Raw genomic sequence first — 230,686 nt, 5'->3', positions numbered from 1 at the left:
GGTTCCATTTTAGGCCTTTCAAGTTAAAGACTGATTCTAAACCCCAAGTCGACATGAAAAAGAAAGCACCTATTTTTATGGCTGCTGCTCCAAGCCAAACCCCCAGAAATATGGATTCAACCCCCGCTACCGTCCGACTTACTTCCACCATCTTCCCTAATTCTAATAAACCATACACAATACGGACGGTTTCAGTGGGTCCAAAGACAAGAATCTGAATTAAGACAACCATAGTATCTAGGCTGCCCACCAAGAAAACTGCTCGCCAAATCTCTCTTTTCAGTTGGCCAAATTCTTGCTTACCGGTGGGAAGAAACGTAAGGATTCCCGTTAAAAAGAGGGTATACTCCATCGCAAAAGGTAAAGTTTTGATTACCCCGAATAAAAGGGGTTTTATTCCTTCACTTAAGATAGGCATAAGTTCCCCTTGTTCCATCCGCGGTATAGAGAGACCAAGATTCAGCACCAACGCGAGCACGATCACAGGGAATATGGCTTCGGAGAAGCGAGCAAGCACTTCGATTCCAGAGCTTACCAAGTAGAAGACGAGTAGTAGTGCTCCTAGGCAGAACAGCCAGAAGGGGGTTAAGGGCATAATCGAACCTTCATAGATATTCCCGACTTGCCCTAGCAATAATCCCCCAAAGTAACCCGTGATTAAGATATACATGATCCCTATGATTTTCCCGATCCATTTACCGAGGAGTATTTCTGTGATCTGTAACAAGTTCTTTTGTGGATACTGTGCCAAGAAAGAGAGCACCATTAGTCCGTAAGGAATTCCCATGACAAATCCAGGCAAGATGCTCATCCAGCCATCCCGCCCACCAACTCCGGTAACAATCAATGCTATGGGGAGGAACGTTGTCCCCAGGAGTACAGCTGACCCTAATGTCATAAATTGATGTGGAGAGATTCTTTCCATTGTTACCCTTTCCCTTTCTCTCCTGATCGGGGTTCCTCAACATCGATAAGTTGAGGACGACGTTTTAACGCCCACCAGGGAGCCCGAACAAACGTATCTTGTAACAAGGCCCGCACACGCAAAGGAGCAATCGGGCTCAAGTATGGCACTCCGAAAGAACGAAGGCCTAGCAGGTGAATAGTGACCACATAAATACCTACCGATACCCCAAAGAAACCAAGTACACCCGCCAAAACCATAAATGGGAATCGAATAAGCCGAACCGCCAGACCCAAATCGAAGGTTGGAATTGCATAACTCGCTACAGCCGTTAATCCAATGATTATGACCATTAGGGGGCTGACCAGCCCTGCCTTCACTGCTGCATCACCAATAATAAGTGCCCCTACAATTCCAATCGTCGACCCAATAGGTTTTGGTAAACGGAGCCCCGCTTCCTGCAATATTTCTAGAGTGACCGTCATAATCAAGGCCTCTAGCAGGGCTGGAAAGGGCACTCCTTGCCGGCCTGCCGATATGCTCATCAGGAGGTCTGTCGGTATAATTTCCTGATGAAATGTCGTTACTGCTATGTATACGCTAGGAGCCATGATAGCTACAAATGCTCCAACAAACCTGACAAAACGAGCAAGGATTGCTACCATGGCCCGTTGGTAATAGTCTTCATTCACATTTAAAAACTGCGTCAATACTGCTGGTACCACAAGGACTATGGGGGTTCCATCGACAATAATTGCCACTTTCCCCTCCAGTAGCTTCCCCGCCAGGACATCTGGACGCTCAGTAAAGGAGATTTGAGGAAAGGGCGAATAGGGATTATCCTCAATCATTTCCTCAATATATCCATTACCTAGCATGGCATCAATCTTAATCTTACTCAGCCTCCTAAAAACTTCGGAGACGATATCTGGACTTGCTATTTTCTCGATATATGTGACTACAATATCGGTCTTCGTTATGTCACCAAGTTTTAAGGAGATTATCCGTAAGGAGGGATGTTTGATCTTGCGCCGCAAAAGTGAGGTGTTAATCCGAAGCGTTTCCGAAAATCCCTCACGCGGCCCTTTGACGATCGACTCCGTGATTGGTTCAGTAACGCCACGATTAGCCCATCCCTTGGCACCGAGAACGATCCCCACTTCAGTATCGCCGAAAAACATAACCGCATCACCGGACAAAACGGCATCTAGTGCTTCTCCCATTTTGAATATTTTCTTAAGTTCTAGGCCAGGAAGTAGACTCTGCAGTTTATCCACAACATTTGATAATGTCACTTGGGAAAATTCCTGATGTCCAGCCAAATCCACCATGAGAGGTTTAAGAATAAATTGATCGAGTAGATTTTTGTCTACCATCCCATCCACTGCCGCTAAGATACAGGGTATAAGTTCTTTCCCTTGAAGAGAAAACTCCCTGAACACGACATCGCTACTCTTAGATAAGATCTCCTTCACTGCAGTCCCAGATAAAGGCTTATTTAGATCCTCTTCAAAGGAATACGAGGGAGACTTCCGTATCTGGCGTTCTCCCTTCGGGCGAATGGTGAGTTCTTTGATCATTTTCATCCAGCTGCGCACGTTTCCCCCTCCTTATCAAGCTTATTTTGTCCGACAACGAGTCGATTATTCGTAAGTCTTTGGTTCTCTTCTCTACGGGACAAAACCCAACCCCCTAAAAGGACAAGAGCATTTCACTACTTTTATGTGTGAAATGCTCTTGTTTTTGATGTCGAACCCTAGCGTTATTATAATCCTTCAAATCCTATACTTTATAAAGGTATTCCGGAATATGTCATATCAACCAAACCCAACGAGGTTCCTTGTAGTGAATACGGAGCAAAGTGAACAACTCTTCTCCCTTGCATGGAAAAAAGTAACGGATCAAGGAAGAATGCATGTGCCTGCATCCTTCTCTTTATCCGTTTACGTCTTAAAGTTCATTATGAACTTTTCTAGTCAATCGCGGTTAACCTCGACCGATATAACCTGGTTTCCATGACTGTAAAATTCTCAAGTAGTAGTTGGCTTCCCTCAACGTATGGTCCGTTAAGAGCGGGGATAATAACGATTTAACCTGACAAGCCAAAAGGAGTTCCGTGCCCGTAGCTTTAAATTCAGCAATTGATAATGTTGCAGCAATATTTTCTTGCCTAAGTCGTCCAAAGCTAGAAGCTGGCAATCCCTCGCCTTTCATTTTTTGTTCCAACTGTTCAAATCGCCGCGCTAAATCCCTCGCCTTACGGCAAAGTTCCTTTTCGGACGGGTCTAAGAGATGCCGTACGAACATTGCATGTTCTTCCATGATTTCACCCCAAAAAACCTCTTGTTCAAACAAGTCGACACGGCCATCCACGAACTGATTGTTTTGCATTCGCTTTATAACCTTAAGATAAAAGAGGGCTTCTCTGTAAACATGTTCTAACTGTGAAGGGAACAAATTGGTCGCTAGATGACAGTGGGTGACTTGATTCAATACCATAGCCTTAAATTTCGCAAAAGAGGTCGTAAGATTTATCGATTTATGATTTAATTCACTAACCTGCGGTTGGATCTCAGCTGGAATAGTCCCTTGGTCTTGGGTTACTCTAAATTCTTCTGTCGTTAACGTCATATCAATCAATATTCCTGTTAGTTCCTGGGTCTTCTGCTCAGAACGCAAAGTTTCATTAGTGACCAATTCTCCAGATTTCAGTACCTCTACAGAGGCTGTACAATCGCTCAGCATCAGGGCTTCCTTAAGAATTTCGTCATATTGACACTTAAATTGTTCCGCTTGCTGAGCATAAGTAACATCTTTCGGATAAAAACTAGCTTGCAGGAAAATGGCATGTTCTCTCATAATTCGGGCGAAAAACAAGTGTAGATCTAGTGACTCACGGACAAAGTTTCCAATCATTGGCACACTACCCGTAGCCAACACCGCCCTTCTCTCTTTTGCACATCTTATTCCAGAGGTAATCAATATGTTCGCCAGGAACTAGGATTGCGAGAGATGTTTCAAACTTAGGTGAAAGTGGTTCACTTTAGCACGAAAAACGGTTAGTTAACATTAATATCCCTATAAATAGGGCTCGGAGAATTAGGAAATAGCCTACTGCCAATGTGCCGAATATTAAGGATACTCCATTTATATAAAATCATGTCAAAAATGAGGTTGCAAAAAATATGGTGACTTTCCATAGCCAACTTATTTTAGATACATCTAGATTTTATCTAACTGACTATCCTTCGTCTTACTTCATGCTAGAAAAAGGTATTTGGAAATACCATATAACCGTATAGGCCATTGCAACTGCCATGAGCAAGCCCCAAACTGGCTTTCTGTAATGCAGCCACAATAAGGGGAACATAAAGCAATCAAATAATATAGACCACCCTATGCTCCAACCGTTATGATAAGAGAAAAAACCAAATCCATAGGAAACTATTTCCACGATTGAATAAACACATACCCAAAATGTTACCCACAAAGCTTGTTTCAGGAATCCTTTCGGTATATGGGGTAGATATAAAACAATTGTTGCCGGATAGAATACTAAGGCTATCAATAGGTCACTAAAAGTGGTCTTCAACAAAGGGGATTCATACTCCCACAAAGGATAATTATAGGCGATTAAATCATAGACAAAATTACCCGTTATATAGAATAACATGGTTGGGTAATAGCGTTTCCAGTTCCTCCAATCGCCCCACTTCAACGATATCGCAACAATTATTATAGTTACGATGATCTGATAATCTGTAAAAACCTTTATTATAAGGTGGCTCATAATGCCCTCCTCTAACTTTTATAGCAAGCTTTCATGTTATGACGTCGGAAATCAATCAATATAAGAAAGTAACGTTTTTTCATACTTAAGATAAAAATGAACTATGCAAAAAGCAAACACTAAGGGCAAAAATTGAGTATGGTGTACTTCATGAATTCACTTAGACCAATACAATCTGGTTGTACTTCTAGATATCTTAACTTTATTTCAAGGAATTTATGTAATTGTAAAAAAAACAACAAAAAGAGAGCAGGTAAACCTGCCCTCTCAATCAAGATATATTGAAAATCCTATGAATTAGTTTCTAGTCCCATTTTTGGTCAGCGAGGCGTTTGTAGGACTCATAGCGAACCTTTGAGTATTTCTCAGCCCCTGCAAATAGCTCCTCTGCAGTATCTGGGAAAGTATTCACCAAGGAGGAGTATCGAACTTCGCCCATAATGAACTCACGGAAGGACGTGGTTGGCTCTTTAGAATCAAGACTAAATGGATTTTGGCCTTGGTCTATCAGATCTGGATTATAATGATAGAGATGCCAGTAACCAGAATCAACTGCTTTCTTCTGTTCTTGTACACTCTTGGTCATACCCACCTTGAGGCCATGATTAATACACGGAGCATAGGCAATAATCAAAGAAGGTCCTTTATAAGCTTCTGCTTCTTTAATCACTTTAATCGTTTGAGCCATGTTAGCGCCTAGAGCGATTTGAGCTACATAAACATATCCATAGCTCATAGCAATCATGCCTAGATCTTTCTTACGAATCTTCTTACCCGCAGCAGCGAATTTAGCGACAGCTGCCCGAGGAGTAGACTTAGAGGATTGTCCTCCAGTATTTGAGTAAACCTCGGTATCTAGAACAAACACATTAACATCGTCTCCTGAAGCTAAGACGTGGTCTAGACCTCCAAAACCGATATCATAAGCCCAGCCGTCCCCGCCAAGAATCCACTGAGACTTCTTGATGAGATTATCTTTCTTTGCCAGGATTTCTGAGAGAACTTTATTATCTCCAACATATCCATTAAGTCCAGCTAGGACCTTAACAGTCGCAACCTTGGAGGCTTCAGCATCATCCCAACCCTTAATCCACTCTTGGAAGGCTTCTTTCAACTCAGCACTGATTTCCATTTCCAGCGCTTGAGTCATCAACTCAACAAGTTTTTCGCGTTGTTGACGAACACCCAAGTACATACCATAGCCAAACTCAGCGTTGTCCTCGAATAAGGAGTTAGCCCAACTAGGTCCTTTACCTTCTTGGTTCGTAGTATAAGGAACTGAAGGAGCACTTCCACCCCAGATCGAACTACAGCCGGTAGCATTTGCTATCATCATACGGTCACCGAAAAGTTGGGTGACAAGTTTAATATAAGCTGTTTCTCCACAACCAGGGCATGCGCCGTTGAACTCAAGCAAAGGTTGCGCAAACTGACTACCTTTAACCGTCGTTACATCAAAGAGCTTGCTCTTGTTAGCGAGAGTAACTGCAAATTCCCAGTTCTCTGCTTGTTGCTCCATTTGTTCAGCAGCTGGTTTCATAATCAAAGCCTTATCCTTAGCGGGGCATACCTCAGCACAGTTGCCACAACCTGTACAATCTAGTGTACTTATTTGAACACGGAATTGCAGATTTACAGCTTCTTTACCAATCGCTTTCTTACCAACGAAGGTTGCAGGAGCGTTTTTCGCTTCTTCCTCGTTCATCAAGAACGGACGAATTGCTGCGTGCGGGCATACATAGGAACATTGGTTACATTGAATACACTTATCCATTTGCCACTCTGGTACGACAACCGCAATACCACGTTTTTCAGAGCATGCGGTTCCTACTGGGAAAGTCCCATCTTCGCGGCCCGTAAACGTGCTAACTGGGAGGTTATCTCCTTCCAAAGCATTCATCGGACGAAGGATATTTTTCACAAAATCTGTTTCTTCAACTGCAGCTGCCGCCTGTGCTTGCGCATTGTCCGCATTAGCCCAAGATGCAGGGATTTCCACTTTAACAAGAGAAGATACCCCTTTATCAATCGCCGCATTGTTCATATCAACAATATTTTGGCCTTTTTTACCATAGGTCTTCACGACGGAAGCCTTTAGATAATCAATAGCCTCTTCGACAGGGATTACGTTAGCAAGCTTGAAGAAAGCTGCTTGCATGACCATGTTAATGCGAGAACCGAGCCCAATTTGACGAGCAATCGATACTGCATCAATAATGTAAAAGTTAACTTCATTTTTAGCGAGGGACTGCTTCATAGCAGCCGGAAGTTTCTCTTCCAGCTCTTCTGGAGTCCATTGGCAGTTCAAGACGAAATTTCCACCTTTTCTCAGGCCCTTTAAGAGATCATACTGGTGGACATAAGTTTGGTTGTGGCAAGCGATATAATTCGTGCCTGTAACATAATAAGGGGATTTAATTTGTTTTTTACCAAAGCGGACGTGGGAAACTGTGATACCGCCAGATTTCTTACTATCGTATTGGAAATAAGCTTGTGCATAGAGCTTAGTGTGGTCCCCAATGATCTTAATAGCTTGCTTATTAGCACCGACAGTACCATCGGAACCAAGTCCCCAGAATTTGCAAGAAATAGTACCTTCTGGAGCGGTGTCGATGATTTCATCTTCAGCTAAAGATTTAAAAGTCACATCATCTACGATACCGATCGTGAAGCCGTTTTTCGGAGCTTCAGACTTGAGGTTCTTGTAAACAGCTAGAACTTGAGAAGGAGTCGTATCCTTAGAACCTAAGCCATAGCGACCTCCGACAATAACAGGTTTCATATCGCTAGAGTAGAAAATATCCTTAACATCTAGGTAGAGAGGTTCGCCTAAGGAACCTGGCTCTTTAGTACGCTCAAGAACTGCAATTTTTTTCACAGTTTTAGGTAATACTTTGAAGAAATAATCACTGGAGAAAGGACGGAAGAGGTGAACCTTAATAACTCCTACTTTTTCTCCTCTAGCTACTAGGTAATCAATGGTTTCTTCAATGGTGTCGCAGATCGAGCCCATAGCCACAATAACATGTTCTGCATCTTCAGCACCATAATATTGGAATGGGTGATATTCACGACCGGTGAGTTTCTTATATTCTTGCATATAATGTTCAACCATATCTGGAATTACATCATAAAAACTATTGGAAGCTTCCCGACCTTGGAAATAAACATCTGGGTTTTGAGCTGTTCCACGAAGTACTGGTCGTTCTGGATTCAAAGAACGATCACGGAAGGCTTGAACTGCATCCATATCAAGAAGGGTAGCAACTTCCTCATACTCTGGAATTTCAATCTTTTGAATTTCGTGAGAAGTACGAAATCCGTCAAAGAAATGCATGAAAGGAACTCGCGATTTAACGGTTGCAAGGTGAGCAATAAAGCCTAGGTCCAAAGCTTCTTGCACGTTGTGTGAAGAAAGCTGTGCAAAACCAGTGGCACGTACGGACATGACGTCCTGATGATCACCAAAAATTGATAGAGCGTGGGTTGCCAGGGCACGGGCACTCACATGAAATACGCACGGGAGAAGCTCACCAGCAATTTTATACATATTAGGAATCATTAAAAGTAAGCCTTGTGAAGCTGTATATGTGGTGGTTAAAGCCCCAGCTTGCAGGGAACCATGTACTGCTCCGGCTGCCCCAGCCTCGGATTGCATCTCTACAACCTTAACAGTTTGTCCAAAGATGTTTTTCCTTCCATGAGCAGCCCATTCATCCACTAGTTCGGCCATTGTCGAAGAGGGAGTGATGGGGAAGATCGTGGCAACTTCCGTAAACGCATACGACGCGTGAGCTGCCGCTTCATTACCATCCATGGTTTTCATTTTAGCCATTATTCATCCTCCTAATTCATGTGATTAATTTAATTTTAGGTCTCTAAAAGAGGTCTTACTCTCCTTCCATTTTCTCAATAAGCTCAAGAAATTAAGAGTCGAGCTGTATACTGAAAAGAGAGAATTTTCATTAAAGACCGTAAAAACAGATTCAGGGAACTACTTCGGGTATGACCCGAATAGTTCCCCTTTGGACAGGATAAGTATAACTCTTAATTATCGAATCCGTCAAGAAAATTAATAAGAAGTTTAGCTTTTCGAGACACAATTCCTCATACCAACGGTAGCTATCTTAACACTCCTTTAGATTCCTAAAAACTGCAATACAGTTAGAGTTAAGACCCCTGGAAATCCCAACAATCCAACTAAAATTATCGTGAAAAAATTTAGTGGAATTGCAAATCCTAGAATACTAAGTAAAAGGTCGAACACCCATAGTCCGACAATTCCTCCTAGCATATGAATCAGAATCTTTATCAACAAATTAGGCTTACTCAGGGTAGACCGAACGACCAAGCCTATTAGCAAAATAAGCAAACCCAGAAAGATTAAGGTCATGAATTTACCTCCTTCGCCCAGTGCTAGTCCATAAATATGCTTGCCTAGGGCAAAGAAGAACTCAACACTACTAATTTCCAGAAAACTTGCTAATAAATCAGATTATCGTATATGAAAAAGCTCCACTAATATAGCATTAAGATAAAAAGGCACATCCACTAAACGATTTTGGCGATTAGTCAATGTGCTTAAATAACTATGCAAGATGGAGCTAATATATTATCGTTAACTATAATTGTCTTCTACCTTCCAAAGCCCGGGCAATGGTCACTTCGTCCGCATATTCTAGATCTCCACCGACGGGCAAACCATGCGCTATGCGGGTTACCCTAATACCTAAAGGTTTGAGTAAGCGTGCTAAGTATAAAGACGTAGCCTCTCCCTCCACAGTCGGGTTCAAGGCCATAACCACTTCGTGAACTCCGTCTAATCGTTTCAAGAGCTGTTTAATGGTCAATTGCTCTGGCCCAATTCCCTCCATTGGGGAAAGAACACCATGGAGAACATGATAAAGTCCTTTAAATTCTCTGGTTTTTTCTAAGGATACAACATCTCTAGGATGCTCTACAACGCAAAGCGACTTTTGATCTCTGTGAACATTATTACAGATCACACAAGGGTCAATATCCGTAAAATTAGAACATAGCGAACACTTCATGATTTCCCGGTTAGCCACAACGATCGCCTCAGCCAAATCTTCTGAGACCCGTGGTTGTTGAAGAAGATAAAAAGCGAGCCGTCCAGCAGTCTTTGGTCCAATCCCTGGTAGTCGGGACAAGTTACTTATAAGATCTGCCAAGGGTTGTGGATAATGTAAAAAGTCCATAGATCACCTAGAACAAGCCGGGGATCTTTAAGCCACCGGTCAGTTTACCCATTTCATTGCTGGCCATTTCCTGGGCCTTCCTTAGCCCTTCGTTTAAGGCTGCTTTAACTAGGTCTTCCAACATTTCTACATCCTGTGGGTCGACAGCTTCTGGTTTAATCTTCAACTCTACTAATTCCATTTTCCCACTCACTACGACCTGTACCATTCCTCCGCCAGAAGAAGCATCTACCGTTTTAGTTTGAAGCTCCAACTGTACTCGCGCCATATCCTCTTGCATCTTTTGAGCCTGCTTTAGCATCTGGTTCATATTACCACCCATACCGCCGCCGCCCATTCCTTTTAAACCTGCCATTTTAACACATCCTATCTTATTTAGTCCTATCAATCATTTGAAAGTCGTTGACTTTCATGCTATTTAAACTTTGGTTTACCTCTCTTTTACAACCACAAGATCTGGTCCAAACATATCTTTAGCTTTGTCGATTAAGGTCTGTTCTTGCCTCTTCAACTCTTGGCTCTCAGATGTTTCCCTGGTTTGATATTCGTTCTCCATGAAATTCTGAAGTGTTATCGAAATACTGAATAGTTTCTTAAGAACATCTTCAATCGTCTGCTTATTATCAGGTTGATTGACTTTGTCTTTGTGAAAGGAACATCCTTCACGGAAAAGGATCGTCAAGGTATTTCCCTCAAGTTGAACTGGTTTCCCTTCCAACAAAAAGGCCTGGGTTGACTTTTTAAGTTTCTTGACCTGATCTAAAACGTCAGTCCAACGCTCCTGGATCCCCTCGATGCTGAGGGTTTGTTTAGGAACTACTCCCTCAGTACTCTCGGTAATATTCGCATTAACATTCTTTACCGTTATGGGTGCATTATTTGCTACATTAGAAACCCTCTGGCGCACCACGTTCGAACTGGCTGAGGGCTTTCTTTCGCTTACGTCCCCTTGGACTGAACGTATCCCTTGAATCTGTTGTTCCAAAGTGGATAATCGTATTAAAATCTCCTCTTGACCACTTATAGATGGTGCTCGATTCTCATGAATCGTCTGAACTAACAACAGTTCGGCAGCTAATCGTGCGTTAGACGCATATTTGAGCTGACCTTCACCTTGCAATAGTATGGAAATCCAGTGCAACATTCGAGAAATCCCGCTCTGTTCACTCTGCTTGAGCAACCGCTCCTGAATATGGGGTGCTACCAAAGGCGCTTCCCTCGTAGCCGAAGTTAACAGCATTTGACGAAGATAATCTAAGAGTTCTCGAATAATCTGTCGAGGATCACGCCCTTGCTGAATTCCCTCCGCTAGAAGGGTTAAGCACTCACTATAATTTGAGGAGAGCAATGAGTCCACTAACTGAGCACTGAAAGTCTCACCGACCATTCCTAGGACTAGATAGACATCCTCTACCCCGATCGGGCCATCCTGAAGCAAGCATTGATCTAAAATACTTAAGGCATCCCGAAGGCCTCCTTCGGATTTTTGGGCAATCACCACCAAAGCATTTGGATGGACTTGACGATTTAACGACGTGCACACTTCCACTAATCTATTTTGAATATTTTCTACCGAGATACGATGGAATTCAAAACGCTGTACACGAGAGAGAATTGTCAAAGGTATTTTTTGAACCTCAGTCGTTGCCAAAATAAAAATAACCTGGGGTGGAGGTTCTTCCAGTGTCTTGAGCAGGGCATTAAAGGCCTCTGTTGTTAGCATATGTACTTCATCAATAATATAAACTTTATATTTTCCTTGAATTGAGCTCAATTTTACATTTTCACGTAAATCTCTAATTTCATCGATTCCGCGGTTTGAAGCAGCGTCAATTTCAAAAACTTCCATGGCTGAACCATGATCAATACTAGTACAGGAAGCGCAATGGTTACAGGGTTCAACGCCATCTTTTTGTTCACAATTCAAGGCCTTGGCCAATATTTTGGCCGCAGTGGTTTTACCTGTACCCCTCGGACCGCTGAATAAATAAGCGTGAGCGATCTTTCCTTGCTTTAGGGCATTAACTAATGTTTTGGTGATATGATCCTGTCCTACTATGTCTCTAAACATTTTCGGACGCCATTCACGGTACAGTGCCAAATAAGCCATAATTTCACCCTCGATAAACAGAGTCTATAAATATGCCAAAAAAGATGGTACAATGACCACCTTTATCCCTATTTATAAAATAGCCGTACACCCTTGATTGAACCATCGCCTCCGAACGTTACCCTGATCAGCGAACTCGATTCAGGCAACCTTACGGCACACAGAACGCTCTCCTTAGTGCTGCTTCCGTCAAGATCTGACACGGTTCGGAGTGTTCTGTTGCGCAAGACCAAAATCTCATCGTTGCTAATCAAAGACAGCTTCACAGGCGAGGACCTCTCGCGGGAATTCCATCTTGCTAGAGCGGGCTGCAAGTTACAGGGAACCGCTACCTCCCCATCTAGTACGGCTAAACTAATTATAGCAAAATAAAAAGCCGAAGTCGAATACTTTGGCTTATATCCTTTGAACTTGGCGGAGAGAGAGGGATTTGAACCCTCGACACCGGTTGCCCAATGTACCCGCTTTCCAGGCGGGCGCCTTCGACCACTCAGCCACCTCTCCATGCTCAACAAAACGCCTTTTGGTTAATTTAGTGAACAAATGATATTATATCTTATAGAGACACGCCCGTCAATAGCTAAAATGATTATTTATGATATGCTACCAGTAAATCCATTCTCATTGAATATTTTTGCCCTAAATATCGTAGAGTACTCTGTGTATCCCTTATTACTAATAATGTTCTAGGAAGTTTTGGAGGACGCAAATGGAAATTAAACCATTGAAAGAACTCAAATTATACGGTTTCAATAACCTTACAAAAACACTCAGCTTCAATATGTACGATATTTGTTATGCTAAGTCACTTGAACACCGTCAAGCCTACATTGATTACGTCGATGAGGAATACAATTCAGATAGACTAGCAAGAATCCTTTCAGATGTAGCCAACATCATCGGCGCACACATCCTAAATATTGCCAAACAAGACTATGACCCTCAAGGAGCCAGTGTCACAATGCTTATTTCAGAAGAACAGGAACTGGTCCCTCTAGAAAAGCCCAAATCTGATCCTATTTCTGTAGACACATCTTCGGACGTTGTGGCCCATCTGGATAAAAGCCACATTACCGTTCACACCTATCCAGAAAGTCACCCTAACAAAGGGATCAGTTCTTTCAGAGCTGATATTGATGTCTCAACTTGTGGCAAAATTTCCCCACTAGCAGCCCTCAATTATCTAGTAACTAACTTTTCATCAGATATAGCTATTATAGACTACCGAGTTCGGGGGTTTACCCGAGATCTCGACGGAAAGAAGTTCTTTATTGATCATAAAATTAATTCCATTCAAAATTATGTTGCCAAAGAAATAAAAGAACTCTATCAGATGATTGACGTTAATGTCTATCAGGAAAATATCTTTCATACTAAAATGATCCTAAAAGACTTTGATCTCGATAATTATTTGTTCGGGACGGCAAAAAAGGAACTCCTTCCAAGTGAGAAAAAAAAGATAAAACAACGTCTAACGAAAGAAATGGCAGAAATATTCCATGGTAGGAACATCCCCAGGGTCTAACTTACACGGCAGTAGTAAGACGATTAACCATTTCCCAAAAGAAAAATCGTATCTTAGGCGAGCTTTTCGTAGTTTTATATGTTTGATTGATTGGTAAAGCCAAGGCTTCGTTTTTAACCCCTCTATTAACTCCGCCTGAAACACCACCTCTTAGCTCGTTTTTAAGTGGTATCCCTGGCTTTCCATCAACTTGAACTGCAGTGGAATGATCAATATCGACAAAGCAAAGTGGTGGAAAAAGTACACACCACCAATTTGAACCTTGGCCCTCTCCGATCACCACACGTAATGCCTCATAGTCACCAGCTGGCAGAACCAATGTGCCATAAGATTTTGTGGGAAATGAGAAATGTCCATACTCTGTATGTACCGAATAATCCTTACCCCAAGCCTTTACTACTGACCGACCAATATCCTCCATATCCGGACGAACTTGTTTAAGCAGTTGCCGAGATTCACTTAAGGACCGAGAAACAGCTAACCGGGGAGAAACTTCTTTGAGAATGGCATCACGAACGGCTCGCTTGAGCGCTTGGTCCTGTTCGTTGTCCGAATTTGCGAGAACATGAAAGCGAATCAATTGATCTGGTGTTGAAGCTAACGCCTTTTCATTAGAAGATGAAGAGGCAGCAACTTTATTACTTTCAGTCGCATTTCCCCCACGAATTGGTCCCCAAAAAGCTCCAATTAGCATAAATGCAATCAAACTTATAATAATAGTATTTACTGCTTTCATTAAAAATCAAACCCCCTCATATGGACATACTGTTATCTGTTACATCTCTTAACTAATAACAGTATGTCCAAGATTGTGAAGGTTTAAGCAAAGTAGAAAAGGTTTAACTTACGAGCTTTTCTTCTGGGTAGAAATAGAAGAGGCCTCGCAATGCTTGCGAAACCCCATTTGTTCTCTTAAGGAGATTAAAAATTTTTATTCCCCGTTAGTGTTTAATTTTTATGACTACTTCTGTAAATTCATTTCGAATCTCTCGAAATATCCCAATAATCTACCACTCTCATCTCTTACAGGAACTATATATACTCTTTCATTCCTAACATTAACATGTAAAAAAACTTCACTTGCGTGATTTTTAAGTTTTTCAACTGCTGCTTTTATCATTTCAACTGACTCCACATTTTGATGACAAGTAAACACCGATTTACCAATCAGATCACGGTATCTACGTTCCTGGTAATAATGGTAATTAGCCTTTTTATTCATGTGTCGGATAATATGATCACAATCAACAAATACCACTGGATAGGGGTATGAATCTAAGATATAAGACAATATTTTTTCCTTTTACATCGAAATACCCTCCAATAGATTTTTCTTCAAATAAAGTAACTGATGACCTATGATTTTTGGTCATTACCATTCTCTATACCTAAAAAATAAAAGGGCTTCGCTTTATGTGTGCGAAGACCCTTGATTCTTATGTAGTGGCGGAGGAGGTGGGATTCGAACCCACGGACGGTTTACACCGTCAAACGATTTCGAGTCGCTCTCGTTATGACCACTTCGATACTCCTCCATATACAATTAAAATGCTAAGACAAAAACAAGTTCTTATCAAAGCATTAGAAAGGACACTCAATCTCAGCGTAATCTCCGAAAAAACTTTTTTAAGATGTCAGAACACTCATCTTCCATAACCCCAGCAATAATGTCAACGCGGTGGTTCCAAAGTGTCCTATCCAAGACATTAATCACCGAACCTGTTGCACCGCCTTTTAAATCCATTGCCCCATAGATCAGTCTCTTTATGCGAGATTGCATAATTGCCCCAGCACACATCGGGCAAGGCTCCAGTGTGACATACAAGCTAGCATCTGTTAGACGCCAACTTCCTAAAACTTTTGCTGCTCGTTGAATTGCTAAAATTTCTGCATGTGCTGTGGGGTCGTTATTCATTTCTCTTTCGTTATGCGCTGCAGCAATCACTTGACCCTGATGAACAACAATCGCTCCGATTGGAACTTCTCCTTGTTCATATGCCATTTGAGCCTGTATGAGCGCAAGTTGCATCCAATCTTGATGAAGCATATATCCCTCTATATGGTGACCCCGGGAGGAGTCGAACCTCCGCAAGACAGGGTTTAGGAAACCCCCGCTCTATCCACTGAGCTACGAGGCCTAAATAGTATTCGTGTTCGATATACGAACATCGAACTCTGATATTAAAGAATTGGTGCGTTCGGAGGGATTCGAACCCCCGGCATTCAGATTCGAAGTCTGACGCTCTATCCAGCTGAACTACGAACGCATATTATGGCGGAGGGGGTGGGATTCGAACCCACGGACCCCTTACGGAGTCACCGGTTTTCAAGACCGGGTCCTTAAACCGCTCGAACACCCCTCCAAATAAAACAACCGAATAGTAGCATACCATATATTTTCTAGAAAAGCAACTATCTTCTTCTAGTATTATTGACAATTTATAAACATTTATGTTACCAATATCAATTTATTAACCTAAGTATTCAACACCCATGTAAGGTTGAAGCGCCTTAGGAATACGTACTCTGCCATCTTGATCCTGATAATTCTCCAAAATGGCTGCTACTGTCCGCCCAATCGCCAATCCACTACCATTGAGTGTGTGGACATACTCTGGCTTTTCTTTAGGCCCTCTCCGAAAACGAATGTTTGCTCGCCGTGCTTGAAAATCCTCAAAGTTGCTGCAAGAAGAAATTTCCCGATAAGTATCAAAGCTTGGTAGCCATACTTCCAAATCATACGTTTTGGCAGATGTGAACCCAATATCTCCAGTTGATAAAGCCATAACTCGGTAAGGAAGTTCTAATTCTTGAAGTATACTTTCTGCATCTGTGGTCAACAGTTCGAGCTCTTCATATGAATTCTCAGGCAGAGAGAATTTTACAAGTTCCACTTTGTTAAATTGATGTTGCCGGATAAGCCCTCGTGTATCTCTCCCTGCCGAACCGGCTTCAGAACGAAAACAAGCACTATAAGCGCAATGGCGAATCGGTAATTGACTACCATCCAATATTTCTTCACGATAAAGATTTGTGACAGGCACTTCTGCCGTAGGAATCAAAAAATACTCCGTTCCAGAAATTTTAAAAGCATCGTCCTCAAATTTAGGAAGCTGACCCGTCCCTGTCATAGAAGTCCGATTCACCATGTACGGCGGAAGTATTTCTGTATACCCTCTCGAGGTATGGCGATCAAGCATAAACGATATCAGTGAACGCTCTAATTTAGCACCTAAACCTTTATAAAACGTAAAACGTGCCCCAGTGACTTTAGCTGCTCTAACAAAATCGAGAACATTTAATTTTTCACCAATCTCGTAATGCGCCCTTGGCTCGAAGTCAAAGACGCGGGGGGTTCCCCAGGTGCGAATTTGAACATTGGCACTTTCATCTGGTCCTACCGGTACGGAGACGTGAGGTATGTTAGGAATCTCATAGAGCACCTTTTCCATTTCTTGCACAATGTCCGTAGATTTTTGTTCCAAATCCTTGATAGTTTGACCAACCTCACGCATTTCCAAAACTAGGCTTTCGGCATTTTCTCCACTTTTCTTGAGACGCCCAACTTCTTCAGAAACAGAATTACGACGAGCCTTTAAAGTTTCAACTTCAAAAAGCAGCTTTCGCCGTTCTTCTTCTTGTTTTAAAAAATGGTCAAGACTAATAGAAACATGACGCTTACGCAATGCTTCTTTCACTACTTCTGGGTTATTACGTACAAACTTGAGTTCCAACATACTAAAAAAACCCTCCCATGCCTCACACACGTTCCTACTTGGCCCAATGTTCATCAATCATATCTAAAAAGTATTGATGAACACGTTGGTCCGGGGTAAGTTCCGGATGAAATGCACTCGCCAATAAATTTCCTTGCCGTGCAAAAACAATCTTACCTTCATATTCCGCTAAAATACCAACATTTGGATCAACCTTTTGAAGATAAGGCGCACGAATAAAAACTGCTCGCAAAGGATTAGGACCCATGGCAGGTACATTAAGATCCGTTTCGAAACTTGCCACTTGCCTTCCGAAGGCATTGCGTTCTACAACCGTATCCATAAGGTTTAACCGATACTGATCACTATCTACGATCGTTTTACTAAGTAGAATCATACCGGCGCATGTCCCAAAAATGGGTAAGTCCTTAGCGCCGAGTTCCTTAATTTTATCACCCATCTCATCATTCGATAAGAGTTTACCAATAGTAGTACTTTCTCCACCTGGAATAATCAGACCTTGGATTCCATCAAGATCGCTTGATTTGCGCACTTCCACAACTTCACAACCTAATTGTTCCAAAACCTGCCGGTGCTCGCGAAAAGCACCTTGCAGTGCCAAAACGCCAACACGCTTCTTCATGTTTACCAACCCCGTTCTTGCATGCGTTGGGAATCAGCCAGCGTTGAAATTTCAATTCCAGACATAGGTTGTCCTAAATCCTTGGAAATTTCCGCAAGCAATTTTGCATCCTTATAGTGAGTTGTTGCCAGAACAATTGCTTTAGCACGAGCCTTAGGATCCCCAGATTTAAAGATTCCCGACCCTACAAAAATACCGTCGACTCCCAAATGCATCATTAAGGCCGCATCAGCTGGGGTCGCTATCCCTCCTGCAGCAAAATTAACAACCGGTAGTTTTCCATGCTCTGCAACATAAAGTACCAAATCATAAGGCGCACCCATATCTTTAGCGGCTGACATAAGCTCTTCTCTCGGCATTAATGTTAAAGCACGTATTTGAGCCATCACAGTACGCATATGTCGAACAGCTTCAACAACGTTACCTGTTCCAGGTTCTCCTTTGGTACGAATCATAGCGGCCCCTTCTCCGATTCGGCGCAATGCTTCTCCTAAATTTCGGCAACCACAAACAAAAGGGACTTTAAAGTCATGTTTATTAATATGGTAAGCATCATCTGCTGGGGTTAGGACTTCAGACTCATCAATATAATCGGCGCCTAATGCTTCCAAAATTCGAGCTTCTACGAAATGACCGATTCGAGCTTTCGCCATGACAGGGATTGATACCACAGCCATTATATTTTGAATAATTGTCGGATCCGCCATACGAGCGACTCCGCCCTCAGCACGTATATCCGAAGGAACACGTTCCAAAGCCATCACGGCACATGCTCCTGCTTCTTCTGCTATGATAGCTTGTTCAGGGGTTGTCACATCCATAATGACACCGCCTTTTAGCATTTCTGCCAGCCCTGTCTTAACTTTTAACGAAGCTATATCAGTCATTAATATTTCCTCCTCTAAATTTGTACAGTTAATGTTAATTCTCATATAATTTAGTTTCTGTGATTTTCAGACATGGTAACACCTAGCGTGAAATTTGTCAATTTTAGTCCTCTTCTTCGGTATCCGCAGAGTCCTCGGCTCCCTCTTCTTCTTTCATCACTACTTTAGCGATGGCGACGACACTACTAGCGCCAGTACGCATGGCTAATACCCCTTGCGCGGAACGTCCCTGATTAGAAATATCTGCTACTTGGATTCGGAGCATGATTCCGTTATTCGTAATGACCATTAGTTCATCTTCTACTTGAACGACCTTGATTCCGACCAACGTGCCAGTCTTAGCGTTCAATTTCATGACAATGATTCCTTTGCCTGCACGTCCTTGAACACGGAATTCCTTGAGATTGGTACGTTTGGCAAACCCATTTTCACTCATGGTCAATAGTTCACCCTCATCGCCAATCACATCCATACCGACAACTTCGTCGTTTGCTTCCAGTTTAATTCCTTTTACCCCGCGCGCTGTTCGTCCCATGTACCGGACATCCGATTCTGCGAAACGAATGGCTATTCCATTTTTGGTAGCCAATAGAATATCATCTAACCCTTGGGTTAGTTTAACACCGATGAGTTCATCCCCTTCATCTAGAGTTAAAGCGATTAACCCATCACGCCTTGATGAATCGTATTCTTGCAGTGCTGTCTTCTTCATGATTCCTTTCTTGGTCGCTGTGATCAAAAAGAAATCAGAACTATAATCTTTTATTGCCATGACAGCTGTAATCATTTCATGCTGGCTTAGGTTTAAGAGATTTATAACCGCTGTTCCCTTACCTATCCGACTTGCCTCTGGAATTTCGTGGGCCTTTAAACGATATACTTTACCCTGTGATGTAAAAAACAGGATATAGTGATGTGTCGTCGTGGTAAAAAGATGTTCTACAAAATCCCGTTCCTTAGTAGCCATCCCGTGAACACCTTTGCCACCCCGATGCTGGCTCTTATATGTATTAAGAGGCAACCGTTTAATATATCCATAATGAGTAACAGTGACAACCACATCTTCTTCAGAAATGAGATCTTCAATATCCATCTTACTGACATCAACGGTAATTCGCGTCCGACGTGCATCACCAAATTTATGATTAATCTCGGCTAATTCAGCCTTAATAATGTCAATTACCATCTTCTCTGAAGCAAGAACTGCCTTTAAGTAGGCAATCGTATTCATCAATTCTTGATATTGATTTTCGAGTTTTTCTCGTTCCAGGCCAGTCAGTCGCTTTAATCTCATATCAACAATTGCCTGGGCCTGTCTTTCACTTAAACCAAATCGAGTCATTAGGTTTGCTCTGGCATTGGATTCATCCGAAGAAGAACGAATGGTTTCAATAACCTCATCAATATGGTCTAGAGCGATTCGAAGTCCCTCAATGATATGAGCTTCTGCTTCCGCTTTTTTGAGTTCAAACCGAGTCCTACGGACAATAACATCCTTTTGATGTTCAATAAAATAATGAATCATATCTTTCAGTGTAAGTGTCCTAGGTTGGCCATTCACAAGTGCTAGCATATTAACACCGAAAGTATCTTCCATCTGAGTATGTTTATAGAGTTGATTTAGGATGACTTGTGGATTGACATCACGCCTTAACTCAATGACAATACGCATCCCTGATCGGTCAGATTCATCTCGTAAGTCAGTAATTCCATCTAGTTTTTTATCACGTACAAGTTCTGCCATTTTCTCAATCATTCTGGCTTTATTTACCATGAAAGGAATTTCAGTAACTACAATTCGGGTTTTTCCCGACTTTTCCATATTCTCAATTTTTGCTTTTGCCCGTGTTTTTATCGATCCTCTTCCTGTTGAATAAGCAGACCTGATTCCTTCATAACCCATGATTGTCCCGCCCGTTGGAAAGTCGGGGCCTTTGACATAGTTCATAAGGTCGTCAATGGTTAACTCGGGGTTATCTAGCAACGCCACCGTCGCATCGATGACTTCCGATAAATTATGAGGTGGAATATTGGTTGCCATCCCTACAGCAATTCCCGATGAACCATTAACGAGTAAATTTGGAAATTTTGCAGGCAACACCGTAGGCTCATCTTGCTTCTCATCATAGTTAGGAGTATAATCGACAGTTTCTTTATCGATATCAGCTAACATATAGGTCGCAATTTTAGCCATACGAAGCTCAGTATAACGCATAGCGGCTGCAGAGTCTCCATCGATAGAACCAAAATTCCCGTGCCCGTCAATGAGTGGATAGCGGCTAGCAAAGTCCTGATCCATTCGTACAACAGCATCATAAATTGAAGAATCCCCATGAGGGTGGAATTTACCCATACAATCTCCGACAAGACGTGCTGACTTACTATACGGTTTATTTGGGGTCAGACCCAACTCATGAAGAGTATATAAGATTCTACGATGCACCGGTTTGAGCCCGTCTCGAACATCGGGCAAAGCACGGCTAACGATAACACTCATCGAATAATCGATAAACGATTTTCGCATTTCATCCGCAATTTCAACGGGAAGAACTTTTCCTCCCAGCATTTCATCCGACATGAATGAGCACTCCTTTAAGCATCTAGATTACGTACATCTTTAGCATGACGATTAATAAAGTCACGGCGCGGTTCGACTTTGTCTCCCATTAAGACCGTAAACATTTCTTCAGTTCTCATGGCATCTTCCATAGTAACTTGTAAGATCGTTCGTTTTGCTGGGTCCATCGTGGTTTCCCACAACTGGTCAGGATTCATTTCTCCTAAGCCTTTGTAACGTTGAATCTCAACTTTTTCCCTACCTATTTTTTCTAGTATCTTACTGAGTTCGTTGTCTGTATAGGCGTATTGAATATCTCTCCCTTTTTTAACCTTAAAGAGAGGGGGCTGAGCAATATAAACAAAATGATTTTCGATTAATGGTCGCATATAACGATAGAAGAAGGTTAATAACAGTGTCCGAATATGAGCACCATCCACGTCAGCGTCAGTCATAATAATCAGCTTATGATAGCGCGCTTTTCCTATATCAAATTCATCGGAAATCCCGGTTCCCATTGCGGTAATCATAGCTCTAATTTCAGCATTTCCCAGAATTTTATCGAGTCTCGCCTTTTCTACATTTAAAATTTTCCCACGTAAAGGCAAAATAGCTTGGAACCGTCGATCTCTACCCTGTTTTGCTGAACCGCCTGCACTGTCCCCCTCGACCAAATACATTTCACACAGATCTGGTTCTTTCCAAGAACAATCCGCAAGCTTTCCTGGAAGGGAGGTTCCTTCTAACGCACTTTTACGACGGGTCAACTCTCTTGCTTTACGAGCAGCATCTCGCGCTCGGGCGGCTTGTACAGATTTATCAATAAACTTTCTTGCAATTGAAGGGTTTTCTTCTAAGAAAACACCTAAGCCTTCTCCAGTTGCAGAATCCACTATTCCCCGTATTTCGCTGTTCCCAAGTTTAGTTTTCGTTTGCCCTTCAAACTGGGGATCAGGTACTTTTACTGAAATAACAGCAGTTAATCCTTCCCTAATGTCGTCACCGGAAAGATTGGTATCACCGGTTTTAATCATATTGCTTTTACGAGCGTAATCATTGACTACCCTAGTTAACGCAGACTTAAAACCAGCCTCATGCGTTCCACCCTCTTGAGTATTAATATTATTGGCATACGAAAATAAATTTTCGGCGTAACTGTCATTATATTGCATGCATACTTCGACTTGAACATTATCCTTCGTTGTTTCAATAAATATTGGCTGAGGATGTAAACAATCTTTGCTTTTATTAAGATAACGAACAAAATCCTGAATACCACCCGTATGTAAAAATGTTTCTTTAATATTTGTTCGCTCATCAGTTAAATTAATTGTTACACTTTTGTTTAAAAAGGAAAGTTCTCTAAGCCGATGTGTTAAAATATCAAAATCATAAATCGTATCTTCAAAAATGTCTGGATCAGGAATAAAGGATATCTTTGTTCCGTTATTCTCGGTTGACCCAAGATTAATTAGTTCAGTAGTTGGTTTACCTATGGCATATTCCTGATGATAAACATGTCCACCTTTAGAAACTTCTACAACCAACCATTTTGACAAAGCATTGACGACACTTAATCCCACTCCATGAAGACCACCCGACACCTTATAAGCACTTGCGCTACCGCCAAATTTGCCACCGGCGTGTAATACCGTTAGGGCTACTTCAACAGCCGGTTTACCAGTCTTGGGATGAATATCTACAGGAATCCCTCGACCATTATCTACTACGGTAATGCTATTGTCTTCACGAATGAAGACATCAATTTGATTACAAAAACCTGCTAACGCCTCATCAATACTATTATCAACAATTTCATAGACAAGATGATGAAGCCCACGGCTACTTGTCGTGCCAATATACATACCAGGACGTTTACGAACAGCTTCGAGTCCTTCGAGAACTTCAATTTGCCCTGCATTATAACTGTCATTAGGATCCTGAACTTGAATATCTTTGTTTTCTTGCAAAGCTGTTTCCTCCCAAAAAATACCTTCAACCTTTTTATTGTACACTAAATTTCGTACTGATTCAATTTAGAAACCAATCGCTGATAACAAAGACTCATATATTAATTATTCAAACCCTATTCTTAAAAAAAGAACGTTTAAACAAAGTAATAGATGAAATAGGCGAAAAATAATATTCAGAACTCGTAATAATTAATGTTTTTTCTTTACCTAGTTCGGAAATATAATTCACTTTTTTATTATCTTTTATATCATTTATTATTTTTTTACTAGTTTTACCTTCTTTTGTAGTTTCTAAGTCAATAATTGCAACAATTTTATCTTTCTTAATCAGAACATCGCTACCAAGATGTAAGTACAATTATGGCTCCCTCCTTATATGTCCTTGTTCTACACGGTAAAGTGCTCCGGATTCAAGATGACTCTCAGCACTTGTCATTGTTATTAAGGTCTGAATGCGAGATGACTCAATGAATTTTATTAAGTAGTCTCTCCTGAAACGATCTAATTCAGACAATACGTCATCAAGTAAGAGGAGGGGATATTCTCCTTTTTCTTGACGAATAAGTTCCAATTCAGCAAGTTTTAAGCTCAAAACTAACGAGCGCTGCTGCCCTTGAGAAGCGTATAAACGTGCCGGTCTATCGTTTAGAAGTATTTGCACATCGTCACGGTGCGGACCAACCAATACCATTTGTCGTTCAATTTCTTGTTCCAGTTTATCATGAAGTAATTGTGAGAATTCAGCAATAGCATTATTAATATTTCTTTTACCTAAAGCAATGTACAAAACTTGTATCTTTTCTTTTTCCGATGAAAGATTCATATAGATATCATCCGCAACCCTTTGAATTCGTTCAGCTAGTTCAGCTCTATTGCGAATAACCTTTTCTCCCAATTCAAGTATTTGTTCATTCCAAAGTTGTAATTGCGAATATTTAAGGGATTTTTCAACATAAGATTTTAAAAGTGCACTCTTTTGCTGCACCGCCTTATTATAAGCATTAAGAAGGCTTACATGCCCTGGACGCATTTGTGCAATATGTAGGTCCAAAAATCTCCTCCGCTCCGCAGGCCCTCCTTTTATCATGACAAGGTCATCTGGAGAAAAGAAAATTACATTAATGGTACCAACAAAATCCGATAAGCGACGACAAGGTACTTGGTTAACCTTCACAATTTTCTTTTTGTCGCGATAATGACTCTCTAGCAAAATTTTATGGCGAGCCAATAGAAAGTCCCCGTAAAGATGGAATTCGCTTTGCTCCCAACGCAAGAGTTCCTGTTCCCTTTGTACTCTATACGATTTTCCTGTCAAAAGGTAGTAGATTCCCTCTATGATATTAGTTTTTCCCTGACCATTATCTCCAACCAAAATATTCGAACCAGGCATGAATTGTATTTTTTCATCTTGATAATTACGGAAATTTTGTAGGCATAGATTATTGATCATCATAATATTGAGTTAAGACGTTCTTACAGGTAAAACAAGATAAAGATAATTCGGATTGTCTAAGGGACGCATCACACCAGGGCTAAATGGACCAGAAAGCTCAAAAATAATTTGATCGCTGTCAATTACTTTCAAAGCATCAATTAGAAATTTGGCATTAAAGGCAATCATGACATCCTTACCCTCCATCTCAATGCCAATTTGCTCCGATATTTTACCTAATTCAGACGACTGATCAATTCTTAATTCGTCCTTTTCAACATTAATTCTGATAATAGTGGCTCCGTTTTTGTCACGAGAAAGTAAAGAGGCCCGCTCGACAGCTTCTAGGAAGCTTTTTACGGATAAATTCACTTTGGTTTCACACGTTTGAGGAATTACTTGTTTGTAGTTTGGAAATTGGCCTTCAATCAGACGGGAAACTAAATAAATCAATCCGAATTGAAAGACTACTTGAGTTTGACTAAAGCTAATGGTTAAGACTTCATCCTCATCTCGCAATAGGCGATATATTTCCGATAATGTTTTAGCAGGAACGATACCACTAAATTGTGACCCTTCGGGGTTAGATATTTCTGCAAGGCTATAGGCCAAGCGATGTGTATCGGTTGCAACTAAGCGCACATTGGACCCTTCAATTTGTAAAAGTGTTCCAGTAAAAACGGGACGATTTTCTTCCATTGCACAAGAAAAAACAGTCTGCCTAATCATGTTTTTGAATATCGGAGTGGGTAAAGTGAATGAAATAGGATCAAAAAAGTCTGGAAACAAAGGAAATTCATCAGGATCATACCCATTTAACACAATCTCAGATTGATAATAACCAATTGTGATTGTTTTTTCTCGTTCTTCTAAGGTTATAGATGTATCTGGAAGTTTCCGTACAACATCAGTAAAAAGCTTAGCAGGTACGATCATGGTTCCTTCTTCAACCACTTGGGCCGGGACTTCACAACGAATCCCCATTTCGAGATCAGTCGCTGCAAATTGTAAAGACTGTTGTTCTGCTTTGATCAAAATTCCCTGAAGAATAGGCAACGTGTTTTTATTAGACACAGCCTTTTGAACAGCATTTACTCCGGAAAGTAGTGCCTCTTTTGAGCAGAAGATTTTCATAAGAATCGTATCCTCCTAAAAACTTTATCCTCATGGTTCTAAAACGGGATATTAATAATAAGATAATAAAATAGTAGTTATAGTAGTATTACTTGTCAACATGTGGACAAGTAAGCTAACCATGCTAAAACACTGATAAAAAGCAGGTTGAAAAAGGTGTGGACAGACGGATTGATATTATCCACATGTCCACATGTAAAAATTAATGTTTATTTTATTAAGATATTATGAACAGGATGTCCACATAAATTTACAAAAAAAATTAATCGGATTGAATACGTTGAATCATTTCATTAATTTTTTTCTCTAGTTGTGGATCATTAAGTAAGGCTTGCGAAATCTTATCATGTGCATGCATTACGGTGGTATGGTCTCTACCACCAAACTCGTCACCGATTTTTGGCAATGATGAGTCAGTAAGTTGACGGGAAAGGTACATGGCAATTTGCCGTGGAAAGGCCACTGCACGTGTCCGTTTTTTAGCCTTGAATTCACTGGGCGATAGATGGAAATAGCCTGCAACTGATTGCTGTATAATATCGATAGTTATTTCCTTTGTGTTATTAGCTGGGATAATCTCTTTTAACGCTTCTATCGCTACTTCTGCAGTAATGGGGATCGCACTTAGAGACGCAAAAGCCATAACTCGGATAAGAGCTCCTTCAAGTTCACGTATGTTGGAACGAATCTTATCTGCAATATAAACCATTACTTCATTGGGTACTTGAAGGTTTTCCATCTTAGCCTTTTTTCTTAAAATAGCAATGCGGGTTTCCAAATCTGGAGCCTGTATATCAGTGATAAGTCCCCATTCAAATCGGGAACGTAAACGGTCTTCCAGGGTAGGGATCTCCTTGGGAGGACGATCAGAAGAGATAATTATTTGTTTATTTGCTTCATGGAGCGCATTAAATGTATGAAAGAACTCTTCTTGAGTCCTCTCTTTGCCTGCTAAAAACTGAATATCATCAATCAGGAGAATGTCCACGTTTCGGTAATGATTTCGAAATTCAATGGAGTTCTCGTCTCTGATAGAGTCTATAAGCTCATTCGTAAATTTCTCACTGGAAACATAAAGAACCTTGGTATTAGGTGATCGTTGAAGTACATAATGACCGATAGCATGCATTAGGTGGGTTTTCCCTAATCCAACTCCTCCATATATGAAAAGGGGATTATAAGATTTGGCCGGTGACTCAGCGACCGCTAAAGAAGCTGCATGTGCAAAACGATTGCTGTTTCCTATGACAAATGTGTCAAAGATATATTTAGTATTAAGAGAATTAGGCAAAGGCTCAGCTTGTTGTGGGTCAATAGGGGAAATTGGAAAGGACTGAATTGAGTCTTCGCCATAGGACCCTTCTTGATTGGGTATAATAAATCGGAGACTTACGGAATGTCCCAACACGGACTGAACTGAAGATCGGATCAAAGGTGCATAGCGACTCTCTAACCAATCTTTTGCAAATTCATTGGGAACACTTATGACAAGTGTGTCTCCATCAATTTGAAGAAGCTGTGTGGAACTTAACCATGTTTCAAAGCTTGGTTTGGAAAGTTCACTTTTCAGCTTTTCTAGCGTTTCCTGCCACAGTAAGTGAGGTGAGATAGGCTGTGGTGGCATGGACGGACCTCCCTTGTCTAAGAATGTAAGAATAATGACAATAAAAAAGTTATACACAAACTTATACACATTTGTGGATAACTCGATCTAATTACGTACTGTGGATAAAATATTACTCGATATATAGTTGTCGTGAGGTGGTGTAGAAACATAATAACAAGTTTTTGAAGGGTTATCAACAGGAAGATAGAGACTTTATTTAAATTATTCACAGTGGATAACTTTTTTAATAATATTGTTATCCACATCTTATCAAAGTCCCTTGCTTGACAGAATAAAAATTATTAGAGTATAATCTCTAAGTAAGTTTGATTTTGAATGTTTTTTTCGTTTGAAATAAAGGAGGTGTCGTTAAATTGAAGAGAACATATCAACCGAAGAATCGGCGTCATAAACGCGTTCATGGTTTCTTAAGTCGCATGAGTACACCAACGGGGCGAAATGTTTTAAAACGCCGTCGTTTAAAGGGTCGGAAGAAGTTGTCAGTTTAAGGCCGCAATTATGTGGCCTTTTTTTAAATAATTTTTTTTATATAAAACAACTCTAAACGTTTAAACGTGGGTTGTAGGAGTTAAAATATAATTAGGTCTAAGGTATGTTAGCCTGGAGGAGTTATGTTAAAAAGAAAATTCCGCTTACGCAAAAAATCAGGCTTTCAAGAGATCTTTGCAGCCGGAAAAAATTATTCTGTAAAACATGTAGCTATTTATGTACTCAAAGGTCCAAAACGTTTCGGTTTTGTAGCTTCTAAGAAGGTCGGCAATTCAGTTCAGAGAAATCGCGCAAGGCGACTTATGCGAGAGGTTATTCGTCTGCATATGCCGGAACTTAGAAAGGACCGGCAAATAATTTTAATTGCAAGGGCAGGAATCAAAGGAGTTTCTTATTGGGAAGTCGAAAAGTCTATGATGAATATGTTAAAGAGGGCGGATGCCCTTATTAAAAGTGAGTAAACTACTATGAAACTAAGCTTAATTTTTATGATTCGCGTATACCAAAAGATTATTTCGCCTTTAAAAGGTCAATCTTGTCGATTTTATCCGACATGCTCGGAGTATTCGATTCAGGCTTTACAAAAGTATGGTTTTATTTTAGGAAGTTGGAAATCGATTAAACGTATATTGAAATGCCACCCGCTTAATCCCGGAGGGCATGACCCAGTTTAAGGAGGGCTTTTGTGAACATTTTTTCTATTCTTATTCAAGGAATGACCTATTTGTTGCATATACTCTATAACTTATCTTCCGCCGTAGGTCTTCCTTATTATGGAGTTGCGATTATACTTTTGACTGTAATCATTAAAACCTTGATTTATCCGTTAACTTATAAGCAAATGGCATCAATGCGTAAGACGGTTGATTTACAACCTAAAATTAAGGCTATTCAGCAAAAACATAAGAATGATAAAGAAAAAGCAAATCTTGAGGTCATGGAATTATATAAAGAACATAAAGTAAACCCTATGGGCGGATGTCTCCCTATTGTTGTACAGTTGCCGATTTTCTGGGGTTTATATAGCACATTAAGAAATTTCCCTTATGGTTCAGATACTGCAGCTCACTGGTTTTTGGGTTTTGATTTAACGAAGGTCTATGGATTTACTCCCTCATATCATTTGATTTTACCTATTTTTGCTGCAGCAACAACGTATCTGCAAACAAAAGTAACGAATCCAAATGCTTCTACAGATCCTACTCAAAAGACAATGTTGTACATTATGCCAGTATTTTTTGCTTACATAAGCGCCACCGTTCCTGCTGGATTGGCTTTATATTGGGTAACAATGAATGTAGTTTCGATTCTTCAACAACTTTATATTAATCGTAAGTTATCGAATGAAAAGAAGGCTGCATAGTAGTTAACGGGGAAGACGTGAGGAGGAGCGTTCATGAGGGTTACAGAGAAAAGCGGGAAGACGGTCGAAGAAGCTATTGCTGCTGGGGTCTTAGAATTAGCCGTTGATCGTGATCGTGTAAAGGTTGAAGTTTTAGAAGAACCTACTAAAAAAGGTTTATTCGGTCTCTTTGGAAAAAGCCTTGCGAGAGTTCGAGTTTCTTATGAAGATGATCCAGGCTTATTGGCTGCAGACTTCATTCATAAAGTTTGTCAAACTATGGATGTAAATGCGACTACTCTCGTGAGTAAGAACGGTGAGCACTGGCATATTGATATTACCGGACCTGAACTTGGGATTCTGATCGGCCGACGCGGAGATACTTTAGATGCGCTTCAATATTTGACTAATTTAGCTGTAGCTAAGAAATTGTCCGAGCGTGTTCGTATAATTGTCGATGTAGAAGGATATAGACAACGTCGTGAAGAAACGCTAGTACGTCTCGCGAAAAGATTGTCTGAAAAAGTAAAGCGGACCGGAATAAGGATAGTCCTAGAACCGATGAACCCTCATGAACGAAGGATTATTCATACTTCTTTACAGGATGAAGCTAGAATTTCAACATTTAGTGAGGGTAATGATCCAAATCGGCGTGTTGTTATATCACTCAAAAGAGCATAGAGGCAACTTTACTTTTATGCTTCCCAAAACTTCTATTTTTGATTGTACGTGGTAGTTTAGTTTGAGTGAGGGGAAAAACCCCTCCTTTTTTTATACCAGTCTAAAAGTATTATTTTGGGTGTATCCGCTAAGGCTTGGCGCAAGCCAAGTTTTTTATGATTTGTTGAGAGTATTAGACCGATTATTTGAAAAGGCTATAATGTAGCTAACTTTTAATTAAATGGAGATGATCCGGGTTTGGAAGATACCATTGTCGCTATTGCGACAGCTATGGCGGAAACAAGTATTCATATTTTAAGATTATCGGGGGCGGGGGCGGGAAAGATCATTGAAGCCTGTTTCCATCCTCAATCTATGAAACGATGGGTCCGACGCGAAAATTTCACCCTAAACCTTGGAATTTTTAGTGACGAGGATAGAGTTCTTGATCAAGTACTGATCGGTAGAATGTTGGAACCGTCCTCATTTACTGGTGAAGATGTCTATGAAATAAATTGTCACGGTGGTCCTTTCGTTGCTCAGAGAATTTTACAAGCATGTATTCGTCATGGTGCACGTTTAGCTGAGCCTGGTGAATTTTCTAAAAGAGCGTTTTTAAATGGCAAGCTTGACTTAGTTCAAGCGGAGGCTGTTATTGATTTAATAAGTTCCCGAACTGAGACAGCTGCTAATTTGGCCTTAACTCAGTTAAATGGGGGACTCTCAAAGGCTATTATTGATTTACGCGAGGAAATTCTGGAAATTCTCGCCTTTATTGAAGCTGGAATTGATTTTCCTGAAGATGATGTTGAAAGCTTGGATCGAGAAAACCTTGAAGTACGAGTAACTGTTGCTCTTAATCACATTCAGAACCTTTTGGAAGGAAGTAAAACAGGTAAAATTTTAAGAGATGGTCTGCTAACTGTTATCGTCGGTCGTCCGAATGTTGGTAAATCAAGTTTGTTGAATGCGCTATTGCATGAAGAGCGAGCCATCGTGACCGATATTCCGGGGACAACGCGTGATGAAATTAGAGAGTCCGTGAGTGTGGGCGGAATTCTGCTTCAACTAGTGGACACTGCAGGTATTTGCGTGAGTGAAGATGTGGTAGAACGTCTTGGAATCGAAAGAACGTGGAAAGCATTAGAGAATGCAGAACTTATCTTGTTGGTTGTTCAGGCTAACGTCCCCTTAACTGACGATGAACATTATATTCTAAGGACTTATGCGGAAAGTGTTATTGTTCTTGTGAATAAAATAGACTTGTTAAAGGCTACAGAAATACCCTGTTTCAATGAAAAGGGAGTTTGGATTCCTTTTTCTGTCCTCGAACTTAGGGGTTTTAAAGAGCTTGAAGCTGAAATTTCAAGAAGAGTTTATAAAGGGGAGTCTATGCTTGAATCAGCTCCACTCCTTTCTAATGTACGACATATTTCTTCACTGGAGCGTTGCAATACTGCTCTAACACAGGCGTTGAAGAGTATTCAAAAGGATATGCCTTGGGATATCCTTTCGATAGATATTCGTCAAGCAGTTGAAAATATTTCTGAAATTACGGGACATAATGTTCAAGAATCTCTTCTTGAAGATATCTTCTCTAGATTTTGTATCGGAAAGTAGGAAGAGTTTTGGAATACTTCGCTGGAAAATACGATGTAATTGTCGTTGGCGCAGGGCATGCTGGTTGTGAGGCTGCCCTTGCCGCGGCACGTTTAGGGTGCGAGACCCTCTTGATTACTTTAAATATTGACACAATTGCACATATGCCCTGTAATCCATCGGTAGGTGGGCCGGCTAAGGGTCATTTGGTTCGAGAAATAGATGCTTTAGGTGGACAAATGGGAATAGTGGCAGATGAGACTTCCTTGCAAGTTAAAATGCTAAATACCGGAAAGGGACCTGCTGTCCATGCTTTGCGACTACAATCAGATAAACAGTCGTACCATAATCGGATGAAGGATGTTCTCCTGGCCCAGCCCAGGTTAACTATAAGCCAAGGATTGGTAGAACGACTCATTGTGGATAACACCATGATCAGTGGCGTTGTGACGCGAACTGGTGCGTGTTTTAGAGCAGAGAGCGTTGTCCTAACAAGCGGCACATATTTACGTGGAAGAATTATTATAGGCGCTGCTATGTACCAAGGCGGTCCAAACGGGCAGATGCCAGCCATGTCTCTTTCGGATTCATTAAAAGATTTTGGCATTGAATTAGGAAGGTTTAAAACTGGTACACCACCCCGAATACATCGACACTCAGTTGATTATGCCAAGTTTCGTTGCCAACCTGGGGATAATCTGCCGTTGCATTTTTCGTTTATGCCCACAGAGAGCCAATTTTGGCACAATGATCCCTCTAAGCAAGTTCCATGTTGGCTTGGCTACACAGCTTCTAAGACACACGATATAATTCGAGAAAACCTCTATCGTGCGCCTATGTACTCTGGTGAAATTGAGGGAATTGGTCCCCGTTATTGCCCTTCGATTGAAGATAAGGTAGTGCGGTTTGCCCAACGAGAAGCACATCAGATATTTTTAGAGCCGGAAGGATGGCAAAGTGACGAACTTTATGTCGCGGGCTTATCGACTAGTATGCCGGAGGAAGTTCAGATTCAGATTCTACAGAGCATTCCAGGACTTGAACAGGTCCGAATGTTACGCCCAGGATATGCGATTGAGTATGATTATGTTTTACCTCATCAACTTTCTCTAGGCTTAGAGTTACGACAGTTACCGGGGTTGTTTACGGCAGGCCAATTAAATGGAACCTCTGGATATGAAGAAGCCGCAGCCCAAGGATTGATGGCTGGGATTAATGCCGCACTTCGGTCGCTTGGAAAAGATCCTTTTATCCTTCGTCGTTCGGAAGGTTATTTAGGTGTTTTAATAGATGATTTGGTTACAAAAGGGGTTAAGGAGCCTTACCGACTTTTGACGTCTCGTGCTGAATACCGTCTAATTTTACGCCAGGATAATGCTGATTTAAGGTTGACTGAAAGAGGACGATCTATAGGGTTAGTCAATGAGGAGCGTTGGATACGTTTTCAAAGGAAAAAGGAGAACTTAGAGTATATCAAGAAACTCTGGAAATCTACTGTTTTCTCACCGCTGAGAGAGGATTTACAACATGTCATGATTGAAGCAAAATCAACTCAGACTCGTGGAGGAATTAGTGCTGAGGAATTAATTCGTAGACCGGAAATTTCTATTACTCATCTAACTAAGCTTTTACCGGAGTTAGAAAACTGCGACGTCGAAGCACTAGAAGAAGCGGAGATTGAAATTAAATATGAAGGCTATATAGAAAAACAATGGGCGGAGATCGAGAGGTTTACAAAGTTAGAATCCCGTAATCTTTCGAATTTGCTTGATTATGAAGAAGTGCGCGGCTTATCTACTGAAGGAAGGCAACGACTCATGGAGGTCCATCCCCTTAACTTAGGGCAGGCTTCTCGTATTACAGGAGTTAGTCCAGCAGATATTTCCGTATTGCTTGTTTTCTTAGAACAACGGCGCAGAGGGGGAGTTCGATGATGTTTCAGGAATATGCGCCGGTGATACAAGAATTAACTGATAAGCATTTAGGATATAGTTTATCTAATTTGCAGGTTACTCATTTTTGTGATTTTGGAGCTCTTTTACTTGATTGGAACCAACGGTTAAACTTAACAAGAATTACAGATCCTCAAGATGTTATATTAAAACATTTCATTGACTCGATGGTTCTTTCAAAATTTATTAGAGGTAAATCTTTTGCAGACTTAGGTACTGGAGCCGGTTTCCCTGGTATTCCACTAAAAATTTTACATCCGGAATTGGATATTGTACTCGTGGATTCTTTAAAGAAACGTTTGGACTTTTTAGATATCGTGATAGAGTCCTTAGGACTAAAGAGGATTAAGACAGTCCATGCTCGGGCTGAAAACTTTGGAAGAGATGTCCGTTATCGAGGGCATTTTGATACTGTAAGTTCACGCGCTGTGGCTCGTCTACCGGTCTTATTAGAGTACGCTTTACCAGTTCTTAAGGTTGATGGATTGCTCCTAGCTCCAAAGGGAGCTCAAGTTGACGATGAATTAGCGGAATCCCAAAAGGCATTATCTCTTGTAGGGGGTACTATTGAAGGGGTAGAACATTTTAATCTAGGTTCAGGAGCAGAGCATAGGGCTGTTGTTGTAATTAGAAAGATTAGGGAAACATCATCACAATTCCCACGTCAAGCCGGTACACCTGCGAAAAAACCAATTTGTTGATACAGATTGGTACGTTTGGAGCGTTGCTTTGAGAAGTAGGGCTCTTTTTTATGCAATTCTGTGAAGGATAAATGAGAAGAACGTCGAATTTATAAGGTAATTATGAGGCATATTAGATAAGAGGTAGATATTCGGAGGGGGACGTATGAGAGAGTCAGAAGATCAAAGTGCTGGTCATGGAGAATTTCAAAAGCCAATAACGAAACGTTGGAATGGACTAAAACGAATTTTGAGAACAAAGTCTTTCTATATGACATTCGGACTTCTGTTAATTACGCTCGTCTTAGTTATTGCTCCTTTAATGTTCTATACTCGGGATCAACACGTCATCGTAGAAGGGGTGTCGATTTCTGGAATTAACGTTGGTGATTTATCCTTAGAGCAAGCGAAAATTGCAATTGATAAAGAAACTCAACGCTTAATGAATCAGTCCGTGAAACTAAATGTGGGTCAAAAATCACCTGAGATTAGGTTAGAAGATCTTGGCTTGACGGTGACTTCAGATCTAGCTTTACAAGAAGCCTATGATATTAGCAGAAAGGGTTCATTTCGTAATAAGGTTGTAACAAAAATGGCTGCAGCTAAAGGAATGAACTTTGACTTGTCTCAAAAGTGGGATGACAAAAAATTAAAGGAAAAACTGAACCAGACCTTAAATGAATTTGTTAAACCCGCCGTGGACGCTTCTTTCGATGTAACGAATCAAAATACGATGACTATTAAAAGTGAACATGTAGGTTCTGTTTTTGATTCTGAAGCGCTGAGTTCACAAATTAAAGCAATCAATATTTATAAGCCTGCATCTGAGATCAAGGTCGAATTTAAGGAACAATTGCCTAATTTGACTGCTGTACAATTGGAAGACCAAAAAATTACTGGTTTATTAGCGAGTTATACCACTCGGTTTGATCCTTCACAAATTGCGAGGTCAGAAAATGTCCGTATTGCAGCAAAGGCTTTGGATATGGCGGTTGTGAAACCAGGTGATACTTTATCCTTTAATCAAATCGTTGGTGAAAGAACCGTCGATGGCGGATATAAAGATGCTTATATTATTGTCAATGGTCAGTTTGTTCCTGGATTAGCTGGAGGAATATGTCAGGTATCCAGTACTTTGTACAACACAGGTTTATTAGCAAACTTGGCTGTCACACAACGTAGTAATCATGATTTGGCGATATCCTATGTACCACTTGGACAAGATGCAACCGTTGCATACCCGGATCTTGATCTAAAATTTAACAATAATACTGGTGGATACCTTCTGGTTCGTAGCAAATCAAGTGCTAATTCTGTGACTATTGAATTGTATGGTAAGGTTAAACCTGGGCAAGAAGTTTTTATTACGAATACTACAGAGTCTATTATTCCTGCAGAAGAGCAGCGACTCGTGGATGAAACCCTTACTCACGGTGTATCAATAGTAAAGCAACATGGTCAACCAGGGTCAATCGTTAAGTCTATCCGCACAGTTAAAATGAATGGTAAAGTCGTGAGCAGTGAACCACTCAAACAAAGTATTTATAAGGCGTTGCCAACGATTATAGCTGTTGGTGGCTAAGAAGATCACTTCGGTGGTCTCTTTATTTCAGTCTAAGTTAACCCGAATTTTTGAGAAATGGTCTTATAAGTACCTGAATTTGGAATAAATTTAAAATAATTTATGTATTTGTTAAAAAAAGCGTTAATAACGCTTTTTTTATTGGGGGGGGTTTGATACTATCTAAAGTATGAGTCTTTAATATCTTTTGTATTTAGTATTAAAAGGATGTGTACGCGTTTGATGACAAAAGTGATCGCTGTAGCCAATCAAAAAGGTGGTGTCGCAAAAACGACTACGGCAATAAATTTAAGCGCTTGTCTGGCAGAGCTAGGTAAACGTGTTCTTCTCGTGGATTTAGACCCTCAGGGGAATGCTACCAGTGGCCTGGGGGTCGCGAAACATAAGCTGACGCGTTGTATCTATGACGTATTAATTAACGATGTCCCACTGGAATTAGTACTTCAGAAAACGGATCAAAAAAATTTAAAAGTTGTTCCTGCAAGAATTCAATTGGCTGGAGCGGAGATAGAATTAGTAGCGCAGATTTCTCGAGAAGGTAAATTGAGAAGTGCATTGGAAAGTATTAGTGACAAATTTGATTTTATTTTTATAGATTGCCCACCATCGTTGGGACTTCTTACTCTAAATGCTCTTACTGCGGCAACTGATGTTTTGATTCCTATTCAATGTGAGTACTATGCTTTAGAGGGACTGACCCTTTTAATGAGCACACTAGAAAGAGTTCGCAAACACTTAAATCCAAATCTTAATGTTTTAGGTGCTTTATTAACTATGTTTGACGCTCGTACTAACCTGGCTATTCAAGTAGTTGATGAAGTTAAAAAGTTTTTCCCACAAAAGGTTTTTAGAACAATAATTTCTCGAAATGTCCGACTTAGTGAGGCTCCAAGTCACGGAAAGCCCATTAACTCTTACGATTCTCGCTCTAGAGGCGCTGAAGTTTATCGTGAACTTGCGAAGGAGGTTTTAGAGCGTGTCTAAAAAAGGTCTAGGTCGAGGACTTCAGGCACTGTTGTCTGATGAACTAGGGGATAATCCTGGCATCAAAGAAATCCCTATTGGTGATATCGAGCCTAACCCTGATCAACCTAGAAGAGAGTTTGATCCCCAAGCACTCAATGATTTGGCAGATTCGTTACGTGACCACGGTTTATTACAACCTGTTTTAGTTAGACCCGTGGGTGAACGTTATTGCTTAATTGCTGGGGAACGACGGTTGCGTGCTGCTAGGATTGCAGGTTTTGACACAATAAAGTGTATTGTACAGTTATGCAGCGACCAGGAAATGGCCGAGAGGGCCCTTATCGAAAATATTCAACGAGCCGACCTATCTCCGATTGAAGAAGGAATGGCTTATCATCGACTTACTGTTGATTATGGATTAACTCAAGAACAAGTTGCTCAGCGTGTTGGAAAGGCCCGTACAACTGTAGCTAACCTGCTACGTGTTTTACTATTGCCGGAGGTTGTTCTTGAATTACTAAGAAGTGAGAAGATTTCTCTAGGACATGCCAAAGTTTTACTCGGAATTAAGGATTCATCTTTACAAGTTTTGACTGCCCAAAAAGCTGCTCAAGAGCAGTTATCTGTTCGTGAAACCGAAGATCTTATCAACAGACTCTCAGAAAAAACGGCTAAACAAAAACCTCCGCTTGAACTTGCTCCTGTTCTACACAACGTCGAAGATCGTTTGCGTTCAAGTTTCCAAACAAAGGTTTCTTTAAAGGGCGATTACAAACGGGGTAAAATTGAAATTCAATACTATTCCGAGGATGAGTTAAATCGCCTCCTTGATTTGTGGAACGTAAGAATTGATTAATCATAAATGTTCCACATGGAACATTTATAATTTTGTTCAGAGACTCGAATAGCAAGTCAATCAATATTGTACGCTCACTCGTGCTGCCGCAACTATTTGTTTATTAGAATCACAAACAAACTTTTGGTACTATTTCTCGGTTACTATGTTATAAACACGTGTATTGGGTACTATGTACTATACTACGTCGCTTGTATGTTCTTAATTGCCATCTGTGGTATCGGAGAATATGCTGATTTTATGGAATAGTTCTGTCTACGCCCTTAAGGCTTTAATGGGCACATGTTTAGCCTTTAATTGATGTTAGGTACTCCGCTCACGTCCTATGCAGTTACATGGTATTCTTCATTCAAATTTTTTATAGTGTTTATTGTTCAAATAAATAATTTTTCCAATTTCTTTAAAAATTAATTTAAAGATTCATCTAGTGATATACCGACGTCGCTATAACGGTCTATTTTCGCAGTGCAGTGACAAATAATCCAAAGAGTCGTCTAATATGTAGTTGTGTACATTCGTATAATGTACTGACTCAAACAAGGCAATTTTTAGAAGTTTAGGTATCATTATGAGTAGCATAGTAATATTTAAGATATAACTTAGTTGTCAGTCTTAGATATCTACTTTGTGTGTTGACGGTGGTCCTAATTTAGGTTGCTGTTAACTGAGAAGTTTTTGGGGGAATACTTGTAGCTGAATTGGAGTATTTAAGACGGGAAATGGTTGTTCTACGTGGAACAGAGAGCTGGCTAGATGGTCCTTAACTTACTATTTCAATATAATATTGAATGAAACTTCCAGAAAGTAGTATCATGATATCTTCTGTAGATCAAAATACAGCTAAAACTTTCTTTATCAGTATATTATTATTGAAATCTTTGATCAGATTTACTTAATCTTCTACATCTTCACGTCTAACTATGCGAATATCGTGAGGTGTTATGTTTAAAAACTGGATTATTATAGTCAATAAGTAATATTTTTAAAAATATTTTGCGCTAATAACACCGCCAATTTCATCTATATGTCAGGAAGCATGCCTACGATTCATAAAGTGTTAGAACAGCGAATGCCTCTCACTCTTATATGCGCCATCGTTCAATTATATTCGGTGCAATAAATTTTATAAAACAATAATTAAGTGTTAGTTATTTAATTGGCATGAAACGTATAAGGCTATAAATTTCATAAACTGATTCATTTTAATAGTTACAAGGTTAGAGACTTGTAACTACATTTCTTTGTTCATAATGTTCCACGTGGAACATTATCGGAAACAAAAATTGGTAAAGGATTAAAATTACAATAGTTGAGCAACAATATTCACTTTGAGGATAGCCTATATCTATGAAGGAAGGGAATTCTTTGTTAGGTACTATAGTAAATACTTTGGCGATTGTGTTTGGAGGAGTAATGGGACTATTGTTTGGACATGCTTTGCCTGAAAGAATGAAGAAAACTGTTATCCAGGGGATTGGACTAGCTGTTTTGCTTATAGGTGGAAGCATGGCAATGCAAACAAAAAACCCAATAATTGTTATTATGAGTTTAGTGTTAGGAGGCGTCTTAGGTGAATGGGTAAATATAGAACTCCGTTTACAGCATTTTGGTGAATGGCTAGAGCGAAAATTTTCTAAAAACGGGCAAGAATCAGGATTTACGAAAGCATTCGTGGCGACAAGTTTGATATATTGCGTTGGAGCAATGGCAATCATGGGCTCACTAGAGAGTGGTTTAACTGGAAAACATAACATACTATTTGCAAAATCGATGCTAGATGGTATTTCAGCATTAGTATTTGCCTCTTCTATGGGAACTGGTGTTTTGGTTTCAGCTTTACCAGTCTTTGTATATCAAGGCGGTATAACTTTGGCAGCAGGGTTACTGCAAGGAGTTTTTTCTTCTCAGGTAATTGCAGAAATGGGCGCTACAGGAGGTCTACTCATCTTAGGAATAGGTTTTAATATCCTGGAGATTAAAGAAATTAAAGTTGGTAACCTATTGCCAGCTATATTTATTGCCGTACCATTAACCCTTTTCTTCACTACACTACATTTGGGTATGTAATCGGCAGAATTGTAAAGAATCTATAGTGATTGATAAAAGGGGGGGGAAACATTGAAACTATTTGAGGAAATTATGCCTTTACATTGGTGGGCTATTACTGTATTAGCAATACTATTACTCATCTCTTTAATAGCGACATTCGCACTCTTACGGCGAATGAGGCGCTTTGAAGCATCATATGTTAGTTTGCAGACATTCATGTCTGGACTTCAATTAGAAACATTACTACAAGACAACATTGAAAGAGTGGCCAAACAGGAGCAAAAACAGGAAGAATATGACGCGAGACTAAATTCTGTTGAGAAGAAATTACGTGCAAGTGTAGATCATGTAGAATTAATTCGCTTCAGAGCATTTGAAAACGTGGGAAGTGATTTGAGCTTTGCCGTGGCTCTCTTGAACCAAGAAGGTAACGGAGTTGTACTCAGCTCCATCCATAACCGTGAGGAAGCAAGAGTATACGCTAAACCAGTTAACTTCGGCCAGTCTACGTATTCACTGACCGGAGAAGAAAAAGAAGTCATAGCTAAGGCAATGAACGGGGAGAAAATCTAGCGGTACTCATAGCGTACTTTTAGAAAAGAATGAGTAAGGAGAGAACTAATGTTTTCGGACATTCGCCACACGAGGTTAAGTCTTGTGTTTTGCAAGACCATATATTCCATAAACCCTCCAACGTTGACGATTCCTGTCATATGCGCCTCCCCTACTTCGGGAAGCTGTTTGTGAACACCGGCACCAGGTTTCAACGGACCGTCTGAAAGCGTAATGCATCCAATGGAATCCAGTCGTCCAAGACAGGCGTCGATAGCTATGATAAAGGGATTTTCGAATGTGTCATGAATAGACTGTATATTATCGCCTAAATTAGTAGCATGGACAGGCTCATCCAGTGTTCCGTATACATGAAGGTGTGGAAGATTCAAGCGCGAAAGATGCGTACCAATCAAAGGGCCCAAAGCATCTCCAGTTGATCGGTCGGTGCCAATACATAGGATTATGGCGGGACGTTTCCGGGTTGAAATAAAGAGGTCAGATAGTCGCGTTTCAAGTTTTGCTTTGGCTGAGAGGTCATCTACATGGGCTTTGATTTTTTGAGGCTCAGTTCTTAATGAAAATAGGCTCACAAGATACCCCCTAATATTATGCAACAAATATATAGTTAAATTTTTGCCAAAATTTAGCCCTTTTATGCATGAGATTTCTCCTTTTGCCATAAGGATGATGGCGGGGGGGAAACAAAATGAAGTGGAAAACAACGTTTCAAGTTGCCGCCACTTACGTGGGCGCTGTCATGGGGGCGGGATTTGCTTCAGGTCTAGAAATACAGCAGTTTTTTGCACGGTTTGGACGTTGGGGTCTAGCGGGAGTCATTGTCAGTGCAGTTCTATTTTCGCTTTTAGGTTGGGGTATGTTAGATTTGCAAGAACGCTGGAAAATCTCTTCCTATCCAGAATTTTTCATACACCTACTCGGTAATAGGTGGGGGCGTTGGGCGGATGCAATCGTTAGTGTTCTTCTATTCGTGGGCATGCTAGCGATGATTTCTGGTAGTGGGGCACTCTTTTACGAATACTTTGGCTTTTCCAGGTGGTTGGGAATCTCTTTAACAGGTTCAGTGATTGCTTTAGCCTTATGGTTTCGCGGTGAAGGCGTTTTATGGATTAATTCTGTCTTGATACCCTTGAAATTTGCCTTTTGTTTAGGTATTGCAACAGTGGCCGTTTTCTTCGCCAGTTCAGGTGATGGTGAGGGTATAGTAATCCTTCCAAACCCTATTGTTGAACATTGGGCCCTTTCTGCAGTTCTATACGTATCCTTTAATTTAACGCTAGCTATGGTGGTATTTGCATCTTTAGGACGTGACGTTCAACGACCAGGGGCTCGGTTAGGTGCAGTGGTAGGTGGGGGAGCACTTGGATTATTTGCCTTCGTCATAGGGGCTGCATTACTACGGTTTCCTGATACTATAGGGTTAGAAATCCCCATGGTGGCTATAGCAGGGAAATTAGGAGACTGGCCCGCCTTTTTATATGTAATCGTTTTATGGTTAGCTATGATTACTGCAGCAATCGGAAATGGATTTAGCCTTGTTAGCCGAGTGGTTGATTCGGGCAAGTTGGGTTATGGTCAAGCGACGCTCTTTCTAATGCTCCTTCTGTTACCAGTAGCAGGAGTTAAATTCTCTCAACTAGTACAGTTCGTATATCCTCTATTTGGTTACTTGGGATTAGTATTGTTGCCGATGATTCTGTACTTTTGGCGAAAGGCATAAAGGAGATTAATGGTTAGTTGTAGAAGCGTTCTAACAAGCCTTTAAACTAGTTTCGTAAGAGGTCTAAGATGGGGATAGGATGGTTGACTAGAAATTTTTAGAGATTTAGTAAATAAACTGCGGTCTCGAATGAAAAACATGAAATTAGTAAGATCTGGGAATGGTTAAGATACAGTCATCATGAGACAAAGGGTGATGTTATTGAGGACACTCTATGAAAAGGCTATAAAACATCTAGAAGCGGGAGAATTAGACGAGGCTGAAGAAACGTTACAAACATATGTCCGTGAGAATCCCACGGATGCGATGGCCCATAATAAACTGGGAGTTGTTTTCGTTAATAGGCTCAACCGAGACGAAGCAAAACGTTGTTTTGAAGAGGCACTGAAACATGATGCTTACCTAATACATGCCCTGAATAATCTGGGTAATATTGCAAGAGAAGAGGGCGAGTTAACGTTAGCTATAGAATATTACCAAAAGGCGATCCGCATTAATCCGGATTATCCGCTTCCCCATAATAATTTAGGGGTCGTATATAAGCAGCAGAATCGTTACAGGGACTTTATTAGGGAGATCAAGATTGCAAAACGCTTAGAACATAGAGAGGTTATTTATTCAAAGGATAAACATACTTTCAGAAATTGGCTAACAAACTTCTGTTCTAAATCAAATAAATAAGGGGATCGAAAATGGATGAACGACACTATTTAGTAGGTACTGCAGGGCATGTTGACCATGGCAAAACAGAATTGATTCGTGCACTTTCCGGCATAGAAACGGATCGCTTGAAGGAAGAAAAACAACGGGGGATCTCCATTGAACTGGGGTTTGCGCATATGAGACTGCCTAGTGGACGGCAAGTTGGAATTGTAGATGTTCCAGGGCATGAGCGTTTTGTACGCCAAATGTTGGCTGGGGCGAGTGGTATGGATGTTGTGATGTTGGTAATAGCGGCAGATGAAGGAATTAAACCTCAGACACAGGAGCATTTGGATATCCTGACCTTACTTGGGATACCTCGAGGAATTATTGTTATCAATAAGGTCGACCTCGTAGATGAAGAGTGGCTCGAATTTATGGAGGAAGAGGTGCGAGAGGGACTTAAAGAAACGGTATTCCACGAAGCTCCGCTTTGTCGGGTATCTGCTCTAACAGGTGAAGGAATTCCTTTCTTACATCAAACCATTGACGAGTTGCTCTCGGACGTAGAAAGTAAGAAAACGTCCGGGCCAGTTCGTATGCCTCTTGACAGGGTGTTTAGCATTCAAGGGTTTGGAACAGTGGTGACAGGGACACTTAACAGTGGTGTGATCAAACTAGGGCAGGAGTTGGTGATTGAACCAGCTCATATTTTGACTAAGGTTCGTTCACTGCAAGTCTACAAAAACAAAGTTAATTTAGCGGAAGCTGGGCTGAGGGTAGCGGTTAATCTAGCGGGGGTAGATGTTACTGAGGTGGAGCAAGGCTCTGTCCTTGTTATGCCAAATAACTTTAAGGTAGGAAAGATATTAGACTTGAAGGTTTCAAATCTTTCCTCGGCAGAAAAATCTTTAATACAAAGGCAGCGAGTTCGTTTTCACCTTGGTACAACGGAGATCCTTGGACGAATACATCTTCTGGATCACGAGGAACTAGAACCTGGGCAAGAAGGATTTGCGCAAATTCTGCTAGAACAGCCTGTAGTGGCGGCACCTGGAGACCGTTTTGTGCTTCGGTTCTACTCACCTACTCATACGATTGCTGGCGGAAAAGTACTCAGTGTTGCTGAGTTCAAGCAGAAAAGGTTTCGAGAGAGCGTATTGTCACAACTAAGAATAAAAGATCAAGGAGATCCACTTGACCTCTTGGAAAGAGAAATGGCTGAACCTCAATCAGGACCAGATTTAGCAGCACGCTTGCATATTGACTTAGCAGAACTGGAAGGGGGGTTAAGATCTTTAGAAAATTCGCAACGACTAGAGATCTTGAAGGAAGATGACAACGCTCTTTATTGGGGGAAGGAAATGGCCGAGACTTGGCGCCTAAAATTAATTTCGATCGTAGAAACCTACGAAGGCTTAAATCCCCTGCGCGGAGGAATTAGCCGTGAGGAATTAAAAACTCGCCTCGGAATTACTTGGACGCATCGTCGTTGGCAAACAGTTTTGGAATCAGGTTCAGTACGTGGTTTTTATCGCATCTCTGGGAGCAAAGTAGAAACAATCGAAGGAGCTGTAATTCCTTCCGAGATTCAAAAACGACTTAATGCCTTAAGATCTCTCTGGCAAAACGTTGGGCTAACACCTCCAGAGTTAGGGACAGTATCTGAAACGTGTGGCATCCAAAAAGTAGATATACCAGAGTATGCTGGATATCTATGTGAACAGGGTGAATGGGTAGCTGTAAGTGGGTTCTATTACAATAAGAGCGATATTCAAAAAGCGAAAGACGGTTTGGTGGAAGTGCTTAAATTACATGGGGAAGTTGGCGTCGCTGAGGTACGAGAGTTATGGGGTACGTCCCGAAAATATGCGGTTCCTTTGCTTGAGTTTTTTGATCAGCAGCGCGTAACACGACGTCAAGGAGATAAGCGCACTCTCTTCTAGAGATACATTTGTATTGCACAGGAAAACAAAATCGTTGACACCATGGCACAATAGTTATAAAATGGCTTTAATTTTAGGGGCCTGTATTATAACAAATTTGCCTGGGTTTTCCTCCCTGGGTCAGGGAGGTTTTTTTATTTTGCAGGTCAAAAACTTAGTTTTATAAAAATTAGGGAGGTGAAGGGAAAAATCTTTAGAGGGATGCCGAACTTATACTTTATAACATATTGCATTTTATTTATTTGAAATCTAAAGATAACAAAGCTATGAGATGGGAAGTAATTCGAGGGAGAAAAAGATCAACTATGAGGAGGAGGAATAACGGAATGCGAAAGATATTAACCGTTTTGACAGGAGTCTTACTAAGCGCTACCCTTCTGGTTGGGTGTGGGACGAATGCAACATCAGGGAGCAGTGGAAATGGCGGAAGCGGTGGAGTAATTAAAGTCGGAAGCAATTTTGAATTGAGTGGGGCAAACGCAACATTCGGTAAGTCTTCTGTGAATGGGGTTGACCTTGCCTTCGAGCAACAAAATGCTAAGGGAGGTGTGCTCGGTAAGAAGTTGCAGAATGTTAGTGCGGACAACAAATCGGATGCTGGCGAATCGACTGCCGCTGTAACTAAACTTATCGGACAAGATAAAGTAGTTGCTATCTTAGGGTCGTATGCCAGTACGGACACGTTGGCCGCATCTCAAGTGGCTACAGATAATAAGATACCGTTGCTTTCCCCGACATCGACGAATGTGAAGGTAACTGTTGAGAATGGCCAAGTGAAACCTTGGATTTTCCGGGCTTGTTTTATAGATCCATTTCAAGGTGAAGTGGCGGCCAAATTTGCATTAAATAGTTTAAAAGCCAAAACTGCAGCGGTTTTCATCGATCAAAAAAGCGATTACTCTAAAGGATTAGCAGAAGCATTTATTAATAATTTTAAGAAGGGGAATGGCACAATTGTAGATACGGAACAATATGTCGCCTCTAGTGATAAAGATTTTCGTGCCACGCTAACAAGAGCAAAGTCGGCTAATCCGGACTATGTGTTTATCCCAGGTTATTATCAGGAAGTGGGGCTCATAGTTAAACAAGCCCGTGAAATGGGGATGAAGCAACCTATTATGGGCGGAGATGGATGGGATTCTCCAGATCTCCTAAAGATTGCCGGAGCAGATGCATTAAATAACACCTACTTTGTCAACATGGTAGCCATTGATGATCCGGCTATGGCATCGTTCGTTAAAGACTACAAAGCAAAATATAATGTTGAACCGGATGCCATGGCGGCGTTAGCGTATGATGCTGCTAACATGCTCATAAAGGCTTTCGAAACAGCCGGGGATACAAATGGAGAAAAAGTAAGAACAGCTTTAGAAACTATGAAAGGCTTTAAGGGATTAAGCGGAGAAACAAATATTGATCCTAAAACGCATAATCCTGTGAAAAGTGCTGTTATTATTGAAATGAAGAATGGAAAGAATACCTTCTTAACTAAAGTAGAACCAAATTAAACTTTGTATTTGACCGCTTGTAAATTCAGACTATAATATATAGAATATAGAATTAGAAGTTGTTATCTAACAGCCTCTGATGGACAGGTAAAACCTCGGTCAATAAGACTCGCTTTCTTTGACTGAGGTTTTACTGTGGAATGAAGGTAAGCAGAGGCAAAAATTGGAGGTGAAGGTCAGAGGGCGCTGAAAGTCAGCCCTTAAAAGAGCATGGAAAGTAAAGTATGAAAGTAGCTAATGAGATGTTAAAGGAGAGGAAGAAAGAGAATGAGAAAAGTATTATCAATGGCAACCGTAGCTTTGTTGAGTCTTTCACTTGTAACCGGTTGTGGAACGACAGCTGCACCAAATGCACCAAAGGCAGCTGATGTGATTAAAGTTGGTGGAGACCTAGAGTTGAGCGGAGGAACGGCTGCGTTTGGTCAGGCTGCTGAGAAAGCGATTAAGTTAGCATTTGAGCAACAAAATGCCAAAGGTGGGGTCCTAAGCGGGAAGAAGTTAGAATACGTTTCCGCAGATAATAAATCTGATGCTGGGGAATCTACAGTGGCCGCCACTAAGCTTGCTACTCAAGATAAAGTGGTTGCGATACTCGGACCTATGACAAGCGGGGACACGTTGGCTGCAGCACAAGTGGTCGCAGATAGCAAAGTTCCGTTGATTACTCCGACGGGGACCTCTGATAAAGTGACGATAGAAAATGGACAAGTGAAACCTTGGATCTTCCGGGCTTGCTTTATTGACCCCTTCCAAGGGCAAGTAGCTGCAAACTTTACTAGTGACAACCTCAAATTTAAAAAAGCAGCACTTTTCATTGACCAAAAGGGAGATTATTCAAAAGGTCTGGCCACTTCCTTTGAAGAAAACTTTAAAAAGGCCGGCGGAGAAATTGTGGCTAAAGAACAGTATGTAGCCGGTAGTGATAAAGACTTCCGTGCAACCCTAACACGTATCAAAGCCGCTAACCCAGAGGTGGTCTTTGTGCCAGGTTATTATCAAGAAGTTGGCTTGATTTTGAAGCAGGCTCGTGAAATGGGGATGAATCAGGTATTTCTCGGTGGAGATGGTTGGGGTTCTCCTCAACTTGTAGACGTTGCTGGAAAAGCGGCTCTTGAGAATACTTACTATGTTAATCATGGAGCTATTGATGATCCAGGAATGGCTCAATTCTTTAAAGATTTCAAAGCTAAATATCAATCAGATCCTGACACCTTTGCTGCTTTAGGCTATGATGCGGCAAATATGTTAATTAAAGCGATTGAAACTGCAGGAAGTACTGATAGTGAAAAGTTAAGAATTGCCCTGGAAAGCACGAAGGGTTTCCAAGGCGTCAGCGGTGTGTTGACGGTTGATCCTAAAACTCATAATCCAGTGAAGAGCGCTGCCATCTTGCAATTTAAAGATGGAAAAGCCGTATTTATGACGAAGGTAAATCCTAAATAATATCGCGAGTCAGCAAGGGCCCGGATAAGAGGCGAATGGATATGGATCTCGCATAGGAAAGGAGGGAGGAACTCCTCCCTCCTTTTTTAAATAAAAATTATTCGGGAATAGGGAGTGGAAATATGGGAAATGTAACTCAGCAATTTTTGCAGCAGATTGTGAACGGGCTTTCTCTTGGGAGCATCTATGCTTTAATCGCTTTGGGCTATACCATGGTATACGGTATTATTAAACTTATTAACTTTGCTCATGGTGATATTATGATGGTTGGAGCTTATGTGGGATGGTATGCCACAACGGTATTGCATCTTTCGTTTCTCCCCGCATTGCTTATTGCGATGGTGGTCAGTGCCATCCTCGGTGTATTGATAGAACGGATCGCGTATAAACCCTTGCGCAATGTTATAAGGATCGCATCTTTGATTACAGCGATTGGTGTTTCGCTATTTTTAGAATATGGTGGTATGCTGCTTGTATCACCACAGGTTCGTACCTATCCACCAGTTTTCCCTAGCACAATTTATAATGTCGGCGGGATTATCATTAAATATGGCGATATTGTCATGGTCGTTACCTCTATTGTCTTAATGATATCACTGCATGTAATTGTGCAATATTCTAAAATCGGCAAGGCAATGCGAGCAGTATCGTTTGATACTGAAGCCGCATTATTGATGGGAATAAATGTGAATAATACGATTTCAGCCACCTTTGCTATTGGATCAGGACTCGCAGCCGCGGCTGGTGTGTTGATGGGCGTATATTTTAATACTATTGATCCATTAATGGGTATTATTCCAGGACTAAAGGCATTTGTCGCAGCTGTATTGGGCGGAATTGGTATTCTTCCTGGTGCAATGGTCGGGGGATATTTCTTAGGACTTACGGAGGCCTTTGTTAGCGGTCTTGGCTGGTCAACTTGGCGGGACGCAGTGGCATTTCTGATTTTAATTCTTGTTCTAATCGTTAAGCCCAGTGGGCTCTTCGGTAAGAACATCCGTGAGAAAGTGTAGGTGGTGAACAATGGGTAAATGGATAAATCGCCAAAGCCTTGTGACCTTGATAGGGGTTCTTATTATCTATGCCATCGTTCAGGGCAGTATTTTCATGGATGTCTTACCTCCTTTTGTAGCACTTACATTAATTCAAATTTGTATTTACGTTATTTTGGCAAGTAGCTTAAACCTTATTAACGGGATTACTGGCCAGTTTTCCATTGGACATGCTGGTTTTATGGCGATTGGAGGGTATGTAGCTGCAATCGTCATCGTGAAATTTCATGGCCCTCTTATTTTGGCCCTCTTGTTTGGTGCGTTGGTCTCTGCAGTCGCCGGTTTCTTGATTGGGCTTCCGACCTTACGGCTTAAGGGAGATTATCTAGCAATTGCTACCCTGGGACTCGGGGAAATTGTAAGAATTATCTTTTTGAATACGGAGTATGTTGGTGGAGCTTCGGGATTTTCCGTTCCTAAAACAATTAACTGGACATGGGCGTTTTGGCTCACAGCTTTAAGTATCCTCATTATCCGTAATTTCACTAACTCTACTCATGGGCGAGCGTGTATCTCCATCCGAGAGAACGAAATTGCCGCGGATGCGATGGGTATTAACACTACCAAATATAAGATTATGGCTTTTACTATAGGCGCTTTTTTTGCTGGATTAGCCGGTGGAATCTATGCTAATTACATGTATATTATTCAGCCAATGACGTTCAGCTTTCTCAAATCCTTTGATATTTTAGTCATGGTCGTACTCGGCGGCTTGGGGAGTTTGACGGGAAGTATTGTAGGCGCAGTGGTGATGACAGTAGCATCTGCGGCACTGGCTGGTCTGCCAGAATGGCGGCTTGTAATTACAGCGGTCCTTTTAGTGGCAATGATGATTTTTAAGCCGACTGGATTATTGGGAACGAAGGAATTCAGCTTGAGCTTCCTGGGAAAGAAGGGTGATAAAAATGCCGCTTCTAAAAATTGAAAATCTTTCGAAGTCTTTTGGCGGTTTAAAAGCGGTTTCGAATTTAAATATCGAGATTAATTCTGGAGAACTGATAGGTCTTATTGGCCCGAACGGGGCTGGAAAAACCACGGTCTTTAATTTGCTGACAGGGGTTTATGAAAAGTCAGAAGGTAAAATATTGTTTCAAGACAAAGACTTGAGTGGGCTAAAACCATATCAAGTCACCCAACGGGGGATGGCCCGGACGTTTCAGAATATCCGTTTGTTTAGCGATTTAAGTGTTATCGATAATGTCAAGATCGCCTATCATCAACGTACTTCCTATAGCACGGCCAGTGCCTTATTCCGCCTTCCAAGCTATTTTTCAGGGGAAGCAGAAATGGAACGCAAAGCCATGGAATTGCTCAGGATATTCCATCTTGAAGACAAAGCCGAAGAGACAGCCAAAAATTTGCCCTATGGGGAACAACGTCGCTTAGAGATCGCCCGTGCCTTGGGAACAGAGCCTAAACTCCTCTTGCTGGATGAACCAGCTGCTGGTATGAATCCACAGGAAACGAATGACCTTATGAATCTTATTCGTTGGATTAGGGAGCAGTTTAAGCTAACGATTCTCCTAATTGAGCATGATATGTCTTTAGTGATGGGCGTCTGTGAACGTATCTATGTCTTGGATTACGGCATGATAATTGCACAAGGTGCACCAGATGAGATTAAGAGTAATCCCAAAGTCATCGAGGCATATTTAGGAGAGGAGGTTGTCTGATGCTTGTTCTTGAAGATGTTAATGTTTACTACGGTGCCATTCATGCCCTTAAAGGGATTTCGTTTGAGGTTAATCAAGGAGAAATTGTAACCCTAATCGGCTCAAATGGCGCAGGGAAAAGCACAAGTCTTAAGACAATCTCAGGATTATTACGTCCTAAGAAGGGTAAGATTACATTTAAAGGGGAGAATATGGCGACGGTTGCTCCTCAATATATCGTAGCCAAAGGAATATCCCAAGTTCCCGAAGGGCGGCACGTGTTTGCTAATATGACCGTTATAGAAAATTTAGAACTGGGGGCATACTTACGGAAGGATAAAGCGGGCATCAAACAAGACATTAAAAGGGTTTATGAGTTATTTCCCCGTCTGCAGGAACGAAGCAGTCAGCTTTCCGGCACTTTGTCCGGTGGAGAACAGCAAATGCTGGCAATGGGACGAGCCCTGATGTCTAAACCTCAGCTCCTCCTTCTTGATGAGCCCTCGATGGGTCTCGCTCCAATTTTAGTCAAGCAAATTTTTTCGATTATTAAAGAGATCAACGCTAGCGGGACAACCATATTACTCGTGGAACAGAATGCTCATATGGCCCTTTCTATTGCAAATCGAGCTTATGTATTAGAAACAGGTAAGATTGTCCTTTCTGGAGATTCTAAACAATTAGCGGCAAGTGAAGAAGTCCGTAAGGCCTATTTAGGTGGATAAACGCATATATTTCTCAATGACTCCACTCAAGTTCAAAGGAGAAAGGGGTAGGGCAAAATGTACGTTCGCCAATTTATGACCTCTCAGGTTTTTACAGTGGGCCCGGAAGAATCTATTGCAGATACAATGGCCCTCATGAGAGAGAAGAAAATTAACAGGATGCCAGTTATAGAGAAGGGTAAACTTGTTGGGTTTGTGACAGATGGAGATCTCCGTGAAGTCTCACCTTCTCCAGCTACGACTTTAAGTATTTTTGAACTCAATTATTTGATAGCCAAAACCCCTATCCGCGAAGTTGCCGTTAAGAAAGTAGTAACTTGTCACCCTGACACAAAGATTGAAGATGCTGCTTTGTTGATGAGGGAGCATGAAGTTGGGGGACTTCCGGTCATCGATGAAGGTAAACTAGTTGGAATTATTACGGGATCTGACATATTAGATGCTTTCTTGGATATTATGGGATTTCGAAGTCCTGGTGAACGTGTGGTTATCGAAACGAAAGATGAAACGGGTGTCATCTTAGATCTTGCTTCGACGATCAAAAAATTCGATGTCAACATTGCTAGTTTTGCAGTTTATCATCTACGTGACAATCAAGTTCAGATCCTCGCACGGCTCCAGGGCGAGCAAGTGGCTGAGGTTGAAGCGGCATTAAAGGAAAAAGGATATCGCCTCGGAAAATGATGACGTCTTGGGATGTCTAATGTTCTCCGCTGACGATAAAGAAAGTTACTGGATGAAGGTCATCCAGTAACTTTCTTTTGTTAATGAAATACAGATATATGTCATCAATAGCAATAAGATTTATCATTAAAAATGAGGAGATAAGGCAATGAATCTTTTTAATCGATCTATTTCCATAAATGTTCAGTTAGTAGACGAAAAAAGTGTAAGGGTAAATGGTTGCTTTCTGGATAGTCATCATGAAATCTGCTTAACCCTCGGCGTTGACATAGAAAGGTATACCATTAATTCAGCTACCGGCGAATTTCGTCGCGCTCCCCATACAGATTGTGAGAAAGCCCAGATTCTTATAAATAGCCTTGTAGGAATTAACCTAAATAATAATGTTCGGAGGCAGATTCAGAAGGCCGTCGGAATAGATTATGGATGTACACATTTGGTGGATCTTACACTCGAGTGTGTAAAAGGCCTAATCCAGGCGAAATTTCAGTTGATGCATCTTACAATGCCCCCTGAAGAAATTAGGGATGTAGTTGGGAAATATTTAGAAGGAAGCTGTTTGCATTACAAGAAGGCCTAGATTGCTGCACGGTATAATCTCATTTTGTGGGGTTTGTGTAGGCAATCAAGATGGTTTCTTGGTCGTGGGCTTGTGTATTGAACTTAGCTTCTAAAGCTTTAACCTCTTCAATTTGGTCATTTGTTAAATTCGAGAATAAAATCTTTGAATGGTTCATTCAAGAAAACTCCTTTCTTTGATTATATTTAGATAAGTTATAGTCGTAAATAATCCATGTATATTAGTATTGTGTACAAGTTTTTCAAAATCTAACCCTAAACTTTACGTTGATCGTGGTCGTGAAAATAAAATTGGGTTATTTATTGGATGTTTACTTTCATAATAAGCATTTATGTGGTAATATTATTGTCGATAGAATGGGGATGGGTGGTGGCTGGTGCTGCTCCCGGACTTCAAATCCGCGTGTCGGGACGCAGAACGTTCCGAGGTGTGTTCGATTCGCACGCATCCCCGCCAAACAAACATAATTTTTACATTAGATGAGTGTCAAGGCAGCGAAAAGCTGTCTTTTTGAGTTCTATAGTGGGCTATTCAACTCGGCAGGATTTTTGATGGTTTAAAACGAATATGGTTTAAGATATCAATTTATTGAGAGAACGGGCCAGGGTATCTAGAAGGAGGAACTTCATGAATCTTATTGATATTCTCATACTGGGGATCATTTTGCTTGGGGCTTTACGGGGTTATCAAAGAGGTTTTCTAACTAGTGTTGTTAATTTCTTGAGTAGCATTGCGGGATTTTTAGTAGCAACTTGGGAATACGCTGCCGTTCTTCGCTGGGTACAGCAATATCTTCCCCTTCAGCGATGGCTGGAACCCGTAATTTATCGAGCAATACTTCCCTCAGTCGAGTCCAAAGCTAGTACTTTACAACAACAGGCTTTAGGAAATATTTTGGGGGCACTCCCTCCAGAATGGCGGGGTATTTTTGCTCAAGCAAATATACCGGGTGTGCAGATGACACAGGGTATTGAACAAGTGACTCATCGTTTGGCAGGGATGCTCACCGAGCGCATCTTAAATCTTATTGCTTTTGGCTTTGTCTTTTACCTTGTGGTGCTTTTAATCCAAGTATTAGCCGCTATTTTCCTTCACCCTTTTGGGAGCTGGGGCGGATCGTTTAATCGCGGAGGAGGCCTGGTGCTTGGAGGGCTTAGTGCACTTATCGGTCTGTCCATTTTGGCAGGGTTGTCTTTCCCCCTCTTACAATTAGGAGTGGGTGGAAGTTTTAAGACGCTCGTTCAGAATTCATACTTTTTCCCCTATTTGGGTCAGATCTTTCATAGCTTAGATCAGGCGTTCTCAGCACAACTCGATCAAAAACTTCTTGATCCGCTATCCCTGCGTAAAGGAGTTTGGTTTTAACACATAAATCAAGTATAAAAGAAGAAAACTAAGAGGTAATTGTATCACTAATGGCATTATGTATGTAAAGGACGATTTATACTATGAATGTCTCTTGGATTACTAAAGAAATAGGCGGACTTGATTTACCCCAATTGGGGTTTGCGATTCTAAATACGTTGATTTATCTAGTTGTCATACTTTTGTTCGCGCGCATAGCCTACGGGTTATCAATTTATATGTTACGGAGAGTATTAGTACAACGAAAAGGAAAACAACTACTGGATGAACGTAAGGCCAATACATTATTTTCTCTCCTCCGAAGTATCGCATTTTACTTGATTACCATTTCGGTGATTATGCATGTTTTCAAACGCCTCTTTAATTTCGATACTGGAACAATATTGGCTTCGGCCAGTGTTTTGGGAGTCGCGCTTGGTTTTGGTTCGCAAAGCTTGGTTAAAGATATGATTGGTGGTTTCTTTATCCTTTTTGAAGATCAGTTTTCAGTTGGAGACTATGTAAAAGTGGGAGGATTCTCGGGCACCGTCGAAGAGACCGGAATTCGTGCCACACACTTAAGGGATTGGGGTGGAGAACTCCACATTATTCCAAATGGAAGTATTACCGCTGTCACCAATTTCAGTCGAGGAAAGATGCGTGCCTTGGTTGATATTCTGATTCCTTATGAGGAGGATCTTGATCGTGCGATGGAAGTGATGCATACTGTTTGTGAAACTGTTAGTGCAGAGTTTGGCGAGAAGATTATTGACGCTCCCACTGTACAAGGCGTGATCCAATTTGGAGAACGTAATGCTGTTTTGCGTGTGGTTGCCTACACCCAACCTAATGAACAGTGGAATTTGGAACGAGAACTTCGTCTAGGCATTCATCGTGCATTTTTAAAAGAAGGAATCCGTACACCACAGGTACAAAATTTTGTCATGATGGACCCCCAGAGGGATTAGGCTCTTGGCGAGTTAAAAATGGAGGTAACTGATGATACTTTTGAATGTAGGGGATATTGTTCGTCTTCGGAAACAACATCCTTGTGGAAGCGTGGATTGGAAAGTAATGAGAACAGGGATGGATTTTCGAATTCAGTGTCTAGGCTGCCAACACCAAGCTTGGATTCCTAGAATTAAACTCGAACGCAATATAAAAGAAATTCTTCAACGAGTAGAGGAAACGTGAGATTGCGAAGTGAGAAAACATCACATATAATCTTTAGAGATAGCTTGTCTGCTATAAAGAGGAGGCCAAAGGATGACACTACATGCGGGAATTGTTGGTTTGCCAAATGTCGGGAAATCAACGTTGTTTAATGCGATCACTCAGGCGGGTGCTGAGGCGGCTAATTATCCATTTTGCACAATTGACCCGAATGTCGGAATGGTAGAGGTGCCCGATGCTCGTTTGCAGAAACTAGCAGACATGGTTCACCCCAAGAAGATTGTTTCAGCAACCGTAGAATTTGTAGATATTGCTGGACTTGTAAAGGGTGCTAGTAGAGGAGAAGGCTTAGGGAATAAGTTCTTGTCCCACATCCGTGAGGTGGATGCCATTGTACACGTTGTGCGTTGCTTCGAGAATGAGAACGTGATCCATGTAGAAGGAAATGTCAACCCTAAACGGGATATTGAGACGATTGATCTTGAACTAGTTCTGGCAGATATGGAGAGCGTAGAAAAAAGGGCAGAGCGTTCAGCTAAACTACTAAAGTCAGGGGACAAAAAGGCCCAAGGCGAAGTGGCCTTATTGGGAAGGTTGAAGGAAGTCTTTAACCAGGGAAAAGGGGCTCGGACTTTGACCTATACGGACGAAGAACTGGAAATTTTAAAGGGTTTTTCGCTGTTGACTTTAAAGCGGGTACTTTATGTGGCGAATGTCAGTGAAGATGGCCTTTCTACCGCAGCAGAAAATCCCTATGTTCAACAAGTTATGAAGATTGCAGCTGAAGAAGGCGCGGAGGCCGTTGTGGTCTGTGCGCAGATTGAAGCGGAGATTGCAGAACTTGAGGAGGACGAAAAGGAAGGGTTTTTACAAGACTTAGGGCTAGAAGAGTCCGGTCTAGACCGACTCATTCGGGTGGCCTTCAATTTGTTGGGTCTCATGACGTTTTTTACTGCCGGCCCTATGGAAGTAAAAGCTTGGACGATCCATCAAGGGACCAAGGCACCTCGGGCTGCTGGTACAATCCATACAGATTTCGAGCACGGATTTATTCGGGCTGAGGTGGTTTCTTATAAGGATTTCGTGGATCAAAATGGGTTAAATGGTGCTCGAGATAAGGGATTAGTTCGATTAGAAGGTAAGGAATATGTTATGCAAGATGGGGATATTGTTCACTTTCGGTTTAACGTTTAAGCGACAAACGACAATATCTAGCAATAATAGTTGCTTTTTTGGGAACATGCTGGTATAATTCTTGCTTGGTAGTATAAATATATCCCTGCTCCGTTTTTTCGGGGCCGCTTAGTCCGAGGGGAGGTGCAAATATGAAAGCGTACGAAATACTTTATATCATTCGTCCTGATTTGGATGAAGAGGCGACAACGGCATTGGTTGACCGTTTTGGTGGACTCGTTACCAGTAATGGTGGCGAAAATCTGACAGTAGAAAAATGGGGCAAACGCCGATTAGCTTACGAAATCAAAGATTATAGAGAAGGTCAATATATCCTTATGAACTTTGATGGTGAAGGCCGTACATCACAGGAAATAGAACGGGTTATGAAAATCTCCGATGATATAATCCGATTCCTGACCGTTAGAAAAGAAGATTAAAGGACGGTGGGGCTTGCATGTTGAATCGTGTCGTATTGATTGGCCGTTTAACGAAAGACCCCGAGTTGCGCTACACGCCTAATGGTGTAGCAGTTGCTAATTTTACATTGGCGATCGATCGAAATTATAAAAATGCTCAGGGAGAACGAGACGCGGATTTCATTCCCTGTGTGGTCTATCGGCAACTTGCAGAACTAGTCGCAAATTATTTGGCGAAGGGGAAACTGGCGGCTGTAGATGGCCGAATCCAGGTCCGTTCGTACACTAGTCAAGATGGCCAAAAACGTTGGGTTACAGAGGTTATAGCAGAAGATGTTCGCTTCTTAAGTCCGAAAGATGGTGGAGGCGGAGAATCAACCTCTCCAAGAGGAACTGGCTCATTCGGACATGAAGTGAATTTGGATGATGACATCCCATTCTAGTAAGGGAAGGGGAGAATTAGTATGAAACGTGAACGCGGACGCCGCCCACGGAAACGGGTGTGCAGTTTTTGTGTCGATAAAGTTGTGTCTATGGATTACAAAGAGACCCATAAAGTTCGTAAGTATGTTACGGATCGTGGCAAAATATTGCCCCGTCGTATTTCCGGAAACTGTGCAATGCATCAGCGCCAAGTGACATTGGCTATTAAACGGGCTCGTAGTATTGCCTTGTTACCATATAGTGTAGAGTAGAAAAGGGAGCGAGAGCTCCCCTTTTTCATTTTTCCAGTAGAATACTTTCATTAACGTAAAAACGGACTATAGACCATGGAAAAGAGATTGGTTTAATTTTCATGAACAATGAGTGCAGGAAATTGGATGTTTATCACGAACTGTTTGTTAAGTGGGGCTTGTTCTATCGGTTACACGATAGGCAACTCGTAGAATACGGACTTAGGAGGGGGCAACCCTGGAAAATGTTGAAGTTGATGTTGTTAAAGGCCTAAGAGCCATTGATGAGCTAAAGGTCAATTTAATACAGGCGCAGTGGCTTATACAACATGGGACACTGAGTGGTTCAGAAGCAGAAATGGTTCAGGGGTTAGCTGATCTAGTAGGGATGAGTTACTTGCTTGCAAGACGGTTGGGTTTTGACTTTTCTCGTCTTGACCGCATGCTTTTACAACGCCTTGAGGGATTGAAAAATTCAGATGAGATGAATCTTGAAAAGCAGTGGGGAGATTTGAGCCTGCTTTTGAGCTATCTCGCCCCCGAAGATTAAGTTTTTAGGAGAATTGGCAAGCATGTTTTTAAGAGATGAAGTGGCTATAAACTATTTAGCAGGTGCTATCCTTTTGACTTTTCCCTGTCTGGGAATTGCTTGGGAAACGTGGGGAGTTATCTGGGAAGTACTAATGCTGCTCTCGGTGTTTTTGGTCGGTCGTCGAAGAGGATTGTCTATCGCTATAGTTTTGCTGTTAGCGGGTTATCTTGCAGCCTTTGTTGGTTTTCGTTCCGAGGCCCTAAACCAGATGAGTCTCGTTCCAATAGCTGGGTTATTGTGTGTGTTAGGATGGCTTAGACATTGGCCGGTACGTGTGAACTTTTTTTGGAGTGTCACGTTTGCGGCGGCATTAGGGGTATTGCCAACCCTTTTGTTCCAAGTGCAAGGCTTTGATGCCACAACTGTAAGTAATATGATCAATATGACAATTCAGCAATACCAAGCTTCGGGATTGATGGTAGTGATTGAGCAACAAGGAATTTCCGAAATGCAGTTTCGAGATTTGTTGCAACAATTGATTCAATTTTATAGTTTAATTATTCCGAGCTTTGTAGCGATAGTGACTTCCCTTGAGTTTGGATTGGTTTTTTACTTTGTTAGGCGCTGGCTTTACGATGACAAAGGACGCATTCCATTTACCCGCTGGAGTTTGCCTTGGTACGCAGTATGGGGTGCAGTATTGGGGATCGCTTTCTATCTTTTAGGGGATCAATTTGCTTGGCCTATCCTTCGTGGCCTAGGGATAAACTTAATGGTTGTGTATGGGGCATTAGCCTTGGTGCTGGGTACTTCTGTGTATCTGTTCTTATTACAATCCCCAAGGATACCTCGAGTCCTTAAATTTACGTTAATTCTAACGAGCTTCGTTTATTTCTTCTTCAGCGTAGTCAGTATTATTATGTTTGGGTTATTTGACTTAGTTTTTAATTTTCGACGCCTACCAGAAGAATTGTAAGGGGGAATTCAGATGAAAGTCATTCTTCAAGCAGATGTAAAAGGAACGGGTAAAAAAGGACAGGTACTCGAGGTTGCGGATGGATATGCTCGAAACTTCCTTTTCCCGAAGAAGTTAGCGATTGAAGCAACTACTGGAAACATCCAAGATATTTCGCATAAGAAAGCGGTGGAAGATCGCCGTAAGGAAAAGGAAAAAGAAGATGCAGTTGAGTTAGGCAAAAAGTTAAATGCTCTCCAGATTGAAGTTAAGACTAAGACGGGTGAAGGCGGGCGCTTGTTTGGCTCGGTAACCAGTAAAGAAATTGCCGATGCTTTAAAGAAACAGCATGGGTTTGAAGTGGATAAACGAAAGTTGGATTTAAAAGACCCCATTAAGGCCCTGGGGAATTATGAGATTCATGTAAGGATTCACGCAGACGTGGTAGCTAAGCTCCAGATACACGTTGTCGGACTTTAGGACTTCCGATAAACTGTTCTCATGAAAGGGGACCCCTGATGAAAGGGATTTTGAAAAAATGGTTAAATCATTCGGATCTCGGTGAACGGTTACACGATGAGGAAGAGTGGATTCGGGAAGTCGATGCCCTCTATGTGCTGCTTTCAAATTATTATGGAACTGACAAGCTGGTTCTTAAGGCTAGTAAATTGGAAGCGCTCAAGCTCATGCGTTCTGATGAGCTCGTCGAACGTGTTGCAGGGCTTCGCAAAATTGTTACTGATGATCCGACTGATCAGGAAATTCCGAAAATGAAGGAAGTCCCCCAGCTCTTAGATGAAATTGAGGAACAGATAGCAGAACTTATTGCTAGGCGTTCTGTGGAAGAACGCCTAGAACGTGTTGTTTCAGCAAAGATACAAGAACGCCATGAGGATTACGTTAAAGAAATTAAGGTTCAAGTACTTCAAGAAACGTCTGGACCAGAAAATGCACAAACCCTTAAAAAGCTAGCTGTTCTCGAAAAGATGAATACCGTTTTTCTAAAGAGTTCAGCCTCTGATATTTTGCGTCCACAGACAGTGGAAGAGATTGTGGGGCAGGAAAGTGCTGTTCAATCTCTCCTGGCAAAGTTGGCAACTCCTTATCCTCAACATATTTTGATCTATGGTCCCCCAGGAGTGGGTAAGACCTCTGCGGCACGAGTCGCTTTAGAAACAGTAAAAAACCATCCTCATTCACCTTTTGCCAAAGAGGCGCCGTTTATTGAAGTGGATGGAACCACATTAAGGTGGGATCCCAGAGATGTAACCAATCCATTATTGGGATCAGTGCATGACCCAATTTATCAAGGATCGAAGCATGATTTGGCAGATACAGGTATACCTGAGCCTAAAATGGGACTGGTGAGTGAGGCTCATGGCGGAATTTTATTTATTGATGAAATAGGGGATATGGACCCCTTGCTACTAAACAAGTTACTTAAAGTACTCGAAGATAAGCGTGTATCGTTCGATTCTTCCTATTATGATCCCAATGACCCGCAGGTTCCCTTGTGGATAAAGAAACTCTTTAATGAAGGTGCGCCTGCAGATTTTGTTCTAGTCGGAGCGACGACACGTGATCCGGCAGAGCTTAATCCAGCCCTTCGTTCTCGTTGTTCGGAAGTCTTCTTCGTACCCCTTGAGCCGAGAGATGTTCAACACATTATTCGTCAAGCTGGACAAAAACTTGGAGTTGCTTTGGAGAATGATGTCCCAGAGATTATCAGTGAGTATGTCATTGAAGGCAGAAAAGCGAATAGTATTCTGACTGATGCCTATGGTTTGGCGAGGTATCGCAGCCTGGATCAAGAAGAAGTTCGGGTAACAAGTACTGAAGTTTATGAAGTTCTACGCTCAGCACGGTTGACTCCTTACGTTTTCCGAAAAGGTTCACATGGCTTCGAAATTGGGAGAATCTTAGGGCTGGGTGTATCTGGTTTTTTGGGCTCTGTGTTGGAGATCGAGGCGATTGTCTTTGAGGGAAGAGATGGTAAAGGCGCGGTTCGTTTTAATGAAACTGCAGGCAGTATGGCTAGAGATGCCGTATTTAATGCCACTGCGGTCATTCGTGAGTTGACTGGTGAAGATTTGCGCAATTATGATGTGCATGTTAATATAGTCGGCGGTGCAAAAATTGACGGCCCTTCAGCAGGACTCGCTACAACGTTAGCCATTTACAGCGCATTGAAAAAGCTACCTTTACGTCAAGATGTGGCTGTCACAGGAGAGATTTCTATTCAAGGGAAGGTTAAACCAGTTGGCGGTATTTGCGAAAAGATTTTTGGAGCCAAGCAGGCTGAGGTTCGCAAGGTTCTGATACCCTTTGAAAACTTAGCAGATGTACCACAGAGTATGCAGGGTATCGAAGTGGTGGCCGTTAGTACCATCGAAGATGCTATTAAGCAAGCTTTTTAATTTAAGGGAATCAGTCCCATAAGAGCGGTACGACCGGGAGGAGAGAAGATATGGAACTACTGAAAGTTCCACCACATAATTTAGAGGCTGAACAAGCAGTCCTGGGTGCGATGATGCTCGAACCGGAGACCGGAAGTTCTGTCTTTGAAATGCTTCAACCGGAGGACTTTTACAGAGATAACCACCGTTTGATTTTTTCTGCGATTCGAGATCTCTTCGAAAAGGGAGATCCAGTCGATCTTGTCAGTGTTGCGGAGATTTTGCGTCAGCAGGGGCGTCTGGAGCAGGTGGGTGGAATTGCGACCATCTCTGAGATCGCTCGTTCTGTTCCTTCAGCTGCCAATGTAGAATATTATGCTAGACTGGTCACCGAAAAAGCCCTTCTTAGGCAACTCATTCGTGCGACAAGCAGCATCTTAGAGCGGGGATATGAGCCAGGAGAAGAAGCGCGTGGTCTTCTAGAGGAAGCAGAACAACTGATTCTCGACCTTTCACGACGGCGTGTAAAAGATGGATTTAGCTTTATTCGTGACGTACTATTAGACACGTTTGAAAAGATCGAGTATCTATATGCTAATAAAGGAAACTTGACGGGTGTGCCCACATTTTTCACGGAATTAGATCGAATGACATCGGGATGGCAGTCTTCTGATTTGATAATTATTGCTGCACGGCCTTCCATGGGAAAGACAGCGATGGTTTTAAATATGGCACAGAATGCGGCCGTTCGGGCCAAGGTCCCTGTCGCCATTTTTAGCTTAGAGATGTCCAAAGAGCAATTAGTCCAACGGATGCTTTGCGGGGAAGCGATGGTCGATCAGCAGCGAGTAAGGACTGGAGAATTATTCGATGCAGATTGGCCAAAATTGACGCGGGCAGTGGGTCCTCTGTCGGATGCCCCGATCTTTATTGATGATACAGTGGGGATTTCTTTGGCGGAGCTCCGATCAAAGGCTCGTCGTCTAAAGATGGAACACAATTTGGGAATGATTGTCATCGACTACCTTCAGCTATTGTCGGTTGGTAAAAAGACAGAAAGCAGACAGCAGGAGGTGGCCCAAATTTCCAGAACCCTCAAAGGGCTCGCCCGTGAATTAAAGATCCCGGTCATTGCCTTGTCACAGCTTAACCGGGGGGTTGAACAACGCCAAGATAAACGGCCTATTATGTCAGATTTGTTAGAGTCGGGGGCAATTGAAGCCGATGCAGATGTGATTTCTTTTATTTACCGAGATGACTATTACAATCCTGAATCCGAAAAGAAAGGCATTGCAGAGCTAATTATTGCCAAACACCGCAACGGCCCGGTAGGGACGGTTGAATTAGGCTTTCTTAAAGAGTTTACAAAGTTCGTGAATTTAGAACGACAACATCAAACAGCATAGGCTAAATTCCCTTGCCAATATAGGAAGGGATTTTTTTTTGCGCTACTTTCAATGAAGGTAAAAGACCGAATTTTTTGTCGAATAACAAGCATATGATTGTCGAATGTTTTATGTATATTTTTAATAAACGTTCGATTATTGGTTGACAAGGAGGGGGAGGATTGTTAAGATGGAACTGTTTGTGGGTATAGATATTTCTTGGCTAGTTATGCAAACGTAAACGGCTTCTAGGAGGTTATACAATTGAAGCATGAAGTTGATGTCTTGATTATTGGAGCCGGGCCGGCAGGAATTTTCACGGCCTTGGAGTTATCAAAGCATAACAACGATTTAAAGATTCTTATCGTGGATAGTGGAAGAACCATTGAGAAGAGAAAGTGCCCAGCCCGTACGACTGGAGTCTGCGCAGGATGTGACCCTTGTGCAATTACCAGAGGATGGTCGGGCGCAGGAGCATTCAGTGACGGAAAACTGTCTCAAAGCTCTGCAGTCGGCGGGCGATTAACGGAATATATGCAGGAACAACAAGCTCAAGAACTGATTGATTATGCGGATTCTATTTACCGTAAGTTTGGAGCGCAGGATACGGTGTACGGTTTAGATAACCGCAAGGTTGAGGAGATTCAATACGATGCATCACGCCACAATATTCAGTTGATTCATTGTCCAGTACGCCATTTGGGAACAGAACTGGCTTATGATGTGTTGAAGGGTATGTATGAACATCTTATGGATAAGAGTAAGACAATCTTTTGGGAACTTGCTGAAGTTAAGGATATCTTGGCTGGTCCAGAAGGAGTCATAGGAGCAACCATTCAACGGAGGAGTGAACAGGAACTCGATGAAGTAAGCGCTCGTTATGTGATTGCTGCTCCTGGACGTGGTGGCGCGAATTGGCTCGCTGAACAGGCTATACGTTTAGGTGTGGTAACCGAAAACAATGAAGTGGACATTGGAGTACGTGTAGAAGTCCCGAACTCTATTATGGATCATTTAACGCGCGAACTTTACGAACCGAAGCTAGTTTATTATTCAGATACTTATGATCTTAAAACACGTAGTTTCTGTGTTAACCCAGGCGGCGTGGTTTCTGAGGAACACTATGATGGTGAAATTGCCGTGGTGAATGGGCATAGTTATGCCGATCCTGCGAAAAAAACCAAGAATACAAACTTCGCTTTGTTAGTATCAACACGCTTTACGGAACCCTTTAATCAACCGATCGAGTATGGACGATATATTGCTCGGCTTGCCAACATGTTAACGGGCGGGGGCGTTATGGTTCAACGTTTAGGAGACCTTCTCCAGGGAAGAAGGACCACTGTAGGTCGACTGCGGCAATCGACGACAATTCCGACACTTCGTTCGGCAGTTCCAGGGGATCTCAGTTATGTACTGCCTGAGCGATACTTGACTTCCCTAATCGAAACCTTGAAGGCCTTTGATAAAATTGCGCCAGGCATGTATTCTAAGAATACGTTGCTGTACGGGGTAGAAGTTAAATTTTATTCCTGTAAAGTAAAAGTGCAATCGAACTTCGAAACAGCGATTCCGAGATTATATGCCATTGGCGACGGAGCTGGAATTACTCGCGGGTTGATGCAAGCTTCGGTAACGGGTATTGTTGTCGGCCGGGATATCGTGGCAAAGGTATAACATATAGGTCATAAGTGGAAGCTAATGAGGTCTCTAACTGGCGGGAGGCTACGAAATGACGGGGGGCGAAGGTTGTTGCTCGATCGATACACTCATCCTGAAATGGGAGAGTTATGGCAGGATGGTTATGAATATGAACGTTGGTTGGAAGTAGAACTGGCGGTTGCTGAAGTTATGACGAAGCGGGGCGAGATACCCCGGGAAGCAATGGAAGAAATCCGAGCAAAAGCTAAAGTGAACCCAAAGCGGGTTCTGGAAATCGAAGCGGTGGTACGCCATGATCTTATCGCCTTCTTGCAAGCGGTTGTAGAGGAGATTGGTGAGGCTGGAAAACACTTGCATCTTGGATTAACCTCTTCAGATGTAAAGGATACCGCCTTAAGCCTTGTCTTAAGGGATTCAGGGCGTTTATTAAAGAAGGACCTTCAAGCGCTACGCTTAGCACTGGTTAATCGAGCACTTGAGAGTAAACATACTGTGATGGTCGGCCGAACGCACGGCATTCATGCTGAACCTTTGACCTTTGGCTTAAAGCTAGCCTTGTGGATCGCTGAGGTCGATCGCCAAGATGAACGACTTGATCAAGCCATTGTTTCTGTAAGTGCTGGGAAGATTTCTGGAGCAGTAGGCACGTATGCGAACGTTGCTCCTGAAATTGAAGAGGCGGTCTGTCATCACTTGGGATTAAAGACTGCTTTAGTCAGTAATCAAATATTGCAACGGGATAGACATGCTCATTTTGTAACTACTCTGGCATTAATCGGTGGTTCGCTGGAGAAAATAGCCACAGAGATTCGAAATTTGCAACGAACGGATATTCTTGAAGTTGAGGAACCCTTTGCTGAAGGGCAGAAGGGTTCCTCTGCGATGCCACATAAGCGTAATCCGATCGTATCTGAACAGGTGAGCGGAATGTCCAGGCTTCTGAGGGGCAATGCACTAGCTGCAATGGAGAATATGGCGCTTTGGCACGAACGGGATATGACCCATTCCTCTGTGGAACGAATAATACTTCCAGACAGTTGCATTCTCTTGGATCATATGCTCCGTCAGATGACTCGGGTGATTTCTGGGCTCAAGATCCGTGAGGATCAGATGAAACGAAATCTACAAAAAACGTTTGGACTGACGTCTTCTCAGAGAGTTCTTTTAGCCTTAGTTGAACATGGATGTATGAGAGAAGAAGCCTATGCATGGGTTCAACAGGATGCGTTTCAAGCCTGGGATAATGGTCAAGACTTCATCGAAGTCGTTTCAGCAGATGCACGGGTTTTAAACTATTTAGCTAAAGAAGAAATCCAAGGTCTGTTCGATTTGAAATATCATCTCCTTCACGTGGATGACATTTTTCGCCGACTCGGCTTAGAAGGTTGATAGAAAGATGGGGGGAATAGTAATATGGCAGCTGTTGTGTTAATTGGTTCTCAGTGGGGAGACGAGGGAAAGGGTAAGATTACGGACTTCCTAGCCGAAAAGGCAAATGTAATTGTTCGGTATCAAGGTGGAAATAATGCGGGTCATACGGTTGTTGCTCATGGAGAAGAGTTTAAGCTTCACCTAATTCCATCGGGAATCCTATATTCAGACAAGACCTGTGTCATAGGTAATGGCGTTGTGATCGATCCGAAGGTTTTACTGGAGGAACTCAGTTACCTTGCCAATCGGGGCATTAAGACGGGTAAACTGCTGATTAGTAGCAATGCCCATGTGATTATGCCTTATCACAGGGTGCTTGACGGTTTGGAAGAAGAAGCTCGTGGGGAACATAAAATTGGTACGACAAAACGAGGTATTGGCCCTTCTTACATGGATAAGGCGTCACGAATTGGAATTCGGATCATTGATCTCTTGGACAAAGATGAGTTCGCTGAAAAACTTCGTTGTAATTTGGTGGAGAAAAATAACTTGTTTGTTAAAGTTTACGGTCAGAAAGCCCTTGAATTCGAAGACATCTATGAAGAATACCAGGGTTACGCCGACCAAATTCGTTCGATGGTGACGGACGGTTCATTGACCATCGATAAAAGCATTCGTGCGGGGGAGAAAGTACTCTTTGAAGGTGCGCAGGGGACTTTACTGGATATTGATCATGGAACATATCCCTATGTTACGTCTTCTAATCCGATTGCTGGAGGAGCGTGTGTTGGCGCAGGCATTGGACCTACTCGAATTAATCGAGTAGTCGGAGTCATTAAAGCGTATACTACTCGTGTCGGAGAAGGCCCTTTCCCTACAGAACTTCTGGATGAGACAGGGGAAGAAATGCGGAAGAATGGCCATGAATTTGGAACAACGACGGGCCGAGCGCGTCGTTGTGGCTGGTTCGATGCGGTCATTGCTCGATATGCTGTTCGAGTAAGCGGAATCTCTGATTTTGCGGTTACAAAACTTGATGTCCTTACGGGGCTTGAAACGCTGAAGATCTGCGTTGGATATAGAGCCAATGAAGAGATCATTCGTGAATTCCCTCAGAGTCAAAAGATCTTCAAACAATGTCAACCTGTCTATGAGGAAATGCCTGGTTGGCAAGAAGACATTACTCAGGTTCGTCGGTTTGAGGATCTACCTCAGGCTGCTCAAAATTACATCCTCAGGATTGAAGAGCTGACTGGGGTTCCAGCAACGTTGGTCGCAATTGGTCCAGGGCGAGAACAGACCATTGTGCGTGGCGAGATCTTTTAGGCTCTAATAAAATACGCTTTATCTACAATTTAAGATAAATTCAGAATAACTATCTTGACAATTAGGATGTTTTCGTGTAATATTTTAATTCGTGGTACAGTTACTTGAGCCATTAGCTCAGTCGGTAGAGCACCTGACTTTTAATCAGGGTGTCCCGCGTTCGAGTCGCGGATGGCTCACCAGTTTTAAATGTGTGTGTACCTGTTTGTTGCACTACAATAGTAATGGGTGATAAGGCAGTATTAGACGTAACGTTTAATACTGTCTTATATTTTTTGGGGTGCATGGTGAGTGAGGAGATAATGGAATTATCTGAATTATTAACACGAAATTTGTTGAGAATGTGTTAAAAAAGTATTTTAAATTACGGATACATGTGTTATAGTTCGATTACAGAATGGAAAAATTAGAAAACTATTACCTTTCTGATGAATTTATATGTTCATACTATTATTCGACAATTACATAAGGATCTTGATAAGGGCAAACTCAGTAAAAGCTGAGGACGCAAAGCTACGGGTCTTCCACGATAGGGTGATGATAGCCGGGATACCAATTAGGAATTCTGTCGCCATGCCTACTCTGGGTGGCGACTTTATTTTTTGTTTTAATTCATAATATTACTATCAGAGGTGCAATAAATTTGATGTATTTGGAAGGGAGATGGGAGTATGACTAAAATAAAACATCGAGTGATTCTTCTGTTATTGACTACTGCATTTATCATGGGTCTGATTCTCGGTGGGTATAACATTTATAATGTAATCGCGACGGAACAAGCTAATGTAACTCAATATCGAAATACTTTATATGAGCAATTTGATCGAACGATTAAACTCGAGGTACAAACCGCTTATAGTTTGGTTCAAGACACTTACAACCGTCAAAAAAATGGAGAGTTAACTCCAGAAGAAGCCAAAAAGAAAGCGGCTGATCTAGTTAGAAATTTAAGATTTGATAAAGATAACTATTTCTGGATTGACACGACTGACGGAATGAATGTCGTCCTTCTAGGAAGAGATACCTCTGAAGGCAAGTCACGATTTGATGGCAAGGACAGTCAGGGTAAATTTTTTGTTCAGGAATTTATTACTCATGGTACTCAAGCAGGTGGCGGTTATACAGACTATACCTTTGCTAAACCAAATCAAACTGAAGCCTTGCCTAAAAGAAGTTATACATTATTGTTTCAACCCTATAATTGGGTGATCGGAACAGGAAACTGGGTTGATGATATTAATAAACTTGTCTATGAGAAACAATTGGATTATAAACAAAAGGGTAAGATCAGTATCATCTATACCATAGTATCCATTCTATTCGCTTTTGGATTTTCTCTTATCTTAGGCACTTTTTTAAGTAATAAGATTTCAAAACAGATTACTGAGATTGCTGAGAATGCTGAAGAAATAGCTAGAGGTAATTTAAAAGTTGGTAACCTCAAAAATAACTCAAAAGATGAGCTAGGTCAACTTGGTAGAGCTTTTAGAACCATGACAGATAACCTAGTAAATCTTGTTCAACAAGTGTCATCATCCTCAACTCAAGTTGCAGCATCATCGCAACATCTAAGTTCCGGAGCAGAAGAATCTGCAAAGGCCTCCCAACAGGTGGCTATGGCTATTATGGAAGTCTCCCTAGGGGCAGAAAGACAACTTAATGCAGTTGATGAGACATCTGCAATTGTGCAGCAAATGTCAGCAGGGATACAGCAAATGCTAGAGAACGCCAAAGTTGCCGTTAAATCCTCCGAAGACACGGCCCTTTCAGCTGTAGCAGGGAGTCAGGCGATTGATAAAACCATTCAGCAAATGATTAATATTGAAAAAACAGTGACAGGATCAGCAGAGGTGGTTTTGAATCTAGGGGAACGTTCTAAGGAAATTGGACAGATCGTAGATACCATATCAGCCATTGCTTCCCAGACGAATCTGCTCGCTTTAAACGCCGCAATTGAGGCTGCACGAGCAGGGGAGCAAGGGAGGGGTTTTGCTGTTGTAGCGGATGAAGTCCGTAAATTGGCAGAACAATCGCAAGAAGCCTCACAACAAATTGCCTCACTGATTCACGTCATTCAACAAGACACACAGAAAGCGGTCTTATCGATCAACGAGGGAACGCATCAGGTTAAACTCGGGACGATGGTCGCTGAGACAGCAGGCCAAGCATTCAATGAAATTACTGCCTTGGTTAATAATGTTTCGACGCAAGTAGGGGAAATCTCAGAGGAGATTCAACAAATGGCCGCGGGGAGCGCAAGAATAGTCTCATCTGTGGCTGATATTCATGACACTAGTCGAAACATTACAGGACAGACACAGTCTGTGTCTGCTGCAACGGAGGAACAATCAGCATCGGTTGAGGAAATTGCCTCTTCCAGTCAGGTTCTGGCTCAATTGGCAGAAGAGTTGCAGGAAACCATAAAGAAATTTAATATTTAGATACAGAAATAAAAAAATATTTATTAAAGACTCAAAGAGTACTTGACAGAAGACAACCTTTCCTGTAAAATTCATATTTGTGAGCAAGGTTTGGAAATACCCTAAACATTGAACATGGCCCGTTGGTCAAGCGGTCTAAGACACCGCCCTTTCACGGCGGTTACACGGGTTCGAATCCCGTACGGGTCACCATTACAATTATGCCTCGGTAGCTCAGTCGGTAGAGCAGAGGACTGAAAATCCTCGTGTCGGCGGTTCGATTCCGTCCTGAGGCACCACTGTTATATCAAGCGGACGTGGCTCAGCGGTAGAGCATTGGCTTCCCAAGCCGAGGATCGCGAGTTCGAATCTCGTCGTCCGCTCCATATGAAATGTAGGCACTGCAAAGAATTGCGGTGCTTTTTGTTATTATTTCCATTGTTTTTAATAAGAACCGTGATACCCTTGTTAACTCCTTGACAATCACAGTGTCACCAGTTTGTAAATCTTCGAGTAGTCGCTGTAATTCTGGTCTATCCTTCGTAGTGGCCTCGACCTTCTCTTGATAAATCAAACCACAGCCTGCTTCCTTTAATGAAACTACCAACTGCCTTGATATTGGTGCGTATTGTGCCTTCTTATTCTTGGTATGTATATAAGCTATCAGTTCATTTTCCCAGTCCATATCGCCTATCCTAACGCTTGTGAGAGTAGATAGTTTACAGCCAGTACCCAGTAATTTAAGACTTCCCTCGTATGTCTTAGTGCTGTGTTGATAGAGGTCGGTGCAATATTCCTTTTCTGCATGGACTTCCATTTTTGCTGAAGCCGATTGTGCTGTTTTAGTCATTAAACGAATTTTAGCCACATTACATAACCTCCGATTTAAAGAATAATGAGACAGTTGTTTACCTGTCTTATTATTCTTTAAATCATTTGCTATGCAACATGGCTAAAAGTGATTAAATCTGTGTGGAGCCAACGATGGGACTCGAACCCGCAACCTACTGATTACAAATCAGTTGCTCTACCAATTGAGCTACGTCGGCACGCGTTATTGGACAGGTTTTATTTTAACAAAACTAATAGTCATGGTCAAGGGTTAAATATCTGGTAATTAAAGGTATTGAGCAAGAGGCCTATTATGTGTAGCAGGACCAAAGTCCTATTAGAATAAGTCATTTGGATATTGTTAAAAAAATTGAAAAAATTTATAATTAACCAAAACTAGAAGAGAGTGGGTGCCAGTTTGAAATTTGCAATTCCGTATATACTCAGCTTGGTATCAGTGCTAGCTTTCAATTACGGAGCTCACCATAAAGAAAAAGGTTGACGCTTTTAACTTAGGCGTCTTTCCTTTAAACATTGTTCGTTTGCTCACTCGCCTAATAAGATTCACAGATTCTCCATACAAAGGTCACTGAATGGTAACGGGTTTAGATTATTACAGTACAGCAGATGATGGTCACCTGCTGCTTTAGTGGTTAACACACAGCCTTTTTCTTATCCTCCTACTTTTCCCCTCCTAGCGAAGGGACTTTTTGTGAATAAAATAGGCACCCGTTTAAATGATGTCCCTGTCAAGTAAACACATTTAAAAGAAACCTTAAGCGGCATGGATTGGATTCAACCGGGCTCATGCCAGTTTTTAATTGTATACGTTCCTTCTTGTAGAAGGCGATGTATTGATGGATTAGACTCAGTCAGTTCAGCAACAATGTGTTATATGCATGTCAATTGTTCGTAGCTTTAAGTCTTTGTCATACGCATTATTCTTTTGGCATAGAAAAACCCCTTCACAGAGACACATTTATGAAACCAATTAAGTTCTCTTTTTGTGTGTCTACCATAAGGGGATTATAGCATTTTGTAGGAGTTTATTTGATATTCCAATATTTCAGATCTTAGGCCACATTGTCATTCTGAATGTACGTACTATAATGCTTGGCCAGCGATTAAGCTTTTTTTTAGACTTGAGAATAGTTTTAAACATATTATTTTACCTCCTTATCAGGACTTAGCTGACTTTTGGACTCATTCCATCCGATAATGAAACTCAAGATCGCGAGCAAGTTCTCTCGTGACCGAAGAGAAGTTCGTAGCAATAGGACGCTGTGCTAGGTGCCAGAGGATCAAGGGGGCTAAGGCGTTCGAGATTAAGTTCGAGCTGTATTTAAGTGGTTTTTGTGAAGATGTGATAAAGAGTATGTAATAGAAAGCTTTCACGAGCTTATTACAATCGGATCCCCAAGGGTACGATCCTGGATGATGAATTTATTATTACTGGCGAAAATGGTAATCCGGACTGTGAAGGATTGATGGGAAGGGAGAGCATTTATGTGCTCTCCCTCTTTGTGAGTTTGAACCTAAAGGACTAACTTGTATGTCCTTGATCTTGAGAAACCTGGTCTTTTAATTCATTATAAGCACGTTCCAACCGTGAATATTTATCTTTAAGTTGTCCTAATTCACTGGCTAAAGCTTCTCTTGTAGCTTCATCTTTATTGCTCAAAATTGAACGCCTCCTTAAATATTTACCCTAACAGTATTACCTGAATTGCAGGAATGATGCTAAGGATATTTTATACGAAAATACGTTGAGGGGTGAGCAGTAGGCGCTCTTTGTTCGTCTTGATCGAAATGGTAGAGGCTTTTCTCTGTGTCCAGATGGTACTGCTTTTCTTATATTTCGACAATACATTATTTTTTATACGGTTGATGTTTACGTTATAAAATACTAGAATAACCAAGCGTGCAAATTTAATAAGGATGGTGTTCTAGAATGAAACTGATGGCACAGGAACAACAAATCGAATACTTAAGAGTGCAAATGCAAAAAATTGCTTCGGATAAAGATCTTACGGATCCAAGAGTGGTGAGGGTTAGTGAAAAGCTTGACATATTGATTAGCGAATTCTATATCTCCCAAGAAGAGGTAAAAGGTGTCGTAGAAGGGACGGGGTTTAGGATCGGATAAACTGAACTCGGGCCTACTCATTGGCTCTCCGTAGGCGGTAAGGGGCGTTTTTCTTGACGCTGAATTCTTTCTGAGATAATCTCGTCGTCCGCTCCATATGAAATGTAGCGGCACTGCAAGGGTTTGTGGTGCTTTTTTGTTTGTAATGTGGAAAACTTTATGTCTTATTTTTATTCTCTGTGCTTGATAGCGTGCGAACAAGTAAAAAGAAGCTTCTTTTTTGATGTAAAGAAGCTTCTTTTTGGATAAAGAGGTAATTTCAATGGATTACTTGGAACTATTATGACTAAAGGTCGCTGATTGTGGCCTAATAGTTCGCTTGAAGGAGAAAAATAACTTATTTGTAATGAAAGAGGATAATTAAAAAGTATCTTGATTTTTTGAATACAATGTACTAAAATATTCCAGGTGAGGGTCATCTTTGGTAGCTTGCGAGTACCCCTCCGCAAATGATATTTTAAAAAAGAGGCGATTATTTTTATGGATTGTCTATTGTCCTTAATCGAAGATGCTCGCAAGAAACTTAATGATTCTGCCAACTATATGAGCCTTACCGATCCGGAACTTGTGGATATGAGCCAAAGTTTAGATCGTTTATTGAATGAGTATTATACAATCACTGAATCACAGTGTATTGCTTCATAATCCCAATATGCTTAGAGCGTTACTTACTAACTCGGGGAACAAGGTTGAAGCAAGTAAAAGCAGAGTTAGAAGGATTAAGATAAAGGTGAAGGTCCAGGAGACGATGTTGAAGAATTTTGTATTTGCGTAATCTCCCATAATGCTTTTCTTACTGGCGATTAGCACCATGAAGATGAGAATAGGGGGTAGCAGTATCCCATTAACAACTTGTGTCGTCAACATGACGTGATATAAGGATAAATTAGGCCATAAGACAATGGCTGCCCCCAAAACGATAAGGACGGTATAGAGTCCGAAGAATGCGGGGGCTTCTTTATGCGATTTGCTAATCCCATGCTCAAAGCCAAAGGCTTCGCAGACAGCATAGGCGGTACTTAGAGGAAGCACAAATGCGGCTAGCATGGATGCACCAAGTAAACCAAAGCCAAACAAGAAACTGGCATATTGTCCCGCTAACGGCTTTAAGGCCAAGGCCACATCCATAGCTGTTTCTATGGGGATTTTATTGGCATAGAGCGTTGCGGCAGTAGCGACAATAATAAAGAAGGCAATAAAACCAGTAAAGAACGTTCCGATCAGTACATCCCAGCGTGTGTAACGATAATCCTTAGCTGTGATTCCCTTATCGACCACGGAAGCTTGCACATAGAACTGTCCCCAGGGGGTAATCGTTGTCCCTATCACCCCAATGGCCATTAGTAAAAAGGCAGGGGTTCCTGAGAATGTGGGAGTAATGGATTCGACAAAGACTTGAGGCCAAGGCGGGTTGACCATAATCCCAGAAATAACATAACTAAAGAATGTCAAACAGAGGAGTAAGAGGATTTTTTCAATTTTACCATAATCAGTTTTAATGACTAGCCACCAGATAATAGCTGCCATGGCTGGTACGGAAAGATACTTGCTAATCCCAAAGATTTCAAAGCTTGTGGCAATCCCGGAAAACTCGGACACAGTCGTTCCCAGATTAGCGATTAGTAGGACACTCATGGCAAAGAAGGTCCATTTAACTCCATAGTTTTCTCGTATTAAGTCAGAGAGTCCTCGACCGGTTACGGCTCCTGTGCGTGCGGATATTTCTTGAGCAATTGCCAGAAGGACCGTACTGACAAGCATGGTAAAGATGAGGGAATAACCGTATTTTGCACCCGCTGCGGCATAAGTGGCAATCCCTCCGGCATCGTTATCAGCAAACGCAGTAACGATTCCTGGGCCCATAACGGCGAAGAATAGGGCAAAGCGCTCTTTAAGTTTCATTCGCTATGTCCTCCTTTCGACTGACGGCGGCGGGCGATTAAGGTGGAGTGGATTTCCACACGAGGGCGCTCTGGCATTAATAATTCTAGAACGTCGTCCACTGTAATAATTCCCAGAACTTGAGCTTGATCACCGACAACCGGAACTGCCAATAGGCCATATTTGTGAAAGATGTCAGCGACCTTTTCATGATCATCATATGGGGAAATCTTTACAATTTTTGTATGCATCAAATCTTTTAATGGTGTCTCAGGGGAAGCAATGATCAGTTCTCGTAGTGAAAGAACCCCTTCCAGAATTTCTTGATCATCTACTACATAGAGGTAATATATAGTTTCCGCTTCAGGCGCCAATCTCCTTAATTCATCAATGGCTTGCTCGGCCGTAAGCCAGAATGGTAAACCAATATATTCAGTCGTCATAAGTGAACCTGCGGTATCTTCTTCATACTGCATTAATTCACGGACATCTTCAGCATCATCAGATTCCATTAAACGTAGAAGTTCCTCAGACTTCTCTATAGACAATTCACTCAAAATATCCGCCGCTTCGTCTCGAGGCATTTCTTCAAGGATATCTGAAGCACGGTCTTCGTCCATCTGATTGATCACTTCAACTTGGGCATCTAACTCCATTTCAGTTAAGGCATCGATTGTCTGTTGGGAATCAAGCGTATCTAGGAAATTCGCTCTCTGCTTATAGTCCATGTTTTCAATAATGTCGGCGATGTCTGCAGGATGAAGCTGTCTAAGTTGCTCCTTTTCCCGAGTGAGTTGGAGGGATGACGTTCGATTTTCTAAGGGTTTGATGTATTGGCAGCCTACAAAATTATTGTCAATGCGACTTAGTAGAAATTCAACACCTAATCTGCGGAACAAGCCTCGTACGCCAATATCCACTGCAACTAAAACGATGAATTGATGCTCCTCGTGTGACACCCAGGACAAAGAAATATCATTTACCCGTACTAGTCTTGAACCAACCAGATCAATAATTTGTTTATCTAATAGCCATTTCCCAATAAATGTTTCATCATCCTGGAGAGGGCACGTTAGTATTGGATCGAAAACGGTATTAAGACGTAGACCGTTTTTATCCCAGGAAACGACCCATTCTATGGGAATTAAGGAAAGTGTCCCTTTGGCATATCGTATCCCAGTAACGTGTGGAGAGACACTATCCCAGCGTATGGCCAAGTCAAGTAATCTGCCAATACGACGTCCTTTGGCATCCAAGATCGGCTTGTTTGTCAACTGGCTGAAATAAAATTCTCCGAGAACTTTTAGTTCATGCATTTACATCCCTTCTTCCTTAGGTGATGGATTCTGGAACTTGTTGTCAAATTGACGGCGTTTGTGATGAATTATAATTAGATTGTATGATTGCGAAGGGTAAGGGCCAGAATCCATAAAACCACCTCCTTTAAATTCTCCCAAAATGAGGAATATAATAAGTCAAAAAAATAAAAAGACCCCTATGCAAAATAGAAGGTCAATAAACGTAAGCCTTATGGACCTCCCTTCTCGTTGAGCTTTAGCACTGCATAGCGTAGAGTAGAGTTTTCTCAGCCACATTAAGTAGAACCTTATGCCGGTAATACCTGTTCTACCCAATTGGCGTCTCTCGACATTTCTGGGCAGTGGCCTGTGTCTATGCAGGAGCCTCACCTAACAGAGATTAGTTTCAGATGTATACTTCATTATATGTATAATTAGGCAAATTCGTCAACTTTTTTGCTAAAATTTTAGAAATAAGCGATTATTCAATTGATAGATCTCTTTTTCTCAGGATTTCTTATGTTGCCGAGCTCGATTCTAGTGTATTCTTAGAGTGGATTGCAGTCGAGGAAAAGAGGTTATTTTGACAAAGATGAAGCTTTGCCTTTTTCCTCTTTCGTGTGATATAATCAAGAACGAATTAAAAGACGTGAGTATCGAGAGGAGGGTGTTTGAGTGGCAAAACACATTCAGACCATTGTGAAAGCAAACCTAAGTGCTACAGTGAAGACCGGAGGATGCGGCAAGTGTCAGACCTCTTGCCAATCTGCATGTAAGACGTCGTGCACGGTTGGTAACCAAGTGTGTGTTAAATAAGGCGCTTTGGCTGAAGTTTGAACATAGACCTCAGAACCCACCCCAAATACGGGCTGGGTTCTGTTTCTATTTATTAGGGTTAGAAAGAACATGAATAAATTAGAATGCAAAAAGTTTGAAAGAAAAGTAATTTAGATAAGATAAGAAAGAGAGGATCTAGATGTCACAGTTCTTAAATTTTGAGGGATATCGCATCAAGAAGAATGTTCATAGTTATCATCAGGGAGATTTATATATCGCACATGACGTTAATTCCGGTTCCTTGCATGTTCTAGATGAGGGAACGTTTAATGTGCTTAAAGCTATCGAAGGCCTACAAGAGGGAGAGCAAGAGATCAGTCTGGAGGGGATTAACCTCTTCTGTGAAAGAGGCGGGAAACCGGCTCTAACAGGAGAAGAACTTTTTGAAATTTTGGGAGAACTTGAAGAGCTCAGTAAGGAGGGCTCCCTTTTTTCGAAGGAGTCTGAGGGAGTAACGCCCAACTACCCGGAAAAGCCGATTGTTAAGGCAATTTGTCTGCATGTTGCTCATGATTGCAATTTGCGTTGCGAATATTGTTTTGCTGGAGCGGGTGCATTTGGTGGAAGTAGAATGCTGATGGATTTCGAGACAGGTAAAAGGGGTATCGACTTTGTTCTAGAATCATCGGGTCATCGGGACCATTGCGAAGTTGATTTCTTTGGTGGAGAACCGCTGATTAACTTTGGGGTGGTAAAGTCCCTTGTCTCATACGGTAGAAAAGCTGCGGTAGACCAAAATAAAACGATTAAATTTACGCTGACCACGAACGGAGTATTATTAGACCGTGAAATTCAAGATTTCCTCGAGAAAGAGGAGATCAGTGTGGTTTTAAGCTTAGACGGACGCCCCGAGGTACATGATCGGATGCGCCCCCATGCGGATGGTCGAGGGAGTTACGCAGAAATTACCCCCCGTATCCAACAGTTTACGACCAAGCGTCCAGAAAGCTCGCCCTACGCCTTGGGGACATATTACTATGTTAGAGGGACGTATACGCATTTTAATTTAGACTTCGATCGCGATGTTTTGCACATGGCAGATTTAGGAATAAAACAAATTTCAATGGAACCCGTTGTAGCGGGTTCAGAGGATCCTTACGCATTCCAAGAAGGGGATCTGGATAAGATTCGAGAAGCCTATGATCGTCTTGGTGAGGAATTGTTAATGCGCCGTGGACAAGAAGGCGATTTCAACTTCTTTCATTTCAATGTCGCGCTAGATCAAGGACCTTGCCTGATCAAACGGCTTTCTGGTTGCGGGGCAGGTCACGAGTATGTGGCAATTTCCCCAGAGGGAGATCTCTATCCATGTCATCAGTTTGTGGGGCAGGAAGCCTACAAATTAGGGTCACTCTATAACGAAAATCCGCATACACTCAAGGCTGAAATTGTTAAAAATTTTCGTTCTTCCCATGTCTTTTCGAAGGTGTCTTGTCGGGAATGCTGGGCACGGTTTTCCTGCAGTGGGGGTTGTCACGCAGCGAATGTGGCCTCTACTCAAAACTTGACAGAAGTGTATAAGCTGGGGTGCGAACTTCAGAAGAAACGATTAGAAGTTGCGCTTTATGTCAAAATCAAAGAAAGTCTCCAAAACTAAGAATCTCTTCTGATACATTTTTTTAGTCCAAGAAGTTGCTGTTAGATATTGCCTCTGTCGGCGATCCTTACTTCTTCATCATCGGATAGGGAACTCTAATTGAAAAATTTCAGAGGGTTGAAAAGAAGATTCAGATCAAATGTTTTCAGGAGGAAAGAAAATGGCTGTAGTACGTTCGGCATGTCCTTTGAACTGTCCAGATGGTTGCGCTTTTTTGGTAGAGCAGACTGAAAAGGGGTTGCGTTTACAGGGAGATCCCAATCCTACCACAAAAGGGTTTATATGTTCTAAAGGCCATGCCTTGGCGAAGCGTGTATATTCACCCGATCGCTTGAGGTTTCCCTTGTTAAGGCAGGGGGCAGGGTGGAAACGGTTAACTTGGGATGAGGCTTATGGGCTTTTAACTGAGAAGATCAAACAGACGTTGGAAACAGTAGGATCCTGGGGAATTCTCCATCATTATGATTATGGGCACAACGGTGCCCTTCGAGAATTGGATCGACGTTTTTTTCAAGCGCTGGGGGGTGTCACCGAACCCCGAGGGAGTATGTGTTGGGGAGCAGGGTACAGAGCTCAGGAGTTAGACTTTGGCGGTGTTTTTACGAGTGCCAGGGAAGATTTAGAGGAAGCACAGACACTGGTGTTATGGGGACGGGATCCTGCCGTTACAAACATCCACCTAGTCCCTCACTTATTGGCCGCGAAAAAACGAGGAGCTCATCTGATAGTTATCAATCCAAACCGCGTCAAAAGCGCGGATTTTGCGGATGAGTTTATTCGAGTTCGACCGGGGACGGATGCTGCCTTGGCCTTAGGGATAGGGAATATTATTTTACGGGAAGGTTGGCAGGACTTCGAATTTATTCAAAGGTATGTTCATGGATTTGACGCCTTTGCTGATCGTGTCAAGGAGTTTTACCCCGAGCGAGTGGAAGCCATCACCGGGGTGAGCATATCCCAAATGACAGAGTTAGCACATAGGATTAGCCATAGGAGGCCAGTATCCATTATTCTAGGACATGGAGTTCAGCGCTATGTTAGCGGAGGAAATACGGTCCGGGCGATCGATGCACTAGCAGCAATTAGCGGTAACATTGGCTGGACGGGTGCTGGGATTCAGTATGCGCACCAATATCACAAGGGTAAGTTTAATTCTGTGTTGCTGTCGCCTGAACGGTATCAAGCTCGGACATATCCTCATCCGGTCTTGGCAGAAGAACTACAAAAGGCTAATCCCAAGATTCAATTGGCCGTTGTCACACGTTCTAATCCTTTAGTTCAACAGCCAAATACCTCTCTTTGGCGGGAAGTTTGGCGAGAGATCCCCTTTAAAGTGGTATTAGACACGGTGATGACGGAAACGGCACGTCAAGCAGATCTAGTGTTACCGATTGCTACTGTTTTCGAGGAGGAGGAACTGATCACAACGTCCTGGAGTCCACTGATCCACTATTCTCAAAAAGTCCTTGAACCGCAGGGGGGCATTAAATCCGAACCTATCTTGTTCACAGAGTTAGCCAAGAGGTTAGGCTTAGAAAAGGATTTTGTGAACACTCCGAGGGAGTGGATTGAATTCGTGATTGCTCCTTTGAAAGAAACCTACGGAATAACTCTGAATCAACTTGCTCAGGGGCCTATCTACGCACCTTATATTCCCAAGGTGGCTTGGGCGGAAAAGGACTTTAGAACCCCTAGTGGGAAAATAGAGTTGTCTTCAGAAAAGGCTAAGGAAGAAATGAGAGAAGCCGTTGCAACGTATGTACCAGGAGAGACTCAAGAGAGTGAAACAGAATTTCCTTGGCACCTACTAACCCCACATCCGGCAAAAGCGATGCATTCCCAATTCCATGTAGAGGATGGTTTTATAGTTTTTATTCACCCAGATTTAGCAGAGAAGAATAACTTGCTTCCTGGAAATCAGGCTATAGTAGAAACAATGTATGGGCAACTCGTAGCGCAAGTGGCTGTTTCAGAAGATATTCACCCCGAAACTGTTGTGTTGCCAGAGGGCACGACGGCAGAAGGGATGGGTGTCAATCAATTAATTATGGGAAAGACTTCCGATGTTGGCGAGAGCACTTCTTATTATGATATGCGTTGTCAGATTAGGAAGTGGTTTTTAGATTAGTTTAAGAAATAGTTGGATGCTATGAGCAGGCATGTTACAATAATGGTTGGAATTATATGGTCAAGGAGGCGAGCCGTTTGAAGAAAAAGCAACAACGTGTTTTTGCAACGATACTTGCTGTTCTTATTAGCGTTGCCATGATTGGTTCGGCAGTAGTCGGGTATTTCGTGGGCGGAGGTGTCCCTCCGGGTACGAATAGTTCGACGAAGACTACCAGTGCTACGGAAGATTACCAGGCTAAGAAGGCGCGCGTTGAAGCCATGGCCCAACAGGCAAAGACTGACCCAGGGAATGTACCCTTGCAAAGCGCTTTAGGCGATGGATACTATGACGCGGGAATGGCAGCACTGGATGTTGCGCCTACTGATGCGCAAGGGAACTTTAAACATGCTGTTGAAGCATACCAGAATGTATTGAAAACAAATAAAGATTTTAACGTCGTAGTGGATATGGCGACAGCGGCCTTTTACAGCGGAGATAATGAATTAGCAGAAAAGACATATAAGGAAGCACTAGTCCTTAAACCAGATTCCTACAACGCCTTGGGTAATTACGGGATCTTTCTCTCGCAAGCAAAGAAGGATTGGGCTGGAGCCCTTACTCAGTGGCAGAAGGCTCAATCTGTAGCCCAAACTAGCGACGAGAAAGATCGCATGAAAACTTTAATTAGCGAGGCCGAAAATCAACTCAAGGCTAATAATGCCCCAAATGGCATATCCAACCCCAATCCAGCCTTAAAAAATGGAACGTCAAACTCAGCAACTCCGTAATCTTGAATTAAAGGTCAGTTCACAGGAGGGATTGAAATTTGTTAACAATATGTTCACAAAAGCTTCACTCCCTTTTTAATTTCTTTTGCTATACTTTATTTACCGGAACGGAGGGAATTTTAATTGCATCTTACGACATTAGCGAGTGGGAGTTCCGGAAACGCAATTCTAGTCGGGGAGAACAATCGACATTTATTAGTGGATTGCGGAATAAGTGGCAAGAGCCTTTTACATAACCTTTCCCAGGTAAACATTCCAGACTCAGAAATTGAGGGGATCGTAGTTACGCACGAGCATGTAGATCATATTCGCGGAGTAGGTATCTTGGCGCGTAAATTAAAGATACCGATCTACGCCACTACAGGATTGTGGGAGGCCATGGGTTCTTCTTTGGGAAAGCTTGCGGAAAACCAACGTATCGAAGTTCAAAGTTCATTTTCGTGTGCAGGGCTTAATGTCGTGCTCTACCCAACCTCTCACGATAGTCGTGAAAGTTATGGCTTGAAGGTCTCGAGACCGAGGCTTAAAAATAAGGGGGACCTAGCAGTCGGGATTGCCACTGACAGTGGAGTGATCACCCAAGAAATGCACCGGCATTTAAAAGGGTGTGATGCCCTTGTTGTGGAAGCAAACTATGATGAGGAACGGCTAAAATGGGGTCCTTATCCTGCGTATCTTAAAAAGAGGATCAGTGGACGTTACGGGCATCTTGAAAACAAGCAGTTGGCAGAAGGGCTTTCAGAATGGATAACGGAAAATACTCAACGGGTCATATTAGCCCATTTGAGTGAAGAAAATAATACTCCAGAGATCGCATTGTCTACAGTTATGCGTATTCTGCAAGAACTAAATAGTTCTAAAAAGTGCCCAGATGTGCTAGTTCAAGTTGCTCCTCGGTATACGCCGCATGAATTGATCCAATTAAGGGAATGATGATAAAGGAGGTAGTCTTAATATGAGCTATTATAATGATAAAAGTAATTATTCAAGGAAAGGACCCCGCTTCTTTTCAACGGTTGCGGTTGCTTTAATTAGTGCCCTGCTGGGTGGAGTCATGGCAGTGGCGTTAATTCCGTCGATCTATGGCAATAAGCAGCTCGCCTCGACAAATCAAGTGGTTCTTAATAGTGGGGCCACAACCCCTACCGTCAATACAGCCGCAGCGACTAATTTTCCTGTCGCCCAGATTGCTAAGGCCGTAGGCCCTGCGGTTGTCGGGATTGCCAACTTCCAATCACGCGGAGCATTATTCGGCGGGGGGGGTTCGTCCGAAGTAGGAAGTGGCTCAGGCTTCATCATTGATGCGCAACATGGCTACATTGTCACGAATAACCATGTGGTTACTGGAGCCGAGAAGATCGTGGTGAGTCTAGCAGATGGCCGCAATATTAATGCAAAATTGGTCGGTGCTGATGATCGTACGGACTTAGCTGTGGTTCAAATTGCAGACACTAAAGATTTGACGGCTACTCAACAGGGAGATTCTACAAAACTCCAAGTTGGTGAACCAGTCGTTGCGATCGGAAATCCAGGAGGTCAAGAATTTGCACGCTCTGTGACCACTGGTGTTGTTTCCGCAACGAATCGGATTTTAAACATCCCTGGGGAGGCGAGTTTCAACCTCATCCAAACGGATGCGGCCATTAACCCTGGAAACAGTGGTGGGCCACTTGTCAATTATCAGGGTCAAGTTATCGGGATCAATTCCGCTAAAAATCAGGAAGCAGGATTTGAGGGAATGGGCTTTGCCATCCCAATTTCAGATGCGTTACCGACGATTAAACAACTGATCGAGAAAGGGTATGCAAGTCATCCCGGCCTAAATGTTCAAATAGATCCTCGGTATACGGCAGAATATGCGAGTCAACGTGGATGGCCAGCTGGGGCTTATATATCCAAAATTACGCAGGGTGGTCCTGCGGATAGCGCAGGGATTGTTGCTGGTGATGTCATAACGAAGATTAATGGTAAGGAAATCAAGAGTTCGCTGGAGTTAACCCATGAACTGTTCAGGTATAATCCGGGCGAAAAGGTCACTATAACAATTTTCCGCAATAACAAAACACAGGACGTTTCCGTTACACTGACAGAAATTAAGCCTCAATAAGAGAATGGTATAACGTGGAGAAGACTCAATATTTTATAGGATGTAACCTGTATCTTAGATTACTAAGTAATCCTAAGATACAGGTTTTTTGAGGCCTGGTAGACAAATATAATACCTAAAGTTGAACTCTTTCCTTGTATGCAGTATTATTTAGGGTAAGGGTAAAATTGGCAGATGAAGGATCATTTAAGTGAGAAAGGTTGATAATGGATGGAAAGTAAATCCACCTCAAATTTTCTAAAGAACATTGTTACGGAGGATTTAAAAGCGGGAAAGGTCGACCATATTATTACACGGTTTCCACCGGAGCCTAATGGCTATTTACATATTGGACATGCAAAATCTATCATCCTAAACTTTGAATTGGCGGATGAATTTAAGGGGAAGACTCATCTGCGCTTTGATGACACGAATCCGACCAAAGAAGACACGGAATATGTAGAGTCTATCAAAGAAGATGTGTCGTGGTTAGGGTATGAATGGGACGCATTGTTCTTTGCCTCGGATTACTTTGAGGAGATGTACAATCGCGCGGTTTTGCTCATTAAAAAAGGCAAAGCTTATGCTTGTGATTCTACTGCAGAAGAAATACGGCAAATGCGTGGAACTTTAACAGAAGCGGGAAAAGGGAGCCCCTCTCGTGAGCGGTCGGTCGAAGAAAATCTGGAGTTATTTGAGCGCATGCGTAAAGGGGAATTCAAGGACGGAGAAAAAGTACTACGCGCTAAAATTGACATGGCTTCTCCGAACATCAATATGCGTGATCCGGTTCTTTACCGGATTGCTCATGCGTCTCATCATAATACGGGGGACAAGTGGTGTATTTATCCAATGTATGATTTCGCGCATCCGTTGGAAGATGCAATCGAGGGGATCACTCACTCGATCTGTACGTTGGAATTTGAGGATCATCGTCCTTTGTATGATTGGGTTATTCGAGAATGTGAAATGGTAAATGTACCTCATCAATATGAATTTGCACGCTTAAATATCACAAATACAGTCATGAGTAAGCGAAAGCTCAAGCAACTTGTCGATGACAGAGTTGTGGACGGCTGGGATGATCCCCGAATGCCAACAATCTCGGGACTTCGGCGCAAAGGATATACTGCGGAGGCAATTCGTACGTTCGCCCGAGAAATTGGGGTGGCCAAAGCGGATAGTGTTGTTGACAGCAAAATGCTCGAACATTTTATCCGAGAAGACTTGAAACTTAAAGCACCAAGAACAATGGCCGTACTCGAGCCTCTTAAGGTGGTTATCACGAATTATCCGGTAGGTCAGGAGGAGATGCTGGAGGCTGAAATCAACCCAGAAAATCCCGAAATGGGTACTCGACAAATCCCCTTTTCTCGCGAAATTTATATTGAGCAAGAGGACTTCACGGAGAATCCGCCGCCGAAGTATCATAGGTTGTTTCCGGGAAATGAAGTACGCTTGAAAAATGCCTATTTCATTAAATGTAATGATATAGTTAAAGATGAATCTGGAAAGGTCGTTGAACTGCAATGTACGTATGATCCCGAGACCAAGAGTGGATCAGGCTTCACAGGGAGAAAAGTCAAAGGGACGATTCACTGGGTTGATGCCGGGCAGGCTATTCCTGCGGAGTTCAGGTTATATGAACCCTTGATTTTGGATGACGACGAGGAGGACGGGACCTCGTTTATGGATCACATTAATCCTAAGTCCTTGGAGATTGTACACGGATTCGTTGAACCAAACATCAAAGACTCAAAGCCTCAGGATAAATTCCAATTCTTTAGACATGGTTACTTTAACGTTGATCCGTTGAATACAACTCAGGATCATCTTGTCTTTAACAGGATCGTATCTTTGAAGAGTTCCTTTGAATTACCGAAGCAATAAAAAATTGAAAAAAAGTTTAAAGATCTATCGTCAAAGAACGGTGGATCTTTAAACTTTTTATAATCATTCTTTTTGTATTTGGGGAAATACTACATTAAGTAACTATATTGGAGGTGTATGTTAGCGTGGAAAACAAAGAGGTGACTGAAAGATTCAAAGTCTATAAAGCTGGTGATATGGAGGTCACCAATGAAACAGGGCAATTAGAGAATAAACCAAGCCAATCCGCACAAGTAGTTAGTCAAATAGATGATTCTATAGGACTTTCCCAGCATAAGCTTCGGGATTCAGAAGAGGAAGAGTTAACCCCTTCGTAATTGGCAGACACCATATATACTGTCTAGAACGTTCCGATACTTGCACAATAGAAAATTTCTAAAAGCGTAGGGGCTGGGATTAATTTTTCCTAGCCCCTACGCTTTGTTTTCAAATAAAAACAACACCCGTGTTTGTAGAAGCGGAGATGTAAGTTCATTGAATAAATGTAACATTTTACACATGGATTATATGGTCAAGTTCGACGATAATCAATATTAGAACATAGTTTTGACTTATAAAGATCCCAGTTTCTGTAAAAGTATCATTAAAAGGATGGATGGAAAAATGAAAAAGGGATTCATGCTCGCAATTATTTTAACAATCTTACTATTTTCTGCACCTAATCCTGCTCAGGCATCTCTCGGAGACAGTTTACTCAAGTTAGGCTCCACAGGAGGGGATGTCGTGGAGCTACAGAAAGAACTCAACGACCTGGGATTTAATGTTGAAAAAGTGGATGGTATTTTTGGTAGCATGACCAAACAGTGTGTGATTTCGTATCAACAGGCACATAGTTTAGCAAGCGACGGAATCGTTGGTCCCTTGACGGCGCAGTCAATTAATACCGTTTACGTAGAAAAACAGCGTCAGAATAAAATAGTAGATATTATTAGCACTGCAAAACAAAATCTCGGCGTCAGGTATCAATGGGGCGGGGCTAAACCCGAGACGGGCTTCGATTGTTCGGGGTTTGTCTCGTACGTATTCGGACAAAACGGGATCTCATTGCCTCGGATTTCACGAGATCAATTTACTGTAGGTACCGGGGTTAATTATGAAGATCTTCAGCCTGGAGATTTGGTCTTTTTTTCATTAGATGGTGACAATATCGTGGACCATGTTGGAATTTATCTCGGCAACGGACAATTCATTAATGCTTCATCCTCTAAAGGAGTTACTGTCTACACTATTGGACCGTACTGGAAATCCTATTATGTAGGCGCTCGAAGGGTCCTTTAATGATTTATAGGAAGTATTCCGCTGCATCGGTGCTGCCTCCAAAGCGGCAGAGAGGGTCGGATAATAAAGAAATCATTATTGATGGACATTTTAAATGAATATGGTTTAGCTCAACAGCTTAAGGGGTAATTTCTATAGAAATTACCCCTAACTGTGCTTTGGTCACGGAAATCAAATCAACCGGTCGAAGGAAGAGCTGAAGCCCACGTAATCCGGCGCTTACAGCAATTTTTGCATGGTTATTAATGGAAGTGTCCATAAAGACGGAATAATTCTTCTTCATACCAATGGGGGAAACACCACCCCGTATATAACCAGTCAAAGGTTGAACTTCCTTAAGAGACACAACCTCGACTTTCTTATTTCCGCTTAATGTTGCTATACCTTTGAGATGTAGTTCATGGTCTCCCTGAATGCAGGCGACGATTACTCCTGTTTTGTCTCCGCGTGCAACTATGGTTTTATAAACTTGTTCAATAGGTAAACCAACCTTCTGAGCGACGTTGACCGCCGATAAATCGGATTCATCGACAGTGTATTCCTTTAATTCATAGGGTACTTTATTCTGGTCAAGAATACGAGCAGCGTTCGTTTTGTGTGCCATGATCTCTTACTCCTTCTGAATTTATTAGTGCTGATGCCTATATTTTGGGGTTGATTATCTTCTTTCCTTTTGTGAAGGATGTCCCTATAATAGAAGTAGTAGTCTGTGGGACCTTGGGAAAAGTCCGTCTGGCGGAGGATCGTCAGAATAACTTTCTTGTTGATGAGAGGGAGGGCCAGTGTTGAAACAGTTAAAGGTTCTCGTATTCTCCGCATCGTTTGGCAACGGTCATAAGAGAGCAGCTGAAGCAGTTATTGAGGGAATACGTATCAAGGAACCTTCTGCAAAAATTATTCACCTGGACTTTGGTGATTTTTTAGGTAGACGGTCTAATACCATAATTAAGAATATCTATAGTGAAATGATTAAACACATCCCAAAGTTATGGGGACGGTTATATTATAAAACGGCTAAGGTGCAACCACAATCGATGGGGCAACGTCTCCTGAACCAATTGGGACGAAGGAACTTTCTTAAATATATTCAAGTATTTGAACCAGATTTCATCGTGTGTACTTATCCCACGGTGTCTTCTATATTAGCTCAACTTAGGATAGAACAGATTCTTAATGTTCCAGTGATCACTGTGATCACGGATTATACGGTTCACAGTCATTGGGTGCATCTAGGTGTTGATCGTTACATTGTGGCATGTCCCGAAGTAAAGGAAAAGTTAGTGTCCTGGGGAATTGAAGCTCAATGTATTCTTATGACGGGGATACCAGTTAGCCCAAGATTCGAAGAGTATGTGGATCGCCAACTCATTATCAAGAAGTTAGGGTTTAATCCAGAGCTACCGACTTTCTTATTGATGGGAGGAGCGTATGGAATTTTGGAAAGCGCGGCAAGAATCTGCCAGAAACTCGCAGATTCTTATGTCCCGGTCCAAACGATTATTGTTTGTGGAAAGAACGATAAACTATATCAATCATTAGAAATGATGATTGCGAAAGCTCGTAACCCTATGGTGCGCTTGGGTTATGTGAATAACGTTGAGGAATTAATGACGGTTTCGGATTTGATTATTACTAAGGCAGGAGGTTTAACGGTTTCCGAGGCGTTAACGAAACACTTGCCTCTAGTTATCTATAAGCCAATCCCAGGCCAGGAAGAAGAAAATGCACATTTCGTAAAAAACATCGGTGCAGGATACGTCGCAGATACTGAAGCCGAATTAGGACGGATTCTAAACCACTTTTTACGGCATCCAGAGGATATTGAGAAAATGCGGCAGAAGGCCGCCGTCGCCTTACCGGGACTTTCCACAGAACGGGCTGTGGAAGACATGCTTCGTTTAGTGTCGAATTCGAGAATCAAGCAAAGAATTGGCTAAAGTCCTCGCCACCATTCGGGTCGAAGCTGTTCAAGTGCCTGATTTTGCAGGACTTTATCAATAGTCTGCAGAAGATTACTTCGATCATCAGGCAGAGTTGCGCGGAGGGGCAGGTAATTGGAGGCGTGGTTGCTTCGGAAAACACAGTGAGTGACGTTGAGTTGGCCGAGAAGGGCCCGAAGCTCAGTCAAGGATTCAAGTGGTGAGAGAAGTTGAAAGGTTCCGCGCTCTATATTTTTAGCTAAAGGGGCTTCTGCCTCCACCATTAAGGTCAAGGCTCCTAAAAAGTCTGGGTCAATTGCACTAATCACCCTTGCAGTATCACAAGCGTGCTCATTCGAAAGGACTTTTCCTCCAAGACCTATGATAACGGTACATGATTGTGTTAAACCGCTCGCTTTAAGTTTTTGTCCGGCTGCGATCATTTGCTCTGGAGTGACCCCTTTACAAACGGATGATAAAATTTCCGCATTGCCACTTTCGACTCCCAAATAAACAATAGTTAGACCATGTGCTTTTAAATCGGCTAATTCCTGAGGACTCTTGGCGAGAATGTCTTTGGGACCTCCATAGATGCCCACTCGTTTTAGTCGGGGGAATTTTTCATAAAGTTGATCGAGAATCTCAACCAGCATTAAGGAATCTACGGCGATAGCGTCACCATCTGCAAGAAAAATTCGTTCTGCATCGGAGTCGTGCACTAGAGCCTTGGCAATTATATCGTTGATTTCTGTGTGTGATTTAATCCTAAAGGATTTATCCTTATACATTGTGCAGAAGGTGCAAGCGTTGTGTTGGCATCCCACGGTAATTTGTAAGATAATGCTTTTTGCCTCGCTAGGTGGGCGATAAATTCGTCCTTCGTAAAACATGCTAACATCTCCTAGTAGTTTTTTATATTATCTCTGTTCCAAAGTTTCTTTTCTACAAGAATGGGGTAAGTACCTGCATAGTTTTTGAAGAGACCTCGAAATTTCAAAGGGGCGACGAAGTAAATTCGTTCTATTATAAGAGCCTTTCACACTTCAAAATGAAATGTGAAAGGCTTTTAAAAGTTTTATAAGAAACGAACGGGCAATAGTGCCCGACCCGTAATTAGGAGCATAAAGCAAAAAAAGCTTGGGATAATGAAGATAAGGGTGGGGTGAGAAATAGAGTGATCATGAATAGTACTGTGCGCCTATTGCTATCCTTTATTATTCTTTGGCTTGGGTTGAGAGTGTTGGGGAAGAAGCAGGTAGGGGAATTGAGTATTTATAATGTAGCAACGATTGCAGCCGTGGGAGAGATGGCTGCTAGTTTAGCCACGGACTTGCATGACGATCCTACGGATTTTATTTTCCCTCTTCTAGGGTACTTTCTTTTGACGTATCTCATGTCTTATCTTTCATTAAAATCCCAGCTCGTTCGTCAGGTTTTAGAGGGAATTCCTACGATAGTTGTTTCCAATGGCAAGATTTTAGAAGGGAATTTGAAAACACTGCGCTTATCAATGGACAATTTATTGATTAAGCTTCGAGAGGAAAAAGTATTCGATTTGAAAGAAGTCGAATTTGCCATCATGGAACCAGATGGAAAACTTAGCATCTTACTCAAACCCATTTATCGAACAGTTACTACGGGGGATCTCCAACTGACGACAGAATATAAAGGGTTACCAACCATCCTGGTACGGGAAGGAAAATTTGAGGAAGAAAGTTTAAAAAATTTAGGGATAACTAAAAGCTGGTTAATGACACAGTTGCATGCGCATAATGTCGGTGAGGTTTCAGAGGTATTCTTAGCCCAACTGGATTCTTCTGGACAACTCTACATCGACTTGATGACAGATTGGTAAAAGGTTGTCTAAACTTAAATCCTAAAAACACTAATCCCAGTTTGTAAGGTATGGGCGCATTCTGAAAGACTCTGACAAGACAAGTTAATCTCATCGATAGAAGCTGTGAATTCGTCAATCCCCGCAGATACTTGGGCTGTCTGGGCGGCGGTAACCTGACTCACCGAACTGATATGCTGGACTCCAGAGACAATATGTTGGCTTCCGCCCGCCATTTGTAGAATAGAAGAGGTGATACCATTGACTTGTGACGAGACTTCATTCACCATCTCCAAAATATCACGAAGATCAAGACCGACTGTGTTCACGACATTAATTCCATCATTGACGCGAGTCTCTTCGGAATCGATTGCTTCAATAGCATGTTCGATGTTAGCTCTGTTTAAGACTACTAAAGCTGTGATTTGTCCGCTTGCAACTTTAGCCTGTTCTGCCAATTTACGAACCTCTTCAGCTACTACGGAGAAACCGCGTCCGTGTTCGCCTGCACGAGCGGCCTCGATGGCGGCGTTTAAGGCTAGAAGATTTGTTTGTTCAGTGATACTAGTTATTAAGCGAGCAATATCTGCTATTTGTTCAGAACTTTCAGTCAGTAAGGTGATTGCTTCTTTAACAACTTGATTACCCTGACTGATGTTCGCCATTTGCTCAACAGCCTTAGTGAGAGACTTATGCCCATTTTCTGAAGTGGTAGCGGTTTGATTGGTGAGGGTGATCACACGCTGGCCTGCCTCTGCTACCATCTGAATATTAGCGTCTATCTGTTCAATGGCGGTCACTGTCTCAGTAACTGCTTCAGCTTGTTTTTCTGTACCACCAGCTACCTCAGCGATGGCCACCGCGATTTGGCTAGTGGCCTTCGAACCTTGTTCAGTAATGGTTAAGAGCTGTTGAGCTGAGGCGGTCACTTCCTCTGACGACTCAGAGACTCTTCTTACAAGTGTCGTCAGATTTATTGCCATCTGATTGAAAGCTTGAGTTAATTGCCCCGTTTCGTCCTTGGATTCAGTGTTGATCGTTGTTACCTTAAGATTCCCAGCGGCAAGCTCTTGTACATTTGCTAGCATTATTTGTAGAGGCTTGGCAATGGCTCGGGCCACCAGTGCTCCTATGAAAACTGCCAGTACTGCAGCAATAAGAGGGAATACAAATAGCAACTTTTCTGCTTGAATAAAATTAAGATTTTCACGAACAATGGTACTTTTTGCTTTTTGCGTGCTGAATTCTACAAGTTCAGGAAGCAGGGCGTTAATATTGTCTAAGTCTTGGATAACATTTTCAGAAAAGGAGACATAGGCCCCCTCTTTATTACCGCTCTCCAATAGAGAAACTACCTTCTGCCATTCGTCGCTGTATTTTTGGAGTGAATCTCTCACTGCAGCAAGTTTTGCTACTTCGAAGGGCTCTTTGGCAAGGGGGCTGTAGTTATCCAGGGACTCCTTTATTAAGCCTTGTAGTACTGTTGTCTGAATGAGTAGGTTTTGTTTCTTGGAAGTGTCAAGAGGTGCTAAGAGAAGCTCTATATTGCTACTACGGATCATTCGAACATTAGCATTGGCCTCATTGATGAGTTTCACAGAAATCAGAGAACTTGAATAGACATCGTTCATGGCTACTTTGGCTTGCCGATAATAGTGATAACCCATTAAACTTAAACCTATCATAAAGCCTACCATAACAAAGACCAAGGCATTAATTTTGTAGAACGTTTTTAAGTTATTGACCCACTTCATTTACTCTACTCCTCCTATCGTAACAAAAAAGAGTTGCCTTCTATTGCCTTGACCTCTTTCTTAATTTGGGCAGCTCGCTCGGAAACGAGTAAGGGTGTCCAAACTCTATCTGTAGTGTTTATTACAAGGCCAGCTAGGGCCACGCTCAGACCTTCGGCACCGGAAAAGTGCACGCAAGACTGTTCAAATTGGGTGAGGATGTTGACTGCTAGCTTTTCCAGTTCCGAGGGTGAAGAAATAATAATAAAATCATCGCCACCAATGTGTCCGACAAAGGTTTCTTCAGCAGTTTTGTAACATTCATTTAGCAAAACCTCACCTAACATCTTGATGACTAAGTCTCCTTGTTGAAAACCGTAAAGGTCATTATAGTATTTGAATTTATTTAGATCAACGTATATAAGGCCAAAGGACAATTGTTGATCTAGGCACTGTTGGATCTCCAGTTCAATGCTTAGGTTGCCTGGCAGCCCTGTTAAAGGGCTAGCTCCCCGGGCAATTTGGATTTGCCTCTCGGTCATCGCTTTCATTAGTTTTGCCACTGAAACAACGCCGATTGGCTTTTGTTGGTTAGCCACAATAATGCCATCATATAACTGGGCATCCGGACGCTGCATAGCTACGCTGGACATCACTTCTAAAGGAGTGGTTTCTTCCACTATTAGGGGATTTTCGTCCATTAATATGGGAACAGTACGTTCTAAATAAAGGGGAACCCCATAGCGGGTTCCTAGGGCAGCAAATAGCCTGTCGCGCTGGATTATACCGACTAAACGGGAGTCTTCTGTTATCCCCACCAGCCATTGGTGGGGGTGCTCACGGAAGTAAGTTTCAACGGTATTGACCAGGGTGTTGGTATTGAAGAGGGGTAAGGGCTCTATCATGGAAATAATAGGGTTTTGCTCAACGTATTTAAGCCCTCGTTTTGAATCCAGGATTTCCATAACGGCGGGGTTAATGCTATTTCGTTCAAAAGAGGGTCTTGCAACAAAGAACCCTTGTACGTAATCTACCCCCAATTGGACCACCGTGCGCATTTCCTTTTCCGTTTCCACCCCTTCTGCAATGATGCGGCAACCTATACGCTTAGAGAAGGTGACAAATGTCTCTAGCAAGGCCCATTTGATCGGATCAGCATTCACTCCGACAATTAAAGATCGGTCTACTTTAAGGAAGTCTGGATGAAGCTCTGCTACGGACTGCAAAGAGGAGTAGCCGGCCCCTACGTCATCCAAAGCAATAAGGTAACCCTGACTACGATAATGATCCAGAGCATCGCGAAATGTGGAAAAATCATCTATAGCACTTCGCTCTGTAATTTCTAGCACAACATCGGAAGGTGCCAACCCTTGGTCACTAAGCAGTTTTCTAGTATGACCGGAGGCAAATCCGGGGTCGACTAGGACCTGGGGATTTATGTTGAGAAAGAGCATTTCCTGGTTTTGGCCAACCTTTGGGTAAGAATTTATAGCTTGGCGCCGGCAAAGAGTTTCGATTGGATAGAGCTGACCTATTTTTTCGGCAAATGGAAAAAGGTCAGCAATATTGTTAAAAGAAGTAGAATCTGGTATACGGGCCAAAGCTTCAAAACCAAACACTTCTCCGCTTCGGGTTTCAATGATCGGTTGAAAAGCGGCTTTCAAGTACGTGTCAGGTTCTTCGATTAGGTGGGTAATCTCTTCGCGACGAGCAAAAAAGTAGGGATCCGGTTCAGATTTGTTTAGGAGGAAGGCCTCTTTCACAGCCGCATATAGTAAATAATCGGCACTTCGGCCAGAACGTAGGCTTATTTTCTCGTTAACCAGTTTCCTAATCCTATGGTTAAACCGTTCTTCCAAAGGGAGAACCCATTGTTCGATGACTTCAGTTATGTCTGAATATATTTTTTTACCAGGAACAAAATAAACTACGAAGTCGTCCCCGCCCCTGCTTTCAAAATGAGAGAACAGGTAGATATTGCGTTGTTGTTTAATCGTTTGAGTAATTTCACGCTCTAATTCGTCTAGGATTTGTCGGCAGATTTTGTAACCGTAACGAAATTCCACCTCATGAAATTTAACAATATCAAGATACAACACCCAGATTGGTTTCTCGTCTCTGAGTAGACGGTATAACTTTTGTTGGCTTATATCTACCGACTTGAACATTCCAAAACTCCTTCTCCAAACTTGACTGCAGGATATAATTGAATCTATCAGGTAGGTGTAACCAACTATATATTAATGGGTGTGTGTAAATATTTAATGAATTAAAGGTAAATTTATTGTTAAATTTATCCTCTAAAACACAAAAGAGTATGCAATATATAAAAAAACTTTCAAAAATAACTCAAAATTAACAAAACCCCGCAACTTCTTTACACGGGAATAATATGTGCTTTACAGTAATGGATTAGAATGATCTTAATAATATAAGAGAGGTGTTGACTTGGAGATGTATGAGAAGATTATTGGTCAGACACTAGGAAAGATGACAAAGTTGCTTCTTGCTCCGGTTGGGCCCTTGCAATATTTTCTAGATTCCCCAGGGCTAACTCATGTTCATTGTCTTGATCTAGCATACGAAGTTTTGGAGCACGATGGAAAAGAAGATATAGCCACTTTTTTCAAAGTTCATCACTTTATGCTGACAAAAGGATTACTTTGGGCAGACCGAGGGTGGAAGAATGTCAATCATTTTTACCGCAATCCCGACAAGCAAGGAATCCTTCAGTGGCCGGGAGCGATGGCTGAGTGTCAGTACTATTTCAATAAGGCTTCCATTTTTCTCCCGAGAAATGTCTCAAAGGGCATGTTCTTTTTAGGAGCGGCGCTTCACCTTGTCCAAGACATGTGTGTACCACACCATTCCTTGGGGATTGTTTTTGACGGACACAAAGAGTTTGAAGCATGGGCAACTCGAAACTGGAATGAGTTTTCAGTAACAAGGGGGCTGTATATGCCGTTTTCTCACTCTGCTCAATGGATAGAGTATAATGCGAGCGTTTCTGGGCCTCTCTATCCCCTGGTATCACAGGAGAGAGGGTGTTCTGAAGAAAGCTTTACAGAGGCGTCAGAAGTGTTGATTCCTCTGACAATTGCTAGTTCTGCGGGTTTTTTGAATTTTACCTTTGAGCGATTACAGGATTTATCGTTACGGCTGGCGTAGATTTCAGCTCGATTTTATTTGGCTATTCTACAGAGGTAAGGATAGTACAAAGGTTGTTGATGGGGAGGGTAACAGTTGAAACAGTTAAGAGTTCTAGTATTTTCTGCAGCGTTTGGAAATGGACATATGCGGGCGGCAGAAGCTGTTATCGAAGGAATACGTATAAAGGAACCTCTTGCTGAAATTATTCATCTAGATTTTGGTGACTTTTTGAATAAGCGGTTCAATATCATGGCGAAAAAATTTTATATTGATATGATTAAACATACCCCAAAACTCTGGGGAAAGTTTTATTATAAAACAGCTAAGATACAACCTAAATCTATGATCCAACGTTTTCTGAACCAATTGGGACGAAGCAATTTTCTTAAATATATTCAGGCATTTGAACCTGATCTCATTGTATGTACTTATCCCACCGTTTCTTCAATTCTAGCCCAGCTGAGACTTGAACAAATTCTTCACGTTCCGGTGATCACCGTAATTACAGATTATGCGGTTCACAGTCACTGGGTTCATTCGGGTGTTGATCGATACATGGTGGCATGTGAGGATGTCAAGGGAAGTTTAGAGTCCTGGGGAATCAATTCTCGAGATATTCTTGTGACGGGAATCCCGGTCAGCCCAAAATTCGAAGGGCCAATCGATCGTCAATATATTATTTCTAAGTTAGGTCTAAAGTCAGAATTACCCACCTTTCTAGTGATGGGAGGATACGGGGGTTTGGAAAGAACGAAAAGAATCTGCCAAAAACTCGCAGATTCTCTGGTACCGGTTCAATCTATTATTGTTTGTGGAAAAAGTGAAAAACTGTACAACTCCCTGCAAGACGTGATCGAACAGTCTCGTAACCCCATGGTACGGTTAGGGTACGTTTATAACGTGGAGGAATTAATGTCGGTTTCCGATCTGATAATTACTAAGGCCGGGGGTTTAACGGTTACAGAGGCGTTAACTCAGCACTTGCCACTTGTTATCTACAAGCCAATCCCTGGTCAGGAAGAAGAAAATGCACATTATGTGCAACGTATAGGTGCAGGACACGTTGCAGGCACAGAAGAGGAATTGGGATGGCTCTTAAATCGTTTCTTGAGTAATCCTAAGGAAATCAAGAGAATGCGAGAAAAAGCGGCCGTTGCCTTACCAGGTCACTCAACAGAGCGAGCTGTGGAGGATATGCTCCAAGTGGTGAAGGATATAAAAATGGGGCAGAAAACTGGATAAAATGATTTTTCACTTTTTTATTTATCAGGATATTTTTCTGAATGAATTACAAAAAATATGGATTAGGATATTTATTAACAATAAGTTTACTTTCCGTTCATGAAGACTTTACAATTGACTATTAATATAGTGGTTGTAAAGTCCGAATTAAAACTAGTAAGGGAGGCCTTTGTTGAGGGGAGTTGTACTGTGGCCAAAATTTTACTCGTGGAAGACGAGGTTCAAATTCAAGAACTGGTTCGATTTAACTTAGAAAATGAAGGATTTGAGGTTATTATTGCCTCAGACGGCGAGCAGGGGGTATATCTGGCTATCCGAGAAAAACCAGATCTCATAATCCTAGATCTGACGCTACCAATACTCGATGGGCATGATGTGTGTAAAATACTGCGGGCCCAAAGAGATACCGCTATTATCCCTATCATAATTTTGAGTGCCCGCAACGATGTAGCGGATAAAGTAATCGGACTTGAACTTGGAGCAGATGACTACATGACTAAGCCTTTTAGCTCTAGAGAATTATCTTCAAGAATTAAGGCAAGACTAAGGGAAGAGCAACGGAAAACTGACACACCGAACGTTCCTTTGAGGTGGGAAAATTTAGAGATAGTGCAAGAAAGTTACATGGCTACTCTATCTGATTACCCTTTAACCCTAACGGTGAAAGAATTCGATCTTTTGGTGCTCTTCGTGGCCAATCCTTACCAGGTTTTCAGTCGAGAATATCTAATACAGAAGCTTTGGGGCAACCTTTCTAGCACGAGCACTAGAGCGCTTGATGTCCATATTAGTCATTTGAGGAATAAGCTAAAGACTCTAGGACCCGTGTTTGAGTCGGTTAGGGGAGTGGGATATGTTTTTACTCGTCGGAAATAAACCGATGAAATTTTAACTCAAACTTTACATGGAGTTCATTAAGACTTTACAAACTTAAAGTATAATCAATTTGAACTTAAGGAATTTTAAGGAGGAAACAAGATTGTTTAAAGCGAAATCAAAAATTGCTCTTGTTAGCACGACCTTAATTGCTCTACTGGCTCTGGTGGGATGTGGCCAAACTGCTGCACCAACTCCAACGACTCCAAACGCCACGACAACCGTTGACAAGAAAACTATTTCAGCTGCAGGTTCGACAGCCCTCCAACCATTAGTTAAATTAGCTGCCGATGATTTCATGGGCAAAAACGCTGGGGTACAAGTAAACTTAAGCGGCGGTGGCTCGATGACCGGTCTGAACAATGTGGCCAGCGGCGCTGTGGATATTGGCAATTCCGACGTAGTTGTCACACCGGAACTAAAAGATAAAGGTTTGATCGATCACGAAGTTGCGGTGGCTCCTTTCCTAATCATTGTTAACAAAGATGTGACTGTTGATAACTTAACTAAAGCTCAATTATCGGATATCTTCACCGGAAAGATTACCAATTGGAAAGATGTTGGGGGAAAAGATGCTAAGATATCGATCATCGGACGAGCAAAATCTTCTGGTACTCGTGCGACAATAGTTAAAATCATATTGGATGGTAAAGAGTTCACTGATACGGCCGCTGCCCAGGATTCCACGGGTAATTTACTCACAGGTGTTGCTCAAACCCCGGGTGCAATTGGCTATATCGACGCAGCATATCTTAAAGACACAGTCAAAGCCATAAAGTACAATGGGGTAGCGTACAGTGCAGATACTGTGGCTAGCGGACAGTACCCAATCTATGCCATTGAACATATGTATACCAAAGGGGAAGCAACAGGTACGGTAAAAGCCTTCTTAGACTATATAGTAAGCCCAGAATTCCAAAGTAAAAGTGTTGAGAAAAGTGGGTTTATAGCGATCAGTAAGATCAAGAAATAACATGATGCGAGAGATCCCTAAAAATGCCGATACATGGGTATTAGACATCATATAAAGACGCACAATAGGAGCAAGGATAAGCCTTGCTCCTATTTTTTCTACTAGTAAGTGTAAATCAGACGGTCGGAGTAAAGGTATCGGCAAGAACCTAATTAACACCCATGGGAAGGTGATTTTTAGTTGCTGTTTTTTAACCTAAACTTTACAATCCCTTAATCGAGAATTTACACAAATGCGCTAAACTAATAGTGGTGTAAATAGTTAATAGGAGTTCTTCAAGTTAGAATTTAGCTAGGGATAAAAATCAAAAATTATAAAAGATTTGGAGGTGTAGCAGGTTGCCTCACCGTAAGTCCTGGGTGTATTTCAATGATCGCTTGTCGCGTTATCTATTCATTAGTAGCGCAGTTTTGGTCTCGTTAATCATCTTATGCATTATTTGGTTCGTGGGAATGCAGGGTCTCTCCACGTTTCGACAAGCTAGCGCGATTGAGTTTTTTACGAGTAGTAAATGGAGCCCTGACAGTGGTCAGTTTGGAGCCCTCACGTTTATAGCCAGTTCGCTTGGAACGACGTTGATCGCGATACTACTCGGAGGACCAATTGGACTGGCTGGGGCAGTATTTTTAGCCGAGATTGCCCCGCCATGGGTACGCGCTTTTATGCGTCCAGCTACAGATCTTTTTGCAGGAATCCCATCGGTTGTTTACGGATATGTTGGCATTACAGTTATTGTTGGACTGACAAGGAAACTGACCAACTCACCAACAGGTTATGGAGTTTTGGCTGGGGGTATTGTATTAGCAATCATGATTTTGCCAACGGTCATAAGCCTTTCCGAAGATGCTTTACGCTCTTTACCGAAGACTTATAAAGAAGCGTCTCTCGCCTTAGGGGCAACTCGTTGGCAAACTATTAGGAGGGTTCTTGTGCCAGCCGCTTCACCAGGGATTTTAACCGCTCTAATATTAGCGATGGCTAGGGCCATTGGTGAGACTATGGCGGTACAGATGGTCATTGGTAATTCGCCGCGCTTTCCAAGTTCCTTAGTCAGTCCGACTTCGACATTGACTAGTAACATTGTTATGGAAATGGGTAATACTCCGTTTGGCTCAACCTGGAATAACGCTTTATTTATGATGTCTTTGATTCTTTTGATCATTGCCCTCGTTCTGATTATTCTTGTTCGTACAGCCGTGCGAAAGGGGGCGGCACGTTGAAAGCTCGCCAATCGGACCGTTTTGCAAGTATGATGTTTTGGCTGGTGTCCATAGCCATTGTCGCTTTATTGGTCGCCTTTTTAGGTTTAATTTTAGGACGGGGCCTTCCTTACCTGAACCCTGAATTTTTTAATGGTTCGGACGGTGTAAGAGGGCAATTATTTAATTCCTTCTACATTTTAGCTCTTTCGTTGATTTTTTCTCTGCCCGTGGGGTTAGGTGCTGGAATCTACTTGGCAGAATACGCCCCACAAAACAAGTTAACAGACCTAATTCGTTTGAGTACAGAAAGTCTCGCCACGGTTCCTTCCATCGTCTTCGGTCTCTTTGGTATGATTATTTTTGTGAATAAACTGGGTGTGGGATTCACGATCCTAGGAGGATCTGCTACTCTGGCATTGCTAAATCTACCCATCTTAGTGCGTGTAACCGAAGAATCTCTACGGACAGTTCCTAGAAGTTATCGGGAAGCAAGCCTGGCATTAGGGGCTACAATGTGGCAGACTTTGCGTAAAGTCATTTTACCCACGGCTTTACCTGGGCTGATTACTGGAGTAACCCTTGTCGCTGGCAGAGCTTTAGGGGAGACTGCTATTTTAATCTTCACTGCTGGAATGAATGTTTCACGCAAACTATTTGACGTTAATCCATTAGCGGCAGGAGAAACGCTAGCTGTACATCTGTTTGCCGCCAAATCAAATCCATTACCAGGGACAAATGCTGATCAAATTGCAGATGGAACAGCAGCGCTGCTCATTATTATGGTCATAGTCTTTAATCTTTGTTTGACACTTCCCAGTCGCTGGCTTCAACATCGCCTTTTGGGAAAAGACAAGAAGTAACCTATAATTATGTTCGTGTTAAGGAGAAGTGAAATGGACAAGATCGTGGTCAGTAACCTAAACCTTTTTTATGGTGAACAGCAGGCCTTGAAAAATATAAACATTACAGTGACGGAAAAGAGCGTGACAGCCCTAATTGGTCCTTCAGGTTGCGGCAAGTCTACCTTTTTGCGAGCGCTCAATCGGATGCAAGATTTGATACCCAGCGTGAAGATCGAAGGCCAGGTTAGAATTGATGGAGAGGATATCTTTGCTGCTGACACCGATGTAGTGTTATTGAGGAAGAGGGTTGGCATGGTTTTCCAGAATCCCAATCCCTTTCCAAAATCTGTGTTTGAAAATGTGGCATACGGTCCTCGTATCCACGGAGAGACGGACAAGAAACGTCTAAACGAGCTAGTCGAAACGAGTCTCCGGGGTGCAGCTTTATGGAACGAAGTCAAGGACCGCTTACACAAATCAGCGTTGGGACTGTCAGGTGGTCAGCAACAGCGACTCTGCATAGCTCGCTTGCTAGCAGTGGAACCTGAAATTTTGTTAATGGATGAACCGACATCGGCCCTCGATCCCATTTCAACCATGAAAATTGAAGAGCTGATTGCTGATTTGAAAGACAAATACACAATAATTATTGTTACGCATAATATGTATCAAGCGTCACGAATATCAGATCGAACTGCGTTTTTCTTAAGTGGTGAACTAATTGAAGACGATGTAACAAGTACTCTCTTTACCCGACCAGCTATGAAAAAAACAGAGGATTATATAACCGGTCGATTCGGTTGATTTCGTTTACCCTATTGTTTAAATCCGTTTTCTGTGTGGTCTTCGAACAGGGGGGAGATTTTGCTACAAAACAGTTAATTTAATTTGTAATTCAATAAGGTAGTGTGATGATTTTTGTTAGGGAGAGGGGGGGCTAGAGATGCCGACTCGCCAAGGATTTGATAATGACCTTGAGGAACTGCGCATGAATATTTTGGACCTGGGGAACATGGTAGAACAACGCATCGGTCAGGCTGTTAGGTCTATGATTAGCCAGGATTTAGAATTAGCTAATACCGTTGTAGTGGGGGACTTAGCCGTCAATGAACTTCAGGCAATCATTGAGGAAAAATGCATTCTTTTAATCGCCACTCAGCAGCCTTTTGCCCGTGATTTACGCAAACTTGTAGCTGGCTTTAAAATTTCCATCTACTTAGAAAGAATGGGTGATTTGTCCGTTGATCTAGCAAAGCTGACGATTAGGATAGGTCAAGAAGAATTAATAAAACCTCTTGTTGACATTCCACGTATGTCGGCTTTGGTACAAGAAATGATCAATAAGGGCCTCAAAGCATATATTCAAGAAGATTGTGAGGCCGCCGCTCTAATGGCTTTGATGGATGATCAAATTGACGGAATTTATGCCAATGTCTTTGGAGAATTGCGGGCCATAATGATGGAAGATCCACAGAAGGTAACACAAGCGAATTATCTGCTCTTTGCCTGTCGATTCCTCGAGCGCCTAGGGGATTACTGTACAAATATTTCTGAAGAAATAGTATATTTATGCCGTGGGAAGAGAGTAGATTTAAACGAATAGGCTAGATTTTACTAGCCTGTATTATCTTCGATAACGGTTATCGTTGTCGCATTCTTGTGGTATGGATTGAATAATAGGTTTCTCTTTCGAAGACCCCGAAAATTTGGGGTTTTTTTGTTTTGCTTAAATTAAATAAATTATTATGTCCAATGGAATAATGTTGGATAATTTCCTTCAACTTTTGCCACACTAAGTAAGCATTAACAAAGTGAGGTGAGGGTATGAAAGTACGCGTTAGACCCTGGGGGGTTGTCTTGATTATCGGTTTAATTCTCAGCATTGCCCTATCTGGCATTGCCTATGCCGCTTTGGGGGATCGGCTGCTTGGGAGAGGGAGCAAAGGTCCAGAAGTCAAAGAACTACAAACTAAATTGACACAGCTAGGATATGGGGTCGGAACGGCAGATGGAAAGTTTGGGTCGAAAACAGAGGCTGCAATTCGGAAGTTTCAAAAGGACCACGGGCTGCGGGTTGATGGTTTGGCCGGAACGCAAACAATCAAAGAAATAAAACGTTTGACTGGACAAAGCACGAATGCGTCAGGAAAGGCTGTTGGTAATAAAAACATTGATACCAACCTCTTAGCCCGCGCGGTGAATGCAGAGGCGCGAGGGGAACCCTACTTGGGCCAAGTCGCAGTTGCTGCTGTAATTCTGAATCGAATTTCGGATCCGGCGTTTCCTAAAACGATTGCCGATATCATCTATCAGCCTCAGGCGTTTTCAAGTGTAAATGACGGACAAATCAATTTAACCCCTTCGGCAACTGCCATACGTGCTGCCCAAGAGGCTGCAAGCGGAGTAGACCCCTCTAAGGGAGCTGTCTTCTTTTTTAATCCAGCCAAGACAAAAAATAAATACATTTGGTCTCGACCACAAATTATTCAGATTGGGAATCATATCTTTACGAAGTAGGGGGATCGGAATGCATAGAAAACTTTGGATTGGTGCTTTAGCAGCAGCTTTCGTATTCTCCCTGGGATGGGGATTCACGGAATACCGCCTTGCGGGAGATTATCGTCTCGCCGCAGAAAATAATAACCGCCGCGCTTTGGCCGACTTTGCAAGTCATCTCGACCAGCTGGAAACAGATATGTCCAAAGGAGATGTGGCAAGCAACTCCACCCAAAAAATTCTTTACTTGAGCCAAGTCTCAAGTAAAAGCGATGCTGCGCTCAAGGATTTCGCCCAAATCCCAGCTGATCAGGCAGGGCTCAGTTATATGGGTCAGTTCTTAACGCAATCGGGCGATTTTTCTAGGACCTTGGCCCAAAAAATCGCTGGTGGAGGGACAACCTCTGCTGAAGAGGATAAGACATTAAGAGACATGCATGAACGCCTTGTACCCGTCAATCAAAAGGTTCAAGATATGTTGACCAGAATAGACACGGAAAATCTAGTCTGGACAGATCCTAACCCATCTATAAGGCAACGACTGGGTTTCGGTGGACCTCAGGTTGCTGAAGCGGCCGCGGATGGATCTGAAGCCCCTGCGAAATCAGTAAGATCTGGGCTAGACCAATTAGATGCGAGTCTGCAAAAGCTCCCACCATTCACGTACACCGGAGAATATGCCACACGTGACGTTCCAAAGCCGTTGGGGCTCCCTTCTGGAGAAGTCACACGTGATCAAGCCCAAGTCGTGGCACGGGACTTCTTGAATAAGGTGGGCTATGCCAACATAATTCCTGAATCTGCCGGAGAATCACAGGGCACCATGGGTGGATACAAATGGAAGTATAAAGATGCTTATCTAGAAGTCAGCCGCCAAGGAGGAGTGGTAACACTCTACAGAGATCAGCGCTCCATCGAACCTCGAACCCTGAGTGCAGAGCAAGCCGTGAGCAAAGCCAAGACGGCTTTGCAATCACTAGGCTGGCAACTAGTGTTAACTTCAAGTGAAGACTTCGGCTCCTATTTTCAATTCGATTTCGTAGCAGAAAAAGATGGGGTGAGAATTTACTCAGACAAAGTACGTGTAATGCTCGCCTTAGACAACGGCCAGATCGTTGGCTTGGACGCAGCACCCTATTACTCGTTTCATCAAACACGCACCTTCCCTGCCAAAATTTCCCTAGATCAGGCAGTACGCAAATTGCGCCAAAAATTTCAGGTCCTAGAGAGTCGTTTGGCGGTCATCGCCAAAAGCGGGAATAAAGAAGTCTACAGCTATGAATTTCGCGGACGGTATCAGGGAGAGGAATATCTCATATACCTAAATGCAGCAACAGGTGCCGAAGAGAAGATTCAACGAATCATTAAAACCCCACGCGGAGAATTCTTGCAGTAAAAAGGCACAAAGCTATTTAATCGCCAACATTGGGCACAATTATGCTACCGGAAGAAAGTGATACTTTAGACTGGTAAAGATGAGCGAGAGGAAATGAGTTTTCCTCTCGCTGTTGTATACATATAGAGATAAAATAATCGAGAATAATAAAGGAGTTTATCCGGATTAGCGAGAATAGGCACATTAACCATTATTCAATTGTCTCATAAACCAAAACAAGAGGAGCCTCTTTGTGCCCCAATGATTTGAGTGTGTATAAAGAACATGTAAAGTTGAATTGCTTCTCAGACGCTAAAATGCTAACATGCAACAGGAACGGTCTCCAACATACACAGCGCCTTTGCGCCGAAGAAGCAAACAGCCTCAGAGCGTCTCTCACCCCCCGTCGACCCCAAAGCCAGAGAAGTTTCTCTGCTTAGATAGCAGGGAGAGCAGAATTGCGTCCCAGCGAATAGCAAGGGCGTGTGCGAACGGGCAGAGACACTCACTCCCTCTCGAAAGGAGCGAACCCATTGCAGAAAAAAGTAACAATCCATGTGAATGGAAAACAAAAATATCCGGAAGGACACGAAGACCAGCAGGAATTGATCACCGAGGGGACGTTCTATGAACGAAAAGGCGTTTTCTATGTGCTATATAGAGAATCCGGTAGTGAAAGTACTGGCCTCGAAGAGGTGACAACATTTTTAAGTATTAAAGAAGACTCAGTTACCTTGAATCGTAAAGGAGCGGTCGATCTAGCCCAAGAGTACAAGAAGGGTGTGCTTAACCGTAGTATCTATACCACCTGCTATGGAAAAATTCAGCTTAGCGTTATGCCCGACAAGGTAGAGTGTGACTTGACAGTACACGGGGGACGTATTAGTCTAGAATATGACCTTTTTGTCGATGATAATTTAGTAAGCCATAATGTACTGTTGCTAAATATAAAGGAGGATCTCCCCCAATGAGTCTCTACGAGAATATAAAAACACAAATTACAAATCACTTAGTACAAGCCGCAAAAGCAGCGCAAACGTCTGGGGAATTAATGTTTGAGGAATTGCCGAATTATGTTTTAGAAGAACCAAGAGATAGGCAGCATGGAGATTTGGCAACGAATCTAGCGATGGTATTGGCCAAACAAGCGAAACGTTCACCCAGGGAAATAGCCACAATACTTATTAAGCACCTTGATACGGCGGGGACCTGGATACAGTCGTCTGAAATTGCAGGGGCTGGTTTTATTAACTTTCATCTAAATCCGTTATGGCTAACGAACGTCATAAATGAAGTACTAAAGGCGGGGAATAGCTATGGCCAAGTTGATATCGGAAAAGGCCAAAGGATTCAAGTTGAATTCGTAAGTGCAAACCCCACGGGCCTATTACACATGGGTAATGCTCGAGGGGCTGCACTTGGAGACAGTCTTGCGTCATTACTTTCAATGGCAGGGTATGAAGTATCTCGTGAATTTTACATCAATGATGCCGGGAATCAAATCCATAATTTTGCCTTATCATTGGAAGCAAGATATTTACAACTACTAGGACAGGATGCTCCCTTCCCTGAGGGGGGTTATCATGGTGAAGACTTAATAGAAACTGTAAAAGGTCTTATTGTAAAAGTGGGGAACAAGTATCTTGCGGTTGAACCCGGATTAAGACGTGAGTTCCTGGTTCGGTATGCTTTAGGGGAGAAAATGAGTAACATCAGGGAAACGCTTCGAGATTTTGGCGTTGAATATGATGTTTGGTTTAACGAACAATCTCTACACGATTCAGGTGAAGTTCGCTCTTCCCTAGAGGAACTCCAGAAAAAAGGGTACATTTATGAAAAAGAAGGCGCTCTTTGGCTTAAATCCTCATTGTTTGGAGACGAAAAAGACGAGGTAGTAGTCAGGAGCAATGGTACTCCAACTTATTTCGCTGCAGATATTGCGTACCATCGTAACAAATTTGACAGAGGATTTGATAGGGTTGTCAATATTTGGGGTGCAGATCATCACGGACATGTCGCTCGAATGAAAGGGGCGATGTCTGCCTTGGGGTATGATGCAGACAATCTACAAATTATTTTAATGCAGCTCGTGCGCCTCATACAAAACGGCGAAGTAGTAAAAATGTCTAAACGTTCTGGTCAGTACATCACATTACGTGAGTTGATGGATGAAGTTGGAAAGGATGCTGCTCGTTTCTTCTTTAACTTGCGAGACCCGGACTCCACGGTAGATTTTGATATGGATCTGGCAAGAGCTCAGTCATCTGATAACCCAGTTTATTATGTACAATACGCGCATGCCCGTTTATGTAGCATTTTGCGTCAGGCTGAAGAACTGGGCGATACGGGAATTCTCCCTCTCGAAGAAGACCTTATACGTCTGGATAGTACGGAAGAGCGGGACCTGCTCAAGAAGATGGCTGACCTTCCGAGCGAAATTATGGTTGCTGCACGTCTCATGGAACCCCATCGCTTAGCACGATATGTACTCGACTTGGCGGGGCTTTTTCATACTTTCTATAACAGCCAGCGCGTACTTATTGATGATGTGGGCTTGCGTCGGGCTCGTTTGGGTCTAGTGAGGTCCGTGAAACAAATTATTAGTAATGTACTGGGAATTCTAGGCGTGACAGCTCCAGAGAAAATGTAAAGTATCAAGATTATTAAATTTATGTTTAAATAAACGATAAGCAGGAAATATTTAGGGGTGGGCCGAATATATTGATATTCAAAACGACGAAGGGCGGTGGAGTTTTGACCCACTCTTTAAGTAAAAAGGACAAGGTAACGGAAGCAGATATAGCTTATGAGGTACTAAAATCCCAAGGTAACCCTATGCATTATCAGAATTTAATTGAAAAAGTACTCTTGCGCTTAGGAATCTCTCCTGAGGCCATTAGGATTGCAGCGGCACTCACGCAGATCAATTTAGACACTAGGTTTACGTTTCTTGGGCGGGGTGAATGGGGTTTGAAGGTTTGGGAGCCTGCAAAGGTCCCCAAGCGAAATCACCCTATATCCTTGACGAACAAAGCTTCTGGTGATGAAGAGGACAGGGGAGATCTAGAAGAGCTAGATGAGGATGTTTTAGATGAGGATGCCTCAGAAACAGACGAAGCCTTTGATGAGGCGGATGAGGGTCGGCGCGGAGAAAAGTGGTAATAAGCTCAGTATCATAAGGGAAATACTTGCTCAGATGAATGCACGATACTATGCTAAAGGATGTCGATGTCTTGACATCCTTTAGAAGTCTGGCTAAAATAGAGCAATGGGATAAATATAGTTTTCGTTTGTCCAAGCTGTTTGGCACATTCGACATTTGATCAGACTCCTTGTGAGTCGTTGCCTTGTACCCAGAATACCCAAAATATAGTATTCTTGACTTCTAAAATAAAGCTAGTGCGGTTGGCGGACTAGCTTTATTTATGTGTTTTGTTGCAGAGATAATCCCAATGATGGATATGTCGACTGCTGGAAAATAGAAAGAGCACTTATTTAATCATTTAAAGATCTGAAAGGAAATGGTAAAGCGCATGACAAAATTTATATTCGTAACGGGCGGTGTTGTGTCCTCCCTTGGAAAAGGAATCACAGCCGCATCTCTGGGATGTCTTCTTAAAAATAGGGGTCTTAAAGTGGCAATACAGAAATTTGATCCCTATATTAATATTGACCCTGGGACGATGAGCCCTTATCAACACGGTGAAGTGTTTGTAACGGAAGATGGGGCGGAGACAGACTTAGATTTGGGCCATTATGAGCGCTTTATCGATGTGCCGGTTTCCAAAAACAGCAATGTAACGACAGGTAAGGTTTACTGGTCGGTCATCCGAAAGGAACGTAAAGGGGATTATCTAGGAGGAACCGTTCAAGTTATCCCCCATATTACCAATGAAATCAAAGAACGGATCTACCGCGTGGCGAGGGAGAGTCATCCAGACTTCGTAATTACCGAGATCGGCGGAACCGTTGGAGATATTGAATCTCTGCCTTTTCTCGAAGCAATTCGTCAGATGAAAAACGATATTGGACGTGAGAACGTCATCTACATTCATGTCACTCTAGTCCCATATCTGGAAACCTCTGGAGAATTAAAAACCAAGCCAACACAGCACTCAGTAAAAGAATTACGAGGGATTGGCATTCAACCGACGATTATTGTTTGTCGTACAGAAAAGGAACTCGCCAAGGATATGAAGGAGAAGTTGGCACTGCTCTGTGACGTCGACTTAGAAGCAGTTATTCAGTGTTTGGATGCATCAACAATATACGAGGTTCCGCTGAAGCTTCAGGCTGAAGGACTCGATGATATTGTCCTTCGTTGCGCAGGCATCGAGGCCCCTCCGGCAGATATGACTGCGTGGAAAGCCATGGTAGAGAAAATTAAATCTCCGACACGGGAAACCGAGATTGCTATTGTCGGTAAATATGTGGAACTCCCTGATGCTTATTTAAGTGTCGCAGAGGCTCTGCGATCAGCAGGAACTGAACATGGAGCAAAAGTGAAAGTGCGCTGGGTGAATTCAGAGAACATAGAAGAAGAAGGCGTTGAAAAATATCTGGAGGGACTTGACGGGATCCTTGTCCCTGGAGGGTTTGGCAACAGAGGTATTGAGGGTAAAATCGAAGCTATTCGTTATGCTAGAGAACAAAAAATTCCGTTCTTGGGAATTTGCCTTGGAATGCAAACAGCCATCATTGAATTTGCTCGCAATGTCTGTGGAATGAAAAACGCAAACAGCACGGAATTCGATGCAGACACGCAGTATCCGGTTATCGACCTGCTTCCAGAGCAAAAAGACATTGAGGAAAAGGGCGGTACAATGCGCTTGGGTATTTCTCCGGCGAAGGTGCTGGATTGTAGCAAGGCTTATGCAGCGTATCAAGACGAAGTAATCTATGAGCGCCATCGTCACCGTTATGAGGTTAACAACCAGTTCCGCTCTGAGCTCGAGGCTGCGGGAATGAAATTTTCAGGGACATCCATGGATGGCCGTTTGGTGGAAATTGTGGAATATCCCGATCATCCTTGGTTTGTGGCGTCCCAGTTCCATCCGGAATTCAAGTCTCGCCCGAACCGGCCTCATCCACTCTTTAGAGAATTTATTCGAGCTGCCTTAAAGTAGGGGTTAGACTTGTGTCACACAATGCTCGTCTTACCACGCATAGCAAACTAACCGATCAAGCTCCTACTATGGGGAGCGGGGTGCCCGAAAAAGGAGATAGTTGAGAATTCGTGGGATGCACGAACCTCGACGTATAGGTTGATTTAGGAGAGTTCTGCTAAACCTTGGACAAAGGGTATAGCACGAACTCTTCCTGTTATAATGAGTTGTTGATTAGAGGAGCATGACCATGGTAAGAATGGAAGAGGAAGGGGACTGAGCTAATGGCCTATGTTGCAAGGTGGATCGATAAAAGTGAACATACAAAGTTTAATGCTTTTTTGGCCAAGGATTTGAAAGGCCATGTTCTCCAGTCCTGGGAATGGGGAGAGATCAAGAGCCGGACAGGTTGGATTCCTTGGCGCTTGGTTGTTGAAGAAAACGGAGAAATTGTGGCAGTAGCCTCAATTCTTGAACGCAAAATCCCAGTTGTGGGAATTCCGATTTTTTACGCTTCTCGAGGCCCTATAGTAGACTGGAAGAATGTTGAACTCTTTGATTTCGTGCTAGCGGAAATTCGAAAGTTGGCAAAATCTCGAGGAGCGATTTTCCTTAAGATTGATCCAGATGTTACATCTTCTGAAAAAGAGCTGGAGCAGTATTTGCTTTCCAAGGGATTTAGCTCGGCCGAGAGTGGCAAGGGCTTTGAAGGCGTACAACCAAAGTACGTGTTTCGTTTAGATATTTCACCCGATGAGGAAGTACTATTAGCTAACATGCAGCAAAAAACACGTTATAACATTCGTCTAGCTCAGAAAAAGGGAGTCCGGATACGCCGGGGAACTCGGGAGGATTTACCAGAGTTTTATCGGGTCTTAACAGAAACGACAGAGCGTGACCGCTTCTTAGTGCGGGCTTATTCTTATTTTGAAGACCTTTATGATTCTTTGGTTCCAAAAGGGTTGGGAGAGTTATTTATTGCCGAGTATGAAGGCAAGGTTGTTGCCGGTACATTGGCATTCGTTATAGGAGATAAAGCATGGTATATCTATGGTGCGTCGTCTAATGCTCATCGAAATGTCATGCCCAACTACTTAATTCAGTGGGAAATGATTCGCTGGGCAAAGTCACTAGGGTGCACTCTCTATGATTTCCGAGGGGTTCCTGGGCATTTGACAGAAGATAATCCTCTTTACGGACTTTATCGCTTTAAGAAAGGCTTTAATGGAGAATACACAGAGTTCATCGGAGAATGGGATTTAGTGTATCGTCCAGTAATTTACTTTCTCTGGAACCATTTAGAACCGATCTATTCGGACGTTATAAAGGGTATCATCGGCAAGTTGCGGCGAGCGCGGAGGGGATAGGGCATGGCTGATACCTGGATTGAAGTGGACCTTGATGCGGTCGTAGGAAATTATCGAGAAATTGTAAAGCACCTCCGTCCTAAAGCGAGGTGTATGGCTGTTGTTAAAGCCGATGCCTATGGGCTAGGTGCAGTCGAGGTTGCGCAAGCCTTGGAAAGGGACGGATGTGAAGCGTTTGCGGTCACAAGGGTTGATGAAGGGCTAATCTTGCGCGAGCATGGAATTAAGGGACTTATTCTAGTTTTGGGGCCTACCACACGAGAAGAGTGGGCGAAGGCGATCACTGCACAATTGCACTTAACGATTGCTGAACTTTCCTGGATTTCGGAGTTGAATGAGGTTTGCTCGGAACTGGATCCTCATGAATCAGTTCAAGTCCACCTTAAGTTGGAGACGGGCATGGGGAGAACGGGGTTTCAGTTTACTGAATTGGAAGCAATTGCTTTGGCCTTGGCAAAGGCTCCCTATATTCATGTTGCAGGAGCTTATACCCACTTTGCACGGGCGGCTCAAAGAGATCGGCAATATACATTGGGGCAATACAATCGTTTTAGGGCTTTCATGGCCCGTTTGGGAGAACTTGAAATTCGTCCAACTTGGCAACATGTTTGCAACAGCGCAGCATTTCTCGATTACCCCGAATGGCATCATGATTTCGTGCGTATTGGCACACTGCTGATTGGTCATTATCCAGCACAGGGTTTTACAGGGGCCATGCCTTTGAAGGACCCTTGGGTAGCTAAAAGTCGGATCGTTCACCTGCGGAAGGTTCCAAAAGGAACGGACGTGGGATATCAAAGTATTTATCGTACAAAGGCCGAAACTCAACTAGCTGTGATCCCCGTAGGGTATGCAGATGGGTTTGGTGTAGCGCCAAATTTTATACCCCAAGGATGGTTAGATTTCCTCAAAATTGTGATCAAAAATCTTGCTGCTTTGTTTGGTATTTTCCTTGGGCAAGAACGGATACTTTTGAAGAATCGGACGGTGCGGGTTGCTGGAAAAATCGGTATGCAGCTAACTGTAATTGACGTGGGATTACAGAATTGCACTTTAGGGGATGAGGTCGAAATTCCTTTGCGAAGGACAGTAGCAAATCCTCGGATCCGCAGGACATATAGACAAAAGGAACAAATATCATCAGAAAGGGTTATGGAAGAAGGAGTTTTACCAGTCTATACAGAATATTCACCTCTAAGAGAAACCTGAGGGAAGGGATGTAGTAAGTGGCTAAAATCCTTATCGTAGATGACCAGCTTGGAGTACGTTGTCTACTCTTTGAAACTTTTCAGGAGGATCAACATGAGGTTGAAATGGCGGCAGATGGTGCAGAAGCCCTTCAGTTACTCAAAACCTTTGAGCCTGACCTTGTATTAATGGACATGAAAATGCCCGGAATGAATGGTATAGAAACTTTAAGAAAAATGCGTGACTTAGATCATAGGGTCGGCGTGATCATGATGACGGCCTACGGTGATGCTCAAAATATGGAGCAAGCTAAGGACCTCGGAATTCTGCATTATATGGGTAAGCCCTTTGATTTATTCGAACTGAGAAAACGAGTGAAGGAGATATTATCGTCGACTTAACTTGGCCTGTGGTTCTCGCCAATGCTGTGTACTTTTTGTTGCCTAAAAGGCAGGAAAATCTTCTTGCATGACGAAGTATAGCAGTAGGAAGAGGTGGGAATTATGATTCTAACGACAAACACGACGATCGCCATTCAATGTTCCCAATGCGGGGAGCTAGAATTCCATGCCCTCTCCCTCTTTGCATTTTCTAAGCAAGGACGCAAGAACCTGCGTTGTGGATGCGGCCTTCAGCTTATGTCGGTTACCAGCCGAAACCGTCAGCAGTTCAACGTCGCTTATGCTTGTGCTTACTGTGGGGAGACCCATTATTTAAGATTAAACCGCCATGCCATTTGGGGAAAAGAAGCTTTACCCCTTTCTTGTCCTGCCGTTGGAGCTTCGGTTGGATACATCGGGTCTAAACAGAAAGTCACCCAGGCCTGTCATGAGCGTGAAAAATCCATGGGGGAATTGGCAGTAGAGTTGGGTTATGAGGAAGAGTTCGAGAATCCCGAAGTGATGTTACGGATTTTAGATCATCTTCATCGCTTGTCTAGACAAGGAGATTTAGGATGCGCATGTGGAAACCATCAATTATCCTTTGAACTGTTACCAGATCGCATTGAACTATATTGTGAGTGTTGTGAGGCCGTGGGAGTTATATACGCGGACAGTGCAGATAATGTTCGACAAGTTGAAGGAATAAATTCGATGTATTTGGAAGAAAATAAGACTTGGCTTATCAATAATCCATTGCGAGGTCAGCATCTTTCGAAGTCGAATGAGGAGGGAAAAAAATGGCGTTAGTGTCGATGACTGGGCTATTGGAAAAGGCTCAGAAGGAACATTATGCGGTAGGGGCTTTTAACTGCAACAATATGGAGATCGTTCAGGCCATTGTGGCTGCAGCAGAGGCCGAGAATGCTCCCGTGATTATTCAAGCGAGCCAAGGTGCATTAAAATATGCCGGAATTGAGTATATTTCGACCTTGACGAAAATAGCTGCTGAAAAAGCAAATGTACCTATCGCTCTTCACTTGGACCATGGAACAAGTTTTACACAGGTCATGCAGTGTGCGCGCAACGGATTTTCTTCTGTGATGATTGATGGATCCAAGCTCCCTTTGGAAGAGAACATTTTATTGACTAACAAAGTTATAGAAGCGGTTCGATTATTAGGACTTTCAGTAGAGGCCGAACTGGGCAAAATTGGCGGGACAGAGGATGATATAACTGTAAGTGAACGAGAAGCACTATTTACAGATCCGGCCGAAGCTGTGCACTTTGTTCAAGCAACGAAGGTGGACGCTTTAGCGATTGCTATAGGAACTGCACATGGTCAATACGTAGGGATTCCGAAGCTTGATTTTGAACGTTTAACAAAGATACGTGAGCGAATTTCAACTCCGCTTGTATTACATGGTTCTTCAGGAGTACCCGATGACGCACTTCGAGAGGCGATTTCAAGGGGTGTTTGTAAAGTTAACATAGACACCAATATCCGCGAAGCGTTTGTACGAGCTGCACGCCTGGCGCTTGAAGGAAACTCCAAAGAAATCGACCCGCGTAAAATGTTGGGCCCTGCCCGTGAAGCAGCAACCGCAATAATTCGAGAGAAAATACGTGTCTTTGGTAGTAATGGAAAGGCGTAAAGAATAGAAAGAGGGCAACGATATGCAGTTTTTCTTGGACTCTGCAAATATTGATGAAATCAAACAAGCCTGGGATATGGGAGTTATTTCCGGTCTCACTACGAATCCCAGCTTAGTAGCCAAGGAAGGAAAGGACTTCCACGAACTACTTAATACGGTGACTGGGATTGTCAATGGTCCTATTAGCGCGGAGGTAATTGCCCTAGATCATAAGGGGATGCTACAGGAAGCGTACACGTTAGCGGGTATTCACCCGAATATCGTGATTAAGATTCCAATGACTGAAGACGGCCTCAAAACTGTAAGGCTATTGAATACAGAGGGAATTAAAACTAATGTTACACTTGTATTTACATCGAATCAAGCGTTATTGGCAGCCCGAGCAGGTGCAACCTATGTTAGTCCATTTTTGGGACGGTTGGATGACATCGGGGAAAATGGACTCAATGCGTTAGCGGATATGTGTGAGATTTTCCAAGTTCATGGCATCGAAACCAAGATTATTGCCGCCAGTATTCGGAATCCAGTTCATGTTACAGAAGCAGCCAAGATAGGAGCAGATTACGCAACAGTCCCTTTTAGTGTCTTGCGGCAGCTTTTCCGCCACCCTTTGACAGATGCTGGAATTGAAAAGTTTTTAGCTGATTGGAAGAAACTTTAAAAAGTTATGCGATATTTTGGCATCTGCCTATCTGAAAACAGATAAGCTGATGCCAACCTTTTTGTAAATGTGGAAGTTATCTAAGATCTTTATAATGGTTGAAAATGATCCAAAAGTATGTCACAATGATAATGTTGGTGGTTAATGTAATGACATAATACCATATATATACTCAATTTCGATGCGCTTATTTCCAGATGATATCGATGACCAGGTGAAAGTAATTGTGTAAAGAGGAATTAGGGGGTTGCAAATTGGAAAGAGAACTTACGATGGAATTTGCCAGAGTGACAGAAGCTGCAGCGCTGGCGTCAGCACGCTGGGTAGGACTGGGACAGAAGGATGCGGCAGACAATGCAGCTGTTGAAGCAATGCGAGCGGTTTTCGATACAATTCACATGGACGGTACAGTAGTGATCGGAGAAGGAGAAATGGATGAGGCTCCGATGCTCTATATTGGGGAACGTGTGGGGAATGGAGAAAGCCCGGAATTAGACGTTGCTGTTGATCCGCTTGAAGGAACGAACATTGTCGCTAAAGGGGTGGCTGGGGCGATTGCAGTGGTGGCCATTGCCAAGAAGGGCTGTCTACTTCATGCTCCGGATATGTACATGGATAAAATTGCAGTGGGACCCGCCGCTGTTGGGCGGATTAGCCTGGATGCCCCTGTGTCTGAAAATATTTCGAATGTAGCTAGGGCGTTAGGAAAAAGTATTGAAGACATGACGGTTGTGATTTTGGATCGTCCTCGACATATGAAATTGATACAGGAAGTGCGTGATTGTGGAGCAAGAATTCGGCTCATTACTGATGGGGATGTTTCTCCTGCCGTAGCCTGCGCTTTTGACGATACAGGAGTAGATATGATGATGGGAGTTGGTGGGGCGCCCGAGGGCGTACTCGCTGCAGCAGCCCTCCGTTGCATGGGGGGAGAGATGCAAGGTCGACTTTGGCCAGAGAATGAAGAGGATGTTGCCCGAGCTAAGGCCTTAGGGATCGGGGACGTTAAGAAGTTATTAATGATGGACGACTTGGTAAGTAGTGATGATGTCTTTTTTGCAGCTACTGGAATTACAGAGGGTCCCTTGTTGCGCGGGGTTACCTTTACCTCAAAAGGGGCATTGACTCATACTGTTGTCATTCGGGGAAAAACAGGGACGGTCCGTTTTATCGAAGCACGGCATTGTTTTGACAAAAAACCTTTATATGCCATGAAAGGCTGCGTAGGTTCGCCTGAAGTATAAATTATCCAAAGTATGGAGAAAGTACCTAGGTATGCCATACCTAAATTTCTTCAAATGCTAAGGTGGTTTCGCTTTAATGGATTTATTGGAAGATGAAGGAAGGCGGCGCGTTAAGGTAATTACCGGAGGCGTCGCTTTCCTCATGAGTTTGAGTCTTTTTCTTTTCCCTGTATCTTCGGTCTATTCGCAAGTTGCATCAAGGACGGTTGTCTGTTATTCTGTGGTTACTGTAGAATCCGGAGCTGATCTAAAAGCGCTTGCGGAAAGATACCATACGACTGTGCCGGAAATTCAAAAACAGAATTTAGCTCCTAATCGGCGACCCGGAGGTACTATGACGATCCAGGAAAATGTCGTAGAAGGTAAAGGAATTTCGCGTGGGAGTAAAACTTCCTGGAATTGGCCGATCATTGGGGTAAAATCATCTGATTACGGCTGGCGTAATGGAAAATTCCATCATGGTTTGGATATCGCCATTCCGAGTGGAAGCATTGTTCGAGCCGCTCGGGCGGGCAAGGTTGTTAAGACTGGTTGGCTCGGGGTGTACGGTTTGATGGTTTTAGTTGAGCATGGAGACGGAGTTCAAACACTATACGCCCATAACAGCAAGATCTCAGTTAAGATCGGAGATCAAGTTGTTGCAGGGGATGAGATCTCTATTTCAGGAAACACCGGAAATTCGACAGGCCCGCACCTTCATTTCGAAATTCGGCTTAATGGAAAAACTGTGGATCCAGAGGGTTATTTACCTAAAATTGGGATGGGATCTATAACAACTATTAATAAGCTAAATGTCAGAATGTAAGGTAATCATACCTTGACCAGTTAAGGTTATTTGTGCTAAAATAGTAAGAGTTGACTGGAAATTGTGTCCTGAGCAGGTGCGGCAAAAAAGCGCCTCGATCCAAATGGGAAAGAAGGTGAAGACATGAAAGAAAAAATTCACCCAAAATACGAACAAACCACAGTGACATGTGCTTGTGGAGAAATCATTCCCACTGCTAGCACAAGAAAAGACATCAAAGTGGAAATTTGTTCGAAATGCCATCCCTTCTACACCGGGGTACAGCGTTTTGTCGATGCCGGCGGACGGGTTGATCGGTTTAAGAAGAAATACGGGATGTAAACAACGGCCTGCGGTCGTTGCTGGTGGAAAAGCAGAGCGCAAGCTCTGCTTTTTGCGTAAAAGATAGTGTAGACAAAGTAATAGATATCTACGAAAACGAAGTTGCACGAATATCCAGCAAATGTCATAGGCTATTATGGCGCATCAGAAAATTTATTGGCATGGAGCATTAAAATGTTATTTATAGACTTAATCTGATCTAGAATATCGTTAAAAATTAGAAGTTCAATCACGGACTTCGCTAAAAGGAAATGAGGAGGACTTTGGATGGGTAGACCAGTCCAATATGGCGGGCAAGCGGTCATAGAAGGGGTCATGATGAGGGGACCTCGTGAGAGCGCTATAGCGGTCAGGCTACCGGATGGCGAGATCGAGGTTACGCGCGTAGAGCTTAATACATGGGCAAGAAGTCCTGTCTTAAAACTACCACTGATTCGTGGGTTTGTTGCGCTCGTAGATTCTCTGATTGTGGGAACAAAAGCATTAACTTTTTCGGCTAACCGTTCGATGGGGGAAGAAGAAGGCGGAGAAGAACTAGGTTTTTGGGAATTAGCCTTAACCCTTGGGTTTGCTTTTGGTTTGGGTCTCCTGCTGTTTGTCGGATTGCCAACGGGAATGGCTCACTTGCTACAGGGAAGGATTACGGGGGTCGTGTGGCAGAATCTATTGGAGGGAGCAATACGCCTTATCATATTTTTCCTCTATATTTTGTTAATTTCTCGACTCAAAGACATTCAAAGGGTTTTCCAATATCATGGGGCTGAACACAAAGCTATTTTTACCTACGAGTCTGGGGCGGAGCTCACGGTAGAGAATGCGCGTCCATTCTCGAGGTTGCATCCGCGTTGCGGAACAAGTTTCCTCCTGATTGTGGTTATTGTCAGCATCTTTGTTTTCGCCTTTGTGGGCTTACATCCCTTATGGTGGCGTATTATTTCCCGAATGCTGCTCATGCCTTTGGTGGCAGGGATTGCATATGAAATCCTAAAATTCTCGTCGCGGCATTTGGAATCGTCGTGGTTGCGTTGGCTCATTGTTCCTGGCTTATTATTGCAGAAATTGACCACTCGGGAACCAGATGATGCTCAGCTTGAGGTCGCTTTAGCAGCCTTAAAAGGCGTTTTGGATTCAGGTCAAGAACTTACGTAAATTTTGAGGTGTGAAAGATGTTAGAGAAATTATACGAGATTGAACGAAAATATGACGAATTTACGGAGCTTCTTAGCGACCCAGAGATAATCGCTAATCAGAGTGAGTGGCAAAAATATGCCAAAGCTCAGGCTGGTATGACAAACCTTGTTACAACATTTAGGGAATATCAGGAAGTACTCCATGAACTTGAGGCGACAGAGAGCTTACTCTCGGAAAAGCTCGACCCGGATATGCAGGAGATGGCAGAGCAAGAGCGAGATGAGTTGCGAAGCCAATCACAGGATCTAGAAGAAAAGATCCGTATTTTGCTTTTGCCTAAAGATCCATTGGATGAGAAGAACGTTATTATGGAAATTCGGGCAGGGGCAGGCGGAGACGAGGCGGCCTTGTTTGCAGGGGATCTTTATAGGATGTATACTCGCTATGCTGAAGGGCAAGGGTGGAAAACAGAAGTTCTTAGTGCCAGCTATTCAGACATTGGTGGCTACAAGGAAATTATTACACTCATAGAAGGAAACGGGGCCTATAGCAAGCTAAAATTTGAAAGTGGCGTGCACAGGGTTCAGCGCATTCCGACTACAGAATCTGGGGGAAGAATTCATACATCTACGGCAACGGTTGCCGTTCTTCCAGAGGCGGAGGAAGTGGAAGTCTCTATTAATCCTAATGACTTGCGAATTGATGTTTATTGTTCTAGCGGACCAGGCGGGCAGTGCGTAAATACCACACAATCGGCAGTACGCGTGACCCATCTACCCACAGGAATCATTGCATCGTGTCAGGATGAAAAATCTCAGCTTAAGAACAAAGAAAAGGCCTTGCGTGTCCTGCGCGCCCGCATATTGGAAAAGGCTCAAGAAGAAGCAAGTGGAGAACAGGCATCTGAGCGCCGTAGCCAAGTGGGTACGGGGGATAGGAGCGAGCGAATTAGAACGTTTAACTTCCCTCAAGGAAGGGTTACTGACCATCGCATCAACTTAACGTTGCATCGCTTAGAGACGATTCTCACGGGAGATTTAGAAGAGATCATTCAAGCCCTGATTACCTCTGACCAAGCAGAACGATTAAAGGCTGAAATCAAATAGTAGGTCTACCGACCGAGCCTCGAATTGCAGGTTATGTACTACTGAACGTTCGCACATGCAGTCGGATTTGCTACACGCTTTGTCGATAAAGCTACACGCATAAATAACATCGAGTGGAGTTGCTCCACCTAAGCGATTTTCGGGCTTCGAATATCGCGTATCGAACTTCAAGTAGGGGGCTTAGCGATTTGAAGGGAATTGACGGAATGCTTTGGGGTGAGGCGCAGCTCTTGGATAAAGGGATTGAAAACGCCCGTTTCGACGCAGATTTATTATTAGCCGGAGTTCTGAATGTGTCGCGAGATCGGCTCTACCTTGATAGGGACCAAGTCTTGTCCGAAGAAGAAGAAGAAGACTATCGAAGGGTCATTACTCGTCGCGGTGAGCACGAACCTCTCCAATACATCTTAAAAAGGCAGGAGTTTATGGGCCTATCTTTCTACGTTGATGAGAGGGTGCTCATCCCGCGTGCGGATAGCGAGACTCTGGTCGAGACCTGGCTGGATATTGTCAAGCAGGAAGAAAGACAAGGGCAGGACAACTTAATCAAGGTTGCGGATCTTTGTACAGGAAGTGGCGCTCTTGCAATATCAATGCGGTATTATTATCCCAAGGCAGAGATGGTAGGAATCGACCTTTCACAAGACGCTCTTGATGTAGCTCGACAGAATGCGCAACGTTTGGGTGTTTCAGTGGAGTGGCGTCAGGGAAACTTTGTGGGTCCTATTCGGGGTGAACTTTGGGACTTTATTGTCACCAATCCGCCTTATGTTTCCGCGGAGGACTATAGTCAGTGTGCTCCTGAGATCTTTCGTGAGCCCTCTATGGCATTTTTAGGGGGACAAGATGGTTTGGATTTCTATCACCTTTTAGGGGAAGAAATTAGATCGTTATTAAATCCTCAGGGGAAACTACTAATGGAAATCGGTTGGAATCAGGCTGAGGCGGTGTGTGAAATTTTCCGGAAGAAGGGTTACAAGACTCAAGTTTTTCCGGACTTAGCAGGGCGTGACCGAGTGATCTTAGCGAGGTGAACACAATGGAGACAAAACGAAGTTTTATTGATGGAGTTAACCCAGAAGAGGAACTAATTAATGAGGGAGCAAAGTGGTTGCAAGCAGGGGAACTGGTTGCTTTTCCAACGGAGACGGTCTATGGCTTAGGAGGTAATGCACTTGATGCTTCGGCATGTGCCAAAATCTTTGAGGCAAAGGGTCGGCCCCAAGATAATCCCTTAATTGTGCATGTTTGCGACCGTGCTATGGCAAACAATTTGGTGGAGGTCTGGACGCCGGTGGCAGAGCTTTGTGTTCAACATTTTTGGCCGGGTCCGTTAACATTGGTCTTGCCAAAAACAGTTAATGTTCCTGATATTGTAACTGCGGGGCTTGATAACGTGGCGATCCGTATGCCCAGTCATCTGGTTGCCCTTCGCCTTATCGAAAAAGCTGGGCTTCCGATTGCTGCACCAAGCGCGAACCTATCAGGGAAACCCAGTCCGACAATTGGAAGCCATGTTTGGCGTGATATGAGAGGTAAAATTCCACTGATTCTTGACGCGGGAGCATGTTTGGTTGGGGTGGAATCAACCGTGCTCGATGTGAGTGGGGAAGTTCCTACCATCCTTCGTCCTGGCGGAATTTCTAAGGAACAGTTGGAAGCAGTATTGGGCGAAGTTCAGGTGGATGCTCCAACGGATAATCAAGCTCCCAGAGCACCAGGCATGAAATACAGGCACTATGCTCCTCGGGGAGAAATGATTCTGCTGAGCGGTCCCCATGAGCGCGTCGTACAACGATTGGGACACGAAATTCGGAGAGGGCATGCAAGGTTAAAGAAGGTCGGAGTTCTTTGCTCACTAGAGAGCGCGCCGTTGTTGCACAATTGGTTTCCTGATCTTTTGTTTGTTTTAGGTTCAAAGGATCGACCAGAAGAAGTCGCCAGTAACTTGTTTGAGGGGTTACGACTATGTGATGAAAGAGGAATGGACTTGATTTTAGCAGAAGGAATCGCAGAACGGGGCTTGGGGACGGCAATCATGAATCGTTTGCAAAAAGCCGCCGGCCATCGAATTCTGCACATCTAGTCACTGATCCGTCTAATCAACCCTTCCCTATGCATATACATATGTGAATGGAGGGAAGGATATTGAATTTAGCATGGGTGGTGGCTGTGGCAATTGCCTTAGGAGCAGATGCCTTTTCCTTGTCCTTAGCGATCGGTTTGTCAGGAATTAAGAAACGCATGATGTTGCGTTTGTCGTTAGTCGTGGCTGCTTTCCATGTGGTCATGCCGCTTGGTGGGATGATGCTAGGACAGACACTAGGCTCCTTCCTTGGTCGTTACGCAAGTGGGCTAGGGGCCCTGGTGCTTATTGGGTTAGGAGGGCGGATGCTTTATAAGGTTTATAGACCAACCGTTGAACAGTTTTCTTTCGGGGAAGCTAGGGAAATGCTTTTTCATAAAAACTTTTCCGCGTCGCTCTCTTTGAATGGATTTGGAATCTTTGTGTTAGCAGCCAGTGTAAGTTTGGATGCGCTAAGTGTAGGATTTTCATTAGGAACGATTAGAGCAGATATCTTTCTAACCGTCATAATCATAGGCATGATTGCAGGGCTTATGACTGGGCTAGGCTTGATTTTGGGTCGTATCATGGGAACGCGCTTAGGAGATAAAGCTGAAATACTCGGTGGACTAGCATTGTTTCTAATAGGAGTCAAATTGCTCTTTTAACGATTGAGGTGAGGTTTTTAATGGGTTTGAAACTTTTATTCATTTGCACCGGAAACACATGCCGAAGCCCAATGGCAGAGGGACTAGCTCGGGCAATGTTTGGAAATACGATTCAGGTGAGTTCGGCAGGGATGGAAGCGTGGGAAGGGAAAAATGCCAGTCCCCATGCACTTGATATTCTAAAAGAACAAAATGTCGATATATCCAATCACCGTGCTCGAAGGATTAATGATGAACTAATGGCCGACGCAGATTGGATTATCCCAATGACCCAAGCACAAGAAGAAGCCTTGAAGCGTTTCTTTCCCCGACATGTACATAAAATCCGGTGTTTAGGGGATTGGGGAAATCAAAAACAAGATGTTCGCGATCCGTGGGGAGGTTCTATTGAGATTTACCGTCAGACAGCACAGGAAATTAATGAGTTGATCAAAGTTTTAAAAAGTCAGTTTCCTAATGTTTGAGCACAATGATTGTGGTTTGAGGTTAGTGGTTTGAAATTGTATATTGTCCATAAGGGGTAGGCGTCCAAGAACTAGATGTATAGGGTTAAGAATAAGATTGGCGAAAGATGTCTACACTAGCGGCGTAAAACGTCGCTTAATTTTGTGTTTTTGCAGGGATTTGTAACTTTAATGTAGAACTGAAACTAAGAAAAGGTGGAGAAATTAACGTGAGAATTGTTCTTGGAGCTGATCATGGCGGGTACGAACTAAAGGAAGCCATTCGTAAGCATTTGGAAGCACAGGGATTCGAAGTTAAGGATATGGGAACTTATTCGACGGACTCTGTGGATTATCCAAAGTATGGTTTTGCAGTGGGTGATGCGATCCTCAAGGGTGAGGCAGATTTAGGAATTGCAATCTGTGGAACGGGGCAAGGGATCTCTATGGCTGCAAATAAAATGCCAGGGATCCGTGCAGCGCTCTGTACCGAAACCTTTTCCGCACGGATGGCCAGAGAACATAATAATGCCAATGTTTTAACACTGGGCGGTCGTGTGACCGGCACCGGGCTTGCGCTTGACATTGTGGATATCTTTTTGAAAACGGAATTTTCAGGGGGCAGGCATGCTCTTCGAGTGAACCTGATTTCCAACATCGAACGTGGCGAGGAAATCTAGCCGACGAAAGAGAGGAGGAAACCCCAACTCGTGGAAAAAGTTATCGCAGACACTTTACAGGAAATGGCCAACATTTGGGATAGCGTACTAGATGCCTTCTTCCCTAAAGTAAATTTGAAACAAGGACAAATCCTCGTCTTAGGGTGTAGCACTAGTGAAGTTATCGGCAAACGAATTGGACAAGGAAGTAGCTTGGAAATTGCCGAGATGTTGCTCCCCCCTTTGCTAGAAAGGGTACACCAGCAGGGAATTTACTTGGCAGTTCAGGGATGCGAACATATCAACCGGGCCCTAGTCGTGGAAGAAGCCTGTGTAGAACGCTATAATTTAGAGGTAGTTACAGTGTTGCCGGCATTACATGCCGGAGGTGCTATGACAGTGAAAGCGTGGGAGAATTTCTCTTCCCCAATCATGGTTGAAAAAATTCAAGGGCATGCTGGCATAGACATCGGAGATACCTTTATTGGCATGCACCTCCAACCGGTAGCCATTCCCATCCGCATCCATGTTAAAGAACTAGGGGAAGCGCATCTTACCCTAGCCTACACCCGTCCCCGCCTCATCGGCGGACCTCGGGCCATATACAATTGATAGGAGTGAATTAGAGATGGATTATATTCGTCAGTGGGTAGAATCTCAAGATCCTGAGGTCGCAAAAGCTATAGAACTAGAAGAGAACCGACAAAGCAACAAAATTGAGTTGATTGCTTCGGAGAACTTTGTCAGTCGGGCAGTTATGGCAGCTCAAGGGTCTGTATTGACCAATAAGTATGCTGAAGGGTATCCTGGTAAACGTTACTATGGCGGCTGCGAGTATGTCGATGTGGTAGAAAACTTGGCTCGTGAACGAGTTAAGCAAATCTTTGGGGCAGAACATGCTAATGTCCAGCCACATTCTGGCTCGCAGGCTAATATGGCAGTCTATTTTGCAATGCTTAAACCTGGAGATACGGTACTTGGGATGAATTTATCCCACGGCGGACACCTGACCCATGGGAGCCCGGTCAATATTTCAGGGGTGTATTTTAAGTTCGTTCCTTACGGGGTTGATCAGAAAACTGAGTGTATTGATTATGATGAAGTTCGAAGATTGGCTCACGAGCATCATCCTAAGATGTTGGTTGCTGGGGCAAGTGCCTATCCACGGGTTATCGACTTTATTAAAATGCGTGAGATTGCGGATGAAGTAGGTGCCTTATTAATGGTAGATATGGCGCACTTTGCTGGCCTGGTAGCTGCGGGATTGCATCCATCACCAGTCCCATATGCACACTTCGTAACTTCAACCACTCATAAGACACTTAGAGGCCCGCGCGGTGGGTTGATTCTCTGTAAAGCCGAGTATGCGCAAGCGATTGATAAGGCCATTTTCCCTGGAATCCAGGGAGGACCTCTGATGCATGTTATTGCAGCCAAAGCAGTTGCTTTTGGTGAAGCCCTACAACCAAACTTTAAAGCATATCAAACTCGTATTGTAGAGAATGCACAAGCCCTCGCTCAAGCACTTCTGGATCGAGGATTTCGCATAGTTTCCGGCGGAACGGACAACCACCTTATCCTTGTGGATGTTCGAACCAAAGGGGTTACAGGGAAGGCTGCGGAGACAATTCTGGATGAAGTGGGTATTACGGTAAACAAGAATACGATACCTTTTGAAACTGAGAGTCCTTTCGTAACAAGCGGTATTCGTCTTGGAACCCCTGCAGTCACGACACGTGGCATGGATGTAAAAGCAATGAAGCAAATAGCGGAGGCAATAGACCTCGCCTTGACCGCACAGCATGAAACTGATAAACTGTCGAAAGCGCGGGAGATTGTCAATACGTTATGTGCTGAGTATCCCTTATACGCAAATTTAGATTAGGAGTTGAAACCCAAAAAATGGCAAAACTTCAAGTTCTTGATCATCCTCTAATTCAACATAAGTTGTCCTTAATTCGTGATGAGGAGACAGGCTCAAAGGAATTCAGAGAACTAGTAGAGGAAGTCGCGATGTTAATGGCCTATGAGGTAACCCGTGATTTCCCCCTTCAAGAAATAGAAGTAAAAACACCCGTTGCATTAGCAAAATCAAAAGTACTTTCTGGTCGTAAAGTCGGCTTAGTACCGATCTTGCGCGCAGGATTAGGTATGGTCGATGGAATGTTGCGCTTAATTCCTGCGGCAAAAGTTGGACATGTCGGCCTATATAGGGATCCAGAGACCCTTATGCCAGTGGAATACTATTGTAAGCTACCTTCAGACATTGTGGAGCGGGATCTTATAGTGATCGATCCCATGTTGGCAACTGGTGGGTCAGCGTCGGCGGCAATTACGTTTCTAAAAGAGCGTGGCGCTAAAAACATAAAATTAATGTGCCTAATCGCCGCACCAGAGGGAATTAAAGCTGTACAAAATGCACATACTGATGTGGATATTTTTGTTGCGGCAGTTGATGAGCGTTTAAACGAACATGGATATATTGTACCGGGACTCGGAGATGCAGGGGACCGGTTGTTTGGGACAAAATGATGACAACGGGGAAACGACCAAGTTGGGATAGTTACTTTATGCAGATGGCACAAGTGGTGGCCGGGCGCTCAACGTGCCTGCGCCGCCAAGTTGGAGCTGTAATGGTTAAGGACAGACAAATTTTGAGTACAGGGTATAACGGGAGTCCGTCAGGACTCCTACATTGTGAAGAAATCGGTTGCTTACGGCAGAACTTAAATGTTCCTTCTGGGGAACGTCATGAGATCTGCCGTGCTGTACATGCGGAACAAAATGCGTTGGTACAGGCGGCGAAGCACGGAGTTTCCATTATAGGTGCGGATATCTACACGACACACCAACCTTGTGTACTGTGCACAAAATTGCTGATTAATGTAGGAATTAAACGTGTGATTTATACACATTCTTATCCGGATCAGTTCGCGTTAGCAATGGCACAAGAAGCGGGATTAGTGCTTGTGCAACTTGCGGAGGAGCAGCCATAAAATGTGACATGTCCTTGGCCCTTCCTATCAAGCGATTGACATTCAATTGAAGGGAGTCAAAGCGGATGAATCAAAAAAAGGTGATGGTGGTGTTTGGTACACGCCCGGAAGCAATAAAAATGGCTCCGGTAATCCAAGCACTGCGACAGCAGGACTCAATTCTCTGTCAGGTTACTGTGACAGCTCAGCACCGTGAGATGTTAGATCAGGTTTTGAAGTTGTTCAAAGTGGTCCCCGATTTTGATCTTAACCTAATGAGGCAGGGGCAAACGTTAACGGAAATCACAACTCGGGCACTTAGCGGGCTCCGGGAGGTTATCCAACGTGCACTTCCCGACCTTGTTTTGGTACATGGTGACACGACGACCACATTTGTTGCTGCACTTGCAGCCTTTTATGCGCAAATCCCGGTTGGACATGTTGAAGCTGGACTGCGTACCGGAAATAAATATTCCCCCTTTCCAGAAGAAATGAATCGAAAGTTAGCAAGTGTTTTGACGGATTTCCACTTCGCCCCAACTGAAACGGCAAAAAATAATCTCTTACTCGAAGGTGTACCCTTAGATAAGATCTTTGTGACAGGAAACACAGTCATTGATGCTCTGTTAGCCACCGTGAAATCTGAATACAGTTTTGAAAATGACATTCAAACGATCATTAGAGATAGGAAAAATTCCAGGATGATTCTAGTTACGACTCATCGAAGAGAGAATCTTGGCGAACCGATGCGCCAGATATATCAAGCTTTGCAGAGCACACTGGAAATGTTTCCAGACACCTATGTTATTTTCCCTGTCCATAAAAATCCTAAGGTACGGAAAGTTGTCACTGAGATATTGGGATCGCATCCTAGAGTTAATTTAGTGGAACCGATGGACTATGAACCATTTGTAAATCTGATGGCACGTTCGCATTTGATCTTAACCGACTCGGGAGGAATCCAAGAAGAAGCCCCGTCCCTTGGCAAACCAGTTCTAGTCGTCCGGGACACTACCGAACGCCCCGAAGCAGTAGCAGCAGGGACAGTCTCACTCGTGGGGACAGAATTTCAAGGTGTCTTTTCGGAACTTAAGCGTCTTCTAGGCGACGAGGAGGCCTATAACACAATGGCTACGACCAGTAATCCTTATGGAGACGGCCAAGCGGCTAATCAGATTGCGCAAATTATTGCAGGAAAAAAAGTGTGGAGATAAAAATCATCAATGCTGTATAATTAATCACAAAGTATTGCTAAAGTGTGTTAATATATTTATATTATGGTAATTGAAATTCGCTCAAGAAAATGTTATGACGAATTTGTTAAATTAGGTACAAACGAAGCAGGAGTTTTAGATTTGCCTCGCGAATATACTCATAAGAAATTCAAGAAGGGCGAAAAATATGGCGAGTAACCAAAAATCGTGGCAGAAAGCAGTCGCGACTGGGTCGACTATTGCAACAATGCTTGCGGGGTTAGTCGGAGGGGGATTCTTCTCGGGACGTTATTTGGATGCCCACTGGGGAACTCATCCATGGTTAACGATTAGTATGATGTTACTTGGTCTGGCGCTGGGGGCTAGTTATCTTGTAGTTACTTTAAAGGAATTTGGAGCGTCCGATGATTAGAAGTAGCTTTATATCCTTATGGATTGGGACCGCTTTCATTTTACTGGCCATTGCCGTAACGGGTAATCTAACGTTTCTTGGCGGACTGATTGGGTACTGGGTGGGTTTCACTTACACCTTGTGGTTTCATCGTGAAGCACTGCGAAGTTCTGAACTCGAAATTCGATTGGCGCTTAACCGTATGCGCAGAAACTTTTTGGCCCGACTAGGCATGGTTACTCTCGTTGTTGTTGCTGTTGCTCGCTTTCGAGGAAGCTGGCTTTTCAGTTTGGCAATAGGGATTGTTACAGGGGTGATTATATCCTTTATCATTGTGGCAATACTAAAAACTCAAGGAGAAAGGGGGGAAAAATGAAGTGGAAAAAGAAGAATTGGTCTTATGGCATTTAGGAAACATGACCTTTCACGGTAAAACATTGATCATGACCTGGATTGTGATGGCCGCTATTTTAGTATTCTGTCTTATGGGTGTCAGGCATTTAACCAGTGGTAAACCTGGCAAAATGCAAAACGTCTTAGAATGGATCGTTGATTTTGTTAAGAATCTCGTATCTGATAATATGAACTATGAACAGGGGCGTCCGCTGCTAGGTTACTTAGTAACGTTGATCTTGTTTGTTTTCTTTTCCAATATGCTTGGACTCATCCCGAATTTCACGTTCAATTTATTAGAACATTCCCACATCGAGTTCGCCCATTTGAACAGGATTTTTGAGGGACCATCTCTGATGTCGCCTACATCAGATGTTAACACAACGATGTCTTTAGCCTTGTTAACTATCTTCATGGTTGTTTTCTTGGGTATTAAGACTAAAGGGCTCCATTATTTTCATCACTTTATAGAACCATACCCGGTGTTCGCGATCATTCACATTGTCGACCTGCTCGCGAAGCCATTGACACTCGCCTTCCGTCTTTTCGGAAATATCTTTGCTGGTGAAATTCTACTTAAAGTAATACTTATGCTTCCGGGAATATGGGTCTTGCCAGGTATTCTTCCGATGACAATTTGGCTAGCCTTTAGTATTTTTGTGGGAGCCATTCAATCTTATGTGTTCACAGTATTGACAACAGCTTACGTATCTCAGGCAGTTACGCCTTCAGATCATTAAGTATCTTCGTTCTCAGGTTAGTTTTCAGTGATGCTGACGCTCACTGAGGGAATAATACTTAATAATTATTGCAAACAAGAAAGGAGGAAATCCTATGGACGTATCTGCTGCTGCTGCACTTGGTGCAGGGATTGCTGCTGGATTAGCAGCTCTTGGAGCATCAATTGGTAATGGTAATGTTATTAGTAAAACGGTGGAGGGCATTGCTCGCCAACCAGAGGCTAAAGCAACTTTACAAGCTACCATGTTTATTGGTGTTGGTTTGATCGAGGCTTTGCCACTCCTTAGCTGGGTTGTTGCCCTGCTGCTCATGTTTACAAAGTAAGTTCGCGTATTGGGCTAAGGAATACGGCCCATCTTAATTCAAGGGGGAACGTGAGTTCCCCCTTGAAAAAAATCATCCCGACGTCAATTAGACTCGAGAGGGGGGTAGACCATTGGGTGGGAATCCTATTCAATTTGACTATACGGTAGTGGCTACGGTCTTATCTTTCCTGTTGCTCGTTTGGTTGCTTAGTAAAAAGGCATGGGGTCCGTTAATGAAAATGATGGAAGAACGTCGGACTCACATTGAATCCATGCTTTCTCAGGCAGAAAATGAACGACAACAGGCTGAGCAAATAAAACATGAATATCAAGAAGAAATGCGCAAAGCTCGTCAGGAAGCCCAAGAAGTAATTGCTAAGGCGACCAAAGTTAGTGAAGCGCGTGCGGCTGAAATTTTAGCTGAATCCCATGTCGAAGCTGAAAAAATCAAGAAATCTGCCCTTGTGGATATTGAACGCGAACGCGATCGGGCAATTTCTGAGGTTAAAGCTCAAGTGGCTGATTTGTCAGTCTTAGTTGCTGAAAAGATTATTCGACAAAAGCTTGACATGAAGAGCCAAGGACAGCTCATTGAGCAATTCATTCAAGAAGTAGGGGATATGCAATGATTAATGGATCACTTGCTCGTAGGTATTCTCAGGCTTTGTTTGAAATTGCCGCCGAGTCGTCCCTTGATTCCATTGACTCCGATTTACGTGAACTGACGATGCTTGTGGAGGGAAATGCTGAGGTCAAAAAGGCCTTGCTTCATCCCCATATTTCCTTGAGTGTTAAAAAGTCCATTATGGACAAGTTGATGGGAGAAGAGTTTAGCGCAACAACACGTTCGTTCCTCCATCTTTTGATTGACAGGAAAAGGGAATCCCTCTTGCCGTCCATTCAACACGAATTTACACGTTTGGCAGATGAGGCGCGTCAAGTTGTGGAAGCCAAAGTGGCTAGTGCCGTTGCTTTGAGTGAATCTCAACTTGCAGATCTCAAGAAGGCTATAGGTCATATGACAGGGAAAGATGTCCGCATTATCAGCGAAGTGCGAGCTGAACTCATTGGTGGGGTTCTAATACAGGTCGGAGATCGAGTGATGGATGGTACCATCGCCCATGCTTTGAATCGTATGCGTGAGAATTTACGTAGAACCTCAGATAAACCTCAGGAAGTAGGGGTGAAATAACAGGATGAACTTGCGTCCAGAAGAAATTAGTTCCATTATCAAACAGCAAATTGAGGGCTATGAATCAGCTGTCGATATCGTAGATGTCGGGACAGTTATCCAGGTTGGAGACGGTATTGCCCGTGTTTATGGTTTAGAAAAGGCTATGGCTGGTGAACTTTTAGAGTTTCCAGGACAAGTTTACGGCATGGCTATGAACCTTGAAGAAGACAATATTGGTTGCGTTGTTCTTGGACCCTTTACTGGTATTAAAGAAGGCGACCAAGTTAAGAGAACAGGACGGATCGTGGAAGTTCCTGTCGGCGAGGCTTTGATTGGCCGCGTTGTTAATGCTCTTGGTCAACCCATTGATGGAAAAGGGGAGATCGTGACCGATAAGTTCCGTCCGATTGAATCCCCAGCATCAGGTGTTATTGCGCGTAAATCCGTAAATGAACCTATGTTAACTGGTCTTAAATCTATTGATGCTATGGTTCCTATTGGTCGTGGTCAGCGGGAATTAATTATTGGTGACCGCCAAACTGGTAAAACTGCCGTTGCTATCGATACGATTATTAACCAAAAAGGTCAAGACATGATTTGTATTTACGTAGCTGTTGGGCAAAAAGCATCTACAGTCGCCAGCGTGGTTCAGAAATTAGAAGAAAACGATGCAATGAAATACACAATTATCGTATGCGCTACTGCTTCTGAGCCTTCACCAATGGTCTTTATCGCTCCTTATGCTGGTGCTGCTATGGGTGAAGAGTTCATGTATAACGGCAAGCATGTCCTGATCATTTACGATGACCTTTCCAAACAAGCGGTAGCTTACCGTGAACTTTCCCTGCTCCTTAAACGCCCACCGGGACGTGAAGCATACCCTGGAGACGTTTTTTATCTCCACTCTCGTTTGTTGGAGCGTGCAGCAAAGTTGTCTGATGCACTTGGTGGAGGTTCGATGACAGCACTTCCGATTATTGAGACTCAAGCGGGTGACGTGTCGGCCTATATTCCTACAAACGTTATTTCCATTACTGATGGTCAGATCTTTTTGGAAGCAGACCTCTTTAACGCCGGCTTCCGGCCAGCAATTAACGTTGGTCTTTCAGTTTCCCGAGTAGGTGGTAGCGCGCAAATCAAAGCTATGAAACAGGTTGCAGGACAGCTTCGTTTGGACCTCGCCAGCTATCGTGAATTAGCAGCATTTGCTCAATTTGGATCTGACTTGGATAAAGTTACCCAATTACGTCTGGCCCGTGGAAAACGGACGATGGAAATTCTCAAACAAAATCAGTATGCAACAATGCCTGTTGAGGAAGAAGTTATCGTTATATATGCGGCGGTTAAAGGGTTTACTGATGATATTGATGTTGAGAAAATTGGGAAATTTGAACAAGAATACCTGCGCTTCATGCGCTCCGTGAAGGCCGACCTGTTGGCTAAAATTCGCACCGAGAAGGCGCTCTCCAACGATATGATCGCCGATCTGGAAAAAGCAATTAACGAATTCAAACAGGGGTTTGTGGCCTAGATTAAAAAGGAGTAGGTGAATGAGGTGGCAGGAGTACGCGATATTCGTCGCCGGATCCGCAGCGTCCGCAACATGCAGCAGATCACTAAGGCGATGAAAATGGTTTCCGCGGCCAAACTCAGGAAAGCCCAACAAAAACTTAACGCTGCCCGCCCCTATGCCCACCAATTGCAGGGGGTTCTAGAACGCCTAGCCCAGGCTCCAGTGGATACAGTTCACCCGCTCTTGATCAAGCGGCCTGTGGAAAAGGTGGTTTATGTGGTGATAACGTCAGACCGCGGTCTCTGCGGAGGGTACAATGCGAACCTCATTCGGAAGACCGCTGGCTTGATTGCCGAAACGTCGCAAAACGTTAAGTTGGTAACGGTGGGCCGCAAGGGTCGGGATTTCTTCCGACGCGGTAAAATTGAGTTTTTGGCTGAGTTTGTAGCGCTTGGGGATGAACCAAGTTATAATCAAGCGAAAGAAATAGCCCAGGAAGTGGTACGACTTTATGAGCAGGGCGAAGCGGATGAGGTTTATCTCATGTATACTGAATTCGTAAGCGCAATTAACGCGAGACCCACGCAAATCAAACTACTTCCGATCGAAAAGCCGGAAGGCAAACAAGGTAAACAATATATTTTTGAGCCGTCGCCTGATGAGATCCTTGCAAGTCTGTTACCGAAGTATGTTGAGACACAGATCTTCCGGTCTATTCTTGAAGGAAAAGCAAGCGAGCAAGGGGCTAGGATGACAGCCATGAGTTCCGCAACAGATAACGCCAAGGATATGATTGACCGATTGTCGCTGGTTATGAACAGAGCCCGACAGGCGGCGATTACCAAGGAAATATCTGAAATTGTCGGTGGAGCAGCTGCCTTAAATTAAGCTGTCGGAAAAACCCAATAAGGAGGTTTCGCGCCTGTGAAAAACGGCAAGGTTTTGCAAGTTTTGGGACCGGTAGTTGACGTTGTGTTTGCGCCCGACGAACTGCCGGCTATATATACCGCCCTTCAGGTTAAGGTTCCGGAGCAGAAGCTTAACATAACTTTAGAAGTAGCTCAACATCTCGGAAACGACACCGTACGTACTGTAGCAATGTCTTCAACGGATGGTTTGCAACGAGGAACTGACGTAATTAACACTGGTGCCCCAATTACAGTCCCCGTCGGATCGCCGACCCTAGGGCGGATGGTTAGCGTCTTAGGTGAGCCTATTGATAATGCTGGAGACATTAACTCCGATACCAGTTATCCGATTCACCGTCCGGCTCCGGCCTTTGAAGATCAAGAGCCATCTACCCGTATTTTGGAGACTGGTATCAAAGTTATCGACTTACTGGCTCCGTATTCTAAGGGTGGAAAGATCGGACTCTTCGGCGGTGCAGGTGTTGGTAAGACAGTTTTAATTATGGAACTTATTAACAATATTGCTAAACAACACGGTGGTATTTCTGTATTCGCCGGTGTTGGTGAGCGGACTCGAGAAGGAAATGACCTTTACCACGAAATGAAAGAGTCTGGCGTTATCGATAAGACCGCCATGGTGTTCGGTCAAATGAACGAACCACCCGGAGCTCGTCTTCGTGTGGGCTTGACAGGTCTGACTATGGCGGAATACTTCCGTGATGAACAAGGTCAAGACGTGTTGCTCTTTATCGACAACATTTTCCGATTCACTCAAGCTGGATCTGAGGTTTCGGCTTTGCTCGGTCGGATGCCTTCGGCCGTAGGTTATCAGCCAACGCTGGCAACTGAGATGGGTCAATTGCAAGAGCGGATTACATCCACACGTAAGGGATCTATTACATCTGTGCAAGCTATCTACGTGCCTGCTGATGACTTGACAGACCCCGCTCCGGCAACAGCTTTCGCCCACTTAGATGCTACAACGGTTTTGTCGCGAGCCATTACTGAAATCGGGATCTACCCTGCTGTGGACCCCTTGGACTCAACTTCACGGATTCTTTCACCTTTGGTGCTTGGTGAAGAGCATTATGGTGTTGCGCGTGAAGTTCAGCAAATTCTTCAAAAGTACAAAGAATTGCAGGATATCATTGCTATTCTAGGTATGGATGAGCTTTCTGAAGAAGAAAAAATTGTCGTTGCTCGAGCTCGTAAGATCCAACGTTTCTTGTCCCAGCCATTCTTTGTTGCCGAAGTATTTACGGGTTCACCTGGAAAGTATGTGCCCTTAAAAGATACAATTCGTAGCTTTAAAGAAATTTTGGATGGGAAATACGATCACATTTCTGAAGCTGCCTTCCTAATGGTGGGCTCAATTGAAGAAGTAGTTGAAAAAGCCAAGAAAATGGAGGCGTAAGCCATGGCAGGAACATTCGCACTGCGCATTGTCTCTCCTGTGGGTGACGTACTAAACGAAGATGTTGAGTTTGTTGTACTTCCCGGCGGGTCAGGTGAATTAGGGATATTGCCGAACCACGCACCCTTGATTGCGGCACTTGATGTTGGCGTAGCACGATATACCCTAAACGGCGGCACTATTAAACGAGTGGCGATTGCGGGAGGGTTTGTCGAAGTCGCTGATAACTCTGCGACAGTTCTTGCAGAAAGTGCTGAGTTAGGTGAAGAAGTCGATCTTACTCGTGCAGTAAAGGCTAAAGAACGAGCTACAAATCGTTTGACATCACGTTCTAATGAAATTGACGTGCGACGTGCCGAGTATGCTTTGCGAAAAGCAACGGCCCGTATAAGTGCTGCAGAAAAATAGGCACATTTTAGGCGTATTTTTATACTGAGAAAAAAGGCCCTTTTGTCAAGGCCTTTTTTCTTTTTATACGAGAAGACTTATAATAGTCTGGTAACAATTGTTGTATAGCAACTAGTACTTTTCCTTTGAGTATAAATTGCTGTTTCATGGAAATTCCTTAAACTTTCCTGAGGTAAGTATGTTAGCTTTCTCACTATTTGGTAATGCTACAGCTAAGCCCATAGAGATTGAGAAAGAGGTTTTCGACATGCTTACTGGCTTAGTAGTGCCAAAATCCGGTTTCTATAGAATTCTTTGGATAACATTGATTGCTAGTTTACTACTTAGTGGTTTGGGGGCTTGTACACAAGGGGGGTGGATGTCGTCAAAAGACGATGCAAAGCTCTCACTTTCGGCAGTGCCTTTGCTCCTGAATTCGGGGTCCATTCTTGCGAAGGACGCTGAGGTTAGTATTACTTTATGGTTTGAAAATGGAAATGTACCACTTGAAATTTTGACACAACGACCGATGCCAGGTTGGAAATGGGTCTACAAAGAGCTACAGACCACCAGTGGAAATGTAGCAGTGACTCTCTCAGGGCATCATCTTATAGATAAAAAACAAGAACGAAATCTGTATTCGTGGTATACTACTATGGCTCAACAGCTTGATAAACAAGGTGGACGGCTCTATTTAGATGAGCGGGTTTCGCAGGCAATGGATATATCTGCTTATTTCAGCCAGACCAATGCTCTTCCGGTTCAATGGACACTCTCAGATAACATGGTTTCTATAGCTGCCTATCAAAGCAATTTGAAAACGAGTGTCATGGCCGGTCAAGACCGGATTAACATACAACTACTTAGTCGTGGGAAGAGCACTAACGGGCAAACTGTCTTAGCCATTCCTGCATTGTTGGAAGAGTTCTAGCGTACTATTTCAGGAAAAAAGTCGAAATTAAGCAGGAATATTGACTATGCAAAGAGAATAGTAGCTAGTCTGGAACAAATAATTAAGACTAGGACAGGGGGTGTCTTCAGAATTTGAGTAAGCTTTCAATTACAGGTGGAAAAGCACTGGAAGGGACGATCACAGTAAGTGGGGCAAAGAATGCCGTACTTCCCATTATAGCGGCAAGTTTGCTATGTGCCGAACCCGTTCAACTAGATGACGCTCCAGATCTATTGGATGTCAATGTGATGAATCAGGTTATTTCGGCTTTGGGTGCAACGGTTGAGCGTAGCGGTTCAACTCTAAAAATCCATGCCCGTGAGATAGATAGTATTGAGGCTCCGTATGACCTTGTTTCTCAGATGAGAGCGTCGATTGTCACAATGGGACCGTTACTGGCCCGCAAGGGACATGTTCGTATTTGCCATCCAGGGGGATGTGCCATAGGTTCGCGTCCCATTAATTGGCATTTGAAGGGTTTGGAAGCCTTAGGGGCCGAAGTCAAAATGGATCATGGATTTTTAGATGTATCCTCAAAGGGTCTAAAGGGAGCCCGAATATACCTCGATTATCCAAGTGTTGGAGCCACAGAAAATATAATGATGGCTGCTGCAATGGCCCAAGGGACTACGCTCATAGAAAATGCAGCCCAAGAGCCAGAAATTGTCGACCTGGCAACCTTTCTGAACGAGATGGGAGGAAAAGTGCGTGGCGCGGGCACAAGCATTATTCATATTGAAGGAGTTCGAGAGTTTCACGGCACCACTCACACTGTGATCCCAGATCGTATCGAGGCAGGAAGCTATTTACTAATGGTAGCAGCAACGGGCGGCGATGTCTTGGTTCAAAATATTATTGCCGACCATTTGAAACCCTTGATTGCCAAGATGGAAGAGGCTGGAATACACATGGTGGAAGAAGGGGACGGGATCCGCATTAGGAGAGATGGTGCCTATAATGCGGTGGATATCAAAACTCAGGTTCATCCTGGATTTCCTACGGATCTACAGGCACCCTTTATGGCGTTTCTCACACGATCGGGTGGCACCGGTTTAATCACAGAGACGGTCTTTGAAAACCGCTTTATGCACGTAGATGAGCTAAAACGCATGGGAGCGGACATCAAGATTGAAGGACGGAGTGCCATAGTTCATGGGATACAGCAACTTAATGCGGCTCCTGTAACAGCGACAGACTTACGAGCTGGAGCCGCTTTAATACTAGCGGCATTGACAGCTGAGGGGACAACGGATATTCGAGGGATTCATCACATAGATCGTGGTTATGAGAAGGTGGAGGAGAAACTTTCTCGCTTAGGGGCTAATATAGTTCGCGGTGATTAGAGAGAGAGTCAGTGTCTTAGCGCGTTCGTACTCGCTCTATGTATTCGCTTGACGCTAAAACACAAAACTTCCAGGTAGTTCTGCGTGTGCGCCGTCCCTTGCCATCCTTGGCGGTGTTTCTTTACGCTTTATCGTTTGCGCTCATTGACGCGATTCCGCTCACGTGCCTATCTAAGCTAAGAAACTTCCTCTGGACTTGGGTCGACGGGGGCTTGGAACGACGATAGGCGCTCGGGGGCTGTTGCGTAAGCGCTAAAGCAAAGTTGGTTTGAGTAGGACGTTCTTAACTAGCATAATCGCTAGCCAAGAACGTCCTTTTGCTACATTGTGCAGTGTTCTTGAGATTTCTATGGGATAGAAAAGGAACAAGAAGTAGATTAACTACTCCTTGTTCCTTTTTGTATTTCATAATCTAAATCCCTTCTGCATAGATTTTAGAAAAAGCTCGTACCGCAGGAGGGTTCATGAAAAAAGAGTGGGTATGGCTCATTGTGTTATCCATTAGTATTGCTTTGATAATTCCATGGAGCGTTTTGCGTTGGCAAAAGGAGAAGGTCATGAGTGAAGATGTGCAAATCCGTGTTCTGATGCCAAATGGGGAAGTTAAGAAGTTTCCACTTGAAGACTATTTGTTGGGGGTTGTGGCAGCTGAAATGCCAGCAGAATTCGAGGTGGAGGCCCTAAAGGCTCAGGCTATAGCTGCACGGACCTATGCAGCTAGACGATTAAGTTTAGGTAATTTGCAAGAGGGCGGATATGATGTGGATACTACCGTGCAAACGCAGGCTTGGTTTTCTGAGGCGCAAATGAGGAACAATTGGGGATGGCTAAATTACTGGCGTTATCGAGGAAAGATACAAAAGGCCGTGACAGAAACATACGGGAAGGTCCTTGTGACCAACGGGGAATATATTGAGGCATATTACCATAGTAGTAGCGGAAGAAAGCCAACAGAGCGGTCAGAGGAAGTGTGGAGTTCTCCTCGTCCATATTTGCTAAACGTAAGTTCGGGCGAAGAAAACTTACAACGCTATATTAAAAGCGTTTCATTTACTCCTCAAGAGATCTATAAAAAGTTGGGGATCGTGAGACCAGCGAGTTCATTTACATTAGGGGATTTTATGATTTTAGAAAGAACCGCGGTGGGAAGGGCCAAGAATGTTCGAGTGCTGGGCAATGTGTATCCTGCAACTCAACTGCGAAAATTGCTAGGACTTTCTTCAACGGATATCGAATGGGTAGTCCAACCGGAGCACATTACTATAACGACGTATGGTAATGGGCATGCTGTAGGAATGTCGCAATGGGGAGCCAATGATTTGGCAAAAGGGAATAAGAAAGTGGAAGAGATTCTTGATCATTATTACCCAGGCACGAAGCTTATGTTGTTGGGGCATAAGCAATAAGCAAGGAGTTAATTTCAGTGTGCTCGAAGAGTCTAAAAGCTGCATCATTCGGCAAGGCTAGAGGTTAGAGGTGAGTCGAATGAACATACGAAAATGGGATAAAAGCTGGATTTTAGTTTGGACGAGTTCCTTTTTAGTAGGAGGGTTAATCCTTTGCATTGGGTATCAAAGTGTCTTATACGAGTCTGCCCAAGAGAAAGTTCAAACAGTGGAAACAGTGCGAACGGTTTCAGCAAAAGTGCCAGTGAGTGTACAAGGAGAAACGAGGGACGGAAAAAAAACCGAGCTTTCGACACAGACAGAAGAACAGACAATTGCTGACAATATGAGTCAAGGTAGCAGTGAAGAAAAGAAATTATCACTCAAGGCGGACTTAGTCGAATCAGAATTGTCTATTAAAGACTTTCCCAGCCCGGTGAAGGGGAAGGTATTTCGGGGCATAGGAAATTATTATTTCGAAGTCCTTGATAACTATCTTTTTCATGGGGGAATGGATTACGCTGAACCGGAAGGAACGATAATCAGAGCTACTCACGGAGGAAAAGTTATTTTTGCGGGGCAGGATCCCATTCTAGGGCAGAAGGTGACCCTAGACTGTGGCGGTGGATGGCTGGTCACGTACGGAGGTTTAGATAACCTCAGTGTCAACAATGGTGAGACAATAGAGACCTTGGAAAGGATCGGACAAGTCGGATTTTTTCCTGGAGCAGAGGGGTTAAGCGATCAACCCCAACTTCATTACGAGGTTTGGCATGGTGACAAGGTACAGGGGCTAGAACTTAAAAACTAAAGCGCACAATAGTTTTCCGTGTAAAGACATCCTTTGAGGATGTCTTTTTGAACCATGACAATCAGCTAAATTAATACACAGCATTTACCAATTAGGGGACATTCTTTATGGATGTCTTTTTTTATTGAGCACGCATATAAATGTACTACACTTGTGGACGAAGGAGGGCTCTGACGTGCAAGAATATATACGAAAACGGGTGCTTGATATTGGGACTTACATTTTGGAATCGAGTGCAACGGTCCGGCAAACGGCTGATGTTTTCGGTGTTAGCAAGAGTACTGTACATAAAGATGTAACGGAACGCTTACCCTTGGTCAATGAGAAGCTATCCATGGAAGTAAAGCATATTTTGGAGACTAACAAGGCAGAACGACATATTCGGGGAGGAGAGGCAACTCGGAAAAAATACCAGGAAAATTAGAAGTTAAGATACTAATTAAAAGTAACCAAAAAATTTGCAAGAAAATATGCGAAAAAATTTGTATCTACAAAAGGGATTAGCGATTAAATCACGAATGAAATTTAGTACCAAACTTTAATAGCGAATCTCCCGTAAGGGAGATTATGCTATTTGTTTATATATTAATATCAAGATGGACAAGCTATGATGACGAAAGGGGTACCTCCACTAATGTTTGGAATTGAATTAGGAATAGATTTGGGTACAGCAAGTGTCTTGGTTTATGCCAAAGGAAAGGGAATTGTGTTACATGAGCCCTCTGTTATTGCGTTTGATCGCAATACAAATAAACGAATTGCTGTGGGAGAAGAAGCAAGGTTAATGATTGGCAGGACTCCGGGGAATATCGTGGCTGTGCGCCCGATGCGTGATGGAGTAATCGCGGATTATCAGACCACAGAACTAATGCTTAAATATTTTCTTGAGAAAGCAGGTGCTAAGCGCTGGCCCTTTTTCAAAACGCGTGTCGTAGTTTGTATTCCGTCCGGAGTAACAGAAGTTGAACAACGGGCAGTTAAACAGGCGGCTTATCAGGCAGGAGCTAGGGATGTCAAGGTAGTAGAAGAACCGTATGCTGCGGCACTCGGGGCAGGACTGGATATTTTTGGGCCGAATGGAAATCTCGTCGTAGATATTGGTGGGGGAACAACGGATATTGCAGTCCTCTCGCTAAATGGTATAGTGGCAAAACGAAGTCTTCGGGTAGGCGGGGATAAATTTGATGAGGCGATTAGTAGATATATTCGACGGGAGCATAATCTCATGATTGGAGAACGTACCGCTGAAGAAATTAAGATGGCAGTCGGTTCGGCAATTCCAGAGGGCCGTCCATCAGCGGAGATAGATATACGCGGGCGTGATTTGATTACAGGCTTGCCCAAAACTATCAAGGTCAATTCTCAAGAGTGTTATGTTGCGCTTGAGGAATCCGTTGAGGCGATCGTCGTTGGAGTTAAAGAAGTTCTCGAAAGAACTCCACCAGAATTATCCTCTGACATACTCGACAAAGGAATTGTTATGACAGGAGGGGGCGCTTTAATGTACGGCTTTGACATTCGTCTGTCTCGCGAGACAGGTTTACCGGTTAGTCTAGCCGAGGATCCGATTTCTTGCGTGGCTCTTGGTACGGGTAAGGTATTGGATGCTGGTTTTTAGCATTAGAGAATTAGAGAGGATCATCTATGAAAGCCAACATTCTTGGAGTTACCATAGACACATATTCTATGCAGGAAACAGTAGAGCAGATTCGTCAAGCAGTAGAAAATCGGGCTCCAATGCGGGTGGTCACCGCTAATCCAGAAATGATCTATGCCTCAGATCGTAACCAACGGCTAAAAAAGCTTATTAATTCTGCAGATATAGTTACCGCGGATGGTATTGGGGTGGTTTGGGCTGCCCGACGGTTAGGTACTTCAGTTCAAGAGCGAGTGACCGGGATTGATCTAGTTCAGGCCCTCTTCCCAGCGGCTGATGCGGGGAAATGGCGGATTTTATTTCTGGGTGGGAAACCAGGCGTTGCCGAACAGGCGGCGAATCGAGTTTGCCGGGAACACTCTGGGATTATTTTAGAAGCCCTTCACGGATACTTTAGTTTGGCTGAAGAGCCTTTCGTGTTAGAAAAGATTCGGAGTTTTCAACCTGATGTGTTGCTTGTTGGAATGGGGGCTCCACATCAGGAATATTGGATTGAGGAGCATCCAGGATTAGCAACGGTCAGTATAGGGGTAGGTGGAAGTTTCGATGCGCTCGCCGGGACAGTTATTCGCGCGCCAAAACGCATTCAAGAACTTCATGTGGAGTGGCTCTATCGCTTGTGGAAAGAACCCTGGCGCTGGAAACGCCAAACCGTGTTACCACGTTTTGTTTTAAAGGTACTTTGGCATCAAGTTAATTTAAAGAATAGTTGCAAGAGTGAAGGATGAAGACCAAAGCTGTTGCATAAAGAAGCACAGTAAAGACAAAGAGGATTATTCGCCTAAATGGTGAATAATCCTCTTTTTGGGAATTCCTCGAATGTGGAGAAAACCTTTGTTAAATGTTGGATATTTTTTTGGCAGGCGGAATAGCTTTAGTAAGTAAACGAGTGTAGACTTGTTCGGTTTTTAAGATCATATTTTCAATAGAAAACATGGACCAGCGGCTTTGGCCGGAACGAACAAGGGATTTCGATAAATCGGGATTTTTGAGAATGGAAGTGCACGCTTCGGAAAAACCTGTTACATCACGGGGAGGAACAAGTAGTCCATCTTTTCCAGAGCGGACAACTTCTGGGATTCCTCCGACAGCACTGGCAACAATCGGAACTCCGGCCTGCATCGCTTCGAGGAGGACTAACCCCATACCTTCACTAATAGACGGTAGAACAAAAAGGTCCATGGCAGGTAGGGCTTCATAAGCATTGGAAAGGTATCCGGTTAGGGTGTAGGGAATGGAATTGCGTTCAAGCTCGAGTTCTAGGTCTTGATGGAGTGGACCTTCTCCGATTAACAAAAGATGAAGGCTTGGAAAGGTTAAACGCATTCGCATAGCGGCTTTAATAAGATAAGTTTGTCCTTTAGTGGGATGGAGTCGACCAATCGTTCCGAGGACGAGCGCTTCGGTTGGAATTCCCCATTGCTCGCGGAAGTGTTGTCGAGCAGAATGTGGATCCTTAATGAGTAAGCGGTTTTGGCCGTTATAAATAGTGTCAATATTTCGGCCGCCTCTCAAAGCAACTTCCTCTGCTAAATATTCAGATACGGCGATAATCCCAGAAGTCAAAGGCAGGGTTAAGCGGTCGAGTCCTAAAGCCATACGAGCAGACCAAGTAGAACTATAATCATGGGCCAGGGAGCTATGTACAGTGGATAGACAGGGGATACCCATCCATTTTGCACTCAAACGTCCGAGGAGATTGGCCCGAGAACCGTGGGTATGAATAAGGGTTATCCCTTGTTGTCGAGTCCAACGAATGAGGCTAGGAAGAGGAGACAGGTCAAGGGGGAAGCGCATTGGAAAGGTCTGAGTAGGAATCTGATGATCGAGCGCAAGGCCTGCGAAAGGACCATGGGTAAGGCAGATAAGATGTGGGGCGAAATGAGTTCGGTTCAAACCTTTGAGGAGGGATAACACATGCTGCTCTGCCCCGCCGATTTCTCCGCCACCTATGATATGTAAAATTCTGTGGGTTTTCATGCAATGCTATCTTCCCTTCAGACTTAAACTTGGTTATACTATGTGCGAGTAGGAAAATACCTATCTCCAATCATAAGACAAACGGGTACCTATCTGCAAGTCGCAGATGGATAGATTTAAGGAGGAGTTTTATGCTTCAGAGCCAAGAAATTCAGGAGATTGTTCCTCATCGTTATCCTTTTCTTCTGGTAGATCGTATCATAGAATTGGAAGAAGGAAAAAGGGCGGTCGGAATCAAGAATGTCACCATCAATGAACCTTTTTTTCAAGGGCACTTTCCAGGGCACCCTATTATGCCAGGGGTTCTGATCATGGAAGCACTAGCCCAGGTTGGGGCAGTAGCTATCCTTAAATTGCCGGAGTATGCGGGCTTCTTGGGTTTATTTGCTGGTTTAGACGACGTTAAATTTAAACGGCAAGTGATTCCCGGAGATCAGCTTCGCTTGGAATTGGATCTTGTAAAACTACGCAAATCGTTTGCTGTCGCTCAGGGCAAAGCGTATGTTGGGGATGCCTTAGTCGCAGAAGGTACCCTTAAATTCTTCCTAGAGCGAAAGACCCTTGCGTAGTGATTGAATCAACGTTACATCAAGTCAGCAGAGCTAGGAGCAAAACAGCAGATCTCCTAGCTCTTTTTCTTGCCCTGAGTGTCATCCATGGTCTATATTTTCCGCAGGAATTAATGATTTTTGGATTTGCTTTGTCGAGTTACGTGTTGCTATCTCACCTAAATCATAAATTCGTTTTTATTGCGGAAAAGAATTCTGCGTTTGGCCTGACCGATTTTTTGCTTCTAGGGATGATACTTTTTTCTGTATTAGGGGTAATTCACCCCGTCAGGGTTAAGGACGGATTACTTGAAGCCTTACGTTGGGGGATTTTCTGGTTCATTTATCGGCTTGGGGTTCAGATCTCCTCGGATGAATTAGCTAAGAAACTTTTAGCACAACGTGTGGAATGGGTGGCGATTGTTGTCGCTATCCTTGGGTGGGTTCCTTGGGTGAGTAAAGTAGCGGGAAGATTAAGTTCTGTCTTTGGATACCCCAATGCTACAGCCGCTTTTTTAGGAGCAGTGCTTTTGGTTTACTCACGTAGGAAGCCAGCTCAAATATTCCTGGGGATTTCTCTACTGGGAACAGGCTCGAGAGCTGGAGTCGGCTTGTTTTTAGCCGTTTTGACGGGCCAACAGCTTCTCCTGTGGATTCGAACGAGCCACAAGCCTTTTTCGCTGGCCTTGAATCAGAGATTTCATGTGAAGAAGAAGCTATTAGGTGTCTATTTAGGAAGGCTATGGGTGATTTCTCTGGGAATTGCCGGAATGGTTTTCATCGTTTTCTTTAATAGAACGGCCTGGGAGAACCTAATGTCATGGGGCCTTACTTCGACGAGTTGGCAGGAACGGTTGGTCTATTATAAGGATGGGCTTAGTTTAGCCTGGAACGCTAAGGGTCTGCCTCAAGCAGGAGGGTGGCTGGCTTTTCCCACGATTCAACGCTTTCCTTATTGGACGGCAGATCCACATTCGAGTTTAATCAATGTCCTTCTAAACCAGGGTGCTCCCGGAATCATATGTGCGGTGATCTGGGGTGTTTTCACGTTAATTCAGATCTTGAAGACTTGGGGGAACCGTGTACTATGGAAATCAGAGGTGGAACTCAAAGAAATTAAGGCACAGGCTCGGGCGTGGAGTGCTTTGGCGTTTTTGGTACTACATAGTTTGGTAGATGCGGATTTTTCGTTTAGCTCGCTGGGCTTTTTATTTTGGATGATTTTCGGGAGCATCCGAAAAAGAGTTAAACATCCTCGCTATCTCTTTATGACGAATACCTTAGTTTCGGATATTTGGAACAGAGGGATGCTTCTTTTAAGTCTAATCATGTGTTTGTTTTGTGGAAGCGTCCTTTTGAATCCAACACTCTTAGAGAGAGAACGGTCCTGGAATACGAAGGCTGTTGAATTGGGTGAAAAGGATCCTGGACGAAGTATTGAACTTTGGAATACGAGTTTATCCTGGGATCAGACGCAAATCAGACCGCGGCGAGAGCAAGCTGAATTCTTACTTCGGTGGGGAAAGACGGAGATTGGATTGAAGGCTGTAGAGGAGGTGCTAAGCTGGCAACCGCTTGACCTGGCAGCATACGAATGGGCACAATCAGTTGTTTGGGAGGCTGCGGAGGTACAGAGGCGAACACACCCCGAAACAGCCAATAGTCTCTATCACTGGGTTGAAGATGTTCCGCGAAGAATTGAAGGGAGAGTGGTCATCCTCTCTTCAACTGATCGGTTGCTGTGGCAAGGTTACCGAGATTTTAAACCCTCTCAACATATCAGGCTCCTAGCTGAATATGCCCGCCAAAGACAACTCACGCAACCCCTAGCAAAAACATAGGTTGGGAGTAGGAGGCGAGTTTTATGACGTTTTTACCGGGAGTTGTGTTGATTTTGGGCATTCTTTTGTGGATCATGGATTCACCCCTTGAATGGAATATCCCGTACAAATGGCAAGTTTTCCTTAAAACATGGAAAGAAGGACTTGGCAGTCGAACGCATAATTTAAACTATGTTTATTACCGTGAATCGGACTTGAACTTAGGAAATAGCGATTTGGAGAAGCAATTTTTGCATCTGCAAAAGGAATTACCTAGGCTGAGTAGAAAATTGAGGGTCCCATTGTGGATCAGTGTTTGTGTTCATCAAGGCATGGTATCTCAATCAAATGAGATTTACATATCTTGTCTCCAACGTCGATTCCCGGAAATGGAAATTTACGAATCCTCGCTTTACGTTAATTGCGATGTGGAAGGCGAGATAACTCCCTTGAGCGGGAGTAACCACAGGGAGGGAGAAGCGTATGAACTTTTTCCTGACGTTGAATGAAAACGGTGACGTCAGTTTTTCTCCGTTTTTAGAGAGGGACAAGCTGGATTTGGGTGTGATAAGTGTTCTGAATACCCCTCTTCCTTTGGCAGCCATTCAGGTCGTCCAGGAGCGGCTAAATAGGGGGAAACACTTTAGTTTTTGGCATAGGTCTACCCGGAGGGAAACACAGACAGAAATTCTCAAGATACTTAAAGTATTTGGCTGGAATACACTGGACTTTGCCTGGGAGGAAATCAGTCGGCCAACGCTGATCCCTCAAGAATTATTGAATAAGGATCGAAATGGTTATCAAGATAACCAGGTTAGAAAGGCGTTCAATCAACTTGTCTTAGGACGGCAACTTTCAAACGGGGATCTTCACGGAATCGCCCGAGAACTTAAAATTGATAATGAAGAGATTACCAAATTCGCTCACCTTAATGTGCAACAGGGAAGGGCGCAGTGGGTTCCATCTGTGAAAGCGCAGGGAAGAAGTTGGCAGTGTCAACGATGTGGGGAGAAGGATGTGGAAGAGTGGCCAAGTCTTTACGGGATGGCCGCAACGTGTCGTAGCTGTGAGAGTATCGGAGCAAGCTCTTCTTTGGACGTGCTTTATCGCGATCATCGCTCACTCTTGGATGGCCCATCTGAGGTGTTTTTCCAGCCACACTGGAAATTAACGTCAGCCCAGAGTTTGGCGAGTGACCAAGTGTTTGAATTTATAAAACATCCAACTGAAGAAATGGCACTTCTCTGGGCTGCGTGTGGAGCAGGAAAAACCGAGGTATGTTTTCCGTCTGCTGCATGGGCATTGCAGCAGGGTAAATCTGTGCTTTTTGCAGCGCCTCGCCAGGATGTCATTCATGACGTTGTACCGAGATTTCTACGAGACTTTCCAGATTATCCGTTTCAAGTTTTAACAGGGACAACCCCGGTAAAGTATCAAATTGGGGGGCTAGTGTTAGCGACCACACACCAAGTATTAAGGTTTTGGAAGGCCTTTGATGTAATTTTTATGGATGAGATGGATGCCTTTCCCTATCATGGAAATCGTGCTCTAGAGTGGGGATTACACTATGCTTTGCGCCAAGGCGGAAAGATACTCTACTTAACGGCGACCCCCTCACCTGAAGGGTTAAAGAAGGTTCAACAAGGTAAAATGCGGCTTATCCGTCTACCGGCACGTCATCATCGCAACCCTTTGCCAGTTCCGATATGGAAAAGAATTCGTCATGCTTTAGAGCCTAATGAGTGTACAGGAGAATTAGCAGTTCAAATCGAAGCATTGAGGATACAAGGGCCGGTGATGGTCTTCGTCCCGAAGATTTCTTGGATCGACTCTTGGATTAAATGCTTTCAACGACGATTTCAGCATTGGTGTGTTGACGGCAGCTACAGTGCAGACCCTGGACGTTTGAACAAAATTGAGCAGTTGCGTCAGGGTGAATATGATCTTTTTGTGAGCACAACTATTTTGGAACGAGGTATTACGTTATCAGGAATTCAAGTGGTCGTTCTCGCCGCAGATCATACTGTTTTCGATGAACGCGCTTTAGTGCAAATGGCAGGAAGGGTAGGTCGAACCCGAGAAAACCCTCAAGGAAAGGTCATATTTATGTCTAAAAGTATGACACCAGCCATGCGTACAGCGATTCGATGGATTGAGGAGCAAAATAAGCGCGCCTTAGAGTTGGGGCTCATTGATACGGGAGAAGAAAGGAGCTAGGCGACTTGAAGAGGTTTTGGAAGGAAGCAACCAAAATCACCCGTGCTCTTTGGTATGCGGACGAACGAGCTTGCGCATTTTGTGGCGTGGAGCGCGGACCAATTTGCCCATCTTGCACGATAAACTATCTTCACCCCGAACTCGGTCGGTGTAGGGGGTGCGGGAAATTAATTATGTCAGAGGATATTCTTTGTCTCGACTGTGGAGCTGGAAAGGGGCCGAAACAGCTTGATCGAATTGTGGCCTGGGGACATTACTCCGGAGGATTAAGGGAGTTTATTCATGCTGTCAAATTCAAAGCACAGCCTCGACGCTTGCTTGAAATTGCTCGGCCTTTTTCAAATTGGGCCATTAATCAGCTACCTCCCGTCGAAGGGGTAGTGGCTGTGCCAATGCACGCAGCTCGTTTAATGGAACGAGGCTTTAATCAGGCAGAAGTTATTGCTTCGATGTTGCACTGGGAATTGGGATTGCCGATAATCCCAGGAGTTGAGAGAATAGAGCCAACATCATCTCAAGTTCTTCTTTCCCGCCAGGAACGTCTGCTCAACTTAAAAGGTGCATTCATAGTACGGAAACCCGGGAATATTAAAGGGCAAAATATGTGGCTTGTCGATGATGTAACTACCACGGGGGCAACGCTTGAGGCCGTGGCAGAAGTATTGCGAGAAAGCGGAGCACATGAAATTTATGGCTTGTGCTTAGCCGCTGGGTTAGAAAAAAAACTTGTGCCTTCGTGTGAATAGAGTTATAATATCAGTGGATGGGCACAGCCTATTACATTTTTTTACGTAAGGGGAATATCTTTCATGGCCTTTGAAGACAAAGATCTAGTATGTAAAGACTGCGGAGCGACTTTTATTTTTACAACTGGCGAACAAGAGTTCTATGCTGAAAAGGGTTTCGAAAATGAACCACAACGTTGCCGCGAATGCCGTAACGCACGCAAAGCAAGCCGTAACTCTCAAGAAGGAAGATCACGCGAAATGTTTACCGTCGTATGTGCGGACTGTGGAGTAGAAACTCAAGTTCCTTTCCAACCGACATCCGATCGTCCAGTATACTGCCGTGAGTGCTATCAGCACCACCGCCCAGCTCGCGAACAATATTAATTCAAGTACTAAAGTATAAGTATATTGAATTAAATTATTATGAATTGACAAGCATTGGTTGACGTTTAGTTGATCAATGCTTTTTATTGTATTAACCTTGAGTACCTTGTATTACGGAGTTATTGTGGATCTCGGTTGATCATCTAACAAAGACAGAGAAAGTTGATGTGTTTTCAACACCGTTATCCACAGATCTTCAAGCTAATTAAGGGTATCCACAACACTTATCCACATTATACACACCTACCTGTGTGTAACTTCGGGGGATAAATTAATTATACTTTAGATGATTTATAGTCTTCATTTCTCGATTCGGTAGCAGTTGGTCAAAAGGATGTTGTGCTATCATATAGACATAATCGATACATTTAAAATCTAGTATTAACCATAACAAATGAGATTATTTGTATAATAATCGTAAATTAAAACAAAAAAGTACGATTTTTGAGGATAACCTAGCTTCTTAAAGCAGGAATTGACTTAAGTATATAGAATACATAGATTACATCTTAACAGGATCTTAATAGTCCATTAACAGAAGGAGGAAAAGGAATGAGAAGAAGATTGGCAGGGGTTCTCGCCTCCCTTTTTCTAGTGAGCACCTTGCTCACTGGATGCGGCGGGACCACCACCACAGGATCAGGCCAGGCCGCAGGAGCCAAAACGGTGATTTTGGCACGTGGAGCAGACTCAATCAGCCTAGACCCAGTCATGATTGAGGATGGCGAATCGGCAAAAGTTGTGGCTAATATTTTTGACACCTTGGTACGATACAAAGAAGGTTCCACTGAGGTAGAACCTTCTCTAGCAACAGAATGGAGCACGTCTGCAGATGGAAAAGAGTGGACGTTCAAACTTCGCAAGGGGGTTAAATTCCACGACGGAACGCCCTTTAATGCCGAAGCGGTAAAGTTTAATGTAGAACGACAACTCCCACCGAATCCAACGGCTGACATGCCTTATGCTGACTTTACGCTTGGCATGGTGGACAAAGTCGTTGCTGTGGATGAGAACACCGTTAAATTTGTCCTAAAGAATCCATATGCCCCATTTCTCTTGAACCTTGCAATGTCGTTGAGTGCTCCTATGGGTTCTCCGACAGCTATTAAGAAATTCGGTAAAGACTTTGGTTCAAACCCTGTTGGCACAGGCCCATTTGTTTTTGCTGGTTGGGAAAAGGATTCTAAGATCACTCTCACAGCCAATAAAGACTATTGGGATGGCAAGCCGAAAATCGACAAACTAGTCTTTGAAGTGGTCAAAGAAAACTCCGTACGAGCCAATAAACTCTTGGCTGGCGAAGTGGATATCATTGATGGCATCGATCCGAATGATGTTGAAAAATTAAAAGCTGATACAAAACTTAACTTTAGCACTTCTCCGGGAATGAATATCAACTATATGGGATTGCGCACAGACCGTAAACCCTTTAATGATCCTAAAGTTCGTGAAGCAATTTCCATGGCTATTAATCGAGAAGAAATGGTGAAAAGCCTTTACAAGGGCAATGCTGCATTAGCTAACGGACCCTTGCCTTCAATTCTTTTCGGTTATGACAAAGATCTGCAACCTTACCCCTTTGATCAGGCGAAAGCCAAACAACTTTTAAAAGAAGCTGGTTACGATAATAACTTAAGCTTCGAACTCATCAGCTATCCAAATCCACGCCCTTACAATTCAGTTGGAGGAGATAGCTTGGCCACGGCGATTCAGGGATACTTGAAACAAGTTGGGGTCACCGTGAAAATCACCTCTGCGGCTTGGAAAGAACACAAAGAAAATGTAAAGAACGGCAAAGCAGAAGCTTATCTGTATGGTTGGACAGGAGATAATGGAGACCCTGATAACTTCTTGTATGCCTTACTCCACTCTAGTCAAATTGGCAATGGCCGTTTAAACGATGCGAAATACAATAATCCTCAATATGATGAATTACTCATGAAGGCACAACAAAGCTCCGATAAAAATGAGCGAATCAAGGATTACACCGCAGCCCAAGAGATTCTCGTCAAAGATGCACCATGGGTATTCATAAGTAGCTCAATGGATATGGCTGCTGCAAGCAAAAGTATCACAGGGTTCAAAATCCATCCGACAGGGGTTTACTTCCTAAAGTCGTTAGACAAAGCAACTAAATAATTGGTTATCTAAATATGCTACTGACTTACCAAGGGCTTGCCCTTGGTAAGTGTGTTTGGAGGAAAAATTGTGCTGAGGTACATTATACGCCGAATATTTCTATTATTCCCAGTCCTTTTTGGAGTATCACTATTAGTTTTCCTCGTTTTGCATGTGTTTACGGTCGACCCCACTTCAGTCATCTTGGGACAACATGCCACGGCGGAAAAACAAGAAGCACTTCGGCAAGAACTCGGATTAAATGATCCCCTTTATGTTCAGTTTGGACACTTTATCGGTGGTGCAGTGACTGGGGATTTGGGAAGGTCATTGTTTACTAAGGAGCCTGTCACCAAAGAGATCACGTCACGCTTTCCAGCAACGATTGAGCTAACCGTTGTAGCTTTGTTATTGGCCTCTATCATGGGAATCTCAGTAGGGATCATCTCAGCGGTTAAACAATACTCAGCGTTGGATTATATGAGTATGTTAGGAGCCCTGCTTGGCGTATCAATGCCAATTTTCTGGCTGGGGCTCCTTTTCATCGATATTTTTGCAGTTCGCTTGGGTTGGCTTCCCACCAGTAATCGGTTGAGCTCATCAGTTGATATGGTAGTTTATACGAAGTTCTTTCTCATTGACAGTGTCATACATGGCTTTAAGACGGGAGATTGGGGTGCGTTGGGAGACACTGTTCGTCACATTATTATGCCTGCAGTTGTTCTTGGGGCATCCTCGACAGCAGTCATTGCCCGAATGACACGTTCAAGTATGCTCGAAGTGATCCGTCAGGACTATGTCCGAACAGCGAGGGCCAAAGGGCTAAGTGAGCGGGCTGTAATCCTGAAACATACCTTAAAAAATGCTATGATCCCAATTATCACGGTAATCGGGTTACAGTTTGGAAGCCTGCTGGGTGGAGCAGTCCTTACAGAGACGATCTTTTCCTGGCCAGGTGTAGGATCGTTAACGTTCATGGCGATTGATCACTCAGATTTCCCCCTAGTACAGGGAACAGTGCTTCTTAGTGCAGCAGTCTATGTTGTGGTAAATTTGGTCGTGGATCTCCTTTATGCGTTCATTGATCCGCGGATTCACTACGCTTAAGGAGGGATAACCTATGTCTTCATCAGAATCACCAACAACTCAACTCGTACAAGAGGACAAGGCAGAAACCTCGCAGTTTCTCTTGCGTCGATTCTTTCGTAATAAAATGGCAGTTCTTGGGCTTTTCGTTTTCCTTTTTATGATTTTTATCGCCATATTCGCCCCATTACTAGCGCCGTACGATCATCTTCAGACAGATTTAAGTGTGAGCTTACAAACACCGTCTGCAGCTCATTGGTTCGGAACAGATGAATTTGGGCGCGATATTTTATCTAGGATTCTTTTTGGGGCGAGAGTCTCCCTTATGGTAGGGGTCATCGCCGTTGGAATTTCTTTTACTGTCGGGACAATGTTGGGATTGATCGCCGGTTACATTGGAGGAGTTTGGGATGATGTCATCATGCGCTTTACCGATATTCTCTTAGCCTTCCCATCGATACTTTTGGCTATTGCGATCATGACCGGACTGGGACGTGGTGTAGGAAACGCTATGATTGCTATTGGGATTGTGGGAATCCCTGTTTATGCTCGTATCGTGCGTGGACAAGTACTTGCCGTACGTTCTCAAGAATATGTGGAAGCAGCAAAATCGATCGGAGCTGGATCTGTGCGTCAAGTTCTACGCCATATTCTTCCCAATGTTTTAGCCCCGCTAATTGTACAAGTTTCCTTAGGAATGTCGACCGCCATTTTAGAAGCAGCTTCGCTGGGGTTCTTGGGTTTAGGAGTTCAACCTCCACAGGCAGAATGGGGCGACATGATTGCTCATGGTCGTCGGTTTATTAATAACGCGTCATATATGATCTACTTTCCCGGAATTGCAATTTCGTTAACTGTTCTAGGGCTGAACCTTTTTGGAGATGGTTTGAGGGATATTTTAGATCCTCGCTTGAAAAAATAAGAATAAAGATGTCTAAAAAGGATAGAAAAAAAAGGTATTGAATAAAAATTCATAAGTATGTATAATTGGAACCACAAGGATGAGCTGTGTATAACACAATAGTCTGTCAGGGAAGTTATTAACACAGCTGAAAGAGAGGGGAATAAAAATGTTTAAATCGAAGGTTCGTCTTGTTTTAACCGGATTGCTTAGCCTAAGTCTCTTGACACTTGCTGGCTGCGGAAGCACCAGCGCCCCAGCACCAACACCAGCTCCTGCTGAAAAGATTCTGAAGGTTGGGTCTGATATCGCCTACGCTCCGTTTGAATTTATGGATGAAAAGCAACAACCAACGGGGTTTGACATTGAACTCATTAATGCTCTGGGGGCTGATATGGGATATAAGGTCAAAATAGAGACGTCCGCGTTTGATGGTTTGATTGCGGCTTTACAAGCAGGAAAATATGATGCAATAATTTCAGCCATGACAATCACGGATGATCGCGCTAAAACTGTCCAATTTAGTGACAAGTATTTTAAAAGTAGTCAGTATATAGCCATGAAAAAAGGGGCTAACTTTAAAACACTGGCAGATTTAAAGGGCAAAAAGGTTGGGGTTCAACTCAATACGACAGGGCAATTTGCAGTCGAAAAAATTGGTGTAGAAACAAAAAAATATGACACAACACCAGACGCTCTCAACGATCTTCTAAACGGCGGAGTGGATGCGGTTGTGGCTGATGCGCCGGTAGTATTGTGGTTCCAAGCGCAAAATGCTAATGCCCAGATTGACTCAGTGGATGCAGATTCTGGCTTAGAGTATTATGGAATAGCCATGAAATCAGGAAATACAGAATTGGCAGGAAAAATGAATGCTTCGTTAAAAAAATTAATGGATAACGGACAATACAATAATATTTATAAAAAGTGGTTCAAAAAGGATGCACCGAAATTTTAAGTAAACCACGCAAAATTTCTAATAGCCTTGGATTAGGCTCATTATAAGATTTGAAATTTACGTTTTAATTGCGTTTCAGAATTCTTCTGGAACGCTTTTTTACTTGTATAAATTTGCGCTAAAATGTATAATTCTAATCGGCGTTAAGATAAAAACGGAAATACTTGCGTTTGGACTAATTTTATCTATTTTCACTAAAACTAAGAACGAAAAATTAAAGAAAAAGGAGGATTTTCTGTGGGATTAAACTGGCAGGCCGCGATTGACAGTATCCCTATACTGAATAAAGCAGCGCTACTCACTTTGGAGCTGACTGCAGGTGCAGTTGCTATCGGAGTTGTTATCGGCCTCATTATGGCCTTGGCGAGGTTGTCAAAGACAAAGATCTTAAGGGCGGTTGCTATCGCTTATATTGACTTTTTTAGAGGCACCCCGTTGCTCGTTCAAATCTTTTTAGTTTACTTTCTAATTCCTAAATTCCTTCATTGGGAAACACTGCCTGACAATTATCAGTATTTTGCTGGAGTCTTGGCAATGGGATTTAATTCAGGCGCTTATATTGCCGAGATATTCAGAGCAGGGATTCAGTCGATTGATCGTGGGCAATCAGAAGCAGCCCGCTCTTTAGGGATGACTCATAGTCAGTCTATGCGTTATGTAATCCTTCCTCAAGCCTTTAAAAGAGTGGTTCCTCCTCTGGGCAATGAATTTATTGCCTTGCTGAAAGACTCATCTTTATTATCTATCATCGCGATTCAAGAACTTTTCTATAGTGGTAAGATTATTGCTGGACGGACCTTCCAACCCATTCCTATGTATATAGCCGTTGCTTTTTATTATCTTTTAATGACTCAGTTGATTTCCCAGTGGGTTGCCTATATGGAGAGGAGGCTGGGTAAGAATGATCTACGTTAAGAACTTGCATAAATCCTATGGTAAACTTGAAGTACTGAAAGGCATTGATTGCCATATACGCGAAAAAGAAGTGGTTGTTGTAATAGGCCCAAGTGGTTCGGGAAAGAGCACCTTCTTGCGTTGCTTAAATAAACTCGAGGAGCCGACCAGTGGGGAAATTACCGTCTATGGAATTCCTCTTAACTCCGAGGTTAATGTCAATGCGATTCGTAGAGAAGTGGGCATGGTGTTTCAACGCTTTAATCTCTTTCCCCATATGACAGCCCTCCAGAATGTTGTGCTGGCTCCAGTAATTGTTCGCAAAATGAATAAAGCGGAAATAGAAAAGATTGGTTTAGAGCTTTTGGCCAAAGTTGGTCTATCTGATAAAGCGAACGAATATCCGGATCGCCTTTCAGGTGGTCAACAACAACGGGTAGCGATTGCGCGAGCCTTAGCCATGAAACCGAAGATTATGCTTTTTGATGAGACTACTTCTGCTCTTGATCCAGAAATGGTGGGAGAGGTTCTAGCAGTTATGAAAGACTTAGCACGAGAAGGGATGACCATGGTTGTGGTGACACATGAGATGGGCTTTGCCCGTGAAGTGGGCGACCGGGTAATTTTCATGGATGAAGGGATCATCATGGAAGAAGGGGAACCTAACGAGGTGTTTGCTCATCCTAAGAATCCGCGGACACAGGCGTTCTTGAGTAAAATTCTATAGAAGGAGCTTGTTGTACACGCGATTCTTGGGTAGGCTGGTCCGGGAGCGTTTTATGCACACGTCTGCACGTTACGCCGCTGACGAGCTGGACGGTTCGCTGGCTTGCCAAACCTATGGGCAGAATGCATGTGCACCGCTCCATGCCATCCTTGTCACTGCGGCATCAGTCCATCCATGGACAAGTCCCAGTGGCGTGCTGACGGGGAGCGAACCGTCTGCGCTCGTCTGGGGTTGGGTTGTAGGGGATAAATGTAAACGCTATGTAGAAAGGCGCTCCTGGACTTGGGTCCCGGAGCGTTTTCTGCATGAGTATAGCTGAGCTTGAACGATTAGTTTGCTCTGCGTCGTAAGACTGAGCGCTTGACACACAAGTCCGTTGTTTAGAGTTCGCCTATGCTGGGTATCCTCCTAATGGTATGAACAAATTCAAGGAGGGTGTAGCCAGGTGTTAGGTAAAGTCAAATGGTTCAGCAAACAAAAAGGATATGGATTTATCGAGCAGGAGGAGAATGGACAAGATGTTTTTGTTCATTTTCAATCAGTTATTGGAGATGGATTTCGTACTCTTGAAGAGGGACAATCCGTTGAGTTTGACGTTACGCAAGGTCCACGCGGTGTGCAAGCTTCTAACGTGATGGTCCGTTAACGAGGTTTTTATGAAATGCCTGGCAAGAGAACCGTTGAGATAATGACAACGATTCTCTTTTGCTTTAACAAGAAAAAATATTAGGATCAAATTTTAAATAGCAGGATTTTTTGTGTAAATCGGGAATAGTAGATGTATACCATCTTAAAAGGGGGTTGAATTAATGAACATTATTATTCGTGGTAAACATATCGAACTGACGGATGCACTTAAAGAGTATGTTATGAAACGGGTAGGCAAGTTGGCAAAATACTCTGATGAGTTCATGGACGTTCAGGTCACCTTGCTTGTCGAGCGCGATCGACATCGGGTAGAGGTAACAGCCCCAATCCATGGTATGATATTACGCGGGGAAGAAGAAACTGAAGATATGTATTCTTCCATTGATATGGTCGTTGAGAAGTTGGAACGCCAAATCGATAAATATCGGACACGAATAAATAAGCGGATGCGCTCGAAGGTCTTGAAGGATCATGAACCTAAACAACCCGTCATTGCGAATGATGAACCCCATGAGGAAGTTGTTCGGAATAAGAAATTTCCAGCGAAGCCTATGTCTGTAGAGGAAGCAATCATGCAGATGAATCTTGTGGGACATAATTTCTTTGTGTTTACAAATGCAGAAAGCCAAGAAATGAATGTGGTATATCTTCGCAACAATGGGGACTATGGGTTGCTTCAACCTCAGACTTAAACAGCCATGTGCCGGGTAAGTCGTGTGTCATACTCGGACAAAATAGTCGCTTTTAATAAATCAAGCGAAAGGCCCGCATTTGCGGGCCTTTCAATATACATATTCAGAAGTCAGAAGTTTTCAGATCGTATAGTTTGACCTAGGCAATACATCGATAGGATCACTGAAAGTGCATGAGATGTTGGTATTTAATCTTACGTCAGGGGTGCTGTTTGGAATGCCTCGGAAGGTTTGCCATCGTATAGGATAAATATCCCATGGGTAATTAGCCTGGCTTGGTTGCAGTCGGTTCTCAAGGATGTTAAAATTAGTGAACATAAGGATTGAGAAAGGTGGACATAATGGGTTTTTTAAGTATATTTGATGATAATGCGCGAGAAATACGTAAATATCAAAAGCGCGTTGAAGTGATTAATAGCTTTGAACCGGCGATCCAAGCCCTTGGCGATGATGAATTGCGTGGCAAGACCGCTGAATTCCGAGGACGTTTGGAGCAGGGAGAAAGCCTAGATTCTCTGTTGCCAGAGGCTTTTGCAGTTGTTCGAGAGGCCAGCCGAAGAGTTATAGGTCTGCGGCACTATGATGTGCAATTAATTGGAGGTATGGTACTGCACGATGGCCGGATTGCTGAGATGCGCACAGGGGAAGGGAAAACCCTCGTGTCCACCTTGCCGGCCTATTTGAATGCCCTAACAGGTCAAGGGGTTCATATTGTGACAGTCAATGATTATCTAGCCCGTCGGGACAGTGAAGGGATGGGACTAATTCACCAGTTTCTTGGTCTTTCCGTAGGCCTAGTGGTGCATGGCTTAAACTATGAGGAACGTCGGAATAGCTATGCCGCAGATATTACGTATGGGACCAATAACGAATTCGGCTTTGACTATCTGCGGGATAACATGGTTACTCGACCAGATGCTTTGGTTCAACGTGTCCTTAATTATGCTATTGTCGACGAAGTGGACTCGATCCTCGTTGACGAGGCACGAACTCCTCTTATTATCTCAGGAGAAGCGGACAAGCCCACGGAATTATATTTTCGTGTGGCCATGATTATTCCCCGATTGAAACCTGAAGATGATTATAAAGTCATTGAAAAAGAGCGGGTTGTCACTCTTACCGAACAAGGAGTTAGCCGAGTGGAGAGCATGTTGGGTGTTGATAACCTTTATGAGGATATTCATACAGAGTTGGCCCACCATGTAAACCAGGCATTGAAAGCACAGACCCTCTTCAAACGGGACCGCGACTACGTGGTTAAGGATGGAGAAGTCATTATTGTCGACGAATTTACCGGACGCCTGATGTTCGGACGTCGCTACAGTGAAGGTCTGCACCAGGCCATTGAAGCCAAAGAGGGCGTTAAGATCGAAAAAGAATCACAAACCCTGGCTACTATCACGTTTCAGAATTATTTCCGAATGTATAACAAACTTTCTGGAATGACCGGAACGGCCATGACAGAAGAGCCAGAGTTTAGAAAAATTTATAAGCTCGATGTTGTGGAAATCCCTACAAATAAACCCATGATCAGGGTCGATGACTCAGATGTGATTTACCGTTCGGAAGAAGGTAAGTTTCTAGCGGTCGTAGAAAGTGTCATTGAACGCCATGCCCAAGGACAGCCGCTTCTTGTGGGGACGGTTTCTGTCGAGAAATCGGAACATTTGAGTGATATGTTGGGGCAGCGTGGTGTTCCTCACCAAGTCCTTAATGCAAAATTCCATGAAAAAGAGGCGCAAATTGTCTCACAAGCTGGACAGCGCGGGATGGTCACCATTGCTACGAACATGGCAGGCCGGGGAACAGATATTATTTTGGGTGAGGGCGTGCCTGAACTTGGCGGTTTGCATATTATTGGCACAGAACGTCATGAATCCCGACGAATTGACAATCAGTTGCGCGGACGTGCAGGTCGCCAAGGAGACCCCGGATCAACCCAATTCTTTATTTCATTAGAAGATGACCTCATGCGCCTGTTCGGTGCGGAAAATATCATGGGCATCATGGACAAACTAGGTATGGATGATTCTATGCCGATTACGTCCAGGATGATTTCCCGTTCTATTGAAACTGCTCAACGACGCGTGGAGAACCGTAACTTTGATATTCGTAAACACGTCCTTGATTATGATGATGTCATGAATCAACAACGTGAGGTGATCTATGCCCAGCGCCGTGCGGTGCTGATGGGAGAAAACCTACGCGGTAACATCATGGATATGTTAGAAAAAGTAGTGACGGACAGCATAAGTATGTTTAGTGGGGAAAGCACATTCCCAGAAGACTGGGATTTAGAGGCTTTGGCTGATTATATCGAAGGTTTCTTCCTGCCAGGAATCCATTTGGCGACTGAACAGTTAATCGATCTTTCAAAAGAAGAAATTGAAGAAATGTTACTGGACAAAGCGAAAGCTCTCTACGACAGTCGTGAAGAACAGTTCGGTTCTGATCTAATGCGAGAGATTGAACGTGCTGTGATGCTTCAAGTTGTGGACAACAAATGGATGGATCATCTGGATGCGATGGATATGTTGCGTGAAGGAATTAGCTTGCGTGCCTATGGGCAGAAAGATCCGCTCGTTGAATACAGGCGTGAAGGATTCGAAATGTTCCAAGCAATGATTGATTCGATTCAGGACGATATTATCCGTTATGTGATGCGCGTTACCCCTCAAGTTCGGGAAGAAGTTCCTGAACAACCGCGAAATGTGACAGAAAACCGCTATGAAGGGGAACCCAGCGAACCAGTACATGTCGGGGACCAGATCGGACGCAACGATCTTTGCTCGTGTGGCAGTGGTAAAAAATATAAGAAGTGTTGTGGAGTAGAGACTAAGAAGTAGGTTTTGGAAGGGTGAATATAAGTGCTTTCTGATTGGAAAAAAGAATTGGAAACGTTAACATTGAGCTTGGCAGATTTGAGGGTTTCTCTTTGACGTCGCTCAACGTATAGAAAAGATTAGTGCTCTGGAGAGAGAATTTCAGCGGCCAGATTTGTGGGATAACCCTGACGTTGCTCAAAAAACCATGCAGGAGTTGGCTTTTCATCAGGGGAAGATCAAGATTTACGAAGAACTAGAGCATCAAATCGAGGATACTACGACCCTATGGCAACTAGCTTCTGAGGAAGATGATGTGAGTCTTGAGCCGGAGATTGAGCAAGGGATAAAGGCACTTCACTCGAGATTTGAAGCATTGGAACTAGAAATACTGCTTAGTGGTCCTTATGACAGAAATAATGCTATTTTAACTCTCCATGCGGGGGCCGGGGGTACAGAAGCCCAGGATTGGGTGCAAATGCTCTATCGGTTATATATACGTTGGGGAGAGCGACACGGGTATAAAGTGGAGACTCTGGATTTCTTGGCTGGAGATGAGGCGGGTGTCAAAAGCGCTACTCTATCCTTCAATGGGGAAAATGCGTACGGGTATGCAAAATCTGAAAAAGGTGTGCATCGGTTAGTGCGAATTTCGCCGTTTGACGCATCAGGACGTCGTCATACATCATTTGCTTCTGTGGATGTTATCCCTGAAGTGACGGAGGACAATGAAATAACGATTGATACGGAAGATCTGCGGGTGGATACCTACCGTTCTGGTGGGGCGGGTGGACAACACGTAAATAAGACGGATTCTGCTATTCGAATTACACACTTGCCGTCCGGGGTCGTTGTTCAGTGTCAGAGTGAACGCTCACAGACCCAAAACAAAGCTGCAGCCATGCGCGTTTTACAGGCGAAGTTGCTAGAATTAAAGCGTAAGGAACAGGAAAACGAGATTTCTGAAATCCGTGGTGAACAGCAAGAGATTGCTTGGGGAAGTCAAATCCGTTCGTATGTTTTCCATCCTTATAGCCTAGTCAAAGATCATCGTACCAACGAGGAAACAGGAAATGTGTGGGCAGTTATGGATGGCGAGATTGATGCGTTTATAGCATCATTTCTGCAGAAGACTAAAACTGTGCAATAAAAAAATGACATAGCTGAAGGAGGGAATTACTTGACTACCATTGACCTAAAGCGAATAGCCAATGTTATTCGTCAAGATATTATTTCCATGCTGGTAACTTCAAAATCTGGACACCCCGGAGGGAGTTTATCTGCCGCTGATATTGTAACCACGTTATTTTTTCGTGAAATGCGAATCAATCCAGAAGAGCCACAATGGACAGACCGAGATCGCTTTGTTCTTTCAAAAGGACATGCGGCTCCTGTGCTTTACTCCGCTCTCGCGGAGAAGGGGTATTTTCCTAAAAGCGAGTTGCAGGGCCTACGGCAAACCGGCCACATGCTCCAGGGGCATCCTGACATGAAGAAGACACCTGGCGTGGATATGTCGACGGGTTCCTTAGGGCAAGGTCTTTCAGCTGCCAATGGAATGGCACTAGCGGGCAAGTTGGATGGCAAGGATTATCGCGTGTTCGCTTTACTCGGTGACGGTGAAATGGCAGAGGGGCAAATTTGGGAAGCAGCCATGGCATCTGCGCACTATAAACTAGATAATGTTACCGCTGTCTTAGATTACAATGGTTTACAAATTGATGGAACCACTGATAGCGTCATGTGTACAGCTCCATTAGCGGAAAAGTGGCGGGCATTTAGTTGGCACGTGATCGAAGTTGATGGGCATGATATAGATGCTCTGATCGCGGCGTTTGCTGAGGCTAGGCAGGTTAAGGGAAAACCATCTATTATTATTGCTAAGACGATCAAGGGCAAAGGGGTTTCTTTCATGGAAGATCAAGCAGGCTGGCATGGCAATGCGCCCAGCGTTGAACAAGGCGAGCAGGCACTGAAAGAATTACGAGAGGCGGCGTTAAACCTTGGTTGATAAAGTAGCGACACGCGATGCGTATGGCAAGGCTCTTCTAGTTTTAGGGGCCGAAAACCCCAATGTTGTTGTCTTAGACGCAGATTTATCGAAGTCGACCAAGACCGCTGACTTTGGGAAAAAGTATCCTGAGCGTTTCTTTAACATGGGTATTGCAGAGTCAAATCTAATTGGGACCGCTGCTGGGCTTGCTGCGACAGGCAAAATTCCATTTGCCAGTACCTTCGCGATTTTCGCAGTTGGACGGGCCTTTGAGCAAATCCGAAACTCTGTTGCTTATCCTAAGCTAAATGTTAAAATTGCAGCGACTCACGCAGGAATTACTGTGGGAGAGGACGGAGGTTCTCATCAGGCCATCGAAGATGTGGCTATCATGCGTGCCGTTCCGAACATGGTGGTTTTAGTTCCCGCAGATGGGGAAGAAACTCGTCAAGTGATTTTGGCTGCTGCTAACTACAAAGGCCCCGTTTATATTCGGATGGGGCGACTCGAGGTTCCGCTGCTTTTCGGGGGGGATTATCACTTTGAGATAGGTAAGGCGAATGTCCTCAAAGAAGGTACAGACGTAGCGATAATGGCTAATGGCTTGATGGTGTCCATAGCTTTAGAGGCGGCCGCTGCGCTTGCTTCCGAAGGAATCAGCGTAAGCGTTGTTAATGTGGCCTCTGTGAAACCACTGGATGAGGAAACGATTGTGCGAGTTGCCAAGCAAACGAAAGCTGTCGTGACGGCGGAAGAGCATAATATTATCGGTGGATTGGGAAGCGCAATTTCGGAGGTTCTGGGTGAGAAACAGCCCACACCGATGGTACGCGTAGGACTTAAAGATACGTTCGGAGAATCTGGTCGCCCGCTGGAACTTCTTGAGAAATTCGGCTTAACCAAGGCTGATTTAATCAAAGCAGTTCATGAGGTTCTTGCTAAAAAGAGGTAATTTTATGCAGAACTATTGCTGAATCTGTCTTCGTATGAAGAAGGGACTTGCACTCTTGTGGGCGCCGGTCCCTTCTTAGCGTAAGTGAGAGTAGGGAGTGGTCAGAGACAAGAACCTAACAGACAAAGAAACAAAGCACAGTGATTATTAAGCGGATTGTTTAAATTTCAAACAGGAAATTCACGACATGTGTCGAATGGTTTAAAGGGTATGGAGAAAAAAGGGCGAGGCGTGCGAAAATCAAGGAGGACAGTATGATACAATTGACAAATGTGTCCAAGATTTATCCAAACGGTGCCAGAGCCCTTGTCGATGTCAATCTTAAAATTGGCAAAGGGGATTTTGTTTTTCTGGTAGGTCCGAGTGGAGCTGGTAAATCGACGTTAATTCGTCTGCTTTATCGTGACCAAATTCCAACGCGGGGACAGGTTCAGATTAATAATAAAAATCTGGTACGTATGAAAGAACGAGAAGTTCCCTATTTACGGCGTAGCATTGGGGTGATCTTTCAAGATTTTAAGCTGCTACCCAATAAAACGGTTTCCGAAAATGTGGGTTTTGCTCTTGAAGTAATCGGTGTGGCGAAGCGAGAAGTCCTAACACGTACACGTACGACATTGGAACTTGTCGGGCTCGCAGCCAAAGAGAAATCCTATCCGCATGAATTGTCGGGTGGGGAGCAACAGCGTGTCTGCGTGGCACGGGCAATCATTAATAATCCCGCACTGTTAGTAGCAGATGAACCGACCGGCAATCTGGACCCAGAAACAGCATGGGAGATTATGGATTTGCTCTATAATATTAATAAACGAGGGACGACGGTTGTCATGGCCACTCATGCTAGGGCAATCGTGAATAAAATGCAAAAGCGGGTTATTGCCATAGAAAACGGACGGGTTGCGAGAGATGAAGAACAGGGGGGATATGGCTATGATGTTTAATTCTGCTGGCTATATTCTGCGTGAAACTGCTCACTCCATGAAACGAAATCCCTGGCTTAGCATTGCATCGGTATTAACCGTCATGGTTTCTTTAGTGATTCTGGGTTTTTCTGTGTTTTTTCTGGCCAACGCCTCTAATATGGCGAAATCATTTGAATCTCAACTGGAAATTGCAACATTTGTTCAAAACAACGCAACTCCACAACAAGTCCAAGACTTGCAAACTCAGGTTCAAGGGATGCCTGGGGTGGCTTCGGTGACGGTTGTGACCAAGGACCAAGCCCTTAATGATTTTGGCAAGACGATGAGTGGAACGCAAAATAATCTATTGGCAGATCTCGGGGGAACGAATCCTTTCCCAGATAAGTTAACGGTCAAAGTAACGGATCCACAAAATGTAAAAATTCTAGCTGACAAGGTAGCCGCTCTACCTGGGGTAGATAAGGTCCGCTACGGACAGGGATATGTCGATAAACTTTTGAAGTTCACTCAATGGTTGAGGTGGATTGGTCTGGGCGTTGTTGGAGCGTTTGGAATCGCTGCTGTCGTGTTGATTTCTATTAATGTTAAAATGAATGTCTTTTCCCGCCGTCGCGAAATTCAAATCATGAAATTAGTGGGTGCAAGTGATAGCTTCATCCGTTGGCCTTTTCTTATTGAGGGCATGGCACTAGGCCTTGTTGGAGGTGCGCTGGCAGCCAGCATTGTTGGCATGGGCTATAATTGGATAACTATGTATATCCTGTCGACTTTAACGTTTCTTCCGGTTGTTCAAAATACCATCCTCTTTCATCAAGTCTCTGCGGGTCTTTTGCTTGCAGGGATGGCAATGGGCGCTATTGGGAGCGGGCTATCTTTACAGAAGTTCCTCAGAGCATAAAAATTAATGAGAGAAATACCCCGCTTTTTGGGTTAGATATGCGATTTCGGTGACATAAGTGTATTGATAAAGGCTATCATATGCCAAGATTCAAACAGAACGGTATGGTTATGGAGAGGAGGGAGTTCCTTGTTCCAGAAGAAATTGGCGCCGATGGTAATAATGAGCCTTGTGATACTTGGGGCATCCGCATTGCCCTCTCGGGCCAATGAACTAGGGGATGCCTTAGGGGAGCAGCAGGACATTATCAATCAGAAGAATCAAGCCAAAGGTCAGCTTAACAAACTAACCTTTACAGCTGAGAAGATGAAGGCTCAACTGACTCAGCTTGAAACGCAAATAGCCGCAGCGCAGGTCCTTTTGGGACAGAAACAGGCCGCTTATGCCCAAGCCCAATCGCAAGTTATCATAGCGCAAAAGGAACTGGCCGAAAAACAAAAAGAGCTAGAAGGTCGCCAGAGTGCCCTGGGAAAAAGAGCCCGGGGAATCTATGAGAGTGGTCAGATTAGCTATTTAGAACTGCTTTTTCAGTCTTCAGACCTCAGTGATTTTATAACTAGAATGGAGTATTTTTCTAAGTTAATAGACAATGATAAGCAGCTATTGTTGGATATTAAATCCCAAAAGGAACAAATAGCCCAAAAAAACCGCGATTTGCAGAGCCGAAGGGATCAAGCTGCCCTTCTTCAAGCGCAGGCGTCTTCAGTCAGCTCAGATCTTGAAAAGACAAAGTCACAACAGCGTATTGCCTTAGATCAAAATCAGAAGAGCCAACAAGCTGCGTTTGACGATATTGACCGCTTAGAATCCGAATCGAATGCTATGGCAGATAAAATACGGAAACTTCAGGCGGCACGTACCGGAGGAGTGAGTGGTACAATCTCTGTATGGCCAGTACCAGGCTTTTACGAAATCAGTGATCCCTTCGGTTGGCGGATTCACCCCATTACCCACAAACGGAGTTTGCATTCCGGAACAGATATTGTTGCTCCACAAGGAACGCAGGTTCATGCTACCGGAGCAGGGGTCGTCATAATGGCCGGATGGAATACGGCCTATGGAAATATGGTGATTATTGATCATGGAAGTGGGGTATCCTCACTTTATGGGCATCAGTCCAGCTTGAATGTTACTGAAGGTGAATCGGTTCAAGCAAATCAAGTCATTGGATATGTCGGTTCTACAGGGTGGAGTACAGGCTCACATCTGCATTTTGAAGTCCGTGAAGGCGGAAACCCTTCTGATCCCTTGCGTTTTTTTCCGGACTGATGGGATAAGCAGTATTTCTACATAGGGACTAGCATATAATAGAACGAGACTTGAGGGAAGGGGTTTGACTTGATTGCAGGAATGGAACTGGAAGAGAATTGCTAAACACGTCGGAGTCGTTCTTTTAATATTCTCGGTATTGGTGACCACGTTGGTAGGAGGGATCGTGATTGCCAACGTTGATAACGTGGGACGCTTAGTTCACGTTGTACAACTAATTCGTCATGATTATTTAGAAAAGGTAACGACAGATCAGCTTGTTGAAGGCGCGACTAAAGGCATTGTAGATGTATTAGGAGATCCTTATTCGACGTATATGAATGCCAAGGAGAATCAAGAACTTTTCCAGGTGCTTGAAGGAAAGTTCGGTGGAGTCGGAATTGTTCTTAGTCTTAAAGATCCCAAAAAACTCGTGGTTTTACGCCCCATCAAGAATTCGCCAGCTGGTAAGGCAGGCATTCTACCAGGCGATGTCATTGTCAAGATTGATGAGGCAGAGACTGTCGGTATGGAGCAAGACAAAGCGGTAAGCTTAATGCGTGGAAATCCGGGGACGAAAGTAACCCTGGGCGTTTATCGGGAAAGCACGAAGAAATCCTCAACTGTGAATTTAATGAGAGAGAATATCTCAGTTCCAACAGTGGAGGGTCAAGCATTACCTGGTCGTCCAGATATTGCTTATATCAATATTTCTCAGTTTGCTTCAGATACGGGGACGGAACTTAAGGAAACCTTAAATACAATGGACATTAAGAAATTTAAGGGACTTATCCTGGATATGAGGTATAACCACGGTGGAGAACTTAATGCAGCGGTTCAGGTTGCCAGTTACTTTATCCCAGAGGGACCCGTCGTCTATATTGTAGATAAGCAAGGAAACGTTGATACAAAAATGGCCACGGGAACGTATTTGGGAATGCCTGTAGTGGTACTGGTCAATGAAGAAAGTGCATCTGCGGCTGAAATCGTAGCAGGGGCGATCAAGGATAAAGGAACGGCAAGTCTTGTGGGAGTAAAAACATTTGGCAAAGGAATTGTGCAAACGATTTTCCCCTTGGATTCGGGGACCAGTGTCAAACTGACAACGGCCAAATATCTAACACCTAACAAGGTAGATATTCATAAAAAGGGAATTGAACCGGATGTTAAGGTGGAACTAGGTAAAGGGCAAACAGCTACTATTTCGCCAACAGACACGAATTTTGATCCGCAACTTCAAAAGGCTCTCCAAACGTTACAAGGGCAACTGAAATAAGGGTTTTAAATGGCACGCTTTATAAAAAAGGCGTGCCATTATTATTTTCCATAGTGAATCCCTTTCATTTGGCGAAACTAGGTTACTAAGGGTACCTGATAGTGACCGTTGTTGCCCTCTGTGCATAGACTACGCTGAATATAAAATGACGGGGGTGACAAACATGGGAAATAAGACTGGGGTGAGACATTACTTTGCCGAAGGAATGACCACTAGGGGGTACATATCTCTTTTGCCGAACATGATGCCGAATTGGCAACGGGCCTATGTCTTATTGGGAGGACCAGGGACAGGTAAATCAACCCTAATAAAGGTTATTGGTTTGGAATTGCTGGATAGGGGATATGACATCGATTTCTTGCGTTCGGCACGGGATCCAGATTCAATGGCAGGATTTATTATGCCTTGCATGGGGTTAGCGATGTTGGATGCCACGGAAGTTTCTCCCCTGCGTTGGCGTGCTCCGGGTGTTGTTGAGAAATTCATTGATTTTAGCATGTTCAGCGATGAACGCAAGCTAGAAAAGCAACACTCAAAGATCTTGAAGATTGAAAATCGACTTCAGGGGTTACAGATGACTTTGGAGGAAGAGTTAGCGGCAGAACTTGGGTCATTGATCGGAAAAAGGGAACATAAACCTCGCATAGAGAAAGAAGATATAGCCTGGATTTTGGGGAATTCGTCCAGGTTAAAAGTAAAAAAAGAGAACACTGGTCCTTGGCATCTTGCAGAAAATGCCCTTAAACTGCTGCAAAAAAGCGTTATTATGCCATATTTCTTGCACGGCTTAACGTCGGAAGGGTGGCTCAATCTAGCACCCCATTTTTTGGCAGATTTCGATCAAATTCGACTTGAAGGGGAGGAAACGCTCGATGCCTTAGACTGGGTCTTGCGCGAAGCGCAGCAATTGGGACAAATGATCGAAATCGTCTTGCATCCTCTAAATCCAGATGAAGTAATTGGGATTGTTTTCCCCGAAAGGCATTTGGCGATCTGGCAGGGAAATCCAGAAAGCTTGGGAGATCAAGGCTTAGAACGACCTTTTAGTCCAAAATTAATAGAGGCCTTAGCGTCTTGGCAAACACACAGGTCTCAACTTAAGGGGATCTATATGGATACCGTGAATTTTGAACAATTGGATAGCTATCGGGAAACTGTGCTTAATCAAATTTTATGTGATTTAAAAACAATGGGTTGTATTGGATCGAGGCCCTTAACTGAATAGGGTTGGGTCTACAAGAAACTCTCCAAGGTCAGCCATGAGAAGTTCAAGGTCAGATTCTTTGAGCGCCAGCTGGTTGAGAGCTTCTTGTTGTAGGGGATTTAGAAAACTGTCTACGCCACCCCCCACGCCTAGTAAACTCGCAAGTCCATTGGCAACATGAATAACGCTCGCTAATTGAGAATAGTCTGGCGCATGCGAAGGGGCATGGTGGAAGGAAATCGCTTGCACGAGGTCCTCCGGTAAATTCCAAGACTTGGCCAAAAATCCACCGACTGTCGCATGATTATAGCCAATGACTTTTTCCTCAAGATCGACATAGGAAAGATTCGCTTTAGTTACTTTTTCTAAAAGATAATCGCCCACTTCTTGAACATAAACGGAGATAATCAGTTTTCCAATATCATGAAGTAAGCCTGCGGTAAAGGCAACATCGCCGAAAGGGAATTTCCGGTTTCGACACAGACGTTTCGCGGCCATAGCGGTGAGCATAGAGTGCCTCCAGAGACCCTCTTGTTCGATCTCATAACCCACAAGTTGGGTCTTTAGTAAGGGGGCAACCGCTGCAGACATCGCTAACCCTTGTGTCACCTGAAAGCCTAGCATGACAATCGCTTCCTGTAGGGAAGAAATTCGTCTCGCATAGCCATAATAGGCGGAATTTGCTTGGCGAAGCATGCCAGCAGTCAGCGCCGGATCCTGCCCAATAACAGTTTCCAGTTCTTTCGCGGTTGTTTCGGGGTTTTTGGTCAGGGCAATCACGTGCATTGCAGATGTGGGCAGGGGGGGTAAAGCCTGAACCCGCTTTAAGATATGTTCTAATTTGATGGGCAATGAAACCCCTCCTTTCTATTATTTAATGATATGAGTCAGAACGAAACTAAGAAGGCTAAGGATGAAACTCTTACGAAAGCACTGGAAAAACTCTGTATGTAAATATTAGGACAAGCTCAACGGTTAAGGTGAGCATACACCGTTAACGACTAAGGTAAATAACCCCAAATTCCACTTAGTTACCTTTTCTATTGCATTATTTGGGACCAGGAGGGAAAACTAATCTAAAGAATGAAAGGTCGCGTGGGGGAAGGAGCGTGTGCTATGTCAAGGAGAGTACGGTTATTATTAATCGTTTTTTCTTTATGTCTTAGTTTAACCATAACTGGCTGTGGTCTACAAGGCCTTTTAGGGAACAAAAGCAAAAATAGTTCTAAAAAGACGAGTGGATCGCAAACTATCATAGCAGTTTCTTTAAATGAAGATGATCCCAATAAACTACTTATCTCCAAAGGAATCGATGATTTGGCTAAGAAAGAAAACGTGAAAGTGAAGTATATAGACAAAAATGCATCAACAACAGAAGAATCTCCCCTTAAAGATGCAAAGATCCTGATTTATCAAGGCGGGAATGAAAGCATTCTGCAGAAATCTCAATCCGACAAAATTCCGGTCTTGGCCTTGACCCAACTTCCTGCGGGTGTCAAACCTGAAGGGATCATCACTCCTGACCAAGAGAAGGTGGGAGAGTTGATGGCTCAAACTCTGGTTAGTAAAGTAACAGAGGGTCAGATTATTGTATTACAAGGAGACCCAACTGAAGGTGGATTCCAAGAACGCTTAGCTGGGAATAGAGCCGTATTAACTAAATATCCTAAGATAACAGTACAAAGTATTCCGAGTCCTTCGGGTTCTGAATCAGTTGCTAAAGCTGCTTTAGCTGATTTTATCCAGAAGAATCCCGGTAAGGTTCAAGGAATTTTGGCACATACCGAAAAGTTAGCTGCTCAGGCCAACGAAGTGTTGAAGCAGGCACAATTAGATAAAAAGGTTGTCCTGATCGGAGGACAGGCCAGTGTTTCATCTTTAGATAGGATGGTTAGCGGTACTCAGGCCGGAGATATTGATACATCCCCTTATCTTCAAGGAGTCAATGCTTATCAATGGGCACAAAAGATTATAAAAAAGGAACCCTTAGAAGTTACTGAATCGATCACGAGTGATCAAGGGGAAATTCCGGCCAAGGTTATCCCAGTAAAGGCGGTAACACCAGAAAATATTGCGGTTGTCCAAAAGAGTTACACCAAAACACTGAAGAACGCAGAACAAGATAAAAAACAAAAAGAGGCTCAAACGGAGAAAGCGTCTCAATCTAAAAATCAATCGAAGGATCAAGGAGGAGACAAGAAGAGTCAGGACCAGGGGCAAAGCGGGAATAAGCAAGGCTCAGCCTCCGATTCACAGGGCAAGTCAAAAGACTCGAGCGCTGTTCCTGCAGGAGTTGAGAAGGTGACGGAACGGATAAAGACAGAAACAACCCGTGAATATCTTGACGCCCAAGGTAAAGTCGTTGGTACAGAGAAAACTGCCAATGAACAAGTGAAAACAGTGCCTCCTGAAATGTTAAAGCAACAGACAGAGCAACCTAAAGCGGCGGGAAGCTCAGAAGATCAAGGTAAAAAGGCAGATAAGGAAAAGCAACAGTAAAATAATATATAAAAAACATTAAAAGCCGAAAATACCTCGGCTTTTAATAGTTTTTGTGAAAGTATAATTTGAATTACAGTAGTCTTAGATGTAAAATAATTAAGAAGAATTATAAATTATTCTTCCTAAATTAGCGGTTTTAAGGTTGAATTTTGTAGTTTGTTCAGCTTTTGTTGGTTAGGTGATTTTATTTGAAAGGAAGAGCGGAGCATGGAATTTCGTTTACATGCCCCTTACCAACCTGCAGGGGATCAACCCCAGGCGATTGATGCTCTGGTCGAAGGAGTAAACGACGGTCGGAACCACCAGACGTTACTAGGGGTTACAGGATCAGGAAAAACCTTTACGATGGCGAATATTATTAAAAAAGTACAAAGGCCCACACTGATTCTCGCACATAACAAAACTTTAGCTGCACAACTCTATAGTGAGTTTAAAGAATACTTTCCAGAGAATGCGGTGGAGTACTTTGTAAGTTATTATGACTATTATCAACCAGAGGCTTACGTGCCATCGAGCGATACGTTTATAGAAAAAGACGCTTCTATCAACGAAGAAATCGAGAAATTGCGACACTCCGCGACCGCTTCCCTACTAGAGCGTCGCGATGTGATTGTGGTGGCCAGCGTTTCTTGTATTTACGGTTTAGGTTCTCCAGATGATTACCGTGATCTTGTCCTTTCGTTACGCCAGGGACAAGTGATTGATCGGAATGAGATTTTGCGCAAACTGATAGCGATTCAATATGACCGAAATGATATAGCTTTTACCCGGGGAACATTCCGTGTGCGAGGGGATGTCGTAGAAATCTATCCAGCTGCTTCTAGTGAACGAGTGATTAGGGTGGAGATGTTCGGAGATGAAATTGAACACATCTACGAAATTAATGTGCTCACTGGGGAAATCCTAGGGGAGAGGCATCATGTTTCGATCTTCCCGAATTCGCACTATGTGACAGCTCATGAAAAGGTCATGGAAGCGGCAGTGAATATTGAAAAGGAACTGGATGACCGGCTGAAGGTCTTAGAATCGGAAAATAAACTCTTAGAAGTACAGCGCCTTGAACAGCGAACGCGCTACGACCTAGAAATGCTCAGAGAAATGGGCTTTTGCAACGGAATTGAAAACTATTCGCGACACTTGACGTTTCGAGAGCCTGGGGAGACACCCTACACTCTACTGCATTATTTCCCGGACGATTTTCTCCTTTTTGTAGATGAATCCCATGTTTCGCTACCCCAGGTAAGAGGAATGTACGAAGGAGACCGGTCGCGCAAGACTACCCTGGTAAACTATGGTTTTAGACTGCCCTCTGCTTTGGATAACCGCCCCTTGACGTTTACGGAATTTGAACGAACCATAAAGCAAAGCATTTATGTCAGTGCTACACCAGGACCGTATGAATTGGCACACTGTCCAGAAGTAATCGAGCAGATTATTCGCCCCACCGGGTTGTTAGATCCTGAAATCATAGTTCGTTCAACCAAAGGACAGATTGATGATTTGCTAGGTGAAATTAAAGCAAGGATCGCTAAGGATGAACGAGTTCTTGTCACGACTTTAACCAAGAAGATGGCAGAAGATTTAACGGATTACTTCAAAAACCTAGAGATTAATGTGAAGTACCTTCATTCGGATATCAAAACACTTGAACGAGTTGAAATTCTTCGAGAGCTTCGCCTAGGTCTGATTGAAGTAGTCGTAGGAATTAACCTCCTGCGCGAAGGACTGGACTTACCAGAAGTTTCTCTAGTGGCAATTCTGGATGCCGATAAAGAAGGGTTCCTAAGATCAGACCGCTCACTCATACAAACCATAGGTCGTGCAGCGCGCAACGCCCAGGGCAAGGTCATTATGTATGGAGACAAAATCACTCGCTCAATGCAGAACGCCCTCGACGAAACAAACCGGCGCCGAGCCATTCAAATGGCGATGAACGAGAAAATGGGAATCACACCACAAACCATTCGTAAAGCAGTTCACGAAGCACCAGAGGCAACTAAAGTAGCAGAAACGAAAAGAGCCTACGGAACGAAACTACCGCCCGAGGAACTAGCCTCACTCATTAAAAGCCTAGAAGACGAAATGCGCCTAGCGGCCCGCGACCTAGACTTCGAGCGTGCAGCCGAAATCCGGGATGCGATGATTGAGCTAAAAGGGGAAGAAAATAAATATAAGATGACAAGTCAGCAACGTGGTAATACTAGGTATAAACAATCTAAGCGAGGAAACAAGAAATAAAGTTACACGACAAACTAGGAGGCCAACGCATGACCCAAGACTACCTGCGCGTGCGTGGTGCACGCGCCCACAACTTAAAAAACATCGACATCGATATCCCTCGCGACAAGCTAGTCGTCATCACTGGATTATCCGGCTCGGGGAAATCATCCCTGGCGTTTGATACAATCTATGCTGAAGGACAACGGCGTTATGTGGAATCTCTTTCAGCCTACGCAAGACAATTTCTGGGACAGATGGACAAGCCGGATGTTGATTCCATCGAGGGACTTTCCCCAGCAATATCTATTGATCAAAAGACAACGAATCGAAATCCTCGCTCCACTGTCGGCACCGCAACGGAGGTCTCTGATTACCTGCGTCTGCTTTATGCTCGGATTGGGCATCCGCATTGCCCAAAGTGTGGTCGAGGAATTTCCCAACAAACTGTCCAGCAAATGGTGGACCAACTGATGCGTTTACCTGAGCGGACCAGACTTCAAATCTTAGCACCGCTTGTTAAAGGCAAAAAAGGAGAACATCAGAGAATATTTGAGGAAGCCCGCAAGGGCGGGTATGTTCGAGTACGAGTAGACGGAGAGACGAGAGACCTTAGTGAAGAGATCGAACTGGTAAAAAATAAAAAACATTCCATTGAAGTGGTGATCGATCGTATTTCTCTGAAGCCTGAAAGTGCTGAGCGTTTGGCTGATTCATTGGAGACAGCGCTTAAACTTGGCGAGGGAAATGTCATTGCGGACATTATCGACGGAGAGGAGTTGCTCTTTAGCGAAAATTTCGCATGCCCCGATTGTGGGATTGCTCTCGAAGAAATTTCTCCGCGTCTTTTTTCCTTTAATAGCCCTTATGGAGCTTGTCCTGCGTGTACCGGGCTTGGGGCGAATCTTGTCGTAGATGTTGACCTTCTCATTCCTAATCGTTCCTTGTCCCTGGCTTCAGGGGCGATTGTGCCTTGGGCTAAATCAACGTCAAGTTATTACCCGAAAATGATGGAAGCCGCGGCCCTTAATCTTGGTTTTGAGATGGCTACTCCTTTGAAGGACCTAACAGAGAGCCAATGGAAGGGTTTGCTCTATGGGACAGAGACCCCGATTTTCTTTCAGTATCAAAATATGTTTGATCAATTAAAAACGTATAATACCAACTTTGAAGGGCTAGTGCCCCTTTTCGAACGTCGGTATCGGGAGTCAACTTCAGATATGGTACGAACTGAAATCGAAGGGTACATGAGTGAACACCCCTGCCCGAGGTGTCATGGGAAACGTCTGAAACCGGAAGCATTAGCTGTGAAGGTAGGCGAAATTTCAATCGATGATTTATCTCGTCTTCCGATTACCGAAGCAATAAGCTTTCTGAATCAACTAACTCTCACACCGAAAGAGGAAACGATTGCCTTCCAAATTCTGAAGGAAATCCGGGAGAGACTCGGATTCTTGATCAATGTCGGACTGGACTACCTGACACTGGGTCGTGCCGCTGGCTCGCTCTCTGGGGGAGAAGCACAGCGGATTCGCTTGGCGACTCAGATTGGGTCAAGTTTAATGGGCGTTCTTTATGTCTTGGATGAGCCGAGCATTGGGCTTCACCAACGAGATAATGCGCGTTTGCTTTCAACACTCAAACGTTTACGTGACCTTGGAAATACCTTGCTCGTAGTAGAGCATGATGAAGATACGATGATTGCCGCAGACCATATTATTGATATTGGTCCTGGAGCAGGGGCTCATGGTGGGAAAGTGGTTGCTGAAGGTACGATTGAAGAAATCAAGGTTAATAAGGAATCGATTACTGGGCAGTATTTGAGTGGCAAAAAACAGATAGTCGTTCCAGAGGAGCGTCGACAGCCGAATGATAAGTGGCTCGAAGTTTTTGACGCTCGAGAAAACAACCTAAAGGGTATCCATGTCCGCATTCCGCTGGGCTTGTTTACCTGCGTGACGGGGGTTTCCGGTTCTGGTAAAAGCACCTTGGTCAATGAGATCATCTATAAAGGATTAGCATCCAGGCTTAATGGTGCTCGTCTTCGTCCTGGAGCTCACGAGCGCTTGGAAGGGTTAGAACATCTAGAAAAGGTCATTGATATTGACCAGTCTCCGATCGGACGAACGCCTCGATCAAATCCAGCTACGTATACTGGAGTCTTTGATTTTATTCGTGAACTCTTTTCCATAACGCCAGAAGCTAAGATGCGGGGGTACAAACCAGGGCGGTTTAGCTTCAATGTGAAAGGTGGACGATGTGAAGCGTGCCGGGGAGACGGAATCATCAAGATTGAAATGCATTTTCTTCCGGACGTCTACGTTCCCTGTGAAGTTTGTGAGGGAAAACGCTATAACCGAGAAACCTTAGAAGTTCGATATAAAGGAAAAAGCATTGCTCAAATCCTGGATATGACCGTGGATGAAGCGGTGGATTTTTTTCAAGTGGTCCAGAAAATTGCTCGCAAATTACAGACGCTACAGGATGTGGGGCTTGGCTATATTCGCCTAGGTCAACCCGCAACGACCTTATCCGGGGGAGAAGCCCAGCGCATTAAGTTGGCTACGGAGTTGAGCAGGCGTAGTACGGGAAAAACGATCTATATTCTCGATGAACCTACGACAGGGTTGCATACAGCAGATATTGATAAACTTCTCCAAGTGCTTCATCGTTTGGTCGATGGGGGAGACACTGTGCTCGTCATTGAGCATAACCTCGATGTTATCAAAACGGCAGACTGGCTGATTGACCTTGGACCAGAAGGGGGAAACCGGGGCGGAGAAGTTCTGGTAGAAGGGAACCCTGAAGATATCGCTGCTTTTTCCGCTTCGTATACGGGGCAGTATTTGAAACGTTATTTAGCTTAGCGGGTTAATGTCGATCAACAATGAAATCAGATAAGCCCGAATAAGTCTTCGGAATAGTTGTCGCTTATGAAAGGAATGTCTCTTTTCGAAGAAATAATGGGTTAGGTATATAAGGAGTGAAGGCAGTCTTGGCGATTCGTTTAGTAGCAATGGATTTGGATGACACATTGCTTAGGGATGATTGGACTATTTCTCCGCGTGTGGTAAACGCAATTCAAAAAGCTCAGGCCCAAGGAGTCAAAATGACGATTGCAACGGGGCGGATGCCTATTTCGACACGTCCTTATGCAGAACAACTAGGGCTAGATGTCCCTGTAATCACCTATCATGGGGCGATGATTCAACAGGCTTTAAGCGGTGATATACTATATAGGCGCGTGATCCCCAGCGCTGTGGCTGCCGAAATCGTTCAGGATGTTTTGTCACTGGGAGCGCATGCCCAAGTTTACCTTAGAAATCGTGTCATTGTGCAGGAACTCAATAAATGGTCACAGAAGTATGAGCAAATTGCGAGTGTTCATATTGAGGAAGCAGATTTATTTAGTTTACTTTCTCAGGAACCAGAAGGGATAGAGAAAATTCTTCTTATGGCGGAGGAATCAGAACTAGATCAGTTAGCTCCTTCGCTGAGACAACGCTATGGAGACAAAGTGCATATTACAAAATCTAAGCCCACTTTCCTGGAAATGACGGATTGCTCTGTGAATAAAGGCGTCGCTTTGGCTGCTTTGGCACAGCTCTTTGGTATACACCAGGAAGATGTTATGGCGATCGGTGACAGCTTTAACGACTTAGAAATGATTAAATATGCTGGCATTGGTGTAGCCATGGGAAACGCCCGAACGGAAATTAAAGACCTGGCAAATATCGTCACTTCTACAAATGAGGAAGATGGGGTGGCAGAGGCCATTGAACGATTTGTTTTGAATAAAATTTAAAGAAGAAAAGGGATACTTCGAGAACTATAGATTAAAAGTTGGAGGTTATTGAGATGAACATAAAAACAGTTCGTGAAACTGCGCGAGAAAAACTCAAGGGATATTGTCGGGTATGTCCAGAATGTAATGGTAAAGCCTGTGCCGGGGAAGTACCAGGTATGGGAGGAATGGGGACAGGTGCATCCTTCAAAAATAACGTGGAAGCACTGGCAGCGTTTCGCCTAAATCTGAGGACGCTTCATAGTGTTAAGAAACCGGATACCAAGTGCAAACTTTTTGGTCAAGAACTTTCAACCCCAATTCTCGCTGCACCCATTACTGGCAACAATTTCAACATGGGTGGTGCACTGAATGAAGAAGAATGGGCTGAGGCTATAATTCAAGGTTGCCTCACGGAAGGGTCCTTAGGGTGCACGGGTGATGCGCCAGACCCTGCAATGTATAATACGGGTGCGGGGGTCGTTGCAAAAGCTCAAGGTCGTGGTATTCCGTTTATAAAACCGAGAGAGCTAGATGAAGTGCCCAAATACCTTCGTCGAGCCGAGGAAGCAGGCGCCGTTGCGGTGGGCATGGACATAGATGCGGCGGGCCTAGTTACTATAGCTGTCGGTCCAAAAACTAAAGAGGAAATGAAAACGATTATTTCCAGCACGTCGTTGCCGTTTATCATCAAAGGAATCATGACGGTGGATGAGGCAATAATAGCGATAGAAGCTGGTGCTGCAGGGATTGTCGTCTCTAATCACGGCGGGCGGGTGCTCGATCATACGCCAGGAACAGCTGAGGTTGTGTCAGAAATCGTTGCGATAGTGGATGGAAGAATTCCTGTCATTGTTGACGGTGGAGTTAGGTCGGGAACTGATGTTTTAAAAATGCTGGCATTAGGTGCTGACGCGGTCCTAATTGGAAGGCCACTTGTTATTGCCGCTTATGGTGGAGGCGCAGAGGGGGTTGCCCTAGCGATTAGAAGAATGACAAAAGAACTAAAACAAGCCATGCTTTTGACAGGATGCGCAACGCTTGACGACATAAACCTTAATGTGTTGTCGTAAACAAAAAGGGTACAGAGGAACTTTTTCTGACCATAACGACATATAAATCATGTAGGGAATTTGTTCATCAGACTCACTCGGTTTTTGAAGTTTAGTTCAATGTCTCCAAGAACTAAATGTGCGATGGTGATCTTCAAAAACCTCGACTTAGAGCAAGGGGGTCTGACATTAATGTGGACTAAACACCAACAGAAATGGCGCGTAATTCTTGTGATGTTGGTGCTTCTGACAGGTGTATATCTGAGCGGGTGTCAGCCGACTAAGCAAACTCAAGAGGGAGTTCCTGGATTGGAGACGACTGTGCCTTCCCCTTCCCCTACACCAGAGTTGGGCAGTGAAAGGAAAGAAACACCTCGTCCTCCGGAAATACCGCAGGCTTCAACCTCAGGACAGAAAGAGAAAGTGGATCCAAAACTAAGTACCGAAACATCCCCGTTAGTTCCAGTGGATGAGAGTGACAACAACCCTGCGCCTACACCCCCACCGGCTCTCCCCCAAACCCCGATTCACCCTTATTATGATTTGGGTGGAGCGCCGCCGAGTGCACCCGGTCTAGCTATGCGAGTGAGAGTGTTTAATGTAGAGCCTCCAAAGATAGCCTATTTGACCTTTGATGACGGTCCCTATCCAGGAACGACCCCTCGAATCCTTAAGATTCTTCAAGATGAGGGAGTTAAAGCGACCTTTTTTGTCCTGGGGGGGCAAGTAGAGCGGTATCCAGACCTCTTGAAAGCCGAATTTGAACAGGGGCAGGGAATCGGAAATCATAGTTATTCCCATGATTATCGTTCGCTTTATCGCAGTCCAGAAGCTTTTTTGGCAGAGATCAAACAAACAGAAGAACTCATTTTTAGAACAATTGGGACCCGCCCCCAAATTGTGCGGGCACCCGGAGGAACTCAGGGTCATTTTCATGTGAATTACTACAATGCACTTGATGCCGCGGATTACTTAATCTATGATTGGAATGTCAGCAGCGGAGATACTGCAGCTCCTCTCGTCCCGGCAAATCAACTCATTCATAATATTGAAACTCAAGTGCCCGGTAAGTCGCGGATTATTATCTTGATGCATGATGCCGGGGCAAAGGTCACAACGGTGGACGCTCTTCCTCAGATAATAGAGTACCTCAAACAGCAGGGGTACACCTTTGGGGTACTTACTCCAAAAGTCGCTCCAATCCTCTTCCCTGGTGGATTTCATAGCTGATAATTGGTTTTAGATAAATGAAGGGATCTGTAATAAACTAATCGTTTAGTTTATTACAGATCCCTTCATTTATCGACGTGTTAAGAGTTCGTGTAATCTGGTACAGGAATTGCAATGCAAGGGCTAAACCGATATACTAATGACAAAGGGGGGTGTCGGTATTGCGTGTTCTTTTGGTTGCCCTCAATGCTAAATATGTCCATACGAATCTAGCCCTTCGCTATTTGCGAGAAGAAATCGTCGCTGTTTACCAGGACGTTTTGCTGCGGGAATTCAGCATAAACGAACACCTCGAGCGAATTGCGGGGGAAATCTATGAAGCCAAGGCAGATGTCATTGGCTTTTCGTGTTATATTTGGAACCTCCGAGAAATCGTGGCTCTGATCAGGCATCTTCGCCCTGTTTGTCCAAATGTGCGGTTTGTTATAGGGGGCCCGGAAGTATCGTTCGAGGCCGAGGCGTTTCTTCACGACCATCCGGAGGTGGATGCGCTTGTTCTGGGAGAAGGGGAAAAGACATTTTTGGAGTTGCTGCAGACGTGGCAGAAAGGCTCGAATCTATCTCATGTTGCCGGAATTGCATGGACAAATGGCGGAACGATTGTTGTCAATCCTCCGAGACTAGTCTCTTTGAATTTAAATGATTTCCCACCTCTCTATACGGAGTATGAAGACTTCACAGGTCGGCTTGTCTATGTGGAAACGACTAGGGGATGTCCGTTCAACTGCCAGTATTGCTTGTCCTCAACCTTTCAGGGGGTTCGATTTTTGGAGCCTGAGCGATTCCGCAAGATGTTTCGCCAATTACTAGAAAACGGTGCTCGCACGATAAAATTTGTAGATCGAACGTTTAATGCCAACAAGCGTCATGCATTTCGGATTTTGAACATCGTGCGGGAAGAAAGCGAAAGTCTTCCGGATGCTGGAAGGGTGCGCGTTCACTGCGAAATAGCAGGGGATCTCCTGGATGAGGAGTGGATGGAGTATTTTAGGACCTATCCCAAGGGCTTAATCCAATTAGAAATAGGGGTACAGTCAACACACGAACAGACCCTTGAAATAGTTTCGCGTCCGCAAAACTTTGGGGAGTGGAAAAAATATATACCAGAAATGAAGGCCTTAGGGATACCACTTCATCTTGACTTGATCGTGGGATTACCAGAGGAGAACTGGACGAACTTTCGAACATCCTTTAACGATGTCTATATAGTAAAACCTGATATGTTGCAGCTAGGCTTTTTAAAAGTCCTTAAAGGATCGGGACTTCGCCAGAACGGGGATTGTTATGGTCTCGTTTTCACACCAGACCCACCGTATACAATTCTAGAAACTAAGGTCTTGTCACATGGTGAAATACTTCAATTACATCGCATGGAAGATCTTCTTGATAAATATTATAATTCTGGGAAGTTTGCGCACGCCTTGAATGAAGCTCTGGAACTCTTTTCTACTCCTTTTGATTTTTACCATTTGTTTGCTGAGTTTTGGCAGCAAAGAGGGTGGTTTCAACGGCAATGGCAGGGAAAAGCACTCTTTGACAAATTGTGGGAATTCATTGAGGCGGTTTATGATCCGAAGATGAAGGGGAATCTTGAGGTGGTTTCGTGGGAGAAACTCCGCGAATCATTGCGCTTTGATTATTTCTTGTGGGAGCGCCCAAACTTCATCCCTGACTATCTAAGTGTCGAAGCGAGCGCAGAAACTGAAGAAAAGGCAGGTCAGTGGAAGGCCAAGCAGGAAGAGATTCGCAGAAATGATTATTGGAAGCGAGTAATTCCAGAGTTCACAGAAATTGACCGACGTCAATGGAACCGCAACACAGCAGTGGCCTATTTCAGCACAGATGTCTTAAATGTGGGTGAATCCTACAGGCCAAGTTGGTATCTTTTCCATTATCAACAGGGAAAAGTAAAGGTCTATCGGTACGAAGGTTTGAATGGAGTGCAGTGAAAATTGAGATGGCTTTCTATAGTGGCGATATTCTTACTTGTTACTGGGTGTGCCAGTGCACCTCAGGCGGGACAGCCGGGCGGTTTGGCTCCGGCAGTAGTAGATATTTGGCATTCCCTACAAGGGTCAGAGGCGGATGCGCTACAGACGCAAGTTCAAACGATTACGAAGGCACATCCCGAGGTAATGATCAAACTAAACTATGTGCCAGAACAAACCTTTGTAGCCTTCGCTTATCAAGCTGAAGCAGGTGGTGAAGGGCCCGAACTATTCATTGCTTCTAGGGAGAATCTACGTCAACTTTATGCACAAGGGGCATTGGCACCTACTGCATATTCTGATCATGAGGGGTTTCCAGCTGCCTTGGCAAACTTCCGATTTGGGGGAAAGGAGTACGCACTTCCTTGGTTGACAGATGTCCCTTTGCTCTATTTTAGAACGGATACAGCCAGTGTTCCGGTTAATTTAGCGGATCTTTTCACAGCTAAAGGAGGGCTTTCCGTCGTCGCTACAGATTTTGCAACACTGTCGGCTTGGTGGAGTGGGCAAGGCGGGCGGCTAATGAATGGGGGGAATCCAAGTTTAGAGGATCCCAATAATCTTGCATTTTTGCAAGAACTCTCAACTTGGAAAAACGCCAAAGTACTTCGCATCGATGCATCGGCACTTTCTGCCTTTGCCGGTGGGCAAACGCCCTATTTAGTCGCGGGCGCAAGTTCAGCTAAACTCTTAACTCAGCAAAATGTACCCTGGGGGAGTGTGCCACTTTCTGATTTGGCGGGTGGGCAAGGACAGCCGCTTTTAGGAACGACACTGGGAATCGCCAATTCTCAGATCAAGACGAATGAAACAATGATGCAGGCGATTCAAACCGTTGAAAAAGCACTACTCACGCCAGATGTGGAAGGAGCTATGTTGCAAGCAGGGCGTCTTCTTCCAGCCAACATGGGGTACTATCGAAGTCCTGAGGTCCAGAAAGGGGTCTTTCCACAGGCGAATCTTGCTTTTACTAAAGCGTGGGCTTTAGAAGGAACTGCCCCAGAGTGGAAGTTGATTCCATTGCAGGATAAAGCGTGGGGTGATGTCCTTGCAGGAAATGCCACTCCAGAGAATGCACTGGCTAGTGCGCAAGGGCAAGCAGGAAACACCTTATCAAAGGCGCAACCTTAATTAAGGCGGAGGGGGTGAAAAGAATGGATAATCATGAATTAGAGCTTGTTGTCATCACCGGTTTATCTGGCGCGGGAAGAACTCAATCTATGCAGAGTCTGGAGGACCAGGGGTTTTTCTGTGTGGATAATTTACCGCCCACCTTTCTTGTGAAATTTGCGGAACTTTGTGCCCAGTCCCAAGGAAAGGTTTCCAAAGCCGCGATTGTGTGTGATCTGCGTGGAGGGGAGTTTTTTTCCTCTCTGAGTGAGGCCTTGAACAATCTGGAGAAGGAGGGTTTTCATCTCGAAGTTCTCTTTCTAGATGCCTCAGATGAAACGTTAATTCGTCGTTACAAAGAATCTCGGCGTCGGCATCCTCTTTCTCCGCAAGGACGAGTCCTGGACGGAATACAGGCCGAGCGACAGCAATTAGAGGAGCTTAGAATCCGAGCTGACAATATTATTGACACATCTAACTTAAGTGCTCAGCAACTACGCAGCCAAGTAGCCGAGCTGTTCTCAAGAGCACAGGGTCTGGAACAAATGGCTGTTTCAGTGATATCCTTTGGCTTTAAATATGGAATTCCTTTGGATGCTGACCTAGTCATGGATGTGCGGTTTCTACCAAATCCGTTTTATGTCGAAATGCTACGGCCGTTGACCGGTGAGCACACGTTGGTACAAGATTATGTCTTTGGAAATCGAATAGCTCAGGAATTTATGGAAAAATATTTGGCCTTACTCGAGTACATCCTTCCGAACTATGTTATCGAAGGAAAAACCCACTTGGTTATCGGAATTGGCTGTACAGGCGGGCAACATCGCTCCGTGGCTATAGCAGAACGAGTCGGACAATTTTTAATCGAACGCGATTATGCCATTAGTGTTAAACACCGGGACTCTCAAAGAAATCAAAAAGGTGGAACGGCGAGATGAACTCTGAAAAACGTGAGGGATTTTCACGTTATCTGAAATGGCTCTATCCCAATCTGAAAGTGAAAAGATGGTTTATTCTTGCAGTTCTGGGCATCTTTCTCTTCGCAACGGGGTTTGCAGTCATGAATGATGGAGTGGCACTTGGCTACGCGGAGTTGCAGTTCAGAGAAGTTATTTATCAAATAACAGGCAGTGCTCAACACACGGCAGTACCAACGGGAGCCGTCATCAGTCTGTTTGGGATTTTTGCAATCATTATAGGTTTTAAACGCATGCTCTATTCCATTATTTCGTCCGTACTGCCAGATAACGAGGGAAGAATCGTGGATATGATTTATGCCCGCCATCATTTACGCAGAGGACCGAAGATTGTAGTGGTTGGGGGGGGGACCGGGCTCTCAGCTCTTCTGCGCGGACTTAAGCAATATACGTGTAATCTAACGGCCATTGTGACAGTTTCCGATGATGGTGGGAGTTCAGGGAAATTGCGGCATGATATGGGTATCCAACCTCCGGGAGATGTACGAAATTGCCTGGTTGCTTTGGCTGATACCGAGGATATTATGGACACACTCTTCTCTTATCGTTTTGAAAGCGGAGCACTTCAGGGTCATAGTTTAGGAAACCTCCTTCTGGCAGGACTTACGGATACCTTTGGGGATTTTCAAAAGGGTATCGAACAGGTCAGTAAAGTGTTTGCAATTCGCGGAAAGGTGTTTCCCTCCACTTTGGAGCAAGTCGTGCTCATAGCAGATTTAGAAGACGGTACCCGTATAGCAGGGGAGACTGCGGTTCGAGATACTGAGGGGAAAATTCACCGAGTTTACCTTGAACCCAGTAATTGTACTCCCTTACCTGAAGCCATGAAGGCTCTCGAAGAAGCCGATCTTATTGTTCTGGGTCCAGGAAGCCTCTATACGAGTGTTTTACCGAATCTTTTGGTAGAGGGCCTCAGAGAAAAAATTCGAGAAGTGAATGCCCCTTGTGTCTATGTGTGTAATGTTATGACGGAAAAAGGGGAAACGGATGGTTATCGGGTGTCAGACCACCTTAAGGCAATTCTGGACCATTGCGGTTCAGGCTTTGTCAATGCAGTACTTGCCACTAAGGGAGAAATTACGGCCCCAATTCTAAAACGTTACGTCCAGGAAGAAGCTGTTCCAGTCATTGCAGATCCTAAACAGGTTGAGCGATTAGGGGCAAAGTATTTTGAAGCTAACTTAGTGCAAGAGGGGAATGTGGTCCGTCACGACTCGGATCGGTTAGCGAAGGAACTGATTCGTTTGCTTTTTCGCTTAAAACCCATGGGAGAGCGTATTGCATTAGTGGATGCTTATTTGCTCACCCAGAAGCTCCGCGAGGATTCTTAGAAAGGGGGCTGGGAGTTGTCCTTTAGCGCTGTTACCAAAGAGGAACTTGCACGCTTAAGCGGTCAGAAGTCCTGTTGTGATATGGCGGAACTGGCGGCTTTAGTACGCATGGATGGAACGCTCCAAATCAGTGCCAATCAGCAGTACGCTTTGAATGTGACCACGGAGAGTGCTCCAGTAGCTCGCAAAATCTACCACTTGGCTAAGGATGTATTGGGGCGCCCCGTGGATATTGTAGTTCGACGCAAACTTCGACTTCGCAAAAATAATTCGTACATGGTTAGAATCTATCCTCGTGGGTTGGAAGACCTACAAAATCTGGGTCTTGTTGACGCAGAGGGGCAGATTTATCCAGGGATAGCTCCTAATCTAATCAAAAAACGCTGTGATCAAAAAGCGTATTTACGAGGAGCCTTTTTGGCAGGAGGTTCGATTAATAATCCGGAAGGTACCTATCACTTGGAGATTGTCAGTAATGATGAGCAACATGCCAAAGCGTTGTGTCAGTTGATTAATCATTTTAAATTAGGGGCCAAAGTGAGCATGCGTAAGCATTGGTATGTCGTATATATCAAAGAAAGTGAACGGATAGTAGAGTTTATTGGCTCTATAGGTGCACATCATGCCCTTTTGGAATTTGAAAATGTTCGCGTTCTCAAGGATGTTAGGAATCAGGTAAACCGCCTAGTCAATTGTGAGACCGCTAATCTTGATAAAATTGTCGATGCCGCTGTGCGGCAGCTTGAGAACATTCAACTTATTGCACAGAAGATAGGGTTGCACTCCTTGCCGCCCCAACTTCAACATATGGCGGAGCTCCGTCTGGAATATCCTGATGCTAGTTTAAAAGAACTGGGAGAAATGCTAAAGCCAAAAGTCGGGAAATCCGGCGTCAATCACCGAATGAGAAAGATCGATGAATTAGCTGAGCGCATCAGGAAGCAATAAATGTTCTCGAACGTTGTGCATCCGTAAAGTAAATCGGAGATATGGGGGGAACAAGGTGCGGTTAGGGTATGGCTTGAGTCTAGAGCAAACTCAGAAACTTATTATGACTCCGGAATTGCGCCAAGCAATTACTATTTTACAGTTGTCCGCACTCGAACTTTCCACGTATGTTGAGGAGCAGCTGCTGGAAAATCCCTTACTGGAAACTCAGGAAGAAAGTCCAGATACAAAAGAGGAAGCAGAGCCCCCTGTGGAACGGGAAAGCTCGTTAGAGGAGAAATGGGAAGTAGATTGGCAGGATTATTTCCATGATCAGGATGAGAATAGTGTTCGTCAGGAACGAGTGGTTTTAGATGAAAAACAACGGATGGACCCCTTTATAGCTGCGGCACCTACTCTCTTAGAACACTTGATGGAACAACTCCATGTCCAAAAGGTTACGGACTCTTCTTTACACGTAGCAGAGTATATTGTTGGAAATTTGAATGACAAGGGTTATCTAATGTTATCGTTAGAAGAGATTGCTCGTGAAACTAATGTTTCTCTCGAAACGGCTGAAAAAGCTCTTGTCTTCGTTCAAAGTCTTGATCCTTTGGGGGTGGGAGCAAGGAATTTAGAGGAGTGTCTTCGATTACAGTTACCACTCCTTCCAGACTATCCCTCGGAATTATCGGAATTTTTAAAGTACCTCGAAGATTTGGCGGCCGGGCGGCTACAACGGATTGCCCATGCCCTGAAAATCCCTTTAAATCGTGTTCAAGAATTGGCTGATTTAGTACGTAAACTGGATCCCAAGCCAGGTCTTCGTTTTTCTGGACCTGGAGATGTGCGCTACGTCGTTCCAGATGTGGTTATTGAGGAGATCGAAGGCGAGTTTATTATCCTGGTCAATGATATTACGGTACCCCGCTTAGGGATCAACAAGGCCTACCGTGACGCTTTAAGTCATGATGAGGGAACGGATACTCGCAAATTTGTAGAACAAAAACTCAATGCTGCGGCTTGGCTCATTCGTAGCATTGAACAGCGACGCCTAACGCTTTACAAAGTGGCAGATGCTATTGTAAGATGGCAAACAGAATTCCTTCGCCATGGACCCCGTCACCTAAAACCACTTACATTAAGAGATATTGCCGAGGAAATTGGAGTTCATGAGTCAACTGTCAGCCGGGCGACTTCTCATAAATATGTTCAAACTCCTAAGGGTATTTATGAATTTAAATTCTTCTTTGCTAATAGCATTGGGCGAGGGCATAATAACGACTCAAGTGTCACAACCGAGAGCATCAAACTAGCCTTGCGCGATATCATTGCTTCTGAAAATCTCAAAAGTCCTTATTCTGATCAAAAATTAGCGGATCTTCTCAAAACCAAGAATATGGAGATTTCCAGGCGAACGGTTGCTAAGTACCGAGACGAGTTGGGGATTGCGGCGGCCTCTGTGAGGAAGAGGTATTAAAGCGATTTCCCAACAGCGAAAGCTATATTATATTTGTATATTATCCTAATATCCTTGCTCACGACGTGGATATTAAAGGCTGAAGTCATAGAGAGAAGCCGCAAATTAATCTGTTGAATAAACAGGTTCATTTGCGGCTTTTTATGCATACTATAGGTATAAGTTTGACGAAACTACATGCTTCTAAATTTCGTAGGAAATGGATGCGACCTTCATGACTGTGCCTTTCAAAGTAGTGCAGCGACAACTGTTTTGGTGGTAGAGTTCGTCAATGCAGGGATGATGAACCTTGGACAAGCGCTTTGGAGCAGAAAGCTAACTATTAGGTTATTTCTCGGTAATTAGACCATACTTTCCTTGTTTATAGGACAAAGCCTCTTTTGGGGCAGGAAACTGCCGTTAAATGTAGAATGGTTATAGGCTGGGGAATTGGAATAATTAATAATTTGAGAGTAAATATTTCTTCTTTTGGCATACTAAGGTATATTTTTGGATTTAACGTAATTATAGTAGTTAGTATGAATAGTCGGCCCCGAACCCTTGGGTCAAAGTGAAAGGGGATTTTTGGATGGACAAAAAAAGTATTTCAGAGGTTGAGGTGCGTGGAAAACGAGTGCTTATTCGAGTGGATTTTAATGTCCCACTCGATAAGCAAGGAGCAATAACGGATGATACTAGGATAAGAGCGGCTCTTCCCACGATTGAGTATCTCATTCAAGAGGGCGCGCGTATCATTCTAGCTTCCCATTTAGGGCGCCCTAAAGGGCAAGTGAATCTAAGTTACTCCTTAGCGCCCGTGGCCAAACACCTAAGTGAGCTCTTAGCGCAAAACGTGGTTCTCGCAAAGGATTGCGTAGGCGACCCAGTGATTGAAGCAGCCCACACGTTGCAGGATGGTCAAGTTCTGTTATTAGAAAATGTACGTTTTCATGCGGAAGAAGAGAAGAATGACCCTACATTTGCCCGCGATCTAGCATCTCTGGCAGAACTATATGTGAATGATGCGTTTGGAACAGCACACCGTGCTCATGCGTCAACAGAAGGGGTTACACACTATCTTCCTGCCGTGGCTGGTTTCCTTATGCAGAAGGAAGTTGAATTTATGGGCAATGCTTTGGAACGACCGGAACGTCCCTTTGTGGCTATTATCGGCGGAGCCAAAGTAAGCGATAAAATAGGCGTCATTGAAAACCTCCTAGAAAAGGTCGATATCTTGATTATCGGCGGTGGGATGGCGAATACCTTCCTGAAAGCTCAAGGGTTTAAGATGGGGAAATCCCTTCTCGAAGAGGAAAAAGTTGAATTAGCCAAGCAACTTATTGAAAAGGCCAAAGAAAAAGGGGTTACCCTAGAACTCCCCATCGATGTAGTGGTAGCCCGTGCCTTTGAGGCAAATGCGCCTCACCGTACGGTCAGTGTGTCCGAGATTCAGGACGATGAAATGGCCCTAGATATAGGTTCGGCTAGTGCCGAGAGATTCGCCGAGCGCCTTGCGACAGCTAAGACGGTTATTTGGAACGGTCCGATGGGTGTTTTTGAAATGGATGCCTTTGCCAAAGGAACTGAGAGGGTTGCTCAAGCTGTTGCCATCTGCAAAGGAACCACGATTGTCGGAGGTGGGGATTCTGTAGCAGCTGTGGAGAAAATGGGAGTCGCAGATCAGATGACCCATATTTCAACAGGGGGCGGTGCTTCTCTGGAATTCTTAGAGGGAAAAGTGTTACCAGGTGTTGCCGCACTTCAGGATAAAGCGTAAATCAAGGTCGAGATCGACACGAAGTTAGTGGCAGAGTTAGAGAGATTTAAGGGGATTGGAACATAATGCACCGCACCTCGTATATGAATTGGAGGAATAAATAAGTGGCAAATCGACGGCCGGTCATTGCTGGCAATTGGAAAATGTTTAAAACCGTTAGCGAGGCAGAGGACTATGCTGTGAAGTTCTTGGAAGAGGTTAAGGCGGTTACAGACCTCGACATTATCCTTTGCGCGCCGTTTACAGCCCTCTACCCCTTGAAAAATGAACTGGAAGAAAGTATTGTACATTTGGGAGCACAAAACATGGCTTCAGCAGACCAAGGTGCCTTTACTGGTGAAATCTCGGCCCAGATGCTCCTCGATGTTGCCTGTACATATGTCATAATTGGGCACTCAGAACGGCGAGAATTGTTCGGAGAAACGGATGAAGAGATTGCGATGAAAGTCCAAAAAGCGTTGACCTCGGGCTTAACGCCCATCCTTTGTGTGGGGGAAAATCTGAACGTCCGTGAGGAAGGAAAAGCAGCAGAGAGGGTACAAGGTCAGGTGTCTCGTGCTCTTTCCGGCTTATCGACAGAGGATTTGAGCCGAGTTATCGTTGCTTATGAACCTATCTGGGCAATTGGCACTGGGAAAACCGCATCCAGCAAAGACGCCCAAGAAATGTGTGCCTCAATTCGAGCCACCCTAAGCGATCTTATGGGACTTGCCTCAGAAAGAGTGCCAATACTCTATGGCGGGAGTGTTAAAGCGGACAACATTGCGGAACTAATGACTGAGCCGGATGTTGATGGAGCACTTGTTGGTGGTGCTAGCCTTGACCCTATAGGCTTTTCGAAACTTATTCATAACGCAAACCCCCTTGTGGCGCGCGTGGAAGGAATATAGAGATGGGGGCTAAAAATCCTCTTCTCCTTATGATTTTGGATGGGTGGGGTCATCGAGTGGCTAGCGAGGGAAATGCCATTGCTCAAGCGAACTTACCAAATTTCAGGCGCTTGGAAAGCACATACCCTAGCACCACACTTCAAGCATCAGGGGAAGCTGTAGGACTACCAGATGGTCAAATGGGAAATTCTGAAGTAGGGCATCTGAACTTGGGCGCCGGGAGGGTGGTCTATCAGGAGTTAACCCGTATTTTTAAAGCAATTAACGATAGAACGTTATTCGAGAATTTGGTTCTCCTAGAAGCGATGAACCATGCACGTCTTAATAATAAGGCCTTCCACCTTGTGGGCTTACTCTCGGATGGAGGGGTTCATTCCCATACTGCACACTTGTTTGCTCTCCTAGAGATGGCTAAGCAACAAGGCTTAGAGAAAGTGTATATCCATGCCATTCTTGACGGTCGTGATGTCTTACCACAGAGTGCTAAGGTCTACATAACTCAGCTCGAAGAAAAGATGATGGAATTGGGAGTTGGGAAAATTGCCTCTGTGAGCGGTCGTTATTATGTCATGGATCGGGATCAGCGCTGGGAACGCTTAGAGAAGGGTTACCAAGCCTTGGCCTATGGGGAGGGAAAACGCGCAGCGGGCGCTTTATCTGCGGTGGAGATTTCCTATGATGTGCGTGTGACCGATGAATTCGTGCTTCCAACGGTGATTATTGATGGCGAAGGAAAGCCAGTGGGTAGAATTCAAGAGGGAGATAGTGTCCTGTTCTTTAACTTCCGCTCAGATCGGGCACGAGAAATTACACGTGCCTTCGTAGATGAGGAATTCCCAGGGTTCGAACGTCCCAATCGCCCTCATGTCCATTATGTTTGTATGACACAGTATGATGAAACGATCTCGGCACCCGTCGCTTTTCCCCAGCAAAACTTAGAAAATACCTTGGGAGAAGTGCTTTCAGATCAAGGGTTAAAGCAGTTGCGAATTGCAGAGACTGAGAAATACGCGCATGTTACTTTCTTTTTTAATGGTGGGCTCGAAGATCCGTATCCTAGTGAAGAACGAATTCTTGTCCCTTCACCCAAAGTCGCGACGTATAACCTTCAGCCTGAAATGAGTGCGCTGGAATTAACCCAAAAGCTTATTGAACAGCTTCGAAAAACTACATATGATGTGATCATTCTTAACTTCGCCAACCCGGATATGGTGGGGCATACGGGCGTGTTTGAGGCAACGATCAAAGCGGTGGAGACGGTGGACCAATGTATGGGCGAGATTTATGACGAATTACAGAAAATGAACGGTACCCTCCTCGTGACCGCAGATCATGGAAATGCCGAAGAAAAAGTGGATCCGAGGACGCAACTTCCTCTAACTGCCCATTCCACAAATCTAGTGCCTTTTATTCTAATCAACGATAAGTTTAAAGGGCAAATGTTGCGCGAAGGAGGTGCTCTGTGCGACGTTGCGCCTACCATTTTGAAATTACTTCAGATACCACTACCAAAGGAGATGACAGGAACGTCGTTGCTTAGGTTGTAACGTTAACGCCAATTGAGCAGGAGAGTGCTTCTGAAGAGATATCCACGTAATTTTTGTAACAACGGTAAATGAAAGAGGTATCATGCTCAGCTTTTTCGAGCAGAACTATAGAGCCGAGCCATTAAAAGTTTTGTATTAAAGACTTCAAGACCGAGATTTATTTAAAATAAAAGGGGGACATTTTAAAATGAGTGTTATTACAGATATTTATGCCCGCGAGATATTGGATTCCCGGGGAAATCCAACAGTGGAAGTGGACGTCGTTCTCGAAGATGGGGTCATAGGGCGTGCAGCTGTCCCTTCAGGTGCTTCTACGGGAGCCTTTGAAGCCGTTGAATTGCGGGACGAAGACAGTACCCGTTATATGGGTAAAGGGGTATTGAAAGCGGTAGACAATGTAAACTCAATTATTGGGCCTGAAGTAGAGGGAATGAACCCATTCGACCAACCTGGATTAGACCGAACGTTGATTGAACTTGATGGAACCGAAAATAAAGGGAAATTAGGAGCCAATGCAATCCTCGGAGTTTCCTTAGCCGCAGCTAAAGCGGCCGCAGAGTCGCTAGGTTTACCGCTCTATCAATATTTAGGAGGGGTGAATGCCAAGGAGCTTCCAGTCCCTATGATGAATATTTTAAACGGTGGCAAACATGCGGATAATAATGTGGACATACAAGAGTTTATGATTATGCCAGTCGGAGCATCGAGTTTTGCTGAGGCTCTGCGCATGGGGACAGAAGTGTACCACAGTCTGAAAGCAGTTCTCAAGGAAAAATCTCTCGCGACGGCCATCGGAGATGAAGGTGGTTTTGCGCCCAGCTTAGAATCAAATGAAGATGCGCTTCTCTGCATAGTTGATGCCATTCAAAGGGCAGGGTATCTTCCCGGGGAACAAGTAGCATTGGCTCTAGATGTTGCCGCCACAGAACTTTATGAAAACGGAACCTATAATTTAGTAGGGGAAGGGCTCAAGAAGACCTCGGATGAAATGATCGATTATTATGAGGGTCTCATAAAGCGCTATCCTATTATTTCTATTGAAGACGGATTGGATGAAGAAGACTGGGAAGGCTGGAGAAAGATGACGGAGCGATTGGGAGATCGCGTTCAGCTCGTCGGGGATGATCTGTTTGTGACGAACCCTTCACGCTTAGCTCGTGGTATTAAGGAAAAAAGTGCAAACTCTATCCTAATTAAGCTCAATCAAATCGGAACCTTAACTGAAACCTTAGATGCAATCGAAATGGCCAAACGAGCTGGATATACTGCGGTTGTTTCTCATCGTTCTGGTGAGACAGAAGACGTTACTTTAGCCCATGTCGCTGTTGCGGTCAATGCAGGCATGATCAAGACTGGAGCTCCAGCACGGACAGAACGAGTGGCCAAGTATAACGAACTGCTTCGCATTGAGGAAGAGCTTGGAGAGAGTGCAGTGTATCGCGGGCGAAAGGCGTTAGCTAGGTAGAGATAGAGTGAAATTACTCCGCTCTGAAGCTTCTTGAGTTTTGATCAGGCCTGTGCTAAAATAAATCTACTGATAAATGGGTTTATGAATCGTGGCAAGGTTGCCTTAGAGGGGTGAGTTAATTTTGAAAATTGCTTTAGTAATTCTTTTATGCATTAGCTCTTTAGGATTGATTGCGGCTGTATTACTCCAGTCCGGAAGGAGTGCCGGATTATCAGGGGCTATAACAGGCGCTGGAGAGTCGATCTTTGGTAAAAAGAAGGGTATGGATGAATTGTTCGCGAAACTTACGGCGGGCTTGGCAGGCGTCTTTTTACTGAGTTCTTTAGGTTTAGCTATGCTTTAGTCGCAAGAGAACACTTCAACGCTTTTTAAAAGGGGCACTTCATACGAGGTGCCCCTTTCGAGTTATTTATTTTTACCAGAAGGAGGACGTTCTGGTGGAACCACAAAGGCGCTTAGTGGAGCCCTTTTATTTTTCGGGAAATCGTGTTGGCTGCTTACTCATCCATGGTTTTTCTGGATCACCTTCAGAAATGCGCTTATTGGGAGAACGTTTAACCAAATGGGGATGGACAGTCCTGGGAATATGTCTTTCAGGGCATGGAACCACTCCAGAACAAATGGCTGAAACGTGCTGGGATGATTGGGCTAAGGACGGGGAGAATGGAGTCAAAGAGCTTAGGAAGTCTTGCGATACCGTGGTTGGAGTGGGCCTCTCCATGGGAGGGTTGTTGGTACTACACTTGGCAACTCTTGGCTTGCTTGACGGAATCATTAGCATGAATGCACCAATGGTACTTAATGACCGGAGAACTCGTTATATCCAGCTTATTAGGCCGTTCAGAAAGTTTGTAGGAAAACCGAAGGCCCATCGACTTGCCTCCGTCGAGCGATTTGTCTATGATCGGATTCCAGTGGATGGCCTAATTTCCCTTAACAGTGCAATTCGCCAGGTACGCCGGGGCCTCTATGCAATAAAATGCCCTGCATTATTGATGCAAAGCACTAAAGACCTGACAGTAGATCCTGTCAGTGTTCAAATTATTGCAAGGAAGACCCAGCAAGCTAATCCAGCCGTTCTCTATTGGGGAAACTCTGGGCACATCTTAACACTTGGCCCAGAACGGGAAGCAGTTGCTCAAAAGGTCCACGAATTTCTTCGACAATTCACCAAAGAGGATTTAAATTGTAAGAATTAGGATAGGATTCATGAGGTAACAATTTGGAAATAAAGCTTTTAACAATGGGAAGAAAACAAAAAGTTTCTAAACAATAGAGAGGAAGCTGTACGGATATGATGACAAGGGAAGAAGCTTATGCTGAATTAACAAAATATGTTGGTAATAAGAATTTATTAAAACACATGATCTCAACAGAAGTGGTTCTGATTCGTTTGGCCAAGCATTTCGATCAGGATCCAGATTTGTGGGGGATGGCTGGCCTTTTACATGATATCGATTATGAGGATACGAAAGAACAGCCACATGTTCATTCTCTCAAAGGTGCGGAAATTCTAGAAAGTATGGGTTTTTCGGAAGAAATTGTCTATGCCGTGAAAGTTCACAACGAGAGGCACGGGTTACCGCGTATCTCTCTATTAGATAAGGCACTTTATGCGACCGACCCAATGACCGGTCTTATTGTCGCTGGAGCACTGATTCGACCAGACAAGAAGCTTTCTGGTGTTGATGTTCCGTTTCTCCGGAAAAAGTTCGATTCAAAGTCATTCGCTAAGGGAGCAGATCGACAACAAATTCTCTCGTGTAGTGAACTAGGACTTACGTTGGAGGAGTTCTTGGGCTATGGGTTGGAAGCAATGCAAGGAGTTTCTGAGGCACTCGAACTATAAGCTAATTTCGACCGTTGGTTAGTTTAGCTATTTAGTTTAGCTAGCCTGCCGAATGCCTAGAGGTTTAAATTCAGGAAATGCATGTTATACTAAAGTAACAGTGAGAGGAGGGATAGTTATGCCTTCTGAGGGAATTAAAGTTGTTTCTGACAATAGAAAAGCGTTTCACGATTACTTTATAGATGATCGAGTCGAGGCAGGAATCGTTCTTACTGGAACGGAGATTAAATCCATCCGAAACGGGAAGGTAAACTTGAAGGATAGTTATGCTCGTATAAATAATGGCGAGGTTTGGGTCCATCAGATGCATATCAGCCCATATGAGCAAGGAAATCGCTTTAATCACGATCCACTACGGCCACGGAAATTATTACTACATCGTACTGAAATCAACAAATTAGTCGGGAAAATTCAGCTGCAAGGGTTGACTCTTATTCCGATTAAACTATATTTAAAACAGGGTATGGCAAAAGTAGAATTGGCAGTTGGCCAAGGAAAGAAAAACTACGATAAGCGTCAGGTCCTTGCTGAACGTGAAGGCAAGCGTGACATTGAGCGGGCTCTAAGGGATCGTAATAAAGCCTATTAAACTTAAAGATACAAAAAACTAAATGTGTTGTAAGTGAAAACAAAATGTTTTGTTTTCCAATAAGATGTAATAATTCCATTGATATTCAGCTTTGCTTTTAGTCCAAATGTGATATACTATGTGTGTAGATCCTTCATATGGGGGCGTTCTAGACTCGCTCGGAGAAGCGGTGGCAAGGGTTGCGCGTCGAGATTCCACCTGGTCTCGTTAAACGGTGGACCTTTATAATTGCAAACAACGAATACGCTCTAGCTGCTTAAGTGCCGCTAGCATCCTGCCTTCTGAACCTACGGTGAAGGGCCAGGGTGTCAAATAGTAGGTTGCTCTAACAACAATGCTCGGAGTTGTTAGCAAAGATTATCGAGCTAGCCTGAAATGAATCCCTTCCTTTAGGAGTCACGACTGGCGAAATTTAAAATGAAGGATACACGCGTAGACGCTTTTGTGGCAGCTCTTCGATACAGGGGTGCAAATCCCCTCGCCTCCGCCAAAAATTACCAATAATGTCAATAATAATAACCATGACATTACCCATAAAATTTATGCTTCCTTATAAATTATATATCTCAGAAGAAGATCCCCACAGGAAACTGACCTGTGGGGATTGTTGATTCTATATCCTTATCTTCACGGTTTGTCTAAACCTTGGTGTATTTTGAGAAAAAATATTTAGTAGTCATAAAGTTTAAGAGGACACTAGTGTTACTCAGAAGGGAGCTCCAACACCACAAGTGAGCGGAGCAACTGCAGTGCGATCAATCTTAGACAAAATAAACCAAGTACATGCTATCTTAGATAACTTAGAAACACAGTTATAAGGAACGACTGGTGGATCACCGTCACCCGCTGAATACCCACAACGGTACGCAAGTTTTGAAGCAAGGTACGAAAAAGCCAAGGGTGGGTTGGATAAAATTGAAGAACAACAGCAAGCACGCCGAATAAAACGGGAGCAACTGGATACCTTCATAACCACGTTGTTGCGGCAGGATTCTTTTCTGATGGAGTTTGACGAAGATCTTTGGATTGCGGTTATAGTGCAGGCTGGAAAAAATCGAAGAACAACGACAAGCCAGCCGGATAAAGCGGGAACAACTGGATACTTTTCTTACCGCATTGTTGCGGCAGGATTCTGTTCTCACAGAGTTTGACGAAGATCTTTGGTCTGTGGTTATAGATAAAGTCACGGTCTTTGCTGATGATGATGTCCAGTTTAGTTTTAGGGATGGTACTGAAATCAAGAGTTAATATCGTATAGATAACCTACGAACCCGCAGGGCTGGCTGAACTTTGCCGACCTTGCGGGTATTTTTTTACACGAAAACCACCTGTTATGCTAGGTAGGCCCTCTTTAACTAATCGGTGGAAAAACTGCCTATGAGTTTATTTAATAATAAAAGATTTCATAGTACTTGATGGATGCTGGTACTATCCAACTATGAAAATAATTCTTGACCGATCGTTCTCAAAATGTTACTATTCCTAATAACAGGAGGGAAAGTAATGGGACGAAGCAAGGAATTTGAGGAAAGTGTAGTTCTCCAGAAAGCCATGGAATTATTTTGGGAACAAGGTTATGAAAAGACATCACTGAGCGACCTGGTAGAGCACATGGGAATCCATCGTAGAAGTTTATATGATACCTTCGGTGATAAGCATACATTATTTCTAAAAGCGATAAATTTATTCGGAGAATTTATAAATTCCAGACTAAAATCGGAAATTTCACGTGCAGAAACTGCAAAACAAGCGATACAGTTTATCTTTGACTTTGTCATCGAAGGAAATGAAGACAGACCATTGGGTTGCCTATTTGTAAACTCAGCAACTGAGCTGGCTCCCCGAGATAAGGATGTAAATGAAAAGACGAAAGAAGCATTTATGCAAGCAGAGCATTTACTTGCAGAGCTTATTCGTAAAGGACAACAAACAGGTGAATTTACATGCGATTATGATGCTGAGCTTGTGGCAGAAACCTTGAACAATACTTTGCTTGGGATTCGGGTACTTGCAAGAACCTCAGCTAGCAAAGACAAGTTACATCGTATAGCAGATTTTTCCTTAGCAATATTAAACAAATGAGATTTTTTTATGCAAATTAGAATGAACGTTCTCAAAAACAAAAATATTTGCAGGAGCGAGTTTAATGAAAACATTATTTGACCAAACAAAAGGAAATAAGGTATTTGAGCCCTTTGAATTGGCAGGTATAACATTTCCTAACCGAATAATTAGATCGGCAACATTTGAAGGAATCGCTGATGAAAAAGGCAAGCCTAGTGATCAGTTACTTAAAAAGTACGAAGCATTAGCGAAAGGCGGGGTTGGTGGAATTATTACTGGCTTTATTGGAGTGGGTCAGCAAGGAAAGGCTTCAAGTAATATGGTTATGCTTAATGAAGCTGGAAATATTGAGGTCTTAAAAAAATTAATGAACAGAATGCACGAACTGGGAACTCCAGTTATTGCCCAACTTAATCATTGTGGAGGTCAGTCAAAAGAAGAAAGTGCCCATATGCCGATTGTTGCACCTTCTAAAATATCGGACTATAAAGCAAGAGAAATGACTAAAGCCGAAATTTTAGAAGTAATAGAAGAGTTTGTTCAAGGAATAAAAAACGCAAAAGAAGCAGGTTTTGATGGTGTACAAATTCATATGTCGCATGGATATTTACTTTCAGAATTCGTATCGCCAAGAATGAACAGGAGAAACGATGAATGGGGCGGTAGTACAGAAAACAGATTTAGGATTGTTAAAATGATTTTTGAAAAGGCCAGGAAGGAAGTCGGGGATTATCCACTAATCGTAAAAGTAAATGGATATGAACCTTTAAAAAATGGCATGACAATTGAAGAGTCTGAAAAAATTGCAAAACTTTTAGAGCAGGTTGGATGTGACGGGATTGAAGTTTCAAATGGATCATTAAAAGCTGGGATGGCGACAATTCGTGGACAGGTGCCATGGAGAATGATAGTAGCACAAAATGAAAAGTTAAATAAAATGCCTGAATTTGTGAAAAAATTTGTTGGTGTCATCTCAAATAAAGCGGTACCACAACCTCAGCCGAAAAACTTATATAACTTAGAAGCAGCCATGGCAATCAAGAAAGCTGTAAATATTCCGGTGATTCTAGTCGGAGGAATAACAAAATTAGAAGAAATAGAAGACATAATTAATAATGATAAGTTTGTTGCAGTTTCTATGTGTAGGCCATTTATCATCGAACCAGATATAGTCAATAAATTTAAAACAAAAAAACAGACACAAACAAAATGTATACAATGTAATTTCTGTATCATCGGTTGTGAAAAGTCACCGCTTAAATGCTACTATGGTAAGGTTCCGGTAAGCAATTCTTAGCATTTACTAGTAGATTTGAAGGAGCGAATTAAATGAAAACATTATTTGACCAAACACAAATATCAGGAATGAAGCTGAAAAACAGATTTATCCGTTCGGCAACCTATGATGGGGCGGCTGATAAAGAAGGGCACGTAACAGAAAAACTACTACATGTTTATGAAACCCTTGCTAAAGGAGGGGTCGGTACCATTATCACCGGACTAACAAATGTGACGGATGTAGAAAAGTTAGTGCCAGGACAAATGGGAATTTATAACGATTCATTTATTGATGAATATCAAAAACTAACTGACCTAGTTCATCAGCATGATACAAATATCATTGTTCAACTCGTTTGCAATGGCGCCCAAAATTCCAGTACTGCCGATGGATTATTATGGGGACCAAGTGCAGTGGCGGATTTGGTATTGGGAACAGTACCAAAGGAAATGACAAAAGACGATATATATATTATGCAAGATGCTTTTGCCAATGGAGCTATTAGGGCTAAAAAAGCGGGCTTTGATGGTATACAGATTCACGTCGCTCATGGATATCTTTTGAGCAGATTTCTAACTCCATATTACAACCGTAGAACAGATGAATATGGTGGTAGCATGGAAAATAGGGTGAGAGCAGTGCTGGAAACTTATCGCCGTATTAGAGCGGTTGTGGGAGTGGAATTCCCTGTGCTGGTTAAAATCAACTGTGATGATTTTATGGAGCAAGGCATGACTTATGAAGAATGCAAGTATGTTTGTAACATGTTAGAAAAAGCAGGAGTGTCTGCTCTTGAAATAAGCGGAGGCCTCGCATCATCCAGGCCTAATGAGGGAACGATTAGGAAAATCACTCCAGAAAGCGAATCATATTTCAAGCAATATGCAGCAGAAATTGCAGAAGAAATTGATATACCGGTTTTATTAGTGGGTGGAAATCGAGACTTTGATAAATTAACAGAGATTATAATTCAAACAAAAATTGAGTATATTTCGTTTTGTAGGCCTTTCATACGAGAACCTGGTCTGATTAATCGCTGGATCAGTGGAGATAAGACACCTGCGACATGTATTTCTTGCACCAAGTGTTTTGGTAAGGAAATAAAATGTATCTTTAATGATTGAATATTAAATAGCACCGGCTTTGCCATTCCCTAACCATTGTAGCCGGCTTATGGTACTGACTGAAACATCTTTGCCTTAGATTTAAATAGGCTCTTGGAGGCGAGAGGTGGATTATACGATGCAAATAGAGGGAATTATGTCCCGAGAAAAAATGGCCCTCAAAATTCATGAATACGCTTTTATCAAGGCTGAGGAAGTTATATTTTCTCAGGAAGTAAGAGGACTGTGCGAAAAGAACTCCTGCGGAATGTATGGTACTTCATGGGCCTGTCCACCGGCAATCGGCAGTATCGAAGACTGTAAAAAGCAATGCCTGGGATATAAGCATGCTCTAATTTTTACAACAGTGACTAGGCTAAAAAAGAAGTATGACATGGCTGGTTGGCGTGAGGCAAGAATCGCACACGAGGCAGTTACTGAAAAAGTTGCGCAGATTTTTCGTAAGGAATTTAGCAATCCGATGATTCTTTCAACAGAAGGTTGTACTATATGTCCGAAATGTACCTATCCGGAGAATCCTTGCCGCTTTCCAAAGCGCATGTTCCCGGCAACAGAGGGCTTTGGCATCCTGGTAATGCAACTGGCCCCCTCTGTAGGCATTCGTTACAACAATGGATCCGACACAGTAACTTATTTTAGTATGATATTTTTTTCTGAGTAGGTCCTAACCGCAAGTATGTGGGCCTAAAGAGGATCTCACTCGTGACACACAAAAATGAATGAGGGGCGAAGCCAGAATATATTCAGAAATTCCCTCCTAAAAATGCACCCCCCTTTTCAATGAGCAGGCGAATCGTTAATTTGTATCAATTTTTGAGTTATTAGACAGTGGAGACGAGGGGACTATTACCCCTCATAAATCATCAATAAAGAAATGCCTAGGCACGTGGAGACTTCTGAATTCTACAACTCAGAAGACGGAGCTTGATAACCGGAAAACTATCACTCCGCAGAAGTAAGTCGAAAAATCGTTCATGAGGGCGGCTTGAATAGTTGACAGAGCAGGTTGGATTAGATCTTGAACAGTTTAGTCGTCATATGAGTACTAGTATTATTCCTGCTGTACAAAAGCCAGTCTTCGGGGCGATGAGCTTTCCAGTAGTACTGAGTATATCCAGATTAGCTTGAGAAAGGATAGCATAGCGATTTTTACTGACTTTATAAATAACTTACCCTTTCACGAAAGGGTAAGTGCTTATCATTTGATTTCATTCCAGAGGCTATAAGTTATTTCCCAGAGAGTATAAGCATTTTAATAAGGATGCTAGCCCCCTAAGAAAGAAGATGAAAATTTGACATGCAGGGTTTTTAATAGTGTCAGTTCGCCTCCGCCAAATATGAACTCAATAATTGATACAATTATGGAACATAAAAAGTCCGCTAATAGCGGGCTTTTCAGCGTTTTAGGGCGGGTTAAGCATCGTTCAGAGCGGTGCTTTTGTGCTTTTTGCATCCTTTTCGTTAAAAGATGCACCCCCTTGGGCAGAAATCTGACCTTTCGTTAAAAAGTATAGGAATCGTTAAAAGGTTTAAGGAATAAAACATAAAATGTACCCTGTAGAATGGACATTCGAAAGGTTCACCTGATTATACTCACAATAAGAAACACCATAAAATGGACACGTTAAGGTTCATCGAAAAACGCAATTATTTCACAAAAGGGAGCTGAACAAGAGGAGCTCGGGATATGGGAGTAAGTACATTAAGTTTTGAGCAAATAGAACTATTAAAGAGCAGTCCTTACGTTGCAAGTGTTACTGTGCGGCAGGTTAGCTTTACTGCAGAATTCAAGCAACGCTTTTATGAGGAATATACGAAAGGAAAATCACCGAAAGAGATTCTGCGTGAAATGGGCATTAACCCGGAAACATTGGGCGAATCGCGTATCGTCAGCATTCGAATGCATGCAGTGCAACAGGGTAAAAGCGGACACGGCTTTACCGACCGTAAGGTGCAGTGGTCACCCAGTGCTATTTATGGCAGGGCAAAAACTACAGAAGAAAAACTTGCCCGGTTGGAGCATGAACTGGCATATACACGACAGGAACTGGAATTTGTAGAAAAATCATATCGGCAGATTGATATGCTACCCCCAGAATGAACAGTTATTTATTTCACTTCCTGTCTGGGGGTAGCATATCAAAGATAGAAATTCTCACACCAGCGCATTTTGTTTCTGAGTTGAAGAGCGAGATGAGGGTCGAGAAAAGAGGTGAGTGATTTCTTTGGAGGCATCATTGTATTAGCGCTTTTGCATGTAACAGGGTACATTTTGCTCAATGTTTTAATAGTATAAGTGGACCTATAAACAAGGAAGTGATTAAATATGAAATTTAATCCAGACAAATTACATGTTGAATTTCGAAATGGAGTTACACCAATAGTACCGATTAAGGGTAGAAAATATACTTTAACTCATTCTGATGTAACTGCTGAATTATTTCTCACAGTAGGATTAACGTTTGCCTACGAAAAAGTTAACGTGACGAGGGATGAGGTATTGGGAGAATGGTTAATTATTAGCAATCAATATACATTAAATGCATTTTGCCATGTAGGTGGTGAAACGGGAAAAGAAAGCGCAAAAATTAGATACATGATATTCAAGAAGGAACTGAGGCTTGCGCTTGAAAGTATTCGATATGGGGACAGAACTTTATTTGAGATCCATCCATACTTGGATGAATCAGAGATTTGGATTAATTTTAGTTCTATATATTCAGCATATAACAGGGTCGAGTGTTGGGGGATTTTTAAAGATTATTCATTGAGAAGAGATTAAGAGTAAATATTTAATGTGTTGGTTGAGAAGATAGAAATTCTCACAACGGCACATTAGATATTTAATTTTGTCGAGAGAGATAAGGGTTAAACAAATATTTTGTGTTTAAAAAGGGATTTTAGAAGTTAAAGCAGAATTTAGGTCTTATAAAGTGAGATCCCATACGCTCCTTCTGGAGTTGCTAGAATTTTGATTCTAAAGACGTATTAGACAGCATAGAAAGAAGCTGTAAATGTGAAACTTGACATTAAACCCTTGGTTTTATCCTAAGTCTAATCTTTGTCACCCGGGTTATCGCTTTTTGTGTCCAATATGGAGTAAATAGGACCTATCGTGCCTCTTGTCGGTACGATCTCTGCCAGGGTCATTCCAATTCGCGATGTACTTCATATTGTCAGCGTGATTCACGATATAACTGATCGAAAACTTTCGGAACAGGAGTTATTAACGGCAAAAGAACAAGCAGAGACCGCCAATAAAGCAAAAAATCAGTTCCTCGCAAATATGAGCCATGAAATACGAACGCCTATGAACGGCATTCTCGGCAACCGCGTGATTTTAACCGCCTTCAAGGAGTTTAGGTAAGAAAATAATCAGTATTTAAAGGAGGTCTTGTTAAATGATTGATAAAATTAGGTACCCAATCGGGCAATTCAACATGTCAGAAGACGTTGGCGTCGAGGAAATTAAAGATTTAATTACTCAAATAGAGAATCTGCCTCATAAACTCGCGAATTCTGTTGGAGATTTGTCAATAGAACAATTAGATTCTTCGTACAGGGAAGGAGGATGGACAATCCGACAGGTTGTCCATCATATAGCTGATACTTATATCAATTTACACATTCGAATTAGACTTGCCATAACAGAGGATAAACCAACAATCAAACTATTTAATCAAGAATTATGGGCTGAACTTCCAGACGCTCAAACCTTACCTGTCGGGATATCTTTGAATTTAATAGAAAGTTTAAACATTAGGTTGGTTACATTAATTAAATCGTTATCTCATAGTGAACTTAATCGTCAATTTCGTCATCCTGAGGCCGGAGATCTAAACCTCAAAAAGGCGATAGGATTATATGCTTGGCATGGCAATCATCACTTAGCTCATATTCTTAACTTTAGAAAGAGCATAGGGTTATAATGATAATAGCACTACTCCTGTGTATACCAGTCCGTCATGATAGGATGCATGTTCTAATATGGCGAACTCGCCATGGTGACTTTCTTCGCAAATGTTAAACACTTTGATATAGTTAGTGAAAATAGATGAATTTGAAAGGGGCTATTTAATGAAATCTGATGTTGCTATTGAATGTTTTTCATCAGGATTTAACTGTGCTCAAGCTGTATTTTCAACTTACTGTGATGCCTTAGGATTAGAAACAGAACTGGCAAAAAGAATTGCTTGCGGTTTCGGGGCTGGTATGGGATATATTGGTGAAACTTGCGGTGCGGTAACTGGTGCCATTATGTTGATCGGTTTGAAATATGGTAAGGTTGATGTAGACGATAATGCGGCAAAAGATATAACATATGAACTCGTTCAAGAGTTTACTAAAAGATTTAAAGCTATTAATAGCTCGGTGAAGTGTAAAGAGTTGCTAGGTTTTGATCTTAGTATTCCCGAAGATCTGGATACTGTAAAGGAAAAGCAACTTTTCAGCATACTTTGTCCCAAGTTCGTTAGGGATTCGTCTGAAATAATAGAAGAATTATTAGAGGTATCCGAATAATGAGGTTTATTTTAATTAGATAAGTATCCTACCGTGGACCGTCACCTGATCATGTCCTTGGCGAATCCCGCTGGAGTGGCTGACTTACAAGATAGGTTCGTTTGTATATGTGAAGGGTTACTAATATTCTTGCGTGAGTCATAAAATATGTGATTCCTGTTCGTATTATGAGAAGATTTAACTTAGGGATAGGGCACGATGGTGTTACTTCATTGTAAGTTTATTTAGGGCTAAATGTTCCCGCAGACTGGGCACATTGAGACGGTAATATTGCTATATCGGTGTTGAGCATTGAAAATGCTGAGTTTGAAGCACATTCTAATATGTTTCCGTACACGAAAAATTGGGGTACCTTCGAGTACGGAAACATATTAGAATATACCCGTATTGCCTATTGCCGTGACCATGGCACGTTGAGACCGTGTCGGTTCTGGAAACAGTTACATAATAAAAACCAGCTATTCATGCGGGGTTGTAGAGCCTTAAATATTTAGAATGTGGCGGGGCCTTTTTTGGTTCGCCCTGCATGGGCATAGTCTAATAGGTGTAAGTTCTTTACACACCCTGATATTGAGAAGAGTACAGCCAAGACCAAGGGTGTCCATCGTGAGTACAAGATGCCAAACCTATATCACAGAAGGTTACAAATGTGTAGTGGATATGGTTTGAAAACCTGAAGAAAGCAGGTATTAACAAGGAGCAAGCATGGATGGGTAAACACAATAAAAGGCTATTGGCGTGTAGCCCATAGCCCTATTTTGACGGAAGCTCTATCCAACGAGCGATTCAAACGAATCGGATACCTTAGTTTCAGTGAATCTTATTCTGCGAATTAGCGTGTGAACTTTGGAAGCGCCGTATACCGGACGGTACGTACGGTACGTACGGTACTGTGGGGGGTGTCGGCTGATCAATTAATGATCAGCATCCTACCCGATAATAAGGTCTGCTCATTCGTCCTCGTATGTAAGCGGCTTTAGGGGAAGGGGCGCATTTTCCGAGACAAGGAGCTGGGTATAAAACGCTCAGGCTGCTTTTGATTTGATAACATGGTTTTGTTGATTTTTCGAGACAAGGCGCTGGGTATAAAACCACAGCGGGATATATAAAAGAAGCACACCCAGTCCCACAAGTGTGGACGACCAGCCGGAGTCCAGGGCGTTCAGATACGTAATTCCAACAAGGTACAGCGGAATATTGATCAGCGCGCAAATCAGAGCGATGATCTTCCATCCGGAAGGAGCCTTGAATTCTCTGGGTAGCGAACGAAACCTTTTGTCGGAGTATACTTTTACATAGGCGAACAGGCTGATGCCGTTGGCGCAAATGTAGCCAATTGCCGAAGCGGCAAGAACGGCCGCAGGGGATTTTAGCATGATGAGCGCCATATTGAAAAGCGCCGTGACCACCATTTCAAACACTGGAGTTCCATGAATATTCGTTTTTCCGAAAATCGCCGGAAGATTCTCCTCCTTCGCCATAGACTCCATCGCTCTGGCGGAGCCGAAAAACGCGGTCTGGATGATCAGAACCATAGAGGCAATCAGCATAAACACGGTAATCGTCGCACCGACGCTTCCGAAAGACTGCTGAGCGAGCAACAGCATGGGCGAGTTTGGTTCATTGATTACGGCATCTGTCCCAAGCGCTCCGATGCAGGCCGCCTGTACGAAAACATAAACGAAAGCGCAAATAATATTATTGATTCAGGCCCTGTGGTAATTCTGGCGATTAAAAACATCTCTGCCTATGAACTGAATATTTCTACTGACGAGCTCATGGAACGTTTTAAAAGAGGGGATGAATCGCGAAGCAGTCAGGGCAGCGGGTTAGGTTTATCTATTGCCAAGAGTCTCGTAGAAATTCAAAAAGGATGCTTTAATATAGAAATAGATGGAGATTTATTCAAGGCTATAATCCAAATGAACAAAGGAGAGTAATTTCGAAAAAGTAACCAGGTCAACAGTTATTTTGACAGGCGGAAATAGTGATTTCATATTTGCGAAAAGGAACAAAATCGAATTGATGCGTACCCCCCCTTGCTTTTAGGAGGTCGCACATTTACGCATAACATTATTTAAGCGCTTTAGTATCACTAGTGAGGAAATAGCACTGTATCAAAGGCTTTAGAGGATTTAAAGTAAAAGTAGTAGTGTGTTTTATGTTCCCTCAGACTTAAATGGCTTGAGGGAATTTTTGTTAAGGGGGAGTCGTATTTTTACGTGGAAACAAACAAATACGCGAAAAGGATAAGGTTTTAGTAAAATTCACCTCAAAGTTATTAGCCCTAAAAAATGAGTAGAAGTAAACAATGAAGTAACATCAACATCATCATCAACGCACGTGGAGTGTATAATAGTGCTATATTTGCCTTAAGTAAAAGCCTTGGTATGAGTGGGTTTGAGAGAGTGATTGTCTTTTATAGTGTCGTGCTGTGCGGGGGAATATACAAATTGAGCCAGAAGGTGGCTCAACTTTTGCGTATTTGATGCCTCTCATGGAGCACATTATTCAAAAAGAATATTTAACTAGACAGAGCCTGCTGATAATGGAGGCTCTTTTATATTCTGTTCCTTATTACATTAAAGTATTATTTCAAAAATGTTGGTTCATTGCTGGATACGATGGGTTTGACGCTTACAATAGTTTGCAATTCTTAAAGCTTGGTTGGGTCAACGGGACTTATGACAGTTGTTTTTATTTTTGTACAAAAGAAGAAGGAAACTAACGAAAATTGAAGAATTATCAAAAGGGTCTAATTTTCTACTGGTGAAAGGAGGGATGACAACAACATCAGTTGATTATTGGACCAATTTAAAAAGGGGTTTTAAAAAATGTGTAAAGAAACTAAGAATCTTAGTTGCGCAGACTGCGGACTTGTAAACTGCTATAGGAGAGAAAAAAGCTTTCCACAATTCTGCCTCACAACGAATACTAATAATGAAATGATCGAAGAAGCGAATAGGCTTTATCAAAACGATGAGTTCGTTTCTAAGTTTTCCCATGCGGCGGCAGAGATTGAGGGGACATACTTTGGTAAGATAACTCGTGTAGAAGAAATTGTTCTCTTTGCTAAAAGAATTGGAGCAAAAAAAATTGGGATCGCAACCTGTGTTGGTTTAATGAGTGAAGCTAAAACCTTTGCAAAAATACTTAATTCAAAAGGACTGGAAAGTTTTTGTGTGGTCTGTAAGGTAAGCTCAATTGACAAAACAGAAATCGGAATAGACGAAAAATTTAAAATCAAAAAGGGCAGTCATGAATCCTTATGTAATCCTGTTTTGCAAGCAAAGTTACTTAATAAAGAAAAGACAGAGCTAAATGTAATCGTCGGGCTATGTGTTGGTCATGACTCTATTTTCATTAAGTACTCAGAGGCACCTGTGACAACGCTTATTACTAAGGATCGTGTACTTGCCCATAATCCTGCTGGAGCATTATATACAAGCGGATTTTACTATACAAGATTGCTTGAGGAAAATGATACTGAATAAAAGAATATACCCCCTTTATTTTAGGGGGTACACTTTTGCTCTGCACTAAAGACAAGAAGTTCGAAATAGATTTTTTATGAAATCTCTAAAGGAGAAAGGAGTACCGGATGGGGATAATTCATGCATTTGATTTATCGGTATGGCAGTGGGTATGTGTAATTATTGCTGCATTCTTGGTTGGATTCTCCAAAACTGGAATAAGCGGATTTTTAATGCCTGTAATACCTATACTAGCTTCCTTATTTGGCGGGAAGGAGTCTACAGGTATTATACTGCCCCTTCTTATCGTAGGGGATGCTTTTGCATTATACTATTATCAGCGCCATGCGGAGTGGAGTAATATTATAAAGCTTTTACCATGGACATACCTGGGGCTAATAATAGGAGTAATAACTGGAAGCAACGTTAATGACAAACAATTTAAGCTGTTCATAGCTATTTCGGTTATCTTATGTCTGATCATCTTAATTTACATGGAAAGAAAAGGAGAAAACTTTAAGGTTCCGAAGAGTGCGTGGTTTTATGTTGTCATGGGAGCTCTAAGTGGTTTTACTTCTATGATTGGTAACGCTGCAGGTTCAATATTCAGCGTTTATTTACTAGCCATGGATTTCAAAAAGAATGGCTTCATGGGTACAACTGCCTGGTTCTTTTTTATTATTAATTTATCTAAAGTACCATTACAGATTTTTTTCTGGCATAATATTTCTTTTAAAACGTTTGGGATTACTATAGGTATGATCCCTGCAATTGCTGCAGGTGCTCTATTAGGGGCAATCGTAATTAAGAAGGTAAACGAAAAACAATTTCGCATTCTAATTATCATCATGACTGCAGCAGCAGCTGTAAGGTTGTTAATATAAGTTATAATAAGATTTGATGGGGCTTTACGTCGTTACCAAGTCTCATTCTTTAGACGTTCTAGTTCTGAAAAATTTCTGCAGAAGGCATGTAAAAAACGTCGCTCTGGAAAGGATGAGCCTCCATTGGCACAGTCGTCTGTAGCAGTAAATGACAAAATGAAATATAGCTCTTTCATCGTGACAGGGCACGTTGGTGTTACTTCATTGTAAGGTTTGGTTAGTGCTTAGAATTTGATAAACAAATATTTAATGCGTTGGTTGAGAAATGGAATTCTCACACCAAGGCATTTTTGTTTCAAATAGTGGGATGAGGCATCCCGATCCGTCTTTTTCATCTTTTGGAAGCAATTAGTTTTGCTCTTATCTTCTCTCGGATCAAGATCATAAGCATGGAGGAGAATAATGAAAAGTGTCGAACTATTTTAGGATGTGTATCATTCGGAAACTTAAAACAATCATATAAACAAGATTGAACCTGATCGCCGGGGTGAAGTCTGGCCGATAGGGAAGGGGGAATTGTCAACTGAAAAACACCATCGTGTCTTGACAAGCGGGGGACTTATAGATAAGGTTCTCAAATGCATAAAAAAAGATCAGTTAGTTACTAGAATAAAGGGGAAGTACGGAAAATGAATGTTACAGAAATATCGGTCAAAAGACCAGCGGCTATGTGGATGGTGGTCATACTATTTGTAGGGTTAGGAATCATCGGCTACAACAGCATGGGCGCCAATTTACTGCCAGCGATGAATATTCCCATAATCTCTGTCACGACAGCCTATAATGGCGCAAGTGCCGAGGACATTCGAAAAGACATCATCAAACCGATTGAAGATTCTGTCTCAGGGATCAGCGGGGTAGACACCATTAACTCGACCGCCAAAGAGGGATATGGTACAGTCACGGTGATGTTTAAAATGTCTGCAGATATCAATACCGCCTACTTAGATGTCCAAAAAGCGATAGAAACGACGTCAGCTGCTCTTCCTGCAAATGCTGGTAAGCCAGTGTTATATAAAATGGATACTAACGCCATTCCGATTTTGTTGCTTTCTATTAAAGGCGATACGGTTGGGAATGATGAACTTTACAATGAAGCCGATATCATCAAACAAGCGATCGAAAAGATTCCTGGTGTCGGTAATATTAATGTGAGCGGTGGAAGCAAGAAACAATTAATGATTAAGCTTGATAAATCTGCCATGGAGTATTATGGCATAGGTGTTAACGCTTTAATCGGTAAATTCAACTCCGCCAATGCCAACGTACCTGCCGGAGAAATTAAACAGGATAATGTTAATCAGTCAGTGAGAGTTATTGGGCAATTCCAAAAAATCGAGGATGCCCAAAATATGATGATCCCGACAGCCAATGGAGGAACGGTACGACTTGGCAATATTGCTCAGATTAGTCTGGAGGAGCCAGAGGCCACCTCCTTATCCAGGTTTAATGGCGGGCAAACAATAACCTTAGTTGTCGGCAAACAAAGTGATGCGAATGTTGTAGAAGTGGCTAAGAGTGTCAAAAAAGAATTAGAGACCATTAAAAAGACCATTCCCAGTGGAATAGAAATGGATATCGCCTTTGATACGACTACGTTCATCACAAATTCTTTATCTGAGGTAAAAACCAACCTTTTTGAAGGGATTATTATTACCGCTTTAGTCCTATATGCCTTTTTCCGCAGTTTCAGATCCTCCTTCGTCGTTTTAATATCGATACCGACCTCGCTGATTGCGACCTTTTTTATGATGTATAAACTAAATTTCACCTTAAATATGATGTCCCTGATGGGATTATCGTTAGTTGTTGGTACCTTAGTGGATGATTCGATTGTTGTCCTTGAAAGCATTCAGAGGCATCTGGATAAGGGTAAAGGCCTATTCAAAGCTGCCATTGATGGTCGGATGGAGGTCGGAATGGCCGCCGTGGCGATTAGTCTCTGCGACATTGTTGTCTTTGCTCCGGTATCTTTGATGTCCGGCATGATTGGCCAGTATTTTAAAGAATTTGGTTTGACCATCGTTGTAGCAACGATGTTTTCTCTGCTGGTATCCTTTACGATTACGCCGATGCTTGCCTCAAGACTCTTAAAAACAGAAAAGAAAGAGGTCACTCCTGAACATAAAAAAGCAGGTCTTTTTGGTAAAGTTACGAAAAAATATCGTGAGGCCCTCATATGGTCACTGGAACACAGGAAAAGAGTCCTATTATTTGTCCTAGTAGGAATAATTTTAAGCTTTGCACTGGTTCCTTTGGGAGCCTTAAAGACAGAATTTGTACCGACCGCCGATCAAAGCAGTTTCAGCGTTGATATTGCCCTTGCCCCTGGTTCGACCTTAAAGCAGACGAATGATAAGGTCGCCTTGCTAGAAAGTTATTTGCATGATACAAAAGAAGTCAAAAGCTACTTTGCCATGATCGGCCTAACTGGGCAAAACAGCAAAGATAAATCCGTTGCCCAAATCTATGTCAATCTGGTTCCCAAAGGCGACCGTAAAAAAACCCAGAGTCAAGTTGCCAGTGAAGTTCGTAGCTTCGGGAAAAGCATGACTGGTGTAGAGTTTAACGTAGCAGAATCTAATTCTGGGGGAGGTTCTTCGAAGCCTGTTTCCATCAGTATTAAAGGAAGTAACCAGGCTACACTCGAAACTCTGTCCAAGCAGGTAGAAAATGTGATCAAGACAGTTCCCGGTGTCACAGATGTTAGTAACACCTCGGATGCCAAAAGCAGTGAACTAAGAGTTACCATGGATAGTCTTGCTGCTGTGCAGGCCGGGATTTCCACCACCGATGTCGGTAGTACGATTCGAATGGCTTTGCAGGGTGCCAACGCCGGGGTATTTAGATCCAATGATTCGGAAAATGATATTACCCTTAAATTCATGGATGGACAGATTAAGAATGCCGAAGATATTAAATCCATAAAAATCATGAGTCAAGCAGGTAAGCTAGTCCCTCTAAGTCAGGTTGCTACTGTGGTTCGAGCCGAGAATCAACCCTCCTTATCGAGAGAAGATAAACAGGACGTTATTACCATCGGAGCCAATCTCCAAGGACGGGTGCTAGGCGAGGTTACGAAGGATATTCAAGATAAAATGAAAACGGTTACTGTTCCTTCAGGCTACACCATAAGTTATGGTGCAACTCAGAAGAATATGGCCGATTCCTTTGCTTCACTTGGCTTGGCGTTAGCTGCGTCTTTGGCGCTGGTATATATGATCTTAGTTGTGCTTTATGAGTCCTTTTTAACTCCGGCCATCAGAATGATTTCCCTTCCCTGTGCGATCATTGGAGCTCTTCCCTTCTTGGCTTTAACCGGACAAACCCTAAATATGATGTCGTTTATTGGTTTAATTATGCTGGAAGGACTTTCCGCGAAGAATGGTACCTTGTTAATCGACTATACCAATACGTTGATGCATGAAGGCATGAGCTTAAAAGATGCTCTGATTCAATCAGGGACCACAAGGTTAAGACCTATTATCATGACGAGTGCAACGATGATTGTTGCCATGCTTCCAGTCGCTCTGGGAATGGGTGAAGGCAGTGAGATGAAAAAGAGTATGGCCATCGTAATTATTGGGGGAATGGTCATGTCAACGTTACTAACACCGATTGTTTTGCCCGTTGTTTATACCATAATGGATGATTTAACAAAACGTTTCTTCAAGAAAAGAAAAACAATAAATACCGGGGAGGTTCAGCAAATTGAAATCGGATCTTAGCAAAATTGGGCTGTTTAGCAGGGTAAAGCAATCTGGTTTTAAGAAAAGAAATGTATTGATCGGCATACTCTTAATAGCGGTTGTCTTTGGCGGAGTTTATGGTCTTAAACAAAAAAAAGTTGTGGCCGAAGTGACTATAAAAAACATTAAGACACAAAAGGTAACGCTTGCTTCGTTGTCGACCATAGTAGACTACGCGAGTAAATTTGATCCGGCCCAGGAAGTACAGGTTTTCCCCAAGACAGGAGGAAAAGTTTCAAGTATCAATGTTGATATCGGTGATCAAGTGACCGCAGGACAGGTGCTCTTCAGCTTAGATACGGCAGAGCTTCAGGCTCAGTTGCAAATACAACAGGCGGCCTTGGCCACAGCCCAGGCAAATTTAGCGAGAACAAGCTTAACGTCTGAACAAACCTTAAATAAATCACAAATAACCTATAATGATGCTAAAAACAATTATGAAAAGACAAAGACCTTATACGATGCTGGAGCCGTTTCCAAGCAAGAATTGGACGGTACCAAAACCAAATATGATAATGCCACGATTGATCTCAAAGCGGCTCAAGGAGATTTAGCATCGGCAGCTGCAGCGGCACAAGTCGAACAATCGAAGGCAAGTGTGAGTTCTGCTCAGATTCAGCTTAATAATGTCACCGTAGCCTCTCCTATTTCGGGAATAGTATCGGTGAAAGATGTTAAAGTTGGAGGAATCGCCAGTAGTCAATCAGGGTCAGTGACTGTGATTGATGCCAGTAATATGATGGCGGAAATCAACGTTCCAGATATTGTGATCGGCAAAATCAAGGTTGGACAAACAGTGCCTGTGAGCATCAATGCCGCAAAGGATAAAAGTGTGTCGGGAGTCATCGACAAGATTAGTCCTAACGCCAATTCAAAAGACAATTGCTATCTGGTGAAAGTAAAAATTGATAACTCGAAGCGTGAATTAACCGCAGGCATGTTTATCAAACTATCGCTACCCGCTGAAAGCAAAACTAATATATTGACAGTTCCCAATGAAGCCCTTAAAATTGAAAATAATGTAAATTATTTATTTGTAGTGATCGATGGGATGGTCAAAAAGGTGGCGGTGTCAGTGGGTATTTCCAACAATAAAAGTACCGAAGTAGCCGGAAATATCACCGAAGGCATGAATGTCATCACTGAAGGACAGAGCTTCTTAAATGAAGGAGAAAAAGTTAACATGGTTCAATAGTGTACTCCATAATAAATGGGATGTCTTTGGGGACATCCCATTTATTTATGGGCATTATTTATGACAGCATGGGGGCTTTCAGATAGAATAGTAAACGGGACAAGGTACCAACGAACAGGACGAGGGGACAGGTACCTCGTCCCTCTTATATAGCTCTATTGGGATGACAAGGAACGTATGTGTTACCTCATAGTAAGTTCTAGAGTACATCTATGTCTCATAGACAGGGCACGTTGGTGTTACTTCATTGAAGTTTTTTGGTTTATGTTCCCATAGACGATGCAGGAGGAAAGCCGAAGCATCTCTGAAAATGTTACTTGGGGTCAAAGAAAGCGATTTGCAGATGGGAAGGTCAGCTTGCCATATGGACAATTCCTTGGTTACGAAAAGGGCAAGGATGGTTTGCCGAGGATTGTGGAATCGGAAGCCGTCACCGTTCGGTTGATTTATCGGCTTTTCCTTGAAGGCAAGACGCAATCAGGTATTGCAAAACACCTCACACAAAGCGGAGTGCCAACACCATCCGGTAAAGTAAAATGGCCGGTCAGCACGGTTGAGAGTATTCTCACCAACGAAAAATACAAAGGCGATGCAATGTTGCAAAAGACATTCACAGTGGACTTTCTCACCAAAAAGAAAAAAGTCAATGAGGGCGAGATTCCTCAGTATTATGTTGAGAACAGTCATCCAGCGGTTATCGAACCCGAAATATTCGATATAGTTCAATTTGAGATGAAACGCCGTAAAGAAAAAGGCGGGCACCACAGTGGGGCCAGCTGTTTCTCAAGTAAACTAGTTTGCGGTGAGTGCGGCCATTTCTATGGATCAAAGGTGTGGCACTCCACCAGCAAATACCGCCGCACGATTTTGCAATGCAACTATAAGTTCAAAGGTTCCGAAAAATGCGGAACACCACACTTCGATGAAGCCACCCTTAAGCAGTTATTTTTAAATGCCTTTAACCAACTGATAACAAACAAGTATGAAATCATGGAAAACTGTGAAATGATCAAGCAGGTATTGACAGACAATGCCGCCTTGAATTCTGAAGCTGAAAACCTGCAAAGCGAGATTGCGGTGGTTACAGAGCTGATTCACCAATGTGTAGATGAGAATGCCCGCTCGGTTATCGATCAGGTTGAATACCAACAACGCTATAATGGGCTTGTGGCACGATACGAGAAAGCCAAAAATACACTTGAAAAAATTGAGGAGCTTCGTCAAGCCCGTCGGGTGAAGAGAGAGCAACTGGATGCCTTTCTTGCTACGTTGCTACGGCAGGATTCTGTTTTGATAGAGTTTGACGAAACTCTTTGGTTTGCGGTGATGGATAAAGTCACGGTCTATGCTTCCATGATATCCAGTTTACTTTTAGGGATGGTATGGTAATTGAAGCGTAATATTTATCACAGAAAAAGAACCCGTAAGGTGGTCAGTTTAATGTCTACCTTGCGGTTTTTTTTTTGTGGTTTAAACGCTAAGCTCATTTATTAAATTCCTAAAGGTAAAATAAGCCGGTTTTGGTGAATAATCATCCCTCATGATACCATATTGATGGAAAAGCTCCTCTTTGGAACTGTCTGCATCCCGGAGTCCAAAAAGCTCATAATGAGAAATATTAAGCTCATGGCGCAAATTACAAATCTTTCGGATAATTGTTTCCAGAATCTTCGTTTGTTGTTCGAAAGACCTTTCTATATTGGCAACAGGGTTCTTTCCTGCAGGCCATCCGTTTTCTGTAACACGTATTGGAACTGAAGCAGTGATACCGGCTTTAATCAAATCTTTTTGCCTCAAATTACGAAGGCTAGCCATCCTGTTCACCTGTTACTTTTTATATCATCAAGCTGATTAGGAATTATGCTAACCTTTAATCATCTACATTGTTTCAATATTTCCGAAAATAGCATTTGTATCCGTCATGAGTCTTTAAATCGTGAGATTTTATCTTACATTTACTTTAATTTAGCTTCAATGTTTCTAAAGACCTCTTTTGTGATTAAACAGAAAATAATGTACAAACTAAAAGAATTAATAAAATTTATGATACCATAATTTGTCTGTAAAGTTTTCGCCTCTATATTTGACAAGATTATAAGGAAATGCTATGACTTATTTATTGAATGAATAAATAAGTCAATGAAAAAGGTGATTATAATGCCACGTAATAAAATGGAAAATCAACGCATTCGGGATTCACAACGTGCAAGTATTTTAGAAGCAGCTAAAGGAGTCTTTGCTCGAAAGGGTTGGGCTAGCACCGTAGCGGATATTGCAGCTGCCTCTAAAGTGAGTCAGGGACTAATTTATCATTATTTTTCAAACAAGGAAGCCATATTTAGCGAACTCATGGCAAAAGCCATTCAATCTGATTCGTTATCGTTTGAGACAGTCCTTAAATCTGAAGGAACACCTACTCAACGTCTGGAAACGCTAATTACAAGAATAATCAAATACAGGCACGAATCCATCAAAACAATTGGAATTACCGTTAAACTGGCGATGGATGTTCCGTCGACAGGTAATAACCACGAAATCATGCGAAGGATACTTCAAAATCTACCGAGTGAAGATTCGGAGGTAAAAGACCTTCAAGAATTAATGAAGAAACGATTTCAATCTCTGCGTGATGTTATCACTCAGTTGATTGTTGAAGGTCAAAACAGCGGTGAGTTTGCGCTGGACAATCCTTCTAAGTTGGCACTAATGATAATCACTTGTATTGAAAGCCTAACAAGGTTTGCACTAGATCAACTGGAATATTTTGAAAAATATTATCCATATACCGAAATTATCATGCGTATGTTAAAACCATAAGCCAAATATATCCATTTTCTGCTTATTAAACTAAAAATTATTTAAACTAGTGCCCCCAGAGGCACTCTATCTACAGAACTAATTTCTATTTTTGTTTTTCATTCCACAGGCAGAGACATACTAAAACATATTTGTTGTAAAAATAAAGTACAAAAGAAATAAACTTTAAAGGAAGTAGATGAAATGTACTCAGTCGAGGATAGAAATCAACGCATTAGGCATGCACAAAAGAAACTAATTCCCAATTTAATAATAAACTTGATCCTACCTTGGTTATTATACGTAGTTTTACGTCCACATTTTACTAATGACACCATTCCTCTTGCCATATCGGCTATCATTCCTACTATAAAGACTATAGTTCAGTGGGTAAGTCATCGCCGATTTGATTGGATTGGATTTGTGAGTATTACTATTTTAGCAATAGCGTTAATAGTAACTTATCTCTCAGGTGGCAGTGCATTGCCACTTAAGCTTATTCAACCCGCAATATTCGGATTGATTGGCTTAGTGTTTCTTGGATCAGTTCTGGTAGGAAGACCATTGTTAGTTATAATGGTTGGCACTTTCAGGCGTCAAAACAATGAGCATTTTAACAATCCGTTAATGCTTAAGAAACTGACAATTATGACTGCATTGTTTGGTGGAGTATCTTTAATTGGAGCGTTGACACACATTGTAACGGCGTTAATATTACCAACTAGTGCCTTTCTCGCGGTAAATAATTTAATAAGCATTGCAATAATTGCAGCTTTGATATTATTTGCAAAAGTGATTGTTCCGAAAATTAAATAGCTATTTCAGAGCTGAGAATTACCATTTTGCATTTTACGTCTTGTTCGGGAAAGGGCTCAAAAACTAGAACGCCCTATTGGAGGTGCTTTAATGTATTTTATTTCTAACTGTATTAATCTGCACTATGTCGACAAGGGAAATGGCAGACCGCTTATTATGCTTCATGGATTAACAAGTAATTCTGAAATGTTTAAAATTGAAATTGAAATTTACAGAAAAATTATCGTGTGATCGCCTTAGATTCACGAGGACATGGAAAATCCGATAAACCTTTACAGTACACGTTGGATGACCATGTTAAAGATGTTATTTCCCTGCTAGATCATTTAAAAATAGAGCGGGCAAGTATCCTTGGTGTATCAATGGGAAGCTATATTGCGCAGGGAGTAGCTGTAACCCATCCAGAAAGAGTTGATAAACTAATCCTTGTGGTTCCAAAGTCAAATGGAAAAACCACATCAATGAAGGAACTTTTGGCTCGTCATAAAGATGAATTAAAGGGATTAGGCGGAGAAGAACAGATGCAATTTTTATCAAAGCATATCTATCATAATTTTTCTGCAATACAAAAAAGAATAACGGAAATAGGTCAATATGAAACAATATTAACTTCTGAGCAACAAGAAGCTGCCAGCAAAGCATTGGAAGCGTTTGATTTTCGTCAACAATTGCCTTATGTAATTGCTGAAACACTTGTTATTAGTGGAAAGTATGACGGTCTTAATCCGCCAGAAAGAGGAAGAGAAATAGCTATACTTTTGCCACATGCGTCTTTTGTAGAATTTGAGAATTCTGGTCATATTCCTCCAGCAGAAGAACCCGAACGCTTTTTAAAAGTAGTTACGGATTTTCTTGAACAATAGGATTTTTCTTGAAGAATAATTGTTTATTTTAATGTCAAATAAAAGGAGTGCTTAAAGTGAATTTATCAAGTGGGGAAACGTGGGTATTAACTTTGGTCGTAGTGATTGCAGCCAGATATATTCTCGGGATTTTATATCGAAAAATCAGAAAGAAATAATTACTCAGTCGTAAAAAAACATGGTATGAAAGCCGACGAAGCAAAGTAATAAATGCACCCCGTTGATTACATTATGAGGTGAGTTCACTTAGTTAAAGGAGAAAAAATGGTCAATAAATCAAGAAGTATTTATAAGTTTTTGTTTGAGACGCTAGAGATCTTAATTTTTGCGTTCGTACTATCATGGGGATTACGGAGTACTATTGTTGAGGCAATGACTATTCCATCAGGTTCGATGTTACCTACTATTCAATTACAAGATAGAGTAATAGTTGACAAAATATACTATAAATTTTCGGGGATAAATAGAGGAGATATTATAGTTTTTAACCCGCCTAAAAATGTAAGTAATCCAACTGGTGGGCCGTGGATAAAAAGAGTTATTGGTTTGCCGGGAGATATTGTACAAATTAAAGATGGGCAAGTATATATTAATAGCAAAGCCTTAACAGAGCCTTATGAAATGGCAAAACCGGATTATAATTATGGGCCATTATTAGTTTCTGCAAATTCGTACTTTGTATTGGGTGATAATCGAAATAACAGTCTTGATAGTCATATCTGGGGAGTATTGCCGACTAAAAACGTTATTGGAAGAGAAGTGTTTAGGTACTGGCCATTTGATGAATTTGGATTGCTTGCCAAATAATTAGAATATCAGAATAGTAAAGGCCAGAAATTTTGACACTCTGGCTTTTACTTTTTTTAATATGAATCACCATCTGATTTTAATAGGAAAAAATAATTCCACCAAGTGATAAATCGCTCCATATTTGCACCCCCCTGAAAAATGCACCCCCTTTGAGAACAAGGGAACATATAATTAATTTGTATCAATTATTGAGTCATTAGACATCTAAACTCTCGAATTTGGTGGAGATACATAACAGAAGCCTTGAGGTACATGAAGTTGTACGGCCTCAAGGCTTTTTTGCATTTCAGCAATAAACTTTCATCAGACCGTCACCAATATTAGTTACGTTGTTTCCAAAAGGGGATACCATTTATTGTCCAGCGGCGTTCCTGTAAGTCTTAGTAAGATCGGTTATTTCTACAGATGTTTCAAATGAGTAATGTTATTTTTCTGCTCAAAAGAAAAGACCACCTTGAATGTTACTTCAAGGTGGTCTTAATAAACGATGACTTTATCGACGTAGCTGTCGATAAACTTCTTGCATTCTGGGATGTTTTCTCAGTTACGAATTGCTTAAACATCTTGAACATATTCCGTAGCTTTTCCTCTGTTACTTCAACCGCTGTGTTCCTAATGCTCAGCTGCTGGATGGATATCTCCAAGGACTGTTTTTCTTGTTCTAGATCAGTCATGCGGGTCTTGAAGAATTCGTGATATAAACCATTTTCAATAGCTGTTATGACATTGGCTATTTGTTGCTTGATTTCCTTTAGTTTGATCTCCATTTCTAAAACTTCTTCACTCATGTTAGTGATGTTTCAGCTGGTATTCATTTAGCATTTGAACTAGATGAGGAATGGCCTTATCATTGAACGACTGCTGCTCTAGCTGAAAGACCCCTTGAAAGACGTGATCTGAGAATCACAACCTATCTGGAGGCCGAGCTTTACGACCAGTTGATAGAGAAGTACTTTGAGGAAATTAAAGCCTTTACTGCAGTAGAAAACATAAATAAAGGTAAGCTCAATTCAATATTTAAGAAAATTGGAGAAAAGGCAGTTGAAAGAGGTTAAGATACAGTAACTAATAAGTTGCTGGATGTTGGCTGGTATATGCGATGTCACAAATAATGCAATTAGTTAAATAACAGAAGCAAGCGTTAAACCAAGCCCTTAATTTTCATGTAGACTGAGAAGGTAGAGAGGTTACTCAAAAGGTTTATATATAAAAACGCCAGTACCTCTGAATTTACTACCTCAACACCTGGGTAACGGCAGTTCCCCATATAGAAATTTATTAACGTGACAGGGCACGTAGGTGTTACTTCATTGAAGGTTTTAAGGAGATTTATGTCTCAGAGACAGGTCACGTGGAGTGCTTAAAAGTGCTATATCGTTATCATTTTTCACTTTTCTTAAGTCGAAGTTCTTGGTAGAATGGACACACAAGGGGTTAAGCGCAAAACCCTTGAGGCCATCGATTTCAAGAAGAAGAGTGGTAAATGAAAGATACCCGTAGATTCTACGAAGTAATGGGCTTTCGATTTAACCGCTCTTCTTCTGGCTTAACCCATCTACATGGTTAAGTCAAAGATACGTTCAAGGAAGGAAAGGGAAATCCTGTAGGAAATGTTATGCTTCCTTTTTGTTCTAAAGGAAAGGTTATGGTTCCAAAGTTAGGGAATCTAGCTAACTCAAAGGTCGGGAAACGGCCTGTAACGGAAAAGATATCGTTCTGTAGTTGGAAAAGAAATGAGTTAAGCTACAATAAATGACGAAAGCCTTGAGGTACATAAAGTTGTACGGCCTCAAGGCCTTTTTTGCATTTTGGTAAGAAATTTCTGTTATCACCGTCACCAATATTAGTTACGTGGTTTCCAAATGGGAATCATCCATTACCTACCTTAACTAGATCCACAAGGGTTATCGCCCTGTCACCACTGCTCTAGGATTAGCTCCTAGGGCTATTTTCTTTAGAAGACAATTTATTAGGATGATATTTTCTCGAAAGTTAAGGAGGATACTTGTAAAGATATAGAGAATAACCATAAAACTGGAGGAGGGGCAAATAAATGTATAAATATGTAGTTAAACTCTTTATGCTCATATGCATAGTCATCGCTATCAACGGGACTATCAGACCGGTGGCTGCCTATGAATTTAGCAAGATGCCTAATGTCCATAATGAAATGCTTCGTGCAGATTATTGGATCAAACAATTACCGAATCCTGATAAGATTATAATGTCTGTTGAGGAAATTGATAATTTCAATCAAGATATACAGCGAGATGTTCCTGGATCAGTCTTAGATTTAAAGACTTATTCGGAATCACTCTCCCGTGCTCAATTATGCCAGTTATTAGACCGATCTTTTCCGGATGAGCCATCTTACATAGGGGATCAAGCGGTAGAGCCTGGGTTCTGGACTGAACTCCAAAAGCAGATTAGCTTAGATAGTATTGAAGAGACAAATCAAGTTAAATATGGTTTTACAGTAAGGCGCTCTAACCTAAAAACTTTCCCGACTGACAACATAATTGGAGATGAGCCAGGCGATCCTGGATTTGATCTTTTCCAGGACAGTTCGGTTTTAGCAGCGGAACCTCTTCTGATTTTGCATCACAGTGCGGACCAGCAATGGTATTTTGTGCAAATATATAATTATGCAGGCTGGTTACCGGTTGCAGATGTGGCTATCAGTGATCGAGAAACTTGGCTTGAATACCAAGAAGAGAAGGAATTTTTGGTGGTAACTGCCAATCATCTCAAACTTGATGCCAATCCACTTGCCCCGGAGATTTCTGAGTTGGAGTTTAGCATGGGGTGCAAACTGCCCCTGGTAGGTGCGACTGAGTCTAGCGTTGCTCTGGATATGCGCGTAGCCCATGGAAATTATCTGATAAAAATACCGACTCGGAATGCGGTTGGTCAACTAGTATTTAAAATTGCAGCACTACCTATCTCCAATGAAGTTGCTGAAGGTTATTTACCTTATACTCGGGCTAATATCATTCGCCAGGCCTTCAAAATGCAAGGAGATCGTTATTGCTGGGGAGGTATGCTGAATGGCCGTGATTGTTCTTCACTGGTCATGGAGTTATATCGCTGTTTTGGTTTCCGACTGGCACGCAATACCGATGCCCAAGAGATTTCTACTGGGAAGACGATTAGCTTTAATAATCATGATCGAGTTGAGAGAGCGACCCTTATGAATCAGATCATGCCGGGAGCTGTACTATACTTTTCCGGTCATGAGATGCTTTACGTGGGAGAAGAAGGTGGGCGTTATTATGTGATCAATGCTCTGGGCGGATATGATCGCTATAAAACTGGGGATGGTGAACTGGAAACGGTCCGGGTGCGAAGTGTAGTGGTTAATGATCTATCCTTAATGCGGTACAATGGAAACCAGTGGCTGGATGAGCTTACCACAGCCAAGCAACTGGAAAAACCTTAATAAATGCCAGATCATAGCCCAGCGTCCTTATCGATAGAATGCTGGCTATTTGCGAAATATTGTAGCCCTTAATTACCCTCTTCATTTGTACTTTTCGTTCCGGTAATTACAAACTTGATCAACTGTCTAAATATAGTTAGAGCAATATATTAGAACTGCTAAATTCATAGCAAAATAACAAATTTTAACAGGTCAATTGAACAGGAATCACTGCTTCAATGTTGGGTTTCCAGCAATGTAAGTTTGCCTCCGCCATACATAGGCGATAAGAGAGTCCTTTGGGGCTCTTTTTGTAGCATTACAATATGTGCAAATTCTTTACATTTTCCGTTATGTCGGGATACCAGTGAGAAGGCTTCCCTGGAATCGGTTAGAGATAGTTTCGCTATTTCTAAAGGTAGTTTAAAGGATTAGAGTATAAGATTAACCTGAAAAGTTATGTGCTTAAATAATACTGGATATTTGGGCCTTGATTGGAGGTGAATTTTAGAATAAACTTTATTTCGGTATATATGAATAAGGAGAGGTGATTGCTGTCGTGAGGAAAATAATCCTATTATTAGTCCTAATTTTCATGCTATTAATTAATATTGTTGGTTGTAATAAATCTACAGCTACAAGCCAGCCTACCCAAGCAAATGCCAACGGACAGGGTCAGGCCCAGAGTGTTTCAGTTATTAAAGTGAATAAATCAGCTTTAACCAATACCATATCCGTCGTCGGGAAGATTCTTCCCAGTGAAGAGATTACAGTGTCGCCTAAATCAGCTGGTCGGGTTGAATCAGTTCAAAAGGATGTGGGACAGGAAGTTAGCGCCGGAGAAGTTCTGATGGCACTGGAAAGCAGTGATTCAGCCCTTCAAATTGAAAAAACACGCATTCTGCTTGATGACGCCAAGCGCAATTCGGACCAGAAGAAAACGCTTTTGGATTCCGGAGCTATTTCAAAATCTGAATTCGATACAGCTCTAAATACATATAATACTTATCTTCTTACCATGCAGCAGAACGAAAACGACCTAGCTAACGCCCAGGTTAGGTCCCCTATTAATGGAATCGTAACCGCAAAAAATGTCGGCTTGGGAGAAACCGTTTCAAGCAGTACGGCGGCATATACCATAGTAAATATAGATAAAGTGCTAGTTAACGCCAGCTTAATGGAAGACGAGGTTAATTACGTTAAGGTCGGGCAGGCAGTCGATATTGTTGTTCCTGCCATATCCAATCAAACATACAAGGGAATCGTAGCCAAGATTAGCCCCTACGCTAGTGATAAAGATAAAACCTATCCTATGTGGGTGGAGGTTGATAATCAGAAACGGGTATTAAAACCAGGAATGTTTGCCGAGATAAAACTGAAGTATAACAGGCTGGAGGCGGTAATCTCCGTTCCGAAAGCTGCCATAGTTGATAAGGGCGACAAAAAAGTAGTCTACGTAGTTAACGTGGACAAAGCAGCGGAGCGCCCTGTCAAGACAGGGATAGACTTGAATGGAATGGTGGAAATCACTGAGGGGCTTAATTCGGGGGATATCCTAATAACCAGCGGGTTACAAACCCTAAAGGACGGTAAGTCTGTAAGCATTAAAGCTGAAGGGAAGTAGGATATAATACCATGAATATTACTGGATTTTCTATCAAACGTCCCGCCGGGATCACCATGATTATCATGTTCTTTGTGGTTCTCGGACTCTACAGCTATAACCGCATTGGGGTAGATTTGCTTCCCGCCATAAATACACCTGTTATCACTGTACAGGCAGACTACCCGGGAGCTAGCGCCGAAGAGGTTGAGAAACAGGTAATTAAACCGATAGAGGATGTTATTTCTTCCACCTCCAAATTAAAAACGTTAAGCTCCACGTGTAATCAAGGCTCGGGTTTTGTTGTTCTGCAGTTTGACCTCAGTGCCAATGTTGATCAAGCCACCATGGATGTTAGCAAGAAAATAGAGAGCATTAAAGACCACTTGCCTGATAGTGTCAAGAATATCCAGGTCGAAAAGCGGGACATCAATGACCAGCCTGTGATGTTTCTGGGGATGAGTTCATCCTACTCTAAGGTCACGACGTACAATATGGCCACTAATACGATCAAGGATCGCCTGCAAACGATTACTGGAGTAGCTGATGTCTCCATTTCCGGAGGTAGACAGGAAGAAATCGCCGTAGAAGTCGACAAGGATAAGCTCGTATACTATGGGGTTTCCCTCAATAGCATAATCAGTAAGATTGGGGCCGAAAACACCAACTCACCCGCCGGCAAGTTGAATCTGGAAAAGGATTATGATCTGACGGTTACGGGTGAGTTTAAGAGTGTTGATGAGATCGCCAACCTGACCATAGCCACTTCCGCCGGTGGGACTGTTCCATTAAAAAATATCGCCACAGTTAATCGGCAGATCAGTAGTGTCCAGTCCAGCAATCGTATTAACGGAGAGGACCAGGTTGGGATTCAAGTTTTCAAGCAGAGCGATGCCAGCGTGGTTAAAGTCGGAGCAGGTTTAAGACAGGAAATCGAGCAGTTGAAAAAAGATTACCCTGATTATAACTTTTATGTTTCCTATGACGCCTCTGCCTATGTGAATAAATCCTTAAATAATACGATGGAAAGCATTTTTGAAGGCATGTTCACCGTAGCCTTGGCTCTGTACTTCTTCTTGAAAGAGCGGCGCTCCATGGTTACAGTTCTCATCGCCATCCCAACCTCCCTGGTGGCCACCCTTTTTGCTATATACGTGGCCGGATTTACTTTCAATATCATGTCTCTGATGGCCATGGCCCTATGTATCGGGATTCTAGTTGACGACTCTATTGTTGTATTGGAAAACATCCACCGGCACATGCATATGGGAAAATCCTCGGAAAAAGCCGCTTTGGAAGGTCGGATGGAAATTGGCATGGCCGCCATTGCCATTACCCTGTGCGATGTGGTGGTCTTTTTACCGATTGCTTTCATGAATGGCATGGTGGGACAGTTTTTCCGACAGTTTGGTTTAACGGTCGTTTTTGCCACTCTTTTTTCTCTCTTTGTTTCATTTACTGTAACCCCGATGTTATCTTCAAAGTTTTACAAGACGGGTTTAAACAAAAAACACTTCCGTATGTTCGACTACGTAGACGCCTTGGGTTTCAAGATTAAAGATTTTTACGAAAAAACCTTGCGTGGGGCATTGAGGCATCCAAAGAAGATTTTAGCTGTTGCTTTACTTGTGTTTATAGGGTCAGTAAGCCTTATTCCTCTTCAGGTGGTGGGCATTGAATACATGCCCCAATCGGATGAAGGAAGCTTTTCCATTAACTTGGAGCTTCCCGTAGGTACTCCTTTTGAACAGACTGATGCGGGTCTGCTTAAGATTGAACAGTATGTAAAAGCTATTCCGGAATTGGATAATTACCGATCGAGAGCATCATCCAACTCGGGATCGGTCAATGTGCAGCTGAAGGACAAAAAGGCTAGAAAACGTACCGTTGTTCAGGTTTCTGACGAGGCACGTGCTTGGTCCATGAAACAGTTTCCTCCTGGTACCGTTAGAATAAGCGTGGCCAGTGCCTCAATTGCAGGAATGCCTGGCATGGGCGGCGGCCCAGGCGGTGGCGGCGGCAACGTCCAAATTCAGGTATTGGGTCCGGATAATGACAAGCTCGTAGCAATATCGAATCAAGTCGTAGATATCCTTAACCAGACTCAGGGGTCCAAGGATGTGAACAGCAATTGGCGGGTTGGTCAGCCCCAAATTGAAGCTGTCATCAACCGGGATCGGGTTAAATACTTCGGAGTAGCCATGGCGGATGTCAACAAGTCATTGCAGACGGGAATCACTGGAGCCACAGCCGGAACATTTGTGGACCAGGGTCTGGACATAAATATCAACGTCCGCTTTAAAGACGGCAATAAGATACCCGTTGAGGATTTACGCCGGATTCCCATCAATTCAGGAGGACAGACCATCGCCCTGGGCAATCTGGTGGATTTCAAGCAAAGTGTGGGTCCTAGATCTATCCGCCGGGAGGATAAGCAGAGAACTATTACTGTTTCCTGCAATCTAAATGGTCGTCCCCTTCAAGAGTTTACGAGTGAGGTCAATGCGAAGATTAAGGCTGCAGGCATTGATCCCATGTATACCGTCCGGTTTTCCGGCCAGGCCCAGTCCATGAATGATACCTTCACGCAAATGATTTCAGCCATGCTGCTTTCCATTACTCTAGTTTATATGGTTTTGGTAGTTTTGTATGAATCATTTTTAACACCTTTCATTCGCTTATTCTCTTTACCGCTAGGTTTCATTGGTGCTTTAATTGCGTTGGCCATCACCAAGAATACCCTCAATCTATACTCAATGATTGGATTTATCATGATGGATGGGCTAGTAGCCAAGAACGGAACATTGCTGCTGGATTATACATTGACTCTCATTGAGCGGGGCAAAACCCCTCGGGATGCAGTTATTGAAGCCGGTTTGACCCGTCTCCGGCCAATTGCCATGACTTCCCTGACCATGATTTTCGGGATGTTGCCCACTGCCTTGGCCATCAGTGAAGGGTCGGAACAACGGGTAGGCATGGCCTGGGTCTTAATCGGAGGCCTAATTTCATCGACTGTTTTTACTTTAATTATTATTCCAATTCTCTTTTTAGGCTTTAACAGACTGAAGGGAAAACTTAAACAATTTTTCTGGCCAAAAGATAGTATAAAGAAGCTTGATTTGCCAACTTAACTCCAGCCAACGGTTCATAGGTTTTCACAATGGAAACATTTTTCTGGCGTAGGATTGGAAAAGTATGCTACGCCTTGTCAATCTAAACCACCAATTTTTATAAAATAAATGATAAAAGCCTTGAGGTACACACTTTTGTACAAACCTCAAGGCTTTTAGCTTTAAACTTAGACGTTCCATTACTTTTGAGAAGGACGATGGAGGTGCACTTTCGGAGTAGAATGAATTGGACAAATAAATCGTTATCCAGAACGCTGGTTACAGATGGGAATCCAACTACATAAGGTTATTAACATTGAGGTAATGGCAAAACGGCGATAGAGGGTATAATATACCTATTGCCATTTTTAGTAGAGGGAGGAAAAATATGAAGTTTGGTTGGCGAATTGTAAAAACAGGAATTGCCGTTTGTTTATGTGTCCTTATTGCGCATCTCCTGCATTTGGAATATCCGTTTTACTCCGCAATCGCAGCTGTAATTGCTTTACAAGCAACCCTGGCTGATTCTTTTAAACAGGGTGTGAACCGATTAAAAGGCACCTTAGTAGGAGCGGCGTTCGGATATCTTTTTGCCTTAGTTGCTATCAATAATCCGTTATGGATTGGACTCGGGGTTGTCGTCACGTTTGTTGTACTCAACCATATGCGTTGGAACGAAGCCATGAATATAGCAAGTATTGTTTTTATCGCGATCACACTTAACATAGAGGGAGACCCTTTGAATTATGCATTCAACCGTTTAGCAGATACTGCCCTTGGTATTCTCATTGCCTTTTTGGTTAATTGGCTCGTTTTCCCTCCAAAGTACAAAGATGAGGTTGAAAATGCTTTCGATAAGTCACGTGATCAGGTGATCAAAATTTACAGGTTAGCTTTCCGGGCGCTCCTTGATTCCGAAAAGTCGGTTGATAAAGAGGCAATCCAAGATCTAAAGGAAAGCATAAAACACTCTAAAAAGTTAGTAACCCTATCTCGAAGAGTGAATTTGTGGGGGAAAGTCGACGAAACGTTTAGATTAGTTTATGTAGAGCCGATGAATCGTTTAGAACGTATGAGCTTCGCAGTAGAACAGATCCTAGCACTCAGAAAAGGATGGATAAGACCATTTTCAGCTGGACTTGAGCGTGATCTTACAAAGCTTTTGTCGCAAAGCTTTTATTTACTCTCGTTAATTATGGATCCAAAGGCTTTAGTTGCGCCATCCATTTATCTAGAGACAACTGTACTAATGAAGTTAATTCATGACAGCATTGAAACCGAACAAAATTATGCAGGTTCAAATAAAGGATATTTGTTAGAATTACTTCATTGGGTTGAAGAAATTACGAAAGCGGCAAGTGGGTGTTTGCGTATAGACTAGGCTATTCACTATAACCTCAATGTTGCTTTACGAGAAAAGTTGAGAGTATTTGATTAGCTAGAAGTTCGATTTGAACTTCTAGCTATGTATATTGTTATCACAAGCATTATTCAAAAACAGGCATTTCTTTAAGCAGTTATTATAAAGATGTTCCGGATATAGAGGAAAAACGGCAATAGGGATATAATATAACTATTGCCGTTACCCTATATCGAAGAATAAGTCATCTTCAGCGGATGTGGGTAATAGATGAGGAAATAAACGATTCATACGGGAAGGAGATGAAACATGGAAATTGTTGTTGGGGTTACTGGGGCAACGGGAACAATATACGCGATGAATTTGCTGAGAACCTTAAAAGACACAGGTATGGTGAAGACTCATCTTATAATGAGTGACTGGGCTAAGGAGAATTTGGAAATAGAAACGAATGATTCCTTAGAGGATATAGAGAGTTTAGCGACTGTGGTCTATGAGAATAAGAACTTAGGGGCAAAAATCTCGAGCGGATCCTTTATTACGGATGGCATGGTTATTGTGCCTTGTAGTATGAAAACACTAAGTTCAATAGCTCATGGGTATGATGATAATCTCATTTCAAGAACAGCGGGGGTAATGATCAAAGAAGGAAGAAGCCTAATATTGAGTCCTAGAGAGACTCCGCTAAGCCCTATCCATATAGAAAATATGCTGAAGTTATCAAGAATTGGGGTTAAAATGGTTCCGCCAATGCCGGCTTTTTATAATCATCCTCAGAGTATAGAAGACTTGATAAATCATCATGTTATGAAAATACTGGACCAATTTGGAATTGAGTATGCTGGAGTTAAGCGGTGGAATGGGGGACAATAATATGCTTTCCGATAAAAACCGCATTCTCATCGTAACTGCTGTGTCAGCAGAAAAGGATGCTGTGCTGCGTGGGTTACAGACTAATCAAACAATCGATGTCTTGGTGGCGGGTGTAGGTCCCGTGGCTGCCGCAGCGAACACAGCGAAGGTATTGGCGACAAATGTATACGGATTGGTTATAAGTACGGGTATCGCTGGGGGCTTTTCTGACAGAGCGGAGGTCGGAACCCTCGTGGTCGCAGATGAAATTGTTGCTGCAGACCTAGGGGTGGAGACCCCGGAGGGGTTTAGTAGTTTTGATGAGCTAGGCTTTGGTTCCACCAAGGTTCAGGTAGATATTAACCTATTGAATCGGGTGACCGGTGCTTTGCGTGCGGCGAAGCTGCCAGTTATTAACGGTCCAATAATCACGGTATCTACGGCGACTGGTACGGCTGTCAGTGCTGCAGAAAGGTCCAGGCGGGTGCCAGGCGTTGCCGCCGAGGGGATGGAAGGGTATGGAGTCGCTCTTGCTGCCTATATTTATGGAGTGCCTGCTTTGGAAATTCGGGCTATCTCAAACCAGGTCGGACCACGTGATAAGAACGCGTGGCGTATTAAAGAGGCTTTGGACGTCTTGGAAAAAACTTTCTCAGTATTGGAGGATTTGCTATGAAAATTGCGTTTTCACCTTGTCCTAATGACACGTTTATTTTCCACGCTTGGGTACACGGACTCATTCCCGGGGCACCAAAGCTTGACGTAACCTATGCAGATATCGATATCACGAATGGTTTGGCAGCCAGCTCGAGCGGGCCGGATGTGGTGAAAATTTCGTACGCGGCACTACCATGGGTGTTATCAGACTATGCGTTGCTACCTTGTGGGGGCGCGTTGGGTAGAGGCTGTGGCCCCCTGGTATTGACCTCAAATAAAGTAGCTGCGGATAAGGGACCGGCGGTACTGGCTGGACGACGGGTGGCTGTACCTAGTGAACGATCCACCGCCTACTTGCTATTTAGGCTGTGGGCAGCTCAACAGGTGCCAGGAGGCGTAGGTGAAATTGTGGTGATGCCCTTCCAAGAGATTATGCCAGCGGTACGCGATGGGGCAATCGACGCGGGGCTTGTAATTCACGAGGCACGCTTCACTTACCCGGCGTATGATCTAAGGCTCTTAGCCGATTTAGGAAGCTGGTGGGAGTCTGATACCCATTTGCCGATTCCCCTGGGCGCGATTATTGCTCGTCGTTCTATGGATTTGGGTACCGTCTCAGCTTGGATTAGGGCTTCACTTAACTATGCTTGGGCAAATCCAAAGGCGTCCCAGGAATATATACTTCAACATGCTCAAGAGTTGTCCAGTGAGGTAGCAAACGCACATATCAATCTTTATGTGAATGAGTTTTCCGAGAATCTTGGCGAAAAAGGGTATGAGGCAATAACTGCCTTACTTAGTCGAGCCATGCAAGAAGGGCTAGTGCCAGAGTTTGATTTGGCAGCACTGAAACGATAGAACGATGGGAACATTGAAACAACCACCTTAAGTTCACTTAGGGTGGTTGTTTTTTTAGTTAGCTCTTTTATATGTGTTTAGATAGATCACTGTTTTCTACAAAGGACTTAAATTGTGTTACGGCAGGCGACATGTATCCATCCGTTCTCCAAACCATTTGAATTCCGATGATGCAATGAGGTTTACAGACGCGAATCAGTGAAACTTTTTCCAGATCAAGTCCTGGCATAAATGGAATAAGTGCAACGCCAAACTTCGCTCCGACAAGTCCAGCGACGGTCCTCTCTTCAAAAGCTTCGAAAGACATTATCGGTTGGAACCCAGCGTCAAGGCAAAGCTTCTCAATCACATCATGCAGTGCAGTTTCAGGTTTATATAGTACAAATGGATCACTGGCTACCTCACACAAATCGACTTGCTTTCTGTCAGCAAGTCGGTGGTCTTTGTGAACAATTAGAAATAACTCTTGGTTCATAATGAGGAAAGAACTTATAGTTTCGATAGGTTCTTGCGTCGAACAGAAGCCGATATCTACTTCTGCAGATTCTATCTGGCTCACGATTTTCTTCGTAGTATCTTGGGTTAATTGGAATCGTATTCCAGGTACCTGTTTTTGAAATGCGCTAATCAAATTGGGTACAAAACTTGATCCTAGCGGCTGAATGAACCCAAGTAAGAGGGTGCCGTGAAAGGGATCTACCATATTGCTGATTTCTTGCTTTGCTTCGGCTATTTCCCACAAAGCTCGATTTGCATGTTTTAGAAAAATTTCCCCATACCGGTTTAAGGCTACACCACGACTTTTTCGTTCAAACAATGGAACCCCTACCTCTTCTTCCAGTCGGGAGATCGACCGACTTAGGGCAGGTTGTGAAAGAACTAATTCTACGGAGGCCTTTGTAAAACTACATAGATTTGCCAGTGTTTGAAAATATTTAAGCTGATGCCAATCCATTATAATTACTCCTGAAAGTTAATCGTATATTACAATTATGCATTAAAACTATGCAAAAGACAATTAGCTGTGCATAGTTGAAAGGCGTATAATAAAAAAGTTGTGTAAAATAAATTGTAGTTGGAGTGATTAAGTTTGAACAAAGAAAAGTTATGGACTAAGGACTTTATTAGCATAACGGGCATTAGCTTTTTTATTTTTTTAGCCTTTTATGTATTAATTACAGTTCTCCCGTTGTATCTGGTAGGCACTCTTCATTTAGGCACGGATAAAGTTGGCTTAGTGTTTACCGTATTTTTATTGGCAGCTATTCTTATTCGCCCTTTTGCGGGAGAGTGGGTGAGCAAATATTCTCAGAAAAAGATTCTCATTTATTCGGCTGTTGCTTTTTTCATTGCCACGATGCTTTATCCTTTCGCTACAAATATTGGGGTATTACTCATTTTGCGTGTTCTCCATGGGATAACGTTTGGCATTATCACCACGGTGAAAGGAACGATCTGTGCTGAACTCATTCCAGCTTCAAGACGTGGAGAAGGATTAAGCTATTTCTCATTAGCTATGTGCCTGGCTATGGTGTTTGGACCATATATTGGGCTTAATTTTGCAAATATAGATGCTTACAATATCGCTTTCATCACTTGTATGGTTATTTCGGCTGTAAATATTGTTCTTGCTCTGGTCATACGAATTCCTCAAGACTCAGGAGTAAATAGTTCGTCAGAGAAAGGTGAATTTTCGTGGAATGACCTATTTGATAAAAAGGCTGCACCATTTGCCTTTGCAACAT

216 protein-coding genes, 11 tRNA genes, 2 other RNA genes, 3 pseudogenes and 2 riboswitches (2 of these 234 cut by a window edge) are annotated in these 230,686 nt (G+C 43.0%); of the genes and pseudogenes, 188 read left to right on the top strand and 44 right to left on the bottom strand.

The window, feature by feature from the left end:
* The 11 genes from E4K68_RS04455 to E4K68_RS04405 all read right to left on the bottom strand — a co-directional run.
* Positions 1 to 925: the 5' portion of a GerAB/ArcD/ProY family transporter gene (locus tag E4K68_RS04455; RefSeq protein WP_135377516.1), read on the bottom strand. The gene continues 170 nt to the left of window position 1, outside the view; the window shows 925 of its 1,095 coding nt (coding positions 1-925); it begins with the start codon at positions 923 to 925; its stop codon lies off the left edge, out of view.
* A 2-nt stretch (positions 926 to 927) separates the two neighbouring features.
* The gene (locus tag E4K68_RS04450) at positions 928 to 2,502 is read right to left on the bottom strand and encodes a spore germination protein (protein ID WP_199241682.1); all 1,575 of its coding nucleotides are present in this window, start codon (positions 2,500 to 2,502) and stop codon (positions 928 to 930) included.
* A gap of 388 nt (positions 2,503 to 2,890) precedes the next feature.
* A complete protein-coding gene (locus E4K68_RS04445; protein ID WP_135377515.1) occupies positions 2,891 to 3,844 on the bottom strand; it encodes a DUF2935 domain-containing protein in 954 nt (317 codons plus the stop codon).
* A 313-nt stretch (positions 3,845 to 4,157) separates the two neighbouring features.
* Positions 4,158 to 4,694: a CBO0543 family protein gene (locus E4K68_RS04440; RefSeq protein WP_135377514.1), complete on the bottom strand. Its 537-nt coding sequence runs from the start codon at positions 4,692 to 4,694 to the stop codon at positions 4,158 to 4,160.
* Positions 4,695 to 4,998: 304 nt separating this feature from the next.
* The gene (nifJ, locus tag E4K68_RS04435) at positions 4,999 to 8,529 is read right to left on the bottom strand and encodes a pyruvate:ferredoxin (flavodoxin) oxidoreductase (protein ID WP_135377513.1); all 3,531 of its coding nucleotides are present in this window, start codon (positions 8,527 to 8,529) and stop codon (positions 4,999 to 5,001) included.
* Positions 8,530 to 8,832: 303 nt separating this feature from the next.
* Positions 8,833 to 9,087: a pro-sigmaK processing inhibitor BofA family protein gene (locus E4K68_RS04430; protein WP_135377512.1), complete on the bottom strand. Its 255-nt coding sequence runs from the start codon at positions 9,085 to 9,087 to the stop codon at positions 8,833 to 8,835.
* A gap of 229 nt (positions 9,088 to 9,316) precedes the next feature.
* Positions 9,317 to 9,913, bottom strand: a complete 597-nt coding sequence (gene recR / locus E4K68_RS04425; RefSeq protein ID WP_135377511.1) for a recombination mediator RecR — start codon at positions 9,911 to 9,913, stop codon at positions 9,317 to 9,319.
* Positions 9,914 to 9,920: 7 nt separating this feature from the next.
* A complete protein-coding gene (locus E4K68_RS04420) occupies positions 9,921 to 10,268 on the bottom strand; it encodes a YbaB/EbfC family nucleoid-associated protein (RefSeq protein WP_135377510.1) in 348 nt (115 codons plus the stop codon).
* Positions 10,269 to 10,343: 75 nt separating this feature from the next.
* Positions 10,344 to 12,023, bottom strand: coding sequence for a DNA polymerase III subunit gamma/tau (gene dnaX / locus E4K68_RS04415; protein ID WP_135377509.1), 1,680 nt, complete (start codon positions 12,021 to 12,023; stop codon positions 10,344 to 10,346).
* Positions 12,024 to 12,106: 83 nt separating this feature from the next.
* Positions 12,107 to 12,372: signal recognition particle sRNA large type (ffs, locus tag E4K68_RS04410), an RNA gene on the bottom strand.
* A 63-nt stretch (positions 12,373 to 12,435) separates the two neighbouring features.
* Positions 12,436 to 12,527, bottom strand: a tRNA-Ser gene (locus E4K68_RS04405).
* Between the two features lie 205 nt (positions 12,528 to 12,732).
* Here E4K68_RS04405 and speD point away from each other — a divergent pair.
* On the top strand, positions 12,733 to 13,548 hold the full coding sequence (gene speD / locus E4K68_RS04400) for an adenosylmethionine decarboxylase (protein ID WP_135377508.1): 816 nt from the start codon (positions 12,733 to 12,735) through the stop codon (positions 13,546 to 13,548).
* A 1-nt stretch (position 13,549) separates the two neighbouring features.
* Here the strand turns inward: speD and spoIIR are convergent, their stop codons facing one another.
* The 16 genes from spoIIR to dnaA all read right to left on the bottom strand — a co-directional run bounded on the left by spoIIR (position 13,550) and on the right by dnaA (position 27,514).
* On the bottom strand, positions 13,550 to 14,284 hold the full coding sequence (gene spoIIR / locus E4K68_RS04395) for a stage II sporulation protein R (protein ID WP_135377507.1): 735 nt from the start codon (positions 14,282 to 14,284) through the stop codon (positions 13,550 to 13,552).
* Between the two features lie 225 nt (positions 14,285 to 14,509).
* Entirely contained in the window at positions 14,510 to 14,839 is a 330-nt protein-coding gene (locus tag E4K68_RS04390) for a PAS domain-containing protein (protein WP_282432961.1), read from the bottom strand.
* Positions 14,840 to 14,992: 153 nt separating this feature from the next.
* A tRNA-Ser gene (locus E4K68_RS04385) sits at positions 14,993 to 15,083 on the bottom strand.
* 65 nt (positions 15,084 to 15,148) lie between these two features.
* The gene (gene tadA / locus E4K68_RS04380) at positions 15,149 to 15,595 is read right to left on the bottom strand and encodes a tRNA adenosine(34) deaminase TadA (protein ID WP_135377506.1); all 447 of its coding nucleotides are present in this window, start codon (positions 15,593 to 15,595) and stop codon (positions 15,149 to 15,151) included.
* A 13-nt stretch (positions 15,596 to 15,608) separates the two neighbouring features.
* A tRNA-Arg gene (locus E4K68_RS04375) sits at positions 15,609 to 15,686 on the bottom strand.
* 52 nt (positions 15,687 to 15,738) lie between these two features.
* A tRNA-Arg gene (locus tag E4K68_RS04370) sits at positions 15,739 to 15,815 on the bottom strand.
* A gap of 6 nt (positions 15,816 to 15,821) precedes the next feature.
* Positions 15,822 to 15,911 (bottom strand) — tRNA-Ser (locus E4K68_RS04365).
* Between the two features lie 108 nt (positions 15,912 to 16,019).
* The gene (serS, locus tag E4K68_RS04360) at positions 16,020 to 17,285 is read right to left on the bottom strand and encodes a serine--tRNA ligase (RefSeq protein ID WP_135377505.1); all 1,266 of its coding nucleotides are present in this window, start codon (positions 17,283 to 17,285) and stop codon (positions 16,020 to 16,022) included.
* A 34-nt stretch (positions 17,286 to 17,319) separates the two neighbouring features.
* The gene (pdxT, locus tag E4K68_RS04355) at positions 17,320 to 17,907 is read right to left on the bottom strand and encodes a pyridoxal 5'-phosphate synthase glutaminase subunit PdxT (RefSeq protein ID WP_135377504.1); all 588 of its coding nucleotides are present in this window, start codon (positions 17,905 to 17,907) and stop codon (positions 17,320 to 17,322) included.
* 2 nt (positions 17,908 to 17,909) lie between these two features.
* A complete protein-coding gene (pdxS, locus tag E4K68_RS04350; protein WP_135377503.1) occupies positions 17,910 to 18,794 on the bottom strand; it encodes a pyridoxal 5'-phosphate synthase lyase subunit PdxS in 885 nt (294 codons plus the stop codon).
* A 103-nt stretch (positions 18,795 to 18,897) separates the two neighbouring features.
* Positions 18,898 to 21,372, bottom strand: coding sequence for a DNA gyrase subunit A (gene gyrA / locus E4K68_RS04345; protein WP_135377502.1), 2,475 nt, complete (start codon positions 21,370 to 21,372; stop codon positions 18,898 to 18,900).
* Positions 21,373 to 21,386: 14 nt separating this feature from the next.
* Positions 21,387 to 23,321 carry a DNA topoisomerase (ATP-hydrolyzing) subunit B gene (gyrB, locus tag E4K68_RS04340; RefSeq protein WP_135377501.1) on the bottom strand — a complete coding sequence of 645 codons (1,935 nt, stop codon included), beginning with the start codon at positions 23,319 to 23,321 and terminating at the stop codon, positions 21,387 to 21,389.
* A 109-nt stretch (positions 23,322 to 23,430) separates the two neighbouring features.
* A complete protein-coding gene (locus E4K68_RS04335) occupies positions 23,431 to 23,682 on the bottom strand; it encodes an extracellular matrix/biofilm biosynthesis regulator RemA family protein (RefSeq protein WP_135377500.1) in 252 nt (83 codons plus the stop codon).
* Entirely contained in the window at positions 23,683 to 24,777 is a 1,095-nt protein-coding gene (gene recF / locus E4K68_RS04330; RefSeq protein WP_135377499.1) for a DNA replication/repair protein RecF, read from the bottom strand.
* 9 nt (positions 24,778 to 24,786) lie between these two features.
* Positions 24,787 to 25,890 (bottom strand): DNA polymerase III subunit beta, encoded by a 1,104-nt coding sequence (gene dnaN / locus E4K68_RS04325; protein WP_135377498.1) that lies wholly within the window; start codon positions 25,888 to 25,890, stop codon positions 24,787 to 24,789.
* A gap of 262 nt (positions 25,891 to 26,152) precedes the next feature.
* Positions 26,153 to 27,514 (bottom strand): chromosomal replication initiator protein DnaA, encoded by a 1,362-nt coding sequence (gene dnaA / locus E4K68_RS04320; RefSeq protein ID WP_135377497.1) that lies wholly within the window; start codon positions 27,512 to 27,514, stop codon positions 26,153 to 26,155.
* A gap of 356 nt (positions 27,515 to 27,870) precedes the next feature.
* Here dnaA and rpmH point away from each other — a divergent pair, with 356 nt between their 5' ends.
* The 13 genes from rpmH (at position 27,871) to E4K68_RS04255 (ending at position 40,265) form a co-directional block, all read left to right on the top strand.
* A complete protein-coding gene (gene rpmH / locus E4K68_RS04315; RefSeq protein ID WP_135377496.1) occupies positions 27,871 to 28,005 on the top strand; it encodes a 50S ribosomal protein L34 in 135 nt (44 codons plus the stop codon).
* Between the two features lie 123 nt (positions 28,006 to 28,128).
* On the top strand, positions 28,129 to 28,467 hold the full coding sequence (gene rnpA / locus E4K68_RS04310) for a ribonuclease P protein component (RefSeq protein WP_135377495.1): 339 nt from the start codon (positions 28,129 to 28,131) through the stop codon (positions 28,465 to 28,467).
* Positions 28,468 to 28,473: 6 nt separating this feature from the next.
* Entirely contained in the window at positions 28,474 to 28,680 is a 207-nt protein-coding gene (gene yidD, locus E4K68_RS04305) for a membrane protein insertion efficiency factor YidD (RefSeq protein WP_135377494.1), read from the top strand.
* Between the two features lie 41 nt (positions 28,681 to 28,721).
* Positions 28,722 to 29,369 (top strand): YidC/Oxa1 family membrane protein insertase, encoded by a 648-nt coding sequence (locus tag E4K68_RS04300; protein WP_135377656.1) that lies wholly within the window; start codon positions 28,722 to 28,724, stop codon positions 29,367 to 29,369.
* Between the two features lie 33 nt (positions 29,370 to 29,402).
* Positions 29,403 to 30,029, top strand: a complete 627-nt coding sequence (gene jag / locus E4K68_RS04295; RefSeq protein WP_135377493.1) for an RNA-binding cell elongation regulator Jag/EloR — start codon at positions 29,403 to 29,405, stop codon at positions 30,027 to 30,029.
* 237 nt (positions 30,030 to 30,266) lie between these two features.
* Positions 30,267 to 31,628, top strand: a complete 1,362-nt coding sequence (gene mnmE / locus E4K68_RS04290) for a tRNA uridine-5-carboxymethylaminomethyl(34) synthesis GTPase MnmE (RefSeq protein ID WP_135377492.1) — start codon at positions 30,267 to 30,269, stop codon at positions 31,626 to 31,628.
* 8 nt (positions 31,629 to 31,636) lie between these two features.
* Positions 31,637 to 33,541, top strand: coding sequence for a tRNA uridine-5-carboxymethylaminomethyl(34) synthesis enzyme MnmG (gene mnmG / locus E4K68_RS04285; protein ID WP_135377491.1), 1,905 nt, complete (start codon positions 31,637 to 31,639; stop codon positions 33,539 to 33,541).
* On the top strand, positions 33,541 to 34,260 hold the full coding sequence (gene rsmG, locus E4K68_RS04280; protein ID WP_135377654.1) for a 16S rRNA (guanine(527)-N(7))-methyltransferase RsmG: 720 nt from the start codon (positions 33,541 to 33,543) through the stop codon (positions 34,258 to 34,260). The genes mnmG and rsmG overlap by 1 nt, the downstream gene beginning before the upstream one ends.
* Before the next feature lie 145 nt (positions 34,261 to 34,405).
* On the top strand, positions 34,406 to 35,821 hold the full coding sequence (locus tag E4K68_RS04275; RefSeq protein ID WP_135377490.1) for a VanW family protein: 1,416 nt from the start codon (positions 34,406 to 34,408) through the stop codon (positions 35,819 to 35,821).
* 222 nt (positions 35,822 to 36,043) lie between these two features.
* Positions 36,044 to 36,805: an AAA family ATPase gene (locus E4K68_RS04270; RefSeq protein ID WP_199241689.1), complete on the top strand. Its 762-nt coding sequence runs from the start codon at positions 36,044 to 36,046 to the stop codon at positions 36,803 to 36,805.
* Complete coding sequence (locus E4K68_RS04265) at positions 36,798 to 37,643, top strand: ParB/RepB/Spo0J family partition protein (protein ID WP_135377488.1); 846 nt, start codon at positions 36,798 to 36,800, stop codon at positions 37,641 to 37,643. The genes E4K68_RS04270 and E4K68_RS04265 overlap by 8 nt, the downstream gene beginning before the upstream one ends.
* Positions 37,644 to 39,008: 1,365 nt before the next feature.
* The gene (locus E4K68_RS04260) at positions 39,009 to 39,710 is read left to right on the top strand and encodes a DUF554 domain-containing protein (protein ID WP_135377652.1); all 702 of its coding nucleotides are present in this window, start codon (positions 39,009 to 39,011) and stop codon (positions 39,708 to 39,710) included.
* 72 nt (positions 39,711 to 39,782) lie between these two features.
* Positions 39,783 to 40,265 (top strand): DUF4446 family protein, encoded by a 483-nt coding sequence (locus E4K68_RS04255; protein ID WP_135377650.1) that lies wholly within the window; start codon positions 39,783 to 39,785, stop codon positions 40,263 to 40,265.
* Here the strand turns inward: E4K68_RS04255 and yyaC are convergent.
* Positions 40,262 to 40,837: a spore protease YyaC gene (gene yyaC / locus E4K68_RS04250; protein ID WP_135377487.1), complete on the bottom strand. Its 576-nt coding sequence runs from the start codon at positions 40,835 to 40,837 to the stop codon at positions 40,262 to 40,264. The two genes, E4K68_RS04255 and yyaC, sit on opposite strands and share 4 nt — an antisense overlap.
* Positions 40,838 to 40,953: 116 nt before the next feature.
* Between yyaC and E4K68_RS04245 the strand changes: the two genes are divergently transcribed.
* The 11 genes from E4K68_RS04245 to E4K68_RS04195 all read left to right on the top strand — a co-directional run bounded on the left by E4K68_RS04245 (position 40,954) and on the right by E4K68_RS04195 (position 52,217).
* Positions 40,954 to 41,985 (top strand): hypothetical protein, encoded by a 1,032-nt coding sequence (locus tag E4K68_RS04245; protein WP_135377486.1) that lies wholly within the window; start codon positions 40,954 to 40,956, stop codon positions 41,983 to 41,985.
* Positions 41,986 to 42,165: 180 nt separating this feature from the next.
* Positions 42,166 to 42,666, top strand: a complete 501-nt coding sequence (locus E4K68_RS04240) for a tetratricopeptide repeat protein (RefSeq protein ID WP_135377485.1) — start codon at positions 42,166 to 42,168, stop codon at positions 42,664 to 42,666.
* 11 nt (positions 42,667 to 42,677) lie between these two features.
* Positions 42,678 to 44,573, top strand: a complete 1,896-nt coding sequence (selB, locus tag E4K68_RS04235; RefSeq protein WP_135377484.1) for a selenocysteine-specific translation elongation factor — start codon at positions 42,678 to 42,680, stop codon at positions 44,571 to 44,573.
* Positions 44,574 to 44,899: 326 nt separating this feature from the next.
* On the top strand, positions 44,900 to 46,081 hold the full coding sequence (locus tag E4K68_RS04230; RefSeq protein WP_135377483.1) for an ABC transporter substrate-binding protein: 1,182 nt from the start codon (positions 44,900 to 44,902) through the stop codon (positions 46,079 to 46,081).
* A 267-nt stretch (positions 46,082 to 46,348) separates the two neighbouring features.
* The gene (locus E4K68_RS04225; protein ID WP_135377482.1) at positions 46,349 to 47,524 is read left to right on the top strand and encodes an ABC transporter substrate-binding protein; all 1,176 of its coding nucleotides are present in this window, start codon (positions 46,349 to 46,351) and stop codon (positions 47,522 to 47,524) included.
* Positions 47,525 to 47,646: 122 nt separating this feature from the next.
* On the top strand, positions 47,647 to 48,537 hold the full coding sequence (locus E4K68_RS04220; RefSeq protein WP_135377481.1) for a branched-chain amino acid ABC transporter permease: 891 nt from the start codon (positions 47,647 to 47,649) through the stop codon (positions 48,535 to 48,537).
* 10 nt (positions 48,538 to 48,547) lie between these two features.
* Positions 48,548 to 49,501, top strand: coding sequence for a branched-chain amino acid ABC transporter permease (locus E4K68_RS04215; protein ID WP_135377480.1), 954 nt, complete (start codon positions 48,548 to 48,550; stop codon positions 49,499 to 49,501).
* Positions 49,482 to 50,249 (top strand): ABC transporter ATP-binding protein, encoded by a 768-nt coding sequence (locus tag E4K68_RS04210; RefSeq protein ID WP_135377479.1) that lies wholly within the window; start codon positions 49,482 to 49,484, stop codon positions 50,247 to 50,249. Before E4K68_RS04215 ends, E4K68_RS04210 begins: the two co-directional genes overlap by 20 nt.
* The gene (locus E4K68_RS04205) at positions 50,249 to 50,953 is read left to right on the top strand and encodes an ABC transporter ATP-binding protein (RefSeq protein WP_135377478.1); all 705 of its coding nucleotides are present in this window, start codon (positions 50,249 to 50,251) and stop codon (positions 50,951 to 50,953) included. Before E4K68_RS04210 ends, E4K68_RS04205 begins: the two co-directional genes overlap by 1 nt.
* Positions 50,954 to 51,010: 57 nt before the next feature.
* Positions 51,011 to 51,637: a CBS and ACT domain-containing protein gene (locus tag E4K68_RS04200; protein WP_135377477.1), complete on the top strand. Its 627-nt coding sequence runs from the start codon at positions 51,011 to 51,013 to the stop codon at positions 51,635 to 51,637.
* A gap of 148 nt (positions 51,638 to 51,785) precedes the next feature.
* The gene (locus tag E4K68_RS04195; RefSeq protein WP_135377476.1) at positions 51,786 to 52,217 is read left to right on the top strand and encodes a DUF2889 domain-containing protein; all 432 of its coding nucleotides are present in this window, start codon (positions 51,786 to 51,788) and stop codon (positions 52,215 to 52,217) included.
* 19 nt (positions 52,218 to 52,236) lie between these two features.
* Here E4K68_RS04195 and E4K68_RS20570 read toward each other — a convergent pair whose 3' ends face one another.
* Positions 52,237 to 52,374, bottom strand: coding sequence for a hypothetical protein (locus E4K68_RS20570; protein WP_199241681.1), 138 nt, complete (start codon positions 52,372 to 52,374; stop codon positions 52,237 to 52,239).
* Positions 52,375 to 52,575: 201 nt separating this feature from the next.
* Between E4K68_RS20570 and E4K68_RS20275 the strand changes: the two genes are divergently transcribed.
* The 21 genes from E4K68_RS20275 to E4K68_RS04095 all read left to right on the top strand — a co-directional run bounded on the left by E4K68_RS20275 (position 52,576) and on the right by E4K68_RS04095 (position 69,433).
* Positions 52,576 to 52,673 (top strand) — tRNA-Sec (locus E4K68_RS20275).
* A gap of 171 nt (positions 52,674 to 52,844) precedes the next feature.
* Positions 52,845 to 53,582: a CvpA family protein gene (locus E4K68_RS04190; RefSeq protein ID WP_135377475.1), complete on the top strand. Its 738-nt coding sequence runs from the start codon at positions 52,845 to 52,847 to the stop codon at positions 53,580 to 53,582.
* 83 nt (positions 53,583 to 53,665) lie between these two features.
* Entirely contained in the window at positions 53,666 to 54,529 is an 864-nt protein-coding gene (locus E4K68_RS04185; protein WP_135377474.1) for a mechanosensitive ion channel family protein, read from the top strand.
* Between the two features lie 31 nt (positions 54,530 to 54,560).
* The gene (locus E4K68_RS04180; RefSeq protein ID WP_135377473.1) at positions 54,561 to 54,755 is read left to right on the top strand and encodes a DUF951 domain-containing protein; all 195 of its coding nucleotides are present in this window, start codon (positions 54,561 to 54,563) and stop codon (positions 54,753 to 54,755) included.
* A 72-nt stretch (positions 54,756 to 54,827) separates the two neighbouring features.
* Complete coding sequence (gene ychF, locus E4K68_RS04175; RefSeq protein WP_135377472.1) at positions 54,828 to 55,928, top strand: redox-regulated ATPase YchF; 1,101 nt, start codon at positions 54,828 to 54,830, stop codon at positions 55,926 to 55,928.
* A 131-nt stretch (positions 55,929 to 56,059) separates the two neighbouring features.
* On the top strand, positions 56,060 to 56,347 hold the full coding sequence (rpsF, locus tag E4K68_RS04170) for a 30S ribosomal protein S6 (protein ID WP_135377471.1): 288 nt from the start codon (positions 56,060 to 56,062) through the stop codon (positions 56,345 to 56,347).
* 17 nt (positions 56,348 to 56,364) lie between these two features.
* Positions 56,365 to 56,769 carry a single-stranded DNA-binding protein gene (gene ssb, locus E4K68_RS04165; RefSeq protein ID WP_135377470.1) on the top strand — a complete coding sequence of 135 codons (405 nt, stop codon included), beginning with the start codon at positions 56,365 to 56,367 and terminating at the stop codon, positions 56,767 to 56,769.
* 21 nt (positions 56,770 to 56,790) lie between these two features.
* Positions 56,791 to 57,021, top strand: a complete 231-nt coding sequence (rpsR, locus tag E4K68_RS04160; protein WP_034141199.1) for a 30S ribosomal protein S18 — start codon at positions 56,791 to 56,793, stop codon at positions 57,019 to 57,021.
* A 217-nt stretch (positions 57,022 to 57,238) separates the two neighbouring features.
* Positions 57,239 to 57,550: a MazG-like family protein gene (locus E4K68_RS04155; RefSeq protein ID WP_135377469.1), complete on the top strand. Its 312-nt coding sequence runs from the start codon at positions 57,239 to 57,241 to the stop codon at positions 57,548 to 57,550.
* A 22-nt stretch (positions 57,551 to 57,572) separates the two neighbouring features.
* Positions 57,573 to 58,508: a DUF2232 domain-containing protein gene (locus E4K68_RS04150; RefSeq protein ID WP_135377468.1), complete on the top strand. Its 936-nt coding sequence runs from the start codon at positions 57,573 to 57,575 to the stop codon at positions 58,506 to 58,508.
* A 12-nt stretch (positions 58,509 to 58,520) separates the two neighbouring features.
* The gene (gene rplI / locus E4K68_RS04145; RefSeq protein WP_135377467.1) at positions 58,521 to 58,967 is read left to right on the top strand and encodes a 50S ribosomal protein L9; all 447 of its coding nucleotides are present in this window, start codon (positions 58,521 to 58,523) and stop codon (positions 58,965 to 58,967) included.
* A gap of 38 nt (positions 58,968 to 59,005) precedes the next feature.
* Positions 59,006 to 60,904 carry a Lon family ATP-dependent protease gene (gene lonC / locus E4K68_RS04140; protein WP_135377466.1) on the top strand — a complete coding sequence of 633 codons (1,899 nt, stop codon included), beginning with the start codon at positions 59,006 to 59,008 and terminating at the stop codon, positions 60,902 to 60,904.
* A 50-nt stretch (positions 60,905 to 60,954) separates the two neighbouring features.
* A complete protein-coding gene (gene dnaB, locus E4K68_RS04135) occupies positions 60,955 to 62,289 on the top strand; it encodes a replicative DNA helicase (RefSeq protein ID WP_135377465.1) in 1,335 nt (444 codons plus the stop codon).
* Between the two features lie 243 nt (positions 62,290 to 62,532).
* Complete coding sequence (locus E4K68_RS04130; RefSeq protein WP_135377464.1) at positions 62,533 to 63,945, top strand: FAD-dependent protein; 1,413 nt, start codon at positions 62,533 to 62,535, stop codon at positions 63,943 to 63,945.
* A 72-nt stretch (positions 63,946 to 64,017) separates the two neighbouring features.
* Positions 64,018 to 65,319 (top strand): adenylosuccinate lyase, encoded by a 1,302-nt coding sequence (gene purB, locus E4K68_RS04125; RefSeq protein ID WP_135377463.1) that lies wholly within the window; start codon positions 64,018 to 64,020, stop codon positions 65,317 to 65,319.
* 24 nt (positions 65,320 to 65,343) lie between these two features.
* Complete coding sequence (locus E4K68_RS04120) at positions 65,344 to 66,627, top strand: adenylosuccinate synthase (RefSeq protein WP_135377462.1); 1,284 nt, start codon at positions 65,344 to 65,346, stop codon at positions 66,625 to 66,627.
* Positions 66,628 to 66,733: 106 nt separating this feature from the next.
* Positions 66,734 to 66,809, top strand: a tRNA-Lys gene (locus tag E4K68_RS04115).
* Between the two features lie 290 nt (positions 66,810 to 67,099).
* Positions 67,100 to 67,184, top strand: a riboswitch (cyclic di-GMP riboswitch).
* 114 nt (positions 67,185 to 67,298) lie between these two features.
* Positions 67,299 to 69,068 carry a methyl-accepting chemotaxis protein gene (locus E4K68_RS04110; protein ID WP_135377461.1) on the top strand — a complete coding sequence of 590 codons (1,770 nt, stop codon included), beginning with the start codon at positions 67,299 to 67,301 and terminating at the stop codon, positions 69,066 to 69,068.
* 116 nt (positions 69,069 to 69,184) lie between these two features.
* Positions 69,185 to 69,260 (top strand) — tRNA-Glu (locus E4K68_RS04105).
* A gap of 10 nt (positions 69,261 to 69,270) precedes the next feature.
* Positions 69,271 to 69,346: transfer RNA gene (locus E4K68_RS04100), tRNA-Phe, on the top strand.
* A gap of 12 nt (positions 69,347 to 69,358) precedes the next feature.
* Positions 69,359 to 69,433 (top strand) — tRNA-Gly (locus E4K68_RS04095).
* Positions 69,434 to 70,020: 587 nt separating this feature from the next.
* Here E4K68_RS04095 and E4K68_RS04085 read toward each other — a convergent pair.
* Together E4K68_RS04085 and E4K68_RS20565 are read right to left on the bottom strand one after the other, a co-directional pair.
* Positions 70,021 to 70,096: transfer RNA gene (locus tag E4K68_RS04085), tRNA-Thr, on the bottom strand.
* Between the two features lie 1,325 nt (positions 70,097 to 71,421).
* Positions 71,422 to 71,559, bottom strand: a complete 138-nt coding sequence (locus tag E4K68_RS20565) for a hypothetical protein (protein ID WP_199241680.1) — start codon at positions 71,557 to 71,559, stop codon at positions 71,422 to 71,424.
* A 270-nt stretch (positions 71,560 to 71,829) separates the two neighbouring features.
* Here E4K68_RS20565 and E4K68_RS04080 point away from each other — a divergent pair, with 270 nt between their 5' ends.
* Positions 71,830 to 72,024 carry an aspartyl-phosphate phosphatase Spo0E family protein gene (locus E4K68_RS04080; RefSeq protein WP_135377460.1) on the top strand — a complete coding sequence of 65 codons (195 nt, stop codon included), beginning with the start codon at positions 71,830 to 71,832 and terminating at the stop codon, positions 72,022 to 72,024.
* A 480-nt stretch (positions 72,025 to 72,504) separates the two neighbouring features.
* Entirely contained in the window at positions 72,505 to 72,669 is a 165-nt protein-coding gene (locus tag E4K68_RS04075) for an aspartyl-phosphate phosphatase Spo0E family protein (RefSeq protein ID WP_135377459.1), read from the top strand.
* Here the strand turns inward: E4K68_RS04075 and E4K68_RS04070 are convergent.
* Together E4K68_RS04070 and E4K68_RS04065 are read right to left on the bottom strand one after the other, a co-directional pair.
* Entirely contained in the window at positions 72,664 to 73,926 is a 1,263-nt protein-coding gene (locus E4K68_RS04070) for an Nramp family divalent metal transporter (protein WP_135377458.1), read from the bottom strand. The two genes, E4K68_RS04075 and E4K68_RS04070, sit on opposite strands and share 6 nt — an antisense overlap.
* Positions 73,923 to 75,221: a CBS domain-containing protein gene (locus E4K68_RS04065; protein WP_135377457.1), complete on the bottom strand. Its 1,299-nt coding sequence runs from the start codon at positions 75,219 to 75,221 to the stop codon at positions 73,923 to 73,925. The genes E4K68_RS04070 and E4K68_RS04065 overlap by 4 nt, the downstream gene beginning before the upstream one ends.
* Before the next feature lie 216 nt (positions 75,222 to 75,437).
* A riboswitch (M-box (ykoK) riboswitch) is annotated at positions 75,438 to 75,608 on the bottom strand.
* 270 nt (positions 75,609 to 75,878) lie between these two features.
* On the opposite strand from E4K68_RS04065, the gene scfA reads away from it, so the two are divergent.
* The 9 genes from scfA to E4K68_RS04020 all read left to right on the top strand — a co-directional run bounded on the left by scfA (position 75,879) and on the right by E4K68_RS04020 (position 85,789).
* Positions 75,879 to 76,019: a six-cysteine ranthipeptide SCIFF gene (gene scfA / locus E4K68_RS04060; RefSeq protein ID WP_007787631.1), complete on the top strand. Its 141-nt coding sequence runs from the start codon at positions 75,879 to 75,881 to the stop codon at positions 76,017 to 76,019.
* 160 nt (positions 76,020 to 76,179) lie between these two features.
* Positions 76,180 to 77,637: a thioether cross-link-forming SCIFF peptide maturase gene (scfB, locus tag E4K68_RS04055; RefSeq protein ID WP_135377456.1), complete on the top strand. Its 1,458-nt coding sequence runs from the start codon at positions 76,180 to 76,182 to the stop codon at positions 77,635 to 77,637.
* A 160-nt stretch (positions 77,638 to 77,797) separates the two neighbouring features.
* Positions 77,798 to 79,765 (top strand): molybdopterin-dependent oxidoreductase, encoded by a 1,968-nt coding sequence (locus tag E4K68_RS04050; RefSeq protein ID WP_135377455.1) that lies wholly within the window; start codon positions 77,798 to 77,800, stop codon positions 79,763 to 79,765.
* A 77-nt stretch (positions 79,766 to 79,842) separates the two neighbouring features.
* The gene (locus E4K68_RS04045; RefSeq protein WP_135377454.1) at positions 79,843 to 80,535 is read left to right on the top strand and encodes a hypothetical protein; all 693 of its coding nucleotides are present in this window, start codon (positions 79,843 to 79,845) and stop codon (positions 80,533 to 80,535) included.
* Positions 80,536 to 80,658: 123 nt separating this feature from the next.
* On the top strand, positions 80,659 to 81,468 hold the full coding sequence (locus E4K68_RS04040) for an MBL fold metallo-hydrolase (protein WP_135377453.1): 810 nt from the start codon (positions 80,659 to 80,661) through the stop codon (positions 81,466 to 81,468).
* A gap of 22 nt (positions 81,469 to 81,490) precedes the next feature.
* The gene (locus tag E4K68_RS04035; RefSeq protein ID WP_135377452.1) at positions 81,491 to 82,642 is read left to right on the top strand and encodes a trypsin-like peptidase domain-containing protein; all 1,152 of its coding nucleotides are present in this window, start codon (positions 81,491 to 81,493) and stop codon (positions 82,640 to 82,642) included.
* 210 nt (positions 82,643 to 82,852) lie between these two features.
* Entirely contained in the window at positions 82,853 to 84,511 is a 1,659-nt protein-coding gene (locus E4K68_RS04030) for a glutamine--tRNA ligase/YqeY domain fusion protein (RefSeq protein ID WP_135377451.1), read from the top strand.
* Between the two features lie 125 nt (positions 84,512 to 84,636).
* Positions 84,637 to 84,828: a hypothetical protein gene (locus E4K68_RS04025; protein ID WP_135377450.1), complete on the top strand. Its 192-nt coding sequence runs from the start codon at positions 84,637 to 84,639 to the stop codon at positions 84,826 to 84,828.
* Between the two features lie 286 nt (positions 84,829 to 85,114).
* Positions 85,115 to 85,789, top strand: a complete 675-nt coding sequence (locus E4K68_RS04020) for an NlpC/P60 family protein (protein WP_135377449.1) — start codon at positions 85,115 to 85,117, stop codon at positions 85,787 to 85,789.
* A gap of 118 nt (positions 85,790 to 85,907) precedes the next feature.
* On the opposite strand, the gene ybaK is transcribed toward E4K68_RS04020, so the two are convergent.
* Positions 85,908 to 86,393 (bottom strand): Cys-tRNA(Pro) deacylase, encoded by a 486-nt coding sequence (gene ybaK / locus E4K68_RS04015; RefSeq protein WP_135377448.1) that lies wholly within the window; start codon positions 86,391 to 86,393, stop codon positions 85,908 to 85,910.
* Between the two features lie 181 nt (positions 86,394 to 86,574).
* Here ybaK and E4K68_RS04010 point away from each other — a divergent pair, with 181 nt between their 5' ends.
* A complete protein-coding gene (locus E4K68_RS04010; RefSeq protein WP_135377447.1) occupies positions 86,575 to 87,726 on the top strand; it encodes a glycosyltransferase in 1,152 nt (383 codons plus the stop codon).
* On the opposite strand, the gene E4K68_RS04005 is transcribed toward E4K68_RS04010, so the two are convergent.
* On the bottom strand, positions 87,723 to 88,598 hold the full coding sequence (locus tag E4K68_RS04005) for a radical SAM protein (protein WP_135377446.1): 876 nt from the start codon (positions 88,596 to 88,598) through the stop codon (positions 87,723 to 87,725). The genes E4K68_RS04010 and E4K68_RS04005 overlap by 4 nt on opposite strands.
* A 290-nt stretch (positions 88,599 to 88,888) precedes the next feature.
* On the opposite strand from E4K68_RS04005, the gene E4K68_RS04000 reads away from it, so the two are divergent.
* Entirely contained in the window at positions 88,889 to 89,563 is a 675-nt protein-coding gene (locus E4K68_RS04000; protein ID WP_243450264.1) for a DUF421 domain-containing protein, read from the top strand.
* Positions 89,564 to 89,577: 14 nt separating this feature from the next.
* Here the strand turns inward: E4K68_RS04000 and E4K68_RS03995 are convergent, their stop codons facing one another.
* Positions 89,578 to 91,296 (bottom strand): methyl-accepting chemotaxis protein, encoded by a 1,719-nt coding sequence (locus E4K68_RS03995; RefSeq protein ID WP_135377444.1) that lies wholly within the window; start codon positions 91,294 to 91,296, stop codon positions 89,578 to 89,580.
* Between the two features lie 14 nt (positions 91,297 to 91,310).
* Complete coding sequence (locus tag E4K68_RS03990; protein WP_135377443.1) at positions 91,311 to 93,443, bottom strand: EAL domain-containing protein; 2,133 nt, start codon at positions 93,441 to 93,443, stop codon at positions 91,311 to 91,313.
* Positions 93,444 to 93,729: 286 nt separating this feature from the next.
* On the opposite strand from E4K68_RS03990, the gene E4K68_RS03985 reads away from it, so the two are divergent.
* The 53 genes from E4K68_RS03985 (at position 93,730) to E4K68_RS03730 (ending at position 140,520) form a co-directional block, all read left to right on the top strand.
* The gene (locus E4K68_RS03985; protein ID WP_135377442.1) at positions 93,730 to 94,443 is read left to right on the top strand and encodes a phospholipase; all 714 of its coding nucleotides are present in this window, start codon (positions 93,730 to 93,732) and stop codon (positions 94,441 to 94,443) included.
* Between the two features lie 75 nt (positions 94,444 to 94,518).
* Positions 94,519 to 95,667: a glycosyltransferase gene (locus tag E4K68_RS03980; RefSeq protein ID WP_135377441.1), complete on the top strand. Its 1,149-nt coding sequence runs from the start codon at positions 94,519 to 94,521 to the stop codon at positions 95,665 to 95,667.
* A 189-nt stretch (positions 95,668 to 95,856) separates the two neighbouring features.
* Positions 95,857 to 96,543, top strand: a complete 687-nt coding sequence (locus E4K68_RS03975) for a response regulator transcription factor (RefSeq protein ID WP_135377440.1) — start codon at positions 95,857 to 95,859, stop codon at positions 96,541 to 96,543.
* Between the two features lie 103 nt (positions 96,544 to 96,646).
* Entirely contained in the window at positions 96,647 to 97,516 is an 870-nt protein-coding gene (locus E4K68_RS03970; protein WP_135377439.1) for a phosphate ABC transporter substrate-binding protein, read from the top strand.
* A gap of 338 nt (positions 97,517 to 97,854) precedes the next feature.
* Complete coding sequence (pstC, locus tag E4K68_RS03965) at positions 97,855 to 98,736, top strand: phosphate ABC transporter permease subunit PstC (protein ID WP_135377438.1); 882 nt, start codon at positions 97,855 to 97,857, stop codon at positions 98,734 to 98,736.
* Positions 98,733 to 99,578, top strand: coding sequence for a phosphate ABC transporter permease PstA (pstA, locus tag E4K68_RS03960; RefSeq protein WP_135377437.1), 846 nt, complete (start codon positions 98,733 to 98,735; stop codon positions 99,576 to 99,578). The genes pstC and pstA overlap by 4 nt, the downstream gene beginning before the upstream one ends.
* Before the next feature lie 33 nt (positions 99,579 to 99,611).
* Positions 99,612 to 100,364, top strand: a complete 753-nt coding sequence (pstB, locus tag E4K68_RS03955) for a phosphate ABC transporter ATP-binding protein PstB (protein ID WP_135377436.1) — start codon at positions 99,612 to 99,614, stop codon at positions 100,362 to 100,364.
* A 139-nt stretch (positions 100,365 to 100,503) separates the two neighbouring features.
* Positions 100,504 to 101,163, top strand: a complete 660-nt coding sequence (phoU, locus tag E4K68_RS03950) for a phosphate signaling complex protein PhoU (protein ID WP_135377435.1) — start codon at positions 100,504 to 100,506, stop codon at positions 101,161 to 101,163.
* 221 nt (positions 101,164 to 101,384) lie between these two features.
* Positions 101,385 to 102,077, top strand: a complete 693-nt coding sequence (gene sleB, locus E4K68_RS03945; protein WP_135377434.1) for a spore cortex-lytic enzyme — start codon at positions 101,385 to 101,387, stop codon at positions 102,075 to 102,077.
* 10 nt (positions 102,078 to 102,087) lie between these two features.
* A complete protein-coding gene (locus tag E4K68_RS03940) occupies positions 102,088 to 103,452 on the top strand; it encodes a PepSY1/2 domain-containing protein (protein ID WP_135377433.1) in 1,365 nt (454 codons plus the stop codon).
* 512 nt (positions 103,453 to 103,964) lie between these two features.
* Positions 103,965 to 104,402, top strand: coding sequence for a DUF1934 domain-containing protein (locus E4K68_RS03935; protein WP_135377432.1), 438 nt, complete (start codon positions 103,965 to 103,967; stop codon positions 104,400 to 104,402).
* The gene (gene argS, locus E4K68_RS03930) at positions 104,399 to 106,081 is read left to right on the top strand and encodes an arginine--tRNA ligase (RefSeq protein ID WP_135377431.1); all 1,683 of its coding nucleotides are present in this window, start codon (positions 104,399 to 104,401) and stop codon (positions 106,079 to 106,081) included. The genes E4K68_RS03935 and argS overlap by 4 nt, the downstream gene beginning before the upstream one ends.
* A gap of 71 nt (positions 106,082 to 106,152) precedes the next feature.
* A complete protein-coding gene (gene rpoE, locus E4K68_RS03925; RefSeq protein WP_243450257.1) occupies positions 106,153 to 106,593 on the top strand; it encodes a DNA-directed RNA polymerase subunit delta in 441 nt (146 codons plus the stop codon).
* A 371-nt stretch (positions 106,594 to 106,964) separates the two neighbouring features.
* Positions 106,965 to 108,557 (top strand): CTP synthase, encoded by a 1,593-nt coding sequence (locus tag E4K68_RS03920; RefSeq protein WP_135377646.1) that lies wholly within the window; start codon positions 106,965 to 106,967, stop codon positions 108,555 to 108,557.
* A gap of 263 nt (positions 108,558 to 108,820) precedes the next feature.
* Positions 108,821 to 109,903, top strand: a complete 1,083-nt coding sequence (locus E4K68_RS03915; protein WP_135377430.1) for a peptidoglycan bridge formation glycyltransferase FemA/FemB family protein — start codon at positions 108,821 to 108,823, stop codon at positions 109,901 to 109,903.
* A gap of 3 nt (positions 109,904 to 109,906) precedes the next feature.
* Positions 109,907 to 111,112 (top strand): alanine racemase, encoded by a 1,206-nt coding sequence (gene alr / locus E4K68_RS03910; protein ID WP_135377429.1) that lies wholly within the window; start codon positions 109,907 to 109,909, stop codon positions 111,110 to 111,112.
* Positions 111,113 to 111,129: 17 nt separating this feature from the next.
* Complete coding sequence (locus E4K68_RS03905) at positions 111,130 to 111,492, top strand: response regulator (protein WP_135377428.1); 363 nt, start codon at positions 111,130 to 111,132, stop codon at positions 111,490 to 111,492.
* 102 nt (positions 111,493 to 111,594) lie between these two features.
* Positions 111,595 to 112,281, top strand: coding sequence for a hypothetical protein (locus tag E4K68_RS03900; protein ID WP_135377427.1), 687 nt, complete (start codon positions 111,595 to 111,597; stop codon positions 112,279 to 112,281).
* Positions 112,272 to 113,126 (top strand): class II fructose-1,6-bisphosphate aldolase, encoded by an 855-nt coding sequence (locus E4K68_RS03895; protein WP_135377426.1) that lies wholly within the window; start codon positions 112,272 to 112,274, stop codon positions 113,124 to 113,126. Before E4K68_RS03900 ends, E4K68_RS03895 begins: the two co-directional genes overlap by 10 nt.
* Before the next feature lie 22 nt (positions 113,127 to 113,148).
* Positions 113,149 to 113,787: a fructose-6-phosphate aldolase gene (gene fsa / locus E4K68_RS03890; RefSeq protein WP_135377425.1), complete on the top strand. Its 639-nt coding sequence runs from the start codon at positions 113,149 to 113,151 to the stop codon at positions 113,785 to 113,787.
* Between the two features lie 254 nt (positions 113,788 to 114,041).
* Positions 114,042 to 115,031, top strand: a complete 990-nt coding sequence (glpX, locus tag E4K68_RS03885; protein WP_135377424.1) for a class II fructose-bisphosphatase — start codon at positions 114,042 to 114,044, stop codon at positions 115,029 to 115,031.
* A gap of 76 nt (positions 115,032 to 115,107) precedes the next feature.
* Positions 115,108 to 115,836, top strand: coding sequence for a M23 family metallopeptidase (locus E4K68_RS03880; protein WP_135377423.1), 729 nt, complete (start codon positions 115,108 to 115,110; stop codon positions 115,834 to 115,836).
* 123 nt (positions 115,837 to 115,959) lie between these two features.
* Positions 115,960 to 116,157 carry a 50S ribosomal protein L31 gene (gene rpmE / locus E4K68_RS03875; protein ID WP_135377422.1) on the top strand — a complete coding sequence of 66 codons (198 nt, stop codon included), beginning with the start codon at positions 115,960 to 115,962 and terminating at the stop codon, positions 116,155 to 116,157.
* Positions 116,158 to 116,424: 267 nt separating this feature from the next.
* On the top strand, positions 116,425 to 117,306 hold the full coding sequence (locus tag E4K68_RS03870) for a DUF1385 domain-containing protein (RefSeq protein ID WP_135377421.1): 882 nt from the start codon (positions 116,425 to 116,427) through the stop codon (positions 117,304 to 117,306).
* Positions 117,307 to 117,323: 17 nt separating this feature from the next.
* Positions 117,324 to 118,394: a peptide chain release factor 1 gene (gene prfA, locus E4K68_RS03865; RefSeq protein WP_135377420.1), complete on the top strand. Its 1,071-nt coding sequence runs from the start codon at positions 117,324 to 117,326 to the stop codon at positions 118,392 to 118,394.
* A gap of 188 nt (positions 118,395 to 118,582) precedes the next feature.
* Complete coding sequence (gene prmC / locus E4K68_RS03860) at positions 118,583 to 119,428, top strand: peptide chain release factor N(5)-glutamine methyltransferase (protein ID WP_135377419.1); 846 nt, start codon at positions 118,583 to 118,585, stop codon at positions 119,426 to 119,428.
* Positions 119,429 to 119,433: 5 nt separating this feature from the next.
* A complete protein-coding gene (locus E4K68_RS03855; RefSeq protein ID WP_135377418.1) occupies positions 119,434 to 120,480 on the top strand; it encodes an L-threonylcarbamoyladenylate synthase in 1,047 nt (348 codons plus the stop codon).
* 62 nt (positions 120,481 to 120,542) lie between these two features.
* The gene (locus E4K68_RS03850) at positions 120,543 to 121,127 is read left to right on the top strand and encodes a manganese efflux pump MntP family protein (RefSeq protein WP_135377417.1); all 585 of its coding nucleotides are present in this window, start codon (positions 120,543 to 120,545) and stop codon (positions 121,125 to 121,127) included.
* 20 nt (positions 121,128 to 121,147) lie between these two features.
* Entirely contained in the window at positions 121,148 to 121,591 is a 444-nt protein-coding gene (locus E4K68_RS03845) for a low molecular weight protein arginine phosphatase (protein WP_199241679.1), read from the top strand.
* A 209-nt stretch (positions 121,592 to 121,800) separates the two neighbouring features.
* Entirely contained in the window at positions 121,801 to 122,250 is a 450-nt protein-coding gene (gene rpiB, locus E4K68_RS03840; RefSeq protein ID WP_135377416.1) for a ribose 5-phosphate isomerase B, read from the top strand.
* 63 nt (positions 122,251 to 122,313) lie between these two features.
* On the top strand, positions 122,314 to 122,841 hold the full coding sequence (locus E4K68_RS03835; RefSeq protein WP_135377642.1) for a TIGR01440 family protein: 528 nt from the start codon (positions 122,314 to 122,316) through the stop codon (positions 122,839 to 122,841).
* 16 nt (positions 122,842 to 122,857) lie between these two features.
* On the top strand, positions 122,858 to 124,114 hold the full coding sequence (gene glyA, locus E4K68_RS03830; RefSeq protein ID WP_135377415.1) for a serine hydroxymethyltransferase: 1,257 nt from the start codon (positions 122,858 to 122,860) through the stop codon (positions 124,112 to 124,114).
* Positions 124,115 to 124,131: 17 nt separating this feature from the next.
* Complete coding sequence (gene upp, locus E4K68_RS03825) at positions 124,132 to 124,761, top strand: uracil phosphoribosyltransferase (RefSeq protein WP_135377414.1); 630 nt, start codon at positions 124,132 to 124,134, stop codon at positions 124,759 to 124,761.
* Positions 124,761 to 125,225: a dCMP deaminase family protein gene (locus E4K68_RS03820; RefSeq protein ID WP_135377641.1), complete on the top strand. Its 465-nt coding sequence runs from the start codon at positions 124,761 to 124,763 to the stop codon at positions 125,223 to 125,225. The genes upp and E4K68_RS03820 overlap by 1 nt, the downstream gene beginning before the upstream one ends.
* 65 nt (positions 125,226 to 125,290) lie before the next feature.
* Positions 125,291 to 126,418 (top strand): UDP-N-acetylglucosamine 2-epimerase (non-hydrolyzing), encoded by a 1,128-nt coding sequence (wecB, locus tag E4K68_RS03815; protein ID WP_135377413.1) that lies wholly within the window; start codon positions 125,291 to 125,293, stop codon positions 126,416 to 126,418.
* A 187-nt stretch (positions 126,419 to 126,605) separates the two neighbouring features.
* Positions 126,606 to 126,830, top strand: coding sequence for an AtpZ/AtpI family protein (locus tag E4K68_RS03810; protein WP_135377412.1), 225 nt, complete (start codon positions 126,606 to 126,608; stop codon positions 126,828 to 126,830).
* Positions 126,823 to 127,185 (top strand): hypothetical protein, encoded by a 363-nt coding sequence (locus E4K68_RS03805; RefSeq protein WP_135377411.1) that lies wholly within the window; start codon positions 126,823 to 126,825, stop codon positions 127,183 to 127,185. Before E4K68_RS03810 ends, E4K68_RS03805 begins: the two co-directional genes overlap by 8 nt.
* A gap of 40 nt (positions 127,186 to 127,225) precedes the next feature.
* Entirely contained in the window at positions 127,226 to 127,942 is a 717-nt protein-coding gene (gene atpB, locus E4K68_RS03800; protein ID WP_135377640.1) for a F0F1 ATP synthase subunit A, read from the top strand.
* A 94-nt stretch (positions 127,943 to 128,036) separates the two neighbouring features.
* Positions 128,037 to 128,267 (top strand): F0F1 ATP synthase subunit C, encoded by a 231-nt coding sequence (gene atpE, locus E4K68_RS03795; protein ID WP_135377410.1) that lies wholly within the window; start codon positions 128,037 to 128,039, stop codon positions 128,265 to 128,267.
* Positions 128,268 to 128,379: 112 nt separating this feature from the next.
* Complete coding sequence (atpF, locus tag E4K68_RS03790) at positions 128,380 to 128,877, top strand: F0F1 ATP synthase subunit B (protein WP_135377409.1); 498 nt, start codon at positions 128,380 to 128,382, stop codon at positions 128,875 to 128,877.
* A complete protein-coding gene (atpH, locus tag E4K68_RS03785) occupies positions 128,874 to 129,440 on the top strand; it encodes an ATP synthase F1 subunit delta (protein ID WP_135377408.1) in 567 nt (188 codons plus the stop codon). The genes atpF and atpH overlap by 4 nt, the downstream gene beginning before the upstream one ends.
* Positions 129,441 to 129,444: 4 nt before the next feature.
* Positions 129,445 to 130,953, top strand: a complete 1,509-nt coding sequence (atpA, locus tag E4K68_RS03780; RefSeq protein ID WP_135377407.1) for a F0F1 ATP synthase subunit alpha — start codon at positions 129,445 to 129,447, stop codon at positions 130,951 to 130,953.
* Between the two features lie 24 nt (positions 130,954 to 130,977).
* Complete coding sequence (gene atpG / locus E4K68_RS03775; RefSeq protein ID WP_135377406.1) at positions 130,978 to 131,823, top strand: ATP synthase F1 subunit gamma; 846 nt, start codon at positions 130,978 to 130,980, stop codon at positions 131,821 to 131,823.
* Positions 131,824 to 131,859: 36 nt separating this feature from the next.
* Positions 131,860 to 133,257, top strand: coding sequence for a F0F1 ATP synthase subunit beta (atpD, locus tag E4K68_RS03770; protein WP_135377405.1), 1,398 nt, complete (start codon positions 131,860 to 131,862; stop codon positions 133,255 to 133,257).
* Between the two features lie 3 nt (positions 133,258 to 133,260).
* Positions 133,261 to 133,665, top strand: a complete 405-nt coding sequence (locus E4K68_RS03765) for a F0F1 ATP synthase subunit epsilon (protein WP_135377404.1) — start codon at positions 133,261 to 133,263, stop codon at positions 133,663 to 133,665.
* A 178-nt stretch (positions 133,666 to 133,843) separates the two neighbouring features.
* Entirely contained in the window at positions 133,844 to 134,575 is a 732-nt protein-coding gene (locus tag E4K68_RS03760) for a hypothetical protein (RefSeq protein ID WP_243450256.1), read from the top strand.
* A 113-nt stretch (positions 134,576 to 134,688) separates the two neighbouring features.
* Positions 134,689 to 135,939, top strand: a complete 1,251-nt coding sequence (murA, locus tag E4K68_RS03755) for a UDP-N-acetylglucosamine 1-carboxyvinyltransferase (protein WP_135377403.1) — start codon at positions 134,689 to 134,691, stop codon at positions 135,937 to 135,939.
* 38 nt (positions 135,940 to 135,977) lie between these two features.
* Complete coding sequence (locus E4K68_RS20270) at positions 135,978 to 136,166, top strand: hypothetical protein (RefSeq protein ID WP_158291363.1); 189 nt, start codon at positions 135,978 to 135,980, stop codon at positions 136,164 to 136,166.
* A 237-nt stretch (positions 136,167 to 136,403) separates the two neighbouring features.
* On the top strand, positions 136,404 to 137,345 hold the full coding sequence (spoIID, locus tag E4K68_RS03750; protein ID WP_135377402.1) for a stage II sporulation protein D: 942 nt from the start codon (positions 136,404 to 136,406) through the stop codon (positions 137,343 to 137,345).
* Positions 137,346 to 137,424: 79 nt separating this feature from the next.
* Positions 137,425 to 138,135, top strand: a complete 711-nt coding sequence (locus E4K68_RS03745; protein ID WP_243450255.1) for a M23 family metallopeptidase — start codon at positions 137,425 to 137,427, stop codon at positions 138,133 to 138,135.
* A 175-nt stretch (positions 138,136 to 138,310) separates the two neighbouring features.
* Positions 138,311 to 138,559, top strand: a complete 249-nt coding sequence (gene spoIIID / locus E4K68_RS03740) for a sporulation transcriptional regulator SpoIIID (RefSeq protein WP_009619498.1) — start codon at positions 138,311 to 138,313, stop codon at positions 138,557 to 138,559.
* Positions 138,560 to 138,769: 210 nt separating this feature from the next.
* The gene (gene mreB, locus E4K68_RS03735) at positions 138,770 to 139,753 is read left to right on the top strand and encodes a rod shape-determining protein MreB (RefSeq protein WP_135377401.1); all 984 of its coding nucleotides are present in this window, start codon (positions 138,770 to 138,772) and stop codon (positions 139,751 to 139,753) included.
* Between the two features lie 26 nt (positions 139,754 to 139,779).
* Positions 139,780 to 140,520 (top strand): WecB/TagA/CpsF family glycosyltransferase, encoded by a 741-nt coding sequence (locus tag E4K68_RS03730; RefSeq protein ID WP_135377400.1) that lies wholly within the window; start codon positions 139,780 to 139,782, stop codon positions 140,518 to 140,520.
* Between the two features lie 109 nt (positions 140,521 to 140,629).
* Here E4K68_RS03730 and E4K68_RS03725 read toward each other — a convergent pair whose 3' ends face one another.
* Positions 140,630 to 141,772 (bottom strand): glycosyltransferase, encoded by a 1,143-nt coding sequence (locus E4K68_RS03725; RefSeq protein WP_135377399.1) that lies wholly within the window; start codon positions 141,770 to 141,772, stop codon positions 140,630 to 140,632.
* Between the two features lie 131 nt (positions 141,773 to 141,903).
* On the opposite strand from E4K68_RS03725, the gene fabZ reads away from it, so the two are divergent.
* The 24 genes from fabZ to E4K68_RS03605 all read left to right on the top strand — a co-directional run bounded on the left by fabZ (position 141,904) and on the right by E4K68_RS03605 (position 166,830).
* Positions 141,904 to 142,341: a 3-hydroxyacyl-ACP dehydratase FabZ gene (gene fabZ, locus E4K68_RS03720; RefSeq protein ID WP_135377398.1), complete on the top strand. Its 438-nt coding sequence runs from the start codon at positions 141,904 to 141,906 to the stop codon at positions 142,339 to 142,341.
* Complete coding sequence (locus E4K68_RS03715; protein WP_135377397.1) at positions 142,341 to 144,161, top strand: O-antigen ligase family protein; 1,821 nt, start codon at positions 142,341 to 142,343, stop codon at positions 144,159 to 144,161. Before fabZ ends, E4K68_RS03715 begins: the two co-directional genes overlap by 1 nt.
* 23 nt (positions 144,162 to 144,184) lie before the next feature.
* The gene (locus tag E4K68_RS03710; protein ID WP_135377396.1) at positions 144,185 to 144,649 is read left to right on the top strand and encodes a hypothetical protein; all 465 of its coding nucleotides are present in this window, start codon (positions 144,185 to 144,187) and stop codon (positions 144,647 to 144,649) included.
* Positions 144,624 to 146,357: a helicase-related protein gene (locus E4K68_RS03705; protein ID WP_135377395.1), complete on the top strand. Its 1,734-nt coding sequence runs from the start codon at positions 144,624 to 144,626 to the stop codon at positions 146,355 to 146,357. The genes E4K68_RS03710 and E4K68_RS03705 overlap by 26 nt, the downstream gene beginning before the upstream one ends.
* A 5-nt stretch (positions 146,358 to 146,362) precedes the next feature.
* The gene (locus E4K68_RS03700) at positions 146,363 to 147,103 is read left to right on the top strand and encodes a ComF family protein (RefSeq protein ID WP_135377394.1); all 741 of its coding nucleotides are present in this window, start codon (positions 146,363 to 146,365) and stop codon (positions 147,101 to 147,103) included.
* A gap of 63 nt (positions 147,104 to 147,166) precedes the next feature.
* Positions 147,167 to 147,469: a zinc-ribbon domain containing protein gene (locus E4K68_RS03695; RefSeq protein ID WP_135377393.1), complete on the top strand. Its 303-nt coding sequence runs from the start codon at positions 147,167 to 147,169 to the stop codon at positions 147,467 to 147,469.
* A gap of 552 nt (positions 147,470 to 148,021) precedes the next feature.
* Positions 148,022 to 149,608 (top strand): ABC transporter substrate-binding protein, encoded by a 1,587-nt coding sequence (locus tag E4K68_RS03690; protein ID WP_135377392.1) that lies wholly within the window; start codon positions 148,022 to 148,024, stop codon positions 149,606 to 149,608.
* Between the two features lie 69 nt (positions 149,609 to 149,677).
* Entirely contained in the window at positions 149,678 to 150,694 is a 1,017-nt protein-coding gene (locus E4K68_RS03685; protein WP_135377391.1) for an ABC transporter permease, read from the top strand.
* 13 nt (positions 150,695 to 150,707) lie between these two features.
* Positions 150,708 to 151,595 (top strand): ABC transporter permease, encoded by an 888-nt coding sequence (locus E4K68_RS03680; protein ID WP_135377390.1) that lies wholly within the window; start codon positions 150,708 to 150,710, stop codon positions 151,593 to 151,595.
* A gap of 148 nt (positions 151,596 to 151,743) precedes the next feature.
* Positions 151,744 to 152,532 (top strand): basic amino acid ABC transporter substrate-binding protein, encoded by a 789-nt coding sequence (locus E4K68_RS03675; protein WP_135377389.1) that lies wholly within the window; start codon positions 151,744 to 151,746, stop codon positions 152,530 to 152,532.
* 237 nt (positions 152,533 to 152,769) lie between these two features.
* The gene (locus E4K68_RS03670) at positions 152,770 to 153,447 is read left to right on the top strand and encodes an amino acid ABC transporter permease (RefSeq protein ID WP_135377388.1); all 678 of its coding nucleotides are present in this window, start codon (positions 152,770 to 152,772) and stop codon (positions 153,445 to 153,447) included.
* Positions 153,434 to 154,153, top strand: coding sequence for an amino acid ABC transporter ATP-binding protein (locus E4K68_RS03665; RefSeq protein WP_135377387.1), 720 nt, complete (start codon positions 153,434 to 153,436; stop codon positions 154,151 to 154,153). Before E4K68_RS03670 ends, E4K68_RS03665 begins: the two co-directional genes overlap by 14 nt.
* Before the next feature lie 10 nt (positions 154,154 to 154,163).
* Positions 154,164 to 154,472, top strand: coding sequence for a hypothetical protein (locus E4K68_RS03660; RefSeq protein WP_135377386.1), 309 nt, complete (start codon positions 154,164 to 154,166; stop codon positions 154,470 to 154,472).
* Between the two features lie 126 nt (positions 154,473 to 154,598).
* Complete coding sequence (locus tag E4K68_RS03655; RefSeq protein ID WP_135377385.1) at positions 154,599 to 154,799, top strand: cold shock domain-containing protein; 201 nt, start codon at positions 154,599 to 154,601, stop codon at positions 154,797 to 154,799.
* A 163-nt stretch (positions 154,800 to 154,962) separates the two neighbouring features.
* Complete coding sequence (gene raiA, locus E4K68_RS03650; protein WP_135377384.1) at positions 154,963 to 155,493, top strand: ribosome-associated translation inhibitor RaiA; 531 nt, start codon at positions 154,963 to 154,965, stop codon at positions 155,491 to 155,493.
* A 341-nt stretch (positions 155,494 to 155,834) separates the two neighbouring features.
* Positions 155,835 to 158,339, top strand: coding sequence for a preprotein translocase subunit SecA (gene secA, locus E4K68_RS03645; protein ID WP_135377383.1), 2,505 nt, complete (start codon positions 155,835 to 155,837; stop codon positions 158,337 to 158,339).
* 21 nt (positions 158,340 to 158,360) lie between these two features.
* A protein-coding gene (prfB, locus tag E4K68_RS03640; RefSeq protein ID WP_199241678.1) for a peptide chain release factor 2 occupies positions 158,361 to 159,465 on the top strand; the annotation gives its coding sequence in 2 pieces (ribosomal slippage) (positions 158,361 to 158,429 and positions 158,431 to 159,465; 1,104 coding nt in all).
* A 30-nt stretch (positions 159,466 to 159,495) separates the two neighbouring features.
* Positions 159,496 to 160,326 carry a transketolase gene (locus E4K68_RS03635; protein ID WP_135377381.1) on the top strand — a complete coding sequence of 277 codons (831 nt, stop codon included), beginning with the start codon at positions 159,496 to 159,498 and terminating at the stop codon, positions 160,324 to 160,326.
* Complete coding sequence (locus E4K68_RS03630; RefSeq protein WP_135377380.1) at positions 160,319 to 161,260, top strand: transketolase family protein; 942 nt, start codon at positions 160,319 to 160,321, stop codon at positions 161,258 to 161,260. The genes E4K68_RS03635 and E4K68_RS03630 overlap by 8 nt, the downstream gene beginning before the upstream one ends.
* A gap of 254 nt (positions 161,261 to 161,514) precedes the next feature.
* Positions 161,515 to 162,201: a cell division ATP-binding protein FtsE gene (gene ftsE, locus E4K68_RS03625; protein WP_135377379.1), complete on the top strand. Its 687-nt coding sequence runs from the start codon at positions 161,515 to 161,517 to the stop codon at positions 162,199 to 162,201.
* Complete coding sequence (gene ftsX, locus E4K68_RS03620) at positions 162,191 to 163,081, top strand: permease-like cell division protein FtsX (protein WP_199241677.1); 891 nt, start codon at positions 162,191 to 162,193, stop codon at positions 163,079 to 163,081. Before ftsE ends, ftsX begins: the two co-directional genes overlap by 11 nt.
* Before the next feature lie 129 nt (positions 163,082 to 163,210).
* Positions 163,211 to 164,350 (top strand): M23 family metallopeptidase, encoded by a 1,140-nt coding sequence (locus E4K68_RS03615; protein ID WP_135377378.1) that lies wholly within the window; start codon positions 163,211 to 163,213, stop codon positions 164,348 to 164,350.
* A gap of 73 nt (positions 164,351 to 164,423) precedes the next feature.
* Entirely contained in the window at positions 164,424 to 165,605 is a 1,182-nt protein-coding gene (locus E4K68_RS03610) for a S41 family peptidase (RefSeq protein ID WP_135377377.1), read from the top strand.
* A 163-nt stretch (positions 165,606 to 165,768) separates the two neighbouring features.
* Positions 165,769 to 166,830, top strand: coding sequence for a hypothetical protein (locus tag E4K68_RS03605; protein ID WP_135377376.1), 1,062 nt, complete (start codon positions 165,769 to 165,771; stop codon positions 166,828 to 166,830).
* Here the strand turns inward: E4K68_RS03605 and E4K68_RS03600 are convergent.
* Positions 166,819 to 167,661, bottom strand: a complete 843-nt coding sequence (locus tag E4K68_RS03600) for an HDOD domain-containing protein (RefSeq protein ID WP_135377375.1) — start codon at positions 167,659 to 167,661, stop codon at positions 166,819 to 166,821. The genes E4K68_RS03605 and E4K68_RS03600 overlap by 12 nt on opposite strands.
* A gap of 264 nt (positions 167,662 to 167,925) precedes the next feature.
* Here E4K68_RS03600 and E4K68_RS03595 point away from each other — a divergent pair, with 264 nt between their 5' ends.
* The 33 genes and pseudogenes from E4K68_RS03595 to E4K68_RS03430 all read left to right on the top strand — a co-directional run bounded on the left by E4K68_RS03595 (position 167,926) and on the right by E4K68_RS03430 (position 202,494).
* On the top strand, positions 167,926 to 169,308 hold the full coding sequence (locus E4K68_RS03595) for a substrate-binding domain-containing protein (protein WP_135377374.1): 1,383 nt from the start codon (positions 167,926 to 167,928) through the stop codon (positions 169,306 to 169,308).
* 210 nt (positions 169,309 to 169,518) lie between these two features.
* Entirely contained in the window at positions 169,519 to 171,549 is a 2,031-nt protein-coding gene (uvrB, locus tag E4K68_RS03590; protein WP_135377373.1) for an excinuclease ABC subunit UvrB, read from the top strand.
* 29 nt (positions 171,550 to 171,578) lie between these two features.
* On the top strand, positions 171,579 to 174,395 hold the full coding sequence (uvrA, locus tag E4K68_RS03585) for an excinuclease ABC subunit UvrA (RefSeq protein WP_135377372.1): 2,817 nt from the start codon (positions 171,579 to 171,581) through the stop codon (positions 174,393 to 174,395).
* 128 nt (positions 174,396 to 174,523) lie between these two features.
* Complete coding sequence (locus E4K68_RS03580) at positions 174,524 to 175,333, top strand: Cof-type HAD-IIB family hydrolase (RefSeq protein WP_135377371.1); 810 nt, start codon at positions 174,524 to 174,526, stop codon at positions 175,331 to 175,333.
* 53 nt (positions 175,334 to 175,386) lie between these two features.
* Positions 175,387 to 176,385: an alpha-hydroxy-acid oxidizing protein gene (locus E4K68_RS03575; RefSeq protein ID WP_135377370.1), complete on the top strand. Its 999-nt coding sequence runs from the start codon at positions 175,387 to 175,389 to the stop codon at positions 176,383 to 176,385.
* 171 nt (positions 176,386 to 176,556) lie between these two features.
* Positions 176,557 to 177,594 (top strand): polysaccharide deacetylase family protein, encoded by a 1,038-nt coding sequence (locus E4K68_RS03570; protein ID WP_135377369.1) that lies wholly within the window; start codon positions 176,557 to 176,559, stop codon positions 177,592 to 177,594.
* Between the two features lie 161 nt (positions 177,595 to 177,755).
* Entirely contained in the window at positions 177,756 to 179,543 is a 1,788-nt protein-coding gene (locus tag E4K68_RS03565; RefSeq protein WP_135377368.1) for a B12-binding domain-containing radical SAM protein, read from the top strand.
* A 21-nt stretch (positions 179,544 to 179,564) separates the two neighbouring features.
* Entirely contained in the window at positions 179,565 to 180,713 is a 1,149-nt protein-coding gene (locus tag E4K68_RS03560; protein ID WP_243450254.1) for an extracellular solute-binding protein, read from the top strand.
* A 23-nt stretch (positions 180,714 to 180,736) separates the two neighbouring features.
* Complete coding sequence (gene rapZ, locus E4K68_RS03555) at positions 180,737 to 181,630, top strand: RNase adapter RapZ (protein ID WP_135377366.1); 894 nt, start codon at positions 180,737 to 180,739, stop codon at positions 181,628 to 181,630.
* The gene (locus E4K68_RS03550; protein ID WP_135377365.1) at positions 181,627 to 183,000 is read left to right on the top strand and encodes a gluconeogenesis factor YvcK family protein; all 1,374 of its coding nucleotides are present in this window, start codon (positions 181,627 to 181,629) and stop codon (positions 182,998 to 183,000) included. Before rapZ ends, E4K68_RS03550 begins: the two co-directional genes overlap by 4 nt.
* A gap of 15 nt (positions 183,001 to 183,015) precedes the next feature.
* Positions 183,016 to 183,948: a DNA-binding protein WhiA gene (gene whiA / locus E4K68_RS03545; protein ID WP_135377364.1), complete on the top strand. Its 933-nt coding sequence runs from the start codon at positions 183,016 to 183,018 to the stop codon at positions 183,946 to 183,948.
* Positions 183,949 to 184,003: 55 nt separating this feature from the next.
* On the top strand, positions 184,004 to 185,407 hold the full coding sequence (rpoN, locus tag E4K68_RS03540; protein ID WP_135377363.1) for an RNA polymerase factor sigma-54: 1,404 nt from the start codon (positions 184,004 to 184,006) through the stop codon (positions 185,405 to 185,407).
* A gap of 177 nt (positions 185,408 to 185,584) precedes the next feature.
* Entirely contained in the window at positions 185,585 to 185,752 is a 168-nt protein-coding gene (locus E4K68_RS03535) for a hypothetical protein (protein ID WP_243450253.1), read from the top strand.
* Between the two features lie 223 nt (positions 185,753 to 185,975).
* A complete protein-coding gene (locus tag E4K68_RS03530) occupies positions 185,976 to 187,163 on the top strand; it encodes a phosphoglycerate kinase (RefSeq protein WP_135377362.1) in 1,188 nt (395 codons plus the stop codon).
* Between the two features lie 104 nt (positions 187,164 to 187,267).
* Positions 187,268 to 188,053, top strand: a complete 786-nt coding sequence (gene tpiA / locus E4K68_RS03525; RefSeq protein ID WP_135377361.1) for a triose-phosphate isomerase — start codon at positions 187,268 to 187,270, stop codon at positions 188,051 to 188,053.
* A 2-nt stretch (positions 188,054 to 188,055) separates the two neighbouring features.
* Positions 188,056 to 189,600, top strand: a complete 1,545-nt coding sequence (gene gpmI / locus E4K68_RS03520; protein WP_135377360.1) for a 2,3-bisphosphoglycerate-independent phosphoglycerate mutase — start codon at positions 188,056 to 188,058, stop codon at positions 189,598 to 189,600.
* A 187-nt stretch (positions 189,601 to 189,787) separates the two neighbouring features.
* Positions 189,788 to 191,065, top strand: a complete 1,278-nt coding sequence (gene eno, locus E4K68_RS03515; protein WP_135377359.1) for a phosphopyruvate hydratase — start codon at positions 189,788 to 189,790, stop codon at positions 191,063 to 191,065.
* Positions 191,066 to 191,189: 124 nt separating this feature from the next.
* On the top strand, positions 191,190 to 191,411 hold the full coding sequence (gene secG, locus E4K68_RS03510) for a preprotein translocase subunit SecG (RefSeq protein WP_135377358.1): 222 nt from the start codon (positions 191,190 to 191,192) through the stop codon (positions 191,409 to 191,411).
* Positions 191,412 to 191,505: 94 nt separating this feature from the next.
* On the top strand, positions 191,506 to 192,267 hold the full coding sequence (locus tag E4K68_RS03505; RefSeq protein ID WP_135377357.1) for an alpha/beta fold hydrolase: 762 nt from the start codon (positions 191,506 to 191,508) through the stop codon (positions 192,265 to 192,267).
* Between the two features lie 98 nt (positions 192,268 to 192,365).
* Complete coding sequence (locus tag E4K68_RS03500) at positions 192,366 to 192,917, top strand: HDIG domain-containing metalloprotein (protein ID WP_199241687.1); 552 nt, start codon at positions 192,366 to 192,368, stop codon at positions 192,915 to 192,917.
* Positions 192,918 to 193,035: 118 nt separating this feature from the next.
* The gene (gene smpB, locus E4K68_RS03495) at positions 193,036 to 193,506 is read left to right on the top strand and encodes an SsrA-binding protein SmpB (protein ID WP_135377355.1); all 471 of its coding nucleotides are present in this window, start codon (positions 193,036 to 193,038) and stop codon (positions 193,504 to 193,506) included.
* A gap of 139 nt (positions 193,507 to 193,645) precedes the next feature.
* Positions 193,646 to 193,996: a transfer-messenger RNA gene (gene ssrA / locus E4K68_RS03490) on the top strand.
* A 415-nt stretch (positions 193,997 to 194,411) separates the two neighbouring features.
* A complete protein-coding gene (locus tag E4K68_RS03480; RefSeq protein WP_135377353.1) occupies positions 194,412 to 194,657 on the top strand; it encodes a hypothetical protein in 246 nt (81 codons plus the stop codon).
* A 352-nt stretch (positions 194,658 to 195,009) separates the two neighbouring features.
* Positions 195,010 to 195,588 carry a TetR/AcrR family transcriptional regulator gene (locus E4K68_RS03475; RefSeq protein ID WP_135377352.1) on the top strand — a complete coding sequence of 193 codons (579 nt, stop codon included), beginning with the start codon at positions 195,010 to 195,012 and terminating at the stop codon, positions 195,586 to 195,588.
* 64 nt (positions 195,589 to 195,652) lie between these two features.
* On the top strand, positions 195,653 to 196,867 hold the full coding sequence (locus E4K68_RS03470) for an NADH:flavin oxidoreductase (protein ID WP_135377351.1): 1,215 nt from the start codon (positions 195,653 to 195,655) through the stop codon (positions 196,865 to 196,867).
* A gap of 32 nt (positions 196,868 to 196,899) precedes the next feature.
* Complete coding sequence (locus E4K68_RS03465) at positions 196,900 to 197,973, top strand: NADH:flavin oxidoreductase (RefSeq protein WP_135377350.1); 1,074 nt, start codon at positions 196,900 to 196,902, stop codon at positions 197,971 to 197,973.
* A 106-nt stretch (positions 197,974 to 198,079) separates the two neighbouring features.
* Entirely contained in the window at positions 198,080 to 198,634 is a 555-nt protein-coding gene (locus E4K68_RS03460) for a DUF2284 domain-containing protein (RefSeq protein ID WP_243450252.1), read from the top strand.
* 332 nt (positions 198,635 to 198,966) lie between these two features.
* Positions 198,967 to 199,101, top strand: coding sequence for a hypothetical protein (locus tag E4K68_RS21590; protein ID WP_348982833.1), 135 nt, complete (start codon positions 198,967 to 198,969; stop codon positions 199,099 to 199,101).
* Positions 199,102 to 199,660: 559 nt separating this feature from the next.
* Positions 199,661 to 200,074: an HTH domain-containing protein gene (locus E4K68_RS03450; protein WP_135377349.1), complete on the top strand. Its 414-nt coding sequence runs from the start codon at positions 199,661 to 199,663 to the stop codon at positions 200,072 to 200,074.
* A 225-nt stretch (positions 200,075 to 200,299) separates the two neighbouring features.
* Complete coding sequence (locus E4K68_RS03445) at positions 200,300 to 200,755, top strand: staygreen family protein (RefSeq protein ID WP_135377348.1); 456 nt, start codon at positions 200,300 to 200,302, stop codon at positions 200,753 to 200,755.
* Between the two features lie 408 nt (positions 200,756 to 201,163).
* Positions 201,164 to 201,340 (top strand): annotated as a pseudogene (locus E4K68_RS03440) (histidine kinase dimerization/phospho-acceptor domain-containing protein); the annotation flags it as partial.
* 34 nt (positions 201,341 to 201,374) lie between these two features.
* A complete protein-coding gene (locus E4K68_RS03435; RefSeq protein ID WP_243450251.1) occupies positions 201,375 to 201,902 on the top strand; it encodes a YfiT family bacillithiol transferase in 528 nt (175 codons plus the stop codon).
* A gap of 115 nt (positions 201,903 to 202,017) precedes the next feature.
* Positions 202,018 to 202,494, top strand: coding sequence for a C-GCAxxG-C-C family protein (locus tag E4K68_RS03430; protein ID WP_243450250.1), 477 nt, complete (start codon positions 202,018 to 202,020; stop codon positions 202,492 to 202,494).
* Positions 202,495 to 203,519: 1,025 nt separating this feature from the next.
* Here E4K68_RS03430 and E4K68_RS03420 read toward each other — a convergent pair.
* The gene (locus E4K68_RS03420; RefSeq protein WP_243450263.1) at positions 203,520 to 204,149 is read right to left on the bottom strand and encodes an amino acid permease; all 630 of its coding nucleotides are present in this window, start codon (positions 204,147 to 204,149) and stop codon (positions 203,520 to 203,522) included.
* A 48-nt stretch (positions 204,150 to 204,197) separates the two neighbouring features.
* On the opposite strand from E4K68_RS03420, the pseudogene E4K68_RS03415 reads away from it, so the two are divergent.
* The 7 genes and pseudogenes from E4K68_RS03415 to E4K68_RS03385 all read left to right on the top strand — a co-directional run.
* A pseudogene (locus tag E4K68_RS03415) lies at positions 204,198 to 204,434 on the top strand (sensor histidine kinase); the annotation flags it as partial.
* A 494-nt stretch (positions 204,435 to 204,928) separates the two neighbouring features.
* Entirely contained in the window at positions 204,929 to 205,222 is a 294-nt protein-coding gene (locus E4K68_RS03410) for a hypothetical protein (protein WP_135377345.1), read from the top strand.
* A 106-nt stretch (positions 205,223 to 205,328) separates the two neighbouring features.
* Entirely contained in the window at positions 205,329 to 205,988 is a 660-nt protein-coding gene (locus tag E4K68_RS03405) for a DUF1847 domain-containing protein (RefSeq protein ID WP_135377344.1), read from the top strand.
* A 107-nt stretch (positions 205,989 to 206,095) separates the two neighbouring features.
* Positions 206,096 to 206,851 carry a sulfite exporter TauE/SafE family protein gene (locus tag E4K68_RS03400; RefSeq protein ID WP_135377343.1) on the top strand — a complete coding sequence of 252 codons (756 nt, stop codon included), beginning with the start codon at positions 206,096 to 206,098 and terminating at the stop codon, positions 206,849 to 206,851.
* 629 nt (positions 206,852 to 207,480) lie between these two features.
* Entirely contained in the window at positions 207,481 to 210,579 is a 3,099-nt protein-coding gene (locus E4K68_RS03395) for an efflux RND transporter permease subunit (protein ID WP_135377342.1), read from the top strand.
* Positions 210,563 to 211,795, top strand: a complete 1,233-nt coding sequence (locus E4K68_RS03390) for an efflux RND transporter periplasmic adaptor subunit (RefSeq protein ID WP_243450249.1) — start codon at positions 210,563 to 210,565, stop codon at positions 211,793 to 211,795. Before E4K68_RS03395 ends, E4K68_RS03390 begins: the two co-directional genes overlap by 17 nt.
* Positions 211,796 to 212,074: 279 nt before the next feature.
* Positions 212,075 to 213,184, top strand: coding sequence for a recombinase family protein (locus E4K68_RS03385; protein WP_243450248.1), 1,110 nt, complete (start codon positions 212,075 to 212,077; stop codon positions 213,182 to 213,184).
* A gap of 81 nt (positions 213,185 to 213,265) precedes the next feature.
* Here E4K68_RS03385 and E4K68_RS03380 read toward each other — a convergent pair whose 3' ends face one another.
* Positions 213,266 to 213,610, bottom strand: a complete 345-nt coding sequence (locus E4K68_RS03380; protein WP_199241676.1) for a hypothetical protein — start codon at positions 213,608 to 213,610, stop codon at positions 213,266 to 213,268.
* A gap of 324 nt (positions 213,611 to 213,934) precedes the next feature.
* Between E4K68_RS03380 and E4K68_RS03375 the strand changes: the two genes are divergently transcribed.
* From E4K68_RS03375 to lepB, 4 genes are all read left to right on the top strand, one after another.
* Positions 213,935 to 214,612, top strand: a complete 678-nt coding sequence (locus tag E4K68_RS03375; protein WP_135377341.1) for a TetR/AcrR family transcriptional regulator — start codon at positions 213,935 to 213,937, stop codon at positions 214,610 to 214,612.
* 183 nt (positions 214,613 to 214,795) lie between these two features.
* A complete protein-coding gene (locus E4K68_RS03370; protein WP_135377340.1) occupies positions 214,796 to 215,407 on the top strand; it encodes a VC0807 family protein in 612 nt (203 codons plus the stop codon).
* Between the two features lie 227 nt (positions 215,408 to 215,634).
* Positions 215,635 to 216,270, top strand: a complete 636-nt coding sequence (locus E4K68_RS03365) for an alpha/beta fold hydrolase (protein WP_199241675.1) — start codon at positions 215,635 to 215,637, stop codon at positions 216,268 to 216,270.
* Between the two features lie 264 nt (positions 216,271 to 216,534).
* Positions 216,535 to 217,077 carry a signal peptidase I gene (gene lepB, locus E4K68_RS03360; RefSeq protein ID WP_135377339.1) on the top strand — a complete coding sequence of 181 codons (543 nt, stop codon included), beginning with the start codon at positions 216,535 to 216,537 and terminating at the stop codon, positions 217,075 to 217,077.
* 464 nt (positions 217,078 to 217,541) lie between these two features.
* Here the strand turns inward: lepB and E4K68_RS03355 are convergent, their stop codons facing one another.
* On the bottom strand, positions 217,542 to 217,868 hold the full coding sequence (locus E4K68_RS03355; protein ID WP_135377338.1) for a hypothetical protein: 327 nt from the start codon (positions 217,866 to 217,868) through the stop codon (positions 217,542 to 217,544).
* A gap of 588 nt (positions 217,869 to 218,456) precedes the next feature.
* Positions 218,457 to 218,631, bottom strand: a pseudogene (locus E4K68_RS03350) (IS110 family transposase); the annotation flags it as partial.
* A gap of 502 nt (positions 218,632 to 219,133) precedes the next feature.
* Here E4K68_RS03350 and E4K68_RS03345 point away from each other — a divergent pair.
* The 7 genes from E4K68_RS03345 (at position 219,134) to E4K68_RS03315 (ending at position 228,941) form a co-directional block, all read left to right on the top strand.
* Positions 219,134 to 220,519: an SH3 domain-containing protein gene (locus E4K68_RS03345; protein ID WP_135377337.1), complete on the top strand. Its 1,386-nt coding sequence runs from the start codon at positions 219,134 to 219,136 to the stop codon at positions 220,517 to 220,519.
* Positions 220,520 to 221,093: 574 nt separating this feature from the next.
* Entirely contained in the window at positions 221,094 to 222,122 is a 1,029-nt protein-coding gene (locus E4K68_RS03340; RefSeq protein WP_135377336.1) for an efflux RND transporter periplasmic adaptor subunit, read from the top strand.
* An 11-nt stretch (positions 222,123 to 222,133) separates the two neighbouring features.
* The gene (locus E4K68_RS03335; RefSeq protein ID WP_135377335.1) at positions 222,134 to 225,235 is read left to right on the top strand and encodes an efflux RND transporter permease subunit; all 3,102 of its coding nucleotides are present in this window, start codon (positions 222,134 to 222,136) and stop codon (positions 225,233 to 225,235) included.
* Positions 225,236 to 225,602: 367 nt separating this feature from the next.
* Positions 225,603 to 226,595, top strand: coding sequence for an aromatic acid exporter family protein (locus E4K68_RS03330; protein WP_135377334.1), 993 nt, complete (start codon positions 225,603 to 225,605; stop codon positions 226,593 to 226,595).
* 288 nt (positions 226,596 to 226,883) lie between these two features.
* A complete protein-coding gene (locus tag E4K68_RS03325; protein ID WP_135377333.1) occupies positions 226,884 to 227,447 on the top strand; it encodes a UbiX family flavin prenyltransferase in 564 nt (187 codons plus the stop codon).
* Positions 227,413 to 228,102 carry a futalosine hydrolase gene (locus tag E4K68_RS03320; protein ID WP_243450247.1) on the top strand — a complete coding sequence of 230 codons (690 nt, stop codon included), beginning with the start codon at positions 227,413 to 227,415 and terminating at the stop codon, positions 228,100 to 228,102. Before E4K68_RS03325 ends, E4K68_RS03320 begins: the two co-directional genes overlap by 35 nt.
* Positions 228,099 to 228,941, top strand: coding sequence for a 1,4-dihydroxy-6-naphthoate synthase (locus E4K68_RS03315; RefSeq protein ID WP_135377331.1), 843 nt, complete (start codon positions 228,099 to 228,101; stop codon positions 228,939 to 228,941). The genes E4K68_RS03320 and E4K68_RS03315 overlap by 4 nt, the downstream gene beginning before the upstream one ends.
* A gap of 67 nt (positions 228,942 to 229,008) precedes the next feature.
* Here the strand turns inward: E4K68_RS03315 and E4K68_RS03310 are convergent, their stop codons facing one another.
* On the bottom strand, positions 229,009 to 229,896 hold the full coding sequence (locus tag E4K68_RS03310) for a LysR family transcriptional regulator (RefSeq protein WP_135377330.1): 888 nt from the start codon (positions 229,894 to 229,896) through the stop codon (positions 229,009 to 229,011).
* Positions 229,897 to 230,031: 135 nt separating this feature from the next.
* On the opposite strand from E4K68_RS03310, the gene E4K68_RS03305 reads away from it, so the two are divergent.
* On the top strand, positions 230,032 to 230,686 hold the 5' portion of the coding sequence (locus E4K68_RS03305; protein ID WP_135377329.1) for an MFS transporter. The gene runs 548 nt beyond the window's last position; the window shows 655 of its 1,203 coding nt (coding positions 1-655); its start codon is at positions 230,032 to 230,034; its stop codon lies off the right edge, out of view.

It is taken from the genome of Desulfosporosinus sp. Sb-LF (assembly GCF_004766055.1).
Taxonomy (GTDB): Bacteria; Bacillota; Desulfitobacteriia; order Desulfitobacteriales; family Desulfitobacteriaceae; genus Desulfosporosinus.
This window is presented reverse-complemented; position numbering and strand designations above follow the sequence as displayed.

Coding starts and splice junctions, on each gene's coding strand:
- E4K68_RS04440 (WP_135377514.1), bottom strand. CDS start 4,694: ATGAGCCACCTTATAATAAAGGTTTTTACAGATTATCAGATCATCGTA.
- nifJ (WP_135377513.1), bottom strand. CDS start 8,529: ATGGCTAAAATGAAAACCATGGATGGTAATGAAGCGGCAGCTCACGCG.
- E4K68_RS04430 (WP_135377512.1), bottom strand. CDS start 9,087: ATGACCTTAATCTTTCTGGGTTTGCTTATTTTGCTAATAGGCTTGGTC.
- recR (WP_135377511.1), bottom strand. CDS start 9,913: ATGGACTTTTTACATTATCCACAACCCTTGGCAGATCTTATAAGTAAC.
- E4K68_RS04420 (WP_135377510.1), bottom strand. CDS start 10,268: ATGGCAGGTTTAAAAGGAATGGGCGGCGGCGGTATGGGTGGTAATATG.
- dnaX (WP_135377509.1), bottom strand. CDS start 12,023: ATGGCTTATTTGGCACTGTACCGTGAATGGCGTCCGAAAATGTTTAGA.
- speD (WP_135377508.1), top strand. CDS start 12,733: ATGGAAATTAAACCATTGAAAGAACTCAAATTATACGGTTTCAATAAC.
- spoIIR (WP_135377507.1), bottom strand. CDS start 14,284: ATGAAAGCAGTAAATACTATTATTATAAGTTTGATTGCATTTATGCTA.
- tadA (WP_135377506.1), bottom strand. CDS start 15,595: ATGCTTCATCAAGATTGGATGCAACTTGCGCTCATACAGGCTCAAATG.
- serS (WP_135377505.1), bottom strand. CDS start 17,285: ATGTTGGAACTCAAGTTTGTACGTAATAACCCAGAAGTAGTGAAAGAA.
- pdxT (WP_135377504.1), bottom strand. CDS start 17,907: ATGAAGAAGCGTGTTGGCGTTTTGGCACTGCAAGGTGCTTTTCGCGAG.
- pdxS (WP_135377503.1), bottom strand. CDS start 18,794: ATGACTGATATAGCTTCGTTAAAAGTTAAGACAGGGCTGGCAGAAATG.
- gyrA (WP_135377502.1), bottom strand. CDS start 21,372: ATGTCGGATGAAATGCTGGGAGGAAAAGTTCTTCCCGTTGAAATTGCG.
- recF (WP_135377499.1), bottom strand. CDS start 24,777: ATGATGATCAATAATCTATGCCTACAAAATTTCCGTAATTATCAAGAT.
- dnaN (WP_135377498.1), bottom strand. CDS start 25,890: ATGAAAATCTTCTGCTCAAAAGAGGCACTACTTTCCGGAGTAAATGCT.
- dnaA (WP_135377497.1), bottom strand. CDS start 27,514: ATGCCACCACAGCCTATCTCACCTCACTTACTGTGGCAGGAAACGCTA.
- rnpA (WP_135377495.1), top strand. CDS start 28,129: ATGTTAAAAAGAAAATTCCGCTTACGCAAAAAATCAGGCTTTCAAGAG.
- yidD (WP_135377494.1), top strand. CDS start 28,474: ATGAAACTAAGCTTAATTTTTATGATTCGCGTATACCAAAAGATTATT.
- E4K68_RS04300 (WP_135377656.1), top strand. CDS start 28,722: ATGACCTATTTGTTGCATATACTCTATAACTTATCTTCCGCCGTAGGT.
- jag (WP_135377493.1), top strand. CDS start 29,403: ATGAGGGTTACAGAGAAAAGCGGGAAGACGGTCGAAGAAGCTATTGCT.
- rsmG (WP_135377654.1), top strand. CDS start 33,541: ATGTTTCAGGAATATGCGCCGGTGATACAAGAATTAACTGATAAGCAT.
- E4K68_RS04275 (WP_135377490.1), top strand. CDS start 34,406: ATGAGAGAGTCAGAAGATCAAAGTGCTGGTCATGGAGAATTTCAAAAG.
- E4K68_RS04270 (WP_199241689.1), top strand. CDS start 36,044: ATGACAAAAGTGATCGCTGTAGCCAATCAAAAAGGTGGTGTCGCAAAA.
- E4K68_RS04255 (WP_135377650.1), top strand. CDS start 39,783: ATGCCTTTACATTGGTGGGCTATTACTGTATTAGCAATACTATTACTC.
- E4K68_RS04245 (WP_135377486.1), top strand. CDS start 40,954: ATGAAGTGGAAAACAACGTTTCAAGTTGCCGCCACTTACGTGGGCGCT.
- E4K68_RS04240 (WP_135377485.1), top strand. CDS start 42,166: ATGAGACAAAGGGTGATGTTATTGAGGACACTCTATGAAAAGGCTATA.
- selB (WP_135377484.1), top strand. CDS start 42,678: ATGGATGAACGACACTATTTAGTAGGTACTGCAGGGCATGTTGACCAT.
- E4K68_RS04230 (WP_135377483.1), top strand. CDS start 44,900: ATGCGAAAGATATTAACCGTTTTGACAGGAGTCTTACTAAGCGCTACC.
- E4K68_RS04225 (WP_135377482.1), top strand. CDS start 46,349: ATGAGAAAAGTATTATCAATGGCAACCGTAGCTTTGTTGAGTCTTTCA.
- E4K68_RS04220 (WP_135377481.1), top strand. CDS start 47,647: ATGGGAAATGTAACTCAGCAATTTTTGCAGCAGATTGTGAACGGGCTT.
- E4K68_RS04215 (WP_135377480.1), top strand. CDS start 48,548: ATGGGTAAATGGATAAATCGCCAAAGCCTTGTGACCTTGATAGGGGTT.
- E4K68_RS04210 (WP_135377479.1), top strand. CDS start 49,482: ATGCCGCTTCTAAAAATTGAAAATCTTTCGAAGTCTTTTGGCGGTTTA.
- E4K68_RS04205 (WP_135377478.1), top strand. CDS start 50,249: ATGCTTGTTCTTGAAGATGTTAATGTTTACTACGGTGCCATTCATGCC.
- E4K68_RS04200 (WP_135377477.1), top strand. CDS start 51,011: ATGTACGTTCGCCAATTTATGACCTCTCAGGTTTTTACAGTGGGCCCG.
- E4K68_RS04195 (WP_135377476.1), top strand. CDS start 51,786: ATGAATCTTTTTAATCGATCTATTTCCATAAATGTTCAGTTAGTAGAC.
- E4K68_RS20570 (WP_199241681.1), bottom strand. CDS start 52,374: ATGAACCATTCAAAGATTTTATTCTCGAATTTAACAAATGACCAAATT.
- E4K68_RS04190 (WP_135377475.1), top strand. CDS start 52,845: ATGAATCTTATTGATATTCTCATACTGGGGATCATTTTGCTTGGGGCT.
- E4K68_RS04185 (WP_135377474.1), top strand. CDS start 53,666: ATGAATGTCTCTTGGATTACTAAAGAAATAGGCGGACTTGATTTACCC.
- E4K68_RS04180 (WP_135377473.1), top strand. CDS start 54,561: ATGATACTTTTGAATGTAGGGGATATTGTTCGTCTTCGGAAACAACAT.
- ychF (WP_135377472.1), top strand. CDS start 54,828: ATGACACTACATGCGGGAATTGTTGGTTTGCCAAATGTCGGGAAATCA.
- rpsF (WP_135377471.1), top strand. CDS start 56,060: ATGAAAGCGTACGAAATACTTTATATCATTCGTCCTGATTTGGATGAA.
- ssb (WP_135377470.1), top strand. CDS start 56,365: ATGTTGAATCGTGTCGTATTGATTGGCCGTTTAACGAAAGACCCCGAG.
- rpsR (WP_034141199.1), top strand. CDS start 56,791: ATGAAACGTGAACGCGGACGCCGCCCACGGAAACGGGTGTGCAGTTTT.
- E4K68_RS04150 (WP_135377468.1), top strand. CDS start 57,573: ATGTTTTTAAGAGATGAAGTGGCTATAAACTATTTAGCAGGTGCTATC.
- rplI (WP_135377467.1), top strand. CDS start 58,521: ATGAAAGTCATTCTTCAAGCAGATGTAAAAGGAACGGGTAAAAAAGGA.
- lonC (WP_135377466.1), top strand. CDS start 59,006: ATGAAAGGGATTTTGAAAAAATGGTTAAATCATTCGGATCTCGGTGAA.
- dnaB (WP_135377465.1), top strand. CDS start 60,955: ATGGAACTACTGAAAGTTCCACCACATAATTTAGAGGCTGAACAAGCA.
- E4K68_RS04120 (WP_135377462.1), top strand. CDS start 65,344: ATGGCAGCTGTTGTGTTAATTGGTTCTCAGTGGGGAGACGAGGGAAAG.
- E4K68_RS04110 (WP_135377461.1), top strand. CDS start 67,299: ATGACTAAAATAAAACATCGAGTGATTCTTCTGTTATTGACTACTGCA.
- E4K68_RS04080 (WP_135377460.1), top strand. CDS start 71,830: ATGAAACTGATGGCACAGGAACAACAAATCGAATACTTAAGAGTGCAA.
- E4K68_RS04075 (WP_135377459.1), top strand. CDS start 72,505: ATGGATTGTCTATTGTCCTTAATCGAAGATGCTCGCAAGAAACTTAAT.
- E4K68_RS04070 (WP_135377458.1), bottom strand. CDS start 73,926: ATGAAACTTAAAGAGCGCTTTGCCCTATTCTTCGCCGTTATGGGCCCA.
- E4K68_RS04065 (WP_135377457.1), bottom strand. CDS start 75,221: ATGCATGAACTAAAAGTTCTCGGAGAATTTTATTTCAGCCAGTTGACA.
- scfB (WP_135377456.1), top strand. CDS start 76,180: ATGTCACAGTTCTTAAATTTTGAGGGATATCGCATCAAGAAGAATGTT.
- E4K68_RS04050 (WP_135377455.1), top strand. CDS start 77,798: ATGGCTGTAGTACGTTCGGCATGTCCTTTGAACTGTCCAGATGGTTGC.
- E4K68_RS04035 (WP_135377452.1), top strand. CDS start 81,491: ATGAGCTATTATAATGATAAAAGTAATTATTCAAGGAAAGGACCCCGC.
- E4K68_RS04030 (WP_135377451.1), top strand. CDS start 82,853: ATGGAAAGTAAATCCACCTCAAATTTTCTAAAGAACATTGTTACGGAG.
- E4K68_RS04020 (WP_135377449.1), top strand. CDS start 85,115: ATGAAAAAGGGATTCATGCTCGCAATTATTTTAACAATCTTACTATTT.
- ybaK (WP_135377448.1), bottom strand. CDS start 86,393: ATGGCACACAAAACGAACGCTGCTCGTATTCTTGACCAGAATAAAGTA.
- E4K68_RS04005 (WP_135377446.1), bottom strand. CDS start 88,598: ATGTTTTACGAAGGACGAATTTATCGCCCACCTAGCGAGGCAAAAAGC.
- E4K68_RS04000 (WP_243450264.1), top strand. CDS start 88,889: ATGAATAGTACTGTGCGCCTATTGCTATCCTTTATTATTCTTTGGCTT.
- E4K68_RS03995 (WP_135377444.1), bottom strand. CDS start 91,296: ATGAAGTGGGTCAATAACTTAAAAACGTTCTACAAAATTAATGCCTTG.
- E4K68_RS03990 (WP_135377443.1), bottom strand. CDS start 93,443: ATGTTCAAGTCGGTAGATATAAGCCAACAAAAGTTATACCGTCTACTC.
- E4K68_RS03985 (WP_135377442.1), top strand. CDS start 93,730: ATGTATGAGAAGATTATTGGTCAGACACTAGGAAAGATGACAAAGTTG.
- pstB (WP_135377436.1), top strand. CDS start 99,612: ATGGACAAGATCGTGGTCAGTAACCTAAACCTTTTTTATGGTGAACAG.
- phoU (WP_135377435.1), top strand. CDS start 100,504: ATGCCGACTCGCCAAGGATTTGATAATGACCTTGAGGAACTGCGCATG.
- sleB (WP_135377434.1), top strand. CDS start 101,385: ATGAAAGTACGCGTTAGACCCTGGGGGGTTGTCTTGATTATCGGTTTA.
- E4K68_RS03940 (WP_135377433.1), top strand. CDS start 102,088: ATGCATAGAAAACTTTGGATTGGTGCTTTAGCAGCAGCTTTCGTATTC.
- argS (WP_135377431.1), top strand. CDS start 104,399: ATGAGTCTCTACGAGAATATAAAAACACAAATTACAAATCACTTAGTA.
- E4K68_RS03920 (WP_135377646.1), top strand. CDS start 106,965: ATGACAAAATTTATATTCGTAACGGGCGGTGTTGTGTCCTCCCTTGGA.
- E4K68_RS03915 (WP_135377430.1), top strand. CDS start 108,821: ATGGCCTATGTTGCAAGGTGGATCGATAAAAGTGAACATACAAAGTTT.
- alr (WP_135377429.1), top strand. CDS start 109,907: ATGGCTGATACCTGGATTGAAGTGGACCTTGATGCGGTCGTAGGAAAT.
- E4K68_RS03900 (WP_135377427.1), top strand. CDS start 111,595: ATGATTCTAACGACAAACACGACGATCGCCATTCAATGTTCCCAATGC.
- E4K68_RS03895 (WP_135377426.1), top strand. CDS start 112,272: ATGGCGTTAGTGTCGATGACTGGGCTATTGGAAAAGGCTCAGAAGGAA.
- fsa (WP_135377425.1), top strand. CDS start 113,149: ATGCAGTTTTTCTTGGACTCTGCAAATATTGATGAAATCAAACAAGCC.
- E4K68_RS03880 (WP_135377423.1), top strand. CDS start 115,108: ATGGATTTATTGGAAGATGAAGGAAGGCGGCGCGTTAAGGTAATTACC.
- rpmE (WP_135377422.1), top strand. CDS start 115,960: ATGAAAGAAAAAATTCACCCAAAATACGAACAAACCACAGTGACATGT.
- E4K68_RS03870 (WP_135377421.1), top strand. CDS start 116,425: ATGGGTAGACCAGTCCAATATGGCGGGCAAGCGGTCATAGAAGGGGTC.
- prfA (WP_135377420.1), top strand. CDS start 117,324: ATGTTAGAGAAATTATACGAGATTGAACGAAAATATGACGAATTTACG.
- E4K68_RS03855 (WP_135377418.1), top strand. CDS start 119,434: ATGGAGACAAAACGAAGTTTTATTGATGGAGTTAACCCAGAAGAGGAA.
- E4K68_RS03845 (WP_199241679.1), top strand. CDS start 121,148: ATGGGTTTGAAACTTTTATTCATTTGCACCGGAAACACATGCCGAAGC.
- E4K68_RS03835 (WP_135377642.1), top strand. CDS start 122,314: ATGGCCAACATTTGGGATAGCGTACTAGATGCCTTCTTCCCTAAAGTA.
- glyA (WP_135377415.1), top strand. CDS start 122,858: ATGGATTATATTCGTCAGTGGGTAGAATCTCAAGATCCTGAGGTCGCA.
- upp (WP_135377414.1), top strand. CDS start 124,132: ATGGCAAAACTTCAAGTTCTTGATCATCCTCTAATTCAACATAAGTTG.
- E4K68_RS03820 (WP_135377641.1), top strand. CDS start 124,761: ATGACAACGGGGAAACGACCAAGTTGGGATAGTTACTTTATGCAGATG.
- wecB (WP_135377413.1), top strand. CDS start 125,291: ATGAATCAAAAAAAGGTGATGGTGGTGTTTGGTACACGCCCGGAAGCA.
- E4K68_RS03810 (WP_135377412.1), top strand. CDS start 126,606: ATGGCGAGTAACCAAAAATCGTGGCAGAAAGCAGTCGCGACTGGGTCG.
- E4K68_RS03805 (WP_135377411.1), top strand. CDS start 126,823: ATGATTAGAAGTAGCTTTATATCCTTATGGATTGGGACCGCTTTCATT.
- atpB (WP_135377640.1), top strand. CDS start 127,226: ATGACCTTTCACGGTAAAACATTGATCATGACCTGGATTGTGATGGCC.
- atpE (WP_135377410.1), top strand. CDS start 128,037: ATGGACGTATCTGCTGCTGCTGCACTTGGTGCAGGGATTGCTGCTGGA.
- atpH (WP_135377408.1), top strand. CDS start 128,874: ATGATTAATGGATCACTTGCTCGTAGGTATTCTCAGGCTTTGTTTGAA.
- atpA (WP_135377407.1), top strand. CDS start 129,445: ATGAACTTGCGTCCAGAAGAAATTAGTTCCATTATCAAACAGCAAATT.
- E4K68_RS03765 (WP_135377404.1), top strand. CDS start 133,261: ATGGCAGGAACATTCGCACTGCGCATTGTCTCTCCTGTGGGTGACGTA.
- E4K68_RS03760 (WP_243450256.1), top strand. CDS start 133,844: ATGTTAGCTTTCTCACTATTTGGTAATGCTACAGCTAAGCCCATAGAG.
- E4K68_RS20270 (WP_158291363.1), top strand. CDS start 135,978: ATGTATTCGCTTGACGCTAAAACACAAAACTTCCAGGTAGTTCTGCGT.
- spoIID (WP_135377402.1), top strand. CDS start 136,404: ATGAAAAAAGAGTGGGTATGGCTCATTGTGTTATCCATTAGTATTGCT.
- E4K68_RS03745 (WP_243450255.1), top strand. CDS start 137,425: ATGAACATACGAAAATGGGATAAAAGCTGGATTTTAGTTTGGACGAGT.
- mreB (WP_135377401.1), top strand. CDS start 138,770: ATGTTTGGAATTGAATTAGGAATAGATTTGGGTACAGCAAGTGTCTTG.
- E4K68_RS03730 (WP_135377400.1), top strand. CDS start 139,780: ATGAAAGCCAACATTCTTGGAGTTACCATAGACACATATTCTATGCAG.
- E4K68_RS03725 (WP_135377399.1), bottom strand. CDS start 141,772: ATGAAAACCCACAGAATTTTACATATCATAGGTGGCGGAGAAATCGGC.
- fabZ (WP_135377398.1), top strand. CDS start 141,904: ATGCTTCAGAGCCAAGAAATTCAGGAGATTGTTCCTCATCGTTATCCT.
- E4K68_RS03710 (WP_135377396.1), top strand. CDS start 144,185: ATGACGTTTTTACCGGGAGTTGTGTTGATTTTGGGCATTCTTTTGTGG.
- E4K68_RS03705 (WP_135377395.1), top strand. CDS start 144,624: ATGAACTTTTTCCTGACGTTGAATGAAAACGGTGACGTCAGTTTTTCT.
- E4K68_RS03695 (WP_135377393.1), top strand. CDS start 147,167: ATGGCCTTTGAAGACAAAGATCTAGTATGTAAAGACTGCGGAGCGACT.
- E4K68_RS03690 (WP_135377392.1), top strand. CDS start 148,022: ATGAGAAGAAGATTGGCAGGGGTTCTCGCCTCCCTTTTTCTAGTGAGC.
- E4K68_RS03680 (WP_135377390.1), top strand. CDS start 150,708: ATGTCTTCATCAGAATCACCAACAACTCAACTCGTACAAGAGGACAAG.
- E4K68_RS03675 (WP_135377389.1), top strand. CDS start 151,744: ATGTTTAAATCGAAGGTTCGTCTTGTTTTAACCGGATTGCTTAGCCTA.
- E4K68_RS03665 (WP_135377387.1), top strand. CDS start 153,434: ATGATCTACGTTAAGAACTTGCATAAATCCTATGGTAAACTTGAAGTA.
- raiA (WP_135377384.1), top strand. CDS start 154,963: ATGAACATTATTATTCGTGGTAAACATATCGAACTGACGGATGCACTT.
- secA (WP_135377383.1), top strand. CDS start 155,835: ATGGGTTTTTTAAGTATATTTGATGATAATGCGCGAGAAATACGTAAA.
- ftsE (WP_135377379.1), top strand. CDS start 161,515: ATGATACAATTGACAAATGTGTCCAAGATTTATCCAAACGGTGCCAGA.
- ftsX (WP_199241677.1), top strand. CDS start 162,191: ATGATGTTTAATTCTGCTGGCTATATTCTGCGTGAAACTGCTCACTCC.
- E4K68_RS03605 (WP_135377376.1), top strand. CDS start 165,769: ATGGGAAATAAGACTGGGGTGAGACATTACTTTGCCGAAGGAATGACC.
- E4K68_RS03595 (WP_135377374.1), top strand. CDS start 167,926: ATGTCAAGGAGAGTACGGTTATTATTAATCGTTTTTTCTTTATGTCTT.
- uvrB (WP_135377373.1), top strand. CDS start 169,519: ATGGAATTTCGTTTACATGCCCCTTACCAACCTGCAGGGGATCAACCC.
- uvrA (WP_135377372.1), top strand. CDS start 171,579: ATGACCCAAGACTACCTGCGCGTGCGTGGTGCACGCGCCCACAACTTA.
- E4K68_RS03575 (WP_135377370.1), top strand. CDS start 175,387: ATGAACATAAAAACAGTTCGTGAAACTGCGCGAGAAAAACTCAAGGGA.
- E4K68_RS03570 (WP_135377369.1), top strand. CDS start 176,557: ATGTGGACTAAACACCAACAGAAATGGCGCGTAATTCTTGTGATGTTG.
- rapZ (WP_135377366.1), top strand. CDS start 180,737: ATGGATAATCATGAATTAGAGCTTGTTGTCATCACCGGTTTATCTGGC.
- E4K68_RS03550 (WP_135377365.1), top strand. CDS start 181,627: ATGAACTCTGAAAAACGTGAGGGATTTTCACGTTATCTGAAATGGCTC.
- E4K68_RS03535 (WP_243450253.1), top strand. CDS start 185,585: ATGCTTCTAAATTTCGTAGGAAATGGATGCGACCTTCATGACTGTGCC.
- E4K68_RS03530 (WP_135377362.1), top strand. CDS start 185,976: ATGGACAAAAAAAGTATTTCAGAGGTTGAGGTGCGTGGAAAACGAGTG.
- gpmI (WP_135377360.1), top strand. CDS start 188,056: ATGGGGGCTAAAAATCCTCTTCTCCTTATGATTTTGGATGGGTGGGGT.
- eno (WP_135377359.1), top strand. CDS start 189,788: ATGAGTGTTATTACAGATATTTATGCCCGCGAGATATTGGATTCCCGG.
- E4K68_RS03500 (WP_199241687.1), top strand. CDS start 192,366: ATGACAAGGGAAGAAGCTTATGCTGAATTAACAAAATATGTTGGTAAT.
- smpB (WP_135377355.1), top strand. CDS start 193,036: ATGCCTTCTGAGGGAATTAAAGTTGTTTCTGACAATAGAAAAGCGTTT.
- E4K68_RS03475 (WP_135377352.1), top strand. CDS start 195,010: ATGGGACGAAGCAAGGAATTTGAGGAAAGTGTAGTTCTCCAGAAAGCC.
- E4K68_RS03470 (WP_135377351.1), top strand. CDS start 195,653: ATGAAAACATTATTTGACCAAACAAAAGGAAATAAGGTATTTGAGCCC.
- E4K68_RS03465 (WP_135377350.1), top strand. CDS start 196,900: ATGAAAACATTATTTGACCAAACACAAATATCAGGAATGAAGCTGAAA.
- E4K68_RS03450 (WP_135377349.1), top strand. CDS start 199,661: ATGGGAGTAAGTACATTAAGTTTTGAGCAAATAGAACTATTAAAGAGC.
- E4K68_RS03445 (WP_135377348.1), top strand. CDS start 200,300: ATGAAATTTAATCCAGACAAATTACATGTTGAATTTCGAAATGGAGTT.
- E4K68_RS03435 (WP_243450251.1), top strand. CDS start 201,375: ATGATTGATAAAATTAGGTACCCAATCGGGCAATTCAACATGTCAGAA.
- E4K68_RS03405 (WP_135377344.1), top strand. CDS start 205,329: ATGTGTAAAGAAACTAAGAATCTTAGTTGCGCAGACTGCGGACTTGTA.
- E4K68_RS03400 (WP_135377343.1), top strand. CDS start 206,096: ATGGGGATAATTCATGCATTTGATTTATCGGTATGGCAGTGGGTATGT.
- E4K68_RS03395 (WP_135377342.1), top strand. CDS start 207,481: ATGAATGTTACAGAAATATCGGTCAAAAGACCAGCGGCTATGTGGATG.
- E4K68_RS03385 (WP_243450248.1), top strand. CDS start 212,075: ATGCAGGAGGAAAGCCGAAGCATCTCTGAAAATGTTACTTGGGGTCAA.
- E4K68_RS03380 (WP_199241676.1), bottom strand. CDS start 213,610: ATGGCTAGCCTTCGTAATTTGAGGCAAAAAGATTTGATTAAAGCCGGT.
- E4K68_RS03375 (WP_135377341.1), top strand. CDS start 213,935: ATGAAAAAGGTGATTATAATGCCACGTAATAAAATGGAAAATCAACGC.
- E4K68_RS03370 (WP_135377340.1), top strand. CDS start 214,796: ATGTACTCAGTCGAGGATAGAAATCAACGCATTAGGCATGCACAAAAG.
- lepB (WP_135377339.1), top strand. CDS start 216,535: ATGGTCAATAAATCAAGAAGTATTTATAAGTTTTTGTTTGAGACGCTA.
- E4K68_RS03355 (WP_135377338.1), bottom strand. CDS start 217,868: ATGAGTGAAGAAGTTTTAGAAATGGAGATCAAACTAAAGGAAATCAAG.
- E4K68_RS03345 (WP_135377337.1), top strand. CDS start 219,134: ATGTATAAATATGTAGTTAAACTCTTTATGCTCATATGCATAGTCATC.
- E4K68_RS03340 (WP_135377336.1), top strand. CDS start 221,094: ATGCTATTAATTAATATTGTTGGTTGTAATAAATCTACAGCTACAAGC.
- E4K68_RS03335 (WP_135377335.1), top strand. CDS start 222,134: ATGAATATTACTGGATTTTCTATCAAACGTCCCGCCGGGATCACCATG.
- E4K68_RS03330 (WP_135377334.1), top strand. CDS start 225,603: ATGAAGTTTGGTTGGCGAATTGTAAAAACAGGAATTGCCGTTTGTTTA.
- E4K68_RS03325 (WP_135377333.1), top strand. CDS start 226,884: ATGGAAATTGTTGTTGGGGTTACTGGGGCAACGGGAACAATATACGCG.
- E4K68_RS03320 (WP_243450247.1), top strand. CDS start 227,413: ATGCTGGAGTTAAGCGGTGGAATGGGGGACAATAATATGCTTTCCGAT.
- E4K68_RS03315 (WP_135377331.1), top strand. CDS start 228,099: ATGAAAATTGCGTTTTCACCTTGTCCTAATGACACGTTTATTTTCCAC.
- E4K68_RS03310 (WP_135377330.1), bottom strand. CDS start 229,896: ATGGATTGGCATCAGCTTAAATATTTTCAAACACTGGCAAATCTATGT.